This window comes from Pseudorhodoferax sp. Leaf274 (genome assembly GCF_001422445.1).
Lineage (GTDB): Bacteria > Pseudomonadota > Gammaproteobacteria > Burkholderiales > Burkholderiaceae_C > Pseudorhodoferax.
Genome location: NZ_LMNA01000002.1, coordinates 56,485 through 261,611, shown reverse-complemented (window position 1 = coordinate 261,611; position 205,127 = coordinate 56,485). Strand labels below are relative to the sequence as shown.

General features: G+C 69.8%; 187 protein-coding genes and 1 tRNA gene (1 of these 188 running past the window's edge). 87 read left to right on the top strand and 101 right to left on the bottom strand.

The window, feature by feature from the left end; translation table 11 throughout:
- Nucleotides 1–129: 129 nt before the first annotated feature.
- From ruvC to ASF44_RS06725, 9 genes are all read right to left on the bottom strand, one after another.
- Entirely contained in the window at nt 130–681 is a 552-nt protein-coding gene (ruvC, locus tag ASF44_RS06765; protein ID WP_056898437.1) for a crossover junction endodeoxyribonuclease RuvC, read from the bottom strand.
- Between the two features lie 64 nt (nt 682–745).
- Nucleotides 746–1,729 carry a phosphatidate cytidylyltransferase gene (locus ASF44_RS06760; RefSeq protein ID WP_056898436.1) on the bottom strand — a complete coding sequence of 328 codons (984 nt, stop codon included), beginning with the start codon at nt 1,727–1,729 and terminating at the stop codon, nt 746–748.
- Nucleotides 1,730–1,886: 157 nt separating this feature from the next.
- Entirely contained in the window at nt 1,887–2,501 is a 615-nt protein-coding gene (locus tag ASF44_RS06755) for a lysophospholipid acyltransferase family protein (RefSeq protein ID WP_056898435.1), read from the bottom strand.
- The gene (gene mtgA, locus ASF44_RS06750) at nt 2,498–3,214 is read right to left on the bottom strand and encodes a monofunctional biosynthetic peptidoglycan transglycosylase (RefSeq protein ID WP_056898434.1); all 717 of its coding nucleotides are present in this window, start codon (nt 3,212–3,214) and stop codon (nt 2,498–2,500) included. Before mtgA ends, ASF44_RS06755 begins: the two co-directional genes overlap by 4 nt.
- A gap of 4 nt (nt 3,215–3,218) precedes the next feature.
- Entirely contained in the window at nt 3,219–4,052 is an 834-nt protein-coding gene (gene aroE, locus ASF44_RS06745; RefSeq protein WP_056898433.1) for a shikimate dehydrogenase, read from the bottom strand.
- A complete protein-coding gene (locus ASF44_RS06740; protein WP_056898432.1) occupies nt 4,049–4,918 on the bottom strand; it encodes an energy transducer TonB in 870 nt (289 codons plus the stop codon). The genes aroE and ASF44_RS06740 overlap by 4 nt, the downstream gene beginning before the upstream one ends.
- Nucleotides 4,915–6,978, bottom strand: coding sequence for a ribonuclease catalytic domain-containing protein (locus ASF44_RS06735; protein ID WP_056898431.1), 2,064 nt, complete (start codon nt 6,976–6,978; stop codon nt 4,915–4,917). Before ASF44_RS06735 ends, ASF44_RS06740 begins: the two co-directional genes overlap by 4 nt.
- A gap of 31 nt (nt 6,979–7,009) precedes the next feature.
- Nucleotides 7,010–7,606 (bottom strand): YqiA/YcfP family alpha/beta fold hydrolase, encoded by a 597-nt coding sequence (locus ASF44_RS06730; protein WP_056898430.1) that lies wholly within the window; start codon nt 7,604–7,606, stop codon nt 7,010–7,012.
- A 104-nt stretch (nt 7,607–7,710) separates the two neighbouring features.
- Nucleotides 7,711–8,460 (bottom strand): glucose 1-dehydrogenase, encoded by a 750-nt coding sequence (locus ASF44_RS06725; RefSeq protein ID WP_056898460.1) that lies wholly within the window; start codon nt 8,458–8,460, stop codon nt 7,711–7,713.
- A gap of 277 nt (nt 8,461–8,737) precedes the next feature.
- Here ASF44_RS06725 and ASF44_RS06720 point away from each other — a divergent pair, with 277 nt between their 5' ends.
- From ASF44_RS06720 to ASF44_RS06700, 5 genes are all read left to right on the top strand, one after another.
- Complete coding sequence (locus ASF44_RS06720; RefSeq protein WP_056898429.1) at nt 8,738–10,270, top strand: diguanylate cyclase; 1,533 nt, start codon at nt 8,738–8,740, stop codon at nt 10,268–10,270.
- A 121-nt stretch (nt 10,271–10,391) separates the two neighbouring features.
- Nucleotides 10,392–11,546: a rod shape-determining protein RodA gene (gene rodA / locus ASF44_RS06715; protein ID WP_056898428.1), complete on the top strand. Its 1,155-nt coding sequence runs from the start codon at nt 10,392–10,394 to the stop codon at nt 11,544–11,546.
- 39 nt (nt 11,547–11,585) lie between these two features.
- Complete coding sequence (gene tldD / locus ASF44_RS06710) at nt 11,586–13,058, top strand: metalloprotease TldD (RefSeq protein WP_056898427.1); 1,473 nt, start codon at nt 11,586–11,588, stop codon at nt 13,056–13,058.
- A gap of 197 nt (nt 13,059–13,255) precedes the next feature.
- Nucleotides 13,256–14,374 (top strand): 3-deoxy-7-phosphoheptulonate synthase, encoded by a 1,119-nt coding sequence (locus ASF44_RS06705; protein WP_056898426.1) that lies wholly within the window; start codon nt 13,256–13,258, stop codon nt 14,372–14,374.
- Between the two features lie 68 nt (nt 14,375–14,442).
- Nucleotides 14,443–14,754, top strand: a complete 312-nt coding sequence (locus ASF44_RS06700) for a hypothetical protein (RefSeq protein ID WP_056898459.1) — start codon at nt 14,443–14,445, stop codon at nt 14,752–14,754.
- Here the strand turns inward: ASF44_RS06700 and mpl are convergent.
- Nucleotides 14,748–16,145: a UDP-N-acetylmuramate:L-alanyl-gamma-D-glutamyl-meso-diaminopimelate ligase gene (gene mpl, locus ASF44_RS06695; protein WP_056898425.1), complete on the bottom strand. Its 1,398-nt coding sequence runs from the start codon at nt 16,143–16,145 to the stop codon at nt 14,748–14,750. The genes ASF44_RS06700 and mpl overlap by 7 nt on opposite strands.
- Before the next feature lie 55 nt (nt 16,146–16,200).
- On the opposite strand from mpl, the gene ASF44_RS06690 reads away from it, so the two are divergent.
- The 7 genes from ASF44_RS06690 to ASF44_RS06660 all read left to right on the top strand — a co-directional run bounded on the left by ASF44_RS06690 (nt 16,201) and on the right by ASF44_RS06660 (nt 22,338).
- Nucleotides 16,201–16,797 (top strand): hypothetical protein, encoded by a 597-nt coding sequence (locus tag ASF44_RS06690; RefSeq protein WP_056898458.1) that lies wholly within the window; start codon nt 16,201–16,203, stop codon nt 16,795–16,797.
- Nucleotides 16,794–17,342 carry a TlpA disulfide reductase family protein gene (locus tag ASF44_RS06685; protein WP_056898424.1) on the top strand — a complete coding sequence of 183 codons (549 nt, stop codon included), beginning with the start codon at nt 16,794–16,796 and terminating at the stop codon, nt 17,340–17,342. Before ASF44_RS06690 ends, ASF44_RS06685 begins: the two co-directional genes overlap by 4 nt.
- 124 nt (nt 17,343–17,466) lie before the next feature.
- A complete protein-coding gene (gene accB / locus ASF44_RS06680) occupies nt 17,467–17,922 on the top strand; it encodes an acetyl-CoA carboxylase biotin carboxyl carrier protein (protein WP_056898423.1) in 456 nt (151 codons plus the stop codon).
- Nucleotides 17,923–17,924: 2 nt separating this feature from the next.
- The gene (gene accC / locus ASF44_RS06675) at nt 17,925–19,274 is read left to right on the top strand and encodes an acetyl-CoA carboxylase biotin carboxylase subunit (RefSeq protein ID WP_056898422.1); all 1,350 of its coding nucleotides are present in this window, start codon (nt 17,925–17,927) and stop codon (nt 19,272–19,274) included.
- Between the two features lie 5 nt (nt 19,275–19,279).
- Nucleotides 19,280–20,185, top strand: coding sequence for a 50S ribosomal protein L11 methyltransferase (gene prmA / locus ASF44_RS06670; RefSeq protein WP_056898421.1), 906 nt, complete (start codon nt 19,280–19,282; stop codon nt 20,183–20,185).
- A 9-nt stretch (nt 20,186–20,194) separates the two neighbouring features.
- A complete protein-coding gene (locus ASF44_RS06665) occupies nt 20,195–21,412 on the top strand; it encodes a DUF3426 domain-containing protein (RefSeq protein ID WP_082524570.1) in 1,218 nt (405 codons plus the stop codon).
- Between the two features lie 23 nt (nt 21,413–21,435).
- The gene (locus ASF44_RS06660) at nt 21,436–22,338 is read left to right on the top strand and encodes a carbohydrate kinase family protein (protein WP_056898419.1); all 903 of its coding nucleotides are present in this window, start codon (nt 21,436–21,438) and stop codon (nt 22,336–22,338) included.
- Between the two features lie 81 nt (nt 22,339–22,419).
- On the opposite strand, the gene ASF44_RS06655 is transcribed toward ASF44_RS06660, so the two are convergent.
- The 8 genes from ASF44_RS06655 to ASF44_RS06620 all read right to left on the bottom strand — a co-directional run bounded on the left by ASF44_RS06655 (nt 22,420) and on the right by ASF44_RS06620 (nt 32,624).
- A complete protein-coding gene (locus ASF44_RS06655) occupies nt 22,420–22,983 on the bottom strand; it encodes a hypothetical protein (RefSeq protein ID WP_056898418.1) in 564 nt (187 codons plus the stop codon).
- A gap of 178 nt (nt 22,984–23,161) precedes the next feature.
- Nucleotides 23,162–24,415, bottom strand: a complete 1,254-nt coding sequence (locus ASF44_RS06650) for a ribonucleotide-diphosphate reductase subunit beta (RefSeq protein ID WP_056898417.1) — start codon at nt 24,413–24,415, stop codon at nt 23,162–23,164.
- Between the two features lie 152 nt (nt 24,416–24,567).
- A complete protein-coding gene (locus tag ASF44_RS06645; protein WP_056898416.1) occupies nt 24,568–27,552 on the bottom strand; it encodes a ribonucleoside-diphosphate reductase subunit alpha in 2,985 nt (994 codons plus the stop codon).
- A 289-nt stretch (nt 27,553–27,841) separates the two neighbouring features.
- The gene (ampD, locus tag ASF44_RS06640) at nt 27,842–28,453 is read right to left on the bottom strand and encodes a 1,6-anhydro-N-acetylmuramyl-L-alanine amidase AmpD (protein ID WP_056898415.1); all 612 of its coding nucleotides are present in this window, start codon (nt 28,451–28,453) and stop codon (nt 27,842–27,844) included.
- On the bottom strand, nt 28,443–29,879 hold the full coding sequence (locus ASF44_RS06635; RefSeq protein ID WP_056898414.1) for a sigma-54 dependent transcriptional regulator: 1,437 nt from the start codon (nt 29,877–29,879) through the stop codon (nt 28,443–28,445). The genes ampD and ASF44_RS06635 overlap by 11 nt, the downstream gene beginning before the upstream one ends.
- 1 nt (nt 29,880) lies before the next feature.
- A complete protein-coding gene (locus ASF44_RS06630) occupies nt 29,881–31,590 on the bottom strand; it encodes a PAS domain-containing sensor histidine kinase (RefSeq protein ID WP_235579149.1) in 1,710 nt (569 codons plus the stop codon).
- Nucleotides 31,591–31,596: 6 nt separating this feature from the next.
- Complete coding sequence (locus ASF44_RS06625; RefSeq protein ID WP_056898413.1) at nt 31,597–31,815, bottom strand: PP0621 family protein; 219 nt, start codon at nt 31,813–31,815, stop codon at nt 31,597–31,599.
- Nucleotides 31,812–32,624, bottom strand: a complete 813-nt coding sequence (locus ASF44_RS06620) for an inner membrane protein YpjD (protein WP_056898412.1) — start codon at nt 32,622–32,624, stop codon at nt 31,812–31,814. Before ASF44_RS06620 ends, ASF44_RS06625 begins: the two co-directional genes overlap by 4 nt.
- A gap of 88 nt (nt 32,625–32,712) precedes the next feature.
- Between ASF44_RS06620 and ffh the strand changes: the two genes are divergently transcribed.
- Nucleotides 32,713–34,098 (top strand): signal recognition particle protein, encoded by a 1,386-nt coding sequence (gene ffh, locus ASF44_RS06615; protein ID WP_056898411.1) that lies wholly within the window; start codon nt 32,713–32,715, stop codon nt 34,096–34,098.
- An 18-nt stretch (nt 34,099–34,116) separates the two neighbouring features.
- On the opposite strand, the gene ASF44_RS06610 is transcribed toward ffh, so the two are convergent.
- The 9 genes from ASF44_RS06610 to ASF44_RS06570 all read right to left on the bottom strand — a co-directional run bounded on the left by ASF44_RS06610 (nt 34,117) and on the right by ASF44_RS06570 (nt 44,838).
- Nucleotides 34,117–35,031, bottom strand: a complete 915-nt coding sequence (locus ASF44_RS06610) for a LysR family transcriptional regulator (protein ID WP_056898410.1) — start codon at nt 35,029–35,031, stop codon at nt 34,117–34,119.
- A 14-nt stretch (nt 35,032–35,045) separates the two neighbouring features.
- Nucleotides 35,046–36,104, bottom strand: a complete 1,059-nt coding sequence (locus tag ASF44_RS06605; protein WP_056898409.1) for a purine nucleoside permease — start codon at nt 36,102–36,104, stop codon at nt 35,046–35,048.
- A 157-nt stretch (nt 36,105–36,261) separates the two neighbouring features.
- Nucleotides 36,262–38,307, bottom strand: a complete 2,046-nt coding sequence (gene mdoH, locus ASF44_RS06600) for a glucans biosynthesis glucosyltransferase MdoH (RefSeq protein ID WP_156374381.1) — start codon at nt 38,305–38,307, stop codon at nt 36,262–36,264.
- A gap of 223 nt (nt 38,308–38,530) precedes the next feature.
- Entirely contained in the window at nt 38,531–39,946 is a 1,416-nt protein-coding gene (locus ASF44_RS06595; protein WP_056898407.1) for a sigma 54-interacting transcriptional regulator, read from the bottom strand.
- A 2-nt stretch (nt 39,947–39,948) separates the two neighbouring features.
- On the bottom strand, nt 39,949–40,620 hold the full coding sequence (locus ASF44_RS06590; protein WP_056898406.1) for a hypothetical protein: 672 nt from the start codon (nt 40,618–40,620) through the stop codon (nt 39,949–39,951).
- Complete coding sequence (locus ASF44_RS06585) at nt 40,610–42,028, bottom strand: ATP-binding protein (RefSeq protein WP_235579148.1); 1,419 nt, start codon at nt 42,026–42,028, stop codon at nt 40,610–40,612. Before ASF44_RS06585 ends, ASF44_RS06590 begins: the two co-directional genes overlap by 11 nt.
- A complete protein-coding gene (miaB, locus tag ASF44_RS06580; RefSeq protein WP_056898405.1) occupies nt 42,025–43,389 on the bottom strand; it encodes a tRNA (N6-isopentenyl adenosine(37)-C2)-methylthiotransferase MiaB in 1,365 nt (454 codons plus the stop codon). The genes ASF44_RS06585 and miaB overlap by 4 nt, the downstream gene beginning before the upstream one ends.
- A 64-nt stretch (nt 43,390–43,453) precedes the next feature.
- Entirely contained in the window at nt 43,454–43,876 is a 423-nt protein-coding gene (locus ASF44_RS06575; protein WP_056898404.1) for a hypothetical protein, read from the bottom strand.
- 5 nt (nt 43,877–43,881) lie between these two features.
- On the bottom strand, nt 43,882–44,838 hold the full coding sequence (locus tag ASF44_RS06570) for a LysR family transcriptional regulator (protein WP_056898403.1): 957 nt from the start codon (nt 44,836–44,838) through the stop codon (nt 43,882–43,884).
- A 114-nt stretch (nt 44,839–44,952) separates the two neighbouring features.
- Between ASF44_RS06570 and ASF44_RS06565 the strand changes: the two genes are divergently transcribed.
- The 5 genes from ASF44_RS06565 (at nt 44,953) to uraD (ending at nt 49,895) form a co-directional block, all read left to right on the top strand.
- Complete coding sequence (locus ASF44_RS06565; RefSeq protein ID WP_156374379.1) at nt 44,953–45,930, top strand: tripartite tricarboxylate transporter substrate binding protein; 978 nt, start codon at nt 44,953–44,955, stop codon at nt 45,928–45,930.
- A gap of 31 nt (nt 45,931–45,961) precedes the next feature.
- A complete protein-coding gene (locus tag ASF44_RS06560) occupies nt 45,962–46,417 on the top strand; it encodes a tripartite tricarboxylate transporter TctB family protein (protein WP_056898401.1) in 456 nt (151 codons plus the stop codon).
- 94 nt (nt 46,418–46,511) lie between these two features.
- Nucleotides 46,512–48,011, top strand: coding sequence for a tripartite tricarboxylate transporter permease (locus ASF44_RS06555; RefSeq protein WP_056898400.1), 1,500 nt, complete (start codon nt 46,512–46,514; stop codon nt 48,009–48,011).
- A 19-nt stretch (nt 48,012–48,030) separates the two neighbouring features.
- The gene (locus ASF44_RS06550; RefSeq protein WP_056898399.1) at nt 48,031–49,023 is read left to right on the top strand and encodes an ABC transporter substrate-binding protein; all 993 of its coding nucleotides are present in this window, start codon (nt 48,031–48,033) and stop codon (nt 49,021–49,023) included.
- A complete protein-coding gene (uraD, locus tag ASF44_RS06545; RefSeq protein ID WP_056898398.1) occupies nt 49,023–49,895 on the top strand; it encodes a 2-oxo-4-hydroxy-4-carboxy-5-ureidoimidazoline decarboxylase in 873 nt (290 codons plus the stop codon). The genes ASF44_RS06550 and uraD overlap by 1 nt, the downstream gene beginning before the upstream one ends.
- 7 nt (nt 49,896–49,902) lie before the next feature.
- Here the strand turns inward: uraD and ASF44_RS06540 are convergent, their stop codons facing one another.
- The gene (locus tag ASF44_RS06540; RefSeq protein WP_056898397.1) at nt 49,903–51,162 is read right to left on the bottom strand and encodes an MFS transporter; all 1,260 of its coding nucleotides are present in this window, start codon (nt 51,160–51,162) and stop codon (nt 49,903–49,905) included.
- A 109-nt stretch (nt 51,163–51,271) separates the two neighbouring features.
- On the opposite strand from ASF44_RS06540, the gene ASF44_RS06535 reads away from it, so the two are divergent.
- Nucleotides 51,272–52,192 carry a LysR family transcriptional regulator gene (locus tag ASF44_RS06535; protein ID WP_056898396.1) on the top strand — a complete coding sequence of 307 codons (921 nt, stop codon included), beginning with the start codon at nt 51,272–51,274 and terminating at the stop codon, nt 52,190–52,192.
- Nucleotides 52,193–52,253: 61 nt separating this feature from the next.
- A complete protein-coding gene (locus tag ASF44_RS06530) occupies nt 52,254–54,377 on the top strand; it encodes an FUSC family membrane protein (protein ID WP_056898395.1) in 2,124 nt (707 codons plus the stop codon).
- A 51-nt stretch (nt 54,378–54,428) separates the two neighbouring features.
- On the opposite strand, the gene ASF44_RS06525 is transcribed toward ASF44_RS06530, so the two are convergent.
- The 9 genes from ASF44_RS06525 to ASF44_RS06485 all read right to left on the bottom strand — a co-directional run bounded on the left by ASF44_RS06525 (nt 54,429) and on the right by ASF44_RS06485 (nt 63,882).
- Complete coding sequence (locus tag ASF44_RS06525; RefSeq protein ID WP_056898394.1) at nt 54,429–55,049, bottom strand: hypothetical protein; 621 nt, start codon at nt 55,047–55,049, stop codon at nt 54,429–54,431.
- Nucleotides 55,050–55,074: 25 nt separating this feature from the next.
- Nucleotides 55,075–55,929, bottom strand: coding sequence for a M48 family metallopeptidase (locus tag ASF44_RS06520; protein WP_056898393.1), 855 nt, complete (start codon nt 55,927–55,929; stop codon nt 55,075–55,077).
- Complete coding sequence (locus ASF44_RS06515; RefSeq protein WP_369820904.1) at nt 55,926–56,702, bottom strand: lysophospholipid acyltransferase family protein; 777 nt, start codon at nt 56,700–56,702, stop codon at nt 55,926–55,928. The genes ASF44_RS06520 and ASF44_RS06515 overlap by 4 nt, the downstream gene beginning before the upstream one ends.
- Before the next feature lie 165 nt (nt 56,703–56,867).
- Nucleotides 56,868–57,455: a D-glycero-beta-D-manno-heptose 1,7-bisphosphate 7-phosphatase gene (gene gmhB, locus ASF44_RS06510; RefSeq protein ID WP_056898392.1), complete on the bottom strand. Its 588-nt coding sequence runs from the start codon at nt 57,453–57,455 to the stop codon at nt 56,868–56,870.
- Between the two features lie 9 nt (nt 57,456–57,464).
- Nucleotides 57,465–59,582: a glycine--tRNA ligase subunit beta gene (glyS, locus tag ASF44_RS06505; protein WP_056898391.1), complete on the bottom strand. Its 2,118-nt coding sequence runs from the start codon at nt 59,580–59,582 to the stop codon at nt 57,465–57,467.
- 2 nt (nt 59,583–59,584) lie between these two features.
- Nucleotides 59,585–60,499 carry a glycine--tRNA ligase subunit alpha gene (glyQ, locus tag ASF44_RS06500; protein ID WP_056898390.1) on the bottom strand — a complete coding sequence of 305 codons (915 nt, stop codon included), beginning with the start codon at nt 60,497–60,499 and terminating at the stop codon, nt 59,585–59,587.
- Between the two features lie 72 nt (nt 60,500–60,571).
- Entirely contained in the window at nt 60,572–62,086 is a 1,515-nt protein-coding gene (gene lnt, locus ASF44_RS06495) for an apolipoprotein N-acyltransferase (protein WP_082524576.1), read from the bottom strand.
- 94 nt (nt 62,087–62,180) lie between these two features.
- On the bottom strand, nt 62,181–63,071 hold the full coding sequence (locus tag ASF44_RS06490) for an HlyC/CorC family transporter (protein WP_056898389.1): 891 nt from the start codon (nt 63,069–63,071) through the stop codon (nt 62,181–62,183).
- A gap of 91 nt (nt 63,072–63,162) precedes the next feature.
- The gene (locus tag ASF44_RS06485) at nt 63,163–63,882 is read right to left on the bottom strand and encodes a GNAT family N-acetyltransferase (RefSeq protein WP_082524568.1); all 720 of its coding nucleotides are present in this window, start codon (nt 63,880–63,882) and stop codon (nt 63,163–63,165) included.
- Nucleotides 63,883–64,197: 315 nt separating this feature from the next.
- Between ASF44_RS06485 and ASF44_RS06480 the strand changes: the two genes are divergently transcribed.
- Nucleotides 64,198–64,491, top strand: coding sequence for a hypothetical protein (locus tag ASF44_RS06480; protein WP_162243787.1), 294 nt, complete (start codon nt 64,198–64,200; stop codon nt 64,489–64,491).
- A gap of 6 nt (nt 64,492–64,497) precedes the next feature.
- Here the strand turns inward: ASF44_RS06480 and ASF44_RS06475 are convergent, their stop codons facing one another.
- A complete protein-coding gene (locus ASF44_RS06475) occupies nt 64,498–64,971 on the bottom strand; it encodes an Lrp/AsnC family transcriptional regulator (protein ID WP_056663203.1) in 474 nt (157 codons plus the stop codon).
- 49 nt (nt 64,972–65,020) lie between these two features.
- Nucleotides 65,021–65,911, bottom strand: a complete 891-nt coding sequence (locus tag ASF44_RS06470; protein ID WP_056898387.1) for a triacylglycerol lipase — start codon at nt 65,909–65,911, stop codon at nt 65,021–65,023.
- A 323-nt stretch (nt 65,912–66,234) separates the two neighbouring features.
- On the opposite strand from ASF44_RS06470, the gene ASF44_RS06465 reads away from it, so the two are divergent.
- Nucleotides 66,235–66,699: a tripartite tricarboxylate transporter substrate-binding protein gene (locus ASF44_RS06465; RefSeq protein WP_056898386.1), complete on the top strand. Its 465-nt coding sequence runs from the start codon at nt 66,235–66,237 to the stop codon at nt 66,697–66,699.
- Nucleotides 66,700–67,774: 1,075 nt separating this feature from the next.
- On the top strand, nt 67,775–68,008 hold the full coding sequence (locus ASF44_RS31560) for a hypothetical protein (protein ID WP_156374378.1): 234 nt from the start codon (nt 67,775–67,777) through the stop codon (nt 68,006–68,008).
- A gap of 1,586 nt (nt 68,009–69,594) precedes the next feature.
- Here the strand turns inward: ASF44_RS31560 and ASF44_RS31555 are convergent.
- Complete coding sequence (locus tag ASF44_RS31555) at nt 69,595–69,972, bottom strand: transposase (RefSeq protein ID WP_156374377.1); 378 nt, start codon at nt 69,970–69,972, stop codon at nt 69,595–69,597.
- A gap of 1,067 nt (nt 69,973–71,039) precedes the next feature.
- Between ASF44_RS31555 and ASF44_RS33070 the strand changes: the two genes are divergently transcribed.
- Nucleotides 71,040–71,165: a hypothetical protein gene (locus ASF44_RS33070; RefSeq protein WP_255358190.1), complete on the top strand. Its 126-nt coding sequence runs from the start codon at nt 71,040–71,042 to the stop codon at nt 71,163–71,165.
- 463 nt (nt 71,166–71,628) lie between these two features.
- Here the strand turns inward: ASF44_RS33070 and tssE are convergent, their stop codons facing one another.
- From tssE to ASF44_RS06450, 4 genes are all read right to left on the bottom strand, one after another.
- Nucleotides 71,629–72,078, bottom strand: coding sequence for a type VI secretion system baseplate subunit TssE (tssE, locus tag ASF44_RS06455; RefSeq protein ID WP_082524566.1), 450 nt, complete (start codon nt 72,076–72,078; stop codon nt 71,629–71,631).
- Nucleotides 72,075–73,643, bottom strand: a complete 1,569-nt coding sequence (locus ASF44_RS31550; RefSeq protein ID WP_156374376.1) for a hypothetical protein — start codon at nt 73,641–73,643, stop codon at nt 72,075–72,077. Before ASF44_RS31550 ends, tssE begins: the two co-directional genes overlap by 4 nt.
- A gap of 46 nt (nt 73,644–73,689) precedes the next feature.
- Nucleotides 73,690–74,193, bottom strand: coding sequence for a hypothetical protein (locus ASF44_RS31545; RefSeq protein WP_156374375.1), 504 nt, complete (start codon nt 74,191–74,193; stop codon nt 73,690–73,692).
- Nucleotides 74,194–74,860: 667 nt separating this feature from the next.
- Entirely contained in the window at nt 74,861–75,841 is a 981-nt protein-coding gene (locus tag ASF44_RS06450; protein WP_162243785.1) for a DUF2169 domain-containing protein, read from the bottom strand.
- A gap of 201 nt (nt 75,842–76,042) precedes the next feature.
- On the opposite strand from ASF44_RS06450, the gene ASF44_RS06445 reads away from it, so the two are divergent.
- A complete protein-coding gene (locus ASF44_RS06445; RefSeq protein WP_056898383.1) occupies nt 76,043–76,444 on the top strand; it encodes a hypothetical protein in 402 nt (133 codons plus the stop codon).
- 325 nt (nt 76,445–76,769) lie between these two features.
- On the opposite strand, the gene ASF44_RS06440 is transcribed toward ASF44_RS06445, so the two are convergent.
- The 3 genes from ASF44_RS06440 to ASF44_RS06430 form a co-directional block, all read right to left on the bottom strand.
- Nucleotides 76,770–76,846 (bottom strand) — tRNA-Met (locus ASF44_RS06440).
- Between the two features lie 36 nt (nt 76,847–76,882).
- Nucleotides 76,883–77,662, bottom strand: a complete 780-nt coding sequence (locus ASF44_RS06435; RefSeq protein ID WP_056898382.1) for an enoyl-CoA hydratase — start codon at nt 77,660–77,662, stop codon at nt 76,883–76,885.
- 61 nt (nt 77,663–77,723) lie between these two features.
- The gene (locus tag ASF44_RS06430) at nt 77,724–79,412 is read right to left on the bottom strand and encodes an AMP-binding protein (RefSeq protein ID WP_056898452.1); all 1,689 of its coding nucleotides are present in this window, start codon (nt 79,410–79,412) and stop codon (nt 77,724–77,726) included.
- A 206-nt stretch (nt 79,413–79,618) separates the two neighbouring features.
- Between ASF44_RS06430 and ASF44_RS06425 the strand changes: the two genes are divergently transcribed.
- Both ASF44_RS06425 and ASF44_RS06420 read left to right on the top strand, forming a co-directional pair.
- Nucleotides 79,619–80,503 carry a transporter substrate-binding domain-containing protein gene (locus ASF44_RS06425; RefSeq protein WP_056898381.1) on the top strand — a complete coding sequence of 295 codons (885 nt, stop codon included), beginning with the start codon at nt 79,619–79,621 and terminating at the stop codon, nt 80,501–80,503.
- 79 nt (nt 80,504–80,582) lie between these two features.
- Nucleotides 80,583–81,284, top strand: a complete 702-nt coding sequence (locus ASF44_RS06420; protein ID WP_056898380.1) for a hypothetical protein — start codon at nt 80,583–80,585, stop codon at nt 81,282–81,284.
- Nucleotides 81,285–81,307: 23 nt separating this feature from the next.
- Here the strand turns inward: ASF44_RS06420 and ftsY are convergent, their stop codons facing one another.
- Nucleotides 81,308–82,411 carry a signal recognition particle-docking protein FtsY gene (gene ftsY, locus ASF44_RS06415; RefSeq protein WP_056898379.1) on the bottom strand — a complete coding sequence of 368 codons (1,104 nt, stop codon included), beginning with the start codon at nt 82,409–82,411 and terminating at the stop codon, nt 81,308–81,310.
- Nucleotides 82,412–82,440: 29 nt separating this feature from the next.
- Between ftsY and ASF44_RS06410 the strand changes: the two genes are divergently transcribed.
- Both ASF44_RS06410 and ASF44_RS06405 read left to right on the top strand, forming a co-directional pair.
- Nucleotides 82,441–83,889, top strand: a complete 1,449-nt coding sequence (locus tag ASF44_RS06410) for a pitrilysin family protein (protein WP_056898378.1) — start codon at nt 82,441–82,443, stop codon at nt 83,887–83,889.
- Complete coding sequence (locus ASF44_RS06405) at nt 83,886–85,220, top strand: pitrilysin family protein (RefSeq protein ID WP_056898377.1); 1,335 nt, start codon at nt 83,886–83,888, stop codon at nt 85,218–85,220. The genes ASF44_RS06410 and ASF44_RS06405 overlap by 4 nt, the downstream gene beginning before the upstream one ends.
- Before the next feature lie 11 nt (nt 85,221–85,231).
- Here the strand turns inward: ASF44_RS06405 and ASF44_RS06400 are convergent, their stop codons facing one another.
- Nucleotides 85,232–86,122, bottom strand: coding sequence for a LysR family transcriptional regulator ArgP (locus ASF44_RS06400; RefSeq protein WP_056898376.1), 891 nt, complete (start codon nt 86,120–86,122; stop codon nt 85,232–85,234).
- A gap of 87 nt (nt 86,123–86,209) precedes the next feature.
- Between ASF44_RS06400 and ASF44_RS31540 the strand changes: the two genes are divergently transcribed.
- The 3 genes from ASF44_RS31540 to coaD are packed head-to-tail and all read left to right on the top strand — an operon-like array spanning nt 86,210 to nt 87,962.
- Nucleotides 86,210–86,824, top strand: a complete 615-nt coding sequence (locus tag ASF44_RS31540; protein ID WP_056898375.1) for a LysE/ArgO family amino acid transporter — start codon at nt 86,210–86,212, stop codon at nt 86,822–86,824.
- A 9-nt stretch (nt 86,825–86,833) separates the two neighbouring features.
- On the top strand, nt 86,834–87,424 hold the full coding sequence (gene rsmD, locus ASF44_RS31535) for a 16S rRNA (guanine(966)-N(2))-methyltransferase RsmD (protein ID WP_056898374.1): 591 nt from the start codon (nt 86,834–86,836) through the stop codon (nt 87,422–87,424).
- 40 nt (nt 87,425–87,464) lie between these two features.
- On the top strand, nt 87,465–87,962 hold the full coding sequence (gene coaD, locus ASF44_RS06385) for a pantetheine-phosphate adenylyltransferase (protein WP_056898373.1): 498 nt from the start codon (nt 87,465–87,467) through the stop codon (nt 87,960–87,962).
- A 17-nt stretch (nt 87,963–87,979) separates the two neighbouring features.
- Here coaD and ASF44_RS06380 read toward each other — a convergent pair whose 3' ends face one another.
- The gene (locus tag ASF44_RS06380; RefSeq protein WP_056898372.1) at nt 87,980–88,693 is read right to left on the bottom strand and encodes an alpha/beta fold hydrolase; all 714 of its coding nucleotides are present in this window, start codon (nt 88,691–88,693) and stop codon (nt 87,980–87,982) included.
- 73 nt (nt 88,694–88,766) lie between these two features.
- Here ASF44_RS06380 and ASF44_RS06375 point away from each other — a divergent pair, with 73 nt between their 5' ends.
- From ASF44_RS06375 to ASF44_RS06355, 5 genes are all read left to right on the top strand, one after another.
- Nucleotides 88,767–89,459, top strand: a complete 693-nt coding sequence (locus ASF44_RS06375; protein WP_056898371.1) for a histidine phosphatase family protein — start codon at nt 88,767–88,769, stop codon at nt 89,457–89,459.
- Between the two features lie 133 nt (nt 89,460–89,592).
- Nucleotides 89,593–90,576, top strand: a complete 984-nt coding sequence (locus tag ASF44_RS06370) for a tripartite tricarboxylate transporter substrate binding protein (protein WP_056898370.1) — start codon at nt 89,593–89,595, stop codon at nt 90,574–90,576.
- A complete protein-coding gene (locus tag ASF44_RS06365; RefSeq protein ID WP_056898369.1) occupies nt 90,573–91,805 on the top strand; it encodes a CaiB/BaiF CoA-transferase family protein in 1,233 nt (410 codons plus the stop codon). The genes ASF44_RS06370 and ASF44_RS06365 overlap by 4 nt, the downstream gene beginning before the upstream one ends.
- Nucleotides 91,802–92,179, top strand: coding sequence for a cupin domain-containing protein (locus ASF44_RS06360; RefSeq protein WP_156374374.1), 378 nt, complete (start codon nt 91,802–91,804; stop codon nt 92,177–92,179). The genes ASF44_RS06365 and ASF44_RS06360 overlap by 4 nt, the downstream gene beginning before the upstream one ends.
- Nucleotides 92,180–92,188: 9 nt before the next feature.
- Entirely contained in the window at nt 92,189–93,352 is a 1,164-nt protein-coding gene (locus ASF44_RS06355) for an acyl-CoA dehydrogenase family protein (RefSeq protein WP_056898367.1), read from the top strand.
- Here the strand turns inward: ASF44_RS06355 and ASF44_RS06350 are convergent.
- A complete protein-coding gene (locus ASF44_RS06350; RefSeq protein WP_056898366.1) occupies nt 93,312–95,162 on the bottom strand; it encodes a hybrid sensor histidine kinase/response regulator in 1,851 nt (616 codons plus the stop codon). The two genes, ASF44_RS06355 and ASF44_RS06350, sit on opposite strands and share 41 nt — an antisense overlap.
- Before the next feature lie 87 nt (nt 95,163–95,249).
- On the opposite strand from ASF44_RS06350, the gene ASF44_RS06345 reads away from it, so the two are divergent.
- Entirely contained in the window at nt 95,250–96,155 is a 906-nt protein-coding gene (locus tag ASF44_RS06345) for a LysR family transcriptional regulator (protein WP_056898365.1), read from the top strand.
- Here ASF44_RS06345 and ASF44_RS06340 read toward each other — a convergent pair.
- Nucleotides 96,133–97,032: a DMT family transporter gene (locus ASF44_RS06340; RefSeq protein WP_056898451.1), complete on the bottom strand. Its 900-nt coding sequence runs from the start codon at nt 97,030–97,032 to the stop codon at nt 96,133–96,135. The genes ASF44_RS06345 and ASF44_RS06340 overlap by 23 nt on opposite strands.
- Nucleotides 97,033–97,128: 96 nt before the next feature.
- On the opposite strand from ASF44_RS06340, the gene ASF44_RS06335 reads away from it, so the two are divergent.
- Nucleotides 97,129–97,947, top strand: a complete 819-nt coding sequence (locus tag ASF44_RS06335) for an outer envelope protein (protein WP_056898364.1) — start codon at nt 97,129–97,131, stop codon at nt 97,945–97,947.
- A gap of 33 nt (nt 97,948–97,980) precedes the next feature.
- Here ASF44_RS06335 and ASF44_RS06330 read toward each other — a convergent pair whose 3' ends face one another.
- Complete coding sequence (locus tag ASF44_RS06330; RefSeq protein ID WP_056898363.1) at nt 97,981–98,871, bottom strand: 23S rRNA (adenine(2030)-N(6))-methyltransferase RlmJ; 891 nt, start codon at nt 98,869–98,871, stop codon at nt 97,981–97,983.
- A gap of 86 nt (nt 98,872–98,957) precedes the next feature.
- On the opposite strand from ASF44_RS06330, the gene ASF44_RS06325 reads away from it, so the two are divergent.
- The 5 genes from ASF44_RS06325 to ASF44_RS06305 all read left to right on the top strand — a co-directional run bounded on the left by ASF44_RS06325 (nt 98,958) and on the right by ASF44_RS06305 (nt 102,741).
- The gene (locus tag ASF44_RS06325; protein ID WP_082524564.1) at nt 98,958–100,580 is read left to right on the top strand and encodes a serine/threonine-protein kinase; all 1,623 of its coding nucleotides are present in this window, start codon (nt 98,958–98,960) and stop codon (nt 100,578–100,580) included.
- Between the two features lie 240 nt (nt 100,581–100,820).
- Nucleotides 100,821–101,249, top strand: a complete 429-nt coding sequence (gene rplM / locus ASF44_RS06320; RefSeq protein ID WP_056898361.1) for a 50S ribosomal protein L13 — start codon at nt 100,821–100,823, stop codon at nt 101,247–101,249.
- A gap of 11 nt (nt 101,250–101,260) precedes the next feature.
- Nucleotides 101,261–101,653 carry a 30S ribosomal protein S9 gene (gene rpsI, locus ASF44_RS06315; protein ID WP_056898360.1) on the top strand — a complete coding sequence of 131 codons (393 nt, stop codon included), beginning with the start codon at nt 101,261–101,263 and terminating at the stop codon, nt 101,651–101,653.
- Between the two features lie 151 nt (nt 101,654–101,804).
- The gene (erpA, locus tag ASF44_RS06310; RefSeq protein ID WP_056671977.1) at nt 101,805–102,167 is read left to right on the top strand and encodes an iron-sulfur cluster insertion protein ErpA; all 363 of its coding nucleotides are present in this window, start codon (nt 101,805–101,807) and stop codon (nt 102,165–102,167) included.
- A 73-nt stretch (nt 102,168–102,240) separates the two neighbouring features.
- Nucleotides 102,241–102,741: a GFA family protein gene (locus tag ASF44_RS06305; protein ID WP_056898359.1), complete on the top strand. Its 501-nt coding sequence runs from the start codon at nt 102,241–102,243 to the stop codon at nt 102,739–102,741.
- Here ASF44_RS06305 and ASF44_RS06300 read toward each other — a convergent pair.
- Complete coding sequence (locus ASF44_RS06300) at nt 102,738–103,616, bottom strand: DMT family transporter (RefSeq protein WP_056898358.1); 879 nt, start codon at nt 103,614–103,616, stop codon at nt 102,738–102,740. The two genes, ASF44_RS06305 and ASF44_RS06300, sit on opposite strands and share 4 nt — an antisense overlap.
- Before the next feature lie 113 nt (nt 103,617–103,729).
- On the opposite strand from ASF44_RS06300, the gene ASF44_RS06295 reads away from it, so the two are divergent.
- The 3 genes from ASF44_RS06295 to ASF44_RS06285 all read left to right on the top strand — a co-directional run bounded on the left by ASF44_RS06295 (nt 103,730) and on the right by ASF44_RS06285 (nt 106,413).
- On the top strand, nt 103,730–104,713 hold the full coding sequence (locus tag ASF44_RS06295) for a diacylglycerol kinase family protein (protein ID WP_056898357.1): 984 nt from the start codon (nt 103,730–103,732) through the stop codon (nt 104,711–104,713).
- Nucleotides 104,714–104,789: 76 nt separating this feature from the next.
- Complete coding sequence (locus ASF44_RS06290; RefSeq protein WP_056898356.1) at nt 104,790–105,599, top strand: metallophosphoesterase; 810 nt, start codon at nt 104,790–104,792, stop codon at nt 105,597–105,599.
- Nucleotides 105,592–106,413 carry a phosphatase PAP2 family protein gene (locus tag ASF44_RS06285; protein ID WP_235579147.1) on the top strand — a complete coding sequence of 274 codons (822 nt, stop codon included), beginning with the start codon at nt 105,592–105,594 and terminating at the stop codon, nt 106,411–106,413. Before ASF44_RS06290 ends, ASF44_RS06285 begins: the two co-directional genes overlap by 8 nt.
- Here the strand turns inward: ASF44_RS06285 and ASF44_RS06280 are convergent.
- The 7 genes from ASF44_RS06280 to cphA (ASF44_RS06250) all read right to left on the bottom strand — a co-directional run bounded on the left by ASF44_RS06280 (nt 106,386) and on the right by cphA (ASF44_RS06250) (nt 115,318).
- Nucleotides 106,386–108,014: an MFS transporter gene (locus tag ASF44_RS06280; protein WP_056898354.1), complete on the bottom strand. Its 1,629-nt coding sequence runs from the start codon at nt 108,012–108,014 to the stop codon at nt 106,386–106,388. The genes ASF44_RS06285 and ASF44_RS06280 overlap by 28 nt on opposite strands.
- A 4-nt stretch (nt 108,015–108,018) precedes the next feature.
- The gene (locus tag ASF44_RS06275; RefSeq protein ID WP_056898353.1) at nt 108,019–108,489 is read right to left on the bottom strand and encodes a CreA family protein; all 471 of its coding nucleotides are present in this window, start codon (nt 108,487–108,489) and stop codon (nt 108,019–108,021) included.
- A 4-nt stretch (nt 108,490–108,493) separates the two neighbouring features.
- On the bottom strand, nt 108,494–108,754 hold the full coding sequence (gene minE, locus ASF44_RS06270; RefSeq protein ID WP_056671990.1) for a cell division topological specificity factor MinE: 261 nt from the start codon (nt 108,752–108,754) through the stop codon (nt 108,494–108,496).
- A 5-nt stretch (nt 108,755–108,759) separates the two neighbouring features.
- A complete protein-coding gene (gene minD / locus ASF44_RS06265) occupies nt 108,760–109,572 on the bottom strand; it encodes a septum site-determining protein MinD (protein ID WP_056898352.1) in 813 nt (270 codons plus the stop codon).
- A 31-nt stretch (nt 109,573–109,603) separates the two neighbouring features.
- On the bottom strand, nt 109,604–110,371 hold the full coding sequence (gene minC, locus ASF44_RS06260; protein ID WP_056898351.1) for a septum site-determining protein MinC: 768 nt from the start codon (nt 110,369–110,371) through the stop codon (nt 109,604–109,606).
- Between the two features lie 79 nt (nt 110,372–110,450).
- A complete protein-coding gene (gene cphA, locus ASF44_RS06255; RefSeq protein ID WP_056898450.1) occupies nt 110,451–113,033 on the bottom strand; it encodes a cyanophycin synthetase in 2,583 nt (860 codons plus the stop codon).
- 47 nt (nt 113,034–113,080) lie between these two features.
- On the bottom strand, nt 113,081–115,318 hold the full coding sequence (gene cphA, locus ASF44_RS06250) for a cyanophycin synthetase (RefSeq protein WP_235579146.1): 2,238 nt from the start codon (nt 115,316–115,318) through the stop codon (nt 113,081–113,083).
- Between the two features lie 83 nt (nt 115,319–115,401).
- On the opposite strand from cphA (ASF44_RS06250), the gene ASF44_RS06245 reads away from it, so the two are divergent.
- The 3 genes from ASF44_RS06245 (at nt 115,402) to ASF44_RS06235 (ending at nt 119,011) form a co-directional block, all read left to right on the top strand.
- Nucleotides 115,402–117,696, top strand: a complete 2,295-nt coding sequence (locus ASF44_RS06245; protein ID WP_056898448.1) for an ABC transporter ATP-binding protein — start codon at nt 115,402–115,404, stop codon at nt 117,694–117,696.
- A complete protein-coding gene (locus ASF44_RS06240) occupies nt 117,696–118,154 on the top strand; it encodes a DUF1854 domain-containing protein (RefSeq protein ID WP_056898350.1) in 459 nt (152 codons plus the stop codon). The genes ASF44_RS06245 and ASF44_RS06240 overlap by 1 nt, the downstream gene beginning before the upstream one ends.
- A gap of 137 nt (nt 118,155–118,291) precedes the next feature.
- Nucleotides 118,292–119,011: a hypothetical protein gene (locus tag ASF44_RS06235; RefSeq protein ID WP_156374373.1), complete on the top strand. Its 720-nt coding sequence runs from the start codon at nt 118,292–118,294 to the stop codon at nt 119,009–119,011.
- Between the two features lie 54 nt (nt 119,012–119,065).
- Here the strand turns inward: ASF44_RS06235 and ASF44_RS06230 are convergent, their stop codons facing one another.
- The 13 genes from ASF44_RS06230 to gspG all read right to left on the bottom strand — a co-directional run bounded on the left by ASF44_RS06230 (nt 119,066) and on the right by gspG (nt 132,313).
- Entirely contained in the window at nt 119,066–120,850 is a 1,785-nt protein-coding gene (locus ASF44_RS06230) for an ABC transporter ATP-binding protein/permease (RefSeq protein ID WP_056898348.1), read from the bottom strand.
- Between the two features lie 69 nt (nt 120,851–120,919).
- A complete protein-coding gene (locus tag ASF44_RS06225) occupies nt 120,920–121,828 on the bottom strand; it encodes a 5'-nucleotidase (protein ID WP_056898347.1) in 909 nt (302 codons plus the stop codon).
- A 4-nt stretch (nt 121,829–121,832) separates the two neighbouring features.
- On the bottom strand, nt 121,833–123,062 hold the full coding sequence (gene gspF / locus ASF44_RS06220) for a type II secretion system inner membrane protein GspF (protein ID WP_056898346.1): 1,230 nt from the start codon (nt 123,060–123,062) through the stop codon (nt 121,833–121,835).
- Between the two features lie 10 nt (nt 123,063–123,072).
- Nucleotides 123,073–124,461 carry a GspE/PulE family protein gene (locus tag ASF44_RS06215; protein ID WP_056898345.1) on the bottom strand — a complete coding sequence of 463 codons (1,389 nt, stop codon included), beginning with the start codon at nt 124,459–124,461 and terminating at the stop codon, nt 123,073–123,075.
- Entirely contained in the window at nt 124,461–126,836 is a 2,376-nt protein-coding gene (gene gspD / locus ASF44_RS06210; protein ID WP_056898344.1) for a type II secretion system secretin GspD, read from the bottom strand. The genes ASF44_RS06215 and gspD overlap by 1 nt, the downstream gene beginning before the upstream one ends.
- 4 nt (nt 126,837–126,840) lie before the next feature.
- A complete protein-coding gene (gspN, locus tag ASF44_RS06205) occupies nt 126,841–127,647 on the bottom strand; it encodes a type II secretion system protein N (protein ID WP_056898343.1) in 807 nt (268 codons plus the stop codon).
- Nucleotides 127,648–127,649: 2 nt separating this feature from the next.
- A complete protein-coding gene (gene gspM, locus ASF44_RS06200; protein WP_056898342.1) occupies nt 127,650–128,156 on the bottom strand; it encodes a type II secretion system protein GspM in 507 nt (168 codons plus the stop codon).
- Complete coding sequence (gene gspL, locus ASF44_RS06195; protein ID WP_056898341.1) at nt 128,153–129,379, bottom strand: type II secretion system protein GspL; 1,227 nt, start codon at nt 129,377–129,379, stop codon at nt 128,153–128,155. The genes gspM and gspL overlap by 4 nt, the downstream gene beginning before the upstream one ends.
- Before the next feature lie 76 nt (nt 129,380–129,455).
- Nucleotides 129,456–130,415, bottom strand: coding sequence for a type II secretion system minor pseudopilin GspK (gene gspK, locus ASF44_RS06190; protein ID WP_056898340.1), 960 nt, complete (start codon nt 130,413–130,415; stop codon nt 129,456–129,458).
- Nucleotides 130,412–131,077, bottom strand: coding sequence for a type II secretion system protein J (locus ASF44_RS06185; RefSeq protein WP_056898339.1), 666 nt, complete (start codon nt 131,075–131,077; stop codon nt 130,412–130,414). The genes gspK and ASF44_RS06185 overlap by 4 nt, the downstream gene beginning before the upstream one ends.
- Entirely contained in the window at nt 131,078–131,434 is a 357-nt protein-coding gene (gspI, locus tag ASF44_RS06180) for a type II secretion system minor pseudopilin GspI (RefSeq protein ID WP_056898338.1), read from the bottom strand. It lies immediately after the preceding gene.
- Nucleotides 131,434–131,901, bottom strand: coding sequence for a Tfp pilus assembly protein FimT/FimU (locus ASF44_RS06175; protein ID WP_056898337.1), 468 nt, complete (start codon nt 131,899–131,901; stop codon nt 131,434–131,436). The genes gspI and ASF44_RS06175 overlap by 1 nt, the downstream gene beginning before the upstream one ends.
- Nucleotides 131,876–132,313, bottom strand: a complete 438-nt coding sequence (gspG, locus tag ASF44_RS06170; RefSeq protein ID WP_145549081.1) for a type II secretion system major pseudopilin GspG — start codon at nt 132,311–132,313, stop codon at nt 131,876–131,878. Before gspG ends, ASF44_RS06175 begins: the two co-directional genes overlap by 26 nt.
- A 106-nt stretch (nt 132,314–132,419) precedes the next feature.
- Between gspG and ASF44_RS06165 the strand changes: the two genes are divergently transcribed.
- Nucleotides 132,420–132,833, top strand: a complete 414-nt coding sequence (locus tag ASF44_RS06165) for a type II secretion system protein N (protein WP_235579145.1) — start codon at nt 132,420–132,422, stop codon at nt 132,831–132,833.
- Here the strand turns inward: ASF44_RS06165 and ASF44_RS06160 are convergent.
- From ASF44_RS06160 to ilvA, 3 genes are read right to left on the bottom strand one after another with little or no spacing between them, the layout of a single operon-like run.
- Nucleotides 132,830–133,387 carry a histidine phosphatase family protein gene (locus ASF44_RS06160; RefSeq protein ID WP_056898447.1) on the bottom strand — a complete coding sequence of 186 codons (558 nt, stop codon included), beginning with the start codon at nt 133,385–133,387 and terminating at the stop codon, nt 132,830–132,832. The genes ASF44_RS06165 and ASF44_RS06160 overlap by 4 nt on opposite strands.
- Nucleotides 133,387–134,196 (bottom strand): adenosylcobinamide-GDP ribazoletransferase, encoded by an 810-nt coding sequence (locus ASF44_RS06155; protein ID WP_056898334.1) that lies wholly within the window; start codon nt 134,194–134,196, stop codon nt 133,387–133,389. The genes ASF44_RS06160 and ASF44_RS06155 overlap by 1 nt, the downstream gene beginning before the upstream one ends.
- A gap of 7 nt (nt 134,197–134,203) precedes the next feature.
- Nucleotides 134,204–135,766, bottom strand: a complete 1,563-nt coding sequence (gene ilvA / locus ASF44_RS06150) for a threonine ammonia-lyase, biosynthetic (protein WP_056898333.1) — start codon at nt 135,764–135,766, stop codon at nt 134,204–134,206.
- A 279-nt stretch (nt 135,767–136,045) separates the two neighbouring features.
- Here ilvA and ASF44_RS06145 point away from each other — a divergent pair, with 279 nt between their 5' ends.
- Nucleotides 136,046–136,495, top strand: a complete 450-nt coding sequence (locus tag ASF44_RS06145; RefSeq protein ID WP_056898332.1) for an OsmC family protein — start codon at nt 136,046–136,048, stop codon at nt 136,493–136,495.
- Nucleotides 136,496–136,525: 30 nt separating this feature from the next.
- Here the strand turns inward: ASF44_RS06145 and coq7 are convergent, their stop codons facing one another.
- Nucleotides 136,526–137,143: a 2-polyprenyl-3-methyl-6-methoxy-1,4-benzoquinone monooxygenase gene (gene coq7, locus ASF44_RS06140; RefSeq protein WP_056898331.1), complete on the bottom strand. Its 618-nt coding sequence runs from the start codon at nt 137,141–137,143 to the stop codon at nt 136,526–136,528.
- A 276-nt stretch (nt 137,144–137,419) separates the two neighbouring features.
- Between coq7 and ASF44_RS06135 the strand changes: the two genes are divergently transcribed.
- From ASF44_RS06135 to ASF44_RS06095, 9 genes are all read left to right on the top strand, one after another.
- A complete protein-coding gene (locus tag ASF44_RS06135; RefSeq protein WP_082524563.1) occupies nt 137,420–138,487 on the top strand; it encodes a porin in 1,068 nt (355 codons plus the stop codon).
- A 185-nt stretch (nt 138,488–138,672) separates the two neighbouring features.
- Nucleotides 138,673–139,365 (top strand): DUF3047 domain-containing protein, encoded by a 693-nt coding sequence (locus ASF44_RS06130; protein WP_235579144.1) that lies wholly within the window; start codon nt 138,673–138,675, stop codon nt 139,363–139,365.
- Nucleotides 139,366–139,441: 76 nt separating this feature from the next.
- Nucleotides 139,442–141,019: an ABC transporter substrate-binding protein gene (locus ASF44_RS06125; RefSeq protein WP_056898329.1), complete on the top strand. Its 1,578-nt coding sequence runs from the start codon at nt 139,442–139,444 to the stop codon at nt 141,017–141,019.
- Between the two features lie 54 nt (nt 141,020–141,073).
- Nucleotides 141,074–142,054, top strand: coding sequence for an ABC transporter permease (locus ASF44_RS06120; RefSeq protein WP_056898328.1), 981 nt, complete (start codon nt 141,074–141,076; stop codon nt 142,052–142,054).
- Nucleotides 142,054–143,277 carry a M20 aminoacylase family protein gene (locus ASF44_RS06115; protein WP_056898327.1) on the top strand — a complete coding sequence of 408 codons (1,224 nt, stop codon included), beginning with the start codon at nt 142,054–142,056 and terminating at the stop codon, nt 143,275–143,277. Before ASF44_RS06120 ends, ASF44_RS06115 begins: the two co-directional genes overlap by 1 nt.
- 22 nt (nt 143,278–143,299) lie before the next feature.
- The gene (locus tag ASF44_RS06110; RefSeq protein ID WP_056898326.1) at nt 143,300–144,880 is read left to right on the top strand and encodes an ABC transporter substrate-binding protein; all 1,581 of its coding nucleotides are present in this window, start codon (nt 143,300–143,302) and stop codon (nt 144,878–144,880) included.
- Nucleotides 144,880–145,806: an ABC transporter permease gene (locus tag ASF44_RS06105; RefSeq protein ID WP_056898325.1), complete on the top strand. Its 927-nt coding sequence runs from the start codon at nt 144,880–144,882 to the stop codon at nt 145,804–145,806. The genes ASF44_RS06110 and ASF44_RS06105 overlap by 1 nt, the downstream gene beginning before the upstream one ends.
- A 33-nt stretch (nt 145,807–145,839) precedes the next feature.
- Nucleotides 145,840–146,808, top strand: a complete 969-nt coding sequence (locus ASF44_RS06100) for an ABC transporter ATP-binding protein (protein ID WP_056898324.1) — start codon at nt 145,840–145,842, stop codon at nt 146,806–146,808.
- A gap of 59 nt (nt 146,809–146,867) precedes the next feature.
- A complete protein-coding gene (locus ASF44_RS06095; protein ID WP_056898445.1) occupies nt 146,868–147,890 on the top strand; it encodes an ABC transporter ATP-binding protein in 1,023 nt (340 codons plus the stop codon).
- A gap of 9 nt (nt 147,891–147,899) precedes the next feature.
- Here ASF44_RS06095 and ASF44_RS06090 read toward each other — a convergent pair whose 3' ends face one another.
- A complete protein-coding gene (locus ASF44_RS06090; protein ID WP_056898323.1) occupies nt 147,900–148,748 on the bottom strand; it encodes a MurR/RpiR family transcriptional regulator in 849 nt (282 codons plus the stop codon).
- 5 nt (nt 148,749–148,753) lie between these two features.
- Complete coding sequence (gene zwf / locus ASF44_RS06085; protein WP_056898322.1) at nt 148,754–150,217, bottom strand: glucose-6-phosphate dehydrogenase; 1,464 nt, start codon at nt 150,215–150,217, stop codon at nt 148,754–148,756.
- A 157-nt stretch (nt 150,218–150,374) separates the two neighbouring features.
- Between zwf and tal the strand changes: the two genes are divergently transcribed.
- From tal to ASF44_RS06070, 3 genes are read left to right on the top strand one after another with little or no spacing between them, the layout of a single operon-like run.
- A complete protein-coding gene (tal, locus tag ASF44_RS06080) occupies nt 150,375–151,322 on the top strand; it encodes a transaldolase (protein ID WP_056898321.1) in 948 nt (315 codons plus the stop codon).
- Nucleotide 151,323: 1 nt separating this feature from the next.
- Nucleotides 151,324–152,886 carry a glucose-6-phosphate isomerase gene (gene pgi, locus ASF44_RS06075; protein ID WP_056898320.1) on the top strand — a complete coding sequence of 521 codons (1,563 nt, stop codon included), beginning with the start codon at nt 151,324–151,326 and terminating at the stop codon, nt 152,884–152,886.
- 7 nt (nt 152,887–152,893) lie between these two features.
- Nucleotides 152,894–153,601 carry an FHA domain-containing protein gene (locus ASF44_RS06070; RefSeq protein ID WP_056898319.1) on the top strand — a complete coding sequence of 236 codons (708 nt, stop codon included), beginning with the start codon at nt 152,894–152,896 and terminating at the stop codon, nt 153,599–153,601.
- An 89-nt stretch (nt 153,602–153,690) separates the two neighbouring features.
- Here the strand turns inward: ASF44_RS06070 and groL are convergent, their stop codons facing one another.
- The 4 genes from groL to ASF44_RS06050 form a co-directional block, all read right to left on the bottom strand.
- On the bottom strand, nt 153,691–155,331 hold the full coding sequence (gene groL / locus ASF44_RS06065) for a chaperonin GroEL (protein WP_056898318.1): 1,641 nt from the start codon (nt 155,329–155,331) through the stop codon (nt 153,691–153,693).
- Between the two features lie 47 nt (nt 155,332–155,378).
- Nucleotides 155,379–155,669, bottom strand: a complete 291-nt coding sequence (gene groES / locus ASF44_RS06060; RefSeq protein WP_056898317.1) for a co-chaperone GroES — start codon at nt 155,667–155,669, stop codon at nt 155,379–155,381.
- A 201-nt stretch (nt 155,670–155,870) separates the two neighbouring features.
- Nucleotides 155,871–157,037 carry a cell wall metabolism sensor histidine kinase WalK gene (locus ASF44_RS06055; RefSeq protein ID WP_056898316.1) on the bottom strand — a complete coding sequence of 389 codons (1,167 nt, stop codon included), beginning with the start codon at nt 157,035–157,037 and terminating at the stop codon, nt 155,871–155,873.
- A 10-nt stretch (nt 157,038–157,047) separates the two neighbouring features.
- Nucleotides 157,048–157,782 carry a response regulator gene (locus tag ASF44_RS06050; RefSeq protein WP_056898315.1) on the bottom strand — a complete coding sequence of 245 codons (735 nt, stop codon included), beginning with the start codon at nt 157,780–157,782 and terminating at the stop codon, nt 157,048–157,050.
- Between the two features lie 222 nt (nt 157,783–158,004).
- Between ASF44_RS06050 and ASF44_RS06045 the strand changes: the two genes are divergently transcribed.
- The 9 genes from ASF44_RS06045 (at nt 158,005) to ASF44_RS06005 (ending at nt 165,925) form a co-directional block, all read left to right on the top strand.
- A complete protein-coding gene (locus ASF44_RS06045) occupies nt 158,005–159,423 on the top strand; it encodes a TolC family protein (RefSeq protein WP_235579143.1) in 1,419 nt (472 codons plus the stop codon).
- The gene (locus ASF44_RS06040; RefSeq protein ID WP_056898314.1) at nt 159,420–160,556 is read left to right on the top strand and encodes an FtsX-like permease family protein; all 1,137 of its coding nucleotides are present in this window, start codon (nt 159,420–159,422) and stop codon (nt 160,554–160,556) included. The genes ASF44_RS06045 and ASF44_RS06040 overlap by 4 nt, the downstream gene beginning before the upstream one ends.
- A 2-nt stretch (nt 160,557–160,558) precedes the next feature.
- On the top strand, nt 160,559–161,299 hold the full coding sequence (locus ASF44_RS06035) for an ABC transporter ATP-binding protein (protein WP_056898313.1): 741 nt from the start codon (nt 160,559–160,561) through the stop codon (nt 161,297–161,299).
- A complete protein-coding gene (locus tag ASF44_RS06030; protein ID WP_056898312.1) occupies nt 161,296–162,219 on the top strand; it encodes an efflux RND transporter periplasmic adaptor subunit in 924 nt (307 codons plus the stop codon). Before ASF44_RS06035 ends, ASF44_RS06030 begins: the two co-directional genes overlap by 4 nt.
- Nucleotides 162,212–162,931, top strand: coding sequence for an MtnX-like HAD-IB family phosphatase (locus ASF44_RS06025; protein ID WP_082524561.1), 720 nt, complete (start codon nt 162,212–162,214; stop codon nt 162,929–162,931). The genes ASF44_RS06030 and ASF44_RS06025 overlap by 8 nt, the downstream gene beginning before the upstream one ends.
- A 56-nt stretch (nt 162,932–162,987) precedes the next feature.
- Nucleotides 162,988–163,821: a carboxylesterase gene (locus ASF44_RS06020; protein WP_235579150.1), complete on the top strand. Its 834-nt coding sequence runs from the start codon at nt 162,988–162,990 to the stop codon at nt 163,819–163,821.
- On the top strand, nt 163,818–164,204 hold the full coding sequence (locus ASF44_RS06015) for an EamA family transporter (protein WP_056898310.1): 387 nt from the start codon (nt 163,818–163,820) through the stop codon (nt 164,202–164,204). The genes ASF44_RS06020 and ASF44_RS06015 overlap by 4 nt, the downstream gene beginning before the upstream one ends.
- Nucleotides 164,205–164,209: 5 nt before the next feature.
- Nucleotides 164,210–164,632: a multidrug efflux SMR transporter gene (locus tag ASF44_RS06010; RefSeq protein ID WP_056898442.1), complete on the top strand. Its 423-nt coding sequence runs from the start codon at nt 164,210–164,212 to the stop codon at nt 164,630–164,632.
- A 66-nt stretch (nt 164,633–164,698) separates the two neighbouring features.
- On the top strand, nt 164,699–165,925 hold the full coding sequence (locus ASF44_RS06005) for a DegT/DnrJ/EryC1/StrS family aminotransferase (protein ID WP_056898309.1): 1,227 nt from the start codon (nt 164,699–164,701) through the stop codon (nt 165,923–165,925).
- A 21-nt stretch (nt 165,926–165,946) separates the two neighbouring features.
- Here the strand turns inward: ASF44_RS06005 and ASF44_RS06000 are convergent, their stop codons facing one another.
- The 6 genes from ASF44_RS06000 to ASF44_RS05975 form a co-directional block, all read right to left on the bottom strand.
- Entirely contained in the window at nt 165,947–166,678 is a 732-nt protein-coding gene (locus tag ASF44_RS06000) for an ABC transporter substrate-binding protein (RefSeq protein ID WP_056898308.1), read from the bottom strand.
- Between the two features lie 157 nt (nt 166,679–166,835).
- Nucleotides 166,836–167,744 carry a hypothetical protein gene (locus ASF44_RS05995; protein ID WP_056898307.1) on the bottom strand — a complete coding sequence of 303 codons (909 nt, stop codon included), beginning with the start codon at nt 167,742–167,744 and terminating at the stop codon, nt 166,836–166,838.
- Nucleotides 167,741–168,835, bottom strand: coding sequence for a GNAT family N-acetyltransferase (locus ASF44_RS05990; RefSeq protein ID WP_056898306.1), 1,095 nt, complete (start codon nt 168,833–168,835; stop codon nt 167,741–167,743). The genes ASF44_RS05995 and ASF44_RS05990 overlap by 4 nt, the downstream gene beginning before the upstream one ends.
- Nucleotides 168,836–168,843: 8 nt before the next feature.
- Nucleotides 168,844–170,217, bottom strand: a complete 1,374-nt coding sequence (locus ASF44_RS05985; protein ID WP_056898305.1) for an aspartate aminotransferase family protein — start codon at nt 170,215–170,217, stop codon at nt 168,844–168,846.
- Nucleotides 170,218–170,454: 237 nt separating this feature from the next.
- Nucleotides 170,455–171,777, bottom strand: a complete 1,323-nt coding sequence (locus ASF44_RS05980; RefSeq protein ID WP_056898304.1) for a nitrate/sulfonate/bicarbonate ABC transporter ATP-binding protein — start codon at nt 171,775–171,777, stop codon at nt 170,455–170,457.
- A gap of 187 nt (nt 171,778–171,964) precedes the next feature.
- On the bottom strand, nt 171,965–173,701 hold the full coding sequence (locus ASF44_RS05975) for an ABC transporter permease subunit (RefSeq protein ID WP_056898303.1): 1,737 nt from the start codon (nt 173,699–173,701) through the stop codon (nt 171,965–171,967).
- A 354-nt stretch (nt 173,702–174,055) separates the two neighbouring features.
- Here ASF44_RS05975 and ASF44_RS05970 point away from each other — a divergent pair, with 354 nt between their 5' ends.
- Nucleotides 174,056–174,304, top strand: coding sequence for a hypothetical protein (locus ASF44_RS05970; RefSeq protein WP_156374372.1), 249 nt, complete (start codon nt 174,056–174,058; stop codon nt 174,302–174,304).
- 13 nt (nt 174,305–174,317) lie between these two features.
- On the opposite strand, the gene putA is transcribed toward ASF44_RS05970, so the two are convergent.
- Both putA and mrdA read right to left on the bottom strand, forming a co-directional pair.
- Nucleotides 174,318–178,094 carry a trifunctional transcriptional regulator/proline dehydrogenase/L-glutamate gamma-semialdehyde dehydrogenase gene (gene putA, locus ASF44_RS05965; protein ID WP_056898301.1) on the bottom strand — a complete coding sequence of 1,259 codons (3,777 nt, stop codon included), beginning with the start codon at nt 178,092–178,094 and terminating at the stop codon, nt 174,318–174,320.
- 103 nt (nt 178,095–178,197) lie between these two features.
- On the bottom strand, nt 178,198–180,135 hold the full coding sequence (gene mrdA, locus ASF44_RS05960) for a penicillin-binding protein 2 (protein ID WP_082524560.1): 1,938 nt from the start codon (nt 180,133–180,135) through the stop codon (nt 178,198–178,200).
- Between the two features lie 249 nt (nt 180,136–180,384).
- Between mrdA and ASF44_RS05955 the strand changes: the two genes are divergently transcribed.
- On the top strand, nt 180,385–182,778 hold the full coding sequence (locus ASF44_RS05955) for a penicillin-binding protein 1A (RefSeq protein WP_056898300.1): 2,394 nt from the start codon (nt 180,385–180,387) through the stop codon (nt 182,776–182,778).
- Nucleotides 182,779–182,806: 28 nt separating this feature from the next.
- Here ASF44_RS05955 and ASF44_RS05950 read toward each other — a convergent pair whose 3' ends face one another.
- Complete coding sequence (locus ASF44_RS05950; RefSeq protein ID WP_056898299.1) at nt 182,807–183,355, bottom strand: DUF2889 domain-containing protein; 549 nt, start codon at nt 183,353–183,355, stop codon at nt 182,807–182,809.
- 117 nt (nt 183,356–183,472) lie between these two features.
- Between ASF44_RS05950 and ASF44_RS05945 the strand changes: the two genes are divergently transcribed.
- Complete coding sequence (locus tag ASF44_RS05945) at nt 183,473–184,249, top strand: SDR family NAD(P)-dependent oxidoreductase (RefSeq protein WP_056898298.1); 777 nt, start codon at nt 183,473–183,475, stop codon at nt 184,247–184,249.
- Nucleotides 184,250–184,363: 114 nt separating this feature from the next.
- A complete protein-coding gene (locus tag ASF44_RS05940; RefSeq protein WP_056898297.1) occupies nt 184,364–184,639 on the top strand; it encodes a hypothetical protein in 276 nt (91 codons plus the stop codon).
- A 3-nt stretch (nt 184,640–184,642) separates the two neighbouring features.
- Here the strand turns inward: ASF44_RS05940 and ASF44_RS05935 are convergent, their stop codons facing one another.
- From ASF44_RS05935 to metK, 4 genes are read right to left on the bottom strand one after another with little or no spacing between them, the layout of a single operon-like run.
- On the bottom strand, nt 184,643–187,144 hold the full coding sequence (locus ASF44_RS05935) for an ABC transporter permease (RefSeq protein WP_056898296.1): 2,502 nt from the start codon (nt 187,142–187,144) through the stop codon (nt 184,643–184,645).
- Complete coding sequence (locus ASF44_RS05930) at nt 187,134–187,832, bottom strand: ABC transporter ATP-binding protein (RefSeq protein WP_056898295.1); 699 nt, start codon at nt 187,830–187,832, stop codon at nt 187,134–187,136. Before ASF44_RS05930 ends, ASF44_RS05935 begins: the two co-directional genes overlap by 11 nt.
- 51 nt (nt 187,833–187,883) lie before the next feature.
- Nucleotides 187,884–189,116 (bottom strand): multidrug effflux MFS transporter, encoded by a 1,233-nt coding sequence (locus ASF44_RS05925; protein ID WP_056898294.1) that lies wholly within the window; start codon nt 189,114–189,116, stop codon nt 187,884–187,886.
- 15 nt (nt 189,117–189,131) lie between these two features.
- Nucleotides 189,132–190,313, bottom strand: a complete 1,182-nt coding sequence (gene metK, locus ASF44_RS05920; protein WP_056898293.1) for a methionine adenosyltransferase — start codon at nt 190,311–190,313, stop codon at nt 189,132–189,134.
- 206 nt (nt 190,314–190,519) lie between these two features.
- Here metK and ASF44_RS05915 point away from each other — a divergent pair, with 206 nt between their 5' ends.
- Nucleotides 190,520–191,383 (top strand): lipid A biosynthesis acyltransferase, encoded by an 864-nt coding sequence (locus tag ASF44_RS05915; protein ID WP_056898292.1) that lies wholly within the window; start codon nt 190,520–190,522, stop codon nt 191,381–191,383.
- On the opposite strand, the gene yihA is transcribed toward ASF44_RS05915, so the two are convergent.
- Nucleotides 191,377–192,063 carry a ribosome biogenesis GTP-binding protein YihA/YsxC gene (gene yihA / locus ASF44_RS05910; protein ID WP_056898291.1) on the bottom strand — a complete coding sequence of 229 codons (687 nt, stop codon included), beginning with the start codon at nt 192,061–192,063 and terminating at the stop codon, nt 191,377–191,379. The genes ASF44_RS05915 and yihA overlap by 7 nt on opposite strands.
- Nucleotides 192,064–192,134: 71 nt before the next feature.
- Between yihA and ASF44_RS05905 the strand changes: the two genes are divergently transcribed.
- The 5 genes from ASF44_RS05905 (at nt 192,135) to ASF44_RS05885 (ending at nt 198,180) form a co-directional block, all read left to right on the top strand.
- The gene (locus ASF44_RS05905; protein ID WP_056898290.1) at nt 192,135–192,773 is read left to right on the top strand and encodes a cytochrome c; all 639 of its coding nucleotides are present in this window, start codon (nt 192,135–192,137) and stop codon (nt 192,771–192,773) included.
- Nucleotides 192,774–192,897: 124 nt separating this feature from the next.
- A complete protein-coding gene (locus ASF44_RS05900; RefSeq protein ID WP_056898289.1) occupies nt 192,898–195,033 on the top strand; it encodes a cytochrome c biogenesis protein ResB in 2,136 nt (711 codons plus the stop codon).
- A 4-nt stretch (nt 195,034–195,037) separates the two neighbouring features.
- Nucleotides 195,038–196,381 (top strand): c-type cytochrome biogenesis protein CcsB, encoded by a 1,344-nt coding sequence (gene ccsB, locus ASF44_RS05895; protein ID WP_056898288.1) that lies wholly within the window; start codon nt 195,038–195,040, stop codon nt 196,379–196,381.
- A 68-nt stretch (nt 196,382–196,449) separates the two neighbouring features.
- Nucleotides 196,450–197,445 (top strand): protein-methionine-sulfoxide reductase catalytic subunit MsrP, encoded by a 996-nt coding sequence (gene msrP, locus ASF44_RS05890; protein WP_056898287.1) that lies wholly within the window; start codon nt 196,450–196,452, stop codon nt 197,443–197,445.
- Between the two features lie 90 nt (nt 197,446–197,535).
- Nucleotides 197,536–198,180, top strand: a complete 645-nt coding sequence (locus tag ASF44_RS05885; RefSeq protein WP_056898286.1) for a sulfite oxidase heme-binding subunit YedZ — start codon at nt 197,536–197,538, stop codon at nt 198,178–198,180.
- Here the strand turns inward: ASF44_RS05885 and lysA are convergent.
- Together lysA and ASF44_RS05875 are read right to left on the bottom strand one after the other, a co-directional pair.
- Nucleotides 198,119–199,408 (bottom strand): diaminopimelate decarboxylase, encoded by a 1,290-nt coding sequence (gene lysA, locus ASF44_RS05880; protein WP_056898285.1) that lies wholly within the window; start codon nt 199,406–199,408, stop codon nt 198,119–198,121. The two genes, ASF44_RS05885 and lysA, sit on opposite strands and share 62 nt — an antisense overlap.
- A 117-nt stretch (nt 199,409–199,525) precedes the next feature.
- The gene (locus tag ASF44_RS05875) at nt 199,526–199,747 is read right to left on the bottom strand and encodes a hypothetical protein (protein WP_156374371.1); all 222 of its coding nucleotides are present in this window, start codon (nt 199,745–199,747) and stop codon (nt 199,526–199,528) included.
- 18 nt (nt 199,748–199,765) lie between these two features.
- Here ASF44_RS05875 and cyaY point away from each other — a divergent pair, with 18 nt between their 5' ends.
- A complete protein-coding gene (gene cyaY / locus ASF44_RS05870; protein WP_056898283.1) occupies nt 199,766–200,092 on the top strand; it encodes an iron donor protein CyaY in 327 nt (108 codons plus the stop codon).
- On the opposite strand, the gene ASF44_RS05865 is transcribed toward cyaY, so the two are convergent.
- Entirely contained in the window at nt 200,093–202,492 is a 2,400-nt protein-coding gene (locus tag ASF44_RS05865; protein ID WP_056898282.1) for a penicillin-binding protein 1A, read from the bottom strand. It abuts the gene before it with no gap.
- 283 nt (nt 202,493–202,775) lie between these two features.
- Between ASF44_RS05865 and ASF44_RS05860 the strand changes: the two genes are divergently transcribed.
- From ASF44_RS05860 to ASF44_RS05850, 3 genes are all read left to right on the top strand, one after another.
- Nucleotides 202,776–203,834, top strand: a complete 1,059-nt coding sequence (locus tag ASF44_RS05860; protein ID WP_369820903.1) for a pilus assembly protein PilM — start codon at nt 202,776–202,778, stop codon at nt 203,832–203,834.
- A 64-nt stretch (nt 203,835–203,898) separates the two neighbouring features.
- Nucleotides 203,899–204,519, top strand: coding sequence for a PilN domain-containing protein (locus ASF44_RS05855; RefSeq protein ID WP_056898280.1), 621 nt, complete (start codon nt 203,899–203,901; stop codon nt 204,517–204,519).
- 12 nt (nt 204,520–204,531) lie between these two features.
- Nucleotides 204,532–205,127, top strand: the 5' portion of a protein-coding gene (locus tag ASF44_RS05850; RefSeq protein ID WP_056898279.1) for a type 4a pilus biogenesis protein PilO. The gene runs 79 nt beyond the window's last position; only the first 596 of its 675 coding nucleotides appear in the window; it begins with the start codon at nt 204,532–204,534; its stop codon lies beyond the right edge, outside the window.

Below are 205,127 nucleotides of genomic sequence, written 5' to 3'. Positions count from 1 at the left end.
GCGGCCTCGCGGCGTTAATGAGGCATTCTTATGGCTGTTCATCCGAGGTTGTTCTGGGTTGATGGTTTGGCGTGAGAACCTCCATCTTCCCCGACTACTTCGGGTGAACAACCTCTTGGGAAACGACAGCTAGCGCGTCCGGCCGCCCCGGTACATCCCCGTCGTCGCGCGTTGGAGCGGCGTGGCCTGCGCCAGCCGCGCCATGGCCTGGCCCACGTGGGCGTGCGTGATGGCGATGCCCAGCGCGTCGGCGGCGTCCTTGCCGGGCACGCCGGGCAGCTGCAGCAGGCGCTTGACCATCTCCTGCACCTGGTTCTTGTCGGCCCGGCCGCTGCCGACCACGGCCTTCTTCATCTGCAGCGCGGTGTACTCGGCCACCGGCAGGTCGCGGGCCACCAGCGCCGTGACGCAGGCGCCGCGCGCCTGGCCCAGCAGCAGCGTGGATTGCGGGTTGACGTTGACGAAGACGATCTCCACGGCCGCCGTCTGCGGTGCGTAGCGTGCGTGGATCTCGCCGATGCCGTCGAACAGCACCTTGAGCCGCGCGGGCAGGTCGCCCAAGGCGGCGCTGGCCGTGGTGCGGATGGTGCCGCTGGCCACGTAGTGCAGGTGCGGGCCGTCGGCGTCGATCACGCCGAAGCCGGTGCACTGCAGGCCGGGGTCGATGCCCAGGATCCTCACGCCGACCCACCTTCGCCTGCGGATGCGGCTGCGGTGCGGGCCTCGTCGGGCGTCCGGGCGAGGCTCATGCCCCGAAGTACCAGCGTGCGGAATGGAAGAACACCGGCGCCGCGAAGCACAGCGCATCGACGCGGTCGAGCAGGCCGTTGGCCCCGGTCACCGAGCGGCCCTGCGGTCCCCAGTTCGTCACGCCGCGGTCGCGCTTGAGCGCCTTCATGACCAGGTGGCCCATGCTGCCCGCCACGCAGGCGATGGCGCCCATGGCCAGCGTTTCCAGGGGCCGGAACGGTGTGATGGGGTACAGCAGCACGCCCAGGCTGCTGGCGGCCACGACGGCGACGGCCCAGGTGGTCCAGTTGAAGCTGCGGCTCACGTTGGGCGCGGCCGGCGGGCGCGGAAAGTGCCGCGCCGCCAGGTGCTGGACCAGCATGCAGGCCTGCACCACGAACACCAGGAAGAACACGAGGAAGGCACCGCGCCCCTCGTAATGGCGCAGGTTCAGCAGCAGCAGGGCCGGCACGTGGCTCATGCCGTAGACGCAGACCATGATGCCCCACTGCAGCTTGGCGTTGCGCTCCAGGAAGCGTTGCGGGTCGTCGGCCAGCGCACTGACCACGGGGATGGCCAGGAACACGTAGACCGGGATGAACACGGTGAACAGGTCGAAGTGCTTGCTGCCCGCGAGCCAGAACTGCACGGGCAGCACGGCGAAGAAGGCCAGCACCAGGCTGCGGTGGTCGCCGCGCCGCGTGGGCGACAACGTGATGAACTCGCGCAGCGCAAAGAACGCCACCAGCGCGAACAGCACGGTGGCCGCCGTCTCGCCCAGCACCCATCCGATCCAGAAGATGCTGACCATGAACCAGCTGGTCTTGAGCAGCGCCCACCAGTCGGCATGCGCGGCCCGGCGGGCCTCGTCGGGCTCGTGGCGGCTGCGCACCGACAGCGTGACCAGCGAACCGGTGACGAGGATCAGCAGGCCGAACACGAGCACGAACAGCGCACCGACCTGCTCGGAGGCGCCGAGGCCGCGCAGCCACGCGCTCACTGGTGCACCCTTCGGCCTGCGGCCTGTCCCGCCAAGCGGGAGCGAGCTTGCTTGGGTCGGCCCGGCGCGGCGCATGTGGCCCCCACACTCCCCGCTACGCGAGGTTCGCTGCCCCCCGCGGGGGAGCGAGCTTGCTTGGGGCGGCCCGGCGCGGCGCTCATATCTCCCTCAGCGCGACCACGGCGTCGCGCGCACGGGCCAGGAAGTCCTGGCGGGATTCATCGGGCTGCAGCTGCATTGGCGCTCCAAAGGTCACCGAGCACAGGATGGGCACGGGCACGACCTCGCCCTTGGGCATCACGCGCTGCACGTTGTGGATCCAGGCCGGCACCAGCACCACCTGGGGAAAGCGCTGCGCCAGGTTGTACAGCCCGGCCTTGAAGGCCTGCGGCTCCTCGGCGTGGCCGCGCGTGCCTTCGGGGAACAGGATGATGGAGTCGCCCGCGTCCAGGGCCTGTACCAGCGGCGCCAGCGGGTCCTGGCCCTCGGTGCGCTCGCGGTCCACGTAGACGGCGTTGAACACGGCGGTGGTGATCCACTGGCGCAGCGGGGTCTTGGTCCAGTAGTCCTTGGCCGCGATCGGCCGGGTGATGCCGCGCAACTCGGCCGGCAGCGCGGCCCAGATCATGACCAGGTCGGCATGGCTCTGGTGGTTGGCGAAATAGATGCGCTGCTCGGCCATGGGCGGGCAGCCCCACCAGCGCGCCTGGGCCCCGGTGAGCAGGCGCACCAGGCCCAGCAGCAGCCAGCCGACGATCCTGGCGCGTGTCATGGCAGCACGACGTCGGACATGCGTGCCACGATGGTCCGTGCGCGGCTGGCCAGATAGCCCGAATTGGGCAGCTTCTCGTAGTGGCGCGGGCGCGGCAGCATCACGGCCAGCCGGGCGGCCTCGTAGGCCGTCAGCTGGGCTGCGCTCTTCCTGTAGTAGTGGCGCGCAGCGGCCTCCGCGCCGAACACGCCTTCGCCCCATTCCACGCTGTTGAGGTAGATCTCCAGGATGCGGCGCTTGTCCAGCAGCGCCTCCAGCATCAGCGTGAGCACGAACTCCTGGCCCTTGCGCAGCAGCGTGCGTTCGCCCGAGAGGAACAGGTTCTTGGCCAGTTGCTGCGTGATGGTCGAGCCGCCGACGATCTTGGCCGGCCTGGCGTTGGGCCGGGTGGTGGCGCGTGCGGCCGCCTGCTCGTTCTTCTCCCAGGCCTTCTCCATGGCCTGCCAGTCCACGCCATCGTGGTCGGGGAAGCCGGAGTCCTCCGATGCGATGACGGCACGCTTGAGGTTGTCCGAGATCTGCGGTGCATCGACCCACTGCTGGCGCCAGTGGAAGCTGCCGCCCGAGGTGGCCAGGCGCCAGGCCTCGGAGCGCTGGAATGCGGTGGACTGCGGCGCCAGCACCGCCATCAGCGCGATGCGCCCGACGAAGAAGAGCTGCAGCGCGAGCGCCGCGACGGCGAACAGCAGCAGCCAGCGGCCGATCCGGCGCATGCGGTCAGGCGTCCACGATGGCGCGCAGTTCCGCCAGCACCTGCGCCGAAGGCGGCCGCACGCCGCGCCACAGCGCGAAGGACTCGGCTGCCTGCTCGACCAGCATGCCCAGGCCGTCGCGCGCGCGTGCGCCATGGGCATGCGCCCAGGCCAGGAAGGGCGCGGCCGCAGGGCCATACATCATGTCCACGGCCAGTGCACCGTCGGCCAGCACGCTGGCTGCCACGGGCACGCCGGCACCGGCCAGGCTGCTGGCGCTGGCGTTCACGACGATGTCGAAGCGGCCGGGCACCTCGTCGAGCCCGCAGGCCGACAGCACGCAGCCGCGCGGCGCGGCCAGTTCGGCATGGCGCTCCACGAGTGCCTGGGCCTTGGCGTGCGTGCGGTTGGCGACCACGATGCGCCGCGCACCGGCCTCGACCAAGGGCCCCAGCACGCCGGCCGACGCGCCGCCTGCGCCGATCAGCAGCAGGTCGCGGCCGGCGATCGCCTGGCCCGCGTGCTGCGTGATGTCCTGCACCAGGCCGGCGCCGTCGGTGTTGTCGCCGTAGATGCCTTCGGGCGAGAACCTGAGCGTGTTGCAGGCCTGGGCCAGCCGGGCGCGGCCGGAGTGCGCGGTGGCCAGCGCGGAGGCCTCGAGCTTGAACGGCACGGTCACGTTGCAGCCCAGGCCGCCGCGGGCGCGAAAGGCCTGCACTGCGGCCGTGAAGCCGTCCAGTTCCACATGCAGCCGGTCGTAGGCCATGGCCTGGCCCGTCAGTTCGGCAAAGCGGGCATGGATCCAGGGCGAGCGGCTGTGGGCCACCGGGTTGCCCATCACGCAGTAATCAAAGCTCATGGTGGCGTGCTGACGTTGGTTTGCAGCGTGGCGTCGCGCGCGAAGCGAAAGCGCGACACCACGAGGATCTGGTCGGCCTGCATGCGCATGGCCGGCGTGAAGCCACCGTAGGGGCCGGCGGCGCGGGCGATGGCCTGGGCGCGCTGGTCCAGCAAGCGGTTGCCCGAGCTTTCGGCGACCTCGGTGGACAGCACCTGCCCGGTGTGGTCCACGGTGATGATCATGACGAGTTCGCCATACAGCTTCCTGCCGTTGTGTTCGGGAAAGTTCTGCGTGCCGCGTTCCTCGACCTTGCGGCGCAGCGCATCGTAGTAGACGGCGTAGACCTCCTCGCGCGTGGACGGGCTGACCACGCGGCGCTTGGGGCGCGCGTTCTCGATCTCGATGCGGCGCTCGATCTCGGCCAGGTGCTGCAGCAGCTGGCGCCGCCGCTCGTCCTGTTCGCGCGCTTCCGCCGATTCGCTGATGTTGCGCGGGTCGGGTGGCGGCAGCGCGGCCAGCATGCGCGTGACCTGGGCCAGCAGCAGGGTCTGCTGCTGGTGCATGGCCTCGACCTGGCGCTGTGCCTGCTCGATGGCGTCGCCGATGTCGGCGCGCGGCGAGGGCGGCAGCGGCGAGGTGGCGCGTCCGGCCGCGGCGTCGCCGCCGCCGGCCAGCGAGGCCTGCGCGATGGCCTGGGCCTTGTCGGGGCGCTCGTCGGACTTGGCGTTGACGAGGATCACCTCCAGCGGCGTGTCCTGGAACAGCCGGTCGAAGGCGGCCGGATCGGCGAAGCGCACGGCCAGCAGCGCGGCGTGCGCGGCGACCGAGAACAGCAGCGCCGCCTGCAGCGTGCTGAGTCGGCGCAGCCAGCCCGGCGGCCTCATGGCGTGGGTGCGTCCTCGGCCGGCACGGCGGACGCTTCCATGTCCACCGCGATGGCGATCGGCCCGGCCGCGGCTTCCTCCTCTTCCGCCTCCTCGTCGGCGGCCGTGGCCGGCGCGTCCAGCGCGTCCAGCCGCTCGACCACGGTGCCGGCCACGTCCAGCGTGATGAGGTCGATCTCGCCCAGCTTCACGCGGACATGGGCGTTGCGCGGCAGGCCCTGTGCGCCCATCACGCCCAGCACCAGCGGCAGGTTGTCGGCGCGGACCAAGCCGTCCTTGATGACCACGCCATCGATCTCGGCGATGCCGTTCTGCTGCAGGTACATCAGCGTCCAGAAGCGCTCCATGCCGCCCTGGAAGCCGTTGTAGGCGCTGTAGGCGGCGTCGAAGCTGGAGATGACCGAGAACAGGTCGGCGTCCTTGGGCTTGAACGGCGCGGCCAGCGCGGCGGTCTTGCCGTGGCGCGCGCAGGCGATGATCTGCCACTGGTTCACGAGGTCGGTGTAGCGGCGCAGCGGCGAGGTGCTCCAGGCATAGGCCGGCACGCCGATGCCGGCATGCGGCAGCGCCTTGGTGCCCATGCGCACCTTGACGCCCGGCGCCAGGCTGGCCTGGCTGCGGTAGATGCCGGGCACGCCGCAGGCGGCCAGCCACTGGCCCCAGCTGCTGTTGGCCAGGATCATGGCCTCGGCCACGATCAGGTCGAGCGGGGCGCCGCGCCGGCGCACGCTGATCTCCACGCGCTCGCGGCCGGCGGGCTCGTCGCCCAGCGGGGCCTCTGGGCTCTCGACCAGGCGGAAGTTGTAGTCCGGGCGGTTGAAGGTCTCGGGCTTGCCGCGCACCACCTCGCGCTGGGCCTTGAGGTGGCGTGCCAGGCGGTACAGGAAGGCCAGTTCGGCGGCCTGCACGCCGGCAGGCAGGTCGGGCAGTGCCGGGGGCGCCTCCTGGGCGAGCCACTCCTCGGTGATCAGCGCATCGAGCTGGTCGTGCCGCAGGTTGGCGGCCACCGGCACGCGTTCGAGCCGCGTCTCGGTGCCGCGCAGCTCCAGCGTCTGGGCGTCGAAGCGGGCATACAGCGAGACGGCAGGGCAGTCGCGCCCTTCCTGCAGCGTGTAGGCCTGCACCACCTCGTCGGGCAGCATGGTCAGCTTGTGGCCGGGCATGTAGACCGTGGACAGGCGCGCGCGCGCCACCTGGTCGATGGCCGAGCCGGGTGCGATCGCCAGGCCGGGCGCGGCGATGTGCACGCCGACCGTGACCTCGCCGGTGCCCAGGCCCTGCACGGACAGCGCATCGTCGATCTCGGTGGTCATCGAGTCGTCGATCGAGTAGGCGCGCACCGGTGCCACTGGCAGGTCGTCGGCGATGGCCGGGGCCTGCAGCGCCGCGAAGCCCGTGCCCTTGGGGAACTGGTCGAACAGGAAGCGCCGCCAGTGGAACTGGTAGGGCGAATCGATGGCGCCGGCCCGCTGCAGCAGGTCCAGCGGCGCGGTCTGCGTGGCGCGGGAGGCCTCGACCACGGCCTTGTACTCGGGGCCGTTCTTGTCGGGCTTAAACAGGATGCGGTAGAGCTGGTCGCGGATCGGCGCGGGGCAACGGCCCTCGGCCAGTTCCTGGGCCCAGTCGTCGATCTGCAGCTGCAGCAGCCGCTTCTTCTCGATGCCGGCCAGCGCCTGCTGCACCTGTTCGGCCGGCGCCTTGCGAAAACGCCCCTTGCCGGCGCGGCGGAAGTAGTGCGGCGCCTCGAACAGGCGCAGCAGCGTGCCGACCTGCTGGGCCAGCGGGGCGTTGTCGCTGAAGTAGACCTTCGCCAGATCGGCGAACCCGAATTCGTCGTCGCTGGCGAACTCCCAGGCCAGCTCCAGCTCGATGGACTCGGCCTGCGCACGGGCCTCGGCCAGCAACACCTGCGGCGTGGGTTTCTCGAACTTGAGCAGCAGGTTGGCGGCCTTGACCTTGACCCGCTTGCCGCTGTCCAGCTCCACCTGGGCCGAGGCGTCGGCCTCGGACAGCACCCGGCCGGTCATGAACTTGCCGGCTTCTTCGAACAATGCGTACATGGGCGGTATTGTCCCCGAGCCGGATGACCGCCTACGCGGCCAGCAGGAATTCGAAGACTTCGTCCATGTGGTCGGGGAATTCGCCGATGGCGTGGTCGCTGCCTTCGAGCAGCCGGAGCCGGGCCTGCGGGTAGCGCGCGCACATCTCGCGCCAGTCCAGCACCTCGTCGCCCTTGGCGACGATGGCGAACATGCGCGCCGTGTCCGCCGCGGCGGCCTGCTGCTCCAGCACCCGCAACTCGGCCACATGCCCGGCCGTGAAGACGAAGCGCTGCGCCGGGTCGTGCCAGCCGCCGTGCTCGCCGATGTGGCGCGACAGATCGCGCGCCGGGTGCACGGCCGGGTTCAGCAGCACCGCGCGGCAGCCGGTCTGCGCGGCCACGCAGGTGGCGTAGAACCCGCCGAGGGACGAGCCGACCACGGCCATGCGCTCGCGCGGCCAGTCGGCAATACCGGCCAGCAGGCCGTCCATGGCCTCGCGCGGCGAAGGCGGCAACTGGGGGCACCACCAGGCCAGTTCCGGGTGTCGGGCCCGTACACGCTCGGCCATCAGCCGCGCCTTGGTCGATTGCGGCGAGGAGCGAAAGCCGTGCAGGTAGAGCAGATGGCTGAGGGGGCGGTGGGGCATGGTGTGGGCAGGTGTTTCCGGATGGCCCGCAAGGCGGGGCAGGGCGACAGGGTCCGCAACCGGCCAGCGCGGGTGCAGGCCCTCGCGAACCTCATGGCGATGCGTCAGACGGTGCGGCCGCCGTCGACGGGGAACTCGACGCCGGTGATGAATTCGGCGTCATCGCTTCCCAGGTAGACCGCGGCGCGCGCGATGTCGCGCGGCTCGGACAGGCGGCCGAGCGGAATGGTGGCGATGAAGCGGGCGCGGTTCTCCGGCGTGTCGGGCATGCCCATGAAGGACTCCAGCAGCCCGGTGGCGCCCATCACCGGGCAGATCACGTTCACGCGGATGCGGTCGGGCGCCAGCTCGACGGCCAGCGACTTGCTCATGAGGTTCACCGCGCCCTTGGAGCTGTTGTACCAGGTGAGGCCGGGCCGGGGCCGGATGCCGGCCGTCGAGCCCACGTTGAGGATCACGCCGCCGCCCTGGGCGCGCATGGCCGGCACCACGGCGCGCACCATGTGGAAGATGCTCTTCACATTGATCGCGTAGACCTTGTCGAACTCGTCTTCGCCCACGTCCAGCAGCGGCTGGTTGCGGTGCGTCCAGCCGGCGTTGTTGACGGCGATGTCGACGCGGCCGAAGGCCTTGCACGCGGCGGCGATGGCCGCATCGACGTCGGCGCGCTGCGTCACGTCGCAGCGCACGGCGATGGCGGCTGCACCCAGCGGCGCGGCCACGGCGCGCGCACCGTCCTCGTTGATGTCGGCCAGTGCCACGCGGGCACCTTCGGCCACGTAGTGGCGCGCAATTTCTGCGCCGAAGCCGCTGGCGGCTCCGGTCACGATGGCGGTCTTGCCTTGCAGTCGCATGTTGAAAGTCTCCTGGTCAATCCGTGAGGCGCCACGCTCCAGCGTGGGCGTGACATTCTGGATGTCATTGGGCAAACTGCGGTTGGATGCGGCCATCCACCCACAGCGTTCCGGCCGCTGCAGCCGTGGTCGCAGGGCGCAGTGCCGGGCTGTTTCGATGGCTTCAGGCGCCTGGAAGGTGTTGCTTGTACACACAAATTGGATGCGAGCGGTATGAATTCGTTACGATCGCGGCCTCCGTGCGCCCACCCTGCTGCCCTTGGTTCACCGCCGCTCCATGCTCGATCGATCGCCCAGTGAAATCGCCAGAGAAGCGTTCAAGCGCTTGGCGGAGAAGCGCCTGCCGCCCACGCCCGACAACTACCTGACGCAATACCACGAGGTGGCGGGCACGCTGCCGCCCGCGCATTTCCCGTCCGAGCCCTTGCGACAGATCGCGGCAGCGCTGCCCGCGCGCAATCCCGGCCAGGAGAAGCAGCTGGGGTTGCTGGAATCGGCCATCGGTCAGCGCAGCTGGGACAAGATCGAAACCTCCCTGGTGGCCTACGGCGGCTTCTCGGGCGTGCCATCGTCGTTCGCGCCGCTGGACAACGCGCCCGGCGGTGGCGCCGATGGTGCGCACGCGGCCCTCGTGCTGGAGCAGGTCGCCCGCCTGATCGAATGCGCGCAGCCCGCCCTGGGCGTAGAGGACGCGCGCTTTGCCGAGCAGACGGTGGAGGTGCTGCGGCTGCTGCGCCGCCCCCAGCTGGAGCTGCGCGACGCCCGTTCGCTGCTCGGCAACTATGCGCATCGGCTGTCGTTCGCGGCCGAAGACCAGGCGGAGATCCGCAACGGGCTGCTGAACCTGCTGAACCTGGTGTTCGAGAACATCGGCGAGCTGTGCGTGGACGACCGCTGGATGCGCGGCCAGATCGATGCGTTGCGCAGCGCCGCCACGCCGCCGCTGAACCTGCGCCGGCTGGACGACGTGGAGCGTCGGCTCAAGGACGTCATCTTCAAGCAGACCGAGGCCAAGGGCCGGGCCTACGAGGCGCAGCTGCAGATGCGCCAGCTGCTGGCCACCTTCGTCGATCGGCTGTCGCTGATGACGGAAAGCAGCAGCACCTACCACGGCAAGATCGAGAACTGCGCGCGGCAGATCGAGCAGGCCACCTCGATCGAGGAACTGGGGCCCGTGCTGCAGGAGGCCATCAGTGCCACGCGCGCGATGGCGCGCGACACGGTGCAGTCGCGCGACGAGCTGCAGGCCATGCGCGCCAAGACCCAGGAGGCCGAAGCGGAGATCACCAAGCTGCATGTGGAACTGGACCGTGTGAGCGCGCTGGCCCGCCACGATGCGCTGACGGGCGTGCTGAACCGCCGCGGCCTGGACGAGACCCTGCAGCGCGAGGTGGCCGCGGCGCGGCGCAAGGGCCATGCGCTGTGCGTGTCGCTGCTGGACGTGGACAACTTCAAGCGGCTCAACGACCAGCTGGGCCACGACGCGGGCGACAACGCCTTGCAGCACCTGACCGAGGTGGCGCGCCTGGCGATCCGGCCGCAGGATTCGCTGGCGCGCTACGGCGGCGAGGAGTTCGTGATCGTGCTGCCCGACACCGCACTGGCCGCTGCCATCGCCATCCTCACGCGCCTGCAGCGCGAGCTGACCACCCGCTACTTCCTCAATGGCAAGGACAAGGTGCTGATCACCTTCAGCGCTGGCGTGGCCCAACTGGGCGACGACGAGCCGATGGCCGACGCGCTCAAGCGCGCCGACGCGGCCATGTACCTGGCCAAGCGGACGGGCAAGAACCGCGTGCTGGGTGGGTGAGGAGGGTGGGTGAAGGTGGCCGAAGGGCGGCCGATGGGCCGCTGAGGGCCGGGTGATCGCGGCACCCTGTGCGCCATGGCCTGCGCGGGCCGGATAATCCGCGCTCGGATTTTTCTCTTCCATGGCCGCTGTACTCGACAACCCCCCGCTGTGGCGCCGCGCGCTGCCGTTCTTCCGCGGCTTCGACGGCCTGCTGGCCTTTGCCGTGCTCCTGCTGTGCGCGGCGGGGCTGCTGGCGATGTACTCGTCGGGCTACGACCACGGCACGCGTTTCGTCGACCATGGGCGCAACATGCTGCTGGCCGGCGCCATCCTCTTCATCGTGGCCCAGGTGCCGCCGCAGCAGCTCATGAAGTTCGCCGTGCCCGTCTACGTGGTGGGCGTGGTGCTGCTGCTGGGTGTGGAGTTCTTCGGCATCACCAAGAAGGGTGCGCAGCGCTGGATCAACGTCGGCGTGGTGATCCAGCCCAGCGAGATCCTCAAGATCGCCACGCCGCTGATGCTGGCCTGGTGGTTCCAGCGGCGCGAGGGGCAGCGCCAGCCGTTCGATTTCATCGTGGCGTTCGCGCTGCTGGCCGTGCCGGTGCTGCTCATCATGCACCAGCCCGACCTGGGCACCTCCATCCTGGTGGCGGCCGCCGGCATGTCGGTGATCTTCTTCGCCGGCCTGCCCTGGCGGCTCATCCTGCCGCCGGTGCTGCTGGGCGCGATCGGCATCGGCCTCTTGGTCTGGTTCTCGTCGGACCTGTGCCAGGACGGCGTGCGCTGGGTGGTGCTGCGCGAATACCAGCAGCAGCGCGTGTGCACGCTGATGGACCCCACGCGCGACCCGCTGGGCAAGGGCTTCCACATCCTGCAGGGCATGATCGCCATCGGTTCGGGGGGCGTGTTCGGCAAGGGTTTCATGCAGGGCACGCAGACGCACCTGGAATTCATCCCCGAGCGCACCACCGACTTCATCTTCGCGGCCTATTCGGAGGAGTTCGGCCTGCTCGGCAACGGCTTCCTGATCCTGGCCTTCGTGTTCCTGATCCTGCGTGGCCTCGTCATCGCATTGGAGGCGCCCACTCTCTTCTCGCGCCTGCTGGCCGGTGCCGTCACGCTGATCTTCTTCACCTACGCCTTCGTCAACATGGGCATGGTCAGCGGCATGCTGCCCGTGGTGGGTGTGCCGCTGCCGTTCGTGAGCTATGGCGGCACGGCCATGGTCACGCTGGGCATGGGGCTGGGCATCCTGATGTCCATTGCCAAGTCCAAGCGGCTGCTGCAGACCTGAGGGCAGCGCGGCCATCGCTGCGCTCCTAGAATGGTTCGCATGATCTCCCGCGAACCCACCCTGGCCCGCATCGCCACCGCCCAGCAACTGCTGCTCGATCCCTTCGGCCTCACGCCCGCGCACCTGCAGCGCGCGCTGGCCGAGATCCAGGCGCACAAGGTCGACGATGCCGACCTGTACTTCCAGTACACGCGCAGCGAGGGCTGGAGCCTGGAGGAGGGCATCGTCAAGACCGGCTCGTTCAGCATCGACCAGGGCGTGGGCGTGCGTGCCGTCAGCGGCGAGAAGACCGCCTTCGCCTATTCCGACGACATTTCCGAAGCCTCGCTGCTGGACGCCGCGCGCACCGTGCGCGCGATCTCGTCTGCCGCGCAGAACAAGCGCGCCAAGGTGCCGGCGCAGAAGATCGCCCGCAGCCGCTCGCTGTACGACGGCCTGGACCCGATCGCCACGCTGGACAGCACGGCCAAGGTCAAGCTGCTGGAGCAGGTCGAGCAGCGCGCACGCGCCAAGGACCCGCGCGTGGTGCAGGTCATGGCCGGCCTGGCCAGCGAGTACGACGTGGTGCTGGTCGCGCGCGCCGACGGCACGCTGGCTGCCGATGTGCGCCCGCTGGTGCGCCTGTCCGTCACCGTGATCGCCGAGGCCCAGGTGGCAGGCCAGACGCGCCGCGAGGTCGGCTCCAGCGGCGGCGGCGGCCGTTTCGGCCTGGCCTACTTCGACTCCGCGCACATCGACGAGTACGTCGACCAGGCCGTGCAGGCCGCGCTGACCAACCTGGAGGCGCGTCCTGCGCCGGCCGGCGAGATGACAGTGGTGCTGGGCGCGGGCTGGCCCGGCATCCTGCTGCACGAGGCCATCGGCCATGGCCTGGAGGGCGACTTCAACCGCAAGGGCTCCAGCGCGTTCAGCGGCCGCATCGGCCAGCGCGTGGCCGCCAAGGGCGTGACGGTGCTGGACGACGGCACGATCGCCGACCGCCGCGGCTCGCTCAACGTGGACGACGAGGGCAATGCCAGCCAGCGCAACGTGCTGATCGAGGACGGCATCCTGAAGGGCTACATCCAGGACGCCATGAACGCGCGCCTCATGAAGGTCAAGCCCACCGGCAACGGCCGGCGCGAGAGCTATGCCCACGTCCCGATGCCGCGCATGACCAACACCTACATGCTGGGCGGCGACCGCGAGCCGGCGGAGATCATCGCCAGCATCAAGAAGGGCCTGTACGCCAGCAACTTCGGCGGTGGCCAGGTCGACATCACGTCGGGCAAGTTCGTGTTCTCCGCCAGCGAGGCCTTCTGGGTCGAGAACGGCAAGATCCAGTACCCGGTCAAGGGCGCCACGCTGGTCGGCAACGGGCCGGACGCGCTGACGCGCGTGTCCATGATCGGCAACGACATGAAGCTCGATTCGGGCGTCGGCACCTGCGGCAAGGAAGGCCAGAGCGTGCCGGTGGGCGTGGGCCAGCCGACGCTGCGCATCGACGGGCTCACCGTCGGCGGTACGGCCTGAGCACGTGAAAACCGTGCTAGAGTCGCGCCCGATGTCTGCCTCCCGCGCTTTTTACTTTGCCTACTTTTGGTTCCCGGAATCCGGCGGACGAGAGGCGCGCGCGTAAACAGCAGACGACAGAACCTCCAAGAACCGCCGGTACCGCAAGGACCGGCGGTTTTTTTTGGCCCCAACGATTTCAACCACAGGAAGAGACCATGAGCACGCAGCAGACCCCCGACGCCTGGTACGCGAACGTCGACAAGACCAGCCAGACCGACGACGAACGCATCAAGGACATCAACGTGCTCCCGCCTCCAGAACACCTGATCCGCTTCTTCCCGATCCGCGGGACGCCGGTGGAGGCCCTGATCGGCCGCACGCGCGGCCGCATCCACGACATCATGGCCGGCAAGGACGACCGACTGCTGGTCGTCATCGGTCCTTGTTCGATCCACGATCCCGCCGCTGCGCTGGAATACGCACGCCGCCTGAAGCCCCTGCGCGACAAGTACGCCGACGACCTGGAGATCGTCATGCGCGTCTACTTCGAGAAGCCGCGCACCACGGTGGGCTGGAAGGGTTTGATCAACGATCCCTATCTGGACGAGAGCTACCGCATCGACGAAGGCCTGCGCATCGCACGCCAGCTGTTGATCGACATCAACCGCTTGGGCCTGCCCGCGGGCAGCGAGTTCCTCGATGTGATCTCGCCGCAGTACATCGGCGACCTGATCGCCTGGGGGGCCATCGGCGCGCGGACCACTGAAAGCCAGGTGCACCGCGAGCTGGCCTCGGGTCTGTCGGCGCCCATCGGCTTCAAGAACGGCACGGACGGCAACATCCGCATCGCGACCGATGCCATACAGGCGGCGGCCCGTGGCCACCACTTCCTGTCGGTGCACAAGAACGGCCAGGTCGCCATCGTGCAGACCAACGGCAACAAGGACTGCCACGTGATCCTGCGCGGCGGCAAGGCGCCCAACTACGACGCCGCCAGCGTCGCCGCGGCCTGCAAGGAACTGGCCGCCGCCGGCATGCAGGCCAACCTCATGGTGGACTGCAGCCATGCCAACAGCAGCAAGCAGCACGAGAAGCAGACCGAGGTGGCTGGCGACATCGCCGCCCAGATCGCCGGCGGCTCGCGCCAGGTGTTCGGTGTGATGGTGGAAAGCCACCTCGTGGCCGGCGCGCAGAAGTTCACCCCCGGCAAGGACGATGTGCATGCGCTGGCCTATGGCAAGAGCATCACCGACGCGTGCCTGGGCTGGGAGCCTTCGGTCGATGTGCTGGAAACACTGGCCCGCGCCGTGGCCAAGCGCCGTGCGGCCGCCTGACGTCGGGTTTGCGTCGATTGCCGCGGCCGGGCGCCGCGGCGATGCTGCAGGTTTTGCGGGGGGATGCCATGCGCAGTGAAGTGTCCGTGCGGCTGGCCGGTGGCCAGGAATTGCGTTTCGACCTCGAAGACGCCGCGCCCATGCCGCAGGAGCAGGCCCGACACTGGCTCGACACGCAGTTCGTGCAGCTGGAGTGCGAACCCCTGCGTGCCACCGGCAAGGTGCTGCTGGCGGACAAGCTGATCGCCATCGCGCGGGCTGCAGGCCCGGAGCTGTTCGGCGACCCGCAGTGGTTCGCGAGCTTTGCGCGCGCGGCGGCCGCAGCGCTGGTCAAGCCGGTCGTGCGGCTCGACCTGGACCAGTTGACCGTCAGCTACTGAGCGAAGCGCGCCTTGACCGCGTCGAGCAGCCGGGCGTGCACGCCGCCGAAACCGCCATTGCTCATGCACAGCAGGTGGTCGCCCGGTTGCACGGCGGCCAGCACCTGGGCGATCAGCGTGTCGATGCTGTCGGCCACCTGCAGGCGCTCACCCATCCCGGCCAGCGCCTCGCGCGGGTCCCAGCCCAGGCCTGCGGCGTGGCAGAACGCCAGGTCGGCCGATTCCAGGCTCCAGGGCAGCCTGGCGCTCATGCTGCCCAGCTTCATGGTGTTGCTGCGTGGCTCGAAGATGGCCAGGATGCGCCCGCCCGCCGGTCCGATCTGCGCACGCAGGCCGTCCACCGTGGTCCGGATGGCGGTGGGGTGGTGGGCGAAGTCGTCGTAGACGCGCACGGTCTGGTGGCCGGCTCGGACTTCGCCGCGCAATTCCATGCGCCGGCGCACGTTCTCGAAGCGTTGCAGCGCCTCGGCCGCCACCGCCGGCGCCATGCCCAGGTGTTCGGCGGCGGCGATGGCCGCCAGCGCGTTCATGCGGTTGTGCAGCCCCGACAGCGGCCAATGCACCTCGGCCACGGGCCGGCCCTGGTCGTGCACAACGAAACGCTCGGCCGTGCCTTCGGCCGTGAAGCGCCCGCCAGCGCCGAAGCCCACGGTCTGGCTCCAGCAGCCCTGGGCCAGCACCCGGCCCAGGCTGGCTTCCTCGGCGTTGACGACGACGCGGCCGCGGCCCGGCACGGTGCGCACCAAGTGGTGGAACTGGCGCTCGATGGCCGCCAGGTCGTCGAAGATGTCCGCATGGTCGAACTCCAGGTTGTTCAGCACGGCCGTGCGCGGCCGGTAGTGCACGAACTTGCTGCGCTTGTCGAAGAAGGCGGTGTCGTACTCGTCGGCCTCGATCACGAAGCAGCCGCCGGGTCGGCCCAGCCGCGCCGAGATGCCGAAGTTCAGCGGCACGCCGCCGACCAGGAAGCCCGGCTCCAGGCCCGCGCTTTCCAGCACCCAGGCCAGCATCGAGGTGGTGGTGGTCTTGCCGTGGGTGCCTGCGACCGCCAGCACGTGGCGATCCTGCAGGATGTTCTCGGCCAGCCATTGCGGGCCACTGGTGTAGGCCGCGCCGGCGTCCAGGATGGCTTCCATCAGCGGGAACTTGGGCATCCCATCGGGCAGGCGTGCACGGGAGACGACGTTGCCAACGACAAAGACGTCCGGCGCCAGCGCCATCTGGTCTGCGCCGAAGCCTTCGATCAGGTCGATGCCGAGCGCACGCAATTGGTCGCTCATGGGAGGGTAGACGCCCGCGTCGCAGCCGGTGACGCGATGGCCGGCACTGCGCGCCAGAGCGGCCAGGCCGCCCATGAAGGTGCCGCAGATGCCGAGGATGTGGATGTGCATCGCGGGATTCTAGGAGTGGCGCCAGGGCTGTTTGGCCACGGCGCACAATCCGCCCATGGACAACGCAAGTGCAGAGATCGCGGCCGTCGCGGCGCGCATGGTGGTGGACGATGGCCTGGAGTGGGGTGCGGCCAAGCGCCGCGCCGTGCAGCAGCTGGGCCTGGGCCCGCGCGCGCGCCTGCCAGACAACGGGGCCCTGGAAGACGCGGTGCGCGAGCACATCGCCATCTTCTGTGCCGACACCCAGCCCGCGGAGCTGGCGGCCCTGCGCCGGTTGGCGTTGACCTGGATGGAGCGGCTGCAGGTGTTCCGCCCTTACCTGGCCGGCGCCGTCTGGCATGGCACGGCCACGCGCCGCTCCGACATCTACCTGCAGTTGTTTTGCGATGACCCCAAATCGGCGGAGATCATGCTGATCGACCGTGGCGTGCGTTACGAGCCGAGCACCGTGCCCGGGTTCCGCGGCGACCCCGTGGAGGCCTTGAGCCTGCAGGCGCAGTGCCCTGCATTGGGCGAGACCATCGGCGTGCACCTACTGGTGCACGACCTGGACGAACTGCGCGGCGCCTTGAAGCCCGACACACGTGGCCGCACGCCCCGTGGCAGCCTGGATGCCGTGCGCAGACTCGTGGCGCAGGAGGCGGCAGCATGACGGCGCGCACTTTCTCTCCCGCCCGGCGCGGCGTGCTGCTGGCCGCCGGTGCGGTCGCCCTGGTGGCAGGCGCGGGCTCCGCCTGGTGGTTCCGCCGCCCTGATTCCGCCGCCCCGGCCGAAAGTGCAGGCCTGTGGGCGCTGCAAAGCGAGCGGCCCGACGGCGGGACGCTGCCCATGGCTGGCTTTCGGGGGCGCCCGCTGCTGGTCAACTTCTGGGCGCCTTGGTGCCCGCCGTGTGTCGAAGAGTTACCCATGATCGACGCCTTCTTCGGTCAACATGGTGCGAACGGGTGGCAAGTCGTGGGATTGGCGGTGGACAAACCAGCCGCCGTGCAGAAATTCCTGGGCAAGACACCCGTCTCCTTCCCGGTCGGCATCCTCGGCCTGGCGGGCCTGTCGGTGGTGAAGGAGCTGGGCAACACGGCCGGTGGTTTGCCCTTCACACTGGTGCTGGATGCTGCCGGACACGTGGTCGAACGTAAAATAGGGCAAATCACCCCCGTGGATTTGCAACGGTGGGCGACGCAAATACGCGTTTCCTAGCCCCGCCCGCACAAATCAGTTCGCCGTTGATCGGCGACGAACATCAAAAATGCCTGCAATAGGCGAAAGTTTGCTGGATTTGAGTTAGATTCCAGCTCTTTTCGTCTGGGCGACAGGAGCCTTCATGGATTTACGCAAACTCAAGACCTTGATCGACCTGGTCTCGGACTCCAACGTGTCCGAGCTGGAAATCACCGAAGCAGAGGGCAAGGTCCGCATCGTCAAGGGCGTCCCGCCAGGCCCGGTGGCCTATGTGGCCGCACCCGTCCAGGCGGCCCAGCCCGCGGTCGAGGCAGCTCCCGCAGCCGCGGCGCCGGCCGCAGCGCCTGCTGCGCCGGCCATCAAGGGCCATGTGGCCAAGTCGCCCATGGTCGGCACCTTCTACCGTTCGCCGAGCCCGGGCGCCAAGGCGTTCGTCGAGATCGGCAGCACGGTCAAGGAAGGCGAGACGGTCTGCATCATCGAGGCGATGAAGATCCTCAACGAGATCGAAGCCGACAAGGCCGGCACGATCACGCAGATCCTGTGCGAGAACGGCCAGGCGGTCGAATACGGCCAACCGCTGTTCGTCATCGAGTGAGCATGTTCAAGAAGATCCTTGTCGCCAACCGCGGCGAAATCGCCTTGAGGATTCAGCGCGCCTGCCGTGAACTGGGCATCAAGGCGGTGATGGTCTATTCGGAGGCCGACCGCGACGCCAAGTACGTGCGCCTGGCGGACGAGGCCGTCTGCATCGGCCCGCCGCCCTCGGCGCAGAGCTACCTCAACATGCCGGCCATCATCTCGGCCGCCGAGGTGACCGACGCCGAAGCCATCCACCCCGGCTATGGCTTCCTGAGCGAGAACGCCGACTTCGCCGAACGCGTCGAGAAGAGCGGCTTCCAGTTCATCGGCCCCACGCCCGAAAACATCCGCACCATGGGCGACAAGGTCGCCGCCAAGCAGGCCATGATCAAGGCCGGCGTGCCCTGCGTGCCCGGCTCGGACGGCGAGCTGCCGGACGATCCGGTGCAGATGCGCCGCATCGCCAAGACGGTCGGCTACCCGGTCATCATCAAGGCGGCCGGCGGCGGCGGCGGGCGCGGCATGCGCGTGGTCCACACCGAGGCGGCACTGGTCAACGCGGTGCAGATGACCAAGGCCGAGGCCGGCGTGGCCTTCGGCAACCCGGCCGTCTACATGGAGAAGTTCCTCCAGAACCCGCGGCACGTGGAGATCCAGGTGCTGGCCGACAAGCACAAGAACGCCGTGTACCTGGGCGAGCGCGACTGCTCCATGCAGCGGCGCCACCAGAAGGTCATCGAGGAGGCGCCCGCACCGGGCATCCCGCGCAAGCTGATCGAACGCATCGGCGAACGCTGCGTGGCGGCCTGCAAGCGCATCGGCTACCGCGGCGCCGGCACCTTCGAGTTCCTGTACGAGAACGGCGAGTTCTACTTCATCGAGATGAACACGCGCGTGCAGGTCGAGCATCCCGTGACCGAACTCATCACCGGTGTGGACGTGGTGCGCACGCAGATCATGGTGGCGGCAGGCGAGAAGCTGCCGTTCACGCAGCGCCAGATCGAGATCCGCGGCCACGCCATCGAGTGCCGCGTGAACGCGGAAGACCCCTACAAGTTCACGCCTTCGCCGGGCCGCATCACGACCTGGCATCCGCCGGGCGGCCCCGGGGTGCGCGTGGATTCGCACGCCTACACCAACTACTTCGTGCCGCCCAACTACGACTCCATGATCGGCAAGATCATCGTGCATGGCGACACGCGCGAGCAGGCCATGGCACGCATGCGCACGGCGCTGGCCGAGACCGTCATCGAGGGCATCAACACCAACATCCCGCTGCACCGCGAGCTGATGGTCGATGCCAAGTTCATGGCCGGCGGCACCAACATCCACTACCTGGAAGAGTGGCTGGCGCAGCACAAGCGGTGAGCGGCATGTTCGAACTGCGCCTGCTGTGCCCGGAAGACCGGGTCGAGACCCTGAGCGATGCGCTGGAAGCGCTGGACGCGCTGTCCATCAGCGTCGAGGACGCCGACGGCGACACCGCGGCGGAGCAGGCCCTGTTCGGCGAGCCGGGCATGCCGCCGCCGGCCGAAGGCTGGCAGCGTTCGCGCCTGGTGGCCTTGTTCGCGACCGAGGCGCTGGCCGAGGAGGCCGCGCTGCTGCTGCAGGCGCAGGAGTTTTTTGCGGGCTGCGCGCTGCAGGGCGTGAGCGCCGTGCCGGACGAGGACTGGGTGCGCCTGACGCAGTCGCAGTTCGCGCCGGTCGAGATCACGCCGGCCTTCTGGATCGTGCCGACCTGGCACGAGCCGCCGGCAGCCGCCCGGCATGTGCTGCGGCTGGATCCCGGCCTGGCGTTCGGCACCGGCACGCACCCCACCACGCGCATGTGCCTGCGCTGGATCGCAGGCCATGGTGAAGACGGGGATTGGGGGCGTGTGCTGGACTACGGCTGCGGCTCCGGCATCCTGGCCATCGCGGCGGCCAAGCATGGCGCCCGCGAGGTCGATGCTGTCGACATCGACGAGGCGGCGGTGCTGTCCACCGGCGACAACGCCCGCGCCAACGGCGTGCACCTGCAGGCCGGCCTGCCCGATGCCGCCCATGGCGCCTACCAGGTGGTGCTGGCCAACATCCTCGCCACGCCCTTGAGAATGCTGGCGCCGTTGCTCAGTGCCCATGTGGCGCCTGGCGGCGCACTGGTGCTGGCCGGCATCCTGGCGCGTCAGGCCGACGAGCTGAAGGCGGCCTACGCGCCCTACCTGTCTCTGCAGGTGGCGGACGAGGAAGACGGCTGGATCCTGATGACAGCCACGCGCGGTGCCGCTCCGCCACGCTGAGCCGCATCCATGGCACAGCTGATCACACGCTGCCCTGCATGCGGAACCCGCTTCAGGGTCGTGCCCGATCAGTTGCGCATCTCCCAGGGCTGGGTGCGCTGCGGGCAGTGCGCCGAGGTCTTCGACGCCGCGCAGCACCTGGGCGAACCTGAGGCGGCTTCCATGCCGGTGGCGCACGCGCCAGCCGCGCCCCAGTCGCCCCCGCCGCTGGCGCCGGGGCAGGATGTGCCGCTGGCCGACGACCGCCAGGACCTGCCGCCCGTGGCATCCAGCGACGAGCTGCCCGCATGGCTGCTCCACGCGCCTGCGGAGATGCCGGTGGCCGACCCCGTCGCATCCCTCGAGCAGGAACTGTCCGACTACGTGCAGGCGCAGCCCGTGGCACCGGCGCTGCAGGGCGGCCCTGCCGCTGCCGACGTGGCTGCTGCGGGCGCCACCGTCGTGCCGGAGCTGCACCGCCTGAGTGCCGAGCCGCCTGCCCAGGCCGCTCCGGCTGAAAGGCCTGGCCGCCTGGTCGTGGCGTTGGCCGCCGGATCCATGGCCTTGCCGCCGCTGCGCGCGGCGAGCACCGACGCTGCCATGCCGCTTCCGCAGCGCCCGGCCGCGCAGGACGCGCCGCGGCCCGCCCCGGCGCCGGCGCGCGTGGTGGCGGCACCGCCGGTTTCCCGGCCCGTGCCGCCAGACCCGGCGCATGCGGAGCTGTCGTTCCTGCGGGACGCCGCGCCGGCGCTGCCGGTGGCACCGCGGGCCGCGCCGCGCACCCGCCTGCTCTGGTCGTGTGCTGCGGGGCTCGCGGTGGTGCTGCTGCTGTGGCAATGGGCGGTGCACGAGCGCGACCGCCTGGCCGCCACGGCGCCCGGCCTGCGCCCGCTGCTCGGTGCGCTGTGCGCGCCCCTGGGCTGCAGCGTCCAGCCACTGCGCCGCATCGACGCCATCGTCATCGACGGCTCGGCATTCCAGGCGCTGGGCGACAACGGCTACCGGCTGAGCCTCACGCTGCGCAACCGTGCAGCGCATGCCGTGGCCCTGCCGGCGATCGCGCTCACGCTGACGGACATCGCCGAACAACCGGTGGTGCGCCGCGTGCTGATGCCGCAAGACCTCGGCACTCCGCCTGCTGCACTGGATGCCCATGGCGAGTGGACGGCAAGCGCCGACCTGCAGATGGCCGACAACGCGGGCCGCGCGCGCGTGGTGGGCTACCGCCTCGACCCCTTCTATCCCTGACCTTCCACCCTCCAGGAGTTTTTATGGCCAGCATCATCTGCGGCTCGCTCGCGTTCGACACCATCATGCGGTTCGAGGGTCGGTTCTCCGACCAGATCCTGCCCAACCAGATCCACAACCTGAACGTGTCCTTCCTGGTGCCGAGCCTGCGGCGCGACTTCGGCGGCTGCGCAGGCAACATCGCCTACGCGCTCAAGCAGCTCGGCGGCGACCCGCTGCCCATGGCCACGCTGGGCACCGACGGCGCCGACTACCTGCAGCGCCTGAAGGACCTGGGCATCGCCACCGACTATGTGAGCGTGGTGGAGGGCAGCTACACGGCCCAGGCCATGATCATGACGGACCAGGACAACAACCAGATCACGGCCTTCCACCCCGGCGCCATGATGCAGGCGCACCAGACGCGCATCGAAGCGCGCAGCGACGTGCAGCTCGGCATCGTGTCGCCGGACGGGCGGGACGCCATGCTGCAGCATGCCGAGCAGTTCGCGGCCGCCGGCATCCCCTTCGTGTTCGACCCGGGCCAGGGCCTGCCGATGTTCGACGGTGCTGCGCTGCGCCACTTCGTCTCGCTGGCCACCTGGGTCACCGTCAACGACTACGAGGGCAAGATGCTCAGCGATCGCACCGGCCTGGATTTCGCCGAGCTTTCGCGCCAGGTGCAGGGGCTGGTGGTCACGCTGGGCGGCGAGGGCAGCGAGGTCTGGGTCGCGGGCGAGCGCACGCTGGTCGCGCCAGTGCGGGTGGAAGAGCTCGTCGATCCGACGGGTTGCGGCGACGCCTACCGCGGTGCCCTGCTGTACGGGTTGGAGCGTGGCTGGCCGCTGGCGCGCTGCGCCGAACTGGGCAGCCGCATCGGGGCCTTGAAGATCGCCCAGCGCGGCCCGCAGAACTACAGCGTCGACCGCGCTGCATGGGACCTGTGACCTGGCCTGCGAGCCGCCCATGAAATGAAAAAGCCCGGGGCCTTGCGGCACCGGGCTTGGTCGCGCCTTGCAGCGCAACGCTCAGGGCTTGCTGGCCGTAGGGAACGGCCAGGCCGCCTGCGGGTTCAGCGTGGTCTGCGTGGACGCTGCAGGGGCAGCGGCAGCAGGCACAGGGGCCGCTTTCTTTGCAGGTTTCTTGGCAGCGGCCTTCTTGGCAGGGGCGGCCTTGGCGCTGGCCTTCTTGGCCGGAGCGGCCTTCTTGGCGGCAGCCTTCTTGGCCGGAGCAGCGGCCTTCTTGGCGGCCGGGGCGGCTGCCTTCTTGGCGGGCGCAGCCTTCTTGGCCGGAGCGGCCTTCTTGGCGGGTGCTGCCTTCTTCGCAGGTGCTGCCTTCTTGGCGGGCGCAGCCTTCTTCGCCGGTGCTGCCTTCTTGGCCGGAGCGGCCTTCTTCGCCGGTGCTGCCTTCTTCGCAGGTGCAGCCTTCTTTGCCGGAGCGGCCTTCTTCGCGGGCGCAGCCTTCTTGGCGGGCGCAGCGGCCTTCTTCGCCGGAGCAGCGGCCTTCTTGGCCGGAGCGGCCTTCTTTGCCGGAGCAGCGGCCTTCTTCGCCGGGGCGGCCTTCTTAGCGGCCGGTTTCTTCGCAGTTGCCATGGTTTTCTCCTTGATCGGATTACAAAGAGCACTTGCAGCGCGTTGGGGCGCCACAAGCGATGCATGGCGTTGGGGCAAAAAGCCCCAGCGCCATGGATTCAGGACACGTACACGCCGGCACTCTGTCGGTGCGGTTCGGAGGGCGTGACGTGCGGTGGAACATGTTGTTGTCGGTGTCTCAGTCCCAGGACAGCGCGCCGCCGGATTGGTACTCGATGACGCGTGTCTCGAAGAAGTTGCGTTCCTTCTTCAGGTCGATCATCTCGCTCATCCAGGGGAACGGGTTCTCTTCGTTCGGGAACAGCGCTTCCAGCCCGATCTGCGTGGCGCGCCGGTTGGCGATGTAGCGCAGGTAGCCCTTGAACATCGACGCGTTCATGCCGAGCACGCCGCGCGGCATGGTGTCCTCGGCATAGCGGTACTCGAGCTCGACGGCCTTCTCGAACAGCGCCTTGATCTCGGCCTTGAACTCGGGCGTCCACAGGTGCGGGTTCTCGAGCTTGAGCTGGTTGATCAGGTCGATGCCGAAGTTGCAGTGCATGGACTCGTCGCGCAGGATGTACTGGTACTGCTCGGCGGCGCCGGTCATCTTGTTCTGCCGGCCCAGCGCCAGGATCTGCGTGAAGCCGACGTAGAAGAACAGGCCTTCCATGAGGCAGGCGAACACGATCAGGCTCTTGAGCAGGCGCTGGTCGGTCTCGGGCGTGCCGGTGTGGAAGTTCGGGTCCATGATCGCCTCGATGAAGGGGATCAGGAACTCGTCCTTGTCGCGGATCGACTGCACCTCGTTGTAGGCGTTGAAGATCTCGGACTCATCGAGGCCCAACGACTCCACGATGTACTGGTAGGCGTGCGTGTGGATCGCTTCCTCGAAGGCCTGGCGCAGCAGGAACTGGCGGCACTCGGGCGCCGTGATGTGGCGGTAGGTGCCCAGCACGATGTTGTTGGCGGCCAGCGAGTCGGCGGTGACGAAGAAGCCGAGGTTGCGCTTGACGATGCGGCGCTCGTCCTCGGTCAGGCCGTTCGGGTCCTTCCAGAGCGCGATGTCGCGGTTCATGTTCACTTCCTGCGGCATCCAGTGGTTGGCGCAGGTGGCGAGGTACTTTTCCCAGGCCCACTTGTACTTGAACGGCACCAGCTGATTGACGTCGGTCTGGCCGTTGATGATGCGCTTGTCGGCGGCGTTCACGCGGCGTGCGCTGGCGCCCGCGGCTTCGGCGGCACGCGGTGCGGCCACCGGCGGCAGTGCCACATCGGGCAGGCGCGATGCGGTCGCAGGTGCGTTGAAGGAGGAGGCTTGGGCCGCGGCCGTTGCGGCGGCGGGAACGGCGTTCACGGATTTGGGAGGGACCGCTGCCTCGCGGTGTCCCGAGGACCCGCCGTGTGGTGTGGATTGCGAGGAGGGCTTGACTTCGTCGTCCCAGGTAAGCATAGATTTTCCAGTGCCGAGATTATGAAAGCGGCGCCCTGAAAAGCAAAGGCTTCACCCAGGGCGCCGTGCATGTTTGTTGCTCCAGTGCATCGCAAAAACGCGTAGGCGCATGCGATGCAACGGGGGCTGCGCGTCAGCGCTTCATCGCGGTCTTATTGGCAGGCTTCGCAGGTGGGGTCGTCCACGCCGCAGAACTTCACATCGGTGGCTGACGATGCGGCCAGCGGCGCGTTCATTTGTGCGTCCATCTGGGCGCGCGCCTTGGCCGCTGCGGCGTCGAGCGCGCTGATGCCCGGCGCCGCGCTGGCACCCGACGAGACCGCGTTCAGGCGGCCCGGTGCCACGGTCGATTTCTCGGCGTGCGTGGCGCTGCGCGTGCGCAGGTAGTAGGTGGTCTTGAGGCCGCGCGTCCAGGCCAGCTTGTAGGTGTCGTCCAGCTTCTTGCCCGATGCGCCGGCCATGTAGATGTTCAGCGACTGGGCCTGGTCGATCCACTTCTGGCGGCGTGCCGCGGCTTCCACGAGCCAGGCCGGCTCGACCTCGAAGGCCGTGGCGTACAGCGCCTTGATCTCCTGCGGCACGCGGTCGATGGGCTCGAGCGAACCGTCGAAGTGCTTGAGGTCCATGACCATCACGTCGTCCCACAGGTGCAGGCGCTTGAGGTCGGCCACCAGGTAGTGGTTGATGACGGTGAACTCGCCCGACAGGTTGGACTTCACCGACAGGTTGCCGAAGCAGGGCTCGATGGAAGCGTCCACGCCGATGATGTTGGAGATGGTCGCGGTCGGCGCGATGGCCACGCAATTGGAGTTGCGCATGCCGTCCTGCTTGATCTTGGCGCGCAGGCTGTCCCAGTCCAGCGTGGCCGAGCGGTCCACTTGGACATAGGGCGAAGCACTGGGTCCCTCCCCAATGCTGTAGCCGCCGCGGGCCTCAGCGAGCAGGTTCAGCGAGTCCATCGGCAAGATGCCCTTGTCCCACAGCGAGCCCTTGAAGCTGGAGTAGCGGCCGCGTTCGGCAGCCAGCTCGGTCGAGGCCCAGTAGGCGTAGTAGCAGACGGCTTCCATCGAGGTGTCGGCGAACTGCACGGCCGCATCGCTGGCATAGGGGATGCGCAGCTCGTACAGCGCGTCCTGGAAGCCCATCACGCCCAGGCCCACGGGGCGGTGGCGCAGGTTGGAGTCGCGTGCCTTCTTCACGGCGTAGTAGTTGATGTCGATCACGTTGTCGAGCATGCGCATCGCCGTGGAGATCGTCTTCTTGAGCTTGGCGTGGTCGATGGACTTGCCGTCCGGGCCGTCCTTCAAGTGCTGCAGCAGGTTCACCGAACCCAGGTTGCACACGGCGGTCTCGGTGTCGCTGGTGTTCAGCGTGATCTCGGTGCACAGGTTGGACGAGTGCACCACGCCCACGTGCTGCTGCGGCGAGCGCACGTTGCAGGCGTCCTTGAACGTGATCCAGGGGTGGCCGGTCTCGAACAGCATCGACAGCATCTTGCGCCACAGGTCGGTGGCCGGCACGGTCTTGCTGGGCTTGATCTCGCCGCGCGCGGCGCGTTCCTCGTAGGCCACGTAGGCCTTCTCGAAGTCGGCACCGAACAGGTCGTGCAGGTCGGGCACGTTCGACGGCGAGAACAGCGTCCAGGTGCCCTTCTCCATGACACGGCGCATGAACAGGTCCGGAATCCAGTTGGCCGTGTTCATGTCGTGCGTGCGGCGGCGGTCGTCGCCGGTGTTCTTGCGCAGCTCCAGGAACTCCTCGATGTCCAGGTGCCAGCTTTCCAGGTACGTGCAGACCGCGCCCTTGCGCTTGCCGCCCTGGTTCACGGCCACGGCCGTGTCGTTGACGACCTTGAGGAAGGGCACCACGCCCTGCGACTCGCCGTTCGTGCCCTTGATGTGGCTGCCCAGCGCGCGCACGCGGGTCCAGTCGTTGCCCAGGCCGCCGGCGAACTTGGACAGCAGCGCGTTTTCCTTGATCGACTCGTAGATGCCGTCCAGGTCGTCGGGCACGGTGGTCAGGTAGCACGAGGACAGCTGCGAGCGCAGCGTGCCGCTGTTGAACAGCGTGGGCGTGGACGACATGAAGTCGAACGAGGACAGCACCTCGTAGAACTCGATGGCGCGCGCCTCGCGGTCGATCTCGCCCAGCGCCAGGCCCATGGCCACGCGCATGAAGAAGGCCTGCGGCAGTTCGATGCGCGTCTTCTTGACGTGCAGGAAGTAGCGGTCGTACAGGGTCTGCAGGCCCAGGTAGTCGAACTTCTGGTCGCGCTCGGCCTTCAGGGCCGCGCCCAGGCGGGCCAGGTCGTACTGCTGCAGCTTCTCGTCCAGCAGGTCGTTCTCCACGCCCTTCTTGATGAACAGCGGGAAGTAGTCGGCGTAGGCCGCGCCCATGTCCGCCTGCGGCACTTCGCGGCCCAGGACTTCCTTGACGATGGTGTGCAGCAGCAGACGGGCCGTGGCGTAGGTGTAGTCGGGGTCCTTCTCGATCAGCGTACGGGCGGCCAGGATGGCGGCCTTGAACACCTCTTCGAGCGGCACGCCGTCGTACAGGTTGCGCATGGTCTCGGCCACGATGGGATCGGGCTTGACGTCGGCGCCCAGGCCGGCGCAGGCATCGGCGATCAGCTGCTGCAGGTCGGCGAGGTTCAGCGCCACGCGCTCGCCGCCGTCCAGCACATGCAGCGTGGGGGCCGCCGCCGGTTGCTCCTGCTCGCCCTGGCGATGGCGCTCCTGCGCGCGGCGCTCGCGGTACAGCACGTAGGCCCGCGCGATCTCGTGGTGGCCGCCGCGCATGAGGCCGAGCTCGACCTGGTCCTGCACGTCCTCGATGTGGAAGGTGCCGCCACCCGGGCGCGAACGCATCAGCGCGCGCGTCACCGCCTGCGTGAGGTTGTCCACCACCTCGCGCACGCTGGCCGAGGCCGCGCCCTGCGTGCCATGCACGGCCAGGAAGGCCTTCATCATGGCCACGGCGATCTTGTTCGGCTCGAACGGCACGACGGCACCGTTGCGGCGGATGATCTGGTAGTGCGTCAGCGCAGTCGGCGCAGCGCTGTCGGCCACGGCGGCGCGCGAGGCTGCGGCGGTGGGGGACAGTTGCGAGGCGGATGGGAGGTGAGCTGCAGTTTGCATGGCTTCCTTGTTGTGCTGGGAGGGCGAAATCTGGCGGTATGTCGTCACCGCGGACGGGCATCGGAGCACCAGAAAAAGGGATCTGGCTGGGCCCCATATCTAGGGTCCGGCGGCATTCTAGCCACTACAGGTAGCGTGTTGTGCAGCTTTTTGTGCGGGCTTTCCTGGAACCCTGCGCAGCGCCAGCAGCGGTGCGCCAGCGCCGTGCAATAGCCAGGTTTCATGCGGCATGCCGCGCCATTCCGCCCTGCAGCCGGCATGGTTGCTGGACTTGAACGACCAGCCTTTCCTAGATGGGGGCGGGCCCGCGCACCGCAAGAGGGAACCACTGTGCCGGCCAGCCCGTGCCCTGCTGCAGCGCGGCCCAGTCGAAGCCCGGTCCGGGGTCTTGCTTGCGGCCGGGCGCCACATGCTCGTGGCCGGCCACGTGGGCGATCGGATAGCGCTGGGCCAGTGCGGCGCACAGGCTGGTCAGGGTGTCGTACTGGGCCGGCTCGAAGCGATCGCCCTCCAGGCCTTCGAGCTCGATGCCGATGGAGTCGTCGTTGCACTCGTCGCGGCCGCGCCAATGCGAGCGGCCGGCATGCCAGGCGCGCGCGTCGGCATCGACGAACTGCCACAGTTCGCCACCGCGGCGGATGAAGAAGTGCGCCGAGACCTGCAGGCCGCGGATCTGCGCGAAGTAGGGGTGGGCGTCCCAGTCGAGCCGGTTGTCGAACAGCGCCAGCACCTCGTCGCCGCCGTACTGGCCGGGTGGCAGGCTGATGGAGTGCAGCACCACGAGGTCGACCAGCGCGCCGGCCGGCCGCGGCCCGAAGTTGGGCGAGGGCTGGCGCCGCGCGAAGCGGTACCAGCCGCCCTGCCACAGCGCCTTGATGGGCTCGGGCGGCTCATTCGTCATGCGGTTCGTTGTCCTGCGGCGTGGCGATGTTGAGCCGCGCGATGCGGTAGCGGATCTGCCGCAGCGACAGGCCCAGCCGTGCCGCCGCGGCGGTGCGGTTGAAGCCGGTCTCGTGCAGCACGCGCACGAGGATGGCGCGCTCCTGCCGGTCCAGGTAGGCCTGCAGGTCGCTGGGCGTGGCCTCGTCGTCCGGCGGCAGGGGCGACAGCGTCTGGCTGGCGCTGTCGGGGAAGTCGGCGCTGAGTTCCTCGCCCTCGCTCATGGCCACGGCGCGGTGCAGCAGGTTCTCCAGTTCGCGCACGTTGCCGGCCAGCGGATGCTGCTGCAGCTCGGCCAGCAGCGCGCTGGAAGGGGGCGGCACCGGCATGCCCGACTCGTGCGCGATGCGGGCCAGCAGCGCTGCGCACAGTGCCGGCAGGTCGTCGCGCCGCTCGCGCAGCGGCGGCACCACGATCTCGATGACGTTGAGGCGGTAGTACAGGTCCTGGCGGAATCGGCCGGCCTTGACCTCGGCGGCCAGGTCCTTGTGGGTGGCGCTGACGACGCGCACGTCCACCGCGTCCTCCTGCGTGGAGCCCAGCGGGCGCACGCTGCGTTCCTGGATCGCGCGCAGCAGCTTGGACTGCATGGCCAGCGGCAGGTCGCCGATCTCGTCCAGGAACAGCGTGCCGCCGCGCGCGGCCTGGAAGTAGCCCAGCCGGTCCGCCAGCGCGCCCGTGTAGGAGCCCTTCTTGGCGCCGAAGAACTCGGCCTCCAGCAGGCTCTCGGGGATGGCGCCGCAGTTCACCGCCACGAGCGGCGCGGCGGCCCGGTGGCTGGCCGCGTGCAGGGCCTGGGCCACGAGTTCCTTGCCGGTGCCGGACTCGCCGCGCACCAGCACCGGCGCCATGCTGCGCGCCACCTTGAGGATGCGCTGCTTGACCTGGCGCATGGGTTCGGACTCGCCGACCAGCCGGTCCAGCGCAGGCACGGCGGCGCCGTTGCTGTCCGGCACGCTGCTGCGCGGTGCCGGGCGTGGGGCGGGGGCTTCCTGCTCCTGCAGGGCCGAGGCCACCACGGCGCGGAACTGCTTGAGGTCGACCGGCTTGGTCAGGTAGTCGAAGGCGCCGGCCTTCAGCGCTTCCACGGCGTTCTCGGCCGAGCCGTAGGCGGTGATGACGATGCAGCGCTCGCCGCGCTGCTGGGCGCGCAGCTCCTGCAGCAGCGTCAGGCCCAGGCCGTCGGGTAGCCGCATGTCGGTGATGACCGCGCGAAAGCGCCGCTCGCCGATTGCCGCCTGCGCCTCGGCCAGCGTGCCGGCTGTCTCCACGCGGTGGCCTTCGCGCAGCAGCGTCAGCTCGTACAGCGTGCGCAGGTCGGGCTCGTCGTCCACCACCAGGATGCTGGCGGGCGGGGGCGCGGGGGAAGCGGGCGTGTGCGGCGGCATGTCAATGCGCTGGCGTGGCGCGTGCTGCGGGTTTGGGAGGGCGGAACTGCACGGAGAACTCGTTGCCCTGCGCGCTGGCACCGTCCAGCAGGCGCGCGCTGCGCTGGTAACCGATGCTGGCGCGGTGGCGCTCGCAGAGTTCGCGGCAAATGTACAGCCCCAGCCCGCTGGAGCGGCTCTCCGACGAGAAGAAGGGCTCGAACAGGTGGCGCTCGACCGATTCCTCCAGCGGTGCGCCGTCGCTCCAAACCTGCAGGCTGGACTGGCGTTCGGCCGACAGGCGCGTCGTCACCTGGATCGCGGCCGGCCGCTCGCTGGCGTAGCGCAGCGCGTTGTCCAGCAGGTTGACCAGCACGCGGCGCAGGTGCTCGCTGTCGAAGTCCACCGGCAGGCCGTGCGTGGCCAGGTCCAGCTGCACGCGGCGGCGCTGCGGCGCGCGCTGCACCCAGTCCGCGCAGATGTCCTGCACGCTCGCGTCCAGCTGCAGGCTGGGCGGCGCGGTGCGGCCGGCCTCGGGCACGCGGGCCACGTCCAGCACCTCGTCGACGATCTTGGACAGGCGCTGCGCGTTGTGCTGGATCATCTGCGTGAGCTGGCGGTGGCCGGGCGCCTGCAGCTCCTCGTCGAGCAGCGCATTGGCCTGGGCGATGGCCGCCAGCGGGTTGCGGATCTCGTGCGCCACGGCCGCCGACATGCGGCCCATGGCCGCCATCTTCTCCGTGCGGGTGCGGGCCTCGGCCTCGCGCAGGTCGTGCAGGAACATCACGCACAACCGCTCGTGCGCGCGGCCCGGCGCCTCGGTCATGCGTGTGCGCACGCGCAGCCGCCTGGCACCGCGGCTGGCGCTGCGCAGCGTCAGGTCGGCGGCCTGCGGCGCTGCCTGGTCGAAGGTGGTGCGCGCCAGGTCGAGCAGCGGCGCCCAGCTGGGCTTGGCGTCCAGCGCCGGCCGCAGGCCCGCTGCGCCCAGGCCCAGCAGCGCGCGCGCCGCCGGGTTGGCGGTGCGCATGCGGGTGTGTGCATCGACCACCAGCACGCCGTCGGTCAGCGTCTCCATCACGAGCTGGTTCACCTGGGCCTGCAGCCGCGTGGCGTGCAGGCCGGCGAGCGCCAGCTGCTCCTCGCGCATGAGCCGCGCCGCCAGCTGGTTGGCCAGGAAGGCCACCAGCAGGTAGCCCAGGCCGGCCAGCCCGGCCTGCAGGTAGCGCCCCGTGTTTTCGGCCAGGCCGTGCACGGAGCCCCACCAGGTCTCCAGCAGCAGCAGCAAGGTGATGGCCAGCGCCATGCCGATGGCCATCGGCCGCGTGCCCAGCACCGCCGTCAGCAGCACCGGCACGCCCAGCAGCGGTGTGTAGCTGATGGTGCCGGACTGGAACATCTGCAGCAACGCGATCACCAGCACGTCCATGCCGACCGTCAGCAGCCAGGTCGGGTCCAGCGCGTGGCGCGGCAGGCGCGGGCGGGCCAGCAGGCGCATCGACAGCGCGCTGGCCAGGTACAGCGCGCACATGGCCAGCACCCAGACCGGCACGGTCTCGGTCAGCACGTACTGGGTGGCCTGCAGCAGCAGCAAGGCCAGCGCGATCGTGGCGCGCGCGGTCATGAAGCCGTACCAGGCGCGCGTCATGGCCAGGTCGCCCACCGCCGGCGCCAGCATGGCGGCCTCGCGCGGATCGAAGTCGGACGGTGGCCAGGCGTCGTCGAGGGCGGTCACGCCGGCTCAGCCCTCGATCTGGCGGCGGTGCTCTTTGCTGCAGTACACGCCGCGCGCGCTGCGCTCGGCGTCGGCCAGCGGCAGGTGCAGGCCGCAGGCGGCGCAGCGCGCCATCTCGGCGGGCTGGCCTGCGCGGCCGCGCGGCCTGGCCGGCGGCGGCGGCCGGCGCGAGCGCCACAGCCAGATGCCGAAGGCCACGACCAGCAGCACGATCAGGAATTTCATGCGGCTCCCCGGCCGATCAAGACTTCGAGCACGAAGCGCGAGCCCACATAGGCCAGCAGCAGCAGCGCCGCGCCGGCGTAGAGCACGCGCACGGCCGTGCGGCCGCGCCAGCCGAACCGGCGGCGGCCGACCAGCAGCACCGCGAAGGTGATCCACGACAGCAGCGAGAACACCGTCTTGTGGTCCCAGCGCCAACCGGCCGCGCCCGCGCCGTACAGCGATTCGCCGAACAGCCAGCCAGCCGCCAGCGTGGCCGTCAGCAGCACGAAGCCGGCCTGCACGAAACGGAAGGTGAGGCGCTCCAGCGTGAGCAGCGGCACGCCGCTGAACGAGGGGCCGGCGTCGCGCATGGCGCGCTCGCTGCGGCGCATCAGCCAGGCGTGCAGCACGGCCGCGGCGAACAGCCCGTAGCAGGCGATGCCCAGTGCCCAGTGCAGCGGCAGCCACGGCGAGGCGTTGTCGTGCATGGGCGTTCCGGGAAACACCAGGGCCATCAGCACGGCCACGGCGCCGAAACCGGCCAGCGCCCAGCGCGCCCGCAGCTGCGGGAACACATGGCTTTCGACGGCGTAGACCGTCAGCACGAGCCAGGCCGTGACCGACAGCGCCGGCGCGAAGCCGAAGCGTGGCGTGGCCGTGAACCACAGGCCCCAGCACAGCACCAGCGCGTGCAAGATCCAGGCCGGCAGCAGGGCGTGGCGGCTGCGTTCGGGCTTGACCCGCGACGCGACCGCCGCAGGCACCGCATAGGCCGCGGCGGCGGCGGCCGACAGCAGCACGGTGGCCATGGAGGCGCTCGCTAAAATCATGCGCTTGAGTTTACCGGTACGCCTTGTCGGCCCCGGCCGCTTTCCCCTCCCCGCAACCGCGCTCCGTCCGCCGGAGCAAAGGACCTCCATGGCGTCCGCCCTCACCGAAAAACTCTCGCGTCTGGTCAAGGAGATCCGCGGCCAGGCCCGCATCACCGAAGCCAACGTCACCGACATGCTGCGCGAAGTGCGCATGGCGCTGCTCGAGGCCGACGTGGCCCTGCCCGTGGTGCGCGACTTCATCGCCCGCGTGAAGGAAAAGGCGCTGGGCCAGGAGGTGCTGGGCTCGCTGTCGCCGGGCCAGGCCCTGGTCGGCATCGTCAACCGCGAGCTGGCCACCACCATGGGCCAGGGCCTGCCGGGCGCCGAGCTCAACCTGGCCGCGCAGCCGCCCGCCGTGGTGCTGATGGCCGGCCTGCAGGGCACCGGCAAGACCACCACCACGGCCAAGCTGGCCAAGCTGCTGACCGAGCGGCGCAAGAAGAAGGTGCTGACCGTCTCGGCCGACGTCTACCGCCCGGCCGCCATCGAGCAGCTCAAGACCGTCACCAAGCAGGCCGGCGCAGAGTGGTTCCCCAGCACGGGCGAGCAAAAGCCGGTGGACATCGCGCGCGCCGCGCTGGACCACGCCCGCCGCCACTACTTCGACGTGCTGCTGGTCGACACCGCGGGCCGGCTGGCCGTGGACGAGGCCCTGATGCAGGAAATCCGCGAACTGCACGCGGCGGTGAACCCGGTGGAGACGCTGTTCGTCGTCGACGCCATGCAGGGCCAGGACGCGATGAACGTGGCCAAGGCCTTCGGCGAGGCGCTGCCGCTCACCGGCATCGTGTTGACCAAGACCGACGGCGATTCGCGCGGCGGTGCCGCCCTGTCCGCCCGCCATGTGACGGGCGTGCCGATCAAGTTCGCCGGCACCAGCGAGAAGATCGACGGCCTGGAGGTCTTCGACGCCGAACGCCACGCCGGCCGCGTGCTGGGCATGGGCGACATCGTGGCCCTGGTCGAGCAGGTCACGGCCAACGTGGACATGGCGGCCGCGCAGAAGCTGGCCGCCAAGGTCAAGAGCGGCGAGGGCTTCGACCTCAACGACTTCCTGGCGCAGATCCAGCAGATGAACCAGATGGGCGGACTGTCCAGCCTGATGGACAAGCTGCCCACGCAGATGTCGGCCAAGGCCGGCCAGGTCGACATGGACCGTGCCGAGCGCGAGATCCGCCGCAAGCAGGGCATCATCCACAGCATGACGGCGCTCGAGCGCCGCAAGCCCGACCTCATCAAGGCCACGCGCAAACGCCGCATCGCCGCCGGCGCCGGCGTGCAGGTGCAGGAGGTCAACCGCCTGCTCAACGAGTTCGGCCAGATGCAGGACATGATGAAGAAGATGAAGGGCGGCGGCCTCATGAAGATGATGAAGCGCATGGGCGGCATGAAGGGCCTGGGCGGCGGCGGCATGCCCAAGCTGCCGTTCTGAGGGCTGGCGGCCGCGCCGCTACAGCGCGGCGGCTTCCTGCTCCAGCTGCGCCAGCCGGCGCGCGAGCCGTCCCACGAAGTTCTGCGTGAGCTGCGGCAGCGCGCGCTGCGCCGGCACCACGATGCCCACCTGCAGCTGGTTCAGCACAGGCAGCGCGAACGGCTTCCAGACCAGCTCGCCGCGGCGCAGCTCGCCCAGCAGCGCGAGCTTGGAGAAGGTGGTGATGCCCTTGCCCGCCATCACCATGCGCTTGACCAGTGGCGTGGAGTTGCACGTGGCGACCGGCTCCATCGCTTCCCAGAAGGCCGTGTATTCGGCCGACAGCGTGGGGCCGAACACCGGCTGCGCGCCCGAGCGGATGAACGGGTGGCGCGCGCAATCGCGCAGCGCCACGCGGTCCTGCGTGGCCAGCGGGTGGCCCGGCGGCATCACCACGCCCAGCGGCAGGTGCGCCAGGCTCACGGCCACCGCACCGGCCGGCAGCCGCGTGACGAAGCTTAGCCCCAGGTCGACCTGGCCGGACGCCACCAGCTGCGCCACCTCCATGGGCTGTGTCGAGACGATGGTGTAGGTGGCGGCTGGGTACAGCTGCGAGAAGTCTTCCACCGCGGCGGGCAGCAGGTCCTCGAAGCACGAATCCATCGCCGCCAGCTTGATGTGGCCGCTGCGCTCGCCACGCAGCGCATCGAGTTCGGTGCGCATCACCTGGTAGCCGTGCAGCGTCTCCTGCGCGTGGCGCAGCAGCCGCTCGCCGGCCGGGTTCAGCCGCATGCCGCCGGGCAGGCGGTCGAACAGCTCCGTGCCCAGCTCCTCCTCCAGGTTCAGGATCTGGCGGTTGACCGCGCTGGCCGCCACGTGCAGCCGCTCCGATGCCTTGCGCACCGAGCCGCTGCGGGCCACCTCGATGAAATAGGTGAGGACGCTGGCGTGCATGGCCCCTCAGGCGCTCAGCGCGGCGGCACGCCGGCCGACCATTCGGGCCATTGGCTGACGATGTGGTCGACCACGCGCTCGCCGACGCGCGCGATGTTCTCCACCGTCTCGGCGAAGCCGCCGGCAGTCTCGCCGGGCGCCGGGTCCAGGTGCTGCAGCGTGGTCTCGCGCGGGTTGCCCTGGTCGAAGTTGACGGCGCCGCGCAGGCTCATGATGCGGTCCGTGCCATGGGTGCGTTTGATCACCAGCGTGATTGCGGCGGCCTCCATCTCGGTGATGACGTAGTCGTCCGCGCCGTAGAGCTTGGCGATGTACTGGGCCTGCGCCGACATGCCCGGGCCGTGGAAGAAGGTGTCGCCCGTCATGTGCGTTCCCTGGCCCACGCTCGGGGCCTGGCGCGCGCGCGGCTCGGGGTAGCGCAGCCGGTAGGCGCGCGCGCTGTCGGAGTCCTTGAGTGGCGTCTTGGCCGACAGCTGCATGGCCCAGGCCAGCAGCGCGGGGTTGAGCTGAAAGCGCCGGTATTCCTCGTAGCCCTTGCGCGGCATGAAGGTCGGCGCGCCTGGCGTGTTCTCCTCGGGCGCCCAACGGTGGCCCAGGTCGTAGTCCACCAGCCAGCTGCCCCAGGACACGTCGCCGATGGTGCCGCGCGCAGGCGGCGTGCCGGCCACGCCCGTGATCAGGTAGTAGGCCTGGGAGAAGTCGAAGGCCGGATTCAGCAGGATGGCCTGCATCGAGGCCGAGGAGTTGACCTTGCCCATGCCCAACACGGCGCCGCAGACGCCATCGCTGTTGCAGTAGACGGGCGCGATGGCGCCGGGCACGCGGACGGGTGTGGCGTTCTTCCAGTAGCGCTCGTACCAGTGCTGGAACTCGCCGGCGCGGTCGCCGGTGTTCTGGCCGATCTCGAACATCGCGGCGATGAAGACCTTGACGTGCACCGGCGCTGCGGCCTGGCTGCGAATCGGCGCTGCGCTGGCCGATGGCGAGGAGGGGGAGGGGCTGGCGCAGCCGGCCAGCAGGGCGGCTGCGGCCAGCCAGGCCACGATGGATTGAGGGGCACGCAGGAGGTGCATGGAAATCGCCTTGTGATGGTGGGAATGGGACCGCATCGTAGGCAGACAGGGTGCTGCTCTCAAGCGCTGATTTTCGCGCTGGGCGTGCGCAAAAAGCGCACAGGCTGCAGAAACAAAAACGCCCCTCGGCGAGGGGCGTTTTGGGAAGGGCGACCGCTCAGGCGGCCAAGGCCAGGGGCTGCTGGCGCAGCGGCAGCTTGGCGTGCATCCAGGCGCGGCGCAGCACGGCGGGCGACCAGCTCTCTTCCGGGATCAGCAGCCAGCGCTGGCGGCGCATGGCGGCGCCCAGGTCGCTGCGGCTGGTCAGCACGCTGGCGGGGATGGCCAGCAGCAGCGGCAGGCCCACCGGGATCAGCCAGACCAGCGCGCTCGGGTCGATCAGCGCGATGCCGACGGCCAGCAGGGCGATGATGCCGCTCATGGGGGCCAGGCTGCGGGCCGCATCGCGCCAGCGCAGGGCTTCGGCGTCCCGCGGAGGCGACTTCCATTCCAGCTTCACGCCGGTCAGCGCGACCAGCACGAACAGCGAGTGGGCCAGCATGCGCACCGGCGATTGCAGCATGGCCAGCACGCTTTCCAGCGCCGCGCTCTTGACCAGGCCGGCGGTGCCGCCGTAGCGGCGTTGCTCGCCCTGGATCAGCACGGCGGCGATGCCCAAGAGGCGCGGCAGGAACAGCACGGCCAAGGTCCAGATCCACAGGCCGATCAGCTCGGCGGGAATCGCAGACAGCGCATGGCTCACGCTGGCCAGGCCGGTGGCCTGGGCATGGCCGGACAGCCACAGCGTGGTGCCCAGCGTCATGAAGGCCAGCCACAGCGGCGCCGACAGGTAGGACATGGTGCCCGTGATGAACATGGCGCGGTGCACACCGGCGATGCCGGGTTCGGCCATCAGGCGGGCGTTCTGCAGGTTGCCCTGGCACCAGCGGCGGTCACGCTGCAGCTCGGACAGCAGGTCCGGCGGTTGCTGCTCGTAGCTGCCGACCAGGTCGGACACCAGCCACACATGGAAACCGGCACGGCGCATCAGCGCGGCTTCGACGAAGTCGTGCGACATGATGCCGCCGGACAGGCCGCCCGTGCCCTTGATCGGGGCCAGTGCGCAATGTTCCATGAAGGGCTTGACGCGGATGATGGCGTTGTGGCCCCAGTAGTGGGACTCGCCCAGCTGCCAGTACTGCATGCCCAGCGTGAACAGGCGGCCGGTCATGCGCGAGGCGAACTGCTGCGCACGGGCGTGCAGGGTCTGGTGGCCGATCGATTGCGTGGCGGTCTGGATGATGCCGGCACGGGGATGCACTTCCATCAGCTTGACCATGGAGGTCAGGCAGTCGCCGCTCATGACGCTGTCGGCGTCCAGCACGACCATGTACTTGTAGTCATTGCCCCAGCGGCGGCAGAAGTCGGCCACGTTGCCGGCCTTGCGGTGCGTGCGGCGGGTGCGCAGGCGGTAGTAGACCTCGATGGACGGGGCGCCATGGCTTTCGGAGGCCAGCACGGCGCGCAGGTCTTCCCAGGCGGCGCGCTCGGCACGCTGCTTCTCGGGATCGTTGCTGTCGGACAGCACGAACACGTCGAACGCGCGGCCGTGGCCCGTGGCCAGCACCGATTCGCAGGTGGCACGCAGGCCGGCGAACACGGTGGCCACGTCCTCGTTGCAGATCGGCATGATGATCGCCGTGCGCGCGTCGCCGCCTGTCGGCATCGCGTGGTCGCGCACTTCCTTGGCCGACAGCGCATGCTTGTCGCCGCGCAGCACGACGAAGAAGCCCATCAGTGCCGTGCCGAAGCCCGACACGATCCAGGCCGACAGCAGCGCGAACAGCGACAGCTGGCCAACTTCGAGCAGCACGCTGTCGTAGTCGGGCTGCATGCTGGCGAACAGGCCGGTGGCCAGCGCGGTCGTGAGCAGCACGATCAGCATCAGCGCCATGCGGCGGCGGCTGGCGGCCTGCTGCCAGGCTTCGGGTGCAGGGGCGGCGGCTTGAACGCCGGCCGGACGCACGCCGGGCACGGACATCAGCAGCGCCGTGCCCACGCTGTTCCAGAAGCCGCGCCAGGGGCGGGGCGTCATGGAGCCGCGGTTCACGGGCGGTGCGGTGACGGAATTGGGATGGCGCTCAGCGCGCAAGGGGCTGCGCTGTTTGTCCCATGCGCGACCGACGATTTGCCGGCCGACGCGGGCGAAGTTGTGTTGGTCCATGGTGTTCTCACGGGTGGAGGAGGCGGTGGAGACAGAGCTCATATGCCTGTCTCAGTGCAAACCCCATGCCAACGTCAAAACACGATATGAATCAATGGGTTGGAGCGGTTTTTCCAGGGCTTTGCGGGTCTAGCCGGAAAACCGCCCCCAAAACCACCGTTTTTGTCGCCGAACAGCGACAGGTCATCGCGTGTGTTTGGCGATGTCCTTTTGAATCAAGGACTTAGCCCTGTCGTGGTTCGGCGACGGGCTCGCCAGAAGCCGGAGAATCGCCTTTGAACAGTCCCGGCGTGAGCTCGTGCTTTTGCATCAGCCGGTAGAACTCGGTCCGGTTGCGGTCGGCGAGCCGGGCCGCATCGGCGGCATTGCCGTCGGTCAGCTTCAGCAGGTTGATGAGGTACTCGCGCTCGAACTTGCGCTTGGCCTCGGCATAGGGCAGCACCTCGATGGCCGGCTGGCGCAGCGCGCGCTGCACCAGCGCCAGCGGCACCAGCGGCGTGGTCGACAGCGCGCAGACCTGCTCCACCACGTTGTGCAGCTGGCGCACGTTGCCGGGCCAGGCGGCCGTGGTCAGCGCCTTGAGCGCCTCGGGCGCGAAGCCCGACAGCCGCTTGCTGTACTTGGCGGCCAGCATCTGCAGGAAGTGCTGGGCCAGCAGCGCGATGTCCTCGCGCCGTTCACCCAACGGGGGCAGCGTGAGGGTGACCACGTTGAGCCGGTAGTACAGGTCCTCGCGGAACTCCTTGGCGGCCATGGCCACCTCCAGGTCGCGGTGCGTGGCCGACAGGATGCGCACGTCCACCGGGATGGACTGGCTGGAGCCCAGCGGCCGCACGGCGCGTTCCTGCAGCACGCGCAAGAGCTTGACCTGCAGCGCCAGCGGCATGTCGCCGATTTCGTCGAGCAGCAGCGTGCCGCCGTCGGCGGTCTGGAACAGGCCCTTGTGGTTGGTCACGGCGTCGGTGAAGGCGCCGCGCATGTGGCCGAACAGCTCGGACTCCAGCAGCGCCTCGGGGATGGCGCCGCAATTCACCGCCACGAAAGGCTTCTTCGCCCGGCTGCTGGCCTTGTGGATGGCGCGCGCCAGCAATTCCTTGCCGGTGCCGCTGTCGCCCAGCATCAGCACGCTGGCGTCGGACTGGGCCACCATCTTGGCCTCGGCCAGCACCTCGGCCATGCGGGCCGAGCGGCTGACGATCTCGTCGCGCCAGCTCTCGTCGTGCCCGCCCTTGGGCACCGGCGCGGCCGGCGCCGACAGCGACAGCGCCTGGGCGATCTTGTCCAGCAGCGCCTTGCCGTCGAAGGGCTTGGTTAGGTAGGTGAACACGCCGCGCGCCGTGGCCTCCACCGCGTCGGGGATGGTGCCGTGCGCCGTCAGCAGGATCACGGGCAGCGCCGGATGCCGGGCACGCACGAGGTCGAACAGCGCCAGGCCGTCGCGGCCGGGCAGCTGCACATCGGACAGCACCAGCTGCGGCTGCTCGATGTCGAGCTGGTTCAACGCGGCCTCGGCCGAGCCGACGGCCGTCACGCGGTAGCCAGCGGCCGTGAGGCGCATGGACAACAGGCGCAGCATGTCCGCGTCGTCGTCGACGACGAGGATGTTCACGCGGGGCGCGGCGGAGTCGGAAGATGCCATGGTCAGGGCTGGACGGCGCGGTGGCCGCCGTTGGGCGGTGGGCGCGAGGTCAGGCTGCGCTCGATGGCGCGCACGGCCTCCAGCCGCTCGCTCAGCTGGTCGATGCGGCGCTGCTGCTCGCGCAGCTGCTGGGCCTGGCGGTCCAGCGCTTCTTCCACCCGGCGCTGCTCGGCATAGCGCGCCACCAGCATGCCGGCCAGCGGGTACAGCCCGCGAGCTTCCTCGCGCGGGTTGCCCAGCACGCGCTGCGCCAGGCCCTGCGCGCGCACCAGGTCGGCCGGCACGCGGGTCTGCGCCAGCGTGATGGCCAGCTGCATCTCCTCGGCCGGCTGGCGCTGCGCTTCGGCGATGTCCGAGAGCCGCGTCACCTCCTGTGCCAGCTCGGCCGGGGCCATGCGGCGCACGCGGTCGGCATACAGCAAGAGCGACTGCGCCACGGTGCTGTTGTCGGTGCGCACGCCGCCCGGCTGGCCGCCCTGCACGGGCAGCGGCACGGCCGATTCGGCCGGCGGCGCGGTGGGCGGCGCCACCGCGGGCGGCGGCGGCACGGGGGCGGCAGCGGGTGGCGGGGGCGGCGGCGCCGGCGGCGGCACGGCGCAACCGGCCAGCAGCGCCGCGGCCAGCGCGCACAGCAAGGATGAGGACGCGCGGGCCGCGCGTGGTTCAGGACACATGGGGTAGTTCGATGCGGAAATGGGCGCCGGACGGGCCGGGCAAGAGCGCCATCTTGCCACCGTGCGCGGCGATGTACTCGTGGACGATGGAAAGCCCGATGCCCGTGCCCTTGACCGCGCCCTCGGGCTGGCGCTGGCCGCGGAAGAACGGCTCGAAGATGCGGTCGCGGTCGGCCTCGGCCACGCCGGGCCCTTCGTCCTGCACATCGATCTGCACCAGCTGGTCGTGCTGGCGCAGCTGGATCAGGATGCGGCCCCTGGGCGGCGAGAAGCGGATCGCGTTGGACAGGAGGTTGGCCAGCACCGTGCCGATCTTGGCTGCGTCCACCCGCGTCGTCAGGCTCTCGCCCTCGACCTGCACCGCCAGCTGGTTGGCGCGCCACTGCAGGCGCTGGGCGTCGACCTGGGACTCGATCAGTTCCAGCAGGTCCACGCGCTCGCGCTTGAGCTGGCGCGCCTCGAAGGCCGCGGCGTTGAAGCGCAGCAGCGCCTCGATCTGGCTTTGCAGCTGCACCGTGTTCTGGCGCAGGATGCCGGCCACCTCGCGCTGGTTGTCGTTGAGTTCGCCGGCCACGCCTTCCTCGAGCAGCGAGACGCCCTCGCGCAGCGCAGCCAGCGGCGTCTTCAGTTCGTGCGAGATGTGGCGCAGAAAGCGCGCCTTGTCGGCATCGAGCTCGGACAGCCGCAGCCGCAGCCAGTCCAGCTGCTGGCCGATGCGGTGCACGTCGGACGGGCCCTGGATCTCGATCGGCCGGTCCAGCTCGTTCTCGCCCAGGCCCACGATGGCGCGTTCCACGCGCTTGAGCGGGCGCGCCAGCCACAGGCCCAGCGCGATCGCCAGCAGCACGGCCAGCACCACCATGCCGATCACCTGCTGCGTGATCTGCACGCGGCTGGCGTCCAGCTCGGCGTTGAGGGACTGGCGGCGCTGTTCGATGGCGGCCTGCATCTGCTGCGCCAGCGTGACGTTGAGCACATCGAGCTCGCGGAACTCGGCCGCGATGGCGCGCTCGCGGTCCAGCGCGGTCTCGGCCGGGCCTTCCATGAGCTGCTCGATCTTGCCCATCTGTCCGCGCCAGCGCTCGGCCAGCGCCGGTGGCAGGTCGGCCGGCTGCAGGCCGGCGACCAGGCCCTGGGCCTCGCGCGCGCTGTCGGCGAAGCGCCGGCGCAGCAGCGCGTCGTTGAGGATCAGCGACTGGCGCGCGGCCCGCTCGGCCGTGGCGCTGCGCTCGCTGAGCGTCTGCGCCACGCCGTTGAGCTGCAGCGTGCGCGCCGAGAAGCCCAGGCTGCGCTGTATCAGGATGTCGAAGGTGAACACCGCGCGCACGGCCACGCCGCCCAGCAGCGCGGCGATCAGCAGGAAGGCCAGCAGCAGCAGCTGGCGGAAGGACAGGCGCGGGCGGCTCACGCGGCCGGCGCGATCTCGCGCGTGCAGACCTCGCCGCGCAGCGAGTACGACATGGCCTCGGTCACGCGCACGTCCACCATCTGGCCGACCAGGCGGTCCGGTCCGGCGAAGTTGACCACGCGGTTGCACTCGGTGCGGCCCATCAGCTCGGGCTGGCCGGCGTGGCTGCGCTTGGACGGGCCCTCGACCAGGATGGACTGCACCGTGCCCACGCGGCGCGCGGCGATGGCGCGCACGTTGGCATCGACCACGCCCTGCAGGTGCTGCAGCCGCTTGAGCTTGACCTCGTGGGGCGTGTCGTCGTGCAGGTTGGCGGCCGGCGTGCCCGGGCGCGGGCTGAAGATGAACGAGAAGCTGTTGTCGAAGCCGATGTCGTCGATCAGCTTCATCATCTTGCCGAAGTCCTCCTCGGTCTCGCCCGGGAAACCGACGATGAAGTCGCTGCTCATGGCCATGTCGGGCCGGATCGCGCGCAGCTTGCGCACGGTCGACTTGTATTCCATGGCCGTGTAGCCGCGCTTCATGGCCATCAGGATGCGGTCCGAGCCGTGCTGCACGGGCAGGTGCAGGTGGCTCACGAGCTTGGGCACGCGCGCGTAGGCCTCGATCAACCGGGGCGTGAACTCGTTCGGGTGGCTGGTGGTGTAGCGGATGCGCTCGATGCCGGGGATCTCGGCCACCGTCTCCACCAGCAGCGCGAAATCGGCGATCTCGTCGGCGCCCTTGTTCGGCTCGCCCATGCGGCCGCGGTAGGCATTGACGTTCTGGCCCAGGAGCGTGACCTCCCTGACGCCCTGGTCGGCCAGGCCTGCGATCTCCACCAGCACGTCCTCGAACGGCCGCGACACTTCTTCGCCGCGCGTGTAGGGCACCACGCAGTAGCTGCAGTACTTGGAGCAGCCCTCCATGATCGAGACGAAGGCCGTCGCGCCCTCCACGCGCGCGGGCGGCAGGTGGTCGAACTTCTCGATCTCGGGGAAGCTGATGTCCACCTGCGCGCGGTCCTCTCGCGCACGCTGGCGCAACAGCTCGGGCAGGCGGTGCAGGGTCTGCGGGCCGAACACCACATCCACGAAGGGCGCGCGCGCGATGATGGCCTCGCCCTCCTGGCTGGCCACGCAGCCGCCCACGCCGATCTGCACGCCCTTCTTCTTGAGGTGCTTCACGCGGCCCAGGTCGGAGAACACCTTCTCCTGCGCCTTCTCGCGCACCGAGCAGGTGTTGAACAGGATCAGGTCGGCCTGGTCCACGTCCTGCGTGGGCTCGTAGCCCTCGGCGGCGTGCAGCACGTCGGCCATCTTGTCCGAGTCGTACTCGTTCATCTGGCAGCCGAAGGTTTTGATGAAGACTTTTTTCGTCATGGCGGTCTCGTGGGGCAATGCGGGACGGGCGGCCCAGGCCGCGCCGGAGGAAAGAGGCAGGCGCCTACTGTCCGTACTTGGGCAGCAGGTGGAACGGCGTCTTGCCGTCGTCCTTGGGCCGCGTGTCTTCTTCGGAGGAGAAGATGAAATTGCGCTCGCGCGTGGCCCCGGGCCGCTTGATGGCGGCTTCCTGCTGGTTCAGCAGCCAGACCTGGTGGACCATGCCGTTGGGTTCGCGCGTGTAGTTCACGACCAGGCGCTCGCCGACGATGCTGGCCGACATCACGAGTTGGTTGCGCGGGCCGAGGATGCGCGCGCCGGGCGAGAGGCGGTCGGATTTGCCGTCCAGCAGGATGTCGGGCGGCTGCGTGACCTGCAGCAGCCCGCGTAGCGCAGGGGCGGGGAATTCGCGCACCTGGGCCTGTGCGGCGGTGGCGAGGAGGAGGCTGGTGACGATGAGCGCGAGCGAAGCACGGCAGCGGTTCATGGTGTTCATCCAGAGGCTGGGGGCGCGATTTTAGAAGGCCCTTCGCGGCTGGCCGCCAATGCCCGTTCGATGGCCTCCTGCAATTGCCCGGCCACTACCTTCACGAGCGGCCCCAGCGGCCGCGTGGCGTCCACCGCGATGCCGATGGTCTGCGGCTCCGCGCCCTTGTCGCGCACGGGCACGAAGCGCAGCAGGCCGGCGGCCAGCTCGGGCGCGGCGTCCAGCTCCGAGGTGAACACCACGTGGCGCCCGCCCAGCGCCAGCTGCTTGACCAGCTGCAGCGAGTTGCTCTCGAAGCGCCCGCGCGCCTCGGTGAACAGCCAGCCGTACTGCGCGTCCAGGTAGCGCCGGATCGCCAGCGCGCGGCTCTGCAGCGCCACGGGGTAGGCGGCGGCCTCCTGCAGGCTGACCGAGCGCGCGCCGGCCAGTGGGTGGCTGGGTGCGACCACGCAGCCGAACGGCAGCTCGATGCGCCACAGCACCAGCAGTTCGCGCCGCGGCGGCAGGTTGAAGGCCGCGGCCAGGTCGGCCGTGCCGGCCATCACGGCGGCCAGCGCCTCATCGGTGCTGCCCAGGTTGACCGACAGCGAGATCAGCGGGTGGCTCGCGCCCAGCGATGCCACCAGCGCCGGCAGCACGCTGGTGGAGTGGCTGTCCATGGCCTGCAGCGTCACGTGTCCCTGGTGCACGCCCTGGTAGCGGCGGATCTCGCTTTCCAGCCGGCGCTCGTCCTGGCGCCAGCGCCGTGCGAGCGTGACCACCGCGTCGCCGGCCACGGTCAGCCGCATGCCGCGCGGCAGCCGCTCGAACAGCGGCGCGCCGAGCTGCTCCTCCAGCTGCAGGATCTGCCGGTTGATGGCCGAGGCCGCCACGTGCAGTTCCTTGGCCGCGGCCTGGATGGAACCGGAACGCGCCACCTGGTCCAGGTAGCGCAGGTTGGCGGAGACGAGGGACTGCGGCATGGCGGCAAAGCATACGCATTTTTCGAATGCAAGCGTGCGCATTCGGTGATGGACGGCAATGCAGGCGATTTCTACGATCCAGCCCATTCCCGCATCCCACCCAAGGAAACCACCATGTCGCTCCGCACCCCGCCTGCCCTGGCCCTGCTTGCCGTTCTGGCGCTGGCCCCGGCCCAGCAGGCCCTGGCCCAGGCCGCCAGCTGGCCCAGCAAGCCCGTCCGCATCGTCGTGAGCTTCCCGCCCGGCGGCACCAGCGACATCGTGGCGCGCCTGGTGGGGCAGCACCTGACCGACAAGCTCGGCCAGCAGTTCCTGGTCGACAACCGGCCCGGTGCGGGCGGCACGCTGGCGGCCGACATCGTGAAGAAGGAAGCGCCGGACGGCTACACGCTGATCCTGGCCAACAACGCGCCGTTCACGATCGCGCCCACGCAGTTCAGGAAGATCCCGTACGACCCGCTCAAGGACTTCACGCACGTGGCCTACATCGGCGCCTCGGCGCCCGGCCTGCTGGTGCAGCCCGCGTTGGGCGTGAAGGACCTGAAGGGCTTCATCGACCTCACGAAGAAGGAAACCAAGCTGAGCTACGGCTCCAGCGGCGTGGGCTCCATCAGCCACATCCTGGGCGAGGGCGTGAAGAAGAAGGCCGGCATCACCATGGTCCACGTGCCCTACAAGGGCAGCGCGCCGGCGATCCAGGACTTCAAGGCCGGCGTGCTCAAGACCTACTACGACCTGCTGGCGCAGAACATGCCCATGGTCAAGGCCGGCGAGGCGGTGGCCATCGCCGTGGCCGCGCCCAAGCGCATCTCGCAGGCGCCCGACGTGCCGACCTTCCGCGAGCAGGGCCTGGACATCGTGCTGGAGAACTGGCTGGGCGTCTCGGGCCCGGCGGGCATGCCGGCCGACCTGGCCAGGAAGATCCACGACGCCGTGGCCGAGGCCGTGGCGCTGCCGGCCGTCAAGGAGCGGCTGTTCGGCTGGGGCGTGGAGACGCAGGCCATGAGCAGCGCCGAATACACGAAGTTCGTGGGCGACCAGATCGAGGTGTGGAAGCCCTTGATCATCGAAGCCGGCGCGCAAGAGAAGTAGGCCGCAACCCCGCACACACCGGAGCAACGCCATGCAACTGCTGCGTGCCCTGGCCTTCCGCCAGGACTTCCTGGCCGGCCTGTTCGTGCTGGTCCTGGGCCTGGCCTGCCTGGCCGCCGTGGGCGACCTGGAGATCGGCAACGCCACCGAGATGGGCCCGGGCTACGTGCCGCGCGCACTGGCCTGGATGCTGATCGCTGCCGGCACCGGCATGGCCATCGCAGGCGCCCGCCGGGTGGCGGCCGAGCCGGTGGCCATCGTGCTGCGGCCGGTGCTCGTGCTCTCGCTGGCCGTGCTGCTGTTCGGCGCCATGGTCGACCGCCTGGGCATCGTGCTGGCGGTCATCGTGTCCACGGCCGTGGCCTCGCTGGCCAGCAGCATCAGCCGCCAGCGCGAGACGCCGCTGGTCTGCGCCGTGCTGGCGGCGCTGGCCGCACTCGTGTTCGTCAAGGGCCTGGGCCTGGCGATCCCCATCTGGCCACGGTGAAGGACAAAGATGAAACCCCCACGCGCATCGCTTCGCGTATCGCTGCCCCCCAGGGGGGCGCGTCCATGCCTTCGGGCGGCCGGGCGGCATTGACATGGAACTGCTCTCCAACATCGCCATGGGCCTGCAGGTGGCCGTGCTGCCGCAGAACCTCTTGTTCTGCTTCGTCGGCGTGCTGCTGGGCACGCTGATCGGCGTGCTGCCCGGCATCGGCGCGGTGGCCACCATGGCCATGCTGCTGCCCATCACCTTCCACCTGCCGCCGGCCACCTCGCTGATCATGCTGGCCGGCATCTACTACGGCGCACAGTACGGCGGCTCGACCACGGCCATCCTGGTCAACCTGCCGGGCGAGGCCAACTCGGTGGCCACCACGCTGGACGGCTACGCCATGGCGCAGAACGGCCGCGGCGGCGCGGCGCTGGCCATCGCGGCCATCGGCTCGTTCGTCGCGGGCACCGTGGCCACGCTGCTGATCTCGGTGTTCGGCCCCGGCATGGCGGCGCTGGCGCTGAAGTTCGGCCCGGTCGAATACTTCTCGCTGATGCTGCTGGGCCTGGTCTGCTCCATGGTGCTGGCCAACGGCGCGCTGTTCAAGGCCGTGGTGATGATCGTGTTCGGCATGTTCCTGGGCCTGGCCGGCACCGACGCCAACTCGCCGATGCCGCGGCTGACCTTCGGCGTCACCGAGCTGGCCGACGGCATCGACTTCGTGGCCATCGCGGTGGGCCTGTTCGGGCTGACCGAGATCATGCTGAACCTGGAACACACGCCGCGCGCCGTGCAGGCCGTGCCCATGCACGAGCTGCTGCCGACCCGCGAGGAGCTGCGCGAGAGCGTCGGCCCCATCCTGCGCGGCACGCTGCTGGGCTCGGTGCTGGGTGTGCTGCCCGGCGGCGGCGCGCTGCTGGCCTCGTTCGGCGCCTATGCGCTGGAGAAGAAGCTCAGCCGCACGCCCGAGCGCTTCGGCAAGGGCGCCATCGCTGGCGTGGCCGCGCCCGAATCGGCCAACAACGCGGGCGCGCAGACCTCGTTCATCCCGCTCTTGACGCTGGGCGTGCCGTCCAACGCCATCATGGCCGTGATGGCCGGCGCCATGACCATCCAGGGCATCGTGCCCGGCCCGCAGGTCATGACCGAACACGCCACGCTGTTCTGGGGAATGATCGCCAGCATGTGGGTCGGCAACCTGATGCTGGTGGTGCTGAACCTGCCGCTCGTGGGCCTGTGGGTCAAGCTGCTGCAGGTGCCCTACCGGTTGCTGTACCCGGCCATCGTGTTCTTCTGCGCCATCGGCATCTACAGCATCAACAACCGCGCGCTGGACGTGTACCTGGCGGTCGGCATCGGCCTCCTGGGCTACGCCATGGTCAAGCTCGGCTTCGAGGCCACGCCGCTGGTGCTGGGCTTCATCTTGGGTCCGATGATGGAAGAGAACTTCAAGCGCGCGATGCTGCTGTCCGGCGGCGACGCGCAGACCTTCGTCGAGCGCCCCATCAGCGCGGGCCTGCTCCTGGCCGCCGCGCTGATGCTGGCCGCCATGGCGCTGCCTTCGGTGAAGCGCACCCGCGCCGAAGCCCTCAAGGAAGACTGATCCTTTCCAGGAGACCCCGATGACGACATCCGCCGTGCAGGCCCCGTTGCGCCTGCGCTTCATCCTGAACACCTTCTACTCCGGCCCGCAGGCCTGGTTCTTCGTGGCCGAGGACAAGGGCTATTTCCGCGAGGAGGGCCTGGCCGTGGAGTTCACCGAGGGCGACACGCTGGCCAATGCCGTGCCGCGCCTGGCCGATGGCCTGTACGACGCGGGTTACGGCGACATGAATGCGCTGGTCGAGTGCGCGGCCAGCCGGCCCGACGAAGCCCCGGTGGCCGTGTTCGCCATGCACAACCGCTCGCCCTACACGATCGCCGTGCCCGCCGCCGGCCCGGTGCGCCAGCCGCAGGACCTGGCCGGCAGGCGGCTGGTCACGCACCCGAACGACGCCGCCTGGCGCATGTTCCCCGAGTTCTGCGCGGCCTGCGGCATCGCGCCGGACAGCGTGTCCATCGAGGTCTGCGATCTGCCGCACAAGGACATCGTGCCGCTGATGCTGGCCGGCCGCTGGGACGGGCTGTTCGGCTTTGTCAACACCATCCGCGCGCAGGCCATCGAGGCCGGGCTGGACGCCGACCGGCTGCTGCGCCACTTCGAGTGGCAGCACCATGTGCCCTCGCTGTACGGCGCGGCGCTGATGGTCACGCCGGCACTGCGCGCCGGGCACCCGCAGGCCGTCGCGGGCCTGGTGCGGGCCGTCAACCGGGGCCTGGCCGACACCGTCGCCGACCCGGACGCGGCCATCGCCGCCGTGGCGCGGCGCAACCCCGGCCTGGACCGCGTCGCCAACCGGGCCCGCCTAGTCGGCACGCTGGGCCTGGAGATGGCGCACCCCGAGGGCGCGCGCATCGGCATCGGCGCGGTCAACCCCGAGCGCGTGGCCGCGACCGTGGCCTTGATGGCCCGGGCCAAGGCCTTGCCGCAAGCGCCCGATGCGGCGCGCCTGTTCGATGGGCGCTTCCTGCCGCCGCTCGCTGCGCGCGTGCGCACCCTGGCGCAGGCCCTGTGATGGACGCGCTGCCTTCGCTGGAGCAGCTCAACGCGGCGGACGCGTCCACGTTCCTGGACCACCTGGGCGAGGTGTTCGAGCACGCGCCCTGGGTTGCCGCGGCCGTCGTCGGCCAGCGGCCCTTCGCAAGCGCCGACGCGCTGCACCGTGCCATGCTGGCGGCCGTGGCCGCGCGGCCCGAGGACGCGCGCGTGGCGCTGTTCAACGGCCACCCGGAACTGGCCGGCACCGCCGCGCGGCTGGGCCAGATGACGGCCGACTCGGTGCGCGAGCAGGGTGGCCTGGCGCTGGGTGCGCTCAGCGCCGAAGACGGTGCGCGCTGGGATGCGCTCAACACGGCCTACCGCGCGCGCTTCGGCTTTCCGTTCATCCTGTGCATCAAGCGGCACACGCGCATCTCGGCGCTTGCGGCCTTCGAGGCACGCCTGGCGGGCGACCTGCGCACCGAACTGGCGAACACGCTGGCCGAGATCGGCCGCATCACGCGGCTGCGGCTGGCCGGTCGCATCGCCGGCCACGGCCTGGACGGCCTGCACGGCAGCCTGGCCGTGCAGGTGCTGGACAGCCAGCGCGGCCGGCCCGCCGAGTGCCTGCGTGTGGCGCTGCACGATGCCGACGGCGCCTTGCTGGCCCAGGGCGTGCAGCAGGGCGATGGCCGCACCGCGCCGCTGCTGGCCGGCGCTCCGCTGCGCATGGGCCGCTACGAACTGCGCCTGCACCTGGGCGAGCACCAGCGGCGCCAGGGCGGGGCGGATGGGTGGCTGGACGTCGTGCCCATCGCCTTCGCCATCGATGCGCCCGAGGCCGACTACCGGCTCACGCTGACGGTGGCGCCGTGGGCGTACAGCGTGGCCTGCGCGCGCGAGGGCTGACGGTCGGTCAGCAGCACTGCGGCACCTGTGCCGCCTGCGCCGCCCGCGCGGCGTCCTGCCGCGCCTGCGCCGCTGCACCGCGCCGCGCAGACCACACCACCAGCAACAGCGCCAGCACCGCCACGCCGGCACCCGCGACCATGACGGACGCATAGCCCAGCCCGGCGCTCAGCACGGCCGCGCCCATGGCCGCGCCCAGCGCGTTGCCGAGGTTGAACGCGCCCACGTTGACGGAGGACGCGAGGCCCGGCGCCTCGGCCGCCGCGCGCATCACGCGCATCTGGATCGGCGGCACGACGGCGAACGCACCGATGCCCCAGACCAGCACGCCCACGGCCGCGCCGACCTGCGTCTGCGCCAGCCACGGGAAGGCCAGCATGCTGGCCGCGATCAGCAGCAGGAAGCCCATCAGCGTCTTGTCGACCGAGCGGTCGGCGAGCTTGCCGCCCAGCGCATTGCCGATGGTGAAGCCGACGCCGGCCAGCGCGAGCAGCCCGGTGATCAGCGCCGGCGAGGCTGCGTTGAAGCTCTTCAGCGCGGGCGTGATGTAGGTGTAGAGCGAGAACATGGCGGCCGAGCTCAGCACGGTGGTCAGCATGGCCAGCAGCACCACGGGGCGCGTGAGCACCCGCAGTTCGGCCCGCACGTCGGTGCGCGCCTGGGTTGCTGCGCCGCGCGGCAGGGCCAGCCGCAGCGCCACCATGGCGAGCACGCCCAGCACCGCGATGGCGGCGAAGGACTGGCGCCAGCCCACGCTGTCGGACAGCCAGGTCGCGGCCGGCACGCCGCCGATGTTGGCCAGCGTCAGCCCCATGAACATGGTGGCCACGGCGCTGGCCTGCCGGCCCGGCGGCACCAGGCTGGCCGCGACCACGGCGCCGATGCCGAAGAAGGCGCCGTGCGTCAGGCTGGTCACCACGCGCGCCACCATCAGGCTGGCGTAGCCGGGTGCCAGCGCCGACAGCAGGTTGCCCAGCGTGAAGATGGCCATCAGCACCATCAGGGCCCTGCGCCGCGACCAGCGGCCCAGCAACAGCGTCATGAAGGGCGCGCCCAGCGTCACGCCGATGGCGTAGGCCGAGACCAGCAGGCCGGCGGACGGGATGGACACGTCCACGCCCTGGGCGATGGACGACAGCATGCCCATGGGCCCGAACTCGGTCGTGCCGATGCCGAAGGAGCCGATCGCCAGGGCCAGCAGGGGGCCTGTGGCGCTGCGGGCGCCGCCGCTGTCCGCGGCGGGCGTGGAGGAGGTGGTGGTGTGCATGGCGGGTGTGCTCGATGTCTAGGGTTAACCCGGAGTTGGCGATTGTGGCGATGCCGACCTTTCCGGTAAACGGCAGAATTTCGAAAACACTTTTGCCGTGGATGAGAAGATGAAGCTGACCCTGGAAGAGATCACCGTGTTCCTGACCGTGGTGGACACGGGTTCGCTGACCGCCGCGGCCGAGCACCTGGGCCAGCCCGTGTCCACCACGAGCCGGCTGCTTGCGCGCCTGGAAGAGAAGCTGCAGACCACCCTGCTGCGCCGGACCACGCGGCGGCTCGACCTGACCGACGAGGGCTGCGGCTTCATGCAGGACGCGCGCCAGATCCTCGAATCGGTGCGCGTCGCCGAGGACCGGCTCATGGCGCGGCGCGGGCGCCTGTCCGGCCCGCTGCACATCGACGCGGCCTCGCCGTTCATGCTGCACGTGCTGGTGCCGCTGCTGCCGGGCTACCGCGCGCTGCACCCGGGCGTGGACCTCGTGCTCAACAGCAACGAGGGCTTCATCGACCTGCTGGAGCGGCGCGTGGACCTGGCCATCCGCATCGGCGAGCTCAAGGATTCGACGCTGCACAGCCGCCTGCTCGGCCACGCGCGCAACCGGCTCGTGGCCAGCCCGGACTACCTGGCCCGCCGCGGCACGCCGGCCGATGCCGAGGCGCTGCGTGCGCACGAGCTGCTGGGCTTCAACCAGCCCGAGGCGCTGAACCTGTGGCCGGTGCAGCATGCCGATGGGCGGCCGGCGCGCATTGCGCCCACGCTGCTGTCGTCCAGCGGCGAGACGCTGCGCCAGATGGCCATCGCGGGCATGGGCATCACCTACCTGAGCGACTTCATGACCGCGCGCGACATCGCGCAGGGCCGGCTCGTGGAGGTGTTGCCGCAGGCCACGCTGCACCGGCCGCGGCCGGTCCACGCCGTCTACCACCAGCAATCGGCCGTGTCGGTGCGCATCGCGTCGATGGTGGGCTACCTGGCCGAGGCCATGCGCGCGCCCGAGGCGCAGTGGGCGGACCACGTGCCGGCTTGACCGCGGGTCCATCCGTGCCGGAAACACCCTCTAAGATCGCCGGCCTCATGGAGGCTGCACGTTGACATCCCCCCTCGAAGCCATCCGCCGCTGGCTGGTGCAACTGCCGGCGTACGGCCTGAACGGCATCGGCACGGCGCTGGGCGTGCTGCTGGTGCAGCTGCTGGCCGGTGCCCTGGGCGGGCTGGAGGCCTCGCTGCTGGCCTCTGGCGGCGCCATCTACGCCAGCCTGGCCGACACGCCCAACCCGCCGCACCGCACCTGGCGCCGCGTGGCGCTGGCCGCGGCGGTGGGCCTGCTGTCCAGCGTGCTGGTCACCGCCTTGCGTGGCCATGCCATGGTGCTGGGCGGGCTGGTCGCGCTGCTGGCCTTTGGCGCCGGCATGGTGCTGGCCTGGGGGCCACGCGCCGGGCCGATCTCCTTCGTGCCGGTGCTGGCCATCGTGTTCACGATGGCGGCCCCGGCACCCGGGCCCTGGCAGCTGCAGGCCCAGCACGCGCTGTGGACGGCATTCGGCAGCCTGGTCTACCTGGGCTGGGCACTGACGGCATCGCGCTGGCTGCAGCCACGCTACCGCGCGCTGGCGCTGGCGGCCGTCGTCGAGGGCACGGCCGCGCTGCTGCGCTCGCGGGCCGCCATGCTCTCGGCCGGCCCGCGCGAGATCGCCGGCGCGCTGCCGCTGCAGGACTGGATGCAGCGGCAGGTGGGCCTGGACGAGCGCCTGCAACCCGCGCGCGACCTGTTGTTCTCGGCCACCGAGGCGCCCGGCGCGCAGCGCCAGATCGCCATCCTGCTGCACGCCATTGCGCTGCGCGACACGCTGCTGGGCAGCGAACTCGACCTGGACCTGCTGGGCGAGGACACCGCGGCCGAGCGGCTGCGCCTGGCGCTGGCCGCGCGCATCGCGGCCACGGCCGACACGCTGGACTGGCTGGCGCAGGCCGTGCAGTGGGACCGGCCCATGGCCGCCGCGCCGGTGGGCGACCAGGGCTTGCCGGCGGCACTGGCCGCCTTCGCCGACGATCCGCGCCGCAGCGCGCTGGCGCAGGCGCTGGGCGAGCGGGCCCAGCACATCGCCGACGACCTGGACCGCATGCTGCAGACCTGGCGCGGCCAGGCCCAGCCCGCGCCCTTGAGCGCGGCCGAACTGCAGTTCTTCGTCTCGCCCGAGGGCTGGCCGCTGGCCGCGCTGGCGCCGCACCGGCGGCTGTCGTCGCCCATCCTGCGCCAGGCGATCCGCAGCGCCGCGGCGCTGGGCACGGCCTACTTCCTGGCGCTGGCGCTGCCGTGGGCCTCGCACCCGCACTGGCTGGTGCTCAGCGTGGCCGTGGTGCTGCGCGGCAACCTGGACCAGACGCTGGCCCGGCGCGACGCGCGGGTGGCCGGCACGGTGCTGGGCTGCCTGCTGGTGCTGCTGTTCGCCTGGCTGGGCCAGACCTGGCTGTCCGGCGCGGCCTTCCTGCTGGCGGTGGGCGTGGCGCATGCCTTCGTCAACGTGCGCTACCTGGTCACGGCCACGGCGGCGACGATGATGGCCCTGCTGCAGGCCCACATGGCACACCCGGCAGGCGGCTACGCCATCGGCGAACGCCTGGCCGACACGCTGCTGGGCGCGCTGCTGGCCTGGGCCTTCTGCTACGTGCTGCCGGCCTGGGAGCGGCGCAGCCTGACGCGCCTGGTCGCACGCGTGCAGGAGGCCGCGCGCGTGCTCACGGTGGAGGTGCTGCGCTGGCCCGAGCCCGGCGAGTCCGACCTGGCGTTGCGGCTGGCGCGGCGCGAGTTCTACGAGGCCATCGGCTCCATTGCCGCGAGCGCCCAGCGCAGCCATGCCGAGCCCACGCGCGTGCAGCTGCCGGTGCCGGCCATGGCCACGCTGCTCACGCGCTGCCATGTGCTGCTGGCGCAGTTGTCGGCCGTGCGCACGATGCTCGAGCGCCGGCGCGAGCGGCTCGACGAGCCGTCGGCGCGCCAGGCGCTGGTGGCGGCGCAGGCCGAAGTGGCCGGCGTGCTGGCCGGCACGGTGGAGGCCGGCGTGGGCGGTCTGGCCGATGCGGGCCTGGGCTGGCCCGATCCGCAGGCGCCGCTGCTGCCCTGGCTGCAGCGCCGCCTGCAGCTCGTGGTGCAGGGCGCGCGCGGGGTGCGGCAGGCGTCGGTGGCCGTGCAGGCCGCGGGCCGGCGCGGCTGAAATCAGCCTGGATGCGCGCGGCCCACTGCCGGATCCAGGCTCAGGCCGGCATCACGCCGAAGGCAGGCCCAGCAGTTCGCGGTAGTCGCGCGCGGTCTGCGGCGAGGCCGTGTCCAGCGCCTGCTGCCAGGCGGTCTGGTGGCGCAGCACCAGGCGCGCATCGGCCACGGCCTTGGAGCGGCAGAACCAGTGGCAGGTGTGCTGCATGAGCAGCAGCTCGGCCATCATGCGGCGCGCCAGGCTCTTGTCGCCCAGGCCCGCGGTATTGGCCGCCACCTCGGCGATGCCGCGCGCATGGATCTTGAAGGCCTCGCGCACGTCGAACATGCGGTAGCGCGGCAGCAGCTGCTGCGCCCAGGGAATCCACATCGGCAGCTTGCTGACCTGGGCCTGCGGCGCGGGCATGCCGGCCACGTCGGTGGCAAAGCGCTGGAACTGGCCGGCCAGTTGCTGCTCGGTGCCGGCCAGCACGCCGCGCACCTGGCGCGCACGCTCTTCGTCGGCCTCGCCAAGCCAGCGCAGGTAGCCGTCGGTCAGCGCTTCCATCTGCTGTTCGATCTGGTAGGGGCGCAGGTACTGCGCGAGCAGGGCCACGCGGGCCTGCTGCTCGCGCGTCTTGCGCACCTGCGCGGCGACGCCCAGCACGGCCAGCAGCAGCAGGAGTTCGGTCATGGGCGGGCGTTCCGGTCGGGGGGATTCATGGCCATTGGGGGATGGGCTCGTCCTTGAGTTGGCCGCGCAGCGCGGCGTAGTCGGGCACGATGGAGGCCACCGTGTCCCAGAAGCGGGGGCTGTGGTCCATCACGCGCAGGTGGCTCAGTTCGTGCACGACCACGTAGTCGATGATGGACAGGCGCATGTGGACCAGCCGCCAGTTCAGCCGGATGGCGCCGCTGCTGCTGGCGCTGCCCCAGCGCGTTCCGGCGCTGGACAGGGTGAGCCGGGTCCATTGCACGCCGAGCTGCGGCGCGTAATGCTGCAAGCGTTCGGTGAACAGGTGCTTGGCCTGGCGCATGAGCCAGGCCTGCACGGCATCGCGGATCTGCTCGGGCGCGGCGCTGCCGGCCAGGGCCAGCTGCAGCACGCCGCGCTCGGCGTCCAGCGCGGCACCGCCGCTGCCGGCGAAGCGGTGGCTGGGGTCGAGTTCGAGGCGGATGCTCCGGCCCAGGAAGGGCAGCTCGGCGCCGTCCTGCCAGACGATGCGGGCCTGCGCCATGCGCTGCTGGCGCGCCTGGGCCTCGCCGAGCTTGCGCAGGATCCAGCCGCCCTTGTCGCGCACGGCCGTGTCGATCTCCGCCAGCGGCACCCAGCGCGGCGCGCTGACGACCAGGCCATCGGCCGCGATCACGAAGCCGATGCTGCGCCGCTTGGCGCGCTTGAACAGGTAGTCGACGACCGCCGGGCCGAGCAGGGCCTGGCGGTTCGCCTGCGGATGCGAGAAGCGCACGGCGGTCGCACTGTCCGGCAGCGCCGCCGGTGGCACCCGGGGCACCAGGGGCTGGTGGGCGGGCGGCGCGAAGAAGTCGAGCGCCAGCTGGACCAGGGGCTTCACTTGAGCCCCGGGTAGGCGTCGGGATCGAGCCGGTGCATCTCGGCCTCGATCCAGGCCTGCACCTCGCGCATGAGTTCGTCGGCCTGGCGGCCTTCGGTGGGGATCGGCTTGCCGATGGAGATGTCGACGATGCCGGGCCGCTTGACGAAGGCCTTGCGCGGCCAGCACTTGGCCGAGGTCACGGCGATCGGCACCACGGGCGCGCCGCAGGCGATCGCCAGCCGCGTGCCGCCGGACTTGTAGTTGCCCACGCCGCCGCGCGGGATGCGCGTGCCCTCGGGGAACATGATGACCCAGTTGCCCTGCTTGAGCAGCCGGCGCCCCTGCTGCACGACCTTGGCGAAGGCGCGCGCGCCCTGCGAGCGGTCGATGTGGATCATGTCCATGCGCGCCATGGACCAGCCGAAGAAGGGGATGTAGAGCAGCTCGCGCTTGAACACGTAGGCCAGCGGGTGCGGCATGATGGCCGGCATCACCAGCGTCTCCCAGGTCGACTGGTGCTTGACCAGCAGCACGGCGGCGTCGAGTTCGCCATAGGGCAGGTTCTCGTAGCCCGTGATGCGGTTGCGGATGCCCAGGATCCACTGGCCGCTGTTGACCGCGTTCTTGAGCCAGCCCGCGCAGATCCAGTACATGCGCGTGGGGCTCACGAACAGCGAGGCAAGGATCGCGAACGTGGCCCAGGGCACGATGGTGAGCACCATCCACAGCAGGTGCAGCACCGAGCGCACGAAGGCCAGCAGCCAGGCGCTGGCGGATAGGCCGTTTCTCATCGCCGGGCCGCCCCAAGATGAGAAGCGCCCCATCGGGGGGCAGCGGACCTCGCGCAGCGGGGGAGCGTGGGGGTCTTTTTCATCGCCGGGCCGCCCCAAGATGAGAAGCGCCCCCTCGGGGGGCAGCGGACCTCGCGCAGCGGGGGAGCGTGGGGGCTTTTTTTCTCATGGCGCGGGGGCGGGGCGTTGCAGCAGCTCGCGCGCGGTCAGGAACTCCGCGAAGGCCGCGAGGTCCAGGTGCACGATGGTGTTGGCGGGGAAGTCCACGGGCAATGGCGGTGGCGTGCCCTGGTCGCGCCAGGCCGCGGACTTGCCCGTCAGCACCAGGTGCGGCTCGCAGCCGGCCGCGACGCCGGCCTGCAGGTCGCGCGCGCTGTCGCCGGCCGTGGGCACGTCCTTGAGGTCCACGCCCAGGCGCTCGCCGATCTGCTGGAACAGGCCGGGCTGCGGCTTGCGGCAGGCGCAGTGGTTATCGGGCGTGTGCGGGCAATAGAACACCGCGTCGATGCGGCCACCCAGTGCGGCCAGCGCCTTGTGCATCTTGGTGTGGATGGCGTTGAGCGAGACCACGTCGAACAGGCCACGGCCCAGGCCCGATTGGTTGGTGGCGACCACCACATGCCAGCCGGCATGGTTGAGCCTGGCGATGGCTTCGAGCGCGCCGGGCAGAGGCTGCCATTCGTCGGGCGACTTGACGAACTCGTCGCTGTCGACGTTGATGGTGCCGTCGCGGTCGAGGATGACCAGTTTCATGGCGCGGGTCTAGGCGAGCCGGGACAGGTCGGCCACGCGGTTCATGGCCGCATGCAGGGACTTGAGCAGGCCCTGGCGGTTCAGCCGCAGGTCGGTCTGCTCGGCGTTGACCATCACGCCGTCGAAGAAGGCGTCCACCGGTGCGCGCAGCGCGGCCAGGCTCTGCAGCGAGGCGGTGTAGTCGCCGGCCTCGAACTGCGCGTCGGCTGCAGGGGCGATGCGCTGCAGGGCGGCGTACAGCTCTTTCTCGGCAGGCTCTTGCAGCAGCAGAGCGCTGACGTGCGCGTCCACCTCGCCGGCCTTCTTGAGGATGTTGGACACGCGCTTGTTGGCAGCGGCCAGGGCTGCGGCCTCGGGCAGCGCGGTGAAGGCGCGCACAGCGGCCAGGCGCTTGGGCACCTCGCCCAGGCGCTCGGGGCGCAGTGCCAGCACGGCATCGACCTCCTGGGCGCTGTAGCCCTGCTCGCGCAGGCTGCCGGCCAGGCGCTCGTCGAGGAAGCCCAGCAAGGCCTCGGTCGGATCCTGGATCTTGTCGCCGAAGGCCGGCACGGCGGCGCGCACGAGTGCCTCGGGCGCCAGCGGCAGGTTCTTCTCGGACAGCATGCGCAGCACGCCCAGCGCGTGGCGGCGCAGCGCGAACGGGTCGCGGTCGCCCGTGGGCAGGTTCCCGATGCCGAACATGCCGACCAGCGTCTCCAGCTTGTCGGCCAGCGCGACCACCACGCCCACGTCGTTGCGCGGCAGCGCGTCGCCGGCGAAGCGCGGCTTGTAGTGGTCCTCGATGGCGTCGGCCACGAAGAGCGGCAGGCCGTCGTTGAGCGCGTAGTAGCGGCCCATGGTGCCCTGCAGCTCGGGGAACTCGCCGACCATGTCGGTCACCAGGTCGCTCTTGGCCAGCTGCGCGGCCTGGTCGGCCTGGGCAGCCAGTTCGGCGCCGCCGAGCTGCTGTGCGATGGCCCCGGCGATGGCCCGCACGCGCGCGATGCGCTCGCCCTGGCTGCCCAGCTTGTTGTGGTAGACCACCTTGTCCAGCCCCGGCACGCGGGCGGCCAGCGTCTTCTTGCGGTCCTGGTCGTAGAAGAACTTGGCATCGGCCAAGCGCGGGCGCACCACGCGCTCGTTGCCGCCGGTGACGGCGCTGGCATCGGCGGGGCTGATGTTGCTGACGACCAGGAAGCGGTTGGTCAGCTTGCCGTCCGCATCCAGCAGCGGGAAGTACTTCTGGTTGGCCTTCATCGTGAGGATCAGGCACTCCTGCGGCACGCCGAGGAACTCTTCCTCGAAGGTGCAGACCAGCACGTTGGGGCGCTCGACCAGGGCCGTCACTTCGTCGAGCAGGGCCTCGTCCTCGATGGCGCGCACGCCACCGCCGACCTGCGCGGCCGCAGCCGCCAGCTGGCGCACGATCTCGGCGCGGCGTGCGTCGAAGCCGGCGATCACGGCGCCGTCTTGCGCCAGCAATTCGGCATAGCGGTCGGCATGCGGCAGCACGACGGGCGATCTGGCCGCCTCGAAGCGGTGGCCCTGCGTGCTGTTGCCGGCCTGCAGGCCCAGCACCGTGACCGGCACGACCTCGCTGCCGTGCAGCGCCACCAGGCCATGGGCCGGGCGCACGAAGCTCACGCTGGTCCAGCCCGGCAGTTCGCAGCCGGATTCGAGCTGGTAGCTCATGAGCTTGGGAATGGGCAGCTTGGCGATGGCGTCGAGCAGCGCCTTCTGCAGGCCTTCGGCCAACGAGACGCCGGCCTGCACGCTGTCGAAGAACAGGGCTTCGGCCTTGCCGTCGGGCGCGCGCTTGAGCTGCGGCACGGCCGATGCGTCGGCGCCCAGCGCCGCCAGGCGCTTGAGCAGCGCGGGCGTGGGCTGGCCGTCGGCCGTGAGGCCCACGGAGACGGGCATGAGCTTGGTCGACTGCGGCTTGTCGGCCGCCCGTGCGAGCACGCCGGTGACGTGGGCCGCCAGGCGGCGTGGCGAGGCGAACGCGGTCAGCTGCGCATCGGCGCCGGCCAGGCCCTGTGCGCGCAGCTGCTCCAGCAGTTGGCCGGCGAAGGCATCGCCGAGCTTGCGCAGGGCCTTGGGCGGCAGTTCTTCGACGAACAGTTCAACGAGAAGGTTCTGTGCAGTCATGTTCAGGCCGCCGCCTTGTCTTTCTTCGGGATCTGCGCGACCCATTCGCGCGGTGCCATCGGGTAGCCCAGGCGCTCGCGGCTGTCCACGTAGCTCTGCGCCACGGCGCGCGCGAGGTTGCGGATGCGGCCGATGTAGGCGGCACGTTCGGTCACGCTGATGGCGCCGCGCGCGTCCAGCAGGTTGAAGCTGTGCGCGCCCTTGAGCACCTGCTCGTAGGCCGGCAACGCGAGCTGCTGCGCCATGAGGTGCTTGGCCTGCTTCTCGTGCGCGGCGAAGGCCGTGAACAGGAAGTCGGCGTCGGAGTGCTCGAAGTTGTAGGTGGACTGCTCCACCTCGTTCTGCTTGTAGACGTCGCCGTAGCTGAGGCCCTCGGTCCACTGGAGGTTGTAGACGTTGTCCACGCCCTGCAGGTACATGGCCAGGCGCTCCAGCCCATAGGTGATCTCGCCCGTGATGGGCTTGCAGTCGATGCCGCCGACCTGCTGGAAGTAGGTGAACTGCGTCACCTCCATGCCGTTGAGCCAGACCTCCCAGCCCAGGCCCCAGGCGCCCAGCGTGGGGTTCTCCCAGTCGTCCTCGACGAAGCGGATGTCGTTCTTCCTGAGGTCGAAGCCCAGCGCCTCCAGCGAGCCCAGGTACAGCTCCAGGATGTTGCTGGGGGCGGGCTTGAGCACTACCTGGTATTGGTAGTAGTGCTGCAGCCGGTTCGGGTTCTCGCCGTAGCGGCCGTCCTTGGGGCGGCGGCTGGGCTGCACATAGGCAGCCTTCCACGGCTCGGGGCCGAGCGCGCGCAGGAAGGTGGCGGTGTGCGAGGTGCCCGCGCCCACTTCCATGTCATAGGGCTGGAGCAGTGCACAGCCTTGCTCGGCCCAGTACGTCTGCAGCTTGAGGATGATTTGTTGGAATGACAGCATCGATGCGGAGCCGGGCCGCAGGCCGGCAATGGGGTCGAAGGCGGCGCGCCGTGGGCGCGCAAACCGCAGATTCTACGGGCGCTGCCTGCGCCGTCCGTGCCAGAGCGCCAGCGCCACGGTGGCCAGCGCCAGGCCCCACAGCGGCGCCAGGCCGAAGCGGCCGGCCCACCAGGCGAACGGCGTGATGTCGGTGCGGCCGTGGACCTCGCCGGTCAGCACGTCGCGCGTGAGGCGCGGCAGCGCGTGCGTGACCTGGCCCTGCGCGTCGACGATGGCGGTCGCGCCGGTGTTGGTGGCGCGCAGCATGGGGCGGCGGAACTCCAGCGCGCGCATGCGCGAGATGGCCAGATGCTGGTCGATGGCGATGCTGTCGCCGAACCAGGCGATGTTGCTCATGTTGACGAAGATCGTCGGCGCCGTGGCCGGGTCGCGAAAGCGCGCCGCCAGTTCCTCGCCGAACAGATCCTCGTAGCAGATGTTGGGCGCCAGCCGCTGCGCGCCCAGCACCATCGAGGCCTGGCCCACGTCGCCACGGCGGAAGTCGCCCAGCGGGATGTGCATCATCTCGGTGAACCAGCGGAACAGCGGCGGGATGAATTCCCCGAACGGCACCAGGTGGTGCTTGGCGTATTCGTAGTGCGTGTTCCGTCCCGGCGCGAAGCCCACGGCGGCATTGATGTAGCCGGTGCGCATGTCGCCCATGGGCATGCCGATCAGCGCGGTCTGCCCGCCCGACGCGAAGCGCGCCTGCAGGGCGTGCCAGTAGCCGATGGGCAGTTGCTCGGGCAGCAGCGGCAGCGCGGTTTCCGGCGCGACCACCAGCGGTGTCGACGCCAGGTTGAGCTGCTGGCCATACCACTGCAGCGACTGCTCGATGCCGACGCCGGGCTCGAACTTCACGTCCTGCGGAATGTTGCCCTGCAGCAGGCTCACGCGCAGTGGCTGGGCGATCACGGCGCTGTCCGCGGCCGGCTGGACGCGGCCCAGTCCGGCCGACAGCAGCACCACGGCGAGCAGCCCGGTGGCAGCGGTCCAGCGGCCCTGCGCCGACGCGGCGACCGAGGCCAGCAGCGAAGCCGACAGCGCGGCGATGGCCGTGATGCCGTAGACGCCGACCCAGGGCGCGAAGGCGGCCAGTGGCCCGCCCACATGTGCATAGCCCGCCGCACCCCAGGGGAAGCCGGTGAACAGCTGGCCGCGGCACAGTTCGGCCAGCGTCCACAGCGCAGCCCACAGCGCGGCGCGGGCCAGCGGATGCTGGAGCTTGCAGTGGCGCGCGACGCCCGCTGCCAGCGCGTAGTACAGGGCCAGCAGCGCGGCCAGCGCCGCCACCGACAGCACCGCGAGCACGGCCGGCAGTCCGCCATAGACATGCAACGAGATGAACAGCCACCAGAAGGTGCCGCCGAGCCAGGCCAGCGCGAACAGGAAGCCGCGCAGCGCTGCGGCGCGCACGCTGGGCGCGCCGTCGACCAGGCGCACCAGCACTTCGAGCGCGAACAGCTGCAGCCACCACTGCGGCTGCCCGTCCCAGGGCGCGGCGATGGACAGCGCATGCGCTCCGCCGGCCACCAGCGCGCCCGCCATGGCCACCCAGGCGCCTGGCAGGGCGCGCAGATTCACTGTTGGACCTTCGCCCTGCGGGCGGCGGTGCGAGGGCCTTCGGGCGGCCGGGCGGCGCTCATGCAGCGGCGTCGCCGGCGTCGGCCGAGGGGAACACCTTGAACCAGCGCACGGCACCGCCCTTGGTGTGCAGCACCAGGAAGCGCAGGCCGGCCAGATCGTGGCTCTCGCCGCGGCGCGGCACATGGCCGACTTCGTGCGCGATCAGGCCGCCGATGGTGTCGAAGCGGTCATCCTCGGGGCCGGTCTGCAGCGTGACGGCAAAGGCTTCCTCGACGCGCTCGACCGGCGTGTCGCCGCTGACGCGGTAGGTGCGGTCGGCCAGACCGAAGATGTCGCCGTGGTCTTCGACGATGTCGAACTCGTCCTCGATCTCGCCAACGATCTGCTCCAGCACGTCCTCGATCGTGATCAGCCCGGCCACACGGCCGAACTCGTCGATGACCACGGCCAGATGGTTGCGGTTGCCGCGGAACTCGCGCAGCAGGTCGTTGAGCCCCTTGCTCTCGGGCACGAACACCGCCGGGCGCAGCAGTGCGCGCAGGTTCAGCTCGGGGGCGCGCTGCAGCTTGAGCAGGTCTTTCGCCAGCAGGATGCCGATGATGTTCTCGCGCTCGCCCTCGTACACCGGGAAGCGCGAGTGCGCCGTGTCGATGACCTGGTTCAGCAGCTCCTCGTAGGGCGCGTCGATGTCCAGGCAGTCCATGCGCGTGGCCGCCACCATCACGTCGCCAGCCGTCTGGTCGGCCATGCGGATCACGCCTTCGAGCATCACCCGGGCGTCGGGCCCGATGATGTCGTTCTGCTCCGCGTCGTTGAGTGTTTCGATCAGTTCCGCCCGCGAATCCGGGCCGGGATGGATGAATTCGGCCAGGCGTTGCAGGAAGCTGCGCTTGTCTTCGCGCTCGGGGCTACCTGGCGCGGAGCGCCCTGGATAGGGGTCTGACACTGAACGGGGGTGCACGGCGTGCGGTTGTGGGGGAGCCGCAAGGATAGCGGATCGCCGCGCCCGGGTCCTGCCGGGCGCCGATCGGTCGGGTTCAGCGCCCGGATTTGCCGCGCGCGACCTGCACGCCCTGCCGCACTTCCTGCAGCCCGGCCAGGAAGCGGCGGAACTGGTGGGCCTGGGCCTTGAGGTGGTAGTCGGTCAGGCCCAGGTGCTGCTGCACCAGCTCGGTCATGCGCGAATCCAACGTGGCGGCCGGCAGGCGCAGGAACGCCTCGGATTCGGAACCATCGCGCTCCACCGTCGCGCCCGCGTTGCGGGCGATCTTGAGCATGGCCGTGTTCTCGCTCAGCGCGTGGATGAACAGGCTCTGCACTCCCTCGTTGCGGGCGTGCATGACGGCGCGTTCGAAGAGGCGCGCGCCGTAGCCGCGCCCGCGCACGTGCTCGGACACGGACACGCCGAACTCGGCGCACGAGGTCAGCGAGGGGTCGATGGAAAAGGCCAGGTGCGCCATGGCAATCAGCTCGAGCCGGCGGTTGTAGATGCCGAAGATCTCGTCGCGTGCGAAGTCCAGGCCATCGACGTAACGGCGCACGTGTTCATCGGCTGCTGCATAGCCGAAACGCAGGTAGCGGTCATGTGCACCCAGCGCCATCAGATGGCGTGCGATGCGTTCGCGGTGCTCGGGGCCCAGGGAGCGGATCGGCACGATGACCGGGGCGGTGCGGCGTTTTTCGGCCCCATCGCGGCCATGGGCGCGCGAGCTGCCGTCGACCGCAGACGGCGCAGGGGATCGGGTGTTATGCTGCATTGCAGCAATATAAGTCCTGCGTCCCAAATGCGCAGGCACTTCTGCACAGAACTTGCACGTGCCCGAAGGTGAATCGGCTGCAGCAACAAACGAAACAAAGCTTGTTGTGCACTGCAATTGCGCTGTAACGCGCCGTTTCGATACTGCGCAGCGGATCGGCTTCGCGCCGTGGATCAGGAGAACTTTGTGTCGCTCATGCCTTTTGACAGTTCGGCCGGTGATCGTCCAGCGTCATTTGAACGTGCGGGCCGTCCAGGGTGGCTGCGGTGGCTGTGGCCGCGCCGGCAAGGCCGCGTGGACAGCATCCGGCGCTTGATGTTGGCCCAGCTCGGCGGCGTGGCGGACGCACAGATGTGGGCGGATCTGGCCGTCAAGATCAAGTCGGCAGCCGGTCCGGAAGCTCTGTGGGCCTTGCGCAGCGAATGGATGCAGGCGCTGGCGCCCACCCAGGGCCTGTTGCTGGCACGCCAGCGCATGAGCGATGTCAGCTTCATGTTCGCCGGCCTGCTGGACCGCGAGGAACATGCACGCACCGGTCTGGAAGTGCTGCGCACCGATGCACCGCGCGGCCTGGTCCGCAGTGCGGCGCAGATGCGCGCCGACCATTGAGGCGCCTTACAGCGGCAGGGCGGTGGTGGCCTTGACGCGGTCCAGCACGAAACTGGTCTTGCAGTCCTGTACGCTGGGATGCTTGAGCAGCGTGCCCATCACGAAACTGCGGTAGTGCGCCATGTCGCGCACCACCACGCGCAGCAGGTAGTCCATGTCGCCCGTCAGGGCCTCGCATTCCACGACTTCCGGCCAGGTGACCACGCTGGCGCGGAACAGGTCCATGGGATTGCGCTTGTGGGTCTCGGCCAGTTTCTCCAGGCGCACGTTCAGGTAGGCGGTCAGCGCCAGGCCCACCGATTCGGGCTTGACCAGCGCCACGTAGCGGTCGATCACGCCGCTGTCCTCCAGCCGCTTGACGCGCCGAAGCACGGCGCTGGCCGACAGGCCCACCTGTTCGGCGATCTGCTCGTAGGTGGCGCGCCCGTCGGTTTGCAGCGCGTTCAGGATCTGGCGATCCAGCTTGTCCAGCGTTTCCAAGGCCGCTCCTGCGTAGAAGGAAATGGGGAGGGGAATTCTGCCGCCGGATTCAGGCTGCGCGCACGCCCTGCAAGGTGTCGCTCAACACGCGCTCGTTGAATGCCAGCGCGACATGGGGATGGCCCGGCACGAAGCGGTTGTCGGCACCACGCCGCGTGGCCGTGGACACCGGGAACACCACGTTGTCGCAATTGGAGTACCAGCACGTAAAGGGCACGGCCTGGACCTGGGCCTCGTCGCGTGCCAGCTGGGCCAGCCACTGGCTGTCCAGTTCCATCTGGCGCGCATTCGCGCCGTGGCCCAGCTGGGCCATCCAGGTGCCGCCGTGCGGACTGGCGATCGTCACCACATGCGCCACGCGGCCCGCGGCGGCCGGGGTGCGCAACCAGGCGCGGGCCGCCAGGCCGCCCATGCTGTGGCACACCAGCATCGGCGCCTGGCCAGTAGCGGCAGTGACCCGGGCCACCGCGGCGTCGATGGTCGGCACGTAGGCGTCGATCGATCCCGTCACCGGCTCCAGGCTCACGGCGGCATGGGGCACTCCGAGCGCGCGGGCGCGCCGCATCCAGGGCGCCCAGAACCCGCGGTTGCAGAACAACCCATGCACGAACACCACGCCGCGTTGCCGCGCGCCGGGCGGCAGATGGTCGGGCTCTGCGTGTTCGCGGAACGGCTGGCGCCAGAAGAACACCTGCATGCCGCCGCGCAATTCGGCCCACCAGGCGGACAGCAACTGCACCGGCGTCGGCCGTGGCGCCGGGTCGTCGTACCGGCGCGCAAGCAGCACGAACTCGCAGGCCAGCAAGGCGCCATAACCGACGGCCGGCAGTGCCAGGCCCGCCAGCGCCAGCAACGGCGACCAGGCCCACCAGCCCCATAACCAGGCCAGGGCGAGCAGGGCGAGGAGCAGGCAGAGCAGTCGTTGCAGGCGGGCAAGCATGTGTATGGCGCGACGGGATGGCGGGCATTGTCGCCCTAGGTCAAGCCCCGCTGGCGCGTGCCGGGCTGCTGCGCACAGTGCCGTCGCACAAAGAGACTGCCCCATGCCGACCGCCCCACGCCGACTGCTGCTGTCCGCTGTACTGTTGCCCTGCTGGCTGGCGCCTTGTCTGCCATCGCGCAGCCGGCAGTCTGGCCGACCAAGCCTCTCCGCCTCGTCGTGGCCTTCGCGTCCGGTGGCGCCCCGGACACGCTGGCTCGCGTGCTGGCAGACAAGTTTTTGGCTCGTCCGGCAGCGGCACCTCCATCCACTTGTCCGGAGAGTTGTTCAACACGCTGGCCGGCGTGAAGATGCAGCACGGGCCCTACAAAAGACGTGCCCAGGCGATTCCGGACCTGCTGGGCGGGCGCACCGCGATGATCTTCGACAACATGCCGTCGGCCCTGCCGCTCGTGAAATCCGGCGAACTCAAGGCCCTCGGCGTGAACAGCGCGCAGCGCTCGGCCGCTGCGCCGGACATCCCGACCATCGCCGAGGCCGGCCTGCCGGGCTTCGAGGCGACATCGTGGTTCGCACTGCTCGGCCCCGCGGGCATGCCGCGCGAGACGCAGCTGCGCATCAACCAGGAGGTCGCGCGCGTACTGGCTCTGCCCGATGTGAAGGACAAGCTGGCCATGCTGGGCATGGATCCGAGTCCGGGCACGCCCGAAGCATTGATGGTCTTGATGCAGAACGAGACGGCCAGATGGTCGAAAGTGGTCAAGGCATCGGGGGCCAAACCCGATTGAAGCTATAATCTTCGACTTCGCTGATTCTTCAGTCGGCGAAAACGCCTGGCCAGGCAACGCCGAATCTCACGGCGGCACGTCGACAAGATCGCTCACGACGAAAAACTACAGAGTGGTCCTGCATGCGAAAGTGCCGTAAACGTGGGCCGCGTAAGAGTCCACGGCCAATCCCAAAGCTTCGAACCCAAATTCGCGCGCCGATGCCAGTCCGTCATCCGACCGACTGGCATTTTCATGGCGGCTTTTGGCGTGTGAGCCCGCTCCTGTCGTGTGCCAGTCCCGCTGTGGGCAAGGCTGTGGAGAAGCACCTGTACGTCTTCCCTCAAACCGAGGCCTCGCGATGCACTGCGATGCAGTGTCCGCAAACAGGCAAGACGCCCGCAAAGAAAACGCCCCGCGGATGCGGGGCATGTGGATAGAAAGAGCTTCGTCACAAGCTCTAGGTTGGCAACCCTTTGGTGGCATGCCGTTTGTGGTCGTCGGCACCAGCACGGGTGGGCACTGATTTGCTGGGAACATACGGCACAGTCATTGCGCTGTTGACGTGCGTCCTGGGCTCGACGGCCACCGATACGGGCTGTGCGGGCTTCGAACTGTCGCTCTTGGTTTGATCGCTCATGCTTGAAGAATCCAGGTCAATGTTCGGGTCAGCGTGCGTGCCAAGCGCGCGTCGGATGCTTCCCAGCAGACGAAAAAAGCAACGTCCATCGCCTTGCCAGGCCCCACCGTTGGAAGATGCAACTTCTGCGCCACGCGCACGATTGCAAGGAAATCAACGTAAAAACGCCGTCACTGCGACTGAAATGTCGCTTCATGTAAAGAAAACAGACAGCGGGTACACCCCAATCGGGTATCGATTGGCGTAGCGCGGGGGGGCGAGCGACCGGCCACAATCACAACCACTCTGGCATGCAAGTTCCAACTGAAGAGCCGCTAGCAATCGCTGACGCTTCATCTCATGAAATGTAGGAGTTGACCGACGACGAAGGACATTACATACAGGTCGGGATTTCCCTAGTAAATCGCGCTAAGTTGTTGATTTTTATTGCTGGCACAGCGCTTGCTGTGCAAGTGGATGAATTCCACCAAGTTGATGAAGCGACTGCTCATCGCCGTCGTATCTTTGCTTGCCGTATCGGCGGCATTCGCCTTGGGCGCATACCCAGGACTGCCGTCGGTTCAGGCCTTGCCAGAGGCGGCCACCTCATGGGCAACATCCACGTTCAGCGGCGACAGTGGCATTGCATGGGAAGTGTTTGCCGCTATCGCTGTCATGGCTGTGATTGCGAAGCGCAACGGCAAAGCTTGAATTCCTGCGCGACGTGTAGCCGTCCAGCGCGCACATGCCATGCGAAAGATGTGCAGCATGTCACATGGGCAATGCGGTCTCATGGTTACGCTTGCGCACCATGACACAAATTCGCATTGCAGGCACGCGCGACTTGGCGCGGAGCCAGAGCCAACGTTTCGTCTGCGATTGGATGGAAGGCTCGTTGATGAACCGATGGCTGCTCAAAAATAGACTAGCGGAGGCGCTTGACGCCCACGGCATCGGAAGCCATTGGGTTGAGACGCGTGATACCCAACCGGTCAGTCAGACTGCAACAGCCTAATATCGTCTAAATGTTGCTGGCCACTGGGGCGCATGGTGAATCGATGAGGTGACCATGCAGCGAATGACAAGCTCCAAGTTATTTGAAGGCCTAGAGTTCGCCGGAAGAACTGCGGTGGAAGTCGCCAGTAACTGCAGTGTTTCTGCGGCACGATTGCGCGCTAGATGCGCATACACGTTTCGGTCGTTTTTCGCCCTTTTGATAGAGCTATTACAACTTCAACAAAATGAAGCGCCCCCTGATCTCCGTAGTATTAGTTCTTTCTGTTTCGGCCGTTGTGGCATGGGCGCCGTATCCTGAATCAGCATTATCGGTCCAGCCAACAGCGCTATCAACGGCTGGCTGGTTTTCGGACGATGGCTGGGCTGCAGTCGCTGCAGTCATTGCGATGGCCTTGATTGCTAAGAGAAACGGCAGACGATGAATTGCTGAGGTGGGGCTAGAGGCGGGTTAAGGGAACGTGTCGAACACGTTCCCTTTTGTTCGCCCAGCCTGCTGCAAATGAACCTGAGTGAGACCTTGCCCGATCTGCCTGCTGGCGGCCTGGTCTGAGTTGAATGCACTGATCGATCCGGCCTGGATAGACAAGTCTTCAAAGCCATCGGTTAGGCATTGATCAGCGGCGCAAGTTGCATGCCGAATCCGCGGTGCGGGTGGTGTGTTTGAACCGAGAATCGGAGCGCATTGCCCGATCATCAAACGGCAGATTCGTGCTGCGCCGCTAACCAGCATGTACAGGGACTTCCCCTTTATTCAACAGCGGCTTATAGGCTTTCTTCTTGATTGACGGTATTGTGTTCATTGATCGCAGACGCACGATGAATTCAGGAACTACCGCAAAAGGACAGACTGCACATCGACGTGCGGGCTTGTGTTAACGAGAGGTCCGCGGCCGCAGATACGAAACGCCCGGAAGGACTCCATTCGTTCCTCGTGCTTGAAGCACGGACGAGTTATCGAGCTCACCTGCTGGCGGTCTGACCTATGGTGGATATCTGCCATCGCACGTCCAATCAGGGAATCGATTCATGCCGTCACGGGCTTGTGCCGCGCCTGCGGGATTTGGGGCACATGGTCGGATCAAACACGCCATCACGCGTGGAGCACCGCCCACAAGATGCGCGCGTTCTGTTGGCCAACGCCTCGACAGTCTTTTGCCAGCCGACCCGCTCTTTCCAGCTGCACCAGCCACTGGCTGATGCGGTCGTTGCGTTTGGCTGCGCTCATCACGGCCGACTTGGCATCCTGGATCAGCAGCGTGTGCAGGTAGTCGTCGCCGCGTTTAGTGATACCGCCAAGCTGGCCTTGCCGCCCGTGGATTTCTGGCTGGGCACAAGCCAAGCCAGGCGCCGAACTGGTGCGCGTTGGCAAGCTGGCCGAACTCACCCACGTTGGCCACCAGGGCCGACGCGGTCGTCGGGCCAATGCCCAGCAACATGTCTGCTTTGGTGGCCCGCGCATCGGCGCGCACATGCGCGGCACTGCGCTCGTCGCACCAGGCGATCTGCAGGTCGATGTCGATCCAATGCAGATGCGCGCGCTGCAGCGCCAGTCGCGCGGCGCGGGGCGCTTCGCTGCTGGCGTCGTCGATCACGCTGGCCGGCACCGGGCGCAATGCTTCTGGGCCTTGCGCAAACACCAGTCCGAACTCGGTGAGCAAGCCGCGAATGCGGTGGATCAACGCGGTGTGCTCTTCCTTGAGCCTTTGCGCAGGCAATGCACGGCCAACTGGCCTTGCCGCTCTTGCCAGCCATGCGGCAGGGCGTGACGAAGTTGCCCGCGATCAGCCTGGCATCCAGCCCCACCAGGCGCAGGCACCGGGCTACATGGTGGGCGCCGCCACACGTTTCCATCGCCACGAAACAGCCTGCTGGCAACTCGGCGCACCACGAAAGGAGCGATCCACCGGCATGGCATTGGCCAGCACCGTTGCTCCTACGCATCGATCGCATGCACCTGGTCAACCCGCTTGGACAGATCTACCCCCCTACCCGCGCCACCGGCGCACGTGTACTCTCCGCCATGGACTTCCCCTTTCCCGTTTCCGATTGAACTTCCGCGAGTCAATCTTGGTGCCTGGACACCGTATTGGGGACTGGGCAAGCCCCTTCGTATTCGTTCGAACTGCATCGGACTGAGGTCTTCAGCGCCGAGTGGCGGCGAGTGGTGGTGCAAGGCGATCCAGTCCATGATTGCCAGTCGGGCTGCCGGCGTGTGGCAACGTACCCCGCGGCCTTCTTACGATGTCGCGCTCCACCGTCACCCGCGCCACTTGGGCTCTCAGCCGAGCAATTTCCGCCTGCTAGGGCTTGATCACCGGTACCGCTGCCTTGACTTGCGGCTTCATTCCGACTGACCTTTCACAACAGCGTCAACCCGAAGAACACATCACGACCGCCAGCATGCGCCAGCGGGCCGCAGTGATCGCGCTATGGCCCGCATGCCGGGGCATTCGCCATCGATGATCGGCCGCGGGCGCGGGCGCGGGTCCATGTTTGTTGTAATCTTACAACATCACATGGTGATCAGTTCATCGATCCCGACCATCTGAGCTTCGAACAGATGTTCGGCGATGCTTCCTGCCGTACTGCTTTACTTCCGCCTTTGAGTCACCTCCGGCATATGTCGAAACTATACAAATCAGGGTTTGCACTCGTTCAAGAAATCGCTCAAAACGTCAACCATAGCGGCTCAAGTCGTTTAAACGACACGATTCCGAGATGTCCCATGACCTTCTTTGCCTTGGCCACTGTCGCATTCATCGCATTTCTTGCCCGTGGGGCATTGGCCGCCGGAGCGCGGCTCGAGCAGATCAGCCAGGAGCGTTTACAGACGGCTGAAACGCGCAAGTAATTCCATGCGTCAGAAGGGTCCGTGGGGCAGGGCGCGTGGCGCTGGGTAACAGGCGACCTCGGGTGGGCGTCCTTCTTCGCCGGATCTTGGTGGAGTACGCGCTTGGCCCAGGTAGCGCGCGATGGCTAGTGGGTGAGCGCTGCCCCTGCCCCCCTTGACCAAGACAGGTGGGCCAGACTGGGATGTCTAGAGTCGTCGAATCGCCCCGGATGTCCTAGACACTTCTGAGTCGTTGAAAAGGGCGTAGTTCGAACTTGGATTGGGCGCTTCAAGGTCCGCGAACATGATCAACTGCTCGCGGACGAAGCACAGTCGGGTCAACCCCACACATTGGGATTAGGGCGCGGCCACAACAGCGTTGGCTCGGCCAAAACACCGTGGGCAACGTGTCTTGCTCAGTCTTCGCGGCATGCAGCCCTCGCCGGGTTCCGCTACCGCGTCCGTGGCGATCCGGGCGAGGGGCTCAATCGCCGTCAGCGGCCCCGGTATTGGCATCTGCACCGCGGGGCTGCAGATGGAGTTGTCCGTCCTCGCGCAGCCAGCCTTCCAATTCGACCGATGCCAGGCTGCGCTTGAGTTGACATGTGATCTGGTAGGTGTGCAGAAAGTCGGAACTGGCGGACACGTTGGCCTTGACCTGCACAGCCAGCACCCGCGGCTCGTAGCGCAAGACCGCTTGCGCGATCTCGGCACGCAACTGCTCACGGGCGGAAGCTTGGTTCGCATAAATCAGGTTGTTGTCCGGAAGCCCGTAACCAGGCGCGGCGTTCAACGCGCCCTGCCGACTGTTCAATAGCCGGGCGATGTGGTCCGCAATGGAGTGCGCCAGATGTTGGCTCTCGGAGACGTTCTCCAAGGCACGGCCATTGGCAAAGTGTCCAGTCAGCAATTCGTAGAAGCCGGCTTGGCTCATGATGGAACTCCATTGACGTGGGGACGGCCTGCCTTGCACACGCGCTCGGCAAACCAGGGTTGCAGGACTTGCCCCATCGGTGTTGGGGCCTGACGCAGCAGGCGTTGGCAGATGTCGCGGCGAATCTGGCTAGACAGTTGCGCCGCACTGCTGCAGCGCAGGGTCGGGAATCCGTCATCCGATGACGCATGCCACACGCCCCCGTCAGCTTCAACATCCAGCCGCCATCGGTGCAAAGAGTCTGCCGAATCCTGTCCAATGGACGCCGGATACTTGTTCCATTGCAGGTGCACGGTCGTTGGTAAACGGGTGTCCGCCACGCAATTCACCTGAGACACGGCCTGCGTCGTTTGCGCAGCGGCACGTCGTTGAACATCTTGTGCGACCGCTTGTGCCCGGGCGTGCCAGGAAGGATCTGCCTCCAGCAGGGGGGGCATGGGGCCGTGCCCGTCCCATCCGATGCGGGTACGCAGCAGGCACAGGGGGTCGTCGAGAACGGCGCGGGGCGTACCGGTGCCGAATCCAAATTCGGAGGCCATCGCCGGCAACAAGCTCAATGGCCCCGCCAGCACGGCGTTGACGGCCAGACGCGCCGCGCGCGAATCTTTGAATGTGGCCTGCCATGCGGACCAGCCTGCCGACAGGACGCGCGTGTCCTGCCCTGAAGCATCCGAACCACCCGAGTTTCGCGCATTGCACAGTGCAGCAAACCATGCTCGACTGGCCGAAGCTCCATGAGAACGATCATCGGGCAACGTCTGCGGCCGAACATCATCCACGGCGTAGACGGCCATGACGGAGCCCGCCGGACACAGAGGCAGCGCGGCCCGGACCAGTTCCATGCCAGCGTTTTCCGCCACGATGACCAGGCCTGGCTGCCCTGGCCAACGCCAGGCGCGCTCCATTGGATGCACGTGGGGCTGGCTCAACAAGGCCTGGATGGCGTTCAACAAGCCCGAAGCCGCATCGGCAGGGTGCTGGCGCCAGTCCCACGCATGTGCGTGCGCCAGGAAGGCGAACTGCGGATCTGTTGCCGTACCCAGTGTGTCCGACAGCTGCTGTGCCAGGGGCATGTAGGCCCGGGGCAGCGCCATCCAGCCCCGGCTCTCCAATCCGCGGGCCTGTGCAAGCAATGCGTGGTGCAGTTCCGGCAGCAATGCACAAGCATTGGGCAGCCCTTGCGAGTCGGCCAGTAGCCGCACCAGGCTGTCGTCCGTGTCCTCCGCACGATGGCGCATCACCTGCGCCTGCGCTTGCCAACGCCGCGCCAGCGCCAAGGCTGCCGCGTCGTTCGCGCTGAGGTCGGCTTCGGATTGGGCGAGCCAGCCGTAAGCTCGCCGATGTTGCGAGCTGCTGTCGGGATCCCACAGGAAGGTGTCGTGGTTGCCGTTTGCTGGCGCGTTGCGTGCGTCCACCAGCGCCAGTCTGCTGCCGCCAATGCCGGGGACGAAAAGAATGGGCACCAGCCAGGGCGGCGCGTCTCCCTGCTGATGGCGCAACTGCTGGCGAGCGGCACGCTCGAGTTGCGCCGGTGTTCTGAGCCATAGGTCAGGTTCTGAGCACATTGCACACCTCCGGGAAACTTGACTGCGCCATAAGCGAGGCCATGTGTCAACGCGCAGGCACTGGCACCGTGGCAGTGGCCTCAGCAAGGCTGAGGCGATACGCAGCCGCAAACCGGTGATCGACGATGGCACGTGAAGCCGGCGCGGGCGGGGCTGCCGAGAGGCTTGTGCTGCGCGGGTTCTTGTCGGCCTGCGCGTCGGCGGCGTCCCTCACGCTCACCCAGGCTTGCCGCCACAGCGACCGCGCGTATGCCACTGCAGCCCAATCGCCAAGCGGCCCTGTTGCCAGCGCCGCGAGTTGCAACAGGGGCATGCACTGGCCGACGTAGCCGAGCACCGCGCCGTTGCACCAGGCGGGCCCGTCGGGTGGCAGATCTGCCCAGTGGCGCCGCCTCAGGAATTCCGCTTCACGGGCCATCGCACGCAGGTTTGCATGGGCATCGCACAGCACCGCGGCAGTCCCGCCGCCACCGGCATGCAAAGCCAGCAAGGCGTCACTGATCGGCGTGCCCAAGGGGCGCTCGTTGCGATGGCGGTCTTCTGATTCCATGGCCTCGGTGCAGCGCAAGCTTGGCGCGGAGGCGTGCAAGCGCAACAAGACCGCAGCCTCGCCGGGCACGACACCGTCGCTGCTGGGGCTGCACAGCAGGTCGGCGCGTCCAGCACTGCCAAGGCTTCACGCGTCAGCCAGCTCTCGCAGCACAGCACCAGCACGCCAGCCTCCGATAGGGGCAACCATCCCACCGCGGCCCCGAGCGCATCGACCACCGACGAATGCGCGCTGATCCGCTGCTGCATCGCCTGCTGTTCGCTCTCGGCCAAGGCGCCGTGGAGATGCATCCACGCCTGACGGACCCATGACGCTCCCAGCGCCCTGTCGCTCTCGGGCACAACGATGAATAGACGCTCCTGCGCGAGATCCTTCGGGCGCAGTGCGGTTGCTTGGCAGAGGTCGGCCACGGCAGCGACGAGCATCGGCTGCATGCGTGCCATGAAGCTCAGCTCTGGCGTCTGCGCATCGCTGGTGGCCTCGACCAGCGCCGCCCGCGCAGCGACTGCATCACCCGTGCAATCGTAGGCGTCCAACAAGATGCTGCCGATGGCGCCGCCACCGCCAGCCCACTGCGCCATCGTCGCGCCCAAGCCGCCGGCTGCCGTGCACACGCCGGCACTTTGCACCGGCACGGCAAGAACCCGGCGCGGTTGCGTCTTTCCTGTCATGGCTTCAACTCCACCGGATGATCGCGGCTGCCCAGCATGAGGCTGCGCAGCGCATTGCCACGATGCACGTCTGGCACGAAGGCCCGGAACAACAGCGTGACTTGGCGCCTGTCCGCATCGATCAGCACGGTATTGAGCGGCAATGCATGGGCCGCAAATTCCCCATAGTGGTAACTGTGCAACTGCGGCGCCAGATCCGGCAACTCGAAAAACAGGGCCTGCCCATCGTCCGTGAACCCTTGCGCGCGGACCGGCTCGCCGCCTTTGAGGTGCGGGCTGAACTGCAAGTCAGGGTGGGCGGTGTTGTGAAAGTGCGCGGTGCCGTCCCGTGGCCGGGCCGGCGCGCGCGTGGCCCGCCAGCGCGCATCACGGGTTCCCCCGTGGTCCACGCGCGGTGCCCACAATGGGTTCAATGCACCTGGGATCTGGGGTGTGCGCCGATCCTGCCATTGCTTGATGCGTTGACGCGGGTCTTCGATGGCGGGCAGGGCAAGGCCCTGGATGGTGGCGGCACGCGGATCCACGTGGAAGCCCTGGCCTGCGGGATTGAAGGGCCAGTGCTGCGCATCGGCCCGGCCACCGAACCGGTCTGCGCCGCCGTAGGCTTGCTGCCAGGCCAAAGGCCGTCGCGTCACGCGGCCCTGACCCACCGCCTTGAAGCGGCGGCTCAGGAAAAGGGAGAGCAGCCGCGTGACGAACCAGCGGCTGCGCCACTGCCGTGGTCGGTGTACGCGCATCGGGAACACGGCAGCACCCACACCCAGCCAGGACTCGAAGTCCTTGACGCCGCTGTCAGCCGCGCTGCTCGGAATCTGCGCGTGGCCCGGCAGCATGACATTGGTGGCTGGCTGGGGATCCATCACATCGGCCGGGCGTAGCAGCGGAGCCAGTTCGTCGGGCAGCCCGGTGGCCGCGAAGCCCTCGTCGAAACGATCTTCGTACACGAGCGGTTCGGTCGTCTCCAGGGCGCGCAACACGCCGTCTGCCGCCACTGATGAGCGCGGCCGCGTCTAGGTGATCGCCGACCACTTGCATTCCTCGGCGCGGCCTATCGGGCGAAGCGGCGGCGTCCTACCGCATCAGGCGCGCCATTGGTGGAAAGTCCCTTCCGCCGGACACCTTACAACAGCAGCCCGGCGACCAACAACATATCAACGTCAACTTCCGAAGGACACAGTATGAAAAAGCATCTTCTCTGGATCGCCTTGGCTGGCAGCCTCTTCGCCACGACCGGCGCAAACGCGATGACCAAGGACGAGTACAACGTGGCCAAGGAAAAGATCTCGGCCGACTACAAGGTGGCCAAGGCCAAGTGCGACACCTTGAAGGACAACGCCAAGGATGTCTGCGAGAAGGAAGCCAAGGGCACGGAGAACGTGGCAAAGGCCGAACTGGAGCAGAGCTACAAGCCTTCCAATAGCCATGCCAAGAAGGTCGCCGAAGCCAAGGCCGAGATGACCTATGAAGTGGCCAAGGAGAAGTGCGATGACCTGTCTGGCGACGCCAAGAACGCCTGCACCAACCAGGCCAAGGCAAACCACGACGCTGCCAAGGTCGAAATCAAGCGCATGAAGGGCTGATCGCCAGCTGGCGAGGGCAACAGGGTCCTCCTCGGACCAATGCGCCCCGTAGACCACCAAGCCGCCGACAGGCGGCTTTGTCGTTTCTGGGGTTCCTGAGTTGTCCCTGTCGCCCGTGGGCAACGCTGTGGACAACACAAAGGGGAACTGCGGGGATCGTTGCCTGGTGCGGGCTGCAGCCCGGTGCCCAAGAAAGAGGCACAAGCAGCTTCCCGCCTGCTTTCAGGGGCCGCCACCATTTCGTTCGGGTGCTTGCAGCTGGGCTGCAAGCTGCGACCAGCCAAAGAAAAAGGGCCTAGCATCGCTGCTAAGCCCTTGATTTGTTTGGTGGCGCTTCACGGATTCGAACCGCGGACCTGTGGATTATGATTCCATCGCTCTAACCGACTGAGCTAAAGCGCCAAGCCGCACATTATAGCGCGGAATTTCAAGCCAACTTCAAGTGTTGGTGAAGCCCGCCTTGCGCTTGCCGATGAAGGCGTCCATGCCCTCCTTTTGGTCGGCGGTGGCGAACAGGCCGTGGAACAGCCGGCGCTCGAACATCACGCCATCGGACAGCCCGCTTTCGAAAGCCCGGTTGACCGATTCCTTGGCGGCCATCACGGCGATCTGCGAGAACTCGCAGATCGACAAAGCAGCACCCAAGGCCTCTTCCTGCAGCTTGTCCAGGGGCACGACGCGGCTGACCAGGCCGGAGCGCTCGGCTTCGGTGGCGTCCATCATGCGGCCCGTCAGCGCCATGTCCATGGCCTTGGCCTTGCCGACCGCGCGCGGCAGCCGCTGCGTGCCGCCGGCGCCGGGGATCACGCCCAACTTGATCTCGGGCTGGCCGAACTTGGCGTTGTCGGCCGCGATGATGAAATCGCACATCATCGCCAGTTCGCAGCCGCCGCCCAGCGCGAAGCCGCTGACGGCCGCGATCACAGGCTTGCGGATGCCGCGGATCTGCTCCCAGTTGCGCGTGATGTAGTCGCCCTTGTAGACATCGGCGAAGCTGTACTTGGCCATGGCGCCGATGTCGGCACCGGCGGCGAACGCCTTCTCGCTGCCGGTCAGCACGATGCAGCCGATGCTGTCGTCCCGGTCCAGCGTCTTCAGCGCGTCGCCCAGCTCGTTCATGAGCTGGTCGTTCAGCGCGTTGAGTTGTTTGGGCCGGTTCAGCGTGACGATGCCGACCTTGCCGGCTTCCACACGCAACGTGATGGTCTCGTACTCCATGGTCTCTCCGATGTTGTCTAGGGCAAAACGCCGACGACTATACCGACGAGAGCCAGATCCATCAGACCTTCTCGCGACGCAGTTCGCGCCGCAGGATCTTGCCGACGTTGCTCTTGGGCAGCTCGTCGCGGAACTCGATGTGCTTGGGACGCTTGTAGCCCGTCAGGTTGTCGTGGCAGTGGCGCGAGACGTCTTCTTCCGACAGCAAGGGGTCGCTGCGGACCACGAACACCTTGATGGCCTCGCCCTGCTTCTCGTCGGGAATACCGATGGCCGCGCACTCGACGACACCGGGACACAAGGAGATGACGTTCTCGAGCTCGTTGGGGAAGACATTGAAGCCGCTGACGAGGATCATGTCCTTCTTGCGGTCGACGATGCGGAAGTAACCCTGCGCGTCCATGGTGCCGATGTCGCCGGTGCGCATGTAGCCATCCGGTGTGAACGCGGCCGCGCTCTCGCCAGGGCGTTGGTAGTAGCCGCGCATCACGTTGGGCCCCTTGATGCAGATCTCGCCGGCCTCGCCCTGCGCCAGCGACTGGCCTTCGTCGTCCTTGATGGCGATGTCGATGCCGGGCAGCGGCAAGCCGATGGTGCCGCTGAAGGCTGTCGCCGTGACCGGGTTGTTGGTGCCGATGGCCACGGTTTCGCTCATGCCCCAGCCTTCGACCATCGGGCAGCCCGTCACTTCGACCCACTGCCTTGCCGTGCCTTCGGACGCCGCCATGCCACCCGCCTGCGACACGCACAGGTGGGAGAAGTCGAGGTGCCTGAACTGGGGATGCTGCAGCAACGCGTTGAACAAGGTGTTCACGCCAGGCAGCAGATGGAAGGGGCGGGCCTTCAGCACATCGACGAACTTGCCGATGTCGCGTGGGTTGGGGATCAGCGTCAGGTGCGACCCGAGCCGGATGGCCAGCAGGCACAGCGTGAGCGCGAAGATGTGGTACAGCGGCAGCGCGGCGACGCTGTTGACCTTGCGCAGGTCGCCCACGCGCGCCAGCGCAGGCGAGAACCAGGCCTCGGACTGCAGCACGCCGGCGATCACGTTGGCATGCGTCAGCACGGCCCCCTTGGACAGTCCGGTCGTTCCCCCCGTGTACTGCAGGAAGGCGATGCTGTCGAGCGTGGCCTGGCCCGGACGCAGGCTGCGCCGCCCGCCCTCGGCCAGCACCGTGCGAAAGGGCGTCACGCTGCGCCCGTTGTCCAGTGGCAGCTGGAACTCCGGCACCATCTTGGCCAAATGGCGCACGGCGAACGTGATCCACGGGCCGTGGAACGTGCCCAGCATGTCGCCCATCGAGGCGACCACCACGTGCCGCAGCGGTGTGTCTGCGATCACGCTCTGCAGCGTGTGCGCGAAGTTCTCCAGGATCACGATGGCGCTGGCGCCGGAGTCCTTGAGCTGGTGCGCCAGCTCGCGTGCCGTGTAGAGCGGGTTGACGTTCACGCAGGTGTAGCCCGCGCGCAGCACGCCGGCCATCGTCACCGCGAACTGCGGAATGTTGGGCAGCATGATGGCCACGCGCGCGCCTTCTTCCAGGCCCATGCCCTGCAGCCAGGCGCCCACGGCGGCGGACGCCTCGTCGAGCTCGCGGTAGGACATCCAGCAGTCCATGCAGACCGAGAACGGCTGCGCGGCATTCTTCTTGAACGACTCTTCCAGCAGCTGGGCAAGCGAGCGGTAGCGCGCAACATCCACGTCGTGCGGCACGTTCGGGGGGTAGCTGTTCAGCCAGGGCTTTGCCATCTGCGTCTGCATGTGTGTCTCTTGCATGGGTATCGGGGCCGCCAGCGTAAGCAACATGCGCTCTGCGCGTGAGGGGGTTTTACCGACGTCCCTCGGCCACGCCCCAGGTCTGCAAAGCCGGTGCCACGCACTCAGGCATATCCCTTGCTATTGCGTGTGGGCCGTGTCCCTACACTGGTTGCTCCATCCGTTCGCCGAGGAAGCCCATGCCTGCCTTGTCCCGCCTGACCGCCATCGCCCTGTGCTGTGCCAGCCTGTCCGCTGCCCATGCCGACACCTTGAAGAAGGTGGCCGAGAGCAACAGGATCACCGTGGCGTACCGCGAGTCGTCGGTGCCGTTCAGCTACCTGGCCGGATCGACCAAGGCCGTGGGCTTCGCGGTCGACCTGACCGATGCCGTGGTCGAGGCCGTCAAGAAGAAGCTGAACAGGCCCAGCCTGGAGGTCGGCGCCATGGCCGTGAGCTCGCAGAACCGCATTCCGCTGCTCACCAACGGCACCATCGACCTGGAGTGCGGGTCGACCACCAACAACACCGCGCGCGGCAAGGATGTGGCCTTCGCCATCAACCATTTCTACACCGGCACGCGCCTGATCGTGAAGAAGTCCTCCGGTATCAGGAACTACGCCGACCTGGCCGGCAAGACCGTGGCCTCGACCACCGGCACCACCAATGCGCAGGTGATCCGCAAGTACAACCAGGACAACAACCTCAACATGAACGTGGTCCTGGGCAAGGACCACGACGACGCGCTGCTGCTGGTCGAGAGCGACCGCGCCGTCGCCTTCGCGATGGACGACATCCTGCTGTTCGGCCTGCGCGCCAACTCCAAGGCGGCAGACCAGCTGGAGGTGGTCGGCGATTCGCTGCAGGTCGAGCCCTATGCCTGCATGCTGCGCAAGGACGACCCCGCGTTCAAGGCGCTGGTCGACGGCGTGTTCGCCGACGCCATGAAGTCGGGCGAGTTCGAGCGCCTGTACAACAAGTGGTTCCTGTCGCCGATCCCGCCGCGCGGCACCAATCTCGGCCTGCCGATGAGCCAGCAGCTGCGCGACAATCTGAAGGCCCTGAGCGACAAGCCCGCCATGTAGGTCCGCATGCGGCACCGGCGGGTGCCCCAATCCCTTGATGCCGTCCTGCCGTTTTTTCTCCTGCATTGCCGCGCCATTCATGGCGCTGTCGGCCGCAGCCCAACCCGCGCCTGCCAGCTTCCACATGGTCCAGCGCATCGACGAGATGCTGGTCGGCGTGGACGCGATCGCGCTCGACGTGGTCGACCGCCACCACGTGGCCGGCACCTATTTCCTGGTGCATGCGCTGCGGCCGTCGCCGCTGGTCGGCTATGCCAACTACGTGATCGACTGCCGCGTGCCGCAGCGCATCGCCATCCTCAGCTCGGTGATGCCCTCGGGCCGGCTCGAGCCCGAGCAGCCCTTCGTGCAACCGCCGCGCCGCAGCGGCCGCATCGATCCGTCCAGCCTGGCCTTCGAGCCCACCCACGTGATGGACGGAACGGCCTTCGTCGCTTCCTTCAGCTGCGATGCCAGCGGCGCGCCCGGCCGCGCCGCGCAGATCGCGGCCGAACTCGCCGCGCGGGGCAGCCCGCCCGACAGCCGCAGCCTGTACTGCCAGATGCGGCCCGATGCCGGGCAGGCGGCACGCCGCGCCGAGGTGCGCTACAGCGCGGCCGAGAACGCCGTGGCCGTGAACGGGCAGTGGCTCAGCTCGGGCTTCGTGGCGGGCGACGAGGTGGTGTTCGGCACCGGCGCGCAGTGGCGCGTGGACACGCGCAAGCGCCAGGCGCGGCTGCTGCGCGACGACGGCCGCCAGCTGTTCCAGGGCGAATGCCAGACCAGCCCGGAGCGGCCCTGAGCAGCCGTGGGCTGCCTTGACGCTCAGCCCAGCAGCGCCTGCGCGAACTCGCGCGCGTCGAAGGTCTCCAGGTCTTCCAGCCGTTCGCCCACGCCGATGAAGTAGACCGGCACCGGCCGCTCCTGCGCGATGGCGGCCAGCACGCCGCCCTTGGCCGTGCCGTCGAGCTTGGTCACGATGAGGCCGGTCAGGCCGATCGCGTCGTCGAAGGCCTTGACCTGCATCAGCGCGTTCTGGCCCGTGTTGCCGTCGATCACCAGCAGCACCTCGTGGGGCGCGCCGGTGCCGGCGCTGCCGTTCGCCGTGTCGGCTTTGACCAGCGTGCGGCGGATCTTCTTGAGTTCCTCCATCAGGTGCAGCTGGGTCGGCAGCCGGCCGGCGGTGTCCACCAACACCACGTCCTTGCCGCGTGCGCGGCCGGCGTTCACGGCGTCGAAGGCCACGGCGGCCGGGTCGCCGCCCTGCTGGCTGATGATCTCCACGTAGTTGCGGTCTGCCCAGACGGCCAGCTGCTCGCGCGCGGCCGCGCGGAAGGTGTCGGCAGCGGCCAGCAGGACCGAGGCCTTGTGGCCCGCCAGGTGCCGCGTGAGCTTGCCGATGGAGGTGGTCTTGCCGGCGCCATTGACGCCCGCCACCATGACCACGGTCGGCTTGTGCTCCCCGATGACCAGTGGCTTCTGCAGGGGCCGCAGCATGTCGGCGATGGCATCGACCAGCAGCTCGCGCACGGCGGCCGGCTCGGTGGCACGGGCCTCCTTCACGCGGCGGCGCAGGTCGTCCAGCAGCACCGTCGTGGCCTTCACGCCGGTGTCGGCCTTCAGCAGGGCTTCCTCGAGCTCCTCGTACAGCGCCTCGTCGATGCGCGTGCCGGTGAACACGGTGGTGATGCTGCTGCCGGTCTTGCGCAGGCCCAGCTTGAGCCGGTCGACCCAGCCGGCGCGCGCCGCAGGCTCGGCGATCTCGACAGGGGGCGGCTCCGGTGCGGGTTCCGCCTTGGCGCCGAAGGGATTGCGCAGCCAGTTCCGGCCGGCGGGCTCGGGCGGTTCTGGCGCGGCCGCCGGCTCGGGCGCCGCCTCGGCGGGGGCCTGCTCGGGCGTTTGCGGTTTTTTCTTGAAGAAACTGAACATTTGGGGCGTTCTTAGAATCGGATGATTCTATGAAACGCATTCTTTCTGCGTCCGCCATGGCCTTCGCGCTGGCCTGGACCTCCATCGGCCTGCAGGCACAGACCGCACCCTCGGCGCCTTCCCCTGCTGCAAGTCCCGGCGCTTCGTCTGCCGGCGCCCAGCAGTTCCAGTTGTCCAACGGCATGACGCTGATCGTCAAGCCCGACCGCCGCGCGCCCACGGCCGTGCACATGGTCTGGCTGCGCGTGGGCAGCATGGACGAGGTGGACGGCACCAGCGGCGTGGCCCATGCCGTCGAGCACATGCTGTTCAAGGGCACGGAGCAGCTCCAGCCCGGCGAGTTCTCGCGCCGCGTGGCGGCCATCGGCGGTTCCGAGAACGCCTTCACCTATTACGACTACACCGGCTACTACCAGCAGATCCCCTCCGGCCGGCTCGAGGAGGTGATGCGGCTGGAGGCCGACCGCTTCGCCCACAACCGCTGGCCCGACGACGAATTCACGCGCGAGCTGGCCGTCATCAAGGAAGAGCGGCGCATGCGCACCGACGACGCGCCGCGCGCGCGGCTGTACGAGGCGCTCATGGCCATGACCTTCCAGGCCGCGCCCTACCGCCGGCCCATCATCGGCTGGATGGGCGACCTGGACAGCCTGACGGCCGACGACGTGCGCAACTTCTACCGCCAGTGGTACGTGCCGGCCAACGCCGCCGTGGTGATCGCGGGCGACGTGGACGTGGAGCAGGCGCGGGCGCTGGCCGAGCGCATCTACGGCGCCATCCCGGCCGCCGCGGTGCCCGGCCGCAAGCCGCGCGAGGAGCCCGAGCAGCGCGGCATGCGCCGGCTGGAACTCAAGGCCCCGGCCGAGCAGTCCTACCTGGCCATGGCCTTCAAGGTTCCCAAGCTCACCAGACTGGAGGACAGCGACGATGCGCTCGCGCTGACCGTGCTGTCGGCCGTGCTCGACGGCTACCCCGGCGCCCGCCTGGAGCGGGCACTGACGCAGGGCCCGGACCGCATCGCCGACAGCGCCGGCGCCAGCAACGGCCTCATGGGCCGCGGCCCGCAGCTGTTCGTGCTGGACGGCGTGCCGGCCCCGGGCAAGACCACTGCGCAACTGGAGGCGGCGCTGCGCGAGCAGGTGGCGCGCGTGGCCCGCGAAGGCGTGAGCGCGGCCGAGCTCGCCCGCGTCAAGACACAGTGGGTGGCCGGCCAGGTCTACAAGCGCGATTCGCTGTTCAACCAGGCGCGCGAGTTGGGCAGCCAGTGGGTCGGCGGTTTCGCGCCCGACCTGTCCGACCGGCTGATCGAGCGGTTGCGCCAGATCACGGCCGAGCAGGTGCAGTCGGTGGCGGCGCGCTACTTCGGCGATGACCAGCTCAACGTGGCCGTGCTGCGGCCGCAGCCCATCGATCCGGCCACCCGCAAGAACGCACCCGCCGGTGCACGCCCAGTCCCTTCCAGCGAGCCGAGCCGATGAACAAGCTGACTTCTTCCGCGCGGCTGCTGCTGGCCGCATCCCTTCTCGTGGCCGCCGGCTGGGCCGGCGCCGCCATCCCGCTGCAGCGCTGGACCCAGCCGAGCGGCGCCGAGGTCTACCTGGTCGAGAGCCCGGGCATTCCCATGGTCGATGTGCAGATCGACTTCGACGCCGGCTCGCGCCGCGACCCGGCCGCGCAGGCCGGCCTGGCCAACGCCACGGCGGGGCAGGCCAACAAGGGCATCGCTGCGCAGGGCAAGGATCCGGCGCTGGACGAGAACGCGCTCGGCGAGGCCTGGGCCGACCTGGGCGCCTCCTTCGGTGCCAGCGCGGGCCGCGACCGCATGAGCTTCTCGCTGCGCTCGCTGACCTACCCGGACCTGCTGCCCAAGGCTGCGGCGCTTGCGGCGCGCCAACTCGGTACGCCCGCCTTCGATGGAGCGGTCTGGCAGCGCGACCGCGAACGCATCGGCGCGGCGCTGCGCGAGTCCTACACGCGGCCCGGCACGGTCGCCGGCCGCACGTTCCAGGAATTGGTCTACAGCGGCCACCCCTACGGCCGCGAGACCACCGAGCAGACACTGGCCGCGATCTCGGTCGACGACCTGCGCAGCTTTTATGCCCAGACCGTCCTGCCGTGCCGGGCCAAGGTCAGCGTGGTCGGCGCCGTCACGCGCAAGGAGGCCGACCAGCTGGTCCGCACCCTGCTGTCGCGCCTGCCGCAGGCGCGCTGCGCGCCGCTGCCGGCGGTTGCCGAGGTGCCTGCGCTGGCGAAGGCCGAGGAGCGCCGCATCCCGTTCGCGTCCAACCAGGCCCAGGTGTTGATCGGGCAGCCCGGCATCAAGCGCGACGACCCGGATTTCTTCGCCGTGCTGGTGGGCAACCACATCCTGGGCGCGGGGGGCTTCGTCTCGCGGCTCACGCACGAGGTGCGCGAGAAGCGCGGGCTGACCTACGGCGTGTCCAGCGACTTCTCGCCGGGCCGGCACGCGGGCGCCTTCACGATCGGCCTGCAGACCCGCACCGACCAGGCCGACGCGGCCATCGCGGTGGCGCGCGAGACGCTGGCGCGCTTCGTCGCCGAAGGGCCGACCGAGCAGGAGTTGAAGGCCGCCAAGGACAACCTGGTCGGCGGCTTCGCGCTGCGGCTGGACAGCAACCGCAAGCTGCTCGGCAACGTGTCCAACATCGCGTGGAACGGCCTGCCGCTGGACTACCTGGACAACTGGACGCAGCGCGTGGAGGCCGTCACGGTGGCGCAGATCCGCGCCGCGTTCGCGCGCATGCTGCAGCCCGAGCGCATGGTCACGGTGGTGGTCGGCGGCGCCTGAGGCGCACGCACTCAGGCCAGCGCAGCGCGCGCGGCGGCCAGCACTGCACGGCCCAGCCCGTCGAGCAGCGACGAGGCGGCCCGCGCGTGCTGCCAGTACAGCGGCACGTCCAGCGGCGTGCCGGGCACCAGTTCCACCAGCAGGCCGGCCGCCAGCAGCGGCTGCACCAGCGGCAGCGGCTGCATGCCCCAGCCCATGCCGGCCGAAGCGGCCGCGACGAAGGCCTGCGGCGAAGGCAACAGGTGGCAGGGCAGCGGAACGGCCTTGCGGCACAGGCGGCGCACCCAGCGCGCCTGCAGCTGGTCCTTGCGGTCGAACAGCAGGCTGGGCGCCAGCGCCAGGCTGCGGGCCTGCACGCCATCGGCGAAATGCCGCGCCATGAAATCCGGGCTGGCCGCGGCCACGTAGCGCAGCGTGCCCAGCGCCTGGCTGTTGCAGCCAGCCGCCGGCTTGGCCAGCGCCGTCACGGCCGCCAGAACGGTGCCGCTGCGCAGCCGTTCGGCCGTGTGGTCCTGGTCGTCCACGGTCAGGTCCAGCAGCACCGGGGCGGTGGCGGCGTACTGCGCGGCAGCCGGGGCGAACCAGCTGGCCAGGCTGTCCGCGTTCACGGCCACGGGCAGCCGTGCGCGCTCTGCGGCTGGCCCGGCGGCCACCGGCAGCGCCCCCTGCAGGTCGTGTTCCAGCAGGCGCACCTGGGCCACGTGGCGGCACAGGTGCTGGCCGACTTCGGTGGCGCGGCAGGGCTGGCCGCGCACCACCAGCACGCAGCCCACGCGCTCTTCCAGCTGCCGCACGCGTTGCGAGATGGCCGACGGCGTCACGTGCAGCGCCTGGGCGGCGCGCTCGAAGCTGCCTTCGCGCACCACGGCGGCCAGCGCCGACAGCGCGGCATAGTCCAGCATGGCGTTCCTTGTGGATGAAGCAAAACTGAACCGAGTTTAGAAGTTCGCGCTGGCCCCCTGGCTGCTGCGCGGGCATGCTCGGCGCCCATGACTGCTTTCCTCCAGGGCTTTTCGCTGAGCCTCGCCTTGATCGTCGCCATCGGCGCGCAGAACGCCTTCGTGCTGCGCCAGGGCCTGCGCCGCGCCCATGTGCCGCAGGTGGTGCTGTTCTGTGCGCTGGCCGACGCGGTGCTGGTGGCAGCCGGCGTCTACGGCATGGCCGGTGTGCTGGGCGCGCAGCCGCTGCTGGCGCGCGCGCTGGCCGCGCTGGGCGCCGTGTTCCTGGCCGGCTATGGGCTGCGCGCGCTGTGGCGCAGCCGGCGGCCGGCCACGCTGCAGGCTGCCGCGGCCGCGCCCGGTGGCCGGGCCGCCGTGCTGGCGCAGGCGGCCGCATTCACGCTGCTGAACCCGCATGTGTACCTGGACACGGTGCTGCTCGTCGGCTCGGTCGGTGCACAGCATGCGCCGCTGGCGCGGGCCGTCTTCGTGGCCGGCGCGGCGCTGGCCAGTGCCGGCTGGTTCGCCGCGCTGGGCTTCGGCGCCCGCTGGCTGGCACCGGTGTTTGCGCGGCCGCGCGCCTGGCAATGGCTCGACCGCTTGATCGGCGCCACCATGCTGGTGCTGGCGGCAGGGCTGGCCATGCGGGCCGCTGGCGTCGCTTAAGCTCGCCGCATGCCCCGTTCCCCTGCCAAGACCACCACGCCCTCCGCCCGTCCGCACGAAGTCCGCATCATCGGCGGGCAGTGGAAGCGCACCAAGCTGCCCGTGGCCGACAAGCCCGGCCTGCGTCCCACGCCCGACCGTGTGCGCGAGACGCTGTTCAACTGGCTCGGCCAGGACCTGACCGGCTGGCGCTGCCTGGACATGTTCGCCGGCACCGGCGCCCTGGGCCTGGAGACCGCCTCGCGCGGCGCGCGCGAGGTGCAGCTGTTCGAGACCGATGCGGCCCTGGTGGCCCAGCTGGTGCAGCTCAAGACCCGGCTCGGCGCCGCGCAGGTGCAGGTGACGCGCGGCGACGGTGTCGCGCTGACGGGCCGCCTGGCCGCGGCCAGCATCGACCTGGTGCTGCTGGACCCGCCGTTCGACAGCAAGTCGTACGAGCCTGCCATCGCCGCTGCACTGCGCGTGCTGACGCCGCAGGGCCGCCTGTACCTGGAGGCACCCGAGCACTGGAGCGCCGAACGGCTGGCCGGCCATGGCCTGGCCGAGCTGCGCCACCTGAAGGCCGGCGCCGTCCATGCGCACCTGCTCGGCCGCGCATAATCGCGCCGCACGAGACAAGCCCCCCAGGAGGAAGCCGCCCATGAGCCAGAACGTGATTGCCGTCTACCCCGGCACCTTCGACCCCATGACCTTGGGCCACGAGGACGTGGTGCGGCGCGCGGCCCAGCTGTTCGACGTGGTGATCGTGGCCGTCGCCGCCGGCCACCACAAGAAGACGCTGTTCTCGCTGGACGAGCGGATCGAGATGGTGCGCGAATCGGTGAAGGCCTATCCGCAGGTGCAGGTGGAGAGCTTCGCCGGCCTGGTGCGCGACTTCGTCGTCGCCAAGGGCGGCAAGGCCATGGTGCGCGGCCTGCGCGCGGTGACCGACTTCGACTACGAGTTCCAGCTCGCCGGCATGAACCGCGCGCTGATGCCCGAGGTCGAGACCGTGTTCCTCACGCCGGGCGACAAGTACCAGTTCATCTCCAGCACCTTCGTGCGCGAGATCGCCACGCTGGGCGGCGAGGTCGAGAAGTTCGTCTCGCCCTATGTGCTGCGCTGCCTGACCGACAAGGTGCGGCAGGCCAGGGACTGAATCCAGGCCACAGCCGCTCAGCGCGGCTGCGGCGCAAGCCGCGCCAGCCAGTCCAGCAGCAGCGCGTTGACCGCGGCCGGCTGCTCCATCGTCAGCATGTGGCCGCACAGCGGCAGCAGGTGCAGCTCGGCCTGCGGCACGAGCGCGGCGATCTCGCGCGCGCACTCGGGCGGCGTCAGGCTGTCGGATTCGCCGCTGGCGACCAGCACCGGGCAGCGCAGCGCGGGCAGGTGCGCGCGCGCATCGGGCCGGGCCATCACGGCGCGGTTCTGGCGCACCAGCTGGTCGGCGCCGACGCGCAGCACCATCTCCAGGTAGCTTTTCGCCAAGGGCTTGAGTTCTGGATGGCGCCGGTCGAAGGCGAAGGGCACGTTGGCACGCAGCACCTCGTCGGCGCGCCCGGTCTCGAACAGCACGATGGCCTGCTCGCGCAACTGGCGCATGTCGGGTGTCTCGGGCCGGGCAGAGGTGCCCAGCAGCGCCAGGCCGCGCACACGGGCCGGCGCCTGGCGGGCCGCCTCCATGGCCACCATGCCGCCCATGGAAGCGCCGCACAGCACCAGCGGACCGGGATGCTCGGCCAGCAGCAGGGCGGCCATGTCCTCGATGCGTGTGCAGCGTTCGGCCACGTCGGCGACGGCGGCGTTCCAGCGCGCGGGCAGGGCCGCCAGCTGCGCCTGCCACAGCGCGGCATCACAGGCCAGGCCTGGGATCAGAATCAACTTGTCCATTTATGCTCAAAATAAACGATCGAACTCGCGCAGTGGCCGAGCTTATCCGGGGTCGTCTCCCGATAATTCCGGCATGACCCGTCTGATTCTCGTGCGCCATGGTGAAACCGATTGGAACCGCCAGCTGCGCTTCCAGGGCCAAGTGGACGTGCCGCTGAACGCCACCGGCCATGAGCAGGCGCTGCGCGTGGCGCGGCGCCTGGCGCAGGGCGACGAGGTGCACCGCGTGGTCAGCAGCGACCTGGTGCGCGCGCGCCAGACCGCTGAGCCGCTCGCCGAGCTGCTGGCGCAGCGCGGCCTGCCGGACCCGACCGCCATCGCCGGCCTGCGTGAGCAGAGCTTCGGCGTGGTCGACGGCATGAGCGTGGACGAGATCAAGCGCCTGCATCCCGCCGCCTGGAACCAATGGGTCGACTACCGGGCCGACTATGCCTTCGAGGGCGGCGAGAGCACGCGCCACTTCCACGCGCGGGTGGTCTCGGCCGTGCGCGACCTGGTGCTGGCCCATCCTGGGCAGACCGTGGTGGTGGTGACGCACGGCGGCGTGCTCGACATGGTCTGGCGCAGCGCCCGGGCACTCTCGCTGGACGGCCCGCGCGAGACGCACATCCCCAATGGCGGCGTCAACCGCGTCCAGGTGCATGTGGACGCGGACCCGCACCGGCTGGACATTCTGGACTGGGCCGACGTCGCCCACCTGGACGGCATGCCGCCGCAGCCGGTCTACGACCAGGCGCGGCTGGCCGAGATCCGCCGGCGCGTCTGACGCCCGCGGCCTGGCGGCCGGCCGATCATTCGCAGAAGCAATGATCCGAGCCGAAAGACCAATTGGACTCGAATGCTTGGGCTGGGGAAGATGCGTGCGCGCTGCACCCAACGAATCCCTGGAGACAAGTCCCATGCGTCCATCGCCCCTCTCACGCCTCTCGCGCCGCCTTGCGCTCGCGCTGGCCCTGTTGGCCGGCCTCGCCAGCCTGCCCGCCGCGCGGGCCCAGAACACCCAGCCCCTGATGTTGGTCGTGCCGTTCGCGGCCGGCAGCGGCACCGATGCCGTGGCCCGCACCGTGGGCCAGAAGCTGGCCGAGAAGCTGGGCCAGCCCGTGCTCGTCGACAACAAGCCCGGCGCCAATGCCCAGGTGGCGGCCCAGTACGTGGCCAAGGCCAAGCCCGATGGGCTGACGCTGTTCATGACCACCAACACCTCGCACTCCGCCAACCCGGCGCTGTACAAGGAGCTGCGCTACGACCCGATCAAGGACTTCACGCCGATCGCGCGCGTGGGCGAGCTGCCCTTCGCGCTGGCCGTGCACCCCTTGGTGCCGGCGAAGACCCTGCCCGAGTTCATCGCGTATGCCAAGGCCAACCCCGGCAAGCTCTCATACGCCACGCCCAACAGCACCTCGCTGGTGGCGATGGAGACCATCAAGCGCATCGCCGGCATCGACATCGCGCAGATCCCCTACAAGAGCAGCCCGCAGGCCATGACCGACCTGGTCGGCGGGCAGGTGCAGGTCTACGTGGCCGACCTCGGTTCGGGCATGGCCATGCTCAAGACCGACAAGATCCGCACGCTGGCGATCACCACGGCGCGCGAGTCGCAGATCCTGCCCGGCGTGCCGCCCGTGGGCGCCACGGTCAAGGGCTTCGACCTGACCTCGTGGAACGGCATCTTCGGTCCGGCCGGCCTGCCCAAGCCGGCGGTGGACCGCGTCAACGCCGCGCTGCAGCAGGTGCTGGCCGACCCCGACACGCAGGACAAGCTGCGCCAGCTGGGCTTCGAGGTCTGGCCGTCGAAGACGCCGGAGGAGTTCACCCAGTACGTGGCCGACCAGCTGGCGCATTGGGGCCAACTGATCCGGCAGGCCGGCGTGAAACCCGAATGAGTGCGGCGCAAGGCCCGCTGGCCGGCGTCAAGGTGCTGGACCTCAGCTCGGTCATCATGGGGCCGTTCGCCACGCAGATCCTGGCCTCGCTGGGCGCCGTGGTGACCAAGCTCGAAAGCCCAGAGGGCGACAACATGCGCCACGTGGGGCCCATGCGCAACCCCGGCATGGGCCACATCTTCCTGCAGGCCAACCAGGGCAAGCGCAGCATCGTGCTCGACCTCAAGCAGCCGGCTGCGCGCGCTGCCGCGCTGCGCCTGGCCGGGCAGAGCGACGTGCTGATCAGCAACGTGCGCCCGCAGGCGCTGGCCCGCCTGGGCCTGGACGCCGCCAGCGTGCGCGCCGCGCACCCGCGGCTCATCCACGTCAACTGCTGCGGCTTCGACCAGGACGGCCCGTACGCCGCTCGGCCGGCCTACGACGACCTGATCCAGGGCGCCACCGGCATCCCGTGGTTGACGCAGGCCTACGCGGGCGGCGAGCCGGCCTACGCGCCAGTCACGCTGGCCGACCGCGTGACCGGCCTGCACGCGGTGTACGCCATCACCGCCGCGCTGTACGCGCGCGAGAAGACCGGCGAAGGCCAGGCCATCGTGGTGCCGATGTTCGAGGCCATGACGCAGTTCGTGCTGGGCGACCATCTGGCCGGCCTGGCCTTCGAGCCGCCGCAGGGCGACGCCGGCTACGCCCGGCTGCTGACGGCGCACCGCCGCCCCTACCGCACGCGCGACGGCCATCTGTGCGTGCTGATCTACAACGACAAGCACTGGCGCAGCTTCTTCGCGGCGATCGGCGCGCCGGGCCGGGCGCTGGCCGAAGACCCGCGCTTTGCCACGCACAGCGCGCGCGCCACCCACATCGACGCGGTGTACGCCGAGGTGGGGCGCCTCATGCAGACGCGCAGCACGGCCGAATGGCAGGCGCTGCTGGACGCGGCCGACGTGCCCAACATGCCCATGATGGGCCCGGCCGAACTGCTGGCCGATCCGCACCATGCGGCCACCGGCTTCGTGCGCCGCTTCGACCACCCGAGCGAAGGCCGGCTGGTCGGCACCGGCGTGCCCACGCGCTGGAGCGGCACGCCGCCGGCCGACCAGCCCGGTCCCGCGCCGCGGCTGGGCGAGCATTCCCAGGCGGTGCTGCGCGAGGCCGGCTTCACCGAAACCGAGGTCGCCGCCCTGTTGCAAAGCGGCGCCTGCCACCAGGCTCCCGAGGAGACATGCCCATGAGATCGCCCTTGTTCGTACGCAGCAGCGAGGTGCCGAGCTACAGCCCGGCCAACCACGACCACACCCACAACCAGCGCCTGATCGGCCCGGCCAACGGCGCCCGGCACCTGGAGGTGGTGCTGGGCACCATCGGTGCGGGCGGTGGCGCGCTGCCGCACGCGCACCCGGGCATGGAGCAAGTCTGCTACCTGCTCGAAGGCACGGCGCGTGCCGAGGTCGATGGCGAGGTGTTCGAGATGCACCCGGGCGATGCCTGCCTGTTCCCGGCCGACACCATGCACGTCTTCACCGTCACGAGTGCGCAGCCCGCGCGCCTGCTCGTCATCTACAGCCCGCCCTACGGCGAAGACCCGGCGCGCGTGCGCCGCCCCTGAGGACATTCCATGGACTTCAACCTGAGCGAACAACAGCAGCAGATCGTCGATGCCGTGCAGCGCGTCTGCGCGCCCTTCGATGCCGACTATTGGCTGCGCCGCGACCGCGAGGGCGGCTTCCCCGACGACTTCCACCAGGCCATGGCGCAGGCCGGCTGGCTCGGCATCGCCATGCCCGAGGCCTATGGCGGGGCCGGCCTGGGCATCACCGAGGCGGCGCTCATGATGCACACCATCAGCGCCACGGGCGCAGGCCTCTCGGGCGCCTCGGCCGTGCACATGAACATCTTCGGCCTGCACCCGGCCGTGGTGTTCGGCAGCGACGTGCAGAAGCAGCGCTGGCTGCCGCCACTGATCGCCGGGCGCGACAAGGCCTGCTTCGGCGTGACCGAGCCCAACTCGGGCCTGAACACGCTGCGGCTGAAGACGCGCGCCGTGCGCCAGGGCGACCACTATGTCGTGACCGGCCAGAAGGTCTGGATCTCCACCGCCCAGGTGGCCAACAAGATCCTGCTGCTGGCGCGCACCACGCCCGTGGAGGAGGCCCGCGGCACCGAGGGCCTCAGCCTGTTCTACACCGACCTGGACCGCAGCACGGTGGAGGTGCGCGAGATCGAGAAGATGGGCCGCAAGGCGGTGGACTCCAACCAGGTCTTCATCGACGGACTGCGCATCCCGGTGGAGGACCGCATCGGCGAGGAGGGCAAGGGTTTCAGCTACATCCTGCACGGCCTGAACCCCGAGCGCATCCTGATCGCGGCCGAGGCCATCGGCCTGGGCCGCGCGGCACTGGCACGCGGCGCGCAGTACGCGCGCGAACGCGTGGTGTTCGACCGGCCCATCGGCCAGAACCAGGGCATCCAGCACCCGCTGGCCAAATCGTGGATGGAGCTGGAGGCCGCCCACCTCATGGTGCACAAGGCCGCCAGCCTGTACGACGCCCACCAGCCCTGCGGCGCCGAGGCCAATGCCGCCAAGTACCTGGGCGCCGAGGCCTGCTTCCACGCCTGCGAGAACGCCATCCTCACGCACGGCGGCATGGGCTACGCCAAGGAATACCACGTGGAGCGCTACATGCGCGAAGCCTGGATCCCGCGGCTGGCGCCGGTCAGCCCGCAGCTGATCCTGTGCTTCATCGCCGAGAAGGTGCTGGGGCTGCCGAAGTCGTATTGAGCTCTGCCAGCGCCTGCAGAAGCCGCTCTGGCTGCACCGGCTTGAACAGCACCGGCACGCCCGAGTCGTGCACGCGGTGCAGCCGCTCGGGCGCGGTCTCGCCCGTGATCAGCAGCAGCCGCGGCGTGCCGCCGGCGCGCGCGCGCAGGCGCAGCGCGGCGTCCAGGCCGTCGGCGCCGGCGGCCAGGCGGTAGTCGCACAGCAGCGCGTCGAAGGGCTGGCCGGCGGCGGCGGCCTGGTCCAGCCGCTGCAGGGCTTCGGGCTCGTCGCGCGCGGCCGCGGTGGCGATGCCCTCGCCATGCAGGAACGCGGCCAGCGCGTCGGTGATGTCGGCCTCGTCGTCCAGCAGCAGCACGTGGCGCGGCAGCGGACCGGCGGGGTGCAGGCGGGCCAGCGCCGCATCCGGGGCCGCATCCGGCGCTGCATCAGGGGCCACGTCTGGCGCCGCGTTTGGTGCCGCGTTCGGCGCAGGCAGGCCGGCCGGCGCGTCGGCCAGTGGCAGGCGCACGCGGAAACGGCTGCCGCGGCCCGGCTGCGAGTGCAGTTCGACGGGATGGTCCAGCAACAGCGACAGCCGGCGCACGATGGACAGGCCGATGCCCAGGCCCTGGGCCCGGTCGCGGCCCGGGTTGTGCACCTGGTAGAACTCCTGGAACACGCGTTGGTGGTGCTCGGGCGCGATGCCCACGCCGGTGTCGACCACGTCCAGCCAGGCCTCGGCGCTGCGTGCGCGCGCCACCACCAGCACGCCCCCGGCGGGCGTGTACTTGATGGCGTTCTCCACCAGGTTGGCCAGCAGGCGCTGCAGCAGCTGCGGATCGGTACGCACCCACAGCGGCGTGGTGCGCACGCGCAGCTGCAGGCCGCGCTCATCGGCCCGCGTGGCGGCAAGGGCCTGCACCGCCAGCAGCACGCCGCGCAGCGGCACGGCCTGGGGCTGCGCCTGCACCACGCCGGCGTCGAGCTGCGAGACGTCCAGCATCGTGTCCAGCGAGCCGCTCAGCGCGTTGACGGCACGCATCAGCCGCTGCGCATGCGGCTGGCTCGCGTGGCCCTGCAGCTCACGTTCGAGCACGACGCCGAACAGCGCGATGGCATGCAGCGGCTGGCGCAGGTCGTGGCTGGCGGCGGCGAAGAAGCGCGTCTTCTCCTCGCTGGCCTGCTGGGTGATCTGCACCTGGTGCGCCAGTGCGTCGGCCAGCGCCTCCTTCTCGAAGCGCGTGACCAATGCCGTCGTCAGCAACGTGTGCTGCGCATGCGCGAAATGCAGCGTGGCCCCCACGTGCAGCACGGCGCAGGTCGCCAGGAACAGGTGGATCGCGTCGCCGCGCCAGGCCAGTGCCGTGATCAGCCCCACCGTCATGGGCACGACGAAGGCCAGCACCGAGGGCCAGCGCGGCGCCACCGAGGGAACGCCGCCGCTGCACAGGCCCAGCATGGTCAGCATGAGCAGCGCCGTCAGCGGCATGCTGTCGGCCGGCAGGAACAGCCAGGGCGCCAGGCCCCAGGTGATGCTGTAGTACAGCAGTTCGCGCCAGTGGCGCCGGGCCCAGAAGGCGCTGCGCCCGGCCGCCTGCGGATCGCGGAAGTAGGCGTGGATCAGCGGGTAGCGCAGGATCTGCACGAAGTGCAGGCCGAGCCAGACGAGGATGCCGGCGTTGCGGGTCTGCCAGTACATGACGGCGCACAGGCCCCAGGCCAGCAGGGCATCGACGGCGGTGGATGCCGGCATGGTGGCATACAGCGCCGCCACCTGTTCGCGCAGCACGCGCGCATCGGTGCTGTCGGACGGTGGCGGTGGCGGTGGCATGGGGCGCCATGTTAGGGCGCCCCGGCGGCGGCCGCGCGGCGGGCCTGGCGGCCGGCGGGCGGACAGGCGCCATACTGCCGGCCCACCATGAAACTGCACCTGCTGCGCTACTTCGTCGTCCTCGCCGAGGAGCTGCACTTCGGCCGTGCCGCCCAGCGCCTGGCCATCACCCAGCCGCCGCTGAGCTCGGCCATCAAGGCCCTGGAAGAAGAGCTGGGTGTGCGCCTGCTCGAGCGCAACAGCAAGCAGGTGGCATTGACCTCGGCGGGCGCCGCCTACCTGGCCCATGCACGGCTGGTGCTCGAACGCCTTACCACGGCCCGCGAGGCGGCGCAGGCCGTGGCCGCCGGCATGCGCGGCCGGCTGGAACTGGGCATGACCGGCTCCATGGTCTACCGCGAGGTGCCGCGCATCGTCGAGACCTTCGGCGCGCGCCGGCCCGACATCGAGGTGAACCTGCGCGAGATGTCCTCGGCCGAGCAGCTCGAGGCCCTGCGCCACGGGCAGATGCACGCGGGCTTCCTGAACGCCCGCGCCTTTCCGGCCGCGCTGGCCAGCCTGCCGCTGGCCGACGACCGGCTGGTCTGCTGCCTGCCCGAGGCCCATCCGCTGGCGGGCGAGAAGAGCATCGACCTCAAGCGCCTGGCCGACGAGAACTTCGTGATGTTCGCGCGCGATGTCGCGCCGGCCAATTACGACAACGTGATCGCCGTGTTCAACCGTGCCGGCATCCACCCGCGCACGCGGCATGCGGCGCGCCAGTGGCTCACCGTGGTCGCCATGGTCTCGGCCGGCCTGGGCGTGGCGCTGGTGCCGGCCTCGCTGGCGCAGGCCGGCATGCGCGGTGCGCGGCTGGTGCCGGTGCGCGGCCTGGTGCCGTTGACGGTGGGCGCGCTGGCCTGGCGCAGGGAGGATGCGGGCCTGGCCGTGCTGTCCTCGTTCATCGACGTGGCGCGCGAGGTACTGTCGCTCAGCGCGGGCTCGCGCGGTTGACCAGGTAGATGCCGGCCAGCACCAGCGCCATGCCGGCCGCGTGGAAACCATGCAGGGGCTCGCGCAGGAACAGCCAGGCCAGGCCGGCGGCGTAGATCGGCCCCAGGTAGAGCACCACGGCCACGCGCGCCGCGCCGAGTTCGCGCTGCATCACGGCATAGGCCAGGTAAGCCGCGAAGCCCGGAACGGCGGCGGCCACCAGCGCCAGCACGAAGCCGCGACCGCTCAGCACCGGCGCCGCGGCCTGTGCCACCTCCCAGGCCGTGAAGGGCAGCAGCACCACCACGCCGGCCGCACTGATGGCCGCCAGCCGCGCCATCGGGGAGAGCGGGCTGGGCCAGCGCCGCAGCAGCACCGAGTAGAGCGTCCACGACAGCGTGGCCGCGAGGATCCACGCGTCGCCCGGCACCAGCGTGACGCCGGCCAGCGACGCCCACTGGCCCTTGAGGATGACGTGCACCACGCCGGCCAGCGCCAGCGCCACGCCTAGGGCCTGGACGCGGCCGAAGCGCTCCTTGAGCCACAGCGCGGAGACCAGTGCGATCAGCACCGGCGACAGCGCATAGATCAGCGCGATGTTGATGGCCGCCGTGGTGCGCGCACCGATGTACACCCAGGCGCCGCAGATCCACATGCCCAGTGCGCCCAGCACCAGGTAGCGGCGCCACTCGGCCGCCACGTGGCCGCGGTGGCGGTGCAGCTCGCGCCAGGTCGGGATGGCGAAGAGCAGCGCCGCCATGGCCCAGCGCAGCGTGGCCAGCAGGTGCGGCTCGATCACGCCCAGCGCGCTGCGCGCCACGAGGTAGTTGACGCCCCAGAACGCAGGCGTGACGAAGATCAAGGCCAGGGCCCATTGCCGGCGCGCTGTCGGGGTCATGGGCGGCGATGGTACGGCGGCCATGGTGGCGTTCGAGCGTTGGCTGGCACGCAGGTTGCTGATGCCTTCGCTCGAAAACACAACAGGGAGTCCCCCATGCACCGCAATCGAACCCTCCACATCGCGGCCGCGGCCGTTCTGGCCTGCGCCGCCTCAGGCGCCCAGGCCGCCGACTGGAGTGACACCTCCATGGGTGTGCGCTGGGGCACCAAGTTCGCCGAGCCCTACAACACCCAGGACATCGAGAAGACGATCGTCAACTTCACGCATGCCAGCGGCTACAAGTACGGCAGCAACTTCCTCAACGTCGACTTCCTGATGTCCGATGGCAAGGACAGCAATGCGCAGGAGATCTACGTGGTCTACCGCCACACGCTGGACCTGGGCAAGGTCACCGGCAAGTCGTTCGCGTTCGGCCCGGTCAAGGGCCTGGGCTTGACGGCGGGCTTCGACGTGAACACCAAGAACGACCCCAACTACGCTTCCAAGAAGCGCATGGTGGTGGCCGGCCCGACCTTCATGGTGGACGTGCCTGCCGGCTTCCTGAACGTCGGCGTGTACGCGCTGTGGGAGAGCAACAAGCCGGTCGGCGTGGCAGAGCGCTACTCGTACGACGTGCACCCCATGCTGAACCTGGCCTGGGGCATCCCGGTGGGCAACACCGGCCTGTCGTTCGAGGGCTTCCTCAACTACATCGGCGACAAGGGCCCCAACGAGTTCGGCGGACCGACCTCGCCCGAGACCAACCTGGACATGACGCTGTTCTACGACGTGTCGCCGCACATCGGCGCCAGCAAGAATTCGTTCCGCGTGGGCGTGGGCTACCAATACTGGCGCAACAAGTTCGGCAACCCGCACAGCGTGCCGGGCTCGCTGGCCAAGACGCCGATGGTCCGCGCCGACTACCACTTCTGATGCCACGGGCTGCGCACCGCGCGCAGCCTTCGCTCAGCCGCCCTGCGTCTCCAGCGTGTGGGTGGCGTTCTCGTCCTGCGCCAGCAGCTGCACCAGCAGCGGCAGCGCCTGCTCGAGCGCTGGCTTGAGCGTGTAGGGCGGGTTCACGATGAACACGCCGCTGCCCGGCAGGCCCGGGCGGCGTTCGCCCGCGGCCACCTGCTTGGCCGCCTTCACCGTCAGCGTGGCGTGCAGCCAGGGCTTGCCTGCCCGCGTGGCCACGCTCTTGAGCTTGCGCGGCAGGATGTGCGCCTCGTTGCGCGCGATGATCGGGTACCAGACCATGCTGCTGCCCGTCGGGAAGCGCTGCAGCGCCATGGTCTGCAGCTCGACCACGCGGCCGTAGTCGCTCTTGAGCTCGTAGCTCGGGTCGCACAACAACAGTGCGCGGCGCGAGGGCGGCGGCAGGAAGCGGCGCACGCCTTCGAAGCCATCCTCGCGAAACACCGCGACCTGGCGGCCGGCTTCCAGCTGCTCGGTGTTGGCCTGCAGCGTCTTGGCGTCCGTGGGGTGCATCTCGAACAGCTTGAGCCGGTCCTGCGGGCGCGCCAGCCGGTGCATCACGAAGGGTGAACCGGGGTAGATGCGGTGGCCGCCGCCCGGGTTGAAGCCGGCCAGCAGCTCCATGTAGTCGGTCAGCGCGGCGGGCCAGTCCTTGCGCTGGGCAGCGGGCAGCTGCAGCAGGCGCAGCACGCCGTCGGCGGCCTCGCCGCTGGTGGCGGCGTAGTCGCCGTCAAGCCGGTACAGCCCGGCGCCGGCGTGCGAGTCCAGCAGTGTCAGCGCGGTCTCCTTCTCGGCAAGATGGCGCAGGATGGCGACCAGGACCATGTGCTTGAGCACGTCGGCGTGGTTGCCCGCATGGAAGGCGTGGCGATAACTGAACATCGGCCAATGGTACCGGTGCCTTCTTCGATCCCTTGCCGGCGACGGCCGGTCAAGCGAGGCCCCTCTACACTGGCCGGCGTTTTCGCATGCCGTCGACGCCCCAGCCCGTGAACGCCGCCATCCGCCGTCCCTCCCAGGGTTTGCCGCCCGGAACGCGGCTGGGCGAGTTCGAGCTGCATGGCCTGCTCGGTGCGGGCGGCTTCGGCATGGTCTACCGCGCCTACGACCATTCGTTGCACCGCACGGTGGCGATCAAGGAGTACCTGCCGGGCGGCCTGGCCGACCGCGCCGGCCACGCGGTGACGCTGCGCACCGAGGCCGACGCGCGCCGGTTCCAGGCCGGCCTGCGCTCGTTCATGAACGAGGCCCGGCTGCTGGCGCAGTTCGACCACCCGTCGCTGGTCAAGGTGCTGCGTGTCTGGGAGCAGAACGGCACGGCCTACATGGCGATGCCGCTGTACCAGGGCATGACGCTCAAGGACGCCTGCGCGCAGATGCGCGCCCCGCCGCCCGAGCCCTGGCTGCGCAAGCTGCTGTGGTCGGTGCTGCAGGCGCTCGACCTGCTGCACCGGCGCGACACGGTGCACCGCGACATCTCGCCCGACAACATCTTCCTGCAGGACGTCGGCCCGCCCGTGCTGCTGGACCTCGGCGCGGCGCGGCAGGCACTCGGCCAGGACGAGCCGCAGCACACCGCCATCCTGAAGGTGAACTACGCGCCGATCGAGCAGTACGCCGATGCGCAGGGCATGCGCCAGGGTCCCTGGAGCGATGTCTATGCGCTGGCCGCCGTGGTGTACGGCTGCCTGGACCGGGCGCCGCCCTTGCCGGCGAGCGTGCGCGTGCTGCGCGACACGATGCGCCCGCCCGCCGAATTGGCCGATGCGCTGCACCTGGCCCATGGGTTGACCTACACGCCGGCGCTGGTCGAGGCGCTGACGGCGGCGCTGGCGCTCGATCCGGACCGGCGGCCGCGCGACCTGGCGGCGTTCGGCGCGCTGCTGCAGCTGCAGCCGGTGCCAGGCATGGAGCGCTTCGACTGGCGTGCCGAACTCGGCCCCGGCTGGCAGGCGCCGCGGCAGGCGATGGGCCAGGAGCACGCGCAGGAGCCCACGTCGGCGCAGACACAGGAAAGCGGGCCGCACAGCACCTTGGACAGCGCCACGGACTGGAGGGCACCCACGACTGCGGCCGGCCAGGCCGCCGCCGCGCTGACCACGCCACCGTCGGCGCCTGCCGGCAGGCGGGCCTGGTGGCCCAAGGCAGGCGTGGCCGCGCTGATCCTCGGCCTGCTGGCGGCCGTGGGCATCGTGGCGTCGCCAGGCGACCCACCCGCGGCTGCAGTGGCGACCGCACCGGCAACCGGTCGGGCCTCCGCTGTGGCGCCCATGCCGGCCAAGCCACCGGTGGCGGTCGAGACGCCGGTGGTGGGCACCTTGCCGCCAGCGGCTGTTCCGGTGCCGGTGGCGCCAGCGCCCACCCTGCAGGCCCCGCCGGCATCGGCCCCCCCGCCCGCTGGGGTGCGCCGCACACCGGCCCCGGCCACGCCGCGCACGCTGTCGGCCGCGCAGATCTGCCCCGACAGCAACTTCATCACGCGGCCCATGTGCCTGTTCCGCGCCTGCCAGCAAGCGGCCTATGCGGCCATGCCGGTATGTGTGGAGAACATGCGGCGCCTGCGCGAGAACGCCCGCCCTGACGGGCACTAGTTGTTGCCCGATCCAGTTTTGCCTATAATGCGCGGTTTCGCAGCGACTGGCTGGCTCCGCGGCGAAAGGGTATGAAGTACGGCACGAGTGCAGAGCGTGAGTGCTAAGCGCGAATGCAAAGTGCAAGTGCAAAGCGCAAGTGCAGAGTGCGACGACCCAACCCCACCTAAGAGGCTCCTTCAGAGAAGCACCGACCGTGGAAAAGAGCTGCCCAAACCCTATCTTTCTTAAGAGAGAAACATGACTACTTTCAGCGCAAAGCCCGCTGAGGTCGTGCATGAGTGGTTTGTGATTGACGCGACCGACAAGGTCCTCGGACGAGTAGCCAGCGAAGTTGCTCTCCGTTTGCGCGGCAAACACAAGGCCATCTACACGCCTCACGTCGACACCGGCGATTTCATCGTGATCGTCAACGCAGCCAAGCTGCGCGTGACCGGTGCCAAGACCCTGGACAAGGTGTACTACCGCCACTCCGGTTTCCCCGGTGGCATCACGGCAACCAACTTCCGCGACATGCAGGCCAAGCACCCTGGCCGCGCGCTGGAAAAGGCCGTCAAGGGCATGCTGCCCAAGGGCCCGCTGGGCTACGCCATGATCAAGAAGCTGAAGGTTTACGGCGGCGCGGAACATCCGCACACCGCCCAGCAGCCCAAAGCCCTGGAAATCTGAGGAGCCGCGCAATGATTGGTGATTGGAACAATGGCACCGGCCGTCGCAAATCCAGCGTCGCCCGTGTGTTCCTGAAAAAGGGCAGCGGCAACATCACGGTCAATGGCAAGGACATCAAGGCCTATTTCGGCCGCGAGACCTCCATCATGATCGCGAAGCAACCCCTGGTGCTGACCAACCATGTCGAGACCTTCGACATCCAGGTCAACGTGCACGGTGGCGGCGAATCCGGCCAGGCCGGCGCCACGCGCCACGGCATCACGCGCGCGCTGCTCGATTGGGACGCGACGCTCAAGCCCCAGCTCAGCGCTGCCGGCTTCGTGACCCGCGACGCCCGCGAGGTCGAGCGTAAGAAGGTCGGCCTGCACTCCGCACGCCGCCGCAAGCAGTTCTCCAAGCGCTGATCGCGCCCTGGCGAACCCGAGAAGAACCGCCCGCTGGGCGGTTTTTCTTTTTGTGAATGACCGCATCTGCAGCGCCGGCTTGTTACACGCGCGGCGCGCGGCACGGCCGATTGCATTAGCATCGACCGATTCTTTCTCCGGAGCACACCCCATGAGCGCAGTCGCCGAAAACATCGAAGTCATGCCCGATCCCATCGTGTTCACCGATGCGGCCGCGGCCAAGGTGGCCGACCTGATCGCCGAGGAAGGCAACCCAGAGCTCAAGCTGCGCGTGTTCGTGCAGGGCGGCGGCTGCTCGGGCTTCTCGTATGGCTTCACGTTCGACGAGATCAGCAACGAGGACGACACGACCATGACCAAGAACGGTGTGTCGCTGCTGATCGACGCCATGAGCTACCAGTACCTGGTCGGCGCCGAGATCGACTACAAGGAAGACCTGCAGGGCGCCCAGTTCGTGATCAAGAACCCGAACGCCACCACCACCTGCGGCTGCGGCTCGAGCTTCTCGGTCTGATCCCAGGCGCCGCACCCCGCTCCCTGTCTTGAACCGCCGGCCTTGCCCGGCGGTTTTGCATTGGAGGCCTGCCATGCAACTCGAAGGTTCCTGCCACTGCGGCAGCGTGACGTTTTCGGTGGAGTCGTCCTCGCCGGTGCCTTTCATGCGCTGCTATTGCTCCATCTGCCGCAAGACGGCTGGCGCCGGTGGCTATGCGGTCAACCTGGGCGCGGACGCCGGCACGCTCAAGGTGCGCGGCAAACGCCATCTGCGCAAGTACCAGGCGATCATGCGCGAAGAGGGGAAGCCGGACCGCCAGAGCAGCGGCCAGCGGCACTTCTGCGGCCGCTGCGGCAGCGCGCTGTGGCTGTGGGACCCCAACTGGCCCGAACTCGTGCACCCGCACGCCAGCGCCATCGACACGCCCCTGCCCGTGCCGCCCGAGAACGCGCACATCCTGCTGGACTCCAAGGCCAACTGGGTGGCGGTGGAGGGCAAGCGCGGCGACCCACGTTTCGAAAGCTACCCGGACTTCTCGCTGGCCGAATGGCATGAACGCCATGCCGCCAAGAAGAAAGGCAAGCGCGGCTAGCCGGCGCGGCGCGCGCGGCGCTCTTGCTGCACGAGGTACATCCCGCTGGCCACGACGATGGCCGCGCCCAGCAGTGTGGCCGCATCGGGCAGGGTGCGCCACAGCAGCCAGTCCAGCCCCACGGCCCAGGCCAGCGCAGCGTACTCGAAGGGCGCGACCACGGCGGCCTGGCCATGGCGGAAGGCCTCGGTGATGCACATCTGGCCGAGAAAGCCGGTCACGGCCAGCGCCGCGATGGTCCAGCCGTGTTCAGGCCGCAGCGGTACCCAGCCGCGCGCGGCGAGCGCGCCAGCGCCCACGGCCACCAGCAGCGTCATCCAGAACACCAGGCTGGCATTGGAGTCGGTGCGCGTGAGCACGCGCCCGGTGATGGCCGAGACCGCGTAGCAGCACGCCGCGGCCAGCACCGCCAGCGCGCCCCAGCTCAGCAGCGCGTCCTGGTCCGGCCGCAGCGCCACCAGCACGCCCAGCATGCCGGCCACCAGCGCCAGCCAGTGCGAAGGCCGCACGCGCTCCTTGAGCACCGGCACGGAGAGCAGCGCGATCAGGATGGGGCCGATGAAGAACAGCGTGTACGCCACGGCCATCGGCAGGCTTTGCAATCCGTAGGCGAACAGCGAGAGCATGGCCACGCCCAGCACGCCGCGCAACAGGTGCAGCGGCCAGCGCACCTGCAGCACCCGGCCGGCCTCGCCGCGCCACCACAGGTACAGGCACACCAGCGGCAGGCCGGCCATGCCGCGCAGTGCGGCCACCTGCACGGCGGGGTAGTGGGCGGCCAGCAGCTTCATGACCGCGTCCATCCAGGCAAAGAAACTGATCGCGGCCAGCATGGCCACGATGCCGCGGGTGTTGTCGTGGGAATGGAGGGCCATGTCGCAGGGGCTCGGGACGGCGCGATTGTGCCCGGCGCACCACAACCGTGCGTTGTGACGGGGCGGCGCTGTCCGACAGGCGCCGCCGCGGCGCACTGCTAAGCTGCCCGCCCGTGACACACCCTAGCCCCAACGACGCAGCCCGTCCCGATTTCGATGCCGACGGCCCCCTGGTCATCGTGCTCAATGCCGGCTCCGGCCGGGCCGATGCCGACACCGCGCAGCAGACCATCACCGGGGTGCTGGCGGCCGCCGGCCGTGCCCATGAAGTACTGCGCATCGAGCGTGGCATGGCCGTGGCAGAGGTGGCGGGCGAGGCCGTGCGCCGTGCGCGGGCGCAGCGCGGCGCCGTCGTCGCGGCCGGTGGCGACGGCACGCTCAACGCCGTGGCGCAGGCCGTGCTGCCGGCCGGACTGCCGTTCGGCGTGCTGCCGCAGGGCACCTTCAACTACTTCAGCCGCACCCACGGCATCACGTCGGACACCGAGCAGGCGACGCAAGCCTTGCTGCGTGCCCGTCCTGCGCCGGTGCAGGTGGGGCTGGTCAACGAGCGCCTCTTCCTGGTGAATGCCAGCGTGGGCCTGTATCCGCAGCTGCTGGAAGACCGCGAGGCCTACAAGCAGCGCTTCGGCCGCCGCCGCTGGGTGGCGGCCTGGTCGGCCCTGGTCACGCTGCTGCATGCGCACCGGCCGCTGCGGCTGCAGATCGAATGCCAGGGCGAACAACGCGCCGTGCGCACGTCCACGCTGTTCGTGGGCAACAACGGCCTGCAGCTGCAGCAGATCGGCGTGCCCGAGGCCGACCTGCTGGCCCAGGGCCATTTGGTGGCGCTGATGCTCAAGCCGGTGAGCACGTTCGGCATGCTGGGCCTGATGCTCCGAGGCGCCTTCGGCCGGCTCGGCGAGGCTGACGACGTGCTGCGCTTCGGCTTTGAGCGGCTCGGCATGCGGCCAGCCGCCCCGCGCCGCACGGCCCGCGTCAAGGTGGCGACGGACGGCGAAATCATCTGGCTGCGCGCGCCGCTCACGTTCCGTGTCTCGCCGCAACCGCTGTGGTTGCTGACGCCTGCGCCCGAAGACCGGGTGGAGCCCGCGTGAGCGCTGCGCCGGGCCGCCCCAGGCGAACGTGCGCCCGCTGGGGTGGACGACGGGCCGCCAGACGGAGGATGCACAAGTGAGCGTCCTGCTGCAGATCTCGGACACGCATTTCGGCACCGAGCGGGCCCCCGTGGCCGATGCGCTGGCGCTGCTGTCCGCGCAACTCGCGCCGGAGCTCGTGGTGCTGTCGGGCGACATCACGCAGCGCGCCACGGCCGGTCAATTCGCTGCCGCGCGCGCGTTCTGCCAGCGCCTGCAGGCGCCGGTGCTGGCCATCCCCGGCAACCATGACATCCCGCTGCTCAACCTGCCTGCGCGCTTGCTGTGGCCCTACGCGCGCCACTGCGCAGCCTTCGGCCCCGACCTGGAGCCCGTGCACGCCACGCCCGACTGGCTGGTGGTCTGCGTGAAGACCACCCGCCGCTGGCGCCACAAGCACGGCCAGGTGTCGCGCGAACAGATCGCGCGCGTGGCGGCACGGCTGCGCCAGGCAGAACCTGGCCAGTTGCGCGTGGTGGTGGTGCACCAGCCCGTGGCCGTGCCGACGCCGCGCGATGCCAACGACCTGCTGAGGGCGCACGAGGCCGCGGTGCACGCCTGGGCCGCCGCGGGTGCGGACGTGGTGGCCGGCGGCCACATCCACCTGCCCTACGTGCTGCCGCTGCACCAGGTGCACGCCGGCCTGGCGCGGCGCATGTGGTGCGTGCAGGCGGGCACCGCCGTGTCCGCGCGGCTGCGGCGCGAGGCCAACAACTCGGTCAACGTCTTGCGCCGTGGCGGCGGCGTGTCGCAGGTCGAGCGCTGGGATTTCGACGAGCCCTCCCAGCGTTTCACGTGCGTGGCCCGGCACGCGCTGGACCTGGACCGGGGAGCGCCCGGTGTCTGAGGACGCAGTGCGGGCCCAGGCCCTGGCTGAATGGCTGGGCCAGCATGCGCTGGCCGCGGCCGCGGGCGGATTGCTGGCCACGCTCGTGTGCGCCGGGCTGCTGTTCGCCGGGTTGCGCCACCTCCACCTGCACGCGCCGCGCGCATGGTTGCCGCCGGCGGCCTGGCTCGGCCTGTGGGTCGCCCTGGGTGGCGGCTTCATGCTGGCCACGGCCGCACTGTTCGCCGAAGCCATGGAGGCCATGGACGCCGATCAGGAGTGGGGCGTGTTCGACACCCGGTTGGCCGACGTGCTGGCGCAGCGCATGGCACCCGGTGCCCTGCGCGCGATCAGCCTGGCCACCCACCTGGGCGATCCGCTCACGCTCACCGCCTTGGCGGTGCTGGTGGGCGCTGCACTGCTGTGGCGCGGCCACCGCTGGCTGGCGCTGGGCTGGGTGGTGGCCTGCGCCGGCAATGGGGTGCTGAACCGCCTGTTCAAGCAGATCTTCGAGCGCGTGCGGCCGCTGCACGAGCACGGTTTCGCCATGGCCGACGGCTACAGCTTTCCGAGCGGCCACACCTCGGGTTCGGTGGTGGTCTACGGCATGCTGGCCTATCTGGGCGTGCGCCTGCTGCCGCCGCGCTGGCATCTGCCGGGCGTGCTGCTCGCCGCGGCGCTGGCATTCTGCATGGGCATCAGCCGTGTGCTGCTGCAGGTGCATTGGGCCAGCGACGTGGCGGCCGGATTCGCCTCGGGGCTGGCCTGGCTGGCGATCTGCATCGCCGCGATCGAACTGCGGCGGCGCTACGTGCGCGGCGTGTCGATCGCATAGCGCGTCACGCGCGGCGGCGCTTCTTCCAGGTGGAAGGCCAGCTTGCGCTCGCGCAGCGCGATGTCGGCCGCCGTCACGCGGTCGAAGCGGCGCAGATGCTCGGTCCACGACTCGTCGACGATCTGCTCGGTGTAGTGCCCCGGGTCGGTGATGTCGCGCAGCAGGTGCCATTGCAGCGCGCCCTGGGCCAGGCGGCTGCGCCGGCTGTCCTGCATCACGCGCTCGAAGTCGGCCGCACGCGCGGGGTCGATGCGGTAGTCGATGCTGACCAGCACATGGCCCGTGGCCGGCGGCTGCTCTGCCACAGGGACCTGCAGCGCATGCGAGGGCGTGAGGTCTTCCTCGATCTGCAGGTCGACCACGAAGCGCGTGGCCAGCCACATGGCCGTGCCGCCCGTCAGCGCCGCCACCAGCAGGCTCAGTTGCACGGTGCCGAGCGCCGCCACCTGGCCCCATAGGCCAGCGCCGAACGCGCTGGCGCCCATGATGGCCATCTGGTAGATCGACATGCCGCGCGCGCGCACCCAGTCTGGCAGCGCCAGCTGGGCCGAGACCGACAGCGAGTTGGCCGTGGCGATCCAGGCCATGCCCGCCACGAACATCGCCGGCACGGCCACCGCCACGTTGGACGCGAACGCCATCACCAGCGTGGCGCCCGACTGCAGCAGCGTGCCGTACAGCACCACCTGGTCGCGCGCCAGCAACTGGCGCAGCCGCGGCATCAGGAAGGCGGTGGCGATGGCCCCCATGCCCATCGAGGCCAGCAGCACCGTGAAGGTGGCGGCATCGCCACCCTGCAGGCCGCGCGCGACCAGCGGCAGCAGCGCGATCAGCGCCGTGGAATGGAAGAAGAACAGCGCGATGCGCAGCAGCACGGCCTTGAGCCGCGGCGACTGGCGCACGAACTGCACGCCCACGCGCATGGCGCTCCACAGGCGCTGGCGGCCCAGCGGATCGGGCTTGTGCTCGCGCTGCCAGCGCATCAGCATGAAGGCGGAGGCCAGCGACAGCACGGCGTTGAGCACGAACACCGCAGCGCTGCCGATGCTGGCGATCAGCGCGCCGGCCAGCAGCGGGCCGACGATGCGCGAGGCGTTCATCGTGATGCCGTTGAGCGCCAGCGCGGCCGGCAGCTGCGCGCGCGGGATCAGTTCGGGCACCACGGCCGAGTAGACCGGCCAGCGCATCGCCAGCCCGATGCCGTTGGCAAAGGTCAGCAACAGCAGCAGCGGTGGCGTGACCGTCTCCGTGAGCACGGTGGCGCACAGCAGCAGCGCCACGCCGGCCACCCAGAACTGCGTGGCGATGTAGAAGCGGCGCCGGTCCAGCATGTCGGCCAGCGCACCGCTGGGCAGGCCGAACAGGAACACCGGCAGCGTGGCGGCCGTCTGCACCAGCGCCACCCAGACCGGCGAGGTGGTCAGCGAGGTCATGAGCCAGGCCGCTGCCACGTCGTTCATCCACATGCAGATGTTGGACGCCAGCCAGACCAGCCACAGCATGCGGAACACCGGCCAACGCAGCGGGGCCAGCGTGGAGAGGTCTGCGTCGGGAGACGAGGCCTCGTCGGGTGTCAGGACCGAAGGGCGCTCTTCGGGCATCCGCTTACTTGACCGGCAGCGGCGTGGCGCGGTCGACCGGCACGGCGGTGATGGCGTTCTGCGGCGAGCCTTCGACGAGCCTGTCCGAGTAGGTGAGGTAGACCAGCGTGTGGCGCTCCGCATCGACCATGCGCACGATGCGCAGGCGCTTGAACAGCACCGACATGCGCTCGCTGAACACCTCTTCCTGGCGCGGCAGCGGCTGCGGCACGCTGATGGGGCCGACCTGGCGGCAGGCGATGGAGGCCTCGGCCTTGTCTTCGGCCAGGCCGACGGCGCCCTTGATGCCGCCGGTGCGCGCGCGGGAGACGTAGCAGGTCACGCCCTGCACGCGCGGGTCGTCGTAGGCATCGACCACGATCTTGTGGTTGGGCCCCAGCCACTGGAAGGCGGTGTCGACCTCGCCGACCTTCTGCGCATCGGCGCGCGTGCATGCCAGCACCAGTGCGGTGCTCAGGAACAGCCAGGCCCGCATGGCTTCAGCGCCCTTCGGGCAGTTCGATCTTGACTTCGAGGACTTCCAGCGTGTCCTGGCGCTCCAGGTTCACCTTGATGTGCTCCTGGTTCACCGCGACGTACTTGGAGATCACCGCGACCAGCTCGCGCTGCAGTTCCTGCAGCATGTCGGGCTTGAGCCCGCCGCGGCTGCCGCGCTCGTGCGCCAGGATGATCTGCAGCCGCTCCTTGGCGACGTTGGCGGTCTTCTTCTTCTCCCCGAGCAGAAAGGACAGAAAGGACATCGGCCTTACCTCCCGAACAGTCGCTTGAAGAAGCCGGGCTTCTCGGCGTCGACGAAGCGCATCGGCTTGTCCTCGCCGAGGAAGCGCGCGACCACGTCCTTGTAGGCCTCGGCCACGTCGGTGTCCTTGCCGTGGATCGCAGGCACGCCCTGGTTGGAGGCTTGCAGCACGGCCTCGGACTCGGGGATCACGCCGATCAGCGGGATGCGCAGGATGTCCTGGATGTCTTCCAGCGACAGCATGTGCCCGTCGGCCACGCGGCCCGGGTTGTAGCGCGTGATCAGCAGGTGTTCCTTGACCGGGTCGCCACCCTCGATGGCGCGCTTGGTCTTGGAGCCCAGCATGCCGAGGATGCGGTCGGAGTCGCGCACCGAGGAGACCTCGGGGTTGGTCACCACCAGCGCGTAGTCGGCGAAGTGCATGGCCATCAGCGCACCGGTCTCGATGCCGGCCGGCGAGTCGCAGACGATGTACTCGAAGCCCATCTCGGACAGGTCCTTGAGCACCTTCTCGACGCCGTCCTGCGTCAGCGCATCCTTGTCGCGCGTCTGCGAGGCGGCCAGCACGAACAGGTTCTCGCACTGCTTGTCCTTGATCAGCGCCTGGTTCAGGTTGGCCTCGTTGTGGATCACGTTGATCAGGTCGTACACCACGCGGCGTTCGCAGCCCATGATCAGGTCGAGGTTGCGCAGGCCGACGTCGAAGTCGATCACGACCGTCTTGTGTCCCTTCAACGCCAGGCCGGAGGAGAAACTGGCGCTGGTGGTGGTCTTGCCCACACCTCCCTTGCCGGAGGTGACCACGATGATCTTGCTCATGGAATGGAGGTCCTTTTTCTAAGGGATGGATTCAGATGGGGTCGAGCACCAGGCTCTCGCCGACCAGGCGCACCTGGGCGGGCTTGCCCAGCACGTCGGCGGGCAGCGCGACCTCGCTGGTGCGGTAGATGCCGGCAATGGAGATCAGCTGGGCCTCCATGCAGGTGCTGAAGATGCGGGCGTCGGTGTTGCCGCGCGCGCCGGCGATCGCCCGGCCGCGCAGCGGCGCGTACACGTGGATGTTGCCGTCGGCAATGATCTCGGCGCCGAAGTTGACGGCCTGCAGCACGATCAGGTCGCAGCCGCGCGCATAGATCTGCTGGCCCGAGCGCAGGGGCCGGTCGATCACCATGGTGCCATTCGCGGTGCTGGCCGGGTTGGCTGCGTCGGCAGGGGACGGGGCCGGGGCGGCGACCGGCGCCGCGACAGGTGCGGGTGCCTCGCCCGGCACCGCCACGGCGGACGATGAGATCTCGGGCAGATCCATCAGGCCGACGGCCGCGGCCGTCTCCTTGTGCGCCAGGCTGCCGCCATGGATGCCGAAGGGGCGCAGCCGGTAGTGCTTGAGCAGTGTCAGCAGCACCGAGAAGCTCAGCGGCGTGGGGTCCTGCGCGATCTGCGTCAGCACGATCACGGCCGGGTCTTCGTCGAAGAAATCGGGCGTTTCGCCGAAGCGGGCCTGCAGTTCCTGCGACAGCGTGGCGAGGTTCGGGGTCTTGAGCACCACCGTGATCAGCGGCAGGCTGGCGCTCTTCAAGTCGAAGCTGGCACGTGCGTGCCCTGCAGGTGCAGCGGACATGGGGGACGGTTTCGACAAATGGCGGATTTTAGCCTGCAGGTTTGGCCCGCAGGCTGCGCCGAAACCGTATCGAAACGCGTCAGGCCGGGACGGTCGCCGCTTCCTCGACGCAGCGCGCCAGATGGGCCAGCGCTTCCTCGACCTGGTCCACCAGCACCAGGCACAGGTCGCCCGGCTGCAACTGGGCCAGCGCGTGGTCGATGGCCTTGAACTCTCCGTGGATCTCCTCGACCTGGCGTGCGCGGCTGGCCTGGGCCAGGCCCTGGCGCAGCAGCGCCAGCACCTCGCCGTCGGCGCGGCCGCGCTGGCAGGCGTCCTGGTACAGGATGACGTGGTCGAAGGCGTTGCCCAGGATCGCGGTCTGCTCGCGGATGTCCTCGTCCCGCCGGTCGCCGGCACCGCTGATGACCACGCTGCGCCGGCGCGCCGGCATGGCGTCCACGGCGGCGACCAGGGCGCGCATGGCATCGGGGTTGTGGCCGTAGTCGGCGATCACGGTGGCGCCACGGTAGTCCATGACGTTGAAGCGCCCGGGTGCGTTGTCGGCATCGTTGGCGAAGCTGGCCAGCCCGCGGCGCACCGCGTCCCATGACAGGCCGGCGGCCCAGGCCGCGGCCACCGAGGCCATTGCGTTCTCGACCTGGAAGCCGATGGTGCCGCCGCGCGTGATGGGCACGTCGCGCAGCGCGATGGTCTCGCGCCAGGAGCCGACCGCCGCGACCAGGTGGTCGCCATCGACGTGCACGGTGCGCCGGCCCTGGGCGCGGTGCGTGGCCATGACCGGGTGGTGCCGGTCGGCGGCGAAGAAGATCACCTGGCCCGGGCAGGTGGCGGCCATGGCGGCCACGTTCGGGTCGGCGGCGTTGAGCACGGCGTAGCCGCTGGTGGCCACGTTCTGCACGATCACGCGCTTGAGCACGGCCAGGTCTTCCACCGTGGTGATGTAGTTCAGCCCCAGGTGGTCGCCGGCACCGATGTTGGTGACGACGGCCACCTGGCACTGGTCGTAGCCCAGGCCTTCGCGCAGCATGCCGCCGCGTGCGGTCTCGAACACGGCGGCATCGACGTCGGGGTGCATCAGCACGTTGCGCGCGCTGCGCGGGCCGCTGCAGTCGCCGCTGTCGATCTGGCGGCCTTCGACGTAGACGCCGTCGGTGTTGGTCATGCCCACGCGCAGGCCGGCGGCGGTGAACAGGTGCGCAATCAGGCGCGTGGTGGTGGTCTTGCCGTTGGTGCCGGTCACGGCCACCACCGGGATGCGGCCGTCCTCGCCGGCGCCATACAGCGTCTCGACGATGGCCTGGCCCACGTTGCGCGCCTTGCCGTACGAGGGCGACAGGTGCATGCGCAGGCCCGGCGCGGCGTTCACTTCGACGATGCCGCCGCGCTGCTGCTCCAGCGGCTTGAGCACCGTCTCGCTGACGAGGTCCACGCCGCAGATGTCCAGGCCCACCATCTGCGCGGCCGCCACGGCATGCGCGGCGATGGCCGGGTGCACGTCGTCGGTCACGTCGGTGGCGGTGCCGCCGGTGGACAGGTTGGCGTTGTTGCGCAGGATCACGCGCTGGCCCTTCTTGGGCACCGAGTCGGGCTCCAGGCCCTGCACGCCGAGCCGCGCGACGGCGATGTCGTCGAAGCGGATCTTGGTCAGCGCGGTGGCGTGGCCGTCGCCGCGCCGAGGGTCGGCGTTGACCATGTCCACGAGTTCGCGCACGGTGTGCTCGCCGTCGCCCGTCACCTGGGGCGGGTCGCGGCGCGAGGCGGCCACCAGCTTGTCGCCCACCACCAGCAGGCGGAAGTCGCTGCCCGGCAGGTACTGCTCGACCATCACCTCGCCGTATTCGGCCGCGGTGGCGAAGGCGCCTTCCAGGTGCGCGCGGTCGGTGATGTTGACCGTGACGCCCTTGCCCTGGTTGCCGTCCTGCGGCTTGACGACCACGGGCAGGCCGATCTGCTGGGCCACGGCCCAGGCCTCGTCGGCCGTGGCGACGGGGCGGCCATGCGGCACCGGCACGCCGGCGGCGTGCAGCAGCTTTTTGGTCAGGTCCTTGTCCTGCGCGATCGATTCGGACACGGCGCTGGTCGCGTCCAGCTCGGCTGCCTGGATGCGCCGCTGCTGCGAGCCCCAGCCGAACTGCACCATGGAGCCGCGAGTGAGCCGGCGGTAGGGGATGCCGCGCGCCACGGCGGCATCGACGATGCAGCCGGTGCTCGGGCCCAGGCGCTCGTCCTCGTCCAGCGCGCGCAGTTCGGCGATCGCCGCTTCGACGTCGAAGGCCTGGCCCTGCAGCGTGGCCTGGATCAGCGCCTCGGCCAATTCCAGGGCACGGCGGCCCACGGCCTCCTCGCTGTAGCCGACCACCACCTGGTAGATGCCTGGCTCCAGCGTGGCCGCGGTGCGGCTGAACGTGACGGGGCAGCCGGCCTGGGCCTGCAGTGCCAGCGCCGCGCTCTCCAGCACGTGGGCCAGCGCCACGGGCCCGGTGTTGGGCCCCGAGCGCAGCGTGCCGATGGTCGGGAAACGCGCGCGCACGGCAATCTCGAAGCCCGGCAGCTCGACGATGGAGCGCTCCGGCGGCGCGCAGGACACGATGGCCTCGAGCGCCGTGTGCCGGCTCCACAGGTTGGGGCCGCGCAGGGCCCGCACGCGAGAGATGTGCATGGTGTTGTCTCGTGCTTGCACGAAGCTGTTGTCGTCAGTGGAAGGCATCAGCGTGCGGCCAGGGTCCTGGCGTTACGGGTGGTCGATCCGGGATCGAGTTCGAAGGTCTTGAGGCCGGCCGAGATCAGGTCCGGCGAGATCTGCAGCGCCCAGGCCGCGGCCACGGCGGCCAGCACGCTGCACACGAGCTTGTCGTCGCGCATGTTCTTGCCGCGGCGTGCGTTGAGCTGGTGCATGCCCGACAGCGCCGTCACGCTGCTGCCCTGGGCCAGCACCAGCTGGCCCTGCTGCATCAGCACGGCCCGGCCGCCATTGGCACGGTGCGCCATGATGGCCGGCAGCTCGGCCTCCTTGCCGTACAGGATGACCTGCCCGTCGCACAGCGAAGCCAGCGCGGCGACGCGCGCATCGCTGGCGTTGAGCACCGCCACGCCGTCGGACAGCACCACGTCGACCTGGGTGCGCAGCACGCGGGCGAGCTGGTCGCTCTCCTGGATGTCGAACTCGCCCAGGGCGCTGGCGCCGCCCATGTCGGTCACGATGCCGACCTGGCAGCGGTCGTAGGCCAGGCCGTCGCGCAGGATCGAGGCCGGGCCGTTCTCCAGCACGGCCGCCTGGATCGCGCGGTTCATCAGCAGCCGGTGGCCCGAGTCCCAGGCAGCGCAGTCGCCGGCGTCCACGCGGCGGCTGTCCAGGAACAGCCCGTCGCTGCAGGCCAGGCCGACGCGGCGGCCCGACAGGTGCAGCAGCCAGGCCACCAGGCGCGCGATGGTGGCCGTGCCCAGGGTGCCGGCCACGCCGACGATGGGAATGCGGCCGTCCTCGTCCTCGTCGAACAGGTGGTCCACGATGGCCTGGCCGACGGGGCGCGGCGCGCCTTCCGCGGGCTTGAGGTGCATCAGCAGGCCGGGGCCGGCGTTGACCTCGACGATGGCCCCACGCTGGGCCTGCAGCGGCTTGCCGATGTCCTCGGCCACCAGGTCGATGCCAGCGATGTCCAGGCCGACCACGCGCGCGGCCAGTGCCGCGGCGTGCGCGACCTCGGGGTGCACCTCGTCCGTGCAGTCGATCGCCACGTTGCCGGTGCGCTGCACCAGCACGCGCCGGCCTTTGGCCGGTACCGATGCGCCGGTCAGGCCCTGGCGCTCCAGCAGCAGGCGCATCACGCCGTCTTTCTCCAGGTGAATGGTCTCCAGCGGGAACTCCTCGGCGTCGCCGCGGCGCGGGTCGCTGTTGAGCTGGCTGTCGATCAGCTGCGCCACGCTCTGGCGGCCGTCGCCCGTGATGGACAGGCTTTCGCCGCGGGCGGCGGCCACGACCTTGCCGCCGACCACCAGCACACGGTGCTCGTCGCCACGGATGAAGCGCTCGACCAGCACCTCGCTGCCTTCGGCGTCGGCCACGCCGAAGGCCTTCTCGATGTCGGCCTGCTCGGACAGGTCCAGGCTGACGCCGCGGCCGTGGTTGGCGTCCGATGGCTTGACGACCACGGGCAGGCCGATGTCCTGCGCGGCCTCCCAGGCCGCGGCCGGGCTGTCGACCACCCGGCCTTCGGGCACGGGCACGCCGCAGGACGCCAGCAGGCTCTTGGTCAGGTCCTTGTCGTGGGCGATGCCTTCGGCGATGGCGCTGGTGCGGTCGGTCTCGGCCGTCCAGATGCGGCGCTGCCGCGCGCCATGGCCCAGCTGCACCAGGTTGCCGTCGTTGAGCCGGATGTGCGGGATGCCGCGGTCGGCCGCGGCGGCCACGATGCAGGCCGTGCTCGGCCCCAGGTAGCAATCGTCCACCTTGGCGCGGATCTGCGCCACGGCCACGGGCACGGCGAAGGCTTCGCCATGGATCGCCGCGGCCAGCAGCCGGTGCCCGCAGGCCAGGGCGGTGCGCGCCACCTGTTCGTCGCGGGCGCGGAACACCATGCGGTAGACGCCGCGCTGCGAGGTACTGCGGGTTTGCCCGAAGCCGGTCGGCATGCCGGCCAGGTTCAGCAGCTCGATGACCACGTGCTCCAGCACATGGCCAGCCCACGTGCCCTCGACCAGGCGCTGCAGGAAGCCGCCACGCTCGCCCACGCCGCAATGGTGCTCGACCAGTGCCGGCAGCATGGCGACCAGGCGTTCGGTCAGGCCGGGGATCAGGTTGGACGGGAAGTCTTCCAGCTCGCCCAGGTCCAGCCAGACCTCCAGCGCCGAGCGGTAGGTCCAGATGTTGGGGCCGCGCAGGTAGCGGATGCGCAGCAGCTGGATGTCGGCCTCGCGCGACAGCGCGGCCGGGGTGCTTGTCGTCATGCGGGCCGCCTGGCGCGTTGTGGGTGGCCGCCGGGCTGGCCCGGACGGGCTTCGGCGAGAATTTCGCGCCTCATTCGTTCAACATGCATCATCCACATCAGGTCGACCTTTCCAGTTCTTCGACGCTCCAGTCCGCACTCAAGGCCGAACTGGCAGGCGGTGAAAACGTAACAGCCAGCGTGGCGGTTGACCTGGATGCGCAACTGCGTTTTTCATCCGGCCTGCTGGCGCTGACGGAACACCGCCTCATCGCTGTCGCCAGCGGGACGGATGGGCCGCAGGTCCAGAGTTGGCCCCTGGCGCCCGGGCTGGACCTGCGCCACTCCGACCATGCCGGCGTCGGCCAGCTGGAGCTGCACGACGGCCGCCAGCGCCTCGCGCGCTGGCGTTTCACGCTGGCCGCCGACCCCCAGGCGCTGCGCCTGTTGCGCCAGTTCGAGCGCCGCGGCGCGCCGGAGCCGGCCGAGGAAGACGACGCCAGCGCCTGCCCAACGTGCCACGCGCCCCTGCCTGCAGACAGCGAAACCTGTAGCGTCTGTTTCCGTGAGTTGCATACGCCGCCTTCGACATGGGTGCTGTTGCGACTGTGGCGCTTCGCGCACCCGTACCGCATGCAATTGCTGCTGGGCTTCGTGCTGACGCTGGCCTCCACGGCGGCAACGCTCGTGCCGCCCTACCTGACGATTCCGCTGATGGACGACGTGCTGATCCCGTTCCAGAACGGCCAGCAGATCGCGCCCGGCACGGTGATGATGTACCTCGGCGGCCTGCTCGCGGCAGCGCTGTTGGGCTGGGGCCTGAACTGGTGGCGCACCTACCTGCTGGCGCTGGTGTCCGAGCGCATCGGCGCCGACCTGCGCACGGCCACCTTCGACCACTTGCTGCAACTGTCGCTCGACTACTTCGGCGGCAAGCGTACCGGCGATCTGATGTCGCGCATCGGCTCTGAAACCGACCGCATCTGCGTTTTCCTTTCGTTGCATGCGCTCGACTTCGCGACCGACGTGCTCATGATCGGCATGACGGCGGCCGTTCTGTTCTCCATCCACCCCGGACTGGCGCTGGTCACGCTGCTGCCGCTGCCCTTCATCGGCTGGATGATCCATGTGGTGCGCGACCGCCTGCGCACCGGGTTCGAGAAGATCGACCGGGTCTGGTCCGACGTCACCAGCGTGCTGGCCGACACCATTCCCGGCATCCGCGTGGTCAAGGCGTTTGCGCAGGAGGGGCGCGAGGCCCAGCGCTTTCGCGATGCCAACCAGCGCAACCTGGAGGTCAACGACCGGCTCAACAAGACCTGGTCGCTGTTCACGCCCACGGTGTCGCTGCTGACCGAGATCGGCCTGCTCGTGGTCTGGGCCTTCGGCATCTGGCTGGTGGCGCACCAGCAGGTCACGGTCGGCGTGCTGACCGCCTTCCTGGCCTACATCGGCCGCTTCTACACGCGGCTGGACTCCATGAGCCGCATCGTCTCGGTCACGCAGAAGGCAGCGTCCGGCGCCAAGCGCATCTTCGACATCCTGGACCACCGCTCCAACGTGCCCGAGCCGGCCGAGCCCGTGGCGCTGCCGCCCGGCGGCCTGGTCGGCGGGCTGCAGATGGACGGCATCGCCTTCCGCTACGGCAACCGCTCGGTGATCCGCAACCTGTCGCTGGACATCCGTCCCGGCGAGATGATCGGCCTGGTCGGGCACAGCGGCTCGGGCAAGAGCACGCTGGTGAACCTGATCTGCCGCTTCTACGACGTCAGCGAGGGGGCGATCCGCGTCGACGGCCTGGACCTGCGCCGCCTGCGCGTGGCCGACTACCGGCGCCACATCGGCCTGGTGCTGCAGGAGCCCTTCCTGTTCTTCGGCACCATCGCGGAAAACATCGCCTACGGCAAGCCAGGCGCCACGCGCGCCGAGATCGTGGCCGCCGCGCGCGCTGCCCATGCGCACGAATTCATCCTGCGGCTGCCGCAGGGCTACGACTCTCTGGTCGGCGAACGCGGCCAGGGCCTGTCGGGTGGCGAACGCCAGCGCATCTCGATCGCGCGCGCACTGCTGATCGATCCCCGCATCCTGATCCTGGACGAGGCCACCTCGGCCGTGGACACCGAGACCGAGAAGGAAATCCAGAAGGCGCTGGACAACCTGGTGCAGGGCCGCACCACGATCGCCATCGCGCACCGGCTGTCCACCTTGCGCAAGGCCGACCGGCTGGTGGTCATGGACCGTGGCCAGGTCGTGGAGGTCGGCCCGCACGACGAGCTCATGGCGCGCCAGGGCGCGTACTGGCGCCTGTACGAGGCGCAGGTGCGGCGCATGGACGACAACGCCGACAGGATGGCCGAAATGCCGGTCAGCCACCCGGCCCACCCGGCAGGAGACGTGTGATGGACTTCGAGCTGCAACGCCATCCCATGGGCCACCTGGTGCTGCGCCTGGGCGGCACCGAGCACACCGGCGTGGTGCCGGTGCTGGCCTTTCCGCTGTCGGCGCCCGGCGAAGGGCTGTCGCTGGTCAGTACCGAGGGGCGCGAGCTGCTCTGGATCGATCGGCTGGATGCATTGCCAGGTGCGCAGCGCGCGCTGCTGGACGAGGAGCTCGTGGCGCGCGAATTCCATCCCGAGGTGCGGCGCCTGCTCAGCGTGTCCACGTTCTCCACGCCGAGCATCTGGCGCGTGGAGACCGACCGCGGCACCACCGATTTCGTGCTCAAGAGCGAAGAGGACATCCGCCGCCTGCCCGACGGCGGCCTGCTGATCGCCAGTGGCCAGGGCGTGCACTTTCGTGTGCGCGACCGGGCGGCGCTGGACCGGCCCTCGCGCCGGCTGCTCGAACGCTTCCTGTAGCCACCAGCCGGTTGTGTGAAGAAATTTGGGTCTTTTGAAGAAATAGGCCTAAATTCTGGTTCAGTTCTGCCGTTAAGACTTTCGAGGCCAGGGAAAACCGACTCCCTGACCATTCGTCCAGTCCTTTGGTGAGCGCCATGCAACTGCCTTCTGTTGATCGCACTGTGAACGGGCCGGCCGCAGCCGGTGCCGATTCGCAGCCGGCCGCCGGCAGCGCAGCTGCGGGCGCCGGTACCGTGGCCCGGGCCACACGTGAAGAAACCCGTGTGCTGCAGGAGCGCGCCGTGGCGCAGCAGCCCGAACCCTCGATGCGGGTGGAGCTGTCGGCCCAGGCCGATGCCCTGATCCGCTCCGGCCGTGTCGCCGAGGACGAGGCCGCCACCGCGGCCGGTGCCGTCATGGTGGCTGCCTCCGCCGCATCCGGTGCGGGCGGGCAGGGCGCCCAGGCCGCCGGGCAGACCGGTGCGGTTCCGCCGAAGTCCAGCATCGAGGCTGCGACCGAAGCCTTCGAGCAACGCCTGTCGGCCGACGCCGCACCCACCGCCGACACCGCCCAGGCCCTGGGCCGCTACCAGGCCACCGGCCAGAAGCCGGGCCCGGACCAGCCTTCAGGCCCGGACGACGCCGCGCCCAAGAACTGGACCGAAAAGCCCAAGGTCGAGGAAGAAAAGCCGCCCGAGCCACCCAAGGAGCCCATCTCCAAGAAGCTGCTGGACTTCCTGCAGAGCCTGTGGCGGGCTGGCGGCAACGCCATCGATGTGGCGCAGAGCGGCAACCTCACGCTCAATCCGCCCAAGGAAGCCGACGGCCCCGTCACCTACGCCGATCCCTCGGCCAAGAAGACCACCGGGTCGTGAGGCCGGCGGCCTGCGCGGCGCGCGGGTCTATTGCAGGTCGGGCGAGGCGCGCGCTCAGCGCGGCTGCAATGGCGCCTGTTCCAGTGTGAAGCGCGCCGCCGCACCATCGGCCGCCGGCACCAGCTGCCAGCTGCGGTCGTGGAAGGCCGCCACGGCCGGACGGTGCGCGATCGACAGCAGCGCGCCACCCGCCGCCTGCACCTGCGCCACGAGCTTGCCGTAGACCGCTTGCTCTGCCGCCTCGTCCAGCGCGCTGGTGGCCTCGTCCGCCAGCACCCAGCGCGGTTTCTTCAGCAGCACACGTGCCACGGCAAGGCGCTGCTGCTCTCCGCCCGAGAGCTTCTGGCTCCAGGCGTCCTGCCGGTCCAGGCTGTCCTGCAGCTGCGGTAGCTGGGCGTCGCGCAGCGCGGCGCGCAAATCGTCGTCGCGGTAGTCGGAGGCCGGCTTGGGGTAGGCCAGCGCATCGCGCAGCGGGCCGTCCGGGAAATAGGGCCGCTGCGGGATGAACATGGCGTCCGCCGGCTGCGTCACATCGCCGCTGGCATGCGGCCAGATGCCGGCGATGGCGCGCAGCAACGTGGACTTGCCGCTGCCCGACGGGCCCTTGACGAGCACCCGCTCACCCGGCTGGACCTGCAGGTCCAGGCCCGACAGGAGCCGGCTGCCATCGGGCAGGGCCAGCGCCAGATCCTGCGTGGCCAGTGCGTTGCCGCCCTGTGTGTAGCGGGCCTGCCGTCCCTCGCTGCGCGCCGCGTGGGCAGCCAGGTGCGCCTCGAAGCTGGTGAGCCGGTCGGTCGTGGCGCGCCAGACGGCGAGTTCCTGGTAGTTCTCGACGAACCAGGCCAGCGCGTTCTGCACGCGCTCGAAGGCCGACGAGATCTGCATCAGGTCGCCCAGCTGCAGCGCGCCGCTGAAGAAGCGCGGCGCCGACACCAGGAAAGGGAAGATCACCGCCGCCTGGCCGAAGAAGCTGCTGAACCAGATCAGCCGCTTCTGCGCGCGGATCAGGTCCAGGTAATTGGCCAGCACCTTGCCGAAACGCGTGTCGAGCTGCGCGCGCTCGACCGGCTCGCCGCGGTCCAGCGCGATGGCCTCGCTGTACTCGCGCACGCGCACCATGTGGTGCCGAAAGTCGGCCTCCAGCCGCTGCTGGCGGAAGTTGAGCCCGATCTGCGGCCGGCCGATCAGGTGCGTGATCAGGCTGCCGGCCAGGCAGTACAGCACCGCCATCCAGACCATGAAGCCAGGGATCTCCACATGCCGGCCGCCGAGATCGAACGCGAAGGCGCCCGACAGCCCCCACAGGATGCCGACGAAGCTCACCAGCGTGACGAAGGCGTTGAACGCGCCCATGGTCAGCGAGACCGTGTAGGTGGTGAACAGGTTCAGGTCTTCCTGGATGCGCTGGTCCGGGTTGTCGGGCGGCGTGCCGCCCTCGGCCTGGCCGTAGCGCGCCAGTTCCATGCGGTAGAAGGCATGGTCGGCCATCCAGCGCCTGAGGTAGGTGCCCGTCATCCAGGCGCGCCAGCGCATCTGCAGCAGCTGGGTCAGGTAGAAGCGGTAGACGGCCAGGATGATCATGCCGAAGGCCAGGATCGTGAAGCGGCCCAGCTGCTGCCAGAACACGGCCTGGTCGCGCTTCTCGAGCGCGTCGTAGAACACCCGGTACCAGTCGTTGTACTGCACCAGCAGCCAGACGCCGGCCAGGTTCAGCAGCACGATGGCCGCCAGCAGCCCGCGCGCGCGCCATTTCTCCTCGGACTGGAAATAGGGCAGCGACAGTGCCCAGATCTTGCGCGCCTGTGCGCGCGCCAGGCGGAATCGTTCTTGGAGTGTCATCGTGGACGCAGCCTTCGGTCGTGGTCGACCCATGCTAGCGCCCACCGGCGCGCAAGACTTACGTGCGGCTTAAACCGGCTTCGCCGGGTTGGCCACGCCGTGGCTCACATGCCCCGCCGGCACATGCCGGGCGGCCGAGCGCACGTGCGTGGTCTGGTCGTCGAAGAAGAAGTCGGGCTCGAATTCGCGCAGGAACTCGCCCTTGGGCAGTCCGCCCAGGAACATCGCCTCGTCGACCTCGATGTTCCAGTTCATGAGCGTGCGGATGGCGCGCTCGTGCGCCGGCGCACTGCGCGCCGTGACCAGCGCGGTGCGGATGCGCATGCCGGCCTTGGACGCCTGCTGCAGCCGGTGCAGCGCGGCCAGCAGCGGCTTGAACGGGCCGTCGGGCAGCGGCAGCGCGGCCTTGTCGGTCTCGTGCAGCTGGAACGCGTCCAGGCCCTTGGCCTGGAACACCTGCTCGGCCTCGTCGGAGAACAGCACCGCATCGCCGTCGAAGGCGATGCGCACCTCGTCGGGATGGTTCTTGCCCGCCTGTACCGATTCCGTCAGCACGCGCGCGGCCGGAAAGCCCTGCGCCAGCGCCTCGCGCACGTCGGCCTCGTTGGCCGACAGGAACAGGTGGGCACGCAGCGGCCGCAGGTAGCCGAACGGGTCGCGGCCCTGCGTGAACACGCCGCGCTCGAGCTTGATGCCGGCCTCGCGCACCGAGCGGAAGATGCGCATGCCGCTGACCGGATCGTTGCGCGAGAGCATGACCACCTCCACGCGCTGCTGCGCGGCGTCGTTGAACGCCAGCAGCTTGCGCACGAGCGAGAACGCCACGCCGGGGCGCGCCGGCACCTCCAGGCGCGAGAGCTGCAGCTGCATGTAGGCGCGCGCATCGCCGGCATCGAACAGCCGGTTCTCTTCCTCCAGGTCGAACAGCGCGCGCGAGGAGATCGCGACGACGAGCTTGTCTTCCAGGGTGGCGGGCATCAGGTCACCTTGCGAATTGGTTCAACTGGATGATGGGCATCAGCACCGCCAGCACGATCAGCATGACGACCAGGCCCATCGCCACGATCAGCAGCGGCTCCAGGATGGTGGCCAGCGCCATCGCGCGGCGCTGCACCTCGCCGCCGATCTGGCGCGCGGCGCGCTGCAGCATGGTGGGCAGCTCGCCCGTCTGCTCGCCCAGGCGCGCGAACATCGAGACCAGGCCCGGGAAGCGCTTCTTCTGCGCCAGCGCCGAGGCCAGCGGCGCGCCCTCGCGCACCGCCACCAGCGCGTCCAGCGCGTCGGCGCGCATGGCGCGGTTGTTGAGCGTCTCGGCCGCGGCCTGCAGCGCGCGCAGGATGGGTACGCCGGCAGCGGCCAGCATGGCCAGCGTGCTCGTGAAGCGGGCCGCGTTGTAGCCCGCGGCCAGCTTGCCGATCAGCGGCAGGCGCAGCACCATCGCGTCGAAGCGCTGGCGCACCGCCTCGGCGCGCAGCGACAGCCGCAGGCCCACGCCGCCAGCCAGCAGCAGCAGCGCGATCCACCAGCCGTGGTTGCGCACGATGTCGCTGATGGCCAGCATGATCACCGTGAGGATGGGCAGTGCGCGCTTGGTGCCGGCGAACACGTTGGCCACCTGCGGCACCACGTAGCCGACCAGGAACATCACGATGACGATGGCCACCAGCGTCACGATGGCCGGGTACAGCGCGGCGCCGATCAGGCGCGACTTGAGTTCCTGCTGCGTCTCCAGGTCTTCGGCCAGCCGGTCGAGCACCAGGCCCAGGTGGCCGCTCTGCTCGCCCGCGCCGATCACGGCGGTGTAGATCGGGCTGAACTCGCGCGGGTGCCGGGCCAGCGCCTTGGCGAAGGACGAACCGGCGTTGACCTCAGAGCGCAGGCCGGCCAGCAGGTGGCGCTGGCGCTCGTCCTCGGCCTCCTCGGTCAGCGCGGTCAGCGCACGCTCGAGCGGCAGGCCGGCGGAGACCAGGCCGGCGATCTGGCGCGTCCAGACCGACAGCGCCGTGCCGCGGAACACGCGGCCGGCGAACAGCCCGCGCGAGCGTGGCGGCGCCTCGCCCACGCCCTGGCCGGAGCCCACCGGTTCCACGGCCAGCGGCACCAGCGCCTGGGCGCGCAGCATGCTGCGCGCCGAGCGCGCGGTGTCGGCCTCCAGCACGCCCTTGCGGGTGGCGCCTTCGGCATCGACGGCTTCGAATGCGTAAGCGGGCATCTGTGCTGTTCTAGTCGCGCGTCACGCGCAACAGCTCTTCGCGCGAGGTGATGCCGGCCGCGACCAGCCGCTCGCCGTCCTCGCGCATCAGCTGCATGCCGTTGCGCTGCGCCGCCGCGCGGATGTCGGCCTCGGACGCGCGGTTGTGCACCTGCGCGCGGATGGCGTCGTCGGCCACCAGCAGTTCGAACACGCCGGTGCGGCCCTGGTAGCCGGTGTGGCCACAGGCCTCGCAGCCGGGCCCGCGGCATGTGGTGCACAGCTTGCGCACCAGGCGCTGGGCCTGCACGCCCAATAGCGAGGAGCTCAGCAGGAAGGGCTCCACGCCCATGTCGATCAGCCGCGTCACGGCGCTGGCGGCGTCGTTGGTGTGCAGCGTGGCCAGCACCAGGTGGCCCGTCAGCGAGGCCTGGATGGCGATCTGCGCGGTCTCGAAGTCGCGGATCTCGCCGATCATGATCACGTCCGGGTCCTGCCGCAGGATGGCGCGCAGGGCCTTGGCGAAGGTCAGGTCGATCTTGGCGTTGACCTGGGTCTGCCCGATGCCGGGCAGCTCGTACTCGATCGGGTCTTCCACCGTCATGATGTTGCTGCGGCTGGCGTCGAGTTCGCTCAGCGCGGCGTACAGCGTCGTGGTCTTGCCCGAGCCGGTGGGGCCGGTCACGAGGATGATGCCGTGCGGCTGGGCGATCAGCGCCTGCAGCTGGTGCAGCGCCTCGCCCTGCATGCCGACGGAGGTGAGGCTGATGCGCTCGCTGGATTTGTCGAGCAGCCGCAGCACGGCGCGTTCGCCGTGCGCGCTGGGCAGCGTGGACACGCGCACGTCCACCGCACGCGTGCCGATGCGCAGGCTGATGCGCCCGTCCTGCGGCAGGCGCTTCTCGGAGATGTCGAGCTCGGCCATGATCTTGAGGCGCGAGATCAGCGCGGCGTGCAGCGCGCGGTTGGGCTGCACCACCTCGCGCAGCGTGCCGTCCACGCGGAAGCGCACGCTGGAGTGGCGCTCGTACGGTTCGATGTGGATGTCGCTGGCGCCGTCGCGCGCGGCCTGCGTGAGCAGCGCGTTCAGCATGCGGATGATGGGCGCGTCGTCGGAGGTCTCCAGCAGGTCTTCCACCGCCGGCAGCTCCTGCATCATGCGTGAGAGATCGGCATCGCTTTCCACGTCGCTGAGCACGGCCGCGGCATTCGATTCGCCCTGGGCATAGGCCACGCTGATGCGCTGGGCCAGCGCGGCCTGGGCCAGCGACTGCACATGGCGCACCGGGTGCTTGCGCATGACCTCGGCCACGGCGGTCGGCGGCGTGGCCGGGTGCAGCCACAGCGTGAGCTCGCCGAGGTTGTCTTCCAGCAGCAGCTGCTGGCTGCGGGCGAAGGCGTAGGGAAGCGGGTGGCGCATCACTGCGGGTTCACGGGCTGCGGCGTGCTGCCCGGCGGCTGGGTTTGCAGGTTGGTAGAGGGCGGCAGCAGCGGCGCGGGCACCGCGGCCGCGGCCGGGGTGAGCCGGCGCAGCGGCTGCTCGGGCAGCACCGGCGCCTCGTTCACGCGCACCAGCGAACTCTCCTTGGGCTGTGCCTGTTGCTGGCCCACGCGCATGAGGTCGTAGCGGTCCATGGACAGGGCTTCGGCCGACTGGTTGTCGCGCACCACCACGGGGCGCAGGAACACCATCAGGTTGGTCTTCTTGCGCGTGCGGGCCTCGCTGCGGAACAGGTTGCCGAAGATCGGGATGTCGCCGACGCCGGGCACCTTCTCCTGGTTGCCGGAGTACTGGTCCTGCAGCAGGCCGCCCAGCACGACGATGGAGCCGTCGTCCACCAGCACCGTGGATTCGATCGCACGCTTGGTCGTGGTCGGCCCGTTCGCGGCGTTCTCGGTGCCCGACTTCACGTTCGAACTCTCCTGGTAGATCACCATCTTCACGGTGCCGTTCTCGTTGATCTGCGGCCGCACGCGCAGCGTCAGGCCCACGTCCTGGCGCTCCACGGTGGTGAACGGGTTGACCGTGGTGGTGGAGCTGCTGTTGGTGTAGGAGCCCGTCACGAACGGCACGTTCTCGCCGATGATGATGCGCGCCTCCTCGTTGTCCAGCGTCAGCAGGTTGGGCGTGGACAGCACGTTGCCGTCGCCCTGGGACTCCAGGAACCGCGCCAGGAAGCCCAGCACGCTGTTGCCGTTCTTCTGGTAGATGTAGCCCAGGTTGGCGCCCGTGGACGGCACGGCGGTCTGCCCCGTCGTCGTGGTGCCGGAGCCGTTGATGAGGCCGGGCGCGATGGTGAAGATGTTCTTGCCGCCCACGCTGAAGTTGGTGCCCAGCGCCGCGAGGTTGGTGCCGCCCAGCAGGGCCGACCACTGGATGCCGAACTCGGCCGCCTTCTCGGCGTTGACCTCCACGATCAGGCTCTCCACCAGCACCTGGGCGCGCCGGCCGTCGAGCCGGTCGATGACGGCGCGCAGCTGGCGGTACTGCGGCTCGGGCGCCGAGATGATCAGCGAGTTGGTGGAGGGGTCGGCCTGGATCTGGCCGCCGGTCGAGGGCTGGTTGCTGTTGCCCTGGCTCAGGCTGCCGGCGCCCATGCTCGATCCGAAGCTGGAGCTGGAGCTGCTGCCCAGGCCGGCGCTGCTGGAGCTGTTGTTAGAGCCCAGCGAGGTCTGCATCGTGCCCAGGTTCGACGAGCCGCTGCTGGGCAGGCTGCCGCTGCCCTGCGCGCCGCTGCCGCCGGCGTTGCCCGCGCTGATCGCCGCGCGCAGCGTGGCGGCCAGCTTCACCGCGTCGGCGTTCTTGAGGTAGACCACGTGGATGTTGCCCGTCGCGGCACTGGAGCCCGGTGCTGGCGGCTGGTCCAGCCGCGCCACCAGCGAGCGGATCAGGTTCATGCGCGCGGCGTTGCTGGCGCGCACCACCAGCGCGTTGCTGCGCGGCTCCGCCATCATCGTGGTGCGGTACGAGGTGTCCGCGGCCTGGCCGGCCGCCGGCGCCGCCGTGCCGCCGCCGCTGCCGGGCTCGATCAGGCGCGACACCAGCGGCGCCAGGTCGCTGGCGATGGCATGGCGCAGCGGGATCACCTCCACGTCCGTGGCGTTGGAGACGTCCATCGCCGCGATCACGCGGGCCAGCCGGCGCAGGTTGTCGGCGTAGTCGGTGATGACCAGCGAGTTGGTGCCGGGGTTGGCGTTGATGGTGTTGTTGGGGCTGATCAGCGGGCGCAGCACCGGCACCAGGTTGTTGGCGCTCTCGTGGTTGAGCCGGAAGATCTGCGTGACGATCTGGCTGCCGCTGGGCAGGCCATCGTCGCCGCCCTCGCTCACCCGGACCGGGCCGCCCTGCAGCTTGGCATCGGCCTCGGGCACCACCTTGTCGAGCCCGGCGGCGTCGACCACGGTGAAGCCCTGCATGCGCAGCGCCGCGATGAACTGGCTGTAGGCCACCGAAGGCGGCACCGGCTGGTCCGTCGACAGGTTCATCGTGCCCTTGACGCGCGGGTCCACCACCACGTTGCGCCCCGTGATGGTGGCCATGGTGCGCGCCACGGCCTCGATGTCGGCGTTCATGAAGTTCAGCGTGACCGGGTCGCCGCGGCGCGGGCCGCTGGGCACCAGGCTCACGGTGCTGGGGCCGGTGGCGCCCTGCGGCACCACGGCCGGCGCGCCGGGCTGGGGCGGTGCCGGTGGCACCTGGGCCAGCGCCGCCGCGGCGCTGCACAGCAGGGCGGCGGCGAGCGCGCAGGCGCGCGGAGTCGGGTGGGCGGGGCGTCGGTTCAGGAAGGAGTGCATCGGGCTAGCCCACTTGGATGATGGAACGCAGGCCATTGCGTCGGCCAATGATGTTCAGGAGATTGGAGAGCGCGTCGACCCGCTCGGGGTCGGCAGCGGCCTCGCCGGAAAAGCGCAGGCGCGAGCCCACCCATTGTCCGCTGCCCGTCAGGCTGAGGGCGCCGGAGATGGTCTCCAGCTGCAAACTCGCGGGCGCATCGCCGCCGCCGCCGGCCAGCGTGAGCCGGTAGCTGCCCATGGGCTTGAGCGTGGACAGGCGCGAGGACAGGTCGTTGGCCTGCAGCTGCAGCCGGCCGGCCACCAGCAGGCGGCCGGAGATCCACTCCAGCGACAGGCCTTGCGCGGACAGCGCGAGCGTGCCTTCGGGCTGCACCGTGTTCCAAGGCGTGCCCAGGCCGGCCAGCACGGCGGCCGGCCATTGCGACTGGCCGTCGGAAATCAGCACGCGCGCGCCCGTCCAGCGCGGTTCGGCGCGCACCTGCCAGGGCTGGTTCATGCAGCATGTGGCCTGCACAGCAACATCCAGGCCGCGCAGAGCGGGCCGCAGCCGCCAGTCGAGCCGGCCGGGCAGGGCGGTGGCGTCGCGGCTTTCCGCGCCGCCGGCCAGCACCAGCTGGGCCGAGCCGTTCCAGATGCTGCCGCGTGGTGCGCGCAGCAGCACGTGCTGCGCGCTGCCGCGTTCCACGGCCCAGGCCAGCCAGCGCGCCGGTGCGAACAGGGCCAGGCCCAGCAGCAGCCCCACGGTGCCGCCCAGCCAGGCCAGGCCCCAGGGGGCGGTGGCGGTTGCGCTGGACGGGGTGCGGCGGGCCACGGTCAGCGGGCCGGCAGCGTGAGGACCAGGGCGCCGTCCCACCGCGCCGGGGCGGTGGCCGGGCCGGCGGCACGGGTCAGGCGGGCCTCGGCCGGCAGCGCGCGCGCGTTGACGCGCGCCTGCGTGAGCCAGCGCGCCAGCGCATCGGCTTCCGCGCCCTTGAGCGTGAGCGTGGCGCGTTCGCCGGCCACGCTGAGCTGCGCCGTGCTGCCCAGGCGCTGGCGCACCGAGGTCTCCAGCGCGCGCAGCGCGTCGTCGTAGGGCAGGCGCGGCTGGTTCTGCAGCGCCATGGCGTCGGACTGCAGGCCGCGCATGGCCTGCAGCTGTGCATCGAGATCGCGGTGCTGCGCATCGGCCTGGCGCAGCGTGGCCAGCGCCGGGCCGAGCAGCACCCACCAGGCCAGTGCCAGCAGCGCGATGGTGCCGGCCAGCGCGAGGGCACCGCGCTCGCGCGGCGCCAGCAGGGCCCAGCGTGTGCGCAGCTGTTGTTGCCAGGCGTCGAGTTTCATGGGGTGGCTCCGGAGGCGGGCAGGGGGCGCAGCAGCAGGCGGTCGCCTTCGGACTGGGCCAGCAGGCCGTGGGCGCGCAGCCGGCCGTTCAATGCGGCGATGGCTTCAGGATTGGCGGCCAGGCCGCGCAGGCGTGCCTCGCCGTTGCCGAATTCCACGGCCTGCGGCACCTGGCCGGGCGGCAGCGTGGCGCCGAGCGCGCCCAGCATGGTTTCGAGATCGCGCGGGCCGTAGGCGCCGGCGGCCTGGCGCAGCAGTTCGACCTCGCGCGCCATCTGCACCGGCGCATCGACCACCACGCGCACGGACGGGAAGCTGCTGGAGAGAACGCCGCGCACGGCGGCGCGCTTGTCGGCCAACTCGGTGGACTCCTTCCAGGCCCAGGCGTTCACGCCGACCAGGTGGGCCGCCACCAGCAGGCCCAGGCCCCAGCGCGCGGCGCGCCACTGCGGACCGCGCGCGATGGCCGCCACGCGCCGCAGCGTGCCCTGCACGGCGCGGCGGCGGTCGGAGCTGGCCAGGTCGAACTGCGCCAGGTCCCAGCTGCCGGCGCCGGCCTGCAGCCAGCGCTCCGTGGCGGGGCGCAGTTGCACCTGGCGCGCGCCGCTCTGCTCGGCCTGCTGGGCCAGGGCGGGGTCGGCCAGCACGGGCACCTCTTCGGCACTGCCGGCCTGGGCCAGGGCCCAGTCAAGTGCGGGCGGGGCCAGCGGCAGCACGCTGACGCCCTGGGCGCCGCTGTAGGCCAGCCAGGGGGCTTCGGGCGTGCCCAGGACCTCGATCTGCTCGGCGCCGGGCGCGAGCTCGGGCACGATGCGGGCGGCCGGGCGGCGCGCGGCCTCCAGCAGGTCCAGGCCTGCGCGCAGCCAGGCGCGGTCGCAGGTGGCGACCCAGGCCGGGGCCTGGGCGCGGGCGCCGGCTTCCAGCCCGAAATGCACGGCGGCGGGATCGTCCAGCAGGCGGTCTTCGAGCAGGCCTTCGAGCAGCGCGCGCAGGCGCGGCGTGCCGGTGGCGCCACGTGCGAGCGCGCCCTTGGGCAGCTCCACGCGGTGCCAGGACAGCGCCTGCGCAGGCACGAGCGCCACGGTCTCGCGCGCGGCGGGCAGCAGCGCGGCGATGGCGTGCGCATGGCCGCTGACGCTGCGGCCATCGGCGCTCAGCACATATTCCAGCGGTGTGGCTGCACCGGGGGTGTCCAGTGGCAGGACGACGATCAGGGTGCTCACTCTTGTTCTCTCCGAAGCGGCGGGACGCGGGTGGGCCGCGCTTGCGGCGCGCGATTGTAGAGAGCGTGCATGACGGTCACGGCTGGCGGTCTCCGGCCACGCGCTCGCGCCAGATGGTGGTGACGGGGGGGTTTCGCCCTGTACCGCGCTTGACCAGGGACCGCTCGCTGACAACGGTGCCCTCCATGCGCAGGCGTCCATTGATTTCAAAGAAGCTGGAGCGCACGGCGTATTCGCTCTCGGGCAGCAGGCCGACCCGGTCCAGGAAGGTGGCGAAGTCCTGCACGGTGTTCCATGACTTCTGGTTGCGGGCCTGGACCAGCATCTGGGCCGAGGCAAGGTCTACGCCCTCGATGGAGGCTGCAATGACCTGCGCGCTAGCGGTGTACAGGTTGATGGCTGTAGCGGCCTGCGGCAGGACTGTCACGTATGGCTCCAGCACGCGCAGCGTGGATGGCGAGAGCCCCAACCAGGCGAGTTGTTCGAAACGCTGCGGCAGCAGGGGTACATCTGCATCCCCATCGACCTGCTTCTGGCTTGCGCGGCCCAAGTTTTCGGCCATCGTCATGAATTCCGCCTCTGGCAAGCCGAGCAACTCGAAGAGACGTTTGAACGCAGCCATCTGCTTGCCGATCAACTGGCCGTCGCTGCCCACAAGGTTTGCGACATTCATACGTGATTGCAGGTCGATGATGCTGCCTGACAGAAACACCTCAGGTAGTCCCTCGTCGCCCGCTTGGGCGACGCCGTTCTCGGCACCGAGGAAGGTTGACATGCGCGACTCTTGCAGCGCAACTGCCCATGGCTCGTCCAAGCGGTCGACGTTGTTGGCGCCATCCAGCCGCAAGACGAATCGGGAGAAATCAAGCGCACCGACCAGCACCCAGGCCGACTGGCTGCGCGCGCGCTCGGACTGCTCGACCTCGACCGCGCGCCATTGCTGCCACAGCGCCGTGGCAGCGAAGGTGGCCACCAGCGTCACGGTCAGCATGGCGAGCAGCAGGGCGGCGCCGCGTTGTGCGTGGGCGCGCCTCATGAGCCGCTGCCTCCGACGGTGGGCCGCACCCAGTCGCGCGTGATCACGCCCGAAACCGCGCTGCCTGGCGGCAGTTCCAGCACCAGGCGCACGCCGTCGGGCGGTTCGACCGACGCGTTGCCGGTCTGCGGGGTATCGGCGCTGGACAGCGGATTGGTCCAGGTGTTGAGCCGGTAATAGAAGAGGCGCCAGTCCACCAGCGGCGCGATGGCCACCTCGCGCTGGCGTTCGTCGCTGCTGGGCGTCTGGGCCCAGCTGCCGGCACGCTCCCAGGCCTGCAGCAGTTGGGCCCGGCTGTGCAGCACGGGCGACTGCCAGCGCAGCCATTGGCCGCCGTCGGCCACGCCGCGGCGCGTCCAGGCCACGACCAAGGGGCCGTTCTGGCCCGGCGTGGTGCTGGCGCGCACGATGCGCAGCACGCGCCCATCCCATTCCAGCGGCGGCAGCTCGGTGGGGTCCAGCATCGCGTCCAGGTCGGCCGTCCATTGCGCCAGGCCCGCCTGCAGCGTCAGCACCGCGTCGGTGTGGGCACGCGTGGCGGCCTGTGTGCGGGTCATGCCGTCCAGGCCCTGCCAGCTCAGCACGGCGACGATGGCCATGATGGCCAGCGCGATCAGCAGCTCGACCAGCGTGAAGCCGCGGTGGCGCCTGCGCGTGTTCATCTAGTAGCGCCCCACGATGGTGGTGATGCGCAGCACCGGCACGCCGTCTTCGAAGACCTGCGCATCGACGCGCCGAAAGCTGGGGTTGGGCGTCGGCCGCACACCCATCTGCACGCGGAACATGCGGCCGGCCTGCTCGCAGGCCTGGTCGGTGTCGCCCACGCCGGGCAACTGGCGCGACAGGCGCATGGCCATGAGTTCGTTCTCGGCGCAGATCTGGGCCAGCAGCACGTCGGCCTGGCGCGTGGCATTGCGCGTCAGCGCGCTGGTGGCCTGGGTGCCGGCCAGCAGCGCGATGGCCACGATGCCGAGCGCAACCAGCACCTCGACCAGCGTGAAGCCCCGGGCCGGGCGCATCACGGTTGCACGGCCTGCACCGCGAACGGGCGCACGCCGTCGGTCGCGACGCGCAGGGCCAGCTGCGGGTTGGCGACCGAACGCAGTTCGAGCCACTGCGCGCCGATGATGGGCTCGGGCCCCAGCAGCACGCTGGCCTGCGCGGCGACGATGGTGTCGCGGCTCAGCCAGTGCTCGGGCAGCGTGCCCGGCATGGCGCCTTCGAAGCGGAAGCCGCCTTCCAGCGCGCGCCAGCGCACCGGCACGCCATTGGCGCGCGACTGGGCCCGGGCGGCATCGAAGAGGGCCGCGAGGCGCTGCGCCTCGCGCTCGAGCTGGCTGTCGGCGGTGTCTCGGAACGCGAAGCCCACGCCGGCGCTGGCCAGGGCCACGATGGCCACCACGACCAGCAGTTCGAGCAGCGTGAAGCCGCGCTGGCGCGGTTGCCGGAACGCGGTGTGCTTACTGCCAGCTGCCGATGTCCGCATCTTTGCCCTCGCCGCCGGGCTGGCCGTCGGCGCCGAACGACATCACATCGATCTCGCCCTTCACGCCGGGGTTGAGGTACTGGTAGGGGCGGCCCCAGGGGTCGTTGGGCAGCTTTTCCAGGTAGGGCTTCCAGTTGAGCGGCACCGGGTTGGTGGTGGGCTTGGTCAGCAGGGCCTGCAGCCCTTGCTCGCCGGTGGGGTAGCGCTGGTTGTCCAGCCGGTACATGCGCAGCGCCTGCATCAGGTTGGTCACGTCGGTCTTGGCAGCGGTGGCGCGGGCGTCGTCGGCGCGGTCGAGCACGTTGGGCACGATCAGCGCGGCCAGCACGCCGATGATGACCAGCACGACCATCAGTTCGATCAGGGTGAAGCCTGCCTGGATGCGGCGGCGGGAGCGGGACAACAGGTTCATGGAAGGTGTGGAGCGCTGCGGGGGCGAAGCGTTCCATGATAATCCGCGCATGTTGCGAACCGCTCCAGCTTCTTTTCCGTCCGGCCGCGCTGCCAATCCCTGGCCCGTGCGGCTTGTGACCGTGCTGGTGTGGGCGCTGGCCGCGCTCAGCGTGGCGTTCTGGGCGCTGCGACTGCTGGGGCCGACCGGCGACGCCGCACCGGCACCGGTGGCCAAGGCGGCATTGGCGCAGGCCGATGCCACGGCCGTGGCGCGCCTGCTGGGTGCGACCGTCCAGGTGGCCGCCGCCCCGGTGGTGACGAACAACCGCTACGTGCTGACGGGCGTCGTCGCCGATCGGCGCCAGGGTGGCGCGGCGTTGATCGCCGTGGCCGGCCAGCCGCCCAAGCCGTTCCGCGTCGGCGCCGAGATCGAGCCCGGCGTTCGGCTGGCCTCGGTCGGCGCACGCAAGGCGGTGCTGGCGGCCGCGCCGGATGCCGATCCGCTGGCCACGCTCGAACTGCCATCCATCACGCGCTAGGCGGGGGGCAGGTCCAGCACGCACCAGTCGCCGCAGGCCACGCTGTCGGTCGGCCACTGGTCGGCGCGGCACAGGGGGCCCTGGTTCGACAGCAGCCACCGCGCTGCCTTGATCACGCCGGCGTGCGTGACCCACAGGCCCACGCCGGCATGCTGCGCTGCGGTGGCCCACAGGGCCGACTGCACGCGGGCGATGAATTCGCCGACCGATTCGCCGCCACCGGGGCGATGCTGCGCGAAGTCCTGGGTCCAGGCTGCCACGGCGGCCCGGCCGATGCAGTCCCAATGCTGGCCCTCCCAATGGCCGAAATCCATTTCGGCCAGGCGCGCATCGGTGGTCCAGCGCAGGTCGGGGCGTTGTGCTTGCAATGCGTCTGCCAAGCTGCGGCAGCGGCCGAGCGGCGAGCACGTTCCGGCAATCCCGTGCGGCAGCGTTTGCGCCAGCCGGGTGGCGCAGGCCTGCGTCTGGGCGGGGTCGGCCGGCACGTCGCTCGCGCCATAGCAGATGCCCGGTGCCAGCATGACCTGCGCGTGGCGCACCAGCCACAGCTGCATCAGCCGCGGCCCAGCGCGCACGCCGCGCCCAGATAAAAAGCGATCTCGCAGACCTGCTGCGTCGCGCCCAGCGCGTCGCCGGTGAACCCCTGCAGCCGCTGGCGGAACCAGCGGAACATCCAGGCCGCCGCGAGCACCGCGCCGGTGCAGCCGAACACCGCGAAGGCCGTGCCCTGGCCCACGCCGATGAAAAGCAGGGCCGGCAGGCACCACAGCGCCCCCAGGCGCAGCGTGCGCACATCGATCTGGTCGGCCAGCGGCTTGGCCTTGGAGAGTGCGGTGTCGCCCACATGCGGCAGCAGCACGGGCAGCGCCAGCGGCAGCAGTCGTGAGAGCACATGCCCGCCCAGCAGCGCCCACAGCAGCGGCGCCAGGCCGGCACCGCCCAGCACGGCCAGGAGCGCGATCTTGCAGGCCAGCCCCAGCACCAGCGCCATGGCGCCGAAGGCACCGATGCGCGAGTCCTTCATGATGTCGAGCGCGCGTTCGCGGTCCAGGCTGCCACCCAGGCCATCGACCACGTCGGCCAAGCCGTCCTCGTGGAAACCGCCGGTCAGCAGCACGGTGGCCGCGGTACCCAGCGCAGCCACGGCCAGCGGCGTGAAGCCCTGGGCCGGCAGCAGCCACCAGAGCAGTGCGCTGACGCACCATGCCCAGGCCGCGACCAGCCAGCCGACACCGGGAAAGTGCGCGGCGGCCGCGCGCAGCATGGCCTGGTCGAAGCCGACCCAGGCCGCGAGGCGCCCGGTGACCGGCACGCGCGTGAAGAACTGCAGCGCAACCAGGTAGTGCCGGACGGCCTGCTGCACGCGGGGCTCAGGCCTGCAGGAACAGGCGGTAGACCGGGTTGGCGGTCTCTTCCACCCAGGGGTAGTCGAGCTGGTCCAGGAACTTGCCGAAGGCCTTGGCTTCGGCGGCCGGCACCTGCATGCCGACCAGGATGCGGCCGTAGTCGGCGCCCTGGTTGCGGTAGTGGAACAGGCTGATGTTCCAGTTCGGCTTCATGAGGCTCAGGAACTTGAGCAGGGCGCCGGGACGCTCGGGGAACGTGAAGCGTAGCAGGCGTTCGTCGCGCGCCAGGGCCGAGCGGCCTCCGACCATGTGGCGCACATGCTCCTTGGCCAGTTCGTCGTGCGTGAGGTCGATGGCCTCGAAGCCGTTGCGCACGAAGCGCGTGGCCAGCTTGGCCGACTCGCCCTTGCCGTGCGTGGTCAGGCCCACGAACACATGGGCCTGGGCGGAATCGCTGATGCGGTAGTTGAACTCGGTCACGTTGCGCGGGCCGCCGGGCAGCTGGCCGACCACCTCGCAAAAGCGCCGGAAGCTGCCGCGCTCCTCGGGAATCGTCACGGCCAGCAGCGCTTCGCGCTCCTCGCCGACCTCGGCGCGCTCGGCGACGAAGCGCAGCCGGTCGAAGTTCATGTTGGCGCCGCACAGGATGGCGGCATAGGTCTCGCCGCGCGTCTTGTGGGTGGCCACGTATTGCTTGATCGCGGCAACGGCCAGCGCGCCGGCTGGCTCGACGATGCTGCGGGTGTCCACGAAGACATCCTTGATGGCGGCGCAGACGGCGTCCGTGTCGACGCGCACATAGCCATCGACCAGGCCGCGCGCGATGCGGAAGGTTTCCTCGCCGACGAGCTTGACGGCCGTGCCATCGGAGAACAGGCCCACGTCGTCCAGCGTCACCCGCTTGCCGGCCGCGACGGATTGGGCCATGGCGTCGGAATCCGTCATCTGCACGCCGATGACCTTGGTTTCCGGTCGCACCGCCTTGATGTAGTTGGCCACGCCCGAGATCAGGCCGCCGCCGCCGATGGCGACGAACACCGCATCCAGGCGCTGCATGCCCAGGCCCTGCAGCTGGCGCAGGATCTCCATCGCGATGGTGCCCTGGCCGGCGATCACGTCCGGGTCGTCGAAGGGGTGGACGAAGGTCAGGCCTTCCTTTTTTTCCAGCTTGGCGGCGTGCTGGTAGGCGTCGCTGTAGCTATCGCCGTGCAGCACGACTTCGCCGCCGAAGCCGCGCACGGCATCGATCTTCAGCTGCGGCGTGGTCGTCGGCATCACCACCACCGCGCGCGTGCCGAGCTTGCGCGCGCTCATCGCCACGCCCTGGGCATGGTTGCCGGCCGAGGCGCAGATCACGCCCTTCTTGAGTTGCCCCGGCGTGAGGTGCGCCATCTTGTTGTAGGCGCCGCGCAGCTTGAAGCTGAACACGGGCTGCTGGTCTTCGCGCTTGAGCAGCACGGTGTTGTGCAAGCGCAGGCTCAGGCTGCGGGCTGGCTCCAGTGCCGTCTCCGTGGCCACGTCGTAGACCCGGGCGGTCAGGATCTTCTTGAGGTAGTCGGCGGGCGACAGGCGCTTGGTCGAAGGCATGGTGCGAAGCGGGGGAAGCAGGCTGATGCGGGGAGCGCGATCATAGAGAACCCGGCGCGCACAAAGAAAAAAGCCCCGAACCTTGCGATTCGGGGCTAATCCACCTTTTCGGAGGGTGGAGGAGACAATCGGTGCGCCGACTTGCGACGCGATGGGTGAAGTATAGCCAGAATTTTTGTGCGTCGCAGCATTGCGTGACATGTCAGTGGTGAAATTTCGTGAAGAATTCGGCAATTCCGCAACGCCGTTCGGCCAACACAACACAGGGAGTACGTAGAGATGGAATGCACAGTGAGCTGGACCGGCTCCGCCGGGACGCAGTCCGGCATGGGTTTCGTGGCCGAGACCGGCAGTGGCCATGTGCTGGCGATGGACGGCGCCCCCGATCCGGCCCGGCCCGAGAACGGCGGCCGCAACCTGGCGCCGCGCCCCATGGAAACCGTGTTGGCCGGTGCCGGCGGCTGCACCGCCTACGATGTGGTGCTGATCCTCAAGCGTGGGCGGCACGATGTGCGCGGCTGCTCGGTCAAGCTGAGTGCCGAGCGCGCCGAAGCCGATCCCAAGGTCTTCACCCGCATCCAGATGCACTTCACGGTGACGGGCAAGGATTTGCAGCACGCCGCGGTGGAGCGGGCCATTGCGATGAGCCACGACAAGTACTGCTCGGCCACCATCATGCTGGGCAAGACGGCCGAGATCGTGACCAGCTTCGAGCTGAAGGACGGCTGAGGCTGGCGCCCTGGGCGCCTGTGTGGCGCTTCAGATGCGGTGCGCAGTGGTCGTCATGACCTTGGCCGCGACGCGCATCAGGCCTTTGGCGGCGCGCGGCAGGGGGGCGGCGCCGGCCAACGCCGCATCTTGCGCGTGGCGCAGCTCGTCGTCGCGCATCTGGACCACGATGGCGCGCGAAGCGTGGTCGTTCTCCGGCAGGCGGCTCAGGTGCGATGTCAGATGCTCGGCGACCTGTTGCTCGGTCTCGACCACGAAGCCCAGGCTCAGCTTGTCGCCGATCTTGCCGGCCACGAAGCCAAGCGCGAATGCGCCGGCGTACCACACGGGGTTCAACAAAGAGGGCCGGGCGCCCAATTCCTGCAGTCGTTCGGCCGTCCACGCCAGATGGTCGGTCTCCTCGCGGCTGGCTTCCTCGAAATGGGTGCGCAGCGCCACGTCGCGCGTGGCCAGGGCCTGGCCTGTGTAGAGCGCCTGCGCGCACACCTCCCCGACATGGTTGACGCGCATCAGCGCGCCAGACAAGCGCTTCTCCTCGGCCGCCAGCGCAGTGGGCTGCGCTGGCAGGGTCGGGCACGGCCGGCTGGCGCGCGCTGGCACGAACAGGGTACGGAGGGCGGCGTCGACGGTGCTGAGCAGGGTGTCCATGGGCGTGCTTGCGAAAAAACCAGTATAGGGGCCGGCCTGTATGGCGCCTGCACGCAGGGCGCGGCCGGGGTCGGCGTTGATGTGTTGTAGCCATGCGACGAAAAATGGCCTTCATCGGCCTTTTCTTTTGCTCAAGGTCACCCGTTCTGGTGCAATACGCCCAACTTCCCAAAAGGAGGTTGGCCCGGGACTCCGGCGAGATCGAACAAGAAGTGCTGAAGCACGAAGTGATCTCTTCGAACCGGAGCCCTCTGTTTAACCTTGGAGAATCTCGCAATGAAAAAGAGTCTGATTGCTTTGGCCGTGCTGGCCGCTTCCGGCGCCGCCATGGCTCAGTCGTCCGTCACGCTGTACGGCGTTCTGGACATTGGCTTCGGTAAGGTCAAGGACGGCAAGTGGGGCATGAACAACGGTGAAGGCTACGCGTCTGGCCAAGACGGCTTCAACAGCACGTCGGTCATCGGCTTCCGTGGCACGGAAGACCTGGGCGGCGGTCTGAAGGCCAACTTCAACCTGCAATCCGGCGGCCTGGACCTGTCGACCGGCGGCACCGCGGTTGCTTTCAGCCGTGAAGCCTGGGTCGGCCTGGAAGGCGCTGGCTGGGGTGCGATCCAGCTGGGCCGCTCGTCGTCCATCGGTGCCAAGGTGATGGGTGCCTATGACTTCAACGGCACGTCCTACTCCTCCGCTTACGACCGCGCCGGCATCAGCGCCGTGACCTGGTACGGTTCTTCGCGTCGTAGCAGCCAACTGCAATACGCCTCGCCGAACTTCGGCGGTGTCGTGGTGCGTGCCGGCTTCACGGCCAAGGGCGACCAAGGTGGCGTGCAAGGCGTTGGCGTTCCCGCTACCGCCAAGAACCAGTACAGCCTGGGCGCTACGTTCGCCAACGGCCCGCTGTCCGTCAGCGCCGTTGCAGAAACCAAGGCTGCTGAAGGCCTGCGTACCGCTTACGCCGTGGGCGCAAGCTACGACCTGAGCGTTGTGAAGCTGGCCGCTACGTACAACCGCCGCGAGCGCGAAGGCGTGAATGGTTTCAACACCTTCAGCGGTGTCACCGGCAACAACGGTGGTCAACTGGCTGGCGGCAAGGGCTGGACCCTGGCTGCTGTCGCTCCGTTCGGCCCCGCCAACGTGGGCGTGGCTTACGCTCGCAACACCGATGCCGACATCAAGGCACTGGAACTGTTCGCCAACTACGCACTGTCCAAGCGCACCCGCCTGTACGTCGATTTCGTGAAGGGCTACGACCAAGACGCCATCACGGCTGTCAACGCTGGTGGCCGCGCCCTGGCCTCGCAAAACCCCTACGCCGTCGGCGTGGGCGTTGTCCACACGTTCTAATCCAAGGGCTGCCTGAGCGCAGCTTGAAGATTGCAATGTATAAAAGCCGCCGCGTCGCAAGACCGGCGGCTTTTTCGTGCGTGCAATTTCTGATGGGGTTGTGATCGATGCGCTTCGTGCTGTTGGCCCTGGTGGCACTTCAACTGATGGGGTGCGCGTCATGGCGTTCGGAAGATGGAGAGCCGGTGGCGGCCGCGCCCGTCGCGCCCGTCGCCCAGACCCCATGGGGCAAGGTGTCGCTGCAGCAGTTGGATGGCGTGCCGTGGCAGCACCTGCCGTTGCCGGGCAAGCGCGCGACGCAGTTCGATGCGGTGCAGGTGGATGGCCGCGCGGCCATGGCCGTGACCGCCGATGCCTCGGCCAGCATGTTGCGCAAACAGGTGCACGTGCCGGCCAGCGCGTTGGGCCAGCTGTCGTTTTCCTGGAAGGTGCCGGCATTGATCCCCGGCGCCGACATGGCCGCCCGCGACGCCGACGATGCGCCGGTGCGGCTCGTGCTCGCCTTCGAAGGCGACCGCAGCCGCTTCTCCGCCAAGAACGCCATGCTCTCGGAGTTGGCGCGCGCGCTGACCGGCGAGGAGATGCCCTACGCCACGCTGATGTATGTGTGGTGCAACACCCGCGCGCCCGGCAGCGTGATCTTGAACCCGCGAACCGACCGCATCCGCAAGATCGTGGTGGAGTCCGGGCCCGGCGGATTGGGCCAATGGCGCGACTACGCGCGCGATGTGCACGCCGATTTCGTGCGCGCCTTCGGAGAGGAGCCGGGTGCGCTGGTGGCGGTCGGCATCATGACGGACTCCGACAACACCAGCAGCCATGTGCAGGCCTGGTACGGACCGCTGGACCTGCGCACGAGGATGCCGCCTGCCCCTTGATTGCATGGGGAAACTCCGGCTGCCTGCGCTGGCCCGCTTGTTGCATAGTGGAATCTCCTTTTTCGAGAGCCTGCCCATGCAAAAGATTGCTTTGTTCTGTACCGGTGCATTCGTCGCGTTGACCCTTGGAACCGCTGCGCAAGCCAAGACCTTCAAATGGTCCAGCGCCAGCGACATCCCCACGATGGACATCCACTCGCAGAACAACGCCCTGGGCAACGGCGTGCATGCGTCCATCTACGACTCGCTGGTCTACTACAACAGCAAGACCTTCAAGCCCGAGGCGCAACTGGCCACCGAGTGGAAGCAGATCAGTCCGACGCAGGTGCGCTTCGCGCTGCGCAAGGGCGTGAAGTTCAGCGATGGCTCGGCGTTCTCGGCCGACGACGTGGTCTTCTCGCTCACCCGCGCGATGGCCAAGACCTCCAACTATGCCGTCTATGCCCAGGGCATCGACAAGGTGGTCAAGGTCGACGACACCACCGTGGACGTGATGCTCAAGGCGCCCACGCCCACGCTGGTCAACCAGCTGACCGAGCTGCGCATCATGAGCCGCGCCTGGGCCGAGAAGAACAAATCCGTCGAGCCCAAGGACATCAAGACCCAGGACGAGACCTTCGCGCACCGCAACGCCATGGGCACGGGCCCCTACATGCTCAAGGAATGGCAGCCCGATCAGCGCATGGTGCTCGTGGCCAACCCGCACTACTGGGGCAAGAGCACCGGCAACGTGACGGAGATCGTCTACACCCCGATCAAGGCGCAGGCCACGCGGCTCGCGGCCCTGCTGTCCGGCGAGACCGACTTCGTGCTCGATCCCAGCCCGCAGGACCTGGGCCGGCTGCGCAGCAATCCCGACATGAAGGTCATGGACGGCGTGGAGAACCGCACCCTGTTCCTGGGCATGGACCAGTTCCGCGACGAGCTGGTCGGCTCCAGCGTTAAGGGCAAGAACCCGCTCAAGGACGTGCGCGTGCGCAAGGCGCTGTACCAGGCGATCGACATCGGCGCGATCCAGCGCGTGACGCTGCGCGGCCTGGGCGAGAGCACCGGCACGCTGGTCTCGCCCCAGGTCAACGGCTGGACCAAGAAGGCCGACGTGCGCTGGCCCTACGACGCCAAGGCCGCGCAGAAGCTGCTGGCCGATGCCGGCTATCCGCAGGGCTTCGAGGTCGACTTCGCCTGCCCCAACAACCGCTACATCAACGACGAGGCGGTCTGCCAGGCCATCACGGCCATGTGGGCGCGCGTGGGCGTGAAGGCCAAGCTGCGCACGCTGCCGCTGGTCACCTACTTCCCGATGATCCAGCGCTACGAGGCCAGCATCTACATGCTGGGCTGGGGCGTTCCGACCTTCGACGCGCTGTACAGCCTGCAATCGCTGGTGCGCTCGGTGGGCGCGGGCGGTGACGGCAACTACAACGTGGGCCGCTATTCCAACCCGCAGATGGATGCGCTGGTGGAGCGCATCAAGGTCGAGACCGACCTCAAAAACCGCAACGAACTCATCGAGAAAGCACTGATCCTCTCGCACGAGGATGTGTCGCACCTGCCGCTGTACAACCAGGTCATCCCCTGGGCCATGAAGAAGAACGTCGAGGTCGTGCACCGTGCCGACAACCGTCTCGACTGGCGCCTGATCAAGGTCAACTGACCCTTGCGGGCCTGGCGGCGCACGCAGCGCCGCCGGCTCCAGGAGCCTCAACCGATGTTTGCTTTCATTCTTCGCCGCCTGTTGCAGGCCGTGGTGGTGATGGTGGCCGTGGCCTTCATTGCCTTCCTGCTGTTCCAGTACGTGGGTGATCCGGTGGTATTCCTGCTGGGGCAGGACGCCACGTCCGAGCAGATCCGCGAACTGCGCGAGGCGCTGGGCCTGGACCGGCCCTTCATCGTGCAGTTCTGGCACTTCCTCTACAACGCGGCGCAGGGCGAGTTCGGCCTGTCGCTGCGCCAGGGGGCCAAGGTGTCGCGGCTGATCGCCGAGCGCTTTCCGGCCACGCTGGAGCTGGCGCTCGTCGCCGCGCTGATCGCGCTGCTGGTCGGCGTGCCGGCGGGCGTCTACGCCGCGCTGCGCCGCGGCAGCTTCATGAGCCAGATGCTGATGACGCTGTCGCTGCTGGGCGTGTCCCTGCCCACCTTCCTGATCGGCATCCTGCTGATCCTGGTGTTCGCGGTGTGGCTGGGCTGGTTCCCGAGCTTCGGCCGCGGGCCCACGGTGCAGCTGGGCTGGTGGAGCACCGGCCTGCTGACACCCAAGGGCTGGCACCACATCATGCTGCCGGCCATCACGCTGGCGATCTTCCAGCTCACGCTGATCCTGCGGCTGGTGCGTGCCGAGATGCTGGAGGTGCTGCGCACCGACTACATCAAGTTCGCGCGCGCCCGGGGCCTGTCGGACCGCGCGATCCACTTCGGCCATGCGCTCAAGAACACACTGGTGCCCGTCATCACGATCACCGGCCTGCAGCTGGGCACGCTGATCGCGTTCTCCATCATCACCGAGACGGTGTTCCAGTGGCCCGGCATGGGGCTGCTGTTCATCCAGGCTGTGACCTTCGCGGACATCCCGGTCATGGCGGCCTACCTGTGCCTGATCGCGCTGATCTTCGTGACCATCAACCTCGTCGTGGACCTGCTGTATTTCGCGGTCGATCCGCGGCTGCGCCTCGGCAAGTCGGGAGGGCATTGATGCTGGCGCCGGTGCTGCGCGCGGGAGGTCGGGCGTTCGACCGCATCGCGCAATTCCATCCCGAGTTGACAGCCTTGCGGCGCGACCTGCACGCCCACCCCGAGATTGGCTTCGAGGAGCACTACACGGCGGCGCGCGTGGCCGATGCACTGCGGCTGTGCGGCGTCGACGAAGTGCACACCGGCATCGCCAGGACCGGCGTGGTGGGCGTGGTGCATGGGCGCAGCGTGGCCAGCGGCCGCATGCTGGGCCTGCGCGCAGACATGGACGCGCTGCCGCTGCTGGAGCAGGGCGAGCGCGCCTGGCGCTCCGGCCGCAACGGCCTCATGCACGGCTGCGGCCATGACGGGCACACGGCCATGCTGGTGGGCGCCGCGCGCTACCTGGCCGAGACCCGCTGCTTCGACGGCACGGCCGTGCTGATCTTCCAGCCGGGCGAAGAGGGCTTCGCGGGTGCCAAGGCCATGATCGACGAAGGCCTGTTCGACCGCTTCCCCGTGCAGTCGGTCTTCGCCATGCACAACTGGCCGGCGATGGCGCCGGGCACCGTGGGGCTGAACAGCGGGGCCATGATGGCCGCTGCGGACCGGGTGACCATCCAGGTGACCGGCAAGGGCGGCCACGGCGCGCATCCCTACCAGACCGTCGACCCGGTGCTGGTGGCGGCGCACATCATCACGGCCGCGCAAAGCATCGTCTCGCGCAACACGCGCCCCATCGACGCGGCGGTGCTGAGCCTGTGCGCCATGCACGCCGGCGACCTGGGCGCCATGAGCGTGGTGCCTGGCGAGGCCACGCTGGTCGGCACCGTGCGCACCTTCGACGCCAACGTGCAGGCGCTGGTGGAGCGGCGCCTGGCCGAGCTGTGCAGCGCGGTGGCGCAGGGCTTCGGCGCCCAGGCGGAGGTGCGGTTCGAACGCATCTACCCTGCCACCATCAACCACCGCGACCAGGCCCGCTTCGCCGGCGACGTGGCCGAACGCCTGGTCGGCGCCGGGCGGCTGGTGCGCGACATGGAGCCCAGCATGGGCGCGGAGGACTTCTCCTTCATGCTGCAGGCCAGGCCGGGGGCCTACCTGCGCATCGGCCAGGGCGCGCCCGATGGCTGCCACCTGCACAACAGCCGCTACGACTTCAACGACGACATCCTGCCCCTGGGCGCGGCGCTGCACGCCGGCCTCGTCGAGCAAGGCATGCCGCTTGCCACGCCCGATCCCACCTGAGTCTTCCAACGGAGCCTTCGCCATGCACACCAAGCCCCGCCTCGCTGCATTGACCGCATCCCTGCTGTTGGCCGCGTGCCTCTCGGCCCAGGCCGTGACGCTGCGCATCGCCAACCAGGGCGATGCCACCTCGCTCGACCCGCACTCGCTGCAGGAGTCGCTGCAGCTCACCGTGACGGGCAACGTCTACGAGCCGCTGGTCACGCGCGGTGCCGATTTCAAGCTGACCGCAGCTCTGGCCACCGACTGGAAGCAGACCGCGCCCACGGTCTGGCGCTTCAACCTGCGCAAGAACGTGCAATTCCACGATGGCACGCCGTTCACGGCCGACGACGTGATCTTCAGCTACGACCGTGCACGCGGCGAGGGCTCCGACGTGAAGAGCTACGTCGGCCAGATCAAGCAGATCAACAAGATCGATGACAACACCATCGACATCGTCACCACGCAGCCCTTCCCGATCCTGCCCGACCTCATCACCAACTGGTACATCATGAGCAAGAAGTGGTGCGAGGCCAACCAGGCCACGCGCCCGGTGGACCGGCGCAAGGGCATCGAGAACGCGGCCTCGTTCCGCACCAACGGCACCGGCCCGTTCCGTGCGCGCGAGCGCCAGCCCAACGTGCGCTCGGTCTTCACGCGCAGCCCCAACTACTGGGGCAAGATCGACAGCAACGTCGACGAGGTGGTCTTCAACGTGGTGGGCAACGACGCCACGCGCGTGGCGGCCATGCTCTCCGGCGAGGTCGACGTGATGGAGCCGGTGCCGGTGCAGGACGTGGAGCGCATCAAGCGCGACGGCAAGGCCAACGTGCTGCAGGGCCCCGAGCTGCGCGTGATCTTCCTGGGCATGGACCAGAAGCGCGACGAACTGCAGTTCTCCAACATCAAGGGCAAGAACCCGTTCAAGGACAAGCGCGTGCGCCAGGCCTTCTACCAGGCCATCGACATCGAGGCGATCCGCAACCGGGTGATGCGCAATTCGGCGATTCCGGTCGGCCTGATGATTCCGCCGCAGGTGCGCGGCTACGCCAAGGACCTGGACAAGCGCCTGCCCTACGACACCGAGGCTGCCAAGAAGCTGCTGGCCGAGGCCGGCTACCCGAACGGCTTCGAGGTCAAGATGAACTGCCCGAACGACCGCTACGTGAACGACAGCGACATCTGCCAGGCGGTGGCCGCCAGCCTCGCGCGCATCGGCGTCAAGATCAACCTGGAGGCCGAGACCAAGGCCAGCTACTTCCCCAAGATCCTGCGCCGCGACACCAGCTTCTACATGCTGGGTTGGACCGCCAGCACCGTGGACGTGCACAACGTGCTGTTCCCGATCATGGGCACGCCGGGCGAGGGCGGCCGCGGCCAGTTCAACCTGGGCGCCTACAGCAATCCCAAGCTCGACGCGCTGACCGACCAGATCGCATCGGAGATCGACGACGGCAAGCGCATGGCCATGATCCACGAGGCCATGAAGCTGCACCAGGACGACATCGGCCACATCCCGCTGCACCAGCAGACGCTGAACTGGGCCGTGCGCAAGGGCGTCACGGTGGTGCAGCTGCCGGACAACTTCATGCCCTGGAAGTTCATCCAGGTCGGCAAGTGATGCAGGCTGCAACGCAAGCCGGCTGGTTCCAGCGTGCCTGGGACAGCGATGTCGGCCACAGCTTCCGCACCTCGCCGACCGCGATCGTCGCCGGGGCCGTGGCCCTGGTCTGCGTGTTCTGCGCGTTCTTTGCCGGCTGGGTCGCGCCGCACAACCCGTTCGACCTGGCCACGCTGGAGCTCGGCGACGCGCGGCTGCCGCCGGCCTGGCAGGCAGAAGGCACGGTCAAGTACCTGCTGGGCACGGACGACCAGGGCCGCGACATCCTGTCCGCGCTGATGTATGGGGCGCGCATCTCGCTGGTCGTGGGCCTGGCCTCGGTGCTGCTGTCGCTGCTGGTGGGGGTGAGCCTGGGCCTGCTGGCCGGCTTCAAGGGCGGCTGGATCGACGCCGCGCTGATGCGCCTGTGCGACGTGATGCTGTCGTTCCCCGCCATCCTGGTGGCCCTGCTGATCGCAGGTGTCGGCCGCGCGCTGTTCCCGAACGCGCACGAGGGCCTGGCCTTCGGCGTGCTGATCCTGTCGATCTCGCTGACCGGGTGGGTGCAGTACGCGCGCACCGTGCGCGGCTCCACGCTGGTCGAGCGCAACAAGGAGTATGTGCAGGCCGCGCGCGTCACGGGCGTCTCGCCGCTGCGCATCATGCGCCGCCATGTGCTGCCCAACGTGACCGGGCCGGTCATGGTGCTGGCCACCATCCAGGTGGCCACCGCCATCATCACCGAGGCCACGCTGTCCTTCCTCGGCGTGGGCGCGCCGCCCACGTCGCCTTCGCTGGGCACGCTGATCCGCGTGGGCAACGACTACCTGTTCTCCGGTGAATGGTGGATCACGCTGTTCCCGGGCCTGATGCTGGTGCTGATCGCGCTCAGCGTGAACCTCCTGGGCGATTGGCTGCGCGACGCGCTCAATCCCCGCCTGCGCTGACCTGCGCACACCGCGAGCCACAAGCCAGCATCCATGTCCCTGCTAGAAGTCCAGAACCTGGTCGTCGAATTCCCCAGCCGGCGCGGCACGCTGCGCGCGCTGGACGACATCTCCTTCTCCATCGCGCCCGGCGAGATCCTCGGCGTGGTGGGCGAGTCCGGCGCCGGCAAGTCGCTCACCGGCGCGTCCATCATCGGCCTGCTGGAGCCGCCGGGCCGCATCGCCAGCGGCCAGATCCTGCTGGAGGGCCAGCGCATCGACAACCTGGAGCACGAGGCCATGCGCCGCATCCGCGGCCGGCGCATCGGTGCCATCTTCCAGGATCCGCTGACCTCGCTGAACCCGCTGTACTCGGTGGGCCGCCAGCTGACCGAGACGATCCAGGCGCACCTTCCCGTCAACGCGGCGGAGGCGCGCCGGCGCGCCATCGGTTTGCTGCAGGACACCGGCATCCCGGCGGCCGAGCAGCGCATCGACCACTACCCGCACCAGTTCTCCGGTGGCATGCGCCAGCGCGTGGTGATCGCGCTGGCCCTGGCGGCCGAGCCCAAGCTCATCGTGGCCGACGAGCCCACCACGGCGCTGGACGTGTCGATCCAGGCGCAGATCATCCAGCTGCTCAAGCGCGTGTGCCGCCAGCACGGTGCGGCCGTCATGCTGATCACGCACGACATGGGCGTGATCGCCGAGACCTGCGACCGCGTGGCCGTGATGTACGCCGGCCGGATCGCCGAGATCGGCCCGGTGCACGAGGTCATCAACCACCCGGCACACCCTTACTCCGAAGGCCTCATGGCCGCGATCCCCGACATCACCATCGACCGCGAGATGCTCAACCAGATCGATGGCGCCATGCCCCGCCTCAACGCCATCCCCACCGGTTGCGCCTTCAATCCGCGCTGCCCGAAGGTCTTCGACCGCTGCAAGGTCGAACGGCCCGAGCTGATGGACGCCGGCGCCAGCCGCGCTGCCTGCTGGCTGCACGCCGGAGGTGTGCGATGAGCGCCGCCGGGCTGGACCGGGAGGCGCGCACCGCGGGCCGCCAGGCCGAAGGCCTGCCCATGCCTGCCGTCGCCCAGCCGCTCGTGCAGGCGCACGACCTGGCCAAGGTGTTCGACGTGTCGCCGCCCTGGCTGAACCGCGTGATCGAGCGCAAGCCCAGGGCCCTGCTGCATGCGGTGGACGGCGTGAGCTTTTCCATCGAGAAGGGCAAGACGCTGGCGCTGGTCGGCGAATCCGGTTGCGGCAAGAGCACGGTGGCGCGCCTGCTAGTCGGCCTGTACGCGCCCACGCGTGGCGGGCTGACCTTCGACGGGCAGGATGCGCACGCCGCGTTCAAGGCCTCCGAGGGCCGCGCAGGAAGCGAGGGCGCGGCCCTGCGCCGGCGCATCCAGATGATCTTCCAGGACCCGTACGCGAGCCTGAACCCGCGCTGGGTGGTCGAGGACATCATCGCCGAGCCGCTGCTGGAGCATGGCCTCATCCACGACAAGGCAGGGCGTCGCGCCCGCGTGGGCGAATTGCTGCAGTCCGTCGGCCTGTCGCCGCTGGACATGTCCAAGTACCCGCACCAGTTCTCCGGCGGACAGCGCCAGCGCATCTCGATCGCGCGTGCCTTGGCCACGCAGCCCGATTTCCTGGTGTGCGACGAGCCGACCTCGGCGCTGGACGTCAGCGTGCAGGCCCAGGTGCTCAACATCATGAAGACGCTGCAGCGCCAGCGCGGCCTGACCTACTTGTTCATCTCGCACAACCTGGCGGTGGTGCGGCATGTGAGCGACGAGGTGGGCGTGATGTATCTGGGGCGCCTGGTCGAGCTGGCCGACAAGCAGAGCCTGTTCGCCGCGCCACGCCACCCCTACACGCGCATGCTGCTGGACGCGATCCCGAAGATGCACGACACCGGCCGCGCCCGCACGCCGGTGCAGGGCGAGGTGCCCAACCCCCTGAATCCGCCGACCGGCTGCGCCTTCCACCCGCGTTGCCCGCACGCGAACGCGCGCTGCAAGGCCGAGCGGCCACTGATGCAGAAGATCGCCGGCATCACCGTGGCCTGCCACGCGGTGGAGGAAGGCCGGATCTGAGGCCGGGCCTCAGGTGTACCGTTTGCTGCGCAGGTTGTCCTTGATGTCCTGCAGCATGGGCTGCAGGCGTGCGCCGCCGATGCGCAGCGCCACGCAGGTGGCCAGGATGTCGATCACCATCAGGTGCAGCAGCCGCGACACCATGGGGCTGTAGCGGTCGTAGCCCTCGGGGTGGTCGGCCGCCAGGTGGATGTGGCCGGCGGCGGCCAGGGGCGAGCCGCTGGCCGTCAGCACGATGGTGGTGGCGCCCTTGCGCCGCGCGATGTCGCAGGCGTCCATGAGGTCGCGCGTGCGGCCCGAGTTGGAGATCACCACCGCGCAATCGCCCGGCCGCAGCATGGACGCGGCCATCACCTGCATGTGGCCGTCGCTGTAGCTGATCGCGTTCACACCCAGGCGGAAGAACTTGTGCTGCGCGTCCTGCGCCACGATGCCCGAATTGCCGGCGCCGTAGAACTCCACGCGCCGGCCCGTCTGGTGCATCGCCGCCAGCGCCGTGGCGGCCTTCTCGATGGCGGCCACGCCGGCGTCGTTGCGGTACTTGAGGAAGGCGGCCACCGTGTTGTCGATGACCTTGACCATCACGTCGCCAGTCTTGTCGTCCACGTCCACCGCACGGTGGATGAAGGGCACGCCCTCGCTCACGCTGCCGGCCAGCTTGAGCTTGAAGTCCACCAGCCCGTCGTAGCCCACGCTGCGGCAAAAGCGCACCACCGTGGGCTTGCTGACGTGCGCCAGCTCGGCCAGTTCGCCCACCGGCAGCGAGGCGAACGCGCGCGGGTCGCTCAGCACGAGCTTGGCCACCCGCTGCTCGGCAGGCGCCAGCGAGGGCAGGCAGGCGCGGATGCGGTCGAGCATTGCGCTCAAGCCTCCTCGCTCCAGTAGAAGCCGTCGCGCGCGATCATGGCGCTGGAGGCGCTCGGCCCCCAGGTGCCCGCGGCATAGCTGCGCGGCGGGCGGCTCTCGTTCTTCCAGTACTCCAGGATGGGCTCGACCCAGCGCCAGGCGGCCTCCTGCTCGTCGCTGCGCACGAACAGGTTGAGCCGGCCGTCCAGCACGTCGAGCAGCAGCCGCTCGTAGGCGCCCACGCGCTCGCTGCCGAAGCGCTTGTCGAAGTCCAGGTCGGCCTGCACCGGCGCCAGCTGCTCGGCGGTGCCGCTGCGCTTGCGGGTGCCCTGGCCCTGCGCCATCAGGTGCAGCTCCAGCCCGTCCTTGGGCTGCAGGTTGATGACCAGCCGGTTGAAGCTGCCCTGCGGCGTGTCGTAGATCGCATGCGGCGTAGGCTTGAAGTTGACCTCGATGCGTGCATCGCGCGAGGAGAGCCGCTTGCCCGTGCGGATGTAGAAGGGCACGCCGGCCCAGCGCCAGTTCTCGATCTCGGTGCGCAGGGCGACGAAGGTCTCGGTGCGGCTTTCCGGGTCCACGCCGGGCTCTTCCAGGTAACCCGGCACGCGCGCGCCGTAGGCCGTGCCGGCCGTGTACTGGCCGCGCACCGTGTGCAGGCCCAGCGTCTCAGGGTTCCAGCGCTTGAGCGAACGCAGCACCTTGAGCTTCTCGTCGCGGATGGCGTCGGCGTGGGCGTTGATGGGCGGCTCCATCGCGATCGCGCAGACCAGCTGCAGCGCATGGTTCTGCACCATGTCGCGCAGCGCGCCGGTCTGGTCGTAGAAGGCGCCGCGCTTTTCCACGCCCAGGTCCTCGGCGATCGTGATCTGGATGTTGGCGATGTATTCGCGGCGCCAGATCGGTTCGAACAGCGCATTGCCGAAGCGCATCGCGAACAGGTTCTGCACCGAGGGCTTGCCCAGGTAATGGTCGATGCGGAACACCTGGTTCTCGGCCAGCACGCGGCCCACGGCCTGGTTGATGGCGCGGTTCGACGCCAGGTCGTGGCCGAGCGGTTTTTCCAGCACCACGCGCGTCTTGGGGCCGTTGAGCTTGGCGGCGGCGATCTGCTCGACCACCTGCGTGAACAGCGCCGGTGCCGTGGCCACGTACATCACGAGCGAATCGGCGTTGCGGGCCAGCAGCTTGTCGGCCAGCGCCGCGAAGTCCTGCGGCTTGGACAGGTCCACGCGCTGGTAGTGCAGCAGTTCGGCGAAGCGCTTGAACTCCTCGACATTGGGGCGCTTGTCGCCCTCCACCGCGTCGAAGCGCGACTGGATCAGCGCGCGGTAGTCGTCGTCGCTGAGATCGTCGCGTGCCACGCCGATGATGCGGCCGTTGGGTGGCAAGGTGCCGTGGCGGAACGACTGGAACAGCGCCGGCATCAGCTTGCGCCAGGCCAGGTCGCCGGTGCCGCCGAAGAGAACAAGGTCGAAGCTCATGGTTGTTACATCAAATGGTGGGTGGGACTGTAACTTAGTTTCATGCTCGGGCATACTGGCGGCGTTGCGCAGGAGGCCTTCGCTGACCCGGCCCTTCTTGTGCTTGCCTTATCCTCCTGCCCACCTTGCAACCCTTGCAATTGCCTTGCCACCTGCCATGACCCAACTCGATGCCCTCAAGGCGCTCACCACCGTGGTTGCCGACACCGGCGACTTCAAGCAACTCGGTGCCTTCAAGCCCACCGATGCGACGACCAATCCCTCGCTGATCCTCAAGGCCGTGCAGCTGCCCGACTACGCGCCGCTGCTCAAGGATGCCGTGTCGCGCTTTCGCGGCAAGGCTCTGGACGAGGTGATGGACCGCCTGCTGGTGCGCTTCGGCTGCGAGATCCTGGCCATCATCCCGGGCCGCGTCTCCACCGAGGTGGACGCGCGCCTGAGCTTCGATACCGCAGCCACCGTGGCGCGCGGCGAACGCCTGATCGCGCTGTACGCGGCCGAAGGCATCGCCAAGGAGCGCGTGCTGATCAAGGTGGCTTCCACCTGGGAAGGCATCCAGGCGGCCGCCGAACTGGAGCGCAAGGGCATCCGCACCAACCTCACGCTGCTGTTCTCGTTCTGCCAGGCCGTGGCCTGCGGCACGGCCAAGGTGCAGCTGATCTCGCCCTTCGTCGGCCGCATCTACGACTGGTACAAGAAGTCCGCAGGCAGCGCCTGGGACGAGGCCGCCAGCAGCGGCGCCAACGACCCCGGCGTGCGCTCAGTGCGCCAGATTTACGAGTACTACAAGCGCTTCGGCATCGCCACCGAGGTCATGGGCGCGAGCTTTCGCAACACGGGCCAGATCACCGCGCTGGCCGGCTGCGACCTGCTGACCATCAGCCCCGATCTGCTGGCCCAGCTCGCCGCCAGCGAAGAGCCGCTCGCGCGTACGCTGGACGCCGAGGCCGCGCGCAAGCTCGACCTCGTGGCTGTGCAGTACGACGAGGCCGGCTTCCGCTACGCGCTGAACGAGGACGCCATGGCCACCGAGAAGCTGGCCGAAGGCATCCGCGCGTTCGCGGTGGACGCGGTCAAGCTCGAAAAGCTCATGCAGGCGGCCTGAGATGGGCTGGACCGACCGACCCCGTTGCGACCAGTTGCCCGCCTGGGGCCAGCTGCGTGCGCTGAGCCAGGCGCTCAAGACCGGTTACGACGTGCGTGCCGCGCTGGCGGACGACCCGGGCCGCGTGCCGCATTTCAGCCAGGAAGCGCCGGAGCTGTTCGCCGACCTGTCCAAGAACTGGATCGACGCCGGCATCGAGAACGCGCTGTTCGACCTGGCCGACCAGGCCGGTGTGCCGGCGCACCGCGATGCCATGTTCGCGGGCGAGGCCATCAACAACACCGAGCAGCGCGCCGTGCTGCACACGCTGCTGCGCGCGCCGGCCGGCACGCCGCAGGCCACCCCGGCCTGGGATGCGGCCCTGGCCGATGTGCACCAGACGCTGGACGCCATGCTGGCCTATGCCGAGCAGGTGCGCGCCGACAGCGGCATCACCGACATCGTCAACATCGGCATCGGCGGCTCCGACCTGGGCCCGCAGATGGTGGTGCGCGCGCTGGACGCCTACGCCGCGCCCGGGCGCCGCCTGCACTTCGTCAGCAACGTGGACGGCCACGAGCTCGATGCCGTGCTGCGCCGCTTGAAGCCCGAGAGCAGCCTGTTCCTCATTGCGTCCAAGACCTTCACCACGGCCGAGACCATGGCCAACGCGCGCTCCGCGCTGGCTTGGTTCCAGCGCAGCGGCGGGACGGACGTGGCGCGCCACTTCGCCGCGCTGTCGAGCAACGTGGAGGCCGCGCGCGCCTTCGGCATCGCCAACATCTTCGGCTTCTGGGACTGGGTGGGGGGCCGCTATTCGCTGTGGTCGGCCATCGGCCTGCCGATCGCGATCGCCATCGGCGCCGAGGGCTTCCGCGAACTGCTGGCCGGCGCCCACGCGATGGACCGGCATTTCCGCGAGGCCCCGCTGCAGGCCAACCTGCCGGTCCGCCTGGGCCTGCTGGACGTCTGGTACCGCAACTTCCTGGGCTTCACGAGCCGCAGCATCGCGCCCTACCACAGCGCGCTGGCACGGCTGCCCGCCTACCTGCAGCAGCTGGAGATGGAGAGCAATGGCAAGCGCGTGGACCGCCGCGGCGGCGCCTTGCCGTACGGCACATCGCCGGTGCTGTGGGGCGAGCCCGGCACCAATGGCCAGCACGCCTACTTCCAGATGCTGCACCAGGGCACGGACGTGGTGCCGGTCGAGTTCGTCGCCGTGCGCGAGGCCGCCCATGGCCTGCCGGGCCACCAGTCCGCACTGCTGGCCAACGCGCTGGCGCAGGCGCAGGCCCTCATGCAGGGCAAGCCCGATGCCGCAGGCCACCGCGACTTTCCGGGCAACCGGCCCAGCAGCTTCCTGTTGCTGCAAAAGCTCACGCCGCGCAGCCTGGGCGCGCTGATCGCGCTGCAGGAGCACCGCGTGTTCACGAGCGGCTCGGTCTGGGGCATCAACAGCTTCGACCAGTGGGGTGTCGAACTGGGCAAGGTGCTGGCCAAGGACATCGAGCCGCGCCTGGCCACGGGCGACAGCAGCGGGCTGGACGCCTCGACCGCCGGCCTGCTGCAGCGCCTGCGCAGCTGAGCGCGCCATGCCGGCACTGCGCTTCTCCATCGAAGGCTCGGCGGAGCCCGGCGCCGTGTTCGGCCCGCAGGGCGGCACGCTGGGCCGGGCCGACCAGAACACCCTGGTGCTGCGGGATGCCGAGCGCTCGGTGTCGCGCCTGCATGCGCGGGTGGACTGGCGCGCCACCGGCTTCGTGCTGGTGAACATGGGCCTGAACACCATCATCCACAACGGCGGCCTGCTGGCCACGGCCGAGGAGGCCGATCTGGCAGCAGGCGACGTGCTGCGCATCGGCCGGTTCTCGCTGCTGGTGTCGGACGCGGGCGAACACGAGTTGGCGCACGACGAGGAAGAGGCGCTGTTCGACGACATGACCGGCGAGCCGTTGGCGCGGCGCGTGCCGCCCTGGCCCAACCTGGGGCTGTTCGACGATTCCGCGGCCGGCTTCGTCGCATCGGGCGCAGCGGCGGTGCAGGCCACCCCGGCGCCGGGCACCGTGGGCGAGCTGCTGCAGGGCATGGGCTGCGCCTCGGCGCCGCTGCCCGCCACGGTGACGGCGCGGCAGGCCGGCGAACTCATGCGCAGCGCCATCGAGGACACGCTGCGCACCTGGATCCCGCACTGCTCGCCGGCCGTGCAGCAGGCCTGGTTCACGAGCTTCGAGGAGGCCCTGGTCCGCGTGAGCCAGGCCCAGGCCCGCGTGGAGCAGCAGCACGACGGCCGCGCCACCTGACGGGCATGGAATGAAAAAAGCCCCGCAGCTTGCGCTGCGGGGCTTTTTTCATGGGGCGGTGCGGCTTCGTCGGCCGCACCGGGCAGGCATTACATGCCCATGTCGCCCATGCCACCCATGCCGCCGGGCATGGCCGGGGCGGGGGACTCGTCCTTCGGAGCCTCGGCGATCATCGCCTCGGTCGTCAGCATCAGCGAAGCCACGGAGGCGGCGTTCTGCAGGGCCGTGCGGGTCACCTTGGTCGGGTCCAGGATACCCATTTCGATCATGTCGCCGTAGGTGTCGTTGGCGGCGTTGAAGCCGTAGTTGCCCTTGCCACCCAGCACGGCGTTCACGACGACGGAGGCTTCGCCACCGGCGTTGTAGACGATCTCGCGCAGGGGCGCTTCGATGGCCTTCAGAACCAGCTTGATGCCGGCGTCCTGGTCGGCGTTGTCGCCCTTGATCTCGCCAGCGGCTTGCTTGGCGCGCAGCAGCGCGACGCCGCCACCGGCCACGATGCCTTCTTCCACGGCAGCACGGGTGGCGTGCAGCGCGTCTTCGACACGGGCCTTCTTTTCCTTCATTTCGACTTCGGTGGCAGCGCCGACCTTGATCACGGCAACACCGCCGGCCAGCTTGGCCACGCGCTCTTGCAGCTTCTCGCGGTCGTAGTCGCTGGTCGCTTCTTCGATCTGCACGCGCACTTGCTTGACGCGGGCTTCGATGTCGGCAGCAGCACCGGCGCCATCGATGATGGTGGTGTTTTCCTTGCCCACTTCGATGCGCTTGGCCTGGCCCAGGTCGGCCAGCGTGACCTTCTCCAGCGTCAGGCCCACTTCTTCAGCGATGACCTTGCCGCCCGTCAGGATGGCGATGTCCTCCAGCATGGCCTTGCGGCGGTCGCCGAAGCCAGGCGCCTTGACGGCCACGACCTTCAGGATGCCGCGGATGGTGTTGACCACCAGGGTCGCCAGCGCTTCGCCGTCGACTTCTTCGGCAATGATCAGCAGCGGACGGCCGGCCTTGGCGACGGCTTCCAGCGTGGGCAGCAGTTCGCGGATGTTGCTGATCTTCTTGTCGAACAGCAGCACGAAGGGGTTGTCCAGCAACGCGGCTTGCTTTTCCGGGTTGTTGATGAAGTAGGGCGACAGGTAGCCGCGGTCGAATTGCATGCCTTCGACGACGTCCAGCTCGTTGTCCAGCGACTTGCCGTCTTCGACGGTGATGACGCCTTCCTTGCCGACCTTGTCCATCGCGTCAGCGATGATCTTGCCGATGGATTCGTCGCTGTTGGCCGAGATGGAGCCGACTTGCGCGATTTCCTTGGAGGTGGTGGTGGCCTTGGAGGCCTTCTTCAGCTCGGCGATCAGGGCGGTGACCGCCTTGTCGATGCCGCGCTTCAGGTCCATCGGGTTCATGCCGGCGGCCACGTACTTCATGCCTTCGCGCACGATGGCCTGGGCCAGCACGGTGGCGGTGGTGGTGCCGTCGCCAGCGTTGTCGGAGGTCTTGGAAGCGACTTCCTTGACCATCTGGGCGCCCATGTTCTGGAGCTTGTCCTTCAGTTCGACTTCCTTGGCCACGGACACGCCGTCCTTGGTCACGGTGGGGGCGCCGAAGGAGCGCTCGAGCACCACGTTGCGGCCCTTGGGGCCCAGGGTGACCTTGACCGCGTTGGCCAGGATGTTCACGCCTTCGACCATGCGGGCGCGGGCTTCACCGCCGAAAATGACGTCTTTAGCTGCCATGAGTAATTCTCCGGATTCGATTCAGTAAGAGGGTGCGAGGCGAGAAATTACTTCTCGACGACTGCGAACAGGTCGTCTTCCTTCATCACCAGCAGTTCGTCGCCATCGACCTTGACGGTCTGGCCCGAGTACTTGCCGAACAGCACGCGGTCGCCGACACGGATCGACAGCTCGACGCGCTTGCCGTTGTCGTCCAGCTTGCCCGGGCCCACGGCCAGGACTTCGCCTTGGTCGGGCTTCTCGGCAGCGTTGTCGGGGATCACGATGCCAGAGGCGGTCTTGGTTTCGCTTTCAATGCGCTTGACGATCACGCGATCGGCCAAAGGACGAAGTTTCAATTGCATCTCCTGAAGAGGCTTGGAAGGGCACAGCCGGTGGCTGCAAATTTGGATTACGTGGGGCGAAAGCTTCGTTAGCACTCATCCCCAGCGAGTGCTAATCATAAGGGTGAAACGTGGCGGTTCAAGTGGCGGCGGGAAAAAACTGCCGCGCCAACAGCCGCCGCAGCCCGTCCACGGCGGCTTGCGCGCAGGCGTTTTCTAGCGCACCGCCCGTGCCAGCGTCACCGTGAAGCACAGGCCCCGGCCCGCCTCGCGGGGGCGCACTTGCACCGTGGCGCCCTGGCGTGTCGCCAGCGCATGGACGATGGACAGCCCCAGGCCGGAGCCCTCGCCGGTCTTGCCGGGCGCATGCGCGAAGCGCTTGAACGGGTTGGCCAGCTGCGCTTCGGACATGCCGGGGCCGTTGTCGCTCACGGACAAGCGCACGGCCTCCCGGTCGACCGCAACGTCCACGCCCAGCCAACCGCCCGCGCGTGCGTGGCGCAGGGCGTTCTCGACCAGGTTGACCAGGATCTGGCGCATGCGGACCGCGTCCACCTCCACCCGCGCGGAGCCCGGCACGGGCGGGAGCGTGAGTTCGAGCACCACGCCATGGTCGCGGATGCGCGCGGCATGGCCGGACAGGGTGTCCTGCGCCAGGGCGGCCAGGTCCTGCTCCACCAGGTGCAGCGAGAGCTGCCCGGCCTCGGCCAGCGACAGGGTGTGCAGGTCGTCCACCAGGCGGCCCAGGTGCTCCACCTGGTCGAGCAGCAGGCGGGACTCCGTGGCGTCCGCGGCGATCACGCCATCGCAGATGCCGTGCAGCCGCGCCCGCAGCACCGTGAGCGGCGTGCGCAGCTCGTGCGAGATCGAGGCCGTCGTGGCCCGGCGCTCGCGCGCCATGCCGTCCAGCGCGTCGATCATCTGGTTGAAATGGCCGACCATCTCGGCCATCTCGCCCTTGTAGCGGGCCGGGGCTGCACGCACCGAGAAGTCGCCGGTCGCCACCAGGGTGGCCGCCGCGGCCATGGAGGCCAGGGGCTTGGTCACCATGCGCGAGACGAAGAAGCCCACCACCAGGCCGAACGGAAAGCACACCACCAGGCCGACGAGCAGCGACACCTTCTCGCCGAACAGCAGGTCGCCCTGCCAGTATTGGCCGTAGATCGCCCGGGCGCGTGGGCCGTCGGCCAGGTCCTGTGCGTTGAGTTCGTCCATCTCGGCCTGCAACGCCGAGGGCAGCGTCCGGTAGAACGCGCGGTACTGCACTTCGTTGAACACGGTGACGCTGGCCGCCAGCAGCCCCATGGTGGCGATCAGCGTGCCGCCGATGTAGAGCCCGAAGCGGATCCAGATCCGGTCGAGCACGGAGTTCTTGCCCAGCATGGCCCGCGCCTCAGGCCGACAGGGCGTCGCCGGGCAACAGCCGGTAGCCGATGCCGCGCACGGTCTCGATCAGGTCGCCCTGGCCTGCCTGCTGCAGCTTGCGCCGCAGCTTGGACAGGTGCGAATCGATGACCCGGTCCAGCGCATCGCTCTCGGGCAGGCAGTGCTCGATCAGGTGGCTGCGCGAGAAGCAGCGCCTGGGCTGGGCGGCCAGGCAGGCCAGCAGGCGGAACTCGGTGAGTGTCAGCGGCAGCGGCACGGTGCGCCCGTCCGGTTCATGCGCCAGGGCCTCGTGCGCCCGGTGGTCGATCTCGATGCGCCCGACGCGGATCGAGGCCGTCCCCTTGGCGGCGGCCTGCGGCGCCGCGCGGCGCAGCACCGCGCGCACGCGGGCCACGACCTCCGGCGGGCTGAAGGGCTTGACCACGTAGTCGTCGGCGCCCATGCGCAGGCCCAGCAGCTTGTCGACATCGTCGGCCAGCGCCGTGACCATGATGACCGGCGTCTGGCCGTCTTCGCGGATCGCCCGCAGGAGGTCCAGGCCGTCGATGCCGGGCAGGTGGATGTCCAGCAGCACGAGGTCGGGCCGCAGCTGGCGGAACAGCTGCAGCGCCGTGGTGCCGTCCCCGGTCTGGCGGGCCCGCAGGCCTTCGCGCTCCAGGTAGGCCGTGAGGATGCTCGCGATGCTGGGCTCGTCCTCGACGACGAGGACGAGGGGTCCGGGTGGCGGCGCTGTGCTGGTCATGGTCATGCGGGTAGAACGTTCGGCCGGCGCGGCAGGTGCACGCGCAGGCCGGGACTGGCTCGGGCGCATTGTCCTGCGCACGACGCGGGCCGGCAGCGGCCGGCCATCTCCACGCAATCTCCACATGGCGTGCACTGCGAAGCAAGCTTGCCCAAGCCCAATCGGCAGCACTGAGCGCCCAGGCACCGGAGCCGGGCCCAGACCACCCAACAACGGCCCGGCTTGAACCGCACCCCCTTCTTCCTGTTGCACGCCGTGGCGTTCGCCGCGCTGGCCAGCGGCTGCGCCGCACCGGTGCCGGCCGATCCGCCGGCGCCGCCGTCCATGCCGGCCGCCTGGACGCAGCCCGCCCTGGCCGGGGCCACGCAGGTCGACCTGCGCGGCTGGTGGAAGGCCTTCGGCGACCCGGCGCTCGACGCGCTCGTCGACGAGGCGCTGGCGCACAACCTGGACCTGGCGATCGCCACCTCCCGCCTGCGCGAGGTGCGCCTGCAGGGCCGGCGCGCGGCGCTCGCGTTCAAGCCATCCCTGGGCATCAACGCACAGACGCTGCAGGACATCTCGGCCACCGACACCTACTTCCACGCCAGCATCGACATGGTCTGGGAGCTGGGCCTGTTCGGCGCCGGCCAGAGCACGCGCGACGCGGCCTCGGCCGACACCGATGCCGCCGAGGCCGACGCCCAGGGCGTGCGCGTGGCCGTGGTCGCCGACGTGGTGCGCCACTACCTCGACCTGCAGGCCGCCCGGCGCCAGCTGCAGCTGCAGTTGCAGGTCGGCGAACTGGAGTCGCGCGGCGCCGAATTGGCCGAGGTGCGCCGGCAGGCCCGCCTGGGGCAGGAGGGCGACGTGGAACTGGCCCGCGTCCGCATCGACCAGAGCCGCGCCGCGCAGTTCATGCCGCGCGAGGCGATGGCGCAGTCCGCGCAGGCGCTCGCCACCCTGCTGGGGCGCCAGGCCCCCGATCCGGCCTGGAGCGCAGGGCCCGCCGGCGCCGGTGGCGCCACGCTGCAACCGGGCGCGCTGGCCGAACTGCCGGCCGACCTGGTGCGCACGCGCCCCGATGTGCGCGGCGCCGAGGCCCAGGTGCGCAAGGCCGCCGCGGCCCTCGGGCTGGCGCGTTCCGAACTCTATCTGCGGCTGGCCATCATGGGCTCGCTGCTGTACTCGTACAACCTCACGCGCAACTTCCGCACGCGCACCGACAACGTGCCCGCGTTCGGCCCCGTCATCGACATTCCGCTGTTCGACTGGGGCCGCCGGTCGCTGCAGGTCCAGGCGCAGCAGGAGGCGCTCCACGCGGCGCTGCTGGGCTACCGGCGCGCCGCGCTGGCCGGGGTCGACGAGGCCGAACGCGCGCTGGCGGCCTACGCCGCCCAGCAGTCGCGTGCGCAGGCGCTGCAGGCGGCCTGGGCCGGCCTGCAGGCGCAGGCCGCGGGCGGCCAGGTCCGCCGCGGCCTGGGCCTGTCCAGCGAATACGACGGCCTGGCGCTGCGCCGCGCGGCGCTGCAGGCGCAGGCCGATCTGCTGGCGGCGCAGGATGCGCGCGCACTGGCCTACGTCGCGCTCTACAAGGCCCTGGGCGGCGCGCCGCTGCCTGCGCCCGGCCCGCAGGCGGCCGACGCCGGGGGCGCCGGATGATCGCGCTGGCCCGCAAGACGCTGGTGCACGAATGGCGCCGCTTCGTCCCTTCGATCTTCGCCGTGGGCTTCTCCGGCCTGCTGCTGGTCGTGCAGGCCGCGCTGGTGCTGGGCATCTTCGGCAGCGCCGCGGTGTACGTGAACACCTCCCGCGCCGACCTGTGGGTCGGCTACCCCGGCACGCAGAGCGTGAGCTTTGGCCGCACCATCGGCTCGGACCTGGCATCGCGCCTGCAGATGGACCCGGCCGTCCAGGCGGTCGAACCCTACCTGTGGGTGGATGCCGACTGGTACAGCGCCGACCCCGGCACCGGCGGGGTGCCCGTCTATGTGTCGGGCATCCGCACCGCGGCCGACGGCCTGATGTTCGCGCGGCTGCTGACGCCCTGGCAGCGTGAGGCGCTGCGCGCGCCCGGCGCGGTGATCGTCGACCAGGCCGACCTGGACACGCTGGGCACGCGTGCGGGCCAGGTGGCCTGGATCAACGGCCACCGCGTGCGCGTGGCGGCCACCATCAGCGGCCTGCGCGGGCTCGGCGGCGTCAACGTCCTCGCATCGCTGGAGACCGCGCGCGACCTGTCCGACGCCGATGCCACCGGCGGCAGCACCTACTGGGTCGCCAGCACGCGTGCGCCGGCGGACGCCCAGGCGGCGCAGGCGCGCCTGTCCCGGACCGAGGCCGCCTTCGGCCCCTACGAGGTCTGGACCGCGCAGCAGTTCTCGCGCCGCTCGCAGCTCTACTGGATCTTCGACACCGGCGCCGGCGTGGCCGTGCTGTTCATGGTCGTCGTGGTGTGCGTCGTCGGCGTCGTCGTCACCAGCCAGTCGCTGCTGGCGGTCGTGGCCGGCTCCTCGCGCGAGTACGCGGTGCTCAACGCCCTGGGCGTGAGCCATGGCGCGCTGGGCCGCCTGGTGGTCGAGCAGGCCGGCTGGATCGGCGGCCTCGGCCTGCTGCTGGCCGCCCTGGCCAGCGCCAGCCTGCTCGGCGTGGCGGCGGCCTACGGCGTTCCGGTGGCGATGACGCCCGCCGTCGCCCTGTCCTGCGCCGCCATGGTGGTGCTGGTCGCGCTGCTGTCCGGCATCGTGGCCATGCGCGGCGTGCTGCGGGCCGACCCTTCCATGCTGCTGCGTTGAACATGCTGCGAGACCGTCCAGAAGCCGCGGCCACCACCAGCCTGCAGGCCCGCCAGATCAGGAAGTCGTTCCAGTCGGGCGCGGTGCACGTGCAGGTGATCTCCGAACTCTCGATCGCGGTGCGCGCGGGCGAACTCACGCTGATCGCCGGCCCCTCCGGCTGCGGCAAGAGCACGCTGCTGTCGATCCTGTCCGGCCTGCAGCATCCCGATGCGGGCCATGCGCTGGCGCTGGGCCAGGACCTCGGTCAGCTGGGCCGGCGGGCGCTGGAGCGCTTTCGCCTGCAGCACACGGGCTTCGTGTTCCAGGGCTTCAACCTGTTCCCGGCCCTGACCGCCGTGGAGCAGGTGCAGGTGCCCCTGGGCTACCTGGGCATGCGCGACGGCGAGAGCCGCGTGCGTGCGCGCCGGGCGCTCGACGAAGTCGGCCTGGCCAGCCGCATGGAGATGCGCCCCTGGCAGCTGTCGGGCGGCGAGAAGCAGCGCGTGGCCATCGCCCGCGCCATCGCCAAGGAGCCGCAGCTGCTGTTCGCCGACGAGCCCACCAGTGCGCTGGACGCCGAGAGCGGGCAGCGCGTGATCGACATCCTGCACCGCGTCGCGCGCACGCACGGCACCACCGTGCTGTGCGTGAGCCACGACCCGCGCCTGGTGCGCCACGCCGACCGCGTGGTGGGCATGGAGGACGGCGCCATCCGCAGCGACTGGCGGCCACCTTCCCCGACTCCTGAAACCGCAGCATGAGCAAGCCGACACGATCCCATTTCCTTCGCCGGTGCCGGACCGCGCTGCCGCTGGTCCTGGCCCTGGCGCTGTGCGCCTGCGGCGACCACGCCGCCATGCCGCTGCAGGCCGCCGTCGCCGCGCCCGCGGCGCAGCCGGCAGTGGCCGTGGCGCGCGGCCTCATCGAGGTGCAGGGCGGGCTGCTCGACCTCAACTTCGGGCAGGACGGGCCGGTGGCTGCCGTCGCCGTGCAGGAGGGCCAGGCCGTGCGGCGCGGGCAGCCGCTGGCGCAACTGGCAGACCCCGCCGGCGCCGAGGAGCTGGCGGTGGCGCAGGCGGAACTGCGGCTGTCGCAGGCCCGGGTCGACGCGCAGGCGCAACGGCTGCCCGCGCTGCGCCAGACGGCCAGCCGCCTGGCCGGCGCCGCGCGCGCAGGCGCAGCCGAGCCGCAGCGGGCCGACGAAGCGCAGCAGGCCGTCAAGGACCTGGAATCGGAAGTGCTGGTGGGGCGGGCGGCGACGGAGGTGGCGCGCAGCCGCATCGCGCTGCTGCGTGCACAGCGCGCCCGGCTGAGCCTGGTGGCGCCGCAGGACGGCGTGCTGCTGCGTGTCGCCGTGAAGCCCGGCCAGCACGCGCTGGCCACCGCCACCGCCTTCACGCTGCTGCCCAACCGGCCGCTGCAGGTCCGTGCCGAGCTCAACGAGAGCTTCCTCGGCCAGGTCCACGTGGGCCAGCGTGCCGTGGTGGTGACCGATGGCGATGCCGCCGCGTCCGCGCTGCCGGCGGCGCGGCTCGTGCGCATCAGCCCGGTGCTCGGTGCCAGCCGCCTGCAGGACGACAACCGCCGCGGCACGCCCCGCACCGTGGAATGCATCCTGGAGTTCGCACAGGCGCCCAGCGCGCGTGTCGGACAGAACGTGAAGGTGAGTTTCTATGACTGACGACCGCGCATGCGAAGCCGCCGCTTCGCGCTCCCTCCCGCCCCGTGGTGGCAACTGGATCGTCCAGTGCGACTTCGACGGCACCATCAGCACCGAGGACGTGACGGACTCGCTGCTGCAGCGCTTCGGCCGTGACGGCTGGCAGGCGCTGGAAGACGCCTGGGAGCGCGGCGACATCGGCTCGCGCGAATGCATGAAGGGCCAGGTCGCGCTGCTCGACATGGACCGGCGCGCGCTGGACGCGCACCTGGACACCCTCGCCATCGACCCGCATTTCCCGGAATTCGTGCGCACCGCCCACGCGCTCGGCATGCCGGTCCAGGTCGTGAGCGACGGCATCGACCATGCGATCCACCACGTGCTGCGGCGCCATGGGCTCGGTGCGCTCCCGGTGATCGCCAACCGCCTGGTGCAGACCGCCCCCCGCGGCTGGCAGCTGCAGTCGCCCTGGGCCAGCGCCGCGTGCGTGCGCGCCAGCGGCAACTGCAAGTGCGAGCGCCTGGCCGAGCAGAAACAGCGCCACGACCGCGTGCTCTTCGTGGGCGATGGCACCTCGGATTTCTGCGTGTCCGGGCGCGCGGACTTCGTGCTGGCCAAGCACAAGCTCATCGGCCACTGCATGGCCAACGGTATCGCGCACGCCGCCTTCACCGACTTCTCGCAGGCCGCCTTGCTGTTGCCGCATCCCAGCGCGGTGGAGTTGGCCGCATGAACACCAACGCCTTGCGCAGTACCGCCGGCATCGACAGCGCAGCAGCCAGGCAGGCCATGGACAGCGAATACGTGCTCGAAGGCCACGGCCACAACGCCGCCAGGGGCGTGCTGCTGATCCACGGCCTGACCGGAACCCCCAACGAGATGCGGCTGCTGGCCAAGGGCCTGAACCGCGCCGGCTTCACCGTGCTGGCCGTCCAGCTGGCCGGCCACTGCGGCAGCGTGGACGACCTGCTGGACTCCAGCTGGCAGGACTGGCTGGCCAGCGCGCGGCGCGGTGCCGACAAGCTGTGCCGGCTGACCGGCGCGCAGCGCATCGTCGTGGGCGGGCTGTCCATGGGCGCCGTGCTCGCGCTTGCCCTGGCGCAGAACCGGCCGCAGCAGGTGGCGGGCGCCATCGCGCTGTCGACCACCTTCCGCTACGACGGCTGGAGCATCCCGGCCTACACGCGGCTCGACTTCCTGCTGCCCCTGTTCAAGGCGCTGGGCATCGGCAGGCGCAGCGTTTTCATGGAGCAGCCGCCCTACGGCATCAAGGACGCCACGCTGCGCGAGCGCATCGTCGCGCAGATGCAGGGCGGCGACAGCGCCGCCGCCGGGCTGCCGGGCAACCCCTGGTGGTCGGTGATCGAGATGCGCGCTCTGTCCGCGCACGTGCGCCGCCGGTTGGACTTGGTGCGCGCTCCGTGCCTGGTGATCCACGCGCGCGAGGACGACATCGCCTCCGTGCAGAACGCCCACACCATCGTGCGCGGCGTGCGCCATGCCCCGGTGGAGCTGGTGCTTCTGGACGACAGCTACCACATGATCACCATCGACCGCGAGCGCCGCAGCGTGCTGGCGCACACGCTGGCCTTCGCGCAGCGCCTGTCCGCGGAGGCGGCATGACGCCGGAGGCGGGCGGCGGCCTGCCGGCGCTGGCGGTGGGCCTGTGGACGGCCAACATGCTGCTCGACACCTGCGGCCAGCTGGCCTTCAAAGCCGCAGCCCAGGCCGATGCGCGCGCGGGCACCGGCCTGGCGCGCTGGCGCTGGATGCTGGGCCGGCCCTGGCTGTGGATCGGCGTGGGCTGCTACGCGGCCGAGTTCCTGGTGTGGCTGGCCTTCCTGTCGTTGGTGCCGCTGTCCGACGGCGTGCTGCTGGGCTCGATCAACATCGTCGTCGTGATGCTGGCCGGCCGGCTGCTGTTCGCCGAGGCGCTGTCGCCGCTGCGCTTGGCGGGCATCCTGCTGGTGACGGCGGGCGTCGCCGTCGTGGGGCTGCAGGCGTGAGCGTCGTGGCACCTTCCGCGGGCCGGCCGCTCAAGCGCTTCTACGCCATCGGCTTCATCGTGCTGGTGGCCTTCGACACGCTGGCCCAGGTCAGCTTCAAGCTGGCGGGCGAGCATGCTCTGCCGCTGGAGCCCTCCGGCGCCTGGCTGGCACGCGTGTTCGGCGAGCCGTGGATCTACGGTGCGCTGGTGGGCTACGCCGGCGCCTTCTTCACCTGGATGACGCTGCTGGAGCACGCCCCCATCGGCCCGGCATTCGCTGCATCGCACCTGGAGGTGGTGACGGTCATGGGCGTCTCGGCCGTCGCCTTCGGCGAGCGCCTGGGCTGGCCGCAGCTGCTGGGCGGGCTGCTGATCGCGGCGGGCATCGTCTGCCTGGCGCGCAGCGAGGGCAGCGAGCCCTCGGCGCCGCCGTCGCCAAATGCCTGAAGTCCGGGTCGCCGTCCGCTGCTGCCTCATGTCTTTGACGTGCGAGGCATTGCCCATCGCGGTCCCATGTCCCTGAAACGCGAGGCGCCGCCCACCGCCGGCCTGCCGCTGCGGGCGGCGGACCTGCTGCCCACGAGCGGCAGCGACCTGGGCGCGGCGCTCGCGCGGTTCCTGCAGGTGCCGGCGGTGCAGGTGACGTGCTCGGGCACGGCTGCGCTGGTGGTGGCGCTGAAGGCGCTGCACGCGCGTGCGCCGCAGCGGCGCGAGGTGGTGCTGCCTGCCTACACCTGCCCGCTGGTGGCGATGGCCGTGGCGCACTGCAGGCTGACGGTGCGCCTGTGCGACCTGCAGCCGGGCGGCATCGACCTGTGCCCCGCCGCGCTAACCGCGCTGTGCGGCCCCCGCACGCTGGCCGTGCTGCCCACGCACCTGGGCGGCCGCGTGGCCGACGCCGCGCCTGCCCGCGCGCTGGCGCATGCCGCCGGCGCCTGGGTGGTGGAAGACGCGGCCCAAGCCCTGGGCGCCCGGGTCGGCGGCCATTGCATCGGCACGGGCAGCGACGTGGTCTTCTTCAGCCTCGCCGTGGGCAAGGGGCTGACGCTGTTCGAGGGCGGCGCCCTGGTGGTAGCCGACCCCACGCTGCGCGAGGACTGCCGGCGCATCGCGCGCGAGATCGCCCCGTTCCGCCTGGGTTGGGAACTGCGCCGCAGCCTGGAATTGCTGGGCTACGCCGCGCTGTACCGCCCGGACGGCCTGCGCTGGGTCTACGGCCGGTCGCTGCGCCGGGCACTGGCGCGTGGCGACCTGGTCGAGGCGGCGGGCGACGATTTCGGACCCGGCATCGCGCTGCACGCCGTAGGCCGCTGGCGGCAGGCCGTGGGCGTGCAGGCGCTGGCGCGTCTGCCGGCTTGGCTGGCGAGCGGCACCGAACAGGCGCGGGAACGCGCCGCGCGCCTGCGCGCCATCGCAGGGCTGGCGGTGCTGGGCGACAGCCCGACCGTGTGCGGCGCCCGCGGCGTGTGGCCGGTGCTGCTGCTGCTGCTGCCCGACCGGGCGCGCCGCGACGCGGCGCTGCAGGCCCTGTGGGGTGCCGGCGTGGGCGCCGGCCTGCCCTTTGTGCACGCGCTACCCGACTACGCGCGCTACCGGGCGCTGTTGACGCAGGCCGCGGAAGACCCGCTACCGAACTCCCGCGATTTCGCCGGCCGCGTGCTGTCCCTGGGCAACAGCCCATGGCTGCACGAGGCGCAGTTCGACGCGATCTGCGCGGTGCTGCGGCGCTGCTGCGCTTGAAGGTGCCGCCGCTGCGCGATGTCAGCGGGCCTTGGGCAACGGCGCCAAGCCGACGCTCTGGAGCGCGGCCTGGTAGTGCGCGTCGATCACGCCTTCTTTCTGCATTTGCTGCAAAGCCGCATCCAGTCTCGGCACGAGCTCGGCGTTCTTCTTGTGGAGGATGAGGAAAACTGGCTCGGACGCCCATTCGTAGGGCCAGCGCTCCAGCGCCATGGGCTGGCGCTTTTTCAACTCTTCCTCGCCGCTGAGGTAGGTCGCCATCCACACGTCGAACCGGTGGCTCTCCAGCATCTGGAATGCCGCGTCGAGGGTCTGCGCTTCGGTCATGCGCAGGCCCTGGCCATGCTTGACCAGTGAATTGGCCCCGCGCGTTCGACCGAACGACAGCTTCTCCACCTGCGCCCGGTTCATCTGCCGGAAGCCCGCGAGCTTGGAATACAAGGCGATCTGGATGTCCAGCAAGGGCGTGGGCACCACGATGAGGTTCGGGCGTGAAGCGGCCACGTCCTTGATCCGGTAGAGGTCGCCGTCCACCTCGCCCGCGTTGGCCATTTCCAGCGCCCTGGAGATGGGCACCCGTTTGAACTCGAGCGGCAAGTCGGCCCGCCTGAATGCCTCCTGCACCACCCGCATGGCCAGTTCGGTCGTGCTTGCGGCCTCTTGCTGCATGGCGATGACATAGGGTGGTGCGGCTTGCGCGTGGGCTGCGCCGAACACGGCGATGACAAGAAAGATCAAGAAGGTGAAAGGCATCGTCCTCCCGGCAAGGGCCGGTCATGTACCGCGTCGTCCATCCAACATGCTATGGACGGTCGGACTTTGCCATCTTTTTGTGCACCACCTTCGCGCCGGCCCGAAGCGGGTGCGGCGCGCGCCCTCGCCCCGACCCGCCCCCGAGCGAAGAGGCCCGTTATGCCGCTGCGTCCAGCAGCGTGCGCAGCGCCCCGTTGAGCGCGCCCTGCGCGGCCTGCCAGGCGGGCAGCTCGGCGCGCTCGGCAGCGGTGTCCTGGCCGTCGCGGCCGCTCAGCAGGCGCTTCCAGGCGGAGCGGTAGCGGTATTGCGAGACGTCGCCCGTCACGTCGCTGCCGGCCAGGCGGCCGCGCAGCGCGCCGGCGATGGCCGCGGCGTGGCGAACCTGGAAGACACCCTGGTCCCAGTTCGTGCGCACGACCGAGGGGGCGAACACGTCCTTGTCGATGCTGAGGTAGGCGGCGGTACCGTCCGCCGCCAGCAGGCCGCTGCACGCGTCGACCAGGCTGTCGGCATCGGCGAAGGTGCGGAACTGCGCGCCGATGCCCAGCCAGCGCGCCCAGCCCGTGTCCACGCCCACGCTCCAGTAGGTCAGCCGGCGCGCCAGCAGTGGGCGCAGGTAGTTCTCCCAGGCGTGGCCGGCCCCGATGTCGGCCGAGGTGATGCCGATCACGTGCACCTGCGCCACCTGCGGCAGCAGCGCCACGCGCCGCACCCACGAGCCGCAGTGCACGCCGAAGGGGTAGCGCATGTTGTCGGGGTGGTTGTCAAGCACCACCACGCGCAGTGGCCGCGCCGTGGTGTGGCCGTGCGCGGCGATGCAGCGCGCCACCAGCGGCCAGCTGAGGTGGTGGAAGTCGCCGCTGCCCATGAACACCGTGCCGTGCGCGGCGCAGGGCGGCATCTCGCGCTGCAGCACGCGGGCGAAGGCTTGCATGCAAGGGAGGCCGCAGCCGAAGCGCAGCCGCTCCTGCCAGTCCTGCGCCAGCGCCAGCCGCCGCTCGCCGGCCAGCTGCGCGACCGAGCCGTCCAGGTCCAGCACCACCGGCGGGCGGGGGGACGCCGTCACGTTGCCTCGTGCCACTGCCGGTCGCTCTCGAAATGCCGCACCAGCCTGCGCGCGAGGGCACGCAGCACCGGCTGGCGCACGTAGACCGCGTGCCGCGTGAAGGTGAAGCGTGCGCCCAGGCTGCGCTTGACCTCCGGGTCGGTCCAGCCGGCGACGTAGTGCGTCAGGCCCTCGCGCAGCGCGTACTCCAGGTTCTCGACCCAGCTGACGAAGTACAGGTTGAGCGCGCGCGCATCGGGGTAGGCCAGCCCGATGTACTTGTCGACCAGCCGGCCCTGGTGCCGGTAGCACAGGTTCCAGCCCAGCAGCGCGCCGGTGGAGCGGCGGCGATATTCGAAGACCACGCCGCCCGCCTCCGCGTCGCGCAGCAGCGCCGAGAAGAAGGCCGGCGTGAGCCGGTCGAAATGCACCTCGCTCTGCGCATAGACGCCCTCGTAGAGCGCGTAGTAGGCCGCGATGCGGCCGTCGTCGAGCGCGGGGCTGCCGGTGGGCAGCACCTGCACCGCTACCTCGGCCCGGCTGCGCAGCTTGCGGCGCAGGTTCTGGCGGCGGCTCGGCGACAGCCGGGCCAGGTAGGCGTCGATGCTGGCGAAGTCGATCGGCACGTAGGCCAGCGCCTGGCCCTCCACCAGCAGGAAGCCCTCGTCCGCGCAGGCCTGCGCCAGCGCGCGCGCATAGGCGTTGTCGGCATCGGAGAGCAGCGGCGAATCCTGCGGGATGTCCTTGACGATGGCCAGCCGGAAGCGCCCGCCCAGCACGCGGCGCACCTCGCGTGCGAAGCCGGCCGCGCTGCGCTGCGTGCCCGGTGGATCCGACGCCGCAGGCGCGGCCGCGGCGCCGGGCAGCGGCGCGTACTCGGTCACCGTGGTGCCCACGAACCCGGTGCGCACGCGCAGCCAGCGCGACCAGTGCTGGTACAGCGGCAGCCGGCGCAGGCGTGCCTTGAAAGCGTCGTCGGCCGTCGTGAGCAGGTCGAACGGCGCCTCGAAGGCCGGCGCCGCCAGCCCCGCGACCGGCGCGAACCCTTCGGGCGGGTGCGCCTGGAAATGTGCGACCAGCGCGCCCGGCTCCACCAGGTTGCGGCAGTCCATCCGCCGCATCAACCGCGTTTGGCGCGGACCAGCAGCTGCTCCAGCAGCACCAGGGCTTCGTCGATCTCCGGCCGCGTGATCATCAGCGAGGGCGCCAGCGTGATCACGTTCTTGTAGTAGCCGCCCACGTCCAGCACCAGGCCGCGCTTCTGGCCCTTGTACTCCAGCGTGCCTTCCAGGCCGATGTCCACCATCTTGTCGAGCAGCGCGCGGTTGGGCGTGAAGCCGTCGTCGGTGCAGATCTCGGCGCGCAGCGCCAGGCCCATGCCGTCCACGTCGCCGATCTCCTTGTGGCGCTTCTGCAGCTCCTTGAGGCCTTCGAGGAAGTACGAGCCGCTGGCCCGCACCTGCGCGCCGAAGTCCACCTCGTGCGTCATCTTCATCACCTCCAGCCCCAGCGCCGTGCCCAGCGGGTTGGACGCGAAGGTGGAGTGCGTGGAGCCCGGCGGGAAGATGGTGGGGTTGATGAGTTCCTCACGCGCCCACAGGCCCGACAGCGCGTTGAGCCCGTTGGTCAACGCCTTGGCGAAGACCAGCACGTCGGGCTTCACGCCGAAGTTCTCCACCGACCACAGCTTGCCGGTGCGCCAGAAGCCCATCTGGATCTCGTCGACCACCAGCAGCACGCCATGCTCGTCCAGCACCTTCTTCAGGCCCTTGAAGAAGTTGGCCGGCGGCACGACGTAGCCGCCCGTGCCCTGGATCGGCTCGACGTAGAAGGCCGCGTATTCGCACTGGCGCGTCTTGGGGTCCCAGACGGCGTGGTACTCGTTCTCGAACTTGCGCGCGAAGTCCTGCACCAGCGATTCGGAATACTCCTCGGCCGTCATGCCCTTGGGCCGGCGGAAGGGGTAGGGGAAGGGCAGGAACTGCGCCCGGTCGCCGAAGTGGCCGAAGCGGCGGCGGTAGCGGTAGCTCGACGTGATGCTGGAGGCGCCCAGCGTGCGCCCGTGGTAGCCGCCCTCGAAGGCGAACATCAGGCTCTTGCCGCCGGTGGCGTTGCGCACCACCTTGAGCGAATCCTCGATGGCCTGCGCGCCGCCCACGTTGAAGTGCACGCGCCCGTCGTTGCCCCACTTGGCCTTGGCGTCCTCGGCGATGAACTTGGCCAGCTCGATCTTGGTCGGGTGCAGGTACTGGCTGGCGATCTGCGGCAGCGTCTGCAGCTGCTCGATCATCTTCTGCTCCAGCCGCTTGTTCTTGTAGCCGAAGTTCACGGCCGAATACCACATCTGCAGGTCCAGGTACGGCGTGCCCTGGGCGTCGAACATGTAGCTGCCGTCGCATCCGTCGAAGATCTTGGGGGGATTGACGTAGTGCACGGTATCGCCGAAGGAACAGTACTTCGCTTCGTCGGCCAGCAGCTGATCGTTGTTGCGCATGTCGGGGAGACTCCTGAGAGAGGGATGCATGCCTTGGCGCCGCCTTCGCGGTGCGAAGGGCGCGGCATGCCCGCCATTCTGGGAAGCCAACCTTGCCCGGGCGTCGAGCGATTGTGTGGATCGTGTGGAGATGCGGCGGGCGTGGACGCCGCGCACGAACGGATGCGTGGTGCGGGCTTCGCGGCCGGGCTCGACCCCGTGGACGTGCCCCGGGTGCCGTTGGCGGCACGGGCCCGCTCAGCCCGGCGCCTCGTCCCCGGTCGGCAGCCGCAGCGCGCTGGTGCGCAGGTCGTACTCGAACACCTCGCCGTGCCGCGCCCAGCTGATGGCCGTGCGCAGCACGCTCTGCGCCTCGGCCTCGCCGAGCTGTTCGCTCAGCAGGCGCAGGAAGGGCGCGTCGGGCAGCTCGCCCGTGGGCTCCTGCTCCAGGCTGTGGCGGATGTGCGCGATGAGCGGCACGTGCGCCAGCAGCTGCTGGCCGAAGAGGTCCTGGCGCAGGCCGTGGGCGCCGTCCACGTAGCGCCGGCCCAGCGGCGTGATCTGCAGGTCGCCGCCGGCCAGCAGCGCCAGGCCGAGCTGCGCCACGGCGTGGGCCACGGGCAGCAGCTCGGCGTCGGTGAGGCTGGCTTCCTCGGCCAGCTGGGGCAGGTCGGCGCGGCCGTCGAAGGGGGGCTCGGCCAGCAGCTCGAGCAGGCCGTCCATGCGCGCCACGTCGGCAGCGGGCAGGCGGTCGGTGAGCAGGGCGGACGCGGGCTGCTCGGCCGCGGTCTCGCCGGCGCCGGCCGCGCGGCGCGTGGCGCCGGCCGTCATGAGCGCGTAGACCTCGTCGACCAGCCCGCGCACCTGCTGGCTGTCCTCGTCGCGCGGGCGCGGCAGCTGGATGGCCAGCTGGCAGCGGATGCGGCCCGGGTCGCTGGCGAAGACCAGCACGCGGTCGGCCATCATCACGGCCTCCTCGATGTTGTGCGAGACCACCAGCATGGCCTTGGTCGGCATGCTGCCGCTGCGCCACAGCTGCAGGATGTCCTCGCGCAGGCGCTCGCCGGTCAGCACGTCGAGCGCCGAGAAGGCCTCGTCCATGAGCAGCACGTCGGGCTCGGTGACCAGCGCGCGCGCGATGCCCACGCGCTGGCGCATGCCGCCGGACAGTTCGCGCGGCAGCGCGCCCTCGAAGCCCGCCAGGCCGATCAGGTCGATGGCCGCGGCCGCGCGCGCGGCGCGCGTGGCCTGCGCCACGCCACGCGCCTCCAGGCCCAGCTCCACGTTCTGCTGCACCGTGAGCCAGGGGAACAGCGCGAAGGACTGGAACACCATGCTGATGGCGCGCGCCGGGCCGTGCAGCGGCTGGCCGCGGTACTGCACCTCGCCCTGGTCCGCCTGCACCAGGCCGGCCATGATGCGCAGCAGCGTGCTCTTGCCCGAGCCGGACTGGCCCAGCAGCGCGACGATCTCGCCCTCGCGCAGCGTGAAGTCGACCTGCTGCAGCACGGGGCGTTCGCGGCCGTCGGAGGAGCGGAAGGACTTGCCCACGCCGCGGAGTTCGATGATGGCTTGCGTCATGTCGGGTGTTCCATTGCGCGCTGCGCCGCACGCGCAGCACAAAGCCACATGGCAAGGCGCTGCCCGAGAGGCCGCGGAGCAGGCCATGCCAGCAGACGCCGCGGAACTGGCTCTGCCAGGCCGCTGGCGGCGCCCCTTGAGGGGGATGGGATGTCTACACGCAGTGAGACATCCAAACGGGGTGGGCTCATAAATGCATCCGGTCTTCGGCCAGGCGGTACAGGCGCCGCCAGAGGAAATGGTTCAGGCCCATCACGAACACCACCATCGTGGCGATGCCCAGCGCGATGCGCGGGAAGTCGCCGCTGGCGGTCATCTGCGCGATGTAGCTGCCCAGGCCCTGGGCCTGCAGCGTGGTGTCGCCCCAGGTCACGTACTCGGCCACGATGCTGGCGTTCCACGAGCCGCCGCTGGCGGTGATGGCGCCGGTCACGAAGCTCGGGAACACAGCGGGCAGCAGGAAGCGCTTCCAGCGCAGCCAGCCCGACAGGCCGAGGTTCTGCGCGGCCAGGCGCAGCTCGTTCGGGATGCCGGACGCCCCGGCGACCACGTTGAACAGGATGTACCACTGCGTGCCCAGGATCATGAGCGGCGAGAGCCAGATGTCGGGGTCCAGCTTCCAGTGCACCACCATCACCACCGCCACCGGGAAGAACAAATTGGCCGGGAACGCCGCGAGGAACTGCGCCACCGCCTGCAGCCGCCCGGACCAGCGCGGGTTCATGCCGATCCACACGCCGATGGGCACCCACACCAGCGCGGCCAGCACGATCAGCACCAGCACGCGCGCCAGCGTGTAGCCGCCCAGCACGAACACATGCGCCACCTCGTGCCAGCCGACCTCGGTGTGCACGAACTGCACGAGCCGGGCGACGGCGAACAGCACGCCGGCCGCCAGCACCGCGTCCCACACGCGTTCGACGCGGGCCGACGGCGCGCGCGGGCGGGCGCGGATCGAAGTGCCGTCGTGGCTGCGCCGGAACCAGGTGAGCGTGCGCGCCAGCAGCTGGCGGCACCGGGCCGCCACGCTTTGCACGCCGCGCGCGCGGTGCAGCCAGTCCAGCAGCCAGGAGCGCGGGGCGGCATCGGCGCCGCTCTCCTCGAAGCGGAACTTGTCGGCCCAGGCCACCAGCGGGCGGAACAGCAGCTGGTCGTACAGCAGGATCGCCACCAGCATGCAGGCGATCGCCCAGCCGATGGCCGGCAGGTCGCGCGCCTCGATGGCCAGCGCGATGTACGAGCCCACGCCGGGCAGCTTGATGTCCTGGTGCGCCACCGAGATGGCCTCGGAGGCCACGACGAAGAACCAGCCGCCGGACATGGACATCATCATGTTCCACAGCAGGCCGGGCATGGCGAAGGGCAGCTCCAGCCGCCAGAAGCGCTGCCAGCCCGAGAGCTGGAACACGCGCGCGGCCTCCTGCAGCTCGGCCGGCACGGTGCGCAGCGACTGGTACAGGCTGAAGGCCATGTTCCAGGCCTGCGAGGTGAAGATGGCGAAGATGGCGGCGCACTCCACGCCCAGCAGGCTGCCCGGGAACAGCGCGATGAAGCCCGTCACCGTGATCGACAGGAAGCCCAGGATGGGGATGGACTGCAGCATGTCCAGCAGCGGCACCAGCACGCGCTCGGCCAGCCGGTACTTGGCCGCCAGCACCGCGAACACCGCGCTGAAGAGCAGCGCCAGGACCATGGCGATGGCCATGCGCAGCGTGGTGCGCAGCAGGTAGTAGGGCAGCTGCCACGGGTCCAGCGAGACCGGCAGCACGTCGCCCATGTGGAAGGGCTGGGCCATCTGCTGCGCGCCATAGGCCAGCAGCACCACGCCAGCCAGCACCAGGGGCAGCAGCGCCCAGTCCCAGCGGTTGGGCGGCGCGTCCACGGTGTGGCGGGGCAGGAATTCGCGGCGTTGGGGTGAAGTCATGGCGTGCTTGCACCTGTTCGTGCAGGAGGCGCCGGCATTGTGCTGACACTTTGTGGCAACGCAACCCGCCGGTTGCAAACGTAACGAGAACCATCGGCCAGCGGCAACCACCCGCGGCGCCTGGGGGCTTGGCCGCAACTGTCACAAGACTCCCCTATGCTGGCCCCAGGCGTGACTGCTTCCTGTCCCACCGGTCGCGTGGCTGTAGGAGAACAGATCTCTCCCGCTCGCCCGGAGCGAAACCCGGGCGCCAAATTCCTGCCCTGGCCCGCCGCAACAAGACGGGCTGCCGTCCGACACAGGCGGCGCTTGCGCCAACCCAGACTGCTGCTCAACCCTCGTCGGGAGATCGCCATGAACGTCCGAGACAAGTTGCATGAACTGAGCATCTACGTTCCCGAGGGCGCGCACCGCTACCGGCTGGGCAAGGGCTGCCTCGAATGGCTGCGCGCCGACCATGTCGAAGGCACGGCCGCCCTGTTCCGCATGCCCGTCACGCGCGACCAGTACGAGTCGATGCTGGGGGCCGGGCTGCTCTGCACCATGGACAGGGTGGTGGAGTCGCCCTATGTCGCACCGCGCGTCCACGACGCGGTGGCGTGACGGCACGGCAGGCTCACGCGATCGTCATCAGGCTCGCATTGCCACCCGCCGCGGCGGTGTTGGTGCTGGTCGCGCGCTCGACCAGCAGCGCCTCCATCGGCAAGGCGCCATCTTCGGCCGAGAACCGGCGCAGGTTGACGATGGCGCCGTCGCGCGCGGCCAGGCGCTGGGCCGCGGCGCGCAGCGCGGCTCCATCGCCCTGGAACAGCGCGAGGTCGAACTCCACGCCGGGCGCGCACCAGTCGCTGGCCAGCGCGATGTGCTCCTGCACGTCGCGCGGCAGGCTGGCGCGCAGGGCCTGGGTGTCGGCGCGCAGCGGCCAGATGGCCCGGCTGCCGGCCGCCAGCACCGCGGCCAGTTGCAGCAGCAGCGCGTCTTCGGTGGCGGCCAGGCACAGCACGGCCTCGCGCGGGTGCCAGGCGTAGAGGTTGCGCTCGCCGGTCGGCCCGGGCAGCAGCCACGCGCGGTGCGGGCCCAGTGCCTGCGGCAGCCGCGCGCACAGGGCCGGCAGCTGCGGGCCTTCCCAGCTTCCGCCCGCGCGGCCGCCGAGCCATGCCAGCAGCGAGGCATGCGCGGCCGGTGGCGGGGCCGCGCTGTCGGCCGGTGTGGCGCCGGGCAGGGCGCTGGCCACCGCGCCGTGCAGCGCCGTGCCGGCATCCGCGGCCAGCAGGCTGTGCAGGTACAGCGGCCCGCCGGCCTTTGGCCCGGTGCCCGAGAGGCCTTCGCCGCCGAAGGGCTGCACGCCCACCACCGCGCCGACCATGTTGCGGTTGACGTAGAGGTTGCCCACGCGGGCGTCCTGCGCCACCTCGCGGATCGTCTCGTCGATGCGCGTGTGCAGGCCCATGGTGAGGCCGTAGCCCGTGGCCGCGATCTGCGCCATCAGCGTGCCCAGCGCGGGGCGCGCGAAGCGCACGACGTGCAGCACGGGGCCGAAGACCTCGCGCTGCAGCTCGCCGATATGCTCCAGCGCGACGAGCGTCGGAACCACGAAGGTGCCCCGGCCGACCGCGTCCGCCGAGAAGCGCCCCAGCCGGTGCACCGTGCGGCCACGGGCCTGCATCGCCGCGATGTGCGCCTCGATGCCGTCGCGTGCCTCGGCGTCGATGACGGGGCCCACGTCGGTCTCGAGCAGGGCCGGGTTGCCCACCGTGAGCTCGGCCATCGCGCCCTGCAGCATGTGCAGCACGCGGTCGGCCACGTCGTCCTGCAGGCACAGCACGCGCAGCGCGGAGCAGCGCTGGCCGGCGCTGTCGAACGCGGAGCCCACCACGTCGGCCACCACCTGCTCCACCAGCGCGGACGAGTCGACGACCATGGCGTTCTGCCCGCCCGTCTCGGCGATCAGCGGCACGGGCGCGCCGCCGGCGCCCAGGCGCTGGGCCAGCGTCTTCTGGATCAGGCGCGCCACGTCCGTGGAGCCCGTGAACATGACGGCCTGCACGCGGGCATCGGCCACCAGCTGCGCGCCCACCGTGGCGCCGTCGCCCGGCAGCAGCTGGAGGGCGGCCGCCGGAATGCCGGCCGCGCGCAGGATGCGCACGCCCTCGGCCGCCACCAGCGGCGTCTGCTCCGCGGGCTTGGCCAGCACGGGGTTGCCGGCGGCCAGCGCCGCGGCGATCTGCCCCATGAAGATCGCCAGCGGGAAGTTCCAGGGGCTGATGCAGGCCACGGGGCCCAGCGGCTGCCGCGGTGCCGTGCCCAGGGCGGTGCGCGCCTGCGCCGCATAGAAGCGCAGGAAGTCGATGGCTTCGCGCACCTCGGCGATGCCGTTGGCGCAGGTCTTGCCCGCCTCGCGCGCGAGCAGGCCCAGCAGCACGGGCAGGCGCTGCTGCAGCCGGTCGGCCGCCTGCTCCAGCGCCGCGGCGCGCGTGGCCGCGGGCGTGGCGGCCCAGGCCGGTGCCACGGCGTGGGCCGCGGCCAGGGCGTCCTGCAGGTCCTGCGCGCTGGCCGGCCGCACACGGCCGACCACGTCGCGCGCATCGGCGGGGTTGGCGACGCTGGCCCAGCCGCTTGCCGGAGTGGCCTGGGCGCTGTCGTCCGCGGGCTGCGCCAGCAGGGGCTCGGCCGTCCAGTCCAGGCTGGCGCTGTCGTGCAGCGCGTCGGCCAGCGTGCGCAGCTGGTCTTCGTTGGACAGGTCCAACCCGTCCGAGTTGCGGCGTGCACGGCCATAGAGTTGCGCGGGCAGCGGGATCGCAGGGTGCGGCGCGCCCAGCACCTGCTCGGCCTGCGCCATGCGTTTCACGGCCGCGACGGGGTCTTCCACCAGGTCGGCGATGGCGATCGACGGGTCGGCGATGCGGTTGACGAACGAGGTGTTCGCGCCGTTCTCCAGCAGCCGGCGCACCAGGTAGGCCAGCAGCGTCTCGTGCGTGCCGACCGGCGCATAGATGCGGCAGGGCCGGCCCAGCTTGCCGTCCTGCGTGGGGCCGACGACCTGTTCGTACAGCGGCTCGCCCATGCCGTGCAGGCACTGGAATTCGTACTGGCCCGGCTGCCAGCTGGCGGGGTCGGCCATCTCGTAGATCGCCGCCATGGTGTGCGCGTTGTGGGTGGCGAACTGCGGATAGACCTGCGCCGGCGCCGCCAGCAGCTTGCGCGCGCACGCCAGGTACGACAGGTCGGTGTAGACCTTGCGCGTGTAGACCGGATAGCCGGCCTGGCCGTCCACCTGGGCGCGCTTGATCTCGCTGTCCCAGTAGGCGCCCTTGACCAGCCGCACCATGATGCGGTGGTGGCTGCGGCGCGCCAGGTCGATGCAGTGGTCGACCACGAAGGGGCAGCGCTTCTGGTAGGCCTGGACGACGAAGCCGATGCCGTGCCATTGCGCCAGCGCCGGCTCCAAGCACAGCCGCTCCAGCAGGTCCAGCGACAGCTCCAGCCGGTCGGCTTCCTCGGCGTCGATGTTCAGGCCGATGTCGTAGCGCCGCGCCAGCAGCGCCAGGCTGCGCACCACGGGGTAGAGCTCGTCCATCACCCGCGCCTGCTGCGCGCGGCTGTAGCGCGGGTGCAGCGCCGACAGCTTGATCGAGATGCCCGGGCCCGCGTAGACGCCGCGGCCGGCGGAGGCCTGGCCGATGGCGTGGATCGCGTCCTCGTAGGCCTGGCGGTAGCGGTCGGCGTCCGCCGCGGTCATTGCGGCCTCGCCCAGCATGTCGTAGGAGTAGCGAAAGCCCTGCGCCTCCAGCTCGCGCGCATGCCGCAAGGCCTGGGCGATGGTCTCGCCGGTGACGAACTGCTCTCCCATCATGCGCATGGCCATGTCCACGCCCTTGCGGATCATGGGTTCGCCGCCCTTGCCGATCAGGCGCGTCAGCAACGTGGAGAGCGTGGCCTCGCTGTGCGTGGACACCAGCTTGCCCGTCAGCAGCAGCCCCCAGGTGGCGGCGTTGACGAACAGCGAGGGGCTGCGGCCGGCATGCTCGCGCCACTGGCCCCGGGCGATCTTGTCGCGGATCAGCGCGTCGCGCGTGGCCTTGTCGGGAATGCGCAGCAGCGCCTCGGCCAGGCACATCAGCGCCACGCCCTCCTGCGAGGACAGCGCGTATTCCTGCAGCAGGCCCTGCACCAGCCCGGCCCGGCCCGCGGCGTTCTTGCGCTCGCGCAGGCGCTGGGCGATCTGCACCGCGAGCGCCTGGGCGCGCCCGTGCGTCGCGGCATCCGCCCGGGCCTGGGGCAGCAGGAAGGCCACGGCCTCGGGCTCGGGGGTGCGGTCGTGCGCCGTGATCTGCTCGCGCAGGGGCGGGCGGCCGGTGCCTGGGGAAGGGTGGGGGGCGGGATGGGCGTCCATGGTGCAGGGCGGGCCGGGGAATGCCCTGCATCATGCGCGCGGCCGTGCCACGTGCCTGTTCGAAATTTTTTCGAGGGCACCGGGATCGGCGGCGGATCCCGGCTCAGTGTTCCGCCGCCTGCCCTTCCCGGTGCGGGTCCAGCCAGTAGTCGAACACGCGCCGCGCGATGGGGGCCGCCGCCGCGGCGCCCCAGCCCGCGTTTTCGACGATGACGGCCAGCGCGATCTGCGGGTCCTGCACGGGTGCGAAGGCCGCGAACAGGGAGTGGTCGCGCTGGTGCTCCTCCATCACGCGGGCGTTGTACCTGGCGCCCTGGCGCAGCGTCACGGCCTGGGCCGTGCCGGTCTTGCCGGCCGCGCTGTAGGCCGCGCCCGCGAACACCTGCTTGCCCGTGCCTTCCTTGATCACGGCGACCAGGCCGTCGCGCACCACACCGACGTTGCGCGGCGCGAAGTGCAGGTCCTTGCCGGGCGGCTGCGGCAGCGGTTCCACCCGGCCGCTGGCCGGGTCCTGCAGCGCGCGCACCAGGTGCGGCCGGTGCTTGATGCCGCCCGAGGCCAGCGTCGCCTCGGCCACGGCCAGCTGCAGCATGGTGAAGTTGTTGTAGCCCTGGCCGATGCCCAGCGATACGGTCTCGCCCGGGAACCAGCGGCCCTGGTCGGCCCGCTTGTAGGCCTGGCGCTTCCAGTCCGTGCTGGGCAGCACGCCGCGCACCTCGCCCGGGAGGTCGACGCCCGTCACCTGGCCGAAGCCCAGCGGCGCCATGAAGTCGTGGATGGCGTCCACGCCCATGTCCACGGCCAGCGAGAAGAAGTAGGTGTTGGACGAGAGCTGGATCGCGCGACGCATGTCCACGCCGCCCAGGTTGCCCTCGGGGCTGCCGAAGCGGCGCCCGCCGTAGTTGAAGTAGCCCGGGTCGTTGACCACGTCGCGCGGGCCGCGCACGCCCTGCTGCAGCGCCGCCAGGGCCATGAAGGGCTTGTAGGTCGAGCCAGGCGGGTAGGTGCCGCGCAGGGCGCGGTTCAGCAGCGGCTTGTCGATGGACTCGCTGAGTTCCTGCCAGCTGTCCAGGTCGATGCCCTCGACGAAGGCGTTCGGGTCGAAGGTCGGCTTGGACACCATCGCCAGCACCTCGCCGCTGCGCGGATCGATGGCCACCAGCGCGCCGCGGCGCTCGCCGAACAGGTCCTCGACGAGCTTTTGCAGCGCGATGTCGAGCGTCAGCATCACCGTGCGGCCCGAGGTCGCCCGGTGGTTGCTGAGTTCGCGGACGGCGCGGCCGCTGGCGGCGGTCTCCAGCACGTCCACGCCGGTCTGGCCGTGCAGCTGCTTTTCGTAGCTCTGCTCGATGCCCAGCTTGCCGATGTGGTCGGTGCCGCGGTAGTTGGCCTGCTCGTCCTCGTCCCAGTCCTCCATGGCGGACTTTTCGCGCTGGTTGATGCGGCCGATGTAGCCCAGCACATGGCTGCCGGTCTCGCCCAGGGGGTAGCGCCGGAACAGGCGCGCGTTGATCTCCACGCCCGGGAAGCGGTAGTGCTGGGCGGCGAAGCGGGCCACCTCCTCGTCGGTGAGGCGGCTGCGGATCGGCAGCGATTCGAAGTTGCGCGCGTCCTCGCGCAGGCGCTTGAAGCGGCGGCGGTCGCGCGGCGTGATCTCCACCACGTCCGCCAGGCGGTCGATGGTCTGCTCGACATCGCCGGCCTTGGCGGGCGTGATCTCCAGCGTGTAGGCCGAGTAGTTGGAGGCCAGCACCACGCCGTTGCGGTCCAGGATCAGGCCGCGCTCGGGCACCACGGGCACGACGGCCGTGCGGTTGCCTTCGGCCTGGGCGGCCAGGTCGTCGTGGCGCGTGACCTGCAGGTGCACGAGGCGCGCGGCCAGCAGCCCGAAGGCGCACAGCACGGTGGCGCCGGCCACCAGCACGCGCGTCTTGAAGCGCGCCAGGTGGTAGGCCACGTCGGGGATTTCCGGGGTCGGCGCGTGCCGGGGCCGGTGCCGCAGTCGGCTGGCGGCGGGCGGTCTGCCCTTGGGGAACTTCATGGGAGTTGGCGCGGTTCGGAGAGGATGGCGCAGCACGCCGAAGCGCGTGGCAGGCCAGATTATGCAAAGCGGCCAAGGCCCGGGCCGGCCGCCGGATTCGGCAGCCGCGCGGGCCACTGCTGGCCGCCGCCGCCGCAATAGAGGAAAATCAAGGGCTTACGAGAGTCTGCCGCAACCCCGCTGAACCATTTCGCGGGTAGGCGACTCTGCCTGGTGGGCGTTGCCCCACGATCTTTCCCGCGCCACTGCATGGTTTCCTCTCCCCGCCAGCCTGTCCCCCCGCCCGATCCCACAGCGTCGCAGCGGGGCGGCGGGCGCCGCCGCACCCTGGCATGGGCCGCGGGCGCCGTGCTGGCCGTGGCGCTGTTGGCCAGCGCCGGGCTGGGCGTGGCCGCCTACCGGACCTATGCACAGCTGCCCGATGTGTCCGTGCTGGCCGACTACCAGCCCAAGCTGCCGCTGCGCGTGTACACGCGCGATGGCGTGCTGCTGGGCGAGTTCGGCGAGGAGCGGCGCAGCCTCACCCCGATCGCCCAGATCCCGCAGGCCATGAAGGACGCGGTGCTGGCCATCGAGGACCAGCGCTTCTACACGCACGACGGCGTGGACTACCTGGGCATGCTGCGCGCGGCTTTCGCCAACCTGGGCCATTCGCGCAGCCAGGGCGCCTCGACGATCACCATGCAGGTGGCGCGCAACATGTTCCTGTCGTCGGAGAAGACCTATGCGCGCAAGCTGCGCGAGGTGCTGCTGACCTTCAAGCTCGAGCGCGCGCTCTCCAAGGACCAGATCCTGGAGATCTACATGAACCAGATCTTCCTGGGCCACCGGGCCTACGGCTTCGCGGCCGCGTCGGAGGTCTACTTCGGCCGGCCGCTCAAGGACATCACCATCGCCCAGGCGGCCATGCTGGCCGGCCTGCCCAAGGCGCCATCGGCCAACAACCCCATCAGCAACCCGCGCCGCGCGCGCGTGCGCCAGCAGTACATCATCGACCGCATGCTGGAGAACGGCTTCATCACCGCCGCCCAGGCGCAGGCGGCCAAGGCCGAGCCGCTGGCCGTGCGCAGCGCGGGCGACACGGTGGCCGTGCACGGGGAGTACGTGGCCGAAAGCGTGCGCCAGCAGATGCTCGCGCAGTATGGCGACGCCACCTACACGCGCGGCCTGAACGTCTACACCACGCTCGATGCGGCCGACCAGGCGGCGGCCTACGGCGCGCTGCGGCGCGGCATCATGGCCTACGAGCGGCGCCAGGCCTACCGCGGCCCCGAGACCGTGATCGCCTTGCCGACCGCCGGCGAGGCGCAGGACGAGGCCATTGAGGAGGCGCTGGACGCCTACCCCGACAACGGCGAGCTGGTCTCGGCCGTGGTGCTGGAGGCCGACAGCCGGCGCGTGAAGGCCGTGCGCGGCGATGGCGAGCGGCTGGAGATCACGGGCGAGGGCCTGGTGCCGGCGCAGTCCGGGCTGGCCGCCAACGCGGCGGCCGCGGTGAAGATCCGTCCCGGTGCCGTGATCCGCGTCATGCGCACGGACAAGGGCAGCTGGGAGATCACGCAGCTGCCCGAGGTCGAGGGCGCCTTCGTCGCCATGGACCCGCGCGACGGCGCGGTGCGCGCGCTGGTGGGTGGCTTCGATTTCGGCAAGAACCAGTTCAACCACGTCACGCAGGCCTGGCGCCAGCCGGGCTCGACCTTCAAGCCCTTCGTCTATTCGGCCGCGCTCGAGAAGGGCCTGATGCCGGCGACCATCGTGGACGACGGGCCGCTGTACTTCGATGCCAGCGTCACGGGCAGCAAGGCGTGGGAGCCGAAGAACGACAACGGTGCCTTCGACGGCCCGATGCGCCTGGACACGGCGCTGGCCAAGTCCAAGAACGTGGTGGCCATCCGCGTGCTGCAGACCGTGGGCGTGCCGGCCGCGCAGCAATGGGTGGCGCGCTTCGGCTTCGACGCCGAGCGCCAGCCGCCGTCGCTGACCATGGCGCTGGGGGCGGGGTCGGTCACGCCGCTGCAGATGGCGTCGGCCTATTCGGTGTTCGCCAACGGGGGCTACCGCGTCCCGCCGCGGCTCATCGACAAGGTGACCGACCAGCGCGGCCAGGTGCTGCAGCAGGAGCCGCCGCCGGTGCTGGACGAGGCCGCACGCGCCGTGCCTGCGCGCAACGCCTTCCTGATGACGCAGCTGCTGGGCGAGGTGGCCACACGCGGCACGGCGGCGCGCACGCGCGCCACGCTGCAGCGGCCCGACCTGTACGGCAAGACCGGCACCACCAACGATGCGGTCGACGCCTGGTTCGCCGGCTACCAGCCCACGCTGACGGCCATCGCCTGGATCGGCTACGACCAGCCGCAGAACCTGGGCGCCCACGCCAGCGGCGGCGCGCTCGCCATGCCGGTGTGGATCGATTTCATGCGCCACGCGCTCAAGGGCGTGCCGGTGGCGCAGGCGGCCGCGCCCGAAGGCGTGGTGCGCAACGAAGGCGACTGGTCGTACACGGAGTACGCGGCCCCGGCCGGGGCGGGCACGGCGGGTGCCGAAGCGGTGCCGACGGGCCAGCCCGTGTCGGGTGCGGCCGGCGAGGCGGCGCAGGAACGCACCGAGGAGCGCCGCAGCATCCTCGACCTGTTCAAGCGTTGACGGACGGCCCGCCGGGCCGCGCGCAGGCTCAGCTGGGGCGCGCCGGGCCGCGGTGCAGGTGCGGCCACAGCCGCGCCACCACCTCGCGCTCGGCCGCATAGGCGTAGCAGCTGTCCACCTTGGCCTGCCGCTGGCCCTCGTTGCCGGGCAGGTTGATCTGCGCCAGGCGCGCGGGCGCCAGGCCCTGGAAGGCCGTGGTCGCCATCGGCCCCAGGAGTTCCACGATGTGCGTGCACGAGGCCGCGCCGCCCAGCAGTTCGCGCACTTGGCGGTTCCAGCCCTTGCGCATGGACAGGCCCTTGAGCGGCGCCAGCGTGGCCGTGGCGCCGGGGCAGATGCTGAAGGGCGTGGCGTCCATGGAGGCGAAGGCGTCGTGCACCAGCAGCTCGTCGTCCACGACCAGGTGCACGGCGATGTCGTGGATCGGCGTGCCGGGCGGCGTGTCGGCCTCGGCCAGCTGGCGCCGGAACGGCTGGCGCTTGGTGTCGACGAGCCGGCCGACGACCTCGTACAGGCCGTTGCCCTGGCGGTAGAAGCGCAGGTCGATCTGGCGGTGGTGCAGTTCTTCGCGTTCCATGGCCGACGATTGTGCGCCGGGGCAGGGGGGCGCGCGTCACCTGGGTGTCTTGCCGCGTGGCCGGTGCTTGCTATACACGCCTGCACCCAACAGACCACAGACCACCAGGAGGCAGACATGTACCGACCCTTCGATCTCAGCGGGCGCAACGCGCTCATCACCGGCGGCAACGGCGGCATCGGCCTGGGCATGGCGCGCGCGCTGCTGGCGTCCGGCGCGTCGGTGTCGATCTGGGGCTCCAACCCCGACAAGACCGCCGGCGCGCGCGACGCGCTGGCGCGCGAGTGCGGCGACGCGGCCCGCGTGCACAGCGCCGTGTGCGACGTGGGCGACGAGGCGGCCGTCGAGCAGGCCTTCGCGGCCACCGTGGCGGCGCTCGGCCCCATCCACGCCTGCTTCGCCAACGCCGGCGTGTCGAGCAAGGGCACGGTGTTGACCGAGATGTCGCTGGAGGAGTTCCGGCGCGTCCAGCGCATCAACGTCGAGGGCGTGTTCCTCACCTTCCGCGCGGCGGCCCGCCACATGGCCGCGCACGGCGAAGGCGGCTCCCTGGTGGCCACGGCCAGCACGGCGGCCGTGGAGGGTGCGGCGCGCAACAGCCACTACGGCGCGTCCAAGGGCGCCGTCACGGCCATGGTGCGTGCGCTGGCCGTGGAGCTGGCGCGCCACCGCATCCGCGTCAATTCCATCCTGCCGGGCTGGATCGAGACCGAGATGACGCAGCGCTCGTTCGCCAACGAGAAGTTCGCAGGCAACGTCATGCCGCGCGTGCCGGCGCGCCGCTGGGGCTCCATCGACGATTTCGGCGGCATCGCCGTCTACCTGGCCAGCGATGCCGCGGCCTACACCACGGGCGAGCAATTCGTGATCGACGGCGGCTACACCAAGTTCTGAACCGGCCCTCCGCCGGCTTTGCGCTGGCCCTGGAGCCGGCAGCCGCGGGCGCTGCCGGCCTACAGCGGTGGCGCGGTTCCTTTCCATACTGGCAGCAACCGCGAAGGAACTGCCATGCCACAGACTCCGCTGCGCCACCTGGCGCTGTCCGTCGACGAACCCGAACCGGGCCTGTACCACTGGATGCTGCTGGAGAGCGAGGACGCCATGAAGACATGGTTCGTCGTCGAAGCCTCCGACGACGCCTACGACACCTTCAGCGAAGCCTGGGAAGACGGCGCCGCCACGCTGCGCGGCATGGGCGACGGCCAGTACGGCCCGCGTGCCGAGGCCGCCGAGGACGAGAGCGCCGACCCGGTGCTGGAGAGCGGGCCGGGCGTGGACGAATGAACTTCAGGTGCCGCGCAACAGGCGTGCCGGCGACAGCCGCAGCTGCGCCAGCAGCCACTGCGCGCCCAGGGCCAGGCTCAGCCCGCTGACGCCGACCGCGGCCACCGCGCCGGTCCAGTACAGGCCGCTGGCGTCCAGGTCGAGCCGCCAATGCAGCAGCGCCAGCGCCAGGCCGGTGCCCGCGGCGGTGGCGAAGGCGCTGGTCACGCCGGCCAGCAGCGCGTATTCCCAGCGCAGCGCGCGGCGCAGGCTGGCCAGCCGCGCGCCCAGCACGTGCAGCACGCTGGACTCGTACACCTGCCGCGCGCGGCTGGCCGCCACAACACTGGTCAGCACCAGCAGGCTGGCCGCCAGGCAGATGCCCGCGATGACGGCCAGCGCCGCGCTGGCACGGCCCAGCAGCAAGCGGCTTTCGGACAGCAGGGCGTCGGTGCGCACGCTCACGATGTTGGGCGCGGCGGCCGCCAGGCGGTCCTGCGCCGCGATGGCCTGCTGCGGGTCCAGCCAGGCGGCGCCCACGTGGCGCGTGATGAAGGGGTCGAGCACGCCGTCGCTGAAGATGCCTTCCAGCCACAAGCGCGCCTGCAGCCGGCGCTGGCTGTAGATGGCGGCAAGCAGGGCCTCGACCGGCTGGCCCTGGATGTCGAAGCGCAGGCGGTCGCCGACGGCCAGGCCCAGCTGGTCGGCCTCGCGGTCTTCCATGGCCACGAGCGGCGGGCCCCGGTAGTCGGGCGCCCACAGCGCGCCGCGCTCGACCACCACGTCGTCCAGGTTGCCGGCGCGTGTGGAGAGCTTGTGCTCGTTGCGCGCCTCGCGCATGCGGTGGGCGTCGCCGCTGTCGCGCAGCGCGTCGCCGTTGACGGCGGCCAGCCGGCCCAGCACCAGCGGCGCGGTCTGCAGGCGCTGCACGGGGCCCAGTTGCGCGCGCAGCAGCGGCAGCTGCTCGGTCTGCACGTCGTGCAGCACCAGGCCCGGGGCTTCGCGCGGCACGGTGTCGGCGATGGTGCGCAGCAGCGTGGCCACCACCAGCGTGCAGGCCACCAGCAGCGTCAGCGCCGTGCCCAGCGAGAGCAGGGCGGGGCGCAGGGCCGAGCCCGGTCGCTGCAGGCCGGCCAGCGCCAGGCGCAGCGCAAACCCCGGCTGCCAGCGCGAGGCCAGCAGCCGGCGCGCCAGCGCACGCAGCACGCGCTGCACGCCTTCGAGCAGCACCAGCAGCACGCCGACCACGGCCAGGAAGGCCCAGCCGATGCGCGCATCGGGCAGGCTGCCGACCAGCAGCGCGGCGATGCCCAGCCCGCAGCCGGCGCTGGCGGCCCAGGCCCACGCGGGCGTGCGCAGCACGGCGGCGTCCAGCCCGCGGAAGAGTGCGGCCGGCGTGACCGTCAGCGCGCGGCCCAGTGCCGGCAATGCGAAGGCCAGCGCGGTCAGCACGCCGAAGCCCATGGCCAGCGCGGCCGGGCCGGCCATGGCCGCGAGCTGCGGGCCGAGCTGCTGCGCCAGCGGCAGGCTGCGCGCCGCCAATGCCGCGCCGGCCAGCGCCAGCGCGCCGCCCGCCAGCACACCGACCGCGCTGGCGGCCACCGCGAGCATCAGCACCTGCAGCAGCACCAGCGCGGCCAGCCGCGCGTCGCGCAGCCCCAGCGCGCGCAGTGTCGCCAGCGTGGCGAGCTTGCCCTGCAGGTAGGCCTGTACGCTGTTGAACACGCCCAGGCCGCCGATGAACAGCGCCGACAGGCCGATCAGCATGAGGGCCGAGCCGACCTGCTCCAGCACCTGCGCCACGCGCGCGCTGCGCTGCTGGAAGCTGCGCACCTCCGCGTTGGACTGCGGGAAGGCGGCGACGAAGTTGTCGCGCCAGGCCGATGGCGGCGTGGCGGTGCGCACGCGGTAGTGGTACTGCACGCGGCTGAGCGGCTGCACCAGGCCGGTGGCCTGCAGCGCGCCGTCGGCCAGCAGCACGGGCGCGCCGTTCCAGTCGGCGCGCAGGCTGCGGTCGGGCTGGCGCGCGATCACGGCGCGCACCTGCAGCGTCAGGTCGCCCAGCTGCACCTGGCTGCCGGGCGCCAGGCCCAGGCGCCCGGCCAGCACGCCATCGACGGCCAGGCCCCAGAGTCCGTCGCGCTGCGCCAGTGCGTCTGCCAGCGGCTGCGCCGGCGCCAGCGTGACCGTGCCGTACAGCGGGTAGCGTGCGTCGGCGCTCTGCAACGCCACCAGCTGGGCGCGGCCATCCGGCGTCCGCAGCATGCTGCGCAGCTCGATGGCGCGCGAAACCTCGCCGCGCGCCTGCACCCAGTCGATTTCGGCCTGGGGCAGCGGGTCGGACTGGCGCACCTCCAGGTCGCCGCCGAACAGTGCGCGGGCATCTTCCTGCAGCGCGCCGGCCACCTGGCGGTACAGGCCGCCACTGGCGGCGACCAGGGCCACGCCCAGCGCCAGACAGGCGCAGAACACCCAGAGCGTGCGGCCGCTCGCGCGCAGGTCGCGCCAGGCCAGGCTAAGCAGCATGGGCGGCCTCGCTGCGTGCGGCGGGCTGCGCTTCCTGCAGCTGGCCCTCGTGCAGGCGCAGCACGCGCTGGCAGCGCGCAGCGAAGTCCATGTCGTGCGTGACCAGCACCAGCGTGGTGCCGGCTTCCTGGTTCAGTTCGAACAGCAGCTCGCGCACCAGCGCGCCGGTGTGGTCGTCCAGGTTGCCGGTGGGCTCGTCGGCCAGCAGCAGGCGCGGGCCGTGCACGAGCGCGCGCGCGATCGCCACGCGCTGTTGTTCGCCGCCCGACAGCTGGCCCGGGTAGTGGTGCTGGCGCGCCGCCAGGCCCACGCGGCGCAGGAAGTCGCGTGCCTTGGCCGCGGCATCGCGCCGGCCGGCCAGCTGCAGCGGCAGGGCCACGTTGTCCAGCGCGGTGAGGCTGGGCAAGAGGTGGAAGGACTGGAACACGATGCCGATGCGCTCGCGCCGCAGGTCGGCCAGCGCGTCGCGGTCCAGGCTGTCGAGCGGCTGGCCGTCCAGCAGCACGCGGCCGGCCTGCGGGCGTTCCAGTCCGGCCAGGAGCAGCAGCAGCGAGGTCTTGCCCGAGCCCGACGGCCCGGCGATGGCCACGCTCTGGCCTGCGGGGATGGTGAGGTTGACGTCGCGCAGCACGTCCACGCGCGTATCGCCCAGCGCGTAATGCAGGGCCAGGTGCTGGAGTTCGATCATGGCCGGGTGGGAGCCCGGCGGGTGCGGTTCGGTTCCGCCTGCGCGCCGGCTTTACGCGGCGGTTGCGTGCCGGCCGATCTCGGGCCAGCGGTGGTGCAGCCAGATCCAGGCTGCCAGGCCGATGCCCATCATCAGCAGCGAGGCCAGCGCCAGCAGCACCGTGGAATGCATGACCAGCGGCGCGATCACGCCGGCCACCAGGCCATTGGCCGTGGAGCCGACCACGGCCTGCAGCGAGGACGCCATGCCGCGGCGCGTGGGGTGCAGGTCCAGCACCAGCAGCGTGACCACCGGCACCATCAGCGCCCAGCCGAACGCGAAGATGGCGATGGGCGGCAGCGCCCACGCCGGGCGCGCCGTCCACAGCAGGTTGGCGGCCAGGTTCAGCACCGCCACCACGGTCATGATCACGAAGCCGTGGCGGATCTGCCGCTTGGGCGGGATGCGCCCGGCCAGCCGGCCGCTGGCCATGGCGCCGCCCATGATGCCGGCGATGGTCAGCAGGAAGAACCAGAAGAACTGCGTGGGTTCCAGCTGGAGCAGCGTGCCCAGGAATTCGGGTGCTGACAGCACGTACAGGAACATGCCGTTGAACGGCACGCCGCTGGCAAAGGCCAGCAGCACGAAGCGCGGGTCGGACAGCAGCTGGCGGTAGCCGCGCATGAGGTCCGGCACATGGAAGGGCTGGCGCTGCGCCGGCCGCAGTGTCTCGGGCAGGAGCCGCCAGTTGCTGATCCAGAGCAGCACGCCCACGGCGGTCAGGAACCAGAACACGCTGTGCCAGCCCAGGTGCACGAACAGCCAGCCGCCCACGATGGGCGCAATCGCCGGTGCCACGCCGAAGTAGATGGTCACCTGGCTCATGACCTTCTGCGCCTCGGCGGGCGGGTACACGTCGCGGATCACCGCGCGCGAGACGACGATGCCGGCGCCCGTGGACAGGCCCTGCAAGGCGCGGAAGAAGACCAGCTGGCCGATGTTCTGCGACAGCGCACAGCCGGCCGAGGCGATGGTGAACACCGCGATGCCCCACAGCACCACGGGCCGGCGGCCGAAGCTGTCCGACAGCGCGCCGTGGAACAGGTTCATGAACGCGAAGCCGAACAGGTAGGCCGACAGCGTCTGCTGCATCTCCACCGGCGTGGCGCCCAGCGAACGCGCGATGCCCGAGAAGGCCGGGATGTAGGTGTCGATCGCGAACGGCCCCAGCATGCCGAGCGTGGCCAGCAGCACGGCAAGGGCCCAGCGCGGGCCGCGCCACAGGGGCGTGGCCTCTGCGCTCATCGGATGGGCCGCCCGTTACAGGCCGGCCGCTGCACGCAGCGCCGCAGCCTTGTCGGTCTGCTCCCAGGTGAACTCGGGCTCTTCGCGGCCGAAGTGGCCGTAGGCGGCGGTCTTCTGGTAGATCGGGCGCAGCAGGTCGAGCATCTGGATGATGCCCTTGGGACGCAGGTCGAAGTGTTCGGCCACCAGCGCCGACAGCTTGTCGTCGGGGATCACGCCCGTGCCTTCGGTGTAGACCGTGATGTTCATCGGGCGTGCCACGCCGATGGCGTAGGCCACCTGGATCTGGCACTGGCGCGCCAGGCCCGCGGCCACGATGTTCTTGGCCACGTAGCGCGCGGCGTAGGCGGCCGAGCGGTCGACCTTGGACGGGTCCTTGCCCGAGAACGCGCCGCCACCGTGCGGGCAGGCGCCGCCGTAGGTGTCGACGATGATCTTGCGGCCGGTCAGGCCGCAATCGCCCTGCGGGCCGCCGATGACGAAGCGGCCGGTCGGGTTGATCAGGTACTTGGTGTCCTGCAGCCATTCCTTGGGCAGCACCGGCTTGATGATCTCCTCGATGATGGCCTCGGTGAAGCTGGCCTTCATCTTGGTCGGCGTCTCGCTCTGGTCGGGGTGGTGCTGGGTGGACAGCACCACGGTGTCGATCGAGTGCGGCTTGCCGTCCACGTAGCGCATCGTCACCTGGCTCTTGGCATCGGGCCGCAGGAAGGGCAGGCGGCCGTCCTTGCGCAGCTGGGCCTGGCGCTCCACGAGGCGGTGCGCGTAGTAGATCGGCGCGGGCATCAGCTCGGGCGTCTCGTCGCAGGCGTAGCCGAACATCAGGCCCTGGTCGCCGGCGCCGATGTTGAGGTGGTCGTCGCTGGCGTGGTCCACGCCCTGGGCGATGTCGTTGGACTGCTTGTCGTAGCAGACCATCACCGCGCAGCCCTTGTAGTCGATGCCGTAGTCGGTGTTGTCGTAACCGATGCGCTTGATGGTGTCGCGCGCGACCTGGATGTAGTCGACGTGCGCGTTGGTCGTGATCTCGCCGGCCAGCACCACGAGGCCGGTGTTGGTCAGCGTCTCGGCGGCCACGCGCGAACGCGGGTCCTGCGCGAAGATCGCGTCCAGGATGGCGTCGGAGATCTGGTCGGCCACCTTGTCGGGGTGGCCTTCGGACACGGATTCGGACGTGAAGAGGAAATCGTTCGCCATTTGAATAAACTCCTTCGCTTTGGAATAAAAGGCCGTTGCGTCGCGCGTTGCCTCTTGCGGGGGAGCTCGTGGCGAACGCTTTAGCAGATGTGTTTAACGTCGCCCTGCAAGTAGTTCAATAACTCAGCGACGGCGGCGATTCTAGCGTTCCCCATACCCCGATGTGCCCTGATGCCATATAGCCGCCGCCTCGGCCTGCCGGCCTGATGACCCGGTTCGCGATTGCCTTGCTGCGCCTGCTCGCGCCCTTGCCCCTGCCCTGGGTGCGGGGCCTGGGCGCGCTGTTGGGCCGGCTGCTGTATGCGCTGGTGGGCAGCCGCCGGCGCATCGCGCTGACCAACCTGGCGCTGTGTTTCCCGCAGCTTGCGCAGCGTGAACGCGAGGCGCTGGCCCGGCGCCATTTCGTCGTGTTCGTGCAGGCCTGGCTGGACCGCGCATGGCTCTGGCACGGCCGCCCGGAGGTGGTGCGCGAGCGGCTGCGCATGACGGGCGCGCTCGACGAGTTGGCCGGCACCGCCCCCACGCTGCTGTTCGCGCCGCACTTCGTCGGCCTGGACGCAGGCGCGACAGCGCTGTCGCAGCAGGTCCCGCGGCAGTTCGCCACCATCTTCACGCCGCAGTCCAACCAGACCGTGGACATCTGGGTGGCGCGCGGGCGCCAGCGTTTCGGCAACGCCAAGCTCTACAACCGCATCGACGGCGTCAAGCCCGTGGTGGCGGCGCTGCGCGCCGGCGAGCCGGTCTACCTGCTGCCCGACATGGACTTCGGCGCGCGCGATTCGGTGTTCGTGCCGTTCTACGGCGTGCCGGCGGCCACCGTGCCTTCGCTGGCCCGCTTCGCGCGGCTGGGGCGCGCGCGCGTCGTGCCCGTGGTCACGCGGCTGACGCCCGAAGGCTACGAGGTGCGGGTGCTGCCGGGCTGGGATGGCTTCCCGGGGCCGGACGCGGTGGCCGACACGGCCTTGATGAACGCACGGCTGCAGGGCTACATCGACGCCATGCCCGAGCAGTACTTCTGGGTGCACAAGCGCTTCAAGACCCGCCCGCCCGGGGCGCCGCCGGTTTACTGAGCGGGGGCGGGCGCGGCCGCTTCGGGGTGGGCCCAGCGCCACAGCAGCTGGCTGGCCGCGTCGATGCCCTGGCGCTTGAGCGCCGAGAACAGCATCGCCTCGCCGCCGCCCGCGTTGAGCTTGGCGATCGCCAGCGCCTTGCTGGCCTCCATGCGCGTGAGCTTGTCGGCCTTGGTCAGCAGCAGCAGGAACTTCAGGCCCTGTTCCACGCGCGGGCGGACCACTTCGAGCAGCACCTCGTCGAGTTCGGTCAGGCCCAGGCGCGGGTCGCACAGCAGCACGATGCCCTGGAGGTTCTCGCGCGTGACGAGGTAGTTGGCCATCACCTGTTGCCAGCGCACCTTGTCGGCCTTGGGCACGGCCGCGTAGCCGTAGCCGGGCAGGTCGGCCAGCACGGCGTCGGTCACGCCCTGCTTGCCCAGCGCGAACAGGTTGATGTGCTGGGTGCGGCCGGGTTTCTTGGACGCGAAGGCCAGCTGCTTTTGCTGCGTGAGCGTGTTGATGCAGGTGGACTTGCCGGCATTGGAGCGGCCGACGAAGGCGATCTCGGGCACCTCCAGGGCGGGCAGGAACTGCAACTGCGGCGCCGTGGTCAGGAAGCGGGCGGTGTGCAGCCAGCCCGTGGCGACGGCAGCGGCAGAGGGGGCCGGTGCGGCGGCGGCGGAAGCGGGAGCTGTCATGGATGTGCAGGGATGGCGCGGGGGCGCATTGTAGAATCGCCCGGTTTTGCGTACATAAAACCACCCTCGATATGAAGTTGCTTGCCACCATGGTTCTGGCTGCAGTGTTCGCAGCGCCTTCGTTCTCAAGCCATGCCGCCGATCCGGCGCCGGCGGCGCCCAAGGCGGCCAAGCCCGACCTGGTGAAGGGCGAGCAAGGCTACTCGGCGGTGTGCGCAGCCTGCCACGGCGCCGATGGCAACTCGGCCATCGCGGCCAACCCCAAGCTGGCGCACCAGCATCCCGAATACCTGGTCAAGCAGCTGCACGAGTTCAAGGACGGCAAGCGCAACAACCCGATCATGAAGGGCTTTGCGTCGTCGCTCAGCGACGACGACATGCGCAACATCGCCTACTGGCTCACGTCGCAGAAGCCCAAGCCTGGCTTCGCCAAGGACAAGGAACTCGTGCAGCTGGGCGAGCGCATCTTCCGTGGCGGCATCCCGGACCGCCAGGTCGCGGCCTGCGCAGGCTGCCACAGCCCCAACGGCGCCGGCATCCCGTCGCAGTACCCGCGCCTGTCGGGCCAGCACGCCGACTACACGACCACCCAGCTGACCGACTTCCGCGACGGCAAGCGCAAGAACAACATCCAGATGACGGGCGTGGCCGCCAAGATGAATGACCGCGAGATCCGCGCCGTGGCCGACTACATCGCCGGCCTGCGCTGAGCCTCGCACTGCACGCGTCCGCGACAGGGCGGAACCAAATGCCCGATTCCCACCCCAAGGAACGGGCGCCACGGCGGGCCGGCTGTTGCAGCGGCCCGTTTTGTTTTGACCGGGGCCTTGCACGATGACCACCACCACCCACGGCCTGCGCGTTCGCAGCGGCTCGCACGCCTGGCGGGCCGCGGTGGAGCTGCTGTCGTCGATGCGCTTTGCCATCGCGCTGCTGACCATCATCTGCGTCGCGTCCATCATCGGCACGGTGCTCAAGCAGCATGAGCCGGCCAACAACTACGTCAACCAGTTCGGGCCGTTCTGGGCCCTGCTGTTCGACAAGTTCAGCCTCAACGCGGTTTACAGCGCCTGGTGGTTCCTGCTGATCCTGGCGTTCCTGGTCACCAGCACCACCCTGTGCATCGCGCGCAGCACGCCCAGGATCCTGGCGGACCTGAAGGTCTACAAGGAGAACGTCCGCGTCCAGAGCCTGAACGCCTTCCACCACAAGGCCAGCGCGGCGGTCGCCGGCACGCCGGAGGCCGCGGCCGCACGCGTGGGGCAGGCGCTCGCGCGGGCCGGCTGGAAGGTCAAGCTGCAGCGGCGCGAGACGCCCGCGGGCGAGGGCTGGATGGTGGCGGCCAAGGCCGGCGCGGCCAACAAGTTCGGCTACATCGCCGCGCACAGCGCCATCGTGCTGGTCTGCATCGGCGGCCTGCTCGACGGCGACCTGGTCGTGCGCGCGCAGACCTGGTTCAACGGCAAGACCGTCTACAAGGGCGGCGGCATGATCGCCGACGTGGCGCCCGAGCACCGGCTGTCCATGCGCAACCCCACCTTCCGCGGCAACCTCATGGTGGCCGAGGGCACGCAGTCCAGCACGGCCATCCTGGCCCAGTCCGACGGCGTGCTGCTGCAGGACCTGCCGTTCGCCGTGGAGCTCAAGAAGTTCATCGTCGAGTACTACTCGACCGGCATGCCCAAGCTGTTCGCCAGCGAGATCGTGATCCACGACCGCGAGACCGGCGCGCAGACGCCCGCGCGCGTGGAGGTCAACCACCCGGCCAGCTACAAGGGCGTGGAGATCTACCAGTCCAGCTTCGACGACGGCGGCTCCAGCGTGCAGCTCCGGGCCGTGCCCATGGTGCCGGGCGGCAAGCCTTTCGAGGTCGAGGGCGTGATCGGCGGCAGCACCGACCTGACGCGGGGTGGCGAAGGTGGCGAGAAGATGACGCTGGAGTACCAGGCGCTGCGCGTGATCAACGTGGAGAACCTGACGGGCCAGGCCGGCAATGCGGTGGATGTGCGCAAGGTCGACCTGCGCGGCGCCATCGATGCGCGCCTGGGTGCGGGCAACAAGACCGTGACGCACCGCGAGCTGCGCAACGTGGGCCCCAGCATCACCTACCGGCTGCGCGACGCGGCAGGCCAGGCGCGCGAGTACCACAACTACATGCTGCCCGTGGACACCGGCGACGGCGTGGCCGCCTTCCTGCTCGGCGTGCGCGAGACGCCGGCAGAGTCCTTCCGCTATCTGCGCGTGCCGGCCGACGAGAACGCCAGCATGGACACCTTCCTGCGCCTGCGCGCCGACCTCATGGACCCGGCCCTGCGCAGCGCTGCCGTGCGGCGCTACGCGGCGCGCGCGGTCGATTCCCAGCGGCCCGAGCTGGCCGAGCAGCTGGCCGCTTCCGCCGCCAAGGCACTGGCCTTGTTCGCGGGCGAGGGCGCCGCTGCCTCGGCGACGCCACGCGGCGGCCTGCAGGCGATCGCCGATTTCATGGAGACCAACGTGCCCGAGGCCGAGCGCGGCCGGGCCGGCGAGGTGCTGGTGCGCATCCTGAACGGCGTGCTGTTCGAGCTCGTGCAGATGGGCCAGGAACGCGTCGGCGCCAAGCCGCTGGACAACAGCGAGAAGACCCAGGGCTTCATGACGCAGGCCGTGCTCTCGCTGAGCGATGCATCGCTGTACCCCGCACCCATGGTCTTCGAGCTCGTCAACTTCAACCAGGTGCAGGCCAGCGTGTTCCAGGTGGCGCGCGCGCCCGGGCGCAACATCGTGTACCTGGGCTGCCTGTTCCTGATCCTGGGCATCTTCGCGATGCTGTATGTTCGCGAGCGCCGCCTGTGGGTCTGGATGGCGCCGCGGGGCGATGCGACCGAAGCCACCATGGCGCTGTCGTCCAACCGCAAGACCCTGGACGTGGACCGCGAATTCGACCTGCTCAAGAGCAGGCTCATTGGCGCCGAGACCGGCGCAAAGGAGTGAGACGATGACCACCTTGACGCGCAACAGCGACACGCTGGTGCTCCACGAAGGCTTCCTGGCCCGCCGCAACTGGTTCGACTGGCTGTTCGCCGTGCTGGTCGTGGCCGGCGGCGTGTTCGCGTTCTCGCGCTACCACGCCGCGATGGACATCTACGAGAAGTGGATCCTGGCCGGCACCGTGCCCAGCCTCATCTGGCTGGGCTGGTTCTGGCGGCCGCTGCGCATGCTGATGCTCGTGGTGGCGGGGCTGGCCTTGCTGGCCATCGCCTCTTACCAGGTCGATGGGCAGGCCGACCTGGCGCGCGCCGACCAGGTGTTCTGGCTCAAGTACTTCCTGTCCAGCCAGTCCGCCATCCTGTGGATGAGCATGCTGTTCTTCATCAGCACGGTCTTCTACTGGGGCGGCATGGTGGCGCGCAACCCGTCCGCGGCGCTGGAGTTGCTGGGCTCGCGCATCGCCTGGGCGGCCGTCACGATGGCGCTGGTGGGCACCATGGTGCGCTGGTACGAGAGCCACCAGATCGGCCCGGACATCGGCCACATCCCGGTCAGCAACCTGTACGAGGTGTTCGTGCTGTTCTGCTGGCTGACGGCGGCCTTCTACCTGTACTTCGAGGACCAGTACCGCACGCGCGCGCTGGGCGCCTTCGTGATGCTGGTGATCAGCGCGGCGGTGGGCTTTTTGCTCTGGTACACGGTGGTGCGCGAGGCGCACGAGATCCAGCCGCTGGTGCCGGCCCTCAAGAGCTGGTGGATGAAGCTGCACGTGCCGGCCAACTTCGTCGGCTACGGCACGTTTGCGCTGGCGGCCATGGTGGCCTTCGCCTACCTCATCAAGCAGCAGGCCGGCGAGACTCGCTGGTGGCGCCTCGCGCCGCTGTGGCTGCTCGGCGTGGTGCTGTGCTTCGAGCCCATCGTCTTCCGCCAGGGCGGCGTGGACGGGGGCAGCAGCTACTGGGCCATCTATTTCGGCGTGTCGGCGCTGATCGTCGCGGCGATCCTGTTCGGCCGGCGCCGCATCGCCGGGCGCCTGCCCAGCATGGAGGTGCTGGACGACGTGATGTACAAGGCCATCGCCGTCGGCTTCGCGTTCTTCACGATCGCCACCGTGCTGGGCGCGCTGTGGGCCGCCGAGGCCTGGGGCGGCTACTGGAGCTGGGACCCCAAGGAGACCTGGGCGCTGATCGTCTGGCTCAACTACGCGGCCTGGCTGCACATGCGCCTGATGAAGGGCCTGCGCGGTACCGTGGCGGCCTGGTGGGCGCTGGTGGGCCTGGCGATCACGACCTTCGCCTTCCTGGGCGTCAACATGTTCCTGTCGGGCCTGCACAGCTACGGAACGCTGTGACGCTGTTTCGTCTCTGATGGCATCCAGCGCGGCGTTTTCTGCGTATGACTTCTCCGAAAGGATGCACGATGCTGATCAAGACCCATGCCGACGGATTTCTTCACCCGCATGCCAGCGAGACCACGCCGCACAGCGCCTACCGGAGCCGGCGCGAACTGATGCGCTGGATGGCCGGTGGCGCCGCCGGGGTGGCACTGGCGGGGTGGGCCCAACGTGACGCGCTGGCGCAGGCGGCGCGCCCTGGCAAGCTGGCGGCGCTGCCGGGCGCCAAGTCCGCGGTGGCCGGCGCCGTCACCATGGAGAAGCTGACCTCGTACGAGGACGCCAGCACCTACAACAACTACTACGAGTTCGGCACCGACAAGGCCGACCCGGCGCGCAACGCGCACACGCTCAAGACCGATCCCTGGAGCGTCGAGATCGAAGGCCTGGTCAAGAAGCCCGGCAAGTACGCGCTCGAGGACCTGCTCAAGCTCTCGGCGCAGGAAGAGCGCATCTACCGCATGCGCTGCGTGGAAGGCTGGTCCATGGTCATCCCGTGGGTCGGCTACTCGCTGTCGGCCCTGATCCAGAAGGTGGAGCCGCAGCCCGGCGCCAAGTACGTGGAGTTCCTGACGCTGGCCGATCCCAAGACCATGCCCTTCGTCGGCTCGCGCGTGCTGAGCTGGCCCTATGCCGAAGGGCTGCGCATGGACGAGGCCATGCACCCGCTGACGCTGCTCTCCTTCGGCATGTACGGCGAGGTGCTGCCCAAGCAGAATGGCGCGCCCGTGCGCCTGGTCGTGCCCTGGAAGTACGGCTTCAAGAACGCCAAGAGCATCGTCAAGATCCGCTTCGTCGACAAGGAGCCGGCCACGGCCTGGAACAAGGCGGCCGCCAACGAGTACGGCTTCTATTCCAACGTGAACCCCAACGTCGACCACCCGCGCTGGAGCCAGGCCACCGAGCGCCGCATCGGCGAGGACGGCCTGTTCGCCAAGAAGCGCAAGACGCTGATGTTCAACGGCTACGAGGCCCAGGTCGGCCAGCTCTACGCCGGCATGGACCTCAAGAAGAATTACTGACGTTTCGATGCCCCCACGCGCATCGCTCCGCGTATCGCTGGCCCCCGAGGGGGCACGTCAGCGGCTTCGGATCGGCCGGGCGCCGCTGACATGAAGGCGCTGCTGCATCCTGCGGCCAAGCCGCTGGTGTTCGCGCTGTGCCTGCTGCCGTTGGCCTGGCTGACCTGGGGTGCCTTCGCCAACACGCTGGGCGCCAACCCGGCCGAGCACCTGATCCGCGCCACCGGCGACTGGACGCTGCGATTCCTGTGCGTCGTGCTGGCGGTCACGCCCTTGCGCCAGCTCGCGGGATGGCCGGCCCTGGCACGCTTTCGGCGCATGCTGGGCCTGTTCTGCTGGTTCTATGGCGCCATGCACCTGCTTTGCTACGCCTGGTTCGACATGGGCTTCGACGTGCCCGACATCGCCGCCGACATCGCCAAGCGGCCCTTCATCCTGGTCGGCTTTTTGGGCCTGGTGCTGCTGACGTTGTTGGCGGCCACCTCGTTCAACCGCGCGATCAAGGCGCTGGGCGGCAAGCGCTGGCAGGCGCTGCACAAGCTGGTGTACGCGGTGGCCGGCCTCGCCATCCTTCATTTCTTCTGGATGCGCTCGGGCAAGAACGACTTTGCCGAGGTGGCGGTCTATGCCGCCATCCTCGGCGTGCTGCTGGGCTGGCGGCTGTGGCGCCGTTTCAGCCCGGCAGCAGCGACTCGCCGCGCATCTGCGCCTGCGCGTCCTCGCGTGCGCGGATGAGGTGCGCTGCCGTGCCATCCACCAGCACCTCGGCCGCACGGCCGCGCGTGTTGTAGTTGCTGGACATGCTCATGCAGTAGGCGCCGGCCGAAAGCACGGCCAGCTGGTCGCCCGCCTGCACGGCCAGCGCGCGGTCGCGGCCCAGCCAGTCGCCGCTTTCGCAGACCGGGCCGACCACGTCGTAGACCACCGCTGCGTCCGCACGCGCGGCCAGCGGCACGATCTGGTGGAAGGCCTGGTACATGGCCGGGCGTGGCAGGTCGTTCATGGCCGCATCGACGATGCAGAAGTTCTTCTGTTCGCCGGGCTTGAGGTACAGCACCTCGGTCAGGCACAGGCCGGCGTTGCCGACCAGCGAGCGGCCGGGCTCGATCATGAGCAGCCGGTCGCCGTAGCCGCGTGCGTCGAGCTTGGCCAGCAACTGCTGCCACAGCCCGTCGGCGGCCGGCGGTGCATCGTCGCCGGGCGCACCGTAGGCGATTCCCAGGCCGCCGCCGAAGTCGATGTGTTCGATGCGGATGCCGGCCGCCTCGACCGCGGCCACCAGGTCCAGCACGCGGTCCATCGCGTCCAGGTAGGGCGATGCGTCGGTGATCTGCGAGCCGATGTGGCAGTCGATGCCGACCACCTGCAGGCCCGCCAGGCTGGCCGCATGGCGGTACAGCGCGAGGGCCTCGTCGTGCGCCACGCCGAACTTGTTGCCCTTCAGGCCGGTGGAGATGTAGGGATGGGTCTTGGCGTCCACGTCGGGGTTGACGCGGATGCTCACGCGGGCGCGGCTGCCGTGCTGGCGCGCCACGGCGTCCAGCACGTCCAGTTCGGCCGCGCTCTCCACGTTGAAGCAGGCGATGCCATGGTCCAGCGCCTGGCGCATCTCGGCGCGGGTCTTGCCCACGCCTGAGAAGATCACCTTGGCCGGATCGCCGCCGGCCGCGAGCACCCGCTCGAGTTCGCCGCCCGAGACGATGTCGAAGCCGCAGCCCGCGCGTGCGAACAGCTGCAGCACCGCCAGCGTGGAGTTGGCCTTCATCGCATAGCAGACCTGCGCGCGCCGGCCCGCGAAGCCGCGCTGGTAGGCGGCCAGCGCATCGAGCATCGATGCCTTGGAGTAGACGAACAGCGGCGTGCCGTGCTTGGCCGCGAGGTCGGCCAGGCGCACGCCTTCGACATGCAGCGCACCATCGCGCTGGTGGACGTGGGGATGGCCGGGCAGGGGCGTGTGGGTCATGGTGCGGGCAGCGAAAAGAATGGGATGTTATGCAAGCGCACAGCGGTGCGCCATGCGCAAATCCAGGCCTGCAGCTGCAACGGCCTTGATTTCGATGGCGCAGGCCGCGCCGGGCTTTCAGTTGCTGGGCAGCGGCAAGGGCTGGGTGGCGGGCGCGAGCGGGGGCAGCGGCTCGGCTTCGGGCGCGGGCGTGGCCGAGGCCGCCATCGACGGGCGCAGCGCCTGGCCCAGCGAAGCCCGGTCACGGGCGGCCGCATCCTTGGCGTAGTACAGATTGCCCTTCTGGCCGCATGCTGCAGCCAGCAGCGCCAGCAAGGCCGCACCTAGAATCTTTGGCATAGAGGACATCCCAAAATTATGACCGACCCCGAATTCATGGACCGTGCCGAGCTGCTTCTCGCGGCCGTGGAAGCCAGCTGCGACCGCATCAACGACGAGAGCGACGCCGACCTGGACAACCAGCGCGTGGGCGGCATGGTCACGCTGGCGTTTCCCAACGGCAGCCAGATCGTCGTGAACCTGCAAAAGCCCCTGCACGAGGTCTGGCTGGCGGCGCAGTCGGGTGGCTACCACTACCGCTTCGCCGACGGGCAGTGGCGCGACACCAAGGGCGGCGCCGAGTTCTTCGCCCAGTTGTCCAGCGACGCGAGCGCCCAGGCGGGCCAGGCGCTCGTCTTCTCCTGATCAGTTGCGGAACAGGTCGAGGATGCGGTTGCGCTCCTCGGCCGGCGGCGGGGCCACCACTGCGCCACCGCCGTTGCCGCTGCTGTTCGGCAGCGGCGCATCCAGGCCCAGGCTGTTGACGCCGGCGTTGTGTGCGTACTCGTCGTAGAACCACTCGCCGCCGCTGTTGACCACACCGGGCGGCGCCGTCAGCGTGGCGACCGGCACGCCCTTGAGGGCCGTTTCCATGAAGTTGATCCACACCGGCAGCGACAGCCCGCCGCCCGTCTCGCGTGAACCGAGGTTGCGCGGCTGGTCGTAGCCGATCCAGGTGACGGCGGCCAGCGTCGGCTGGTAGCCGGCGAACCAGGCGTCGATGGCGTCGTTGGTGGTGCCGGTCTTGCCGTACACGTCCGGGCGCTTGAGCGTGGCCTGCGCGCGCGCGGCGGTGCCGCGCAGCGTCACCTCGTTGAGCAACTGGCTCATCATGAAGGCGTTGCGCGCCGGGATGGTGCGCATGGACTCGTCCAGCGCCGGCGGCAGGGTCTCCACCAGGGTGCGGCCCTTGTGGTCGGTCACCTTGGCCACGAGCCAGGGGTTCACGCGGTAGCCGCCATTGGCGAACACCGAGTACGCGGCCACCATCTGCATGGGCGTGACCGAGCCGGCGCCCAGCGCCATGGTCAGGTAGGCCGGGTGGCGTTCGGCCTCGAAGCCGAAATGCGTGATCCATTCCTGCGCGTTCTGCGCGCCGACGGCCTGCAGCACGCGGATGGAGATCATGTTCTTGGACTTCGCCAGGCCCGTGCGCAGCGTCATGGGGCCTTCGAACTTGCCGTCGTAGTTCTTGGGCTCCCAGGGCTGGCCGCCCGTGAAGCCGGCGTCGAAGAACAGCGGCGCGTCGTTGACCACGGTGGCGGGCGTGAAGCCCTTCTCGAGGGCGGCCGAGTAGATGAAGGGCTTGAAGCTGGAGCCGGGCTGGCGCCAGGCCTGGGTGACGTGGTTGAACTTGTTCTTCTGGAAGTCGAAGCCGCCGACCAGCGCGCGCACCGCGCCACTGCGCGGGTCCATGGCCACGAAGGCGCCCTCGACCTCGGGCAGCTGCGTGATCTCCCAGGTGTTCTTGGGCGTCTTGACGGCGCGGATCACGGCGCCGCGGCGGATCTTGATGTTGGGCGGCGCGCTGGCGGCCAGGCCCGATTGCGCGGGCTTGAGGCCATCGCCCGTGATCTCGACCTCGTCGCCGTTGCCGCGCACGGCCAGGATGCGCTTGGGCGTCGCCTCCAGCACCACAGCGGACAGCACGTCGCCGTTGTCGGGGTGGCCCAGCAGCACGTCGTCGATGGCGTCTTCCAGCTCGTTGCCACCGGCCGGCAGCGTCACGAACTTCTCGGGGCCGCGGTAGATCTGGCGGCGCTCGAAATCCATGATGCCGCGCCGCAGCGCGTTGTACGCCGCGATCTGTTCGCTGGCATGGAGCGTGGTGTAGACGTTCAGGCCGCGCGTGTAGGTGGCGTCGCCGTATTGCGCGTACATGAGCTGGCGCACCGTCTCGGCGACGAATTCGCCGTGCACGCGCGCGCCCTCGTTGGCCGGGCGGATGCGCAGTTCCTCGGTCTTGGCCTGCTGGGCCTGGGCGGCGGTGATGAAGCCGTTCTCCAGCATGCGGTCGATGATGTAGAGCTGGCGCACGCGCGCGCGGTTGGGGTTGCTGATCGGGTTGTAGGCCGACGGTGCCTTGGGCAGGCCCGCCAGCATGGCGGCCTGGGCGACGGTGATGTCCTTGAGCGGGCGGCCGAAGTAGGTTTCCGATGCGGCGGCGAAGCCGTACGCCCGGTTGCCCAGGAAGATCTGGTTCATGTAGATCTCCAGGATCTTGTCCTTGGAGAGCAGGTGTTCCAGCTTGAAGGTCAGCAGGATCTCGTAGATCTTGCGCGTGTAGGTCTTCTCGGACGACAGGTAGACGTTGCGTGCCACCTGCATCGTGATGGTGGAGGCCCCCTGGCTCTTCAGGTTGCCCAGGTTGGCCAGTGCCGCGCGGACCACGCCCTTGTAGTCCACGCCGCCGTGCTCGTAGAAGCGCGCGTCCTCGATGGCCAGCACGGCGTCCTTCATGACCTTGGGGATCTCGGCGATCGGCATCAGGTTGCGGCGTTCCTCGCCGAACTCGCCCAGCAGCAGGTTGTCGGCCGAATACACGCGCAGCGGCAGCTTGGGGCGGTAGTCCGCCAGGTCGGAGATGTCCGGCAGGTTGGGGTAGGCGACCGCCAGGGCGATGGCCACCATCAGCGCCACGGCTGCCACGCCCGCTGCCGCGATGCCCAACAGCCAAGCCAGCACACGGCCGACCCAGCCCCACGGGCTGCGCGGGGTGGAAGGGGCGGCCTTGGGGGCGTCGCCAGGGGAAGACTTTGAAGGCATAGGGGCTCGCGAAATGGCGCCGGCCGGGGCCGGGCGCGGCCCGTCATTTTGCCTTGCCCCCTGCGGCTGCGCCGTTCCCGCAGCGCGCGTGCCACAGGCCGGCTGTTACAAATTCCGAGCGGGTCGGCGCGCCTGGGCGTCGGCTTTTGGCAACGCCCCACGCGATGCGGCGTACACAATCGGTTCCCGCCCCAAACTGTTGCTGATAGCATCTATAAAGCTTGTCAGCATTTGTAGCTATTTCCGAGCAATTCAGGGGCCTTGATTGATCTCTTTGGGGACGATGTTCAGCCGTAGACCGGCCCCGCTGCTGGGGATCGACATCAGCTCGTCCAGCATCAAGCTGGTGGAGCTGGACCATGACGCCGCAGGCCGCCTCGTGCTGTCGCGCTGTGCCATCGAGCCGCTGGAGAGCGGCTGGATCACGGACGGCAACATCGAGAAGTTCGACGAGGTGGCGCAGGCTCTGCGCCGGCTGGTCAAGCGCAGCGGCACGCGCACCAAGAACGTGGCGATGGCGCTGCCGCCCTCGGCCGTGATCACCAAGAAGATCGCGCTGCCCGGCGGGCTGACCGAGCAGGAGATGGAGTTCCAGGTCGAGTCCGAGGCCAACCAGTACATCCCCTTCTCGCTCGACGAGGTCAGCCTGGACTTCTGCGTGATCGGGCCCAGCGCGGGCGGCTCCGGCGACGTCGAGGTGCTGATCGCGGCTTCGCGCAAGGAAAAGGTGCAGGACCGCCAGGGCCTGGCCGAGGCCGCCGGCCTGACACCCATGGTGCTGGACATCGAATCCTTTGCTTCGCGGCTGGCCGTCGGCCGGCTGGTCGCGCAGCTGCCGGGCCAAGGCCTGGGGCAGATCGTGGCGCTGTTCGAGATCGGCGCGATGACCACCAGCATGCAGGTGCTGCGCGATGGCGACGTGCTCTACGACCGCGACCAGGCCTTCGGCGGCGCGCAACTGACCCAACTGATCGTGCGCCAGTACGGCTTCTCCGCCGAGGAGGCCGAGCAGAAGAAGCGCAGCGGCGAGTTGCCGCCGGATTACGCCACCGCGGTGCTCGCCCCGTTCGTGGAAAGCCTGTCGCAGGAGATCGCCCGGGCGCTGCAGTTCTTCTTCACGAGCACCCCGTACAACAAGGTCGACCACGTGATGCTGGCCGGCGGGTCGGCGCCGCTGGGCGGGCTGGCCGAGGCGGTGACGCTGCATTCTTCGTTCCCGTGCCACCTCGCCAACCCGTTCGACGGCATGGAGATGGGCAAGGACGTGCGCACCGCGCGCATGGGCCGCGAGGCGCCGGCCTACCTGACCTCCTGCGGGCTGGCGCTGCGGAGGTTCCCATGAGCGCCCGCACGGTCGTTCCGGTGCGCGCCCGCCACGCGGTGGGCGCCGGCCGAGGGGTGCACCGATGAATGCTGTGCGCATCAACCTGCTGCCGCACCGCGAGGCGGCGCGCAAGGCCCGGAAAGACGCCTTCCAGGTGATGCTGGGCGTGTCGGCCCTGATCGGCCTGGCGGTGGCCGGCGTGGTCTACCTGTGGTTCCAGGCGCGCATCGAGAACCAGCAGGGCCGCAACCAGTTCCTGCAGACGCAGATCCAGGCACTGGACGTGCAGATCAAGGAGATCGCCACGATCGAGCAAGAGATTGCGGCGCTCACGGCACGCCAGAAGGCGGTCGAAGACCTGCAGGCCGACCGCAACCTGCCCGTGCACCTGCTCAACGAGCTCGTCAAGCAGCTGCCCGACGGCGTCTACATCACCAGCCTGCGGCAGGACGACCAGGCCGTCACGCTGCAGGGCGTGGCCCAGTCGAACGAGCGCATCTCCGAGCTGCTGCGCAACCTGGCCGAGAACACGCCCTGGCTGTCCAAGCCGGACCTGGCCGAGATCGTTGCCGGCAACGTGGCCCTGGGGCCGCGCGACAGCCGGCGCGTGGCCAATTTCAACCTGCGTGTGCGCCTGGTCCGTGCCAGCGAGGTCGCGGCCGCCGCCAAGGCGGCTTCGGCACCGGCCGCTGCACGACCCTGAAGAAGCAGCGCCATGGCAACCCAATCCAAGAAGGCCCGCTCCGTCGATTTCGGCGCGCTGCAGGCCAGCGTCGCAGGGCAGTTCCGCAACCTGCACCCGTCCGACCCGTCGCAGTGGCCGGCGCTGCCGCGCGTGCTGCTGCTGACCTTCGTCGCGGTGGCCGTCATGGCGGTGGCCTGGTTCGCCTACCTGAGCAGCTTCGAGGACGACCTGGTGGCCGAGCAGGCCAAGGAAACGGAACTGCGCAAGTCTTATGAGACGCGGCTTGTCAAGGCCGTGAACCTGGACGCACTGAAGAAGCAGCGCGAGCAGATCCAGCAGTACGTGACGCAGCTGGAGCGCCAGCTGCCCAGCAAGGCCGAGATGGCGGCGCTGTTGTCCGACGTGAACCAGGCGGGCCTGGGCCGCAGCCTGCAGTTCGACCTGTTCCGCCCCGGCCAGGTGGTGGTGCGGCCCTACTACGCCGAACTGCCGATCGCGGTGCGGGTCACGGGCCGCTTCCACGACATCGGCGCGTTCGCGGCCGACGTGGCCAATCTCTCGCGCATCGTGACACTGAACAACATCAGCATCGTGCCCGCCCGCGACGGTGCGCTGACGATGGACGC

Coding starts and splice junctions, on each gene's coding strand:
- ASF44_RS06755 (WP_056898435.1), bottom strand. CDS start 2,501: ATGACACGCGCCAGGATCGTCGGCTGGCTGCTGCTGGGCCTGGTGCGC.
- mtgA (WP_056898434.1), bottom strand. CDS start 3,214: ATGCGCCGGATCGGCCGCTGGCTGCTGCTGTTCGCCGTCGCGGCGCTC.
- aroE (WP_056898433.1), bottom strand. CDS start 4,052: ATGAGCTTTGATTACTGCGTGATGGGCAACCCGGTGGCCCACAGCCGC.
- ASF44_RS06740 (WP_056898432.1), bottom strand. CDS start 4,918: ATGAGGCCGCCGGGCTGGCTGCGCCGACTCAGCACGCTGCAGGCGGCG.
- ASF44_RS06735 (WP_056898431.1), bottom strand. CDS start 6,978: ATGTACGCATTGTTCGAAGAAGCCGGCAAGTTCATGACCGGCCGGGTG.
- ASF44_RS06730 (WP_056898430.1), bottom strand. CDS start 7,606: ATGCCCCACCGCCCCCTCAGCCATCTGCTCTACCTGCACGGCTTTCGC.
- ASF44_RS06725 (WP_056898460.1), bottom strand. CDS start 8,460: ATGCGACTGCAAGGCAAGACCGCCATCGTGACCGGAGCCGCCAGCGGC.
- ASF44_RS06720 (WP_056898429.1), top strand. CDS start 8,738: ATGCTCGATCGATCGCCCAGTGAAATCGCCAGAGAAGCGTTCAAGCGC.
- rodA (WP_056898428.1), top strand. CDS start 10,392: ATGGCCGCTGTACTCGACAACCCCCCGCTGTGGCGCCGCGCGCTGCCG.
- tldD (WP_056898427.1), top strand. CDS start 11,586: ATGATCTCCCGCGAACCCACCCTGGCCCGCATCGCCACCGCCCAGCAA.
- ASF44_RS06705 (WP_056898426.1), top strand. CDS start 13,256: ATGAGCACGCAGCAGACCCCCGACGCCTGGTACGCGAACGTCGACAAG.
- ASF44_RS06700 (WP_056898459.1), top strand. CDS start 14,443: ATGCGCAGTGAAGTGTCCGTGCGGCTGGCCGGTGGCCAGGAATTGCGT.
- mpl (WP_056898425.1), bottom strand. CDS start 16,145: ATGCACATCCACATCCTCGGCATCTGCGGCACCTTCATGGGCGGCCTG.
- ASF44_RS06690 (WP_056898458.1), top strand. CDS start 16,201: ATGGACAACGCAAGTGCAGAGATCGCGGCCGTCGCGGCGCGCATGGTG.
- ASF44_RS06685 (WP_056898424.1), top strand. CDS start 16,794: ATGACGGCGCGCACTTTCTCTCCCGCCCGGCGCGGCGTGCTGCTGGCC.
- accB (WP_056898423.1), top strand. CDS start 17,467: ATGGATTTACGCAAACTCAAGACCTTGATCGACCTGGTCTCGGACTCC.
- accC (WP_056898422.1), top strand. CDS start 17,925: ATGTTCAAGAAGATCCTTGTCGCCAACCGCGGCGAAATCGCCTTGAGG.
- prmA (WP_056898421.1), top strand. CDS start 19,280: ATGTTCGAACTGCGCCTGCTGTGCCCGGAAGACCGGGTCGAGACCCTG.
- ASF44_RS06665 (WP_082524570.1), top strand. CDS start 20,195: ATGGCACAGCTGATCACACGCTGCCCTGCATGCGGAACCCGCTTCAGG.
- ASF44_RS06660 (WP_056898419.1), top strand. CDS start 21,436: ATGGCCAGCATCATCTGCGGCTCGCTCGCGTTCGACACCATCATGCGG.
- ASF44_RS06655 (WP_056898418.1), bottom strand. CDS start 22,983: ATGGCAACTGCGAAGAAACCGGCCGCTAAGAAGGCCGCCCCGGCGAAG.
- ASF44_RS06650 (WP_056898417.1), bottom strand. CDS start 24,415: ATGCTTACCTGGGACGACGAAGTCAAGCCCTCCTCGCAATCCACACCA.
- ASF44_RS06645 (WP_056898416.1), bottom strand. CDS start 27,552: ATGCAAACTGCAGCTCACCTCCCATCCGCCTCGCAACTGTCCCCCACC.
- ampD (WP_056898415.1), bottom strand. CDS start 28,453: ATGACGAATGAGCCGCCCGAGCCCATCAAGGCGCTGTGGCAGGGCGGC.
- ASF44_RS06635 (WP_056898414.1), bottom strand. CDS start 29,879: ATGCCGCCGCACACGCCCGCTTCCCCCGCGCCCCCGCCCGCCAGCATC.
- ASF44_RS06625 (WP_056898413.1), bottom strand. CDS start 31,815: ATGAAATTCCTGATCGTGCTGCTGGTCGTGGCCTTCGGCATCTGGCTG.
- ASF44_RS06620 (WP_056898412.1), bottom strand. CDS start 32,624: ATGATTTTAGCGAGCGCCTCCATGGCCACCGTGCTGCTGTCGGCCGCC.
- ffh (WP_056898411.1), top strand. CDS start 32,713: ATGGCGTCCGCCCTCACCGAAAAACTCTCGCGTCTGGTCAAGGAGATC.
- ASF44_RS06610 (WP_056898410.1), bottom strand. CDS start 35,031: ATGCACGCCAGCGTCCTCACCTATTTCATCGAGGTGGCCCGCAGCGGC.
- ASF44_RS06605 (WP_056898409.1), bottom strand. CDS start 36,104: ATGCACCTCCTGCGTGCCCCTCAATCCATCGTGGCCTGGCTGGCCGCA.
- mdoH (WP_156374381.1), bottom strand. CDS start 38,307: ATGGACCAACACAACTTCGCCCGCGTCGGCCGGCAAATCGTCGGTCGC.
- ASF44_RS06595 (WP_056898407.1), bottom strand. CDS start 39,946: ATGGCATCTTCCGACTCCGCCGCGCCCCGCGTGAACATCCTCGTCGTC.
- ASF44_RS06590 (WP_056898406.1), bottom strand. CDS start 40,620: ATGTGTCCTGAACCACGCGCGGCCCGCGCGTCCTCATCCTTGCTGTGC.
- miaB (WP_056898405.1), bottom strand. CDS start 43,389: ATGACGAAAAAAGTCTTCATCAAAACCTTCGGCTGCCAGATGAACGAG.
- ASF44_RS06575 (WP_056898404.1), bottom strand. CDS start 43,876: ATGAACCGCTGCCGTGCTTCGCTCGCGCTCATCGTCACCAGCCTCCTC.
- ASF44_RS06570 (WP_056898403.1), bottom strand. CDS start 44,838: ATGCCGCAGTCCCTCGTCTCCGCCAACCTGCGCTACCTGGACCAGGTG.
- ASF44_RS06565 (WP_156374379.1), top strand. CDS start 44,953: ATGTCGCTCCGCACCCCGCCTGCCCTGGCCCTGCTTGCCGTTCTGGCG.
- ASF44_RS06560 (WP_056898401.1), top strand. CDS start 45,962: ATGCAACTGCTGCGTGCCCTGGCCTTCCGCCAGGACTTCCTGGCCGGC.
- ASF44_RS06555 (WP_056898400.1), top strand. CDS start 46,512: ATGGAACTGCTCTCCAACATCGCCATGGGCCTGCAGGTGGCCGTGCTG.
- ASF44_RS06550 (WP_056898399.1), top strand. CDS start 48,031: ATGACGACATCCGCCGTGCAGGCCCCGTTGCGCCTGCGCTTCATCCTG.
- uraD (WP_056898398.1), top strand. CDS start 49,023: ATGGACGCGCTGCCTTCGCTGGAGCAGCTCAACGCGGCGGACGCGTCC.
- ASF44_RS06540 (WP_056898397.1), bottom strand. CDS start 51,162: ATGCACACCACCACCTCCTCCACGCCCGCCGCGGACAGCGGCGGCGCC.
- ASF44_RS06535 (WP_056898396.1), top strand. CDS start 51,272: ATGAAGCTGACCCTGGAAGAGATCACCGTGTTCCTGACCGTGGTGGAC.
- ASF44_RS06525 (WP_056898394.1), bottom strand. CDS start 55,049: ATGACCGAACTCCTGCTGCTGCTGGCCGTGCTGGGCGTCGCCGCGCAG.
- ASF44_RS06515 (WP_369820904.1), bottom strand. CDS start 56,702: ATGAGAAACGGCCTATCCGCCAGCGCCTGGCTGCTGGCCTTCGTGCGC.
- gmhB (WP_056898392.1), bottom strand. CDS start 57,455: ATGAAACTGGTCATCCTCGACCGCGACGGCACCATCAACGTCGACAGC.
- glyS (WP_056898391.1), bottom strand. CDS start 59,582: ATGACTGCACAGAACCTTCTCGTTGAACTGTTCGTCGAAGAACTGCCG.
- glyQ (WP_056898390.1), bottom strand. CDS start 60,499: ATGCTGTCATTCCAACAAATCATCCTCAAGCTGCAGACGTACTGGGCC.
- lnt (WP_082524576.1), bottom strand. CDS start 62,086: ATGGCGGGCGCGCTGGTGGCCGGCGGAGCGCATGCGCTGTCCATCGCC.
- ASF44_RS06485 (WP_082524568.1), bottom strand. CDS start 63,882: ATGCAGCATAACACCCGATCCCCTGCGCCGTCTGCGGTCGACGGCAGC.
- ASF44_RS06480 (WP_162243787.1), top strand. CDS start 64,198: ATGTTGGCCCAGCTCGGCGGCGTGGCGGACGCACAGATGTGGGCGGAT.
- ASF44_RS06470 (WP_056898387.1), bottom strand. CDS start 65,911: ATGCTTGCCCGCCTGCAACGACTGCTCTGCCTGCTCCTCGCCCTGCTC.
- ASF44_RS31560 (WP_156374378.1), top strand. CDS start 67,775: ATGAATTCCACCAAGTTGATGAAGCGACTGCTCATCGCCGTCGTATCT.
- ASF44_RS33070 (WP_255358190.1), top strand. CDS start 71,040: ATGACCTTCTTTGCCTTGGCCACTGTCGCATTCATCGCATTTCTTGCC.
- tssE (WP_082524566.1), bottom strand. CDS start 72,078: ATGAGCCAAGCCGGCTTCTACGAATTGCTGACTGGACACTTTGCCAAT.
- ASF44_RS31550 (WP_156374376.1), bottom strand. CDS start 73,643: ATGTGCTCAGAACCTGACCTATGGCTCAGAACACCGGCGCAACTCGAG.
- ASF44_RS31545 (WP_156374375.1), bottom strand. CDS start 74,193: ATGGAATCAGAAGACCGCCATCGCAACGAGCGCCCCTTGGGCACGCCG.
- ASF44_RS06445 (WP_056898383.1), top strand. CDS start 76,043: ATGAAAAAGCATCTTCTCTGGATCGCCTTGGCTGGCAGCCTCTTCGCC.
- ASF44_RS06435 (WP_056898382.1), bottom strand. CDS start 77,662: ATGGAGTACGAGACCATCACGTTGCGTGTGGAAGCCGGCAAGGTCGGC.
- ASF44_RS06430 (WP_056898452.1), bottom strand. CDS start 79,412: ATGGCAAAGCCCTGGCTGAACAGCTACCCCCCGAACGTGCCGCACGAC.
- ASF44_RS06425 (WP_056898381.1), top strand. CDS start 79,619: ATGCCTGCCTTGTCCCGCCTGACCGCCATCGCCCTGTGCTGTGCCAGC.
- ASF44_RS06420 (WP_056898380.1), top strand. CDS start 80,583: ATGGCGCTGTCGGCCGCAGCCCAACCCGCGCCTGCCAGCTTCCACATG.
- ftsY (WP_056898379.1), bottom strand. CDS start 82,411: ATGTTCAGTTTCTTCAAGAAAAAACCGCAAACGCCCGAGCAGGCCCCC.
- ASF44_RS06410 (WP_056898378.1), top strand. CDS start 82,441: ATGAAACGCATTCTTTCTGCGTCCGCCATGGCCTTCGCGCTGGCCTGG.
- ASF44_RS06405 (WP_056898377.1), top strand. CDS start 83,886: ATGAACAAGCTGACTTCTTCCGCGCGGCTGCTGCTGGCCGCATCCCTT.
- ASF44_RS06400 (WP_056898376.1), bottom strand. CDS start 86,122: ATGCTGGACTATGCCGCGCTGTCGGCGCTGGCCGCCGTGGTGCGCGAA.
- ASF44_RS31540 (WP_056898375.1), top strand. CDS start 86,210: ATGACTGCTTTCCTCCAGGGCTTTTCGCTGAGCCTCGCCTTGATCGTC.
- rsmD (WP_056898374.1), top strand. CDS start 86,834: ATGCCCCGTTCCCCTGCCAAGACCACCACGCCCTCCGCCCGTCCGCAC.
- coaD (WP_056898373.1), top strand. CDS start 87,465: ATGAGCCAGAACGTGATTGCCGTCTACCCCGGCACCTTCGACCCCATG.
- ASF44_RS06380 (WP_056898372.1), bottom strand. CDS start 88,693: ATGGACAAGTTGATTCTGATCCCAGGCCTGGCCTGTGATGCCGCGCTG.
- ASF44_RS06375 (WP_056898371.1), top strand. CDS start 88,767: ATGACCCGTCTGATTCTCGTGCGCCATGGTGAAACCGATTGGAACCGC.
- ASF44_RS06370 (WP_056898370.1), top strand. CDS start 89,593: ATGCGTCCATCGCCCCTCTCACGCCTCTCGCGCCGCCTTGCGCTCGCG.
- ASF44_RS06365 (WP_056898369.1), top strand. CDS start 90,573: ATGAGTGCGGCGCAAGGCCCGCTGGCCGGCGTCAAGGTGCTGGACCTC.
- ASF44_RS06360 (WP_156374374.1), top strand. CDS start 91,802: ATGAGATCGCCCTTGTTCGTACGCAGCAGCGAGGTGCCGAGCTACAGC.
- ASF44_RS06355 (WP_056898367.1), top strand. CDS start 92,189: ATGGACTTCAACCTGAGCGAACAACAGCAGCAGATCGTCGATGCCGTG.
- ASF44_RS06350 (WP_056898366.1), bottom strand. CDS start 95,162: ATGCCACCGCCACCGCCACCGTCCGACAGCACCGATGCGCGCGTGCTG.
- ASF44_RS06345 (WP_056898365.1), top strand. CDS start 95,250: ATGAAACTGCACCTGCTGCGCTACTTCGTCGTCCTCGCCGAGGAGCTG.
- ASF44_RS06340 (WP_056898451.1), bottom strand. CDS start 97,032: ATGACCCCGACAGCGCGCCGGCAATGGGCCCTGGCCTTGATCTTCGTC.
- ASF44_RS06335 (WP_056898364.1), top strand. CDS start 97,129: ATGCACCGCAATCGAACCCTCCACATCGCGGCCGCGGCCGTTCTGGCC.
- ASF44_RS06330 (WP_056898363.1), bottom strand. CDS start 98,871: ATGTTCAGTTATCGCCACGCCTTCCATGCGGGCAACCACGCCGACGTG.
- ASF44_RS06325 (WP_082524564.1), top strand. CDS start 98,958: ATGCCGTCGACGCCCCAGCCCGTGAACGCCGCCATCCGCCGTCCCTCC.
- rplM (WP_056898361.1), top strand. CDS start 100,821: ATGACTACTTTCAGCGCAAAGCCCGCTGAGGTCGTGCATGAGTGGTTT.
- rpsI (WP_056898360.1), top strand. CDS start 101,261: ATGATTGGTGATTGGAACAATGGCACCGGCCGTCGCAAATCCAGCGTC.
- erpA (WP_056671977.1), top strand. CDS start 101,805: ATGAGCGCAGTCGCCGAAAACATCGAAGTCATGCCCGATCCCATCGTG.
- ASF44_RS06305 (WP_056898359.1), top strand. CDS start 102,241: ATGCAACTCGAAGGTTCCTGCCACTGCGGCAGCGTGACGTTTTCGGTG.
- ASF44_RS06300 (WP_056898358.1), bottom strand. CDS start 103,616: ATGGCCCTCCATTCCCACGACAACACCCGCGGCATCGTGGCCATGCTG.
- ASF44_RS06280 (WP_056898354.1), bottom strand. CDS start 108,014: ATGCCCGAAGAGCGCCCTTCGGTCCTGACACCCGACGAGGCCTCGTCT.
- ASF44_RS06275 (WP_056898353.1), bottom strand. CDS start 108,489: ATGCGGGCCTGGCTGTTCCTGAGCACCGCACTGGTGCTGGCATGCACG.
- minE (WP_056671990.1), bottom strand. CDS start 108,754: ATGTCCTTTCTGTCCTTTCTGCTCGGGGAGAAGAAGAAGACCGCCAAC.
- minD (WP_056898352.1), bottom strand. CDS start 109,572: ATGAGCAAGATCATCGTGGTCACCTCCGGCAAGGGAGGTGTGGGCAAG.
- minC (WP_056898351.1), bottom strand. CDS start 110,371: ATGTCCGCTGCACCTGCAGGGCACGCACGTGCCAGCTTCGACTTGAAG.
- cphA (WP_056898450.1), bottom strand. CDS start 113,033: ATGCACATCTCTCGCGTGCGGGCCCTGCGCGGCCCCAACCTGTGGAGC.
- cphA (WP_235579146.1), bottom strand. CDS start 115,318: ATGACGACAAGCACCCCGGCCGCGCTGTCGCGCGAGGCCGACATCCAG.
- ASF44_RS06245 (WP_056898448.1), top strand. CDS start 115,402: ATGCATCATCCACATCAGGTCGACCTTTCCAGTTCTTCGACGCTCCAG.
- ASF44_RS06240 (WP_056898350.1), top strand. CDS start 117,696: ATGGACTTCGAGCTGCAACGCCATCCCATGGGCCACCTGGTGCTGCGC.
- ASF44_RS06235 (WP_156374373.1), top strand. CDS start 118,292: ATGCAACTGCCTTCTGTTGATCGCACTGTGAACGGGCCGGCCGCAGCC.
- ASF44_RS06230 (WP_056898348.1), bottom strand. CDS start 120,850: ATGACACTCCAAGAACGATTCCGCCTGGCGCGCGCACAGGCGCGCAAG.
- ASF44_RS06225 (WP_056898347.1), bottom strand. CDS start 121,828: ATGCCCGCCACCCTGGAAGACAAGCTCGTCGTCGCGATCTCCTCGCGC.
- gspF (WP_056898346.1), bottom strand. CDS start 123,062: ATGCCCGCTTACGCATTCGAAGCCGTCGATGCCGAAGGCGCCACCCGC.
- ASF44_RS06215 (WP_056898345.1), bottom strand. CDS start 124,461: ATGCGCCACCCGCTTCCCTACGCCTTCGCCCGCAGCCAGCAGCTGCTG.
- gspD (WP_056898344.1), bottom strand. CDS start 126,836: ATGCACTCCTTCCTGAACCGACGCCCCGCCCACCCGACTCCGCGCGCC.
- gspM (WP_056898342.1), bottom strand. CDS start 128,156: ATGAAACTCGACGCCTGGCAACAACAGCTGCGCACACGCTGGGCCCTG.
- gspK (WP_056898340.1), bottom strand. CDS start 130,415: ATGAGGCGCGCCCACGCACAACGCGGCGCCGCCCTGCTGCTCGCCATG.
- ASF44_RS06185 (WP_056898339.1), bottom strand. CDS start 131,077: ATGAACACGCGCAGGCGCCACCGCGGCTTCACGCTGGTCGAGCTGCTG.
- gspI (WP_056898338.1), bottom strand. CDS start 131,434: ATGCGCCCGGCCCGGGGCTTCACGCTGGTCGAGGTGCTGGTTGCGCTC.
- ASF44_RS06175 (WP_056898337.1), bottom strand. CDS start 131,901: ATGCGGACATCGGCAGCTGGCAGTAAGCACACCGCGTTCCGGCAACCG.
- gspG (WP_145549081.1), bottom strand. CDS start 132,313: ATGAACCTGTTGTCCCGCTCCCGCCGCCGCATCCAGGCAGGCTTCACC.
- ASF44_RS06160 (WP_056898447.1), bottom strand. CDS start 133,387: ATGCAGCTGTGGCTGGTGCGCCACGCGCAGGTCATGCTGGCACCGGGC.
- ilvA (WP_056898333.1), bottom strand. CDS start 135,766: ATGCCTTCGACCAAGCGCCTGTCGCCCGCCGACTACCTCAAGAAGATC.
- ASF44_RS06145 (WP_056898332.1), top strand. CDS start 136,046: ATGGAATGCACAGTGAGCTGGACCGGCTCCGCCGGGACGCAGTCCGGC.
- coq7 (WP_056898331.1), bottom strand. CDS start 137,143: ATGGACACCCTGCTCAGCACCGTCGACGCCGCCCTCCGTACCCTGTTC.
- ASF44_RS06135 (WP_082524563.1), top strand. CDS start 137,420: ATGAAAAAGAGTCTGATTGCTTTGGCCGTGCTGGCCGCTTCCGGCGCC.
- ASF44_RS06125 (WP_056898329.1), top strand. CDS start 139,442: ATGCAAAAGATTGCTTTGTTCTGTACCGGTGCATTCGTCGCGTTGACC.
- ASF44_RS06120 (WP_056898328.1), top strand. CDS start 141,074: ATGTTTGCTTTCATTCTTCGCCGCCTGTTGCAGGCCGTGGTGGTGATG.
- ASF44_RS06115 (WP_056898327.1), top strand. CDS start 142,054: ATGCTGGCGCCGGTGCTGCGCGCGGGAGGTCGGGCGTTCGACCGCATC.
- ASF44_RS06110 (WP_056898326.1), top strand. CDS start 143,300: ATGCACACCAAGCCCCGCCTCGCTGCATTGACCGCATCCCTGCTGTTG.
- ASF44_RS06105 (WP_056898325.1), top strand. CDS start 144,880: ATGCAGGCTGCAACGCAAGCCGGCTGGTTCCAGCGTGCCTGGGACAGC.
- ASF44_RS06100 (WP_056898324.1), top strand. CDS start 145,840: ATGTCCCTGCTAGAAGTCCAGAACCTGGTCGTCGAATTCCCCAGCCGG.
- ASF44_RS06095 (WP_056898445.1), top strand. CDS start 146,868: ATGCCTGCCGTCGCCCAGCCGCTCGTGCAGGCGCACGACCTGGCCAAG.
- ASF44_RS06090 (WP_056898323.1), bottom strand. CDS start 148,748: ATGCTCGACCGCATCCGCGCCTGCCTGCCCTCGCTGGCGCCTGCCGAG.
- zwf (WP_056898322.1), bottom strand. CDS start 150,217: ATGAGCTTCGACCTTGTTCTCTTCGGCGGCACCGGCGACCTGGCCTGG.
- tal (WP_056898321.1), top strand. CDS start 150,375: ATGACCCAACTCGATGCCCTCAAGGCGCTCACCACCGTGGTTGCCGAC.
- pgi (WP_056898320.1), top strand. CDS start 151,324: ATGGGCTGGACCGACCGACCCCGTTGCGACCAGTTGCCCGCCTGGGGC.
- ASF44_RS06070 (WP_056898319.1), top strand. CDS start 152,894: ATGCCGGCACTGCGCTTCTCCATCGAAGGCTCGGCGGAGCCCGGCGCC.
- groL (WP_056898318.1), bottom strand. CDS start 155,331: ATGGCAGCTAAAGACGTCATTTTCGGCGGTGAAGCCCGCGCCCGCATG.
- ASF44_RS06055 (WP_056898316.1), bottom strand. CDS start 157,037: ATGCTGGGCAAGAACTCCGTGCTCGACCGGATCTGGATCCGCTTCGGG.
- ASF44_RS06050 (WP_056898315.1), bottom strand. CDS start 157,782: ATGACCAGCACAGCGCCGCCACCCGGACCCCTCGTCCTCGTCGTCGAG.
- ASF44_RS06040 (WP_056898314.1), top strand. CDS start 159,420: ATGATCGCGCTGGCCCGCAAGACGCTGGTGCACGAATGGCGCCGCTTC.
- ASF44_RS06035 (WP_056898313.1), top strand. CDS start 160,559: ATGCTGCGAGACCGTCCAGAAGCCGCGGCCACCACCAGCCTGCAGGCC.
- ASF44_RS06030 (WP_056898312.1), top strand. CDS start 161,296: ATGAGCAAGCCGACACGATCCCATTTCCTTCGCCGGTGCCGGACCGCG.
- ASF44_RS06025 (WP_082524561.1), top strand. CDS start 162,212: ATGACTGACGACCGCGCATGCGAAGCCGCCGCTTCGCGCTCCCTCCCG.
- ASF44_RS06020 (WP_235579150.1), top strand. CDS start 162,988: ATGGACAGCGAATACGTGCTCGAAGGCCACGGCCACAACGCCGCCAGG.
- ASF44_RS06015 (WP_056898310.1), top strand. CDS start 163,818: ATGACGCCGGAGGCGGGCGGCGGCCTGCCGGCGCTGGCGGTGGGCCTG.
- ASF44_RS06005 (WP_056898309.1), top strand. CDS start 164,699: ATGTCCCTGAAACGCGAGGCGCCGCCCACCGCCGGCCTGCCGCTGCGG.
- ASF44_RS06000 (WP_056898308.1), bottom strand. CDS start 166,678: ATGCCTTTCACCTTCTTGATCTTTCTTGTCATCGCCGTGTTCGGCGCA.
- ASF44_RS05990 (WP_056898306.1), bottom strand. CDS start 168,835: ATGGACTGCCGCAACCTGGTGGAGCCGGGCGCGCTGGTCGCACATTTC.
- ASF44_RS05985 (WP_056898305.1), bottom strand. CDS start 170,217: ATGCGCAACAACGATCAGCTGCTGGCCGACGAAGCGAAGTACTGTTCC.
- ASF44_RS05980 (WP_056898304.1), bottom strand. CDS start 171,777: ATGACGCAAGCCATCATCGAACTCCGCGGCGTGGGCAAGTCCTTCCGC.
- ASF44_RS05975 (WP_056898303.1), bottom strand. CDS start 173,701: ATGACTTCACCCCAACGCCGCGAATTCCTGCCCCGCCACACCGTGGAC.
- ASF44_RS05970 (WP_156374372.1), top strand. CDS start 174,056: ATGAACGTCCGAGACAAGTTGCATGAACTGAGCATCTACGTTCCCGAG.
- putA (WP_056898301.1), bottom strand. CDS start 178,094: ATGGACGCCCATCCCGCCCCCCACCCTTCCCCAGGCACCGGCCGCCCG.
- mrdA (WP_082524560.1), bottom strand. CDS start 180,135: ATGAAGTTCCCCAAGGGCAGACCGCCCGCCGCCAGCCGACTGCGGCAC.
- ASF44_RS05955 (WP_056898300.1), top strand. CDS start 180,385: ATGGTTTCCTCTCCCCGCCAGCCTGTCCCCCCGCCCGATCCCACAGCG.
- ASF44_RS05950 (WP_056898299.1), bottom strand. CDS start 183,355: ATGGAACGCGAAGAACTGCACCACCGCCAGATCGACCTGCGCTTCTAC.
- ASF44_RS05945 (WP_056898298.1), top strand. CDS start 183,473: ATGTACCGACCCTTCGATCTCAGCGGGCGCAACGCGCTCATCACCGGC.
- ASF44_RS05940 (WP_056898297.1), top strand. CDS start 184,364: ATGCCACAGACTCCGCTGCGCCACCTGGCGCTGTCCGTCGACGAACCC.
- ASF44_RS05935 (WP_056898296.1), bottom strand. CDS start 187,144: ATGCTGCTTAGCCTGGCCTGGCGCGACCTGCGCGCGAGCGGCCGCACG.
- ASF44_RS05930 (WP_056898295.1), bottom strand. CDS start 187,832: ATGATCGAACTCCAGCACCTGGCCCTGCATTACGCGCTGGGCGATACG.
- ASF44_RS05925 (WP_056898294.1), bottom strand. CDS start 189,116: ATGAGCGCAGAGGCCACGCCCCTGTGGCGCGGCCCGCGCTGGGCCCTT.
- metK (WP_056898293.1), bottom strand. CDS start 190,313: ATGGCGAACGATTTCCTCTTCACGTCCGAATCCGTGTCCGAAGGCCAC.
- ASF44_RS05915 (WP_056898292.1), top strand. CDS start 190,520: ATGACCCGGTTCGCGATTGCCTTGCTGCGCCTGCTCGCGCCCTTGCCC.
- yihA (WP_056898291.1), bottom strand. CDS start 192,063: ATGACAGCTCCCGCTTCCGCCGCCGCCGCACCGGCCCCCTCTGCCGCT.
- ASF44_RS05905 (WP_056898290.1), top strand. CDS start 192,135: ATGAAGTTGCTTGCCACCATGGTTCTGGCTGCAGTGTTCGCAGCGCCT.
- ASF44_RS05900 (WP_056898289.1), top strand. CDS start 192,898: ATGACCACCACCACCCACGGCCTGCGCGTTCGCAGCGGCTCGCACGCC.
- ccsB (WP_056898288.1), top strand. CDS start 195,038: ATGACCACCTTGACGCGCAACAGCGACACGCTGGTGCTCCACGAAGGC.
- msrP (WP_056898287.1), top strand. CDS start 196,450: ATGCTGATCAAGACCCATGCCGACGGATTTCTTCACCCGCATGCCAGC.
- ASF44_RS05885 (WP_056898286.1), top strand. CDS start 197,536: ATGAAGGCGCTGCTGCATCCTGCGGCCAAGCCGCTGGTGTTCGCGCTG.
- lysA (WP_056898285.1), bottom strand. CDS start 199,408: ATGACCCACACGCCCCTGCCCGGCCATCCCCACGTCCACCAGCGCGAT.
- ASF44_RS05875 (WP_156374371.1), bottom strand. CDS start 199,747: ATGCCAAAGATTCTAGGTGCGGCCTTGCTGGCGCTGCTGGCTGCAGCA.
- cyaY (WP_056898283.1), top strand. CDS start 199,766: ATGACCGACCCCGAATTCATGGACCGTGCCGAGCTGCTTCTCGCGGCC.
- ASF44_RS05865 (WP_056898282.1), bottom strand. CDS start 202,492: ATGCCTTCAAAGTCTTCCCCTGGCGACGCCCCCAAGGCCGCCCCTTCC.
- ASF44_RS05860 (WP_369820903.1), top strand. CDS start 202,776: ATGTTCAGCCGTAGACCGGCCCCGCTGCTGGGGATCGACATCAGCTCG.
- ASF44_RS05855 (WP_056898280.1), top strand. CDS start 203,899: ATGAATGCTGTGCGCATCAACCTGCTGCCGCACCGCGAGGCGGCGCGC.